The sequence below is a fragment of the Corallococcus caeni genome, assembly GCF_036245865.1.
Classification (GTDB): domain Bacteria; phylum Myxococcota; class Myxococcia; order Myxococcales; family Myxococcaceae; genus Corallococcus; species Corallococcus caeni.
The window spans coordinates 1-224416 of sequence record NZ_BTTW01000010.1 but is presented as its reverse complement, the minus strand read 5'-3'; the positions used below and the strand labels follow the sequence as shown (position 1 = coordinate 224416).

Genomic DNA, 224416 nt, shown 5'->3' with positions numbered 1-224416 from the left:
ACGAAGCCCGTCCAGCGCACGGAGAAGGTGTCCGGCGACATGAAGGTGGCGGGGCCTTCGCGCACCCAGGGGAAGTCCACCGTCGGGTCCACCCGGAAGAAGTGGTTGATCTCCGGGTAGGCCGTGAAGAGCGCCAGGAGGCGCGCGCGGCGCGTGGCGTAGGTGCCCGCCTGCACGTTGGAGTCCAGGGCGGGGCTGTCCGCGTGCAGCTCGAAGAGCAGCTTGAGCGCATTGATGAGCTTGAACTTCAGGAGCGGGCTGTCGAAGCGCCGGTCCGTGGGGCTCAGGGTATCCAGCTGGGTCACCAGCCGGGTGTACTTGGCGTCCACGGAGGCGTAGGCGGTGTCGTCCGCCGTCATGCAGCGCGGGCGGTTGGGGTAGCTGCTGCCCACGCGGATGTCCGCGAGCGAGTCGGAGGTGCTCTTGAGTGTGTTCTGCGACAGGCCGCCGATGGAGAACTTCAAGCCTCCGCCCGGCTCCGCGTCGCACGTCGCGGGGTCGTTCTCCGTGCCGTGGGAGGCGGCGCGGCAGTACTTGTACTTGGGCCGGTCGTAGTCAGGACAGAGGGCGTCCACCTGACCGCATTCGGAGTGCTGGCCGTACGTCCACGTGGACACCACGTTGGCGATGGCGATGTAGCAGGTCTCCGTCCACGGCGTGGTGGTGGTGGTCTGGCTCCAGCCGCTGCCGCTTTCGTTGCTCGTCGTGGAGGTGCCGAGCACCCGGTTGCCCGTCGAATAGGCAGACAGGACGTACAGGGGAAACTTGGGATCCTCCTTGCCCTGGGTCCGCAGCTCACCAATCAGTTGCGTGGCCCGCGCCTGGCACGTCTGGGTATAGATGGTGGTGTCGGTGCTCTCGCAGGGAGGCTTTTCGGAGTAGTCGCAGGACTGTTCGTGGATGTTCTGCCCGGCGGCCTTCCTGTCCGTATAGGTGCCGGTGGCCCGGGTGGAGTAGTTGCAGGTCGCGTCCTTCTTGCAGGCCTTGTCGTACCACCCGTCCTGCGCGCAGGCGGACGTGTTGCTCAGCTTGAAGCACTCCTGGCGGTACTCCCAGGGCCCCTGACAGACGATGTCCAGGCCCGTGGGCGCACCTGGAAGGGTTTCCGGCGCCGCCGTCGGCCGGCAGCTGGGCCCGGTCAATGCCTGTTCCGTCGTGTGCAGCGCTTCCTGGGACATTTCCTGCTCTGAGGGTTGCCCGCAGGCAACCACGAGCAGGGAAATCCCCAGCCCCCATACCGCTGAGATTCTTCTTTTCATTTGGCCTTTGAATTCCATGGCAATGCCCTGCGCATACCGCGCATGGGAGTGCCGACCTTCGAGTCAGGACGTGCTCGCGGACGGGACCGGATGACGGAGTCGGTGCGCTCGCGGACCGGATACGAAACGGGCCCGCGAGTCTGGTTCACCTATTTTTCCGGACCCTTTCTGGAAAGGCCGTACCGGGTCCCGCGCTACTCCACCAGGGCGAACTCCACCCGGCCCAGCTGCTCATCCGTGGAGACGACCTTCACGGTGATGGGCATGCCCACGGTGAAGGTCCGCGTCTTGCCCACCATGGACAGCTCACGCGCGTCCGGACGGTAGGGGCCTCCGGCGAGTCCCTCCGCCGGCACCATGCCCTCCACCCACATGCCATCCAGTTGCGCCAGGAGGCCGAAGGGCTTCACGCGCACGACGCGCGCGGGGAACTGCTGGCCGATGCGCGTGGACATGAAGCGCGCCTCCAGCTCGTGGTGGCGGTCCGCCTCCGCGCGGTTGGCGGAGCGGGCGCGCACGTTGATGTGCTGGGAGAGCTTTTCAATCTCCGGGTCCTCGTGCACGAAGTCGCGCCGGCCGTGGAGGTACGCCTTGATGAGCCGGTGCACGGCGAGGTCCGCGTACCGGCGGATGGGCGACGTGAAGTGCAGGTACAGGGGCGCGGCCAACCCGAAGTGCGGACCCGGCACCACGGTGTAGCGGGACGGACCCAGCGAACGGCGCAGCACGGAGCGCAGCGCGGCCTCCGCCTTCGCTCCGGCGATCTGCCGGTCGAACGCGGCCAGGGCCAGCGGGGTGAGCTGCGCGCCGAAGCCCGCCGCGAACCCCGAGTGCAGCGCGAACGCGTTCACGTCCGCCACGCGCTGCGGATCCGGCTGTTCGTGCACGCGGTACACGGTGGGCACGCCGCGGGTCATCAGCCAGGAGGCGATGGCTTCATTGGCCGCGACCATGAAGCGCTCGATCATGTTGTGCGCGGAGGTGTCCTTCTCCCCGGCCAGCCCGGACACGGCGCCCGCGGTGTCGAAGGTGAAGCGCGCCTCGTCGCGGGACATGGCCATGCCGCCGCGGGCCGCGCGGGACACGGCGAGCCGCGCGGAGGCCAGACGGAACCAGGGCATGGCGTCGCGCACGGGCTCCATGGCGGGGGACACGGTGCCGTCATCGAGGAAGTCCGCGACCTCGTCGTAGTTCAGCCGCGCCCAGGAGCGGATGAGGCTTTCATAGACATCCGCGGCGGTAACGCGGCCCTCCGCGTCGATGCGCAGCTCGACGGTGAGGCAGTGGCGCTCCTCATTGGGGACCAGGCTGAGCCAGTGCGCGGAAAGCTCCTCCGGGAGCATGGGGAGCACGCGGCCGGCCAGGTAGACGCTGGTGGCGCGGGCGCGGGCCTCCAGGTCCAGGGGAGTGCCCTCCTGCACGGACTCGCCCACGTCCGCGATGGACACCAGCAGGCGCAGGGCGCCGTCCGGGCCGGCGGGCAGCACGGAGATGGCGTCGTCGATGTCGCGCGTGGAGGGCGCGTCCACGGTGACGGTGGGGATGGAGCGCAGGTCGCGCCGCGCGCCGCCCAGGGCGTGGGGCGTCTCTTTCGCGCGGAGGGCCTCCTCGATGACCTCCGGGGGGAAGTCCCGGTGGAGGCCGTGGCGGGCGATGACGCGCTCCAGGGAGCGGTCCGCGCCGGGCTCCAGCTTGTAGACGAGGACGACCTTGCCCTCCGCGATGCGGGCCACGACGGCGTCGTTGTGCTGGACGGGGGTGGAGCCCGGGTCCAGGGGCCAGTCGGTGTTGGAGACCTCCTTGTCGATGCGCAGGAAGAAGGCGCCCTTGCGCGACACGACCTCGCCGTAGACGACGGTGCGGGTGCGCTCCACCAGCGACAGGCCGGACGCGGTCCACCGGCCCTCGCCGGAGGCCGTCACCGTGGCGGAGACGATGTCGCCCGCGAAGAGGGGGTTCAGGTCCGGAGGCGTGATGAAGGCGGACAGCACCTCCGGGGTGCCGGGCTTCTGCACGGTGAGGAAGCCGAAGCCACGGGGATGCACGTCGACGCGGCCGGTGACGGTGCGCGGGGAGGCGGAGGTGTCCATGTCGGCGCCGTCGTAGCCCACCTGCAGGGTGGGCGGGGAGATCCTGGGATGCATGTTGCGGTTGGGACGCCTGTCAGGGTGACATCCTGACGACGTTCATGGGGTCTCCTTGCGTTTGCGTTGGATATGGCCATGATTCCGGATGGCCCGCGCCTGGAGGCACCCCGTGACTTCGCCCACCGCCAATGACCTTCCGCCCCGGGCGTCGGAGCCTGTCGCCGCCAGCGACGTGACGCTGGAGCAGGTGCGGAAGCTCGCGCAGCTCATCACCCGGGAGCTGAGCGACAAGGGTGGCGGGCACCCGCTCTTCTCACTGCTGGGGCCCAACCATGAATCCGTGCCGCTGCCGACGGAGGTGCTCGCGCTGATGCAGCAGCTGCTCGCCATCCTCGCGTCGGGGGACGCGGTCACCGTGGTCCCCGTCCACAAGGAGCTCACGACCCAGCAGGCCGCGAACCTGCTCAACGTCTCGCGGCAGTACCTGGTGCAGCTGCTCGACGAGGGCCGCATCCCCTTCCACCGCACGGGCACCCATCGTCGCGTCTACAGCAAGGACGTCCTCGAGTACCGCGCACGGCAGAAGTCCGACCGCCGCTCCCAGCTCGACGCGATGATGCGCGAGAGCCAGGACGCCGGGGGCTATCCCGAGCTCGACTGAGGATCGCGAGGACGCCCCACCCCGTGATTCATGCTCCGTTTCCTGTCGTCCTCGACGCGAACGTCCTGATTCCCCTCACCGTCTGCGACACGTTGTTGAGCGCGGCGCATGAAGGGCTCATCCAGATTCATTGGACGGAGCTCATCCTCGAGGAGACGCGCCGCAACCTCGTCAAGGCCATCGGGTTGCCGGAAGAGAAGGCCGCACGGCGCGTGGCCGCCATGAAGGCGGCCTTTCCCGAGGCCATGGTGACAGGCCATGAGGGGCTCATCGCCTCCATGACCCACCATGAGAAGGACCGGCACGTCCTCGCCGCCGCGGGCCACGTGGGCGCCCAGACGCTCGTCACGAACAACCTGCGGGACTTCGAGAAGCAACACCTGCCCGCGACGCTCCAGGCCCAGGACCCCGACACCTTCCTTCAACACCTGCTCAGCCAGGCACCCGAGACGGTGTTGGAGATGCTCCGGGCCCAGGCCGAGGCCCTGCGCAATCCACCCCTCTCCCTGACGAGGCTCCTGAGCGGGTTGGCGCGCAGCGTGCCGGGTTTCGCCCGCGAGGTCCGTGAGTTGCTGCCCCCTTCCCCCGCCGCATGATTGTCGGTAGCTCCCCGTAAACCCTGGCATCCGGCCAGAAACGGGGGTCCGGGCCTTTCGCGCCGGTGCCTGCCCCGGTGTAGAGTCGGACCCCTTCAATGGCTGGGACGACGCTGACGCTCACTCCGGACGGGTTCCGCGGCCGGGTGTTGGGCAAGTACGAGGTGCTCTGCCGCCTGTCGACAGGCGGGATGGCGGAGATTTTCCTCGCGGCCCAGAAGGGCCTGGCCGGCTTCCGCAAGATGGTGGTGCTGAAGCAGATCCTCCCCGACATCCGCGGCGAGGAGGAGTTCGTCCGGATGTTCCTGGACGAGGCCAAGGTCACGGCCGCGTTCAACCACCCGCACATCGCCCACGTGTACGACCTGGACGTGGCGGACGGCGAGCTGTTCCTCGCCATGGAGTTCGTCCCGGGCGCCACCCTGGTGGAGGTGGCCCGCGCGTGCCGCTCCGCCCACGAGCCCATCCCCATGGGCCTGAGCCTGATGGCCGTGCGCGACACGGCCGTGGCCCTCAACTACGCGCACAGCTTCACCGACCCGCTGGGCCGGCCCTCGCCCGTCGTCCACCGCGACGTCGCCGAGAAGAACATCATGGTGACGTACGAGGGCGTCACCAAGCTGCTCGACTTCGGCATCGCCAAGAGCCTGGCGCGCGCGAGCCGCACGCAGGTGGGCATGGTGAAGGGCACCAGCGGCTACATGTCCCCCGAGCAGATCATGGGCGACCCGCTGGACGCCCGCAGCGACCTGTTCAGCCTGGGCGTGGTGCTGCACGAGTGCCTCACCGGTATGCGCTTGTTCTACGCGAAGAGCGCCGAAGCGATGATGAACGCGGTGCTCAGCGGGGACGTGCCTCCGCCCTCGCGCGTGAACAAGGAAGTGCCGCCGGAGCTGGACGCCATCGTCCTCAAGGCGCTCGCGAAGCGGCGCGAGGACCGCTACGGCACCACGCTGGAGTTCGCCCGCGCCATCGAGCGCGCCGTGGGCCCTCGCATCTGGCACCCGGAACAGAGCAGCGAGCTGATGCTGCGCCTGTTCGCCGAGCGCCGCGACCAGACCCGCCTGCTGCTGATGAGCGGGCAGTCGACCGGGGATGGCACCTCCAGCGAGACGCAGGTGGCGCAGGTGCTGGCCCGGGGCGCGGACGTCCCGGAGCCGGTGGCGGTGCCGCCCGCGGGGGCACTGCCGCAGATCTCCTCCACGCTGCCACCTCGCGCGCCCGCGGCTCCTCCCAGGGCTCCCGCTCCGGCGAAGGCGGCTCCGGCTCCCGCGCTGGCAACGGGCCGCCGCAACACGACGGAGGAGCTGGCGGTCCGCAAGCCCGCGCCGCCGCCTGCCTCGCGCCGGGTGTCGCCGCCTCCGGTCGCGGCTCCGCCCACGGATGAGATGTCCGCGCGGCCGGATGATTCCGAACCGGGCGTGCGCACCCAGCCGTCCCTGCCGCCGGTGATGCTGGATTCGTCGCTGCGCATCACGGCGTCCCAGGTCACGACGTCCCCCGGATACGCAGAGGGTGAGACCATCCTCACGCCGCTGTCGCGCGTGGGGGCCCAGCCTCCCGAGGAGCCGAAGGCGCGTCACCCGAAGGAGCCTCCGACCTTCGTCGCGCCGCCCGACGAGCCCCGGGCCCGGAGTGGACGCGAATCCGCTCGGGATGCGGCGAACGGGGCGCCGGAGGATTCGCGGCAGCGCTCCGCGAGGGACGCTGGCAACAACTCCGAGGATCCGCGTGCGCGCTCCGGACGTGAGGCCGCGGAGGCCCGTACCGAGGAGCCGAGAGCGAGGGCCGCACGGGATGCGGAGGACTCGCGGCCCCGTCCGCCGCGTGAGGCCCTCAACGTGCCCCCCGAGGACGCACGGCCCAAACCGCCGCGTGAAGCCTTCAGCGCGCCCGGTGAGGATGCGAGGCCCCGTCCGCCTCGTGATGCAGCGAATGGATCCACCGAGGACGCGCGTGCCCGTTCGGCTCGCGATGTCTCGAATGGATCCGTTGAGGACGCGCGTGCCCGATCGGCTCGCGATTCCTCGAACGGATCCGCCGACGATGGGCGCGCGCGTCCGGCTCGTGATGCCTCGACTGGCGGCGCGGAAGACTCGCGGCCCCGTCCTCCTCGCGAGGCCTCGCACGGATCCACCGGCGATGCACGGTCCCGTGCCGGTCGCGACGCCTCGAGCAACAGCTCCGAGGACTCCCGGCCCCGGCCCTCACGGTCCTCCACGCAGGACAGCCTCCGCGTCACCCAGCCCCACGCCGCGCCGCAGGCCCTGCTGAACGACAACGAGACAGCCATCTCCCGCGTGCCGTCCCTGCCTCCCGAAGAGGCTCCGGAGACGACACCCGCGGTCCGCCGCTCGCCTTCCTCCCGCGGCAAACAGTCCTCGCCCCCCGCCCGCAACACCCCGGCTCGCGCCTCCGTCCGCCCCACCGAACCTCACGACTTCCTCGCGGAAGCCCCCGCCCCCCGCCGCATGGGCGGACTCATCGCGGCCGGCGTCGTGCTCCTCGGCGTCGCGGGCCTCTGCATCACCGTCGCCCTGGGACTGGACGGTGGCCGCGTGGCCTCGCTGTGGAGCTCCGTGCGCGCGCCGGAGCCCGACGCGAACTCCTCCACAACTTCTCCACCGCCCCCTCCCGCCGAGCCCGAGGCCCGGAAGCCCGCCCCCACCGAACCCGCCGCGCCGGAGCCCTCCACCGCGGTGGCCCAGGCCGAGCCTCCCACCGACGCCGCGCCCTCGGACCCGGCGCCTCCCAGCGAAGACCCCGGCTCCCCGCCCACTGACGACGCAGACGCCCCGAAGGCGAAGACCCGGCCCGCCGTCCGCAAGACCAAGCGTGACCCCAGCGACCCGGTCACCGCTCCGGCCCGCGGAAAGCCCCGCACCGCCGCCGCCGCGCCCGCGGACGCCCCGGAAGCCGACCTCCCGGCCCCGCCCGACACCGCCGCCGAAGCGGCCGCGCCCCAGGGCTTCCTCACCCTCGTCACCGAACCTTCCGCCCGCGTGTCCCTGGGCAGCCGCTCCCTGGGCGAGACCCCCCTCACCAAGGTCGCCCTCCCGGTGGGCAGGCACACCCTGAAGCTGATGGATGGCACCGGCCGGCCCTTGAAGCTCCTCGTGGAGATCAAACCCGACGACACCACCTCCGTCCGGGTCCCCCTGGAGCTGCTGGCCAATCCCTGAACCGGTCCGACTGTCGGACAGGTTCCGCCTCCCTCACGCAATCGTCCTACGGCGTCCTCCGTACTCGAGGCATTCCGCCCGGACGTGCTTCCACGTCCTCGCGCTTCGCCCGGAGCCGACCATGAGGATGTCCTCGCTTTCCCTGCTCGCCGCCTGCTGCTTCGCCACCACCGCCTGCACCGCCCACGCGGAGGACGCGACCAAGCCCTCCCAGGGCTCGGGCGAGACGCGCCAGGTGGCGGACTTCCACGGCGTCTCCGTGGGCCACGGCATGCAGGCGGAGGTGAAGGTGGGCCCCAAGTCCGTCCGCCTGGAGGGCTCCTCTGAAAACCTCTCCCGCATCCAGCTGGAGGTGGAGGACGGCATCCTCACCACGCGCGTGGAGCGCAAGGGCTGGAGCGGCCTCAACGGCCGGGTGAAGATCATCGTGTCCTCGCCCCGCATCGACCATGTGGAGGTCAGCGGCGGCGGCCGCATGAACGCCGACGTCACCGCGTCCGACGAGTTCGACGCCGAGGCCAGCGGCGGCGCGGTGCTCACCGTGCGCGGCGTGGACGCCAAGAAGGTGGACGCCGAGGCCAGCGGCGGCGCCGAAATCACCATGACCGGCCGCGCGCGGGAGCTGGATGCCGAGGTCAGCGGCGGCTCGCAGCTCCACGCTCAGCAGCTCCAGGGCGTCACCACCCTGGACGTGGACGCCAGCGGCGGCGCCATCGTGGAGGCCAACGCCTCCGACAGCGTCTCGGGCGAAGCGTCCGGCGGCAGCATCATCCGCCTGTCGAAGCGGCCGCAGAACGCCGACCTGGAGGTCAGCGGCGGCTCGCGCCTGGACACGTCGAACTAGCCGCTCGGCACCGGGAAAGGTTACCCGGGCCCCGGGAGTGACCCGGGGCCCGGACAGGCCCCCCATGAAGCATCAGAGCCGCCGCACACCGGACCTCCAAGGTCATCCGGGCGACCGTGCTCCTTCCACGTGGATGCCGACCGCACAGGTGTGCTGCCGGACAGGCGCGTGGGCCCCATGGAACGCGCTCGAGTGACCGAACGCTTCGCAGTCCCCAAGATATTGGAAGTCCGTCCCAATCCCAAACACCGTCGGTGTCTTTCGCCATCGGACTCGCAGGCGCTCCCGCGTCATGCGGCGCCTGCCGTCCCAGACAAGGCGTAGGGGCAGACGCACCGCGCTCACACGGTGCGTCGTGGGAACGCAGCGGGTCGGGTCCATCCAGCGATGATGGAAAACTCCGTACGAATGGGACTCCGGGAGCAACGGGCTCAGCGGGCCGGGGGGAAGCGGTCCGCGTTCTGACGCTCCACCATCCAGCCGGGGTACTCGGCGGGCAGCTTGGAGACGGCGTCCAGCTTCGAGAGCTGCTCGGGGCTGAGGCGCAGCTCGGACGCGGCCAGGTTGTCGTCCAGCTGGGCCTGCGTCTTGGCGCCCAGGATGACGGTGGTGACGTGCGGCTGGTGCAGCAGCCACGCGAGCGCCACGCGCGCCACGGTGGTGCCCGTCTCCTTCGCCACCGCGTCCATCACGTCGATGGCGTTGTACGCGCGCTCGCGGTCCACGGGCGGGAAGTCGAAGGCGGTGCGGCGGGCGCCCTCGGGGCCTTCGGCGCCGCGGCGGTACTTGCCGGACAGGAAGCCGCCCGCGAGCGGGCTCCACACCATCAGGCCCACCTGCTGGTCCTTCATCAGCGGCACCAGCTCCCGCTCCAGGTCGCGGCCGGCGATGGAGTAGTACGCCTGGAGCGATTCGAAGCGGGACAGGCCGCGGTGGTCGCTCAGGCCCAGCGCCTTCATCAGCTGCCACGCGGCCAGGTTGGACGCGCCCAGGTAGCGCACCTTGCCCTCGCGCACGAGGTCGTCCAGCGCGCGCAGCGTCTCATCCAGCGGGGTGGCCGCGTCGTAGCCGTGGATCTGCAAGAGGTCGATGTGGTCCGTGCCCAGGCGCTTCAGGCTGGCGTGCACGGAGTCGAAGATGTGGTAGCGCGACAGGCCCACCTCGTTCTGGCCCGGGCCCATGCGGCCGCGCACCTTGGTGGCCAGCACCACCTGCGACCGCTTCGCCGCCAACGCCTTGCCGAGCAGCTCCTCCGACTGCCCGTACGAATACACGTTCGCGGTGTCGAAGAAGTTGATGCCCGCGTCCAGGCACCGGCCCACCAGCGCGTCGGCCTCCGCCTGTCCCTGCTGCCCGATGTTCTTCCAGAAGCCCTCGCCACCGAAGGTCATGGCGCCGAAACACAGTTCAGAGACAAACAGGCCGGTGCGGCCCAGCGGACGGTAGTGCATGTGCGTGTCACCTTGGGTGGAAGTGAAGGCGGCCCCTCTTAACGTCCGGTGCACGGCCCCGCAGCAGGAAGGCACGCGATGACGGACGCGCTCCGCTTCGTGGGCTGGGACCTGACGGACCCGTTCGCCCGCGCCCCCCGCCCCGTGGATGAGGCCGTCGTGGACGGGGACGGCCGCGTGCGCTTCTCCCAGCGCGTCTGGCCCGCGCCACGGCCGGGTCACGGGCTGGACCCGGAGGCGCTCGCGGAGGCCTTCGCCCTCCAGCCCGGCGACGTCGCGGTGGTGGACGGGCCGCAGGCGCTGGCGAACCCCGGCGAGCGCGTGCGGGACGCGGAGCGCAAGCTGCGAGCTCCGGGCCGCACGCCGGACGCGCTGCCCCTGCCCGGAGCACCCTTCGCGGGCTTCGTGCGCGGCAGCGTGCTGCTGTTCGCCGCGCTGCGGGCCCAGGCCCGGGTGCCCATGCTGGACCTGGACACACCGGCGCTGTCCCACGCGCGCCTCTTCGAGGCCTTCCCCGGCGCCACCTGGCGCGCGCTGGCTGTGGAGAAGTTGGGGGCAAAGGCCTCGCCCGAAGGACGCGCCCGGAGGCAGGCCCTGCTGGAGTCCGCCGGCCTGCGCTTCAGCGACGCGGGGACGTGCACGCACGACCAGCTGGACGCCGCGCTCTGCGCCTGGCTGGCCTGGCGCACGCGCACGCGGCCCGGGGACGTCACCGCGGTGGGCCTGCCCCTCACGCAGGACGCGGACGGGACGCTGCGCGAGGGGCGCATCCTGGACCTGGCCACTCGGCGGTAATCCACTATTGCTAATTTTACTGCTTAATCTGTTTTAATCCCTCTCAACTCCAACCGAGAGGGACGACACATGCGTGGAACGTCGTGGAAGGCCGTGACGGTGGTGGTGGGGCTGGTGGGCGCGCCGGTGCTGGCGGAGGACGCGACCGTCCATCTGCCGTACGGCGTGCCGGTGCCGGAGGGGCAGGAGCTGACGGCGGCGCCGGAGCCCTTCGACGAGTCGGTGCATGGCCGGGCGCTTCCCAACACGCAGCCGCAGGCGAACGAGGTGTTGAAGGGCGCGGCGGCGCGGCTGCCGGAGCGCTCCAGCCGGCCGCGGCCGCGCGACCCCATCCCGGACATCTTCCCGGGCTCCGGGGACCGGGGCTTCTGGGTGAACCAGGGCCAGGGCATCTTCGCGGCCAACGACGCGCAGACGGACCTGGTCATCCCGGACAACGCGGTGGGGACGACCATCTATGCGCCCACGCACATGCCGGCGGGCAACGTGTGCGTGGAGACGGTGACGGCGCACTGGCGCTATTCGGGCATGGCGACGACGGCGCACGCGCACGGCTTCTGGGACCACTGCGGCTTCGACGGCGCCACGGGCTGGCAGACCTTCGAGGGCATGGACGCGACGTGGAAGGGCAAGTACGTGCGCGTGCTGGACGGCGAGGAGCGCTACTTCACGGAGGTCTACAAGGACGGCGGCGGCTGCGCGCACGGGCTGCTCTACAACTTCACGCAAGGCCTGTGGGAGGAGAAGCTGACGCCCATCTGCGGCAACTCCGGCTTCGCCACGGGCTGGACGATGTGGGAGTCGCACTACCTGATGGACGTGGCGCAGCGCTGCCCCGCGTTCCCGCGCGTGCGCGCCTCCGGCATCCAGGTCTACACGGTGAGCGCATGGCCCGCGCTCACCACCAGCAACAGCAGCCAGCTGGGGCCCTACGGCCTGTGCTGGACCAACGGCACGTACAACTTCGCCGTCTCCGTGCCCAACAGCGACTGGACCGCGCTGACGCCGTGACGCACGTCGCGGGCCTTCAGCGCCCGCGCACCGGGTCCTCGTGATGGTCGTGCCCTGGCCCGCCGAACGTTCCGGGCCAGGGTTCCTCCGCGGGCTTCAGGCCGGGGATGGGGAAGCGCCGGAAGCGCGCCTGGCTGTACGCGTACGGCGGATCGCACTCGCCGCACGTCGTCGCCCTGTCCATCATCACCACGCTGTCCGGCCCCAGCTCCAGGAACTGCGCGGGCGTCGCCGCGTTCGACACGGGGCACTGGAACACCTCACTGCCGTCCTTCGCGCTCACCGCGAACAGCACCGGCCCCCGGGCATCCAGGCCCGTGCCCAGCACCACCGTCTCCGGCGGCTGCCCGGGCCATGACGTCCAACTCGCCAGCCGCACCTCCGGCGCCACCGGCCCCGGCCACCCCTGGAACGCATGCGTCCAGGACGGCGTGAGATTCGGCAACGCGTAGCCCTCCAGCCGCCACTCGCCGACGGTGTCGTCCTCGGACGGAGAGGGGATCACGTGCGTGGACGTCGCCAGCGCGCGGCCCAGCCCCCGGGGGAAGGTCCGCGAGCCCACCGCCTGCCCGTCCTGCGTGCTCAGCGCCTGCGTGGAGCGCTCGTTGAGCAAGAGCCCGTTCACGATGGCCAGCTCGCCCGCGGCGAAGGCCTCCGTCTTGCGCCAGCGCGGCACCCCGTCCTGCGAGAACGCCATCAGCAGCGTGGGCGCCCCCGGATACAGCGGCGCCCCCACGTTCTGCGTCTGCCCGAACGCCACGTACAAATCCCCCGCCGCGTCGGACGCCACGCCGTACGGGTGCGGGTGGTTGCACTCCGCGAGCAGCGGATCCTGCAGCGCCTGCGCGGACACCATCCCGCCAAAGGCATCCAGCACCACCAGGAAGTACCGCCGGCACAGCGTGTCGCGCGCCGTGCCGGACGGGTACGCCTCGAAGAGCGCCGCCAGCCGGTCCGGCTGCATCACCCCCAGCCGCGCCATGAACACCGTCGTCAGCCCCTGCGTGAAGTCCGGCCGCGCCGCCGCCAGGTCGAACGTCCACCGGGGCGCGCCCGTCACCCGGTCCAGCAGCGACACCTGCCCGGAGCCCGGCAGGTCCATGCACAACAGCCGGTCGTTCCACAGCATGCACCGGCGCCCCGCCACGCTCGCGCGCACCGGCACCGGGCCCGCCGCGTCCAGCAGCGCCGGCACGAAGAAGCCCACCAGCGTCACGTCCCCCGTGGGCCCCACCAAGAGGTCATGCAGCGCCTCGCCGTTGGACTTCGCGTCGTAGGTCCAGTCCGGCACCACCGCCGTCGCGGCGGGGCGCTCGCACACGGAGCCCCTGCACTTCCCCGGTCCCTGGCACGGGCTGGCCGGCGCGCACGTGAAGTTGTCCGGCGGGTCGCGGCGCTGGCACGTCCCGTCCAGGCACACGTCCGCCGCGTCACAGCCGCGCTCCGGGCCGCAGAAGGTGCCGTCCTGCGCCTTCGCCAGCGTGCACCCCACCTTCGGGTCGCACGCGCCCACCTGGCACTTCCCGTCCCCCGGACACGGCGGCGCCGGCACCGACGTGCAGCCGTCCAGCGGACTGCACACGTCCGTGGTGCACGCGTCGCCGTCGTCGCAGACGCGCTCCGTCCCCTTGCACCGCCCCGCCGTGCACGTGGCGCCCAGGATGCACGCGTTGCCCGGGTCGCACGCCGTGCCGTCCGGCTCCTCGGCCTCCACGCACGCCTCCGTCGTCACGTCGAACGTGGAGGTGTGGCAGGCCACCGGCGTGGGGCAGTCCGGGAAGGGGTTCGCCTCCCCGCGCAGCTCCACCCGCACCTCCCCGCCCCCGGGCGCCCGGCCCACCAGCGTGGCCGTCAACACGCCCGCCGCCTCCGGCCGGTAGGACAGCCGGACCGGCACCTCGCCCGGCGCCATCCGCGCGGGCAGCCCGGCCGCGGAGAAGGGCGCCGCCAGCGACGTCCAGTCCACGTCCAGCGTCGTGCGCCCCGCGTTCACCACGCGGAGCTCCACCACCCGCTCCACCTGGGGGTAGCTGGGCGGGAACACCACGGACTCCTGGGAGACCCGCAGGAGGCTCCGGGCGCCCGTCAGCGGGGGTTCCTCCCGGCAGGCGCCCACGAAGGCCAGGAGGGCAGCCAGGGCCATTGCCAGGCCCCTGGGCGACGAGGGGGCGACCCCCCGCAAGCCCGTTGGAGCTTCCGGAAGGCCCGTCAGGCCCCCACTGCCCACCGTCCGCGCGCGCGCCATCGTGCCTCCTGCCTGCTGCCTATAGCACCCCTCTCCATCCCCCTGTCCCACGGCACCCCACCCCCCGGGGTTTCAGGATTGGGCACTTCAATGCCTGAGTTTTTTTCAGCCCCAAGGGTTTCGAGCCCTTCCAACCCCCCGGAACGACAGGCCTGTCGCAGGGTACGGTTCTGGCAACGGGCGCGGGGATGACCCTGGCCGGCCCTCCGCACGTTTCTCCAGGATTGCAGGCGTTCACGGTGCTCATCGCCCGGGGCGTCCAGTCCACGGTGAACGGGCTGTCGGCGGAGGTACGACAGGCGGTGCTGGCCGAGCTGTTCCGCATGGGCGCGCGCGCCTCCGAGGAGCACTCGGGGCACACGCCCTGCCCTCCCTACACCCTGCGCCTGGACGTGGCGGACTGCCGGATGCACGTGGAGCTGGACCCGACGCGCACCCGGCTGTCCCTGACGGGCCTCACCCGGCCCCGGCCGCACTAGAGGAACCGTGAACGAGCGGTGGACGTATGGGCCCATGGTGCCCCGGCGCGCGGGCTACGAGGAGAGCTGGGAGCTCACCTACCGCGTGGAGCAGCTCCGGGAGCTGGTGGGCCAGGAGCTGCACCTGGACGCCGGGCTCGCCGAGGAGCTGGACGACACCCTCGCCCGCCTGGTCATGCGCAACCAGCGCCTGCGCAGCCTGCACCGCATGGTGTCCGCCGAACGGGAGCCGGAGGACCTGGTCATGCTCCGCGCCGCGCTGGAGGAGATGGACCGGCAGCTGCTCCAGGACCTGCCCGGCCTGCTGGAGCGGCTGCGCGCCACGCTCCTGTAGCAGCGTGTCCCCGCCGGGAAGCCCTGTCGGTTTCCGACTTGTGCACGGGCCCTGCTGCTTTTCACCAGTCTAATTGGAGTATTGATCAACTGGTGGAAGCAGTAGGGGGCACGGAGTTGGGGACAAGTCAGCAAGCCTCCGGATTCATTCACGAATCGGCGATCTGCTACATGTGGGCAAATTGGCGGTTATCCCCGGGCATCCACAGCGTCGCTCCGGTGCCACGGGTTGTCCACAGGTCCGTCCACACCATCCACAGGTGATCCACAGGGACCTCGGGGGCCTGGAGCCGGCGCGCACCGGCAAGGAAGGACCCCGGATGCAACAGCCCTGTTATGGTCCGGCCCGGCTTTCTTCACGACGCGGGCGCCATCCTTCATGGCGCTGGAGGATGGACTCATCGACTTCCACCGGGGCGAGCGCATCGGGAAGTACGAGGTGCTCACGCAGCTGACCGTGGGCGGCATGGCGGAGCTGTTCCTGGGCTACACGTCGGGCCCGGGCGGCTTCCGCAAGTACGTGGTCATCAAGCGCATCCTCCCGGACGCCCGCTCCAATGATCAGTTCGTCCGCATGTTCCTGGACGAGGCGCGCATCACCGCGGCCTTCAACCACCCGAACATCGCGCAGGTGTTCGACCTGGGGGAGGAGGACGACGGGCTCTACCTGGCCATGGAGTTCATCGGCGGGCAGAACCTCAACCAGGTGACCAGCGCGTGCCTGAAGAAGCGCCAGCCGGTGCCGCTGGCCTTCACCCTGTCCGTGGCCCGCGACGTGTGCCTGGCGCTGCACTACGCGCACACCTTCACGACCCCCGGCGGCGAGGCGAGCCCCGTCATCCACCGCGACGTGGCGCAGAAGAACATCATGGTGACGTACGACGGCACCGTGAAGCTGCTCGACTTCGGCATCGCCAAGGCGAAGAACAGCCTGGAGCGCACCAGCGTCGGCACGGTGAAGGGCACCACCGGCTACATGTCCCCGGAGCAGGTGCGCGGCGATCCGCTGGATGGCAGGAGCGACCTGTTCTCCGTGGGCGTGGTGATGCACGAGCTCATCACCGGGGAGCGGCTCTTCGCGGGCAAGACCGAGCGCGACGAGATGGTGAAGATCCTCGAGGACGCCATCCCGTGGCCGTCCGTGCTGCTGCCGCACATCTCCGAGGACATCTCCCGCGTGGTGATGCGCGCGCTGGAGCGCAACGTGGACCGCCGCTACCCGTCCGGGCGGGACATGGCGCGCGCCATCGAGAAGGCGGCCGGCGGCAAGCTGATGGACGCCGAGCAGCGCGCCGCCCTCATGAAGGGCCTGTTCGCGGAGCGCATGGCCGCCACGCGCTCGCTGCTGGAGAGCGCGGACGTCACGACGAGCGGCCAGGTGCTGGCGTCCGCGAAGCGGGCGCTCCAGAAGGATGACGGCCCCTACCTGCCGGAGCGCAAGGCCACCGCGCTCAGCGTGGTGGAGGCGCGCAAGAAGGCGGAGATCGCGAAGCTGCGCGCGGAGGAGTCCGGCAGCGACGAGACCGCGCCCCCGGTGGCGCGCTCCAGGCTGGGCGTCGTCTGGGCGCTGCTGTCGCTGTCGCTGTTCCTGGGCCTGGCCTACGGCGCGTTCCGGCTCACCAAGCTGCTGGAGGCCGAGGAGACACCGCCTCCCGACCCGGAGAGCCTGGGCGCGATGGTCCCCCTCCGGCCGCGCGAGCCCCCCGTCCCCGACGCGGGCGTGGCCACCGCGGCGGTGGACAAGGACAAGGACAAGGACTCCAAGGACAGGGACTCCAAGGACAGGGACCCGGGCACGAAGGACCGGGACGACTCCAACCGGCCTGGCGGCCGGAGCCGGAAGAGCAAGGGCGAGGTGACGCTCTTCCTGGACGAGCCCGCGGAGGTCTTCCTCAACAACAAGTCCCTGGGCCGCGCGCCGCTGGTGAAGCGCTCGCTGCCGGTGGGACAGGCGGAGCTCGTCCTGGTGGGCGCGGACAAGAAGCGCCGGGTGCTCGCCGTGCCGGTGGAGGCGGGCAAGCCCGTGCGCCTCAACCTCAAGCTGAGGGAGCTGCCGGGCCGCTGAGTTCCAGGTTGGACGAAGGGGCGTTCGAAGGAGCGGCACGGGCGGAAGCGGTCCGCTATCTTCCGCCCCCTCATGGCCCTCTCCCTAGGCTTCCTGATGGACCCGCTCGAGAGCGTGCGGGTGGACCACGACACGACGTTCTCGCTGATGCTGGAGGCCCAGCGGCGGGGGCACGACGTCTACTACTTCGAACAGGGGTGGCTGCGCTTCAACGGCCGGTGCTCGGAGGCGCGCATGCGCCGGGTCAAGGTGCGGCGCGAGGTCGGCCAGCACTTCGACGTGCTGGCGGAGGACGTGCGGCCCCTGTCGAAGCTGGACGTGCTCTTCCTTCGCAAGGACCCGCCGGTGGACGCGGACTATCTGCACGCCACGCAGCTGGTGGAGCTGTGTCCGGACCGTTCTCCCATCTTCATCAACAACCCGTCCGGCATCCGCGACGCGAACGAGAAGCTCTTCACGCTGAACTACCCGGACCTGATGCCGGACACGCGCGTGACGCGGGAGCTGTCCGTGGTGCTGGAGTTCGCGGCGAAGAACGCGCAGGGCACCATCCTGAAGCCCATCGACGGCTTCGGCGGCAAGGGCATCCTCTTCCTCGCGCCGGGGGACCGCAACGCGCGCTCCATGGTGGAGCTGCTCACGCAGGGCGGCAAGGAGCCCATCCTCGCGCAGGCGTACGTGCCGGAGAGCCGCCTGGGCGACAAGCGCATCATCCTGGTGGATGGAGACCCGGTGGGCGCGGTGCTGCGCGTGCCGTCGGACGCGGACCACCGGGGCAACATGGCCGCGGGCGGCACGCCGATGAAGGCGCAGATCACCGAGCGCGACCTCTACATCTGCAAGCGCCTCAAGCCCGCGCTCCAGGAGAAGGGGCTGACGCTGGTGGGCATCGACGTGCTGGGCGACTACCTCACGGAGGTGAACGTCACCAGCCCCACGGGCCTCGTGGAGGCCAGCCACCTGGACGGCGTCTCCTGCGAGGCGCGCGTGCTGGACGTGGCCGAGCGGATGCACGGCGCGCGCTGAACGTGCTGGAGGACGGCGAGACGCTGGACTCCATTGGCACCGCGGACGTGCGCGTCTTCCAGCGCCGGACGGGCTACCGCTTCACGCTGGACGCGGTGCTGCTGGCGCACTTCGCGGCCACGGAAGGCGGCGACCTGCCGGGGCCGGTGCTGGAATTGGGCGCGGGCAGCGGCGTGGTGTCGCTGCTGCTGGTGAAGCAGTTCGGCGTCGCGGGCCCGGTGGACGCGCTGGAGTTGCAGCCCGCGGTGCACGCGCGGCTGACGCGCGCGGTGGCGCTCAACGGGTGCGAGGGCCGGGTGCGCCCGGTGCTCGGGGACCTGCGGCAGGCGCGGACGTTGTTCGTGCCCGGGGCCTACGGGCAGGTGGTGTCCAACCCGCCGTTCCGCCGGGCCCAGGCGGGCGTGGTGAGCCCGGACGCGGAGCGGGCCGTGTCCAAGTCGGAGGTGGCGTGCGACGCGCCCTCCGTGGTCGCGGCGGCGCGGCATGCGTTGCGGCCGGGCGGGGGCGTGAGCCTGGTGTATCCGGCGGCGCGGCTGGCGGAGGTGCTGGGGGTGCTCGCGGGCGCGCGGTTGTTCCCCCGGGTGCTGCGGTCGGTGCACGCGCGGGTGGATGCGCCCGCCACGCGCTTCCTGGTGCAGGCGCTGCGGGACCAGGACCGGGGCCTGGCTGTACGTGCGCCGCTCATCGTTCACGGCGAGGGCCCCGGCGGGTACAGCGCGGAGGTGGCGGCGCTGATGGACGTGCCGCTGGCGGAGCGGGACGGGGGCTGAGTGCCCGGCCGCCGGGCGTGGGGACCTGCGAGCGTCGGGGCCGGATGAGCGGATGCGTCACAACGTATGGGGCACTTCACCCACAGGACGCCTGCGTCCCGACGAGGAGAGCCCCATGAACGTGGCGATGCTGAACGAACAACCGTCGTTGCTGAAGTCGGCCGCGCTGCTGCCGCCGCGCCTGTCGCTGGGCGCGACGATGATCCACCACGGCCTGGCGAAGCTGAAGAAGGAGAGCATGGAGGAGCAAGCGGGCATGTTCGAGCAGCTGGGCATCAAGCCCGGCAAGACATGGCTGCTGGCCACGGGCATCACGGAGCTGGTGGCCGGGGTGAGCTCCATCCTGGGCATCGCGACGCGGTTCACGGCGGTGTCGGTCATCGTCACGCAGGCGATGGCCATCGCGAAGGTGCACCGGAAGAACGGCTTCGACATCACCAAGGGCGGCTACGAGTTCAACGTGGCGCTCATCGCCATCGCGCTGGGGACGCTGATGCGCGGGCCGGGGCGGCTGTCGCTGCACAGCGCGCTGGAGCGGCGGGTGAAGCGCAAGGAGCTGAGGCACTTCCGGCTGCTGCCGCGTCAGCGCCGGGGCTCCATGCTGCTGGACGCGCTGGGGTAGGCGGACCCAGGCCTTGGAGGGGTGTGGGGGTGTCGCCTGCCCGGCTGCTGGTGAACCGGGCCCGTGGGTGGCGCCCCTGCCCCCGTCCCATCCCGTAAGATGCGCGGGCCATGGCCCCCCCGTCCGTCCTGCTGATGCTGGCGCTCGCCGCGCCCGCCGCGTCCGTCCCCAACTTCTCCACAGCCGAGTCCTCCAGCGCCGCCCGCCTCACCCAAGCGGGCACGGCCTCCGTGCGCTCCGTCCTCCGGAACGGGGGCGCCGGACAGCTGGAAGCCGCGGGCCTCGCGTCCGTGCGGAGCGCGATGGGAGATTCGGGGGCCACGCGGAACGGCTCGGCCGTCTCCATGCGGATGCCCGCGGGCTTCGCCGAGTCCATTCCGTCGTCGCCCCCCGGGTCGAAGACGGTGCCGGCCACGGGCGGCGCGCAAAGCCAGACAGACTCCCTCTCCGAAGCGGGCCGCATCGCCGTGGAGGCCAGCATCGGCGCCCTGCGCGCCGCCGCCATCGCGATGCACGGCAAGGCCGCCGCGCCCGGCCTCGCCGTGGGCAACCCGGACGAGCACTACGCCCGGGGCGTCGCCGCCCTCCAGTCCAAGGACTCCCGCACCGCCATCGCGGAGCTGTCCGCGTGCGTGCAGGCCGCGCCCTCCCGCGCCGACTGCCGCTGGGAGCTGGGCTGGGCCTACTCCGTGGAAGGCCGCTGGGCGGATTCCCTCACGCAGTGGACGCAGGTGCGCGCGCTCAATCCCAATCAACCCGACCTGGAGGGCGCGCTCACCCAGGCCCGCAACCAGGCCGCGCTCCAGGCGAAGCTCGCGCAGCCCGTGGACAGCACGCCCCGCCCTCCCCCGCCCCCGGGCGCGAAGCTGCGCATCCGCGCCGCCGGTGACCTGATGCTCGGCACCACCGTGCCGGAGGGCTACCTGCCCCCCGAGGGCGGCGGCAGCGTCATCGCGGCCGTGCGCCCCCTGCTGGAGGACGCGGACCTCACCTTCGTGAACCTGGAAGGGCCGCTCTGCGACACCGGCCGCACCACCAAGTGCCGCTCGCCCGCGAACTGCTACGCGTTCCGCTCCCCCACCTCCTTCGGCGAGTACCTGAAGCAGGCCAGCGTGGACGTGGTCTCCACCGCCAACAACCACTCCGGCGACTTCGGCGAGGAGTGCCGCCGCGCCACCGAGTCCACGCTGGACGCGCTGGGCATCGCCTGGAGCGGTCCGCCGGGCAGCGTCGCCACGCTGGAGCGCAACGGCCTGAAGATTGGCCTCGTGGCCTTCCACACGTCCGCGGGCTGCAACCACCTCAACAACCTGCCCACCGCCACCGCGCTGGTGAAGCAGACCGCCGCCACGCACGACATCGTCATCGTGTCCTTCCACGGCGGCGCGGAGGGCGGCAAGGCCCTGCACGTCCCGCCCGGCAAGGAGATGTTCTTCGGCGAGGACCGCGGCGACCTGCGCGCCTTCACCCACGCGGTGGTGGACGCGGGCGCGCACCTGGTGCTCGGCCACGGCCCGCACGTCGCGCGCGCCATGGAGTTCTACCAGGGCCGCCTCATCGCCTACTCCATGGGCAACTTCGCCACCTACGGCCGCTTCAACCTCAAGGGTCCGCAGGGCCTGGGGATGATCCTCGAAGTGGAGCTGGACGCGAACGGCCGCTTCTCCACCGGCCGCATCCTCCCCACGAAGCAGGTGGGCGAAGGCATCACCCAGCCGGACCCGGACGCCAACGTCGTCTCGCTGGTGAAGAAGCTCACCGCCGAGGACTTCCCCGACACGGGCGCCCGCATCGCCGACGACGGCCGCCTCTCTCCGCGCAAGTCGCCCGTCACGGCCTCCAGCACCGCGCCGTAGCGCCGCGCCTTCACGACAACGCCGCACCCGCACCCACGGAAAGCCGCCTCCGTGGGTGTTTTGCATGTCACGCATCGCGCCCCGCCGTCAGGGAATGCGCGCTTCGTTGAAGCCGGGCTGCTGCCTGGGCTGCCATGCGCTTCATTGCGCCTCCAAGCGTGCCGCGCCGTGCAAGGCGCGAGCGGGCGGCGTGCGCTAAGACAGACTCCGACGTGCCTGCCCATCGACTCCCACGACTGACCTCGCTGCGCCCGTTCGACTCCCCCGGCTACTTCGCGGTGTGGCTGGGCGCGCTCATCTCCAACATCGGCACCTGGATGGAGACGGTGGCGATGGGCGTGTACGTCACGCAGACCACGGGCAGGGCCGAATGGACGGGCGCCGTCGCCGCGCTGTCGTTCCTGCCCGCGGTCATCCTCGCGCCGGTGGGCGGCGCGCTGGCGGATCGCTTCGACCGGCGCGCGTATGCGGGGCTGGGCGCCATCCTCCAGGCGGCGCTCGCCGCCGTGCTGACGGTGCTGGCGTTCCGCGGACAGCTGTCGGTGTCCATCATCGGCGTCATCTCGTTCCTCAACGGGTGCGTGAGCACGCTCACCTATCCGGCCTTCTCCGCGCTGCTGGCGGAGCTGGTGCCGCCGGAAGACCTGCACCTGTCCACCAGCCTCAACTCCGCGCAGTTCAACCTGGGCCGCATCCTGGGCCCCACGCTGGCCGCGGTGGTGCTGCAGGCGGGCGGGCCCGCGTGGGCGCTGCTCGCGAACACGCTGTCCTTCTTCGCGGTGCTGGTGGCGCTGTGGCGCGTGGTGCCGCCCGCGCGGGACGCGGCCGCGAAGCGTGAGCCGCTCTGGGACGGCATCCGGCGCGGCATCACCGTGGCGCGCGACGACGAGGACATCTCGCTGGTGCTTGCGGCCACCTTCTTCGTGGCCGCGCTGGTGGCGCCCTTCATCGGCCTGGTGCCGGTGTTCGCCATCCGCGAGCTGGGCCAGGGCGCGGCGGCCACGTCGCTCTTGGTGACGTGCCAGGGCGCGGGCGCGGTGACGGCGGCGCTGGGCGTGGGCACGCTCGCGGAGCTCTTCGGGCAGCGCAAGCTGCGCGGTTACTCGGCCGCGACCATCGCGGTGCTGGCGGGGGTGTACTGGCTGGCGCCCACGCTCCAGGTGGCCGCGGTGTGCATCTTCTTCCTCGGCGCCAACTACCTGGTGCTGATGAGCAGCCTGAGCGCGTCCTGCCAGGGCCGCGTGCCGCGCGAGCTGCAAGCGCGCATGGGCAGCCTCTACAGCATGGTGCTGGGCGCGGGCTATGCGCTGGGCGTCTGGTTCCTGGGCGCGCTCGCGGACCGCATGAACCTGCGCTTCGTGACCATCGGCGCGGCGGCCATCTTCCTGGCGCTGGTGCTCACCACGCGCCTGCTCAAGCCCGCGCGCTTCGAGAACGAGCCCCTGGCCCAGGCGGAAGTCCAGCCGTTCTCCGACAGCGCGCACTGACGCGCCGTCAGTCCTCCTCCAGGTCCCGCTTCAGCTTCGTCAGCAGCTTCACCGCGTGCGTGGCGTAGGCGCTGATCCACCGCGCGTGGATGTCCTGGATGGGCGCCGCGTTGAGGTGGTTCCACCGCGTCCGCCCCTCCTTGTGCGACAGCACCAGCTCCGCCTTCTCCAGCACCTTGAGGTGCTGCATCACGGTGCAGCGGTCCAGGGTCTCCTCGAAGTGCTCGCACAGCTCCCCCGTCGTGCGCGGTGCGTCCTTCAACAGGTCCAGGATGGACCGCCGGCGCGAGTCCGCCAGCGCCTTGAAGATGAGGTCGTCCCGGTCGCTCCTTGACATGTTATATTTATATAACCTATTTCGAGGCCCGGACCAGTTCACGGCAGGGGTGCCCCATGGAGCCGAAGTTCCAGGTGCAGTTGAAGATCCGCAAGCCGGTGGCGCAGGTGTTCGAGGCGGTGGTGAACCCCGCGAAGCTGAGCGGCTACTTCGTGACGACGAGCAGCGGTCCGCTGGCCGAGGGCGCGACGGTGAAGTGGAGCTTCGCGGAGGCGCCGGGCGAGTTCGACGTCATCACGCGCGAGGTCGTCCCCAACGAGCGCATCGTCTTCGAGTGGCCCGCGGACGGCGGCTACAACACGCGCGTGGAGATGCGCTTCGTGCCGCTGGATGCGGGCAACACGATGGTGAAGATCAGCGAGTCCGGATGGAAGCCGGATGAGAAGGGCATCAAGGCGTCCTACGACAACGCGGGCGGCTGGATGCACATGATGCTCTGCCTCAAGGGTTACCTGGAATACGGCATCAACCTCCGCGAGGGCGGGGCGCTCTGAAATCCGCGACGCGGGGGAATGTCCCGGTCACACTGCCGTTCCCGCGCGTCCCGTTCCTTCCAGGAGACCCCATGTCCTCCGTCCGCGTCCCCGCCCTGCTGCTCTCCGCCCTGTTGCTCTCCGCTCCGGCCGCGAACGCGCAGGAAGCGAAACGCGCGCCAGAGGCGCTGGGCCTGGGCATGGAGGGCTACCCCTACCCTGCCCCCATGCGGTTCCTGCCCGTCAAGCTGGAGGGCCAGGACCTGCGCATGGCGTACATGGACGTGAAGCCCACGGGCAACGCCAACGGGCGCACGGTGGTGCTGCTGCACGGCAAGAACTTCTTCGGCGCGTACTGGAAGGACACCATCCGCGTCCTCACCGGCGCGGGCTACCGCGTCGTCGTGCCGGACCAGATTGGCTTCGGCAAGTCGTCCAAGCCGGCCATCGCGTACAGCTTCCACACGCTCGCGTCGCTGACCCGGCAGGTGCTGGAGGAGGTGGGCGTGAAGCAGGCCGCGGTGGTGGGCCACAGCATGGGCGGCATGCTCGCGACGCGCTTCGCGCTGATGTACCCGGAGGTGACCACGCAGCTGGTGCTGGAGAACCCCATCGGGCTGGAGGACTACCGCGAGAGCGTCCCGTGGAAGTCCACCGAGGACCTCTACCAGGAGAACCTCCAGGCCACGGAGGAAGGGCTGCGCAAGTACCAGCGCGGCTACTACGTGAAGTGGAAGCCCGAGTACGACGAATACGTCCAGGTCCTCTACCGCCAGACGCTCAGCGGCGAGTACCCGCGCCTGGCCTGGGTCTCCGCCGCCACGCAGACGATGATCTACGAGCAGCCCGTGGTGCACGAGTTCCCGAACGTGAAGGTGCCCACGCTGGTGGTGATTGGGCAGGAGGACCGCACCGTGGTGGGCAAGGGCAGCGTGCCGCCCGCGCTCCTGCCGAAGCTGGGGCAGTACCCCGCGCTGGGGAAGAAGACCGCCGCCGCCATCCCGGGCGCCACGCTGGTGGAGCTCCCCAACGTGGGCCACATCCCCCACTTCGAGTCGCCGGAGAAGTGGCACGCGGCCCTGCTGGACTTCCTGCGCAAGGGCTCGAAATAGTCCTGCGCATGCATCGCGTCCGGGTGGTGCGCCACGCGTCCGAGCGGGGCGGTTGGGAGATGGCGCTGGCCACGCCGCCGCCGGCGCTGGCGCCGCTGGTCCGGGACTACTGCGGCTATCGCGAGGCCATGCCCCAGCCGATGCGCCGGCAGGAACTGCCCGGCGTGCAGGTGGTGCTCATCCTGGAGTTCGGACCGCTGCTGAAGCACCTGGACGACGCGGGCCGGGTGACGCGCCACCGCTCCGGCTTCGTCGCGGGCCTGGACGAGCGCTGGAGCACCACCGAGCACGGCGGCGTGTCCCACGGGCTCCAGGTGAACCTCACGCCCCTGGGCGCCCGGAGTGTCTTCGGCGTGCCCATGCACGAGCTGTCTCACCGCGTGACGGGCCTGGAGGACCTGTGGGGAGGCGAGGCGCGGCGGCTGGTGGAGCAGCTCGAGGAGGCGCCGGACTGGGAGACGCGCTTTGCTCGCGCGGACGCCTTCCTCCTCCAGCGCGTGGAGCGCGGGCCCAGGGTGGAGGCCGGGGTGCGGTGGGCGGTGGAGCGCATCCAGCGCACGGGAGGCCAGGTGGACATCGCCACGCTGGCGGGTGAGCTGGGCCACAGCCACAAGCACCTCATCCACCAGTTCCATGAGCAGGTGGGGCTGCCTCCGCGAAGGCTGGCGCGCCTGCTGCGCTTCGACCGGGCGGTGGAGCGCATCAAGGCGGGAGGTCCGGTGCGCTGGGCGGAGCTGGCGGTGGAGCTGGGCTACTTCGACCAGGCGCACCTGAACCGGGACTTCCGCCAGTTCACCGGGGGACCGCCGTCCGCCCTGCTGCGCCGCTCGCTCCCCGACGCGGGGGGCTTCGAATCTGGCTCGCAGGTGAAATCCGTACAAGAAGCGGCGGAGGGGGATGGGCAGGATGCGCGGTGAAAGGAAGACCTCGCCATGTCCATGCCCCTGCCCAGCATCTATCCCTTCCTCCACTACGCGGACCCGGAGGCCGCCCTGCGCTTCCTGAAGCACGCCTTCGGCTGCGAGGAGCGCGTCGTCTACCGCAAGCCTGACGGCGCCCTGGCCCACGTGGAGCTGACGTTGGGCCACGGGTTGGTGATGTTTGGCGGCGCGGAGGGTGGCCGGCTGAAGATGGCCGCGTCGAACCAGGTACCGCTGAAGAACCAGGGCATCTACGTGGTGGTGACGGACCCGGATGCGCTGTACGCGCGAGCGAAGGCGGCGGGCGCGAGCATCGCCATGGAACTGCACGACACGGACTACGGCTCGCGGGACTTCAGCGCGCTGGACCCCGAGGGGAACATCTGGAGCTTCGGCACGTACCAGCCGCTCGCGGTGACGCCGCCCAAGGGGTGAGACAGGAGGGGGCGTCCATGCAAGGCTTTCCCCATGAAGCTCTTGCTGGGACCCATCCTGTACGCCAGGGCGCAGGCCACGCCGGACCCGAAGTCCCACGACGTGTGGAGCTTCTTCGTCAACGTGTTCCTCGACAGCACGTCGGCGAAGAAGCCCCCGGCGTTGCGGCTGTGTTTCCAGGACGTGAAGGGCAAGCGGGTTGCTGTATTCGACGAGGTGAAGGCCGCCGTGGACTTCACCGCGTTGCCCAAGAACACCCGGGGCGTGGTGTGGCGCTGGGAGGTCGTCCTGCCGCGCAAGGACGTGGCCCAGCGGCTGTCGTATCAGTTCGAATCACCAGACACGCCCGGCGTGCCGGTGACCTTCGAGCGTCCACCGCCGCGAGACGACCGGCCGTGGTCCTCCACGGTCATCCCGCCGGAGCCGCTGGTGGTGTCGGATGTCGTCATTCCGGCGCGGGGTGTATCGCCGAACATCGCGTTCTTCTCCTGCAACGGCGCCAGCCGTGCGAGTGATTGGAGCGACCTGGCGCAGCCCTTCGCGCTCTGGGAGCGGATGCTGCAACACCACCTGAAGGACCCGGTGGATCCAGCGAAGACGCCGGGGTTCCAGCTGCTGCTCGGGGGTGGGGATCAGCTCTACGCGGACTCGCTGCACAACACGATGGATGTGTTGAACGCGTTCATGAAGCTGCCCCGTTCGGAGCGGATGACGCTGCCGGTTCCGGACGGGCTGGCGGAGCGCCTGCTCGTGGAATACGTCTGGCTCTACCGGGAGCGGTGGGGCGGGAGCCAGGGCATCGCGCCGTTGCTCGGGCGGGTGCCGGGCCTCTTCATGTGGGACGACCACGACATCTTCGACGGGTGGGGTTCGCACGAGGAGCTCCAGCAGGCCCCCTGGTACCGGGCCCTCTACAGCGCGGCGGCGCGGGCCTTCGAGGCCTTCCAGAGAGGCTGGCTGGAGCAGCCGGCGGAGGCGCGCGAGCCGGACGACCGGGGCGTGACGCAGCCCGTGCGGCACTACTTCCAGACGTTCTGTTTCTCCACGGCGGACTGCGACCTGGACGTGGTGTTGCTGGACCTGAGGAGCGGGCGGACCAGCCGGGTCATCGACACGGAGGACGCGCATCCGCAGTCCGAGTTCACGGTGATGAGCCGGTCGCAGTGGGACGCGTTCGACGCCTGGCGGGAGGAGCACCGCCGACGGCCGGAGAACGGCAAGAAGGCGAGGCACGTGCTGGTGGTGTCGTCGGTGCCGCTGGTGCACCTGCGCTTCGGGCCGGCGATGGAGCGCATGAGCGGAGGAGGCGTCGGCCTGCGTGACGACCTGTTGGACCAGTGGGAGTCCGCGGTGCACCGCGGCGAGCGCACGCGGATGTTGATGAACCTGTTCTCGCTGGCGAAGAAGTCCTACTGCGCGGTGACGGTGTTGTCCGGGGACGTGCACGTGGGGGCCAGGGCGCGGGTGCGTTCACGCAACCCGGACCACCTGGTCCCGGCGCTGGGCACGGTGGGGGAGGTGTTCATCGAGCAGGCGACGTCGTCGCCCATCGTGCACCCGCCGCCGGGGTGGCTCGCGTTCAAGGGGATGCTGGCGTTGTCGGAGGGTTCGAGGGAGGACCTGCCAGGGTTCCTGCACACGGAGCTGTTGCCGGTGGGCAAGGAGCTGTACCTGCGGGACCGCAACTGGCTGTCCATCCGGTTGGAGCGGCCCAAGCACCACGACACGACCGCGCGTCCGAAGCTGTGGGTGAAGTGGATCGCGGAGAAGGAGGTCCTGCCCATGGAGGTGGTGGTGGAGCCACCGCCCTTCCCCACCGGTTAGCGGACCGGGAGTTCGCGGAAGGAGATGCCCGTCCATCCACCCTGCTCCACCGCGTCCTTGAAGCGGTCCGTGCCGATGATCATGGTGCTGAAGTTGTCCAAGCGGAACAGGTCCCTGTCCGTGGGCAACGAAGCGCCGTCGAGGATGGGATCCTCCGGACGGCGGAAGCCCTGCCGCCCACAGGTGGGACAGGGCGGCTCCAGGTCGGGAGGAAGGCAGTCCCGGTGCAGCAGGCCGCGCGGTTCGATCTGGAGCTCGAGGATGTCCGGAGGCGTCTTCTTCCGGAACCGCAGCTCCGTCTTGCATCCCAGCAGCCCACGGATGCCCGCTGCCTGGAGGCCGTCGAGCGTGTCGCGGCGGATGAGCATGAGGGATGTTCCCTGCCAGGTGAACGGTCCGAACTGACCGGAGGCCTGACCTGTGAGCGGACCGAAGCTTGTCCCGGGAGGGAGCGATGCATCCGGTGGCACCAGTGGGCGCACCAGTTCCCGGAGACGGACAAACTCGTGAAACGGCTCGGGCCGGGGCTCTTCGAACTCCTGGTGCTGTGGGATGAGTGAAAGGTCCACGGCGGGGTATTGACGTCCCCATCCACTCCACGTCGCACCGCAGCCTGGGCAATTCTTGATGCCGGGCAAGAACCATTTGTGCGTGGCATCAAAGTCTCCGCTGTAAAGGGAGGTGGCTGCTTCGTCGTCGCGGAGCCAGAAGAAGGGGGGCATGGACCGTCAGGCCTCAGATAGATGAAGGCTCAGTTGTACTGCTGGATGGGACCACCCAGCAGTTGGAAGCGATAGATCAGTTCCCCGGCATGCTTGAAGATTTCCTCTTGAGGGGCGCCCCCGTTCGTATCCCTGAACTCGCGCCAAGCCTTGTTCCACAGGCCACCCTTGGGACCATCGCTGTGAATACGCCGGTGGACATGCACGGGGATGGGGATCGTGAACTGGTGGATGTCGATGCCCTTCCCCTTGAACCACGCAGCAAGGTCCGGGGCCTGAGGGAAGATGTGGTGCTTCTCGAACCTCCCCGCCGGCAACTGCCGCAGCGGAGGCACGGGCTTGGGGTTCCCATACCAGGGGAACACCATCACCGGTTCCGCGTCCCCCGGTAGGCCCATGCTCCCGCCCCAGTTGCGCCGGGGCCCACTCCCAGGTGCGGGCGCTACCGCCGCGGGTGGTGGACGTGGCGGCAGTCCTCGTGCCAGCACCACCTCCCCGGGCACGTCCTCGCACCGGAAGAAGCCGCAGGCCGTGTCCCCACACACCAGGGTCACACAGGCATCCGCGCTCGCGTCAGCGCACTCCGCTTCGGCTTCGTCCCACCGCTGCTGCAGCGGCGTGCTGGATGCGCACGCCGCCATCCACAGCATCAGTGCACAGAACGTAAGGCTCTTCTTCATGGGGGAAGAGCCTAAACAGGTTCCAGGAGCTGTACCCACTTGTGCTGCTCAGAGCCGGCCCTCGGCGAGCAGCTCGCGCGTCCGCTTCAGCGTCGACAGCAAGGCGCTCTTGTAGCCCTTGTCGCTGCTCATCCACTCCTGCTCGGCGCGCGCCTCGGGGCCGTTCGGCGCTTTGCCTCGCAGGCCGAGGTAGCAATAGAAGCGGAGCTGGAGCGTGCCGTCGGCGTCCTCGAACAGCTCGTTGATGATGGCGCCCTCGCGCGGACCGGTGGACTGGAAGAAGGTGACCTTGCCCTGCGGCTCGAACGTGATGATTTCGCGCAGATCGGCTCCTGCAATCGTGGCTTCACGCACGATGTGAGAGGCACTCTCCTCGACGACGTCACAACGGGTGCAGATGCCGGGCGGGAGGAACAGGCGGGCGTCGCGGGCCTTGAGGACCAGGCCCTTCCAGGCCTGCGCGCGGGTCAGCCGGCTCTCGCCTTCGGGGTTCACCGGGACGGTGGCGGTCGAATGGATCATGAGGGTCTTCCTTGTCGTGAGCGTGGGGTGTCGCCCGGCCGTCAGGCCGAGGTCGCGATCTCGGCGGCGAAGTCGCGGTACGAGCGCAGGGGACGCCCCAGGAGCGCGGTGAGACGCGCGACATCGCCGGCTTCGGGGAGCATTCCGTCGGTGAGGAAGCGTTCGCTCATCAGGCGCATGTCGAACGCCATCCAGCTCGGCATGAACCGCCGGAGGTTCTGCTCGAACCCGGCGGTGTCATCCCCCGGATAGGTGATGGGACGCCCCAGGACCTCCGTCCAGATGCCAGCGACATCCGCGCCGGTCAGCGTGTCGGGACCGACGAGGTTGATCCGCTCGAGGGGGAGCGGGCTGGCCGATTGCTCCCGGCGGAGCAGCTCGATGGCCGCGATCTCTCCGATGTCGCGCGCGTCGATCATGGCGAGGCCCTTGCCGCCAATCGGCATCGGGTAGACGCCATACCCGGTCACCACGTCCTTGATGGTGACGTCGTTGTTCATGAAGTAGGCGGGACGCAGGATGGTGGCATTGAGGCCCATCTGCTCGATCATCCGCTCGACGGCGAACTTGCCCGCGAAGTGCGGCACGTTCACGTAGCGGTCGCTGTGGATCACCGACAGGTAGACGATCCGCTGGATGCCCACCTCGCGGGCGATGTTGAGCGCGATGAGGGCCTGCGTGAACTCGTCAGGCACCACGGCGTTGAGCAGGAAGAGCGTGGAGACGCCCGAGAAGGCGCTCCGCAGCGAGTCGATGTCGAGCAGGTCGCCCTGCACGACGGTGACGCCCTTCGGGAAACGAGCCTTCGCCGGGTCCCGGACGAGGGCGCGCACATCTGCGCCGCGCTGGATGAGCTGTTCGACAACGTGACGGCCGACGGTGCCAGTGGCGCCAGTAACGAGGATGGTCATGGGAATCACTCCGGTTCGGGCTGCGAGACACCCATAAACTAGCGTTCCAGATTCAAACCGATAGCTGCTAGTTTGAGACGGGTCGTCTCACTGGTGGAACACTCATGGACCTGCTGGCTCTCGCTGATTTCAACCTCGTCGCCCGACACGGGGGCTTTGGACGGGCCGCACGCGCAGCGGGGCGCCCGAAGGCGACCCTGTCCCGCAGGGTGGCGGAGCTCGAGGCCGCCCTCGGCCTGCGACTCATCGAGCGCGGAGTGCGCACGCTGAAGCTCACCGAGGAAGGGCGGGCGCTCTTCGAGCGAACGGGGGCCTTGCTGACCGAGCTCGACGAGACCGCGGCGGAGATCGCCTCAGGTGGGGACAGGCCGAGAGGCAGGCTGCGTATCAGCGCGCCGTTGCTCTTCTCGCAGACCGCGATGGGGAAGCTCGCGGCCGGGTTCGCGCTGAAATATCCAGAGGTCCGGCTCGAGGTCACGACGGAGGACCGGACCGTCGACCTGATAGAGGAAGGTTATGACCTGGCCATTCGCGTCAATCCGGATCCGGATGAGCGCCTGGTCGGACGAGCTTTTCTGCGCGACCGGCTGGTGGTCGTCGCGAGCCCGAAGCTCGTCAGGCCGGCGAAGCACCTCGCTGTCGCGGCAGTCGTACGTGGCGCGAGCGACGGCGGTGCAGCCTGGAATGTCGTGGCGCCCACCGGAAAGACACGCATCGCGGTCGAGCCAGTCCTTCGCCTCTCATCGCTCATCATGGTCCGCGATGCTGTCCGAGCGGGTGTCGGCGCCGCGCGCCTCCCGATTTCGCTGGTGGGTCACGACCTGGCCACTGGAAGGCTGGTGCATTGGGGGGATGTCGAGGGGCCAGAAATCACGCTGTGGACGCTCTATCCGTCGCGGCGGCTGCTGAGCGCCCGTGTCTCCGCCTTTCTCGACTATTTGAAGGAAGCCTTCCCCGAAGGAAAGCCGGAGGAACTGGCGGCCTATATCGGGGAATGAAACACATACGCTCAGGGCAACGGCCCCTCCACCAATCGCAACACATCCGCGAGCACCCCCGCCGCCGTCACCGCCGCTCCCGCGCCGTACCCTCGAATCACCAGCGGCGTGGGGCTGTACCGCTCCGACAGGAAGCTGAGCGCGTTCTCGCCGCCCTTCACCGCCGCCAGTGGATGCTCCAGCGGCACCGGCACCAATCCCACGCGCACTCCCTCCGGTCCCACGCTGCCCACGTAGCGCAGCACCTTGCCTTCCTTCCGGTGCGCGTCCACCCGCCTCTGGAAGAGCTCATCCGCCTGCGGCAGCCGCGCCAGGAACTCCGGCAGCGGGCCCTTCGCGTCGAACTCCTCTGGCAGCAGCGACGCCAGCGCGACCTCCTCCAGCTCCAGCGTGCGGCCCAGCTCGCGCGCGAGGATGAGCACCTTGCGCGCCACGTCCGTGCCCTCCAGGTCGTCGCGCGGGTCGGGCTCCGTGAAGCCCTTCTCCATCGCCGTGCCCACCGCCTTGGACAGCGGCACTCCGGCCTCCGTCAGCCCCAGGATGAACGACAGCGACCCCGACAGGATGCCCTCCACCCGGTGCACCGTGTCTCCCGTGCGCAGCAGGTTCTTCAACGTGTCGATGACCGGCAGCCCCGCCCCGACGTTCGTCTCGTAGAGGAACCTCCGCTGGTGCCGCGCCGCCGTCTCCCGCAGCGCCCTCCAGTGCTCCTGCCGTCCCGCGTTGGCCTTCTTGTTCGCCGTCACCACGTGCAGCCCGGACGCCATCAGCGCGGGATAGCCCAGCGCCACGTCCTCGCTGCTCGTGCAGTCCACGAAGATGGGCCGGCCTGGCCTGCGCGCCTTCGCCCACGCGCGGAACGTGTCCAGCGTGAAGCCGGACTCGCTCGCGTCCAGCCGCGCCTTCCACCCGTCCAGCGCCACGCCCTCCGGCGCCACCAGGCTGTGTCTGCTATTGGCAATGGCACACACCCGCAAGTCCAACCCATGCGCCCGCAGCTTCGGCGCCTGCTGGTGGATCTGCCGCAGCAGCTCCCCGCCCACCGTGCCCACGCCCGCCACCAGCAGCTCCACCACCTCCGTGGTGCCAAAGGCCTTGCGGTGCACGTGCGCCATCGCGCGCGGTCCGTCCTCCCGTGAAATCACCGCGGAGATGCTGCGCTCGCTGGACCCCTGCGCGATGGCCGCGATGCTGCAATCCACGTCCGCCAGCGCGCTGAAGAACGTCCCCGCCACGCCCACCCGGTGCCGCATCCCGTCGCCCACGATGCTCAACACCGCGAGCCCCGGCTGGTGCTCGATGGGGTCCACCTTCCCCGCCTCGCGCTCCACCTCGAACGCGTCCTCCAGCGCCAGCACCGCCCGCGTGGCCTCCGCCTCCCCCACGCAGAAGCTGATGGAGGACTCGCTGGAGCCTTGCGTAATCAGCACCACGGAGATGGACGAGCGCGCCATCGCCTCGAAGACGCGCGCCGCCGTGCCCGGCACGCCCTTCAACCCCGCGCCCGCGATGTTGATGAGCGCGATGTCCGGCAGGAACGACAGCCCGCGCACCGGGTGCCTCGACGACGGCGCCGTGGCCGTCACCCGCGTGCCCGGGTGCTCCGGCCGGAAGCTGTTGCACACGCGCACCGGGATGCCGCGCTCCCTCGCGGGGGCAATCGTCTTCGGGTGCAGCACCTTCGCGCCGAAGTAGGCCAGCTCCATCGCCTCCTCGAAGCTCACCTCCTCCAGCGCGAACGCCTCCGGCACCAGCCGCGGGTCCGCGCTGAAGATGCCGTCCACGTCCGTCCAGATCTCCAGCAGCCGCGCATCCAGCGCCGCCGCCGCCAGCGCCGCCGAGTAGTCCGACCCACCCCGCCCCAGCGACATCGTCTTGCCGCGCGCGTCCCCTCCGAAGAACCCCGGCATCAACAACAGCCCCGGCCCCCCTTCCCGCAGCGGCGCGAACCGCGCGCGGATCTCCTCCGCCCGGGGCGTCGCCTGGAGCGGGTCCCCCGTGCACACCAGCACCTGCCTCGGGTCCACGCTCACGGGCGCCAGGCCCCGCGCCTCCAGCAGCGCCGCGAGCAGCAGGCACGACGCCCGCTCCCCCAGCCCCGACAGGTGCGCGAGCACCGACGGCGAGCACTCCCTCAGGAGCCCCACGCCCTGCAACAGCCCTCGCAACTCCACCCCCAGCGCCACCAGCCCCTCCGCCAGGGGCCGCGTCTGCGCGGGCTTCAGGTCCGCGCTCAGCGCCCTCGCGATGGCGGAGTGCGTTTCGTCGAACCGGGCGCAGGCCTCCTGCACGGGCTCGCCCTCCTGCGCCACCCGCGCCGCCTCCACCAGCAGGTTGGTGATGCCCGACACCGCGGACGCCACCACCATCACCCGCTCCGCCTTGCGCGCCTCCTCCACCAGCGCGACGACGCCGCGCATCCGTTCCGCATCCCCGACACTGGTGCCACCGAATTTCATCACGCGCATGACACGGCCTCCTCGCGGAACGGCGGGACCTGGTGGCGGGAGGGACTTATCGGAAGCGGCGTCATGCGGTTCCTCGGGGTGGCGACGGATGGGGGTGGGGCAACGAAAAAGCCCCGCGCTCGGGAGGAGCGCGGGGCCGGGTTCGGAAGGGGGACCTTCGGGAGGTCCGCTTCGGAAGTCAGGCGGTCCGCGCTCCGCGAGGAGTCAGGCCGGTGCGAGTGCGAGTCTCGGTCATGACGGTCTGGACGCGCGCGCCCACGGAGGACGTCGTCCCCTCGTGCCGCTGGCTGTTCCCGCTGCGTCCGACCATGGAGTCCCCATCCTAGCCGCTCTCGCGATTCCAGGTCAGGGGGCAGGCAGCCAACCCCCCGCCCCACGGTCCCCACGGTGGTCCAGGCGCACGGGGCTGCCGACATTGTGCGGGTGTGAGCTGTCCCACCCCCCTTCAGGAGCAACCCATGGCCACCCGAAAGAAGAGCGACACCGCCCACAAGCCCGGCTTCGCCAAGGACCACGTGGAGCGAGGGCTGGAGGCGGACGACACCAAGCCCCTGTACGCGGACGACGCCAAGCACTCCACCGAGGAGCAGAAGTTCGCCCTCGACAGCGACGGCCCCGTGGGCGGGCCCCGGAACAACCCGCAGAGCGTCCTCGACGACGTGGACGACGAGGCGCGCGAGGAGCGCGGCCGCCTCAAGGCCGAGGCCCGCGAGGCCGCCGACAACGAGCCCACCCGGGAATGAAAAAACCGGGGCCCCGACACCCACGTCGGGACCCCGGCTTCAAACCCACACAGTGAAGCGCTCCGCTACGGGACCGCCTGCTTGGGCGCCATGTCCGACGCCGGCGTCTCCACCAGCGTGAGCTTGCCCAGGTTCAGCGGCGTCACCTGCTCCTGGATGACCAGCGGGTCGCCCACGAGCACCACCTGCATGTTGGCCGGGTCCAGGTAGGACTCGGCCACGCGCTGCACCTCCGCGGCGCTGGCGTTCTCCAGCCCCTCCACGGTGCGCTTGAACTCGTCCATGGGACGGCGGTGGAAGTAGAGCTGCGCGGCGCTGCCGCCCAGGCCCTCCACCGTCTCGAAGGCGCCCGGGAACGCGCGGATGAGCCCTTCGCGCGCGGCGGCCAGCTCCTTCTCCGTGATGGGGTTGGACTTGATGCCGGCCAGCTCCTTGATGAACTCGCTGAGCGCCGGACCCGTCACGTCCTGCCGCACGGCCGCGTACGCGGTGAGCGGACCCACGCCCAGGCGCGTGCCCAGGTGCGCGTTGGCGCCGTAGCTGTAGCCCTTGTCCTCGCGGATGTTCATGTTGAGCCGGCTGCCGAAGAAGCCGCCGAACACCGTGGTGGCCAGCTCCAGCGGGTACTCGTCCGGGTGGCCCGCGGCGAGGCCGGGACGGCCCACCAGCACCACCGTCTGCTCCAGGCCCGGCTTGGGCACCACGCGCACCTGCTGACGGGGCGGCGCGGGCGGCGCGGGCGGCGGCTTGGGCGCCACGGCCCCACCCTTCCACCCGCCGAAGTACTTCTTTCCCAGCTCCACCGCCTGCTGGAGCGTCACGTCGCCGGTCATGATGAGCGCGGCGGCGCGAGGGCCGGTGTTCTTCGCGTAGAAGTTCTTCGCGTCCGCCAGCGTCAGCGCCTCCACCGTCTTCGGCGTGCCGCCGGACGTGTGGCCGTACGGGTGGTCCGCGCCGAACACGGCCTGGTAGTAGGCCTGCTGCGCCAGGAAGTTCGGGTCGCCCATGCGGCGCACCAGCTCACCCAGCTGCTGCTTCTTGCGGCGCTCGAAGGCCTTCGCGTCGAAGGTGGGCCGCAGGACGACGTCCGCCAGCAGGCTCATCACTGCGTCCACGTTGGTCGTGAGCACGCGCGCGCCCACGAAGGCGCCGTCCGGGTCCACCGACATGGCGGGTGACACGCCCAGGTCCGCGAACGCGTTGTCCAGCGCCACCGTGTCGCGCTTGCCCGCGCCCTCCAGCAGCATGCGGTAGGACAGGTCCGCGATGCCCAGCTTCGCGGCGGGCTCCTGCGACACGCCCGCGGCGAAGGCGATGCCCGCGAACACCAGCGGCAACTCCTTGCGCGTGCTGACGATGACGGTGAGGCCGTTGTCCAGCTTCGCCTGCTCGAACGTGGGCAGCACCAGCTCCGGCGACTGGCCGGGCTTGGGCGGCTGGTCGCGGAACGACTCCGCGTCCTGCGCCGGTGTCTGGGATTGCGGCTGCTCGGCCGGGGGCGGCTGGGCGGGAGGCGCCTCCGCGGGCTTCGTGGTGGCGCAGCCGGCGATGGACAGCGTGAGGAGGGCAGTGAGGATTCGGCGGTGCATGACTAGCGGGCCTCCTTGCCCGGAGCGGAAGACGGCGCGGCCTTGCTGGCGGGCGGCACCGCGTGGAGGACGACGCGCGCGTCCGGGCGCAGCACGTCATTGGCGAACTGCTTCACCGAGGCGGGCGTGACGTCCTGGTAGCGCGCCAGGTCCTGCGCGACGTAGCTGGGCTCGCCCACGAACTGGTTGTACGTCTGGAGCGTGTCGGACTTGCTGCCGGAGCCGCCCACGGCCTGCAGGCCCGCCAGCTGGCGCGTGTCATAGCGGGTGCGCGCGCGGACGATCTCCTCCTGCGTGACGCCCTCCTTGCGGACCTCGTCCAGCACCGCGTCGATCTCCTTCTTCAACTGGTCCGTGGTGACGCCGGGCCGGGCCACCGCCTCGATGGAGAAGACGGACTGCGCGCCCTGGCTCTGCTGCGTGGCGTCCACGCTCTGCGCCAGCTGCTTGTCCAGCACCAGCCGGCGGTACAGGCGGCTCGCGCGGCCCGTGCCCAGCGCGGTGGCGAGCACGTCCGCCGTCGCGTCCCCGGGCTTCAGGTACGGGGCGGTGAGCCACGCCATGGAGAGCAGGGGCAGCGTGGCCACCTTCTCGTCGTGGCGGATGACCGTCTCACGCGTGACCTTCACGGGCGCCACGTCCGGGCGCTTGGGCTTGGGGCCCGACTGCAGCGTGCCGAAGTACTTCTCCACCAATGCCTTGGCCTTCGCGGGGTCGAAGTCGCCCACGATGGCGAGCGTCGCGTTGGCGGGCGCGTACCAGGTGCGGAAGAACGCCTTCACTTCGTCCACCGTGGCCGCGTCCAGGTCCTTCATGGAGCCAATCACGTTGCCGGAGTACGGGTGCGGCGCGGGGAACAGCGCCTGCCACGCCTTCTCCTGCGCCTCACCGTAGGGGGCCGTCTCCACGCCCTGGCGGCGCTCGTTCTTCACGACCTCCTTCTGCGTATCCAGCTTCTTCTGCGTGAGCGCGTCCAGCAGGAAGCCCATGCGGTCGCTCTCCAACCACAGCGCCGTCTCCAGCAGGTTGCTGGGCACGGTCTCGTAGTAGTTGGTGCGGTCGAAGCTGGTGGTGCCGTTGAGGTCCGTGGCGCCCGCCTGCTCCAGGAGGCCGATGTGCACGTCGTCCGGCACGTGCTTGGAGCCCTGGAACATCATGTGCTCGAAGAGGTGCGCGAAGCCGGTGCGGCCCGGCTGCTCGTCGTAGGCACCCACGTGGTACCAGACGTTGACGGCCACCACGGGCAGCTTGCGGTCCACGGAGAGGATGACCTCCATGCCGTTGGGCAGCGTGTACTTCTCATACGGGATGGCCAGGTTTTCGCGGCCGGGCTCCAGCGGCTTCGCCTCGGGGGTCTGAGCGAGCGCCGGAAGCCCCACGAACAGGGCCGCTGCGGCGAGGGCCTTCAATCGGGACAAGGTTCCTCCACGGTTCAGGACGGTGCCTCGCGCGCTTAGCACGCGCCCCGGAGCCTGTAAGCCCGAAGGCGACCGGGTAGGCGCCCGGGTGCCGGGTGTTGCTCGCCGTGCGACACTGCGGCCATGAGCCTGGAGGTGCCCGCATCCCAGCAGCGCCGCTGCGCCGTCCACCCGGACCAGCCCGCGGGCGGAACCTGCACCCGCTGCGGGAGCTTCATCTGCGCGGACTGCGCCACGTCCGTGCCGGGCCTGGGCGTACGGCTGTACTGCGTGGCCTGCGCGGCGCGCCCGGACGTGAACTACCTGGAGGCCCTGCGCCAGCGCTACCTGGGGCGGCGCGACGAGTGGGCGTGGGTGGTGGGCGGCGTGACGCTGCTGCTCTGCGTGACCGTGGTCGCCGCGCTGGCGCTATGGGGGCCGGGTACGAGGAGGCAGTCGCTGTTCCTGTTGGTGCTGCTCATCCCCGTGCCGGTGGGCGTCGCCTTCTTCCTGGGGCAGCGCTGGGCGCGGCATGCGCTGCTGGCCACGCCGCTGGTGGTGGCGGTGGCCGCGGATGCCCTGTACCGAGACGCGCGCTTCCTCTTCCTCCTGTGTCTCGTTCCCTCGATGGTCACCGCGTTGCGCATCCACCGCGACGTGCGCAACCAGCTCTTCTTCCGGCTGCCGGTGTCGCCCGAGGCACTGAAGGTGATGTGGAACCGGCGCTTCAACAACCGCATTGCACGTCACGCGTTGCGGTTCGGCCTCGGCGCGGTTCTCCTCCCGCTGTGGGCACCCATCGCGGTGATCTGCGGCGCGGTGGCGCTGACGCGCGTGGACCCCAAGGCGACCCCGCCCATCGGCAGGCGGGGTCAGGCCCTCACGGGCATCTTCCTGGGGCTCGTCAGTCCGCTGCTGTGGTGGTTCGTCCTGCTGCCGGTGTTGGACCGGTGGCTGTCGCCTATGTTCTACAAGTAGGGGACGGCGGTCAGAACGGGAGGGCGCTGAGGTTCCCCTGGGTGCGCAGGGCCTCCCGCACCTTGTCCCCCGCGCCCTGGCATTCTCCGCTCGCGGCGTCCAGGAGCAGCTCGGAGTCCGTCCGGGGCAGGTCCCCGCTCTGGAAGCACGCTCCCAGCGGCAGGCCCTTCAGCCAGGTGGCCTGGCGGAACGTCACGCGCAGGGAGCCCCCTGGCGCCACCGTGAGGGGCTGGGGGACCTCGAAGCCCAGCGCCGTGCCCTCGGGCAGGGTGAGGTTCATGGCCCAGGCGTTCGAGCCCTGGTACAGCCGGGGGTAGGCCCTCAGTCCGCCCTCCGCCAGCACGAAGTCGACCCGCTGGTATTTGGCAGGGGGGATGCGCACCTCCTTGCCGCCCTGCGAGGGCTCCCCGTCCGGCAGAAAGAAGGAGAAGGGGCCCGCGAGCGTGACCGTGTCCGGGCCGTCCTCGGACGGGACGCACCCGGCGCCGTCCTGGAGGTCCTCCTTCACGTCCTCGCACCGCAGCCCTCCGCCCAACGCCAGACGGACGTCCCTCACGTTGATGCCCGCGCCCTCCAGCTGGAATCTCAAGCCGTCATCCGACGTGAGATCCGGGAGCGTGACCGGGTCCGTCATCGCCCGCACCCCCGAGGCCGGGACCGACACGGAATCCCCCTGGAGGAACGAGGGATTGAGCGCGAAGAGCAACCGGGTATGGGTTCCGGTGTCACAGCCGGACAGCCCCAGGGACATCAAAGACAGACACAGCACGGCGACAGTGTGGCCGGAGGCATGCAACCAGGGGATGGAGGTCATGGCGGAAGCAACGCGGAAGGGGGGAGCGCTTCCGGCCGGGCGTCCCTGAGTCGAGGACCCGAAGGGCCCATGAAGCCGCAGCATGCCCGAGACCCGGGGGAATGGACAGACAGCCCGTTGACGCCTCCCTGTCACCGGACAGCCGTGTGCCCACGCTGAAGGAGGAACCCCCCGCAAGGAGAGACGCCATGGCAACGCAACGAGTGAGTGACGTGATGACGTCGGACGTGGAGATCGTCCGCCCGTCTGATTCCTTGAGGGTCGCCGCGGAGAAGATGCGCGCCCGGAACGTGGGGCCCATTCCCGTGTGTGACGGCGACGAGCTGGTGGGCATCGTCACGGACCGGGACATCGTGGTCCGCGCGGTGGCGCAGGGCCTGGACATGGAGCGGACCCAGGTGGCCCAGGCGATGACCCGGGGCGTGGAGTCCGTCTACGACGACGACGACCTCACCCAGGCGGCCCAGAAGATGAGGGCCTCACGGATCCGCCGCATCCTGGTGCTCAACCGGGACAAGCGGCTGGTGGGCATCCTCGCCCTGGGGGACATCGCGGCGGAGCTCAGCGACCAGGAGAGCGGCAGGACGCTGGAGGAGGTGTCCGCGCCGTCGCAGCCGGCCCCGCACTGACGCGGGCTACATGCCGCCGAGCTTCGTCTCCAGCTCCGACAGGTCGCGGTGCACGGTTACGTCCGTCTCCCGCAGGCCCTCCACCTTGCGCACGGCGGAGATGACGGTGGAGTGGTCCTTGTTGAAGCGCGAGGCGATCTCCGGGAAGGAGCTCTTCGTCAGCTTCCGGCTCAGGTACATGGCCACCTGCCGCGCGTGCGCGAGCGCCTTGTGGCGCCGGTCCTCCTTCAGCGCCTCCACGGTGACCTTGTAGAAGCGGGCCACCTCGCGCTGGATGGCCTCCACGTCCACGGTGCGCTGCGCGGGCAGGATGTCGCGCAGCACCTGGGACGCGAACTCCTCCGTCACCGGCTGCTTCGTGAGGCTGTGCATCGCGGACAGCTTCACGAGCGCGCCTTCCAGTTCGCGCACGTTCTTCTGCACGTGCTTCGCGATGAAGTGCGCCACGGGGTCCGGCAGGTTGAGGCCCTCCTGCTCCGCCTTTTTCTGGAGGATGGCGACGCGCGTCTCGTAGGTGGGCTCGCGGATGTCCGCCATGAGGCCCATGGCGAAGCGGCTGCGCAGGCGGTCCTCCATGCCGGGCACCTCCGCGGGCACCATGTCGCTGGTGAGCACGATGGCCTTGTTGAGGCCGAAGAGCGTCTCGAAGGTGTAGAAGAACTCCTTCTGCGTCTCCTCGCGCTTGCCCAGGAACTGGATGTCGTCGATGAGCAGCACGTCGCACTCTTCGCGGAACTTCCGGCGGAAGTCCGTCATGCGGTGCTCGCGCACGCTCTCCACGTACTCGTTCGTGAACTGCTCGCTGGAGAGGTAGACGATGCGCTGGGTGGGGTCCTTCTCCCAGATGTGGTTGCCCACCGCCTGGAGCAGGTGCGTCTTGCCCAGGCCCGTGCCGCCGTAGATGTAGAGCGGGTTGTAGTTGTGGCCCGGCCGGTGGGCCACGGCCTGCGCCGCGGCGGCGGGGAGCTGGTTGCTGTCCGCGACGACGTAGGTGTCGAAGGTGAAGCGCGGGTTGAGCCGCGCGGGCCGCATGGAGTTCACCTTGACGGTGGGCGTGGGCGGCAGGTCCGAGGACGGCGGAGGTCCGACGACGACCTCATAGGCGACGCGGCCCAGAGACGGCTCCAGCCGGGCGATGTGCGTCTCCAGCATGGAGCGGTAGTGGTCATCCACCCAGTCGCGGAAGAAGCGGTCGGGCACGCCCAGGACCAGGGCGTTCTCGCGCACCTCCATGGGGCGCATCCGCTCCAGCCAGGTGAGGGCGTAGTGCAGGCCCTCCTGGCGGATGGCTTCCAGCGTGCGGGTCCAGATGACGCCGGCACTGGGCAGCGAAGGCGTGGGGGCGGAATGGGCGAGGGCGTTCACACGGAGGCTCGGGGACGGCGCGGATGAAGAGAACCAGCGGGCGTCCGGCGGTGCTAACACCCGCTCTCCGGCTGATCAAGGAACCGGCCTGTAGCACGGATCAGCGGGACCCCCTGGCGGGTGGGGATGATCACTCCCGGTGGATCCGCCTTCTGTCCCTGGCGCGAGCCGTTCCGATGGGTTGCGGGAGGTGGGCGGCGGCGCCACCTGAACGGCCTTGACGTGATCCACCCAACGTTGCACAGGACATGAACGCATGGCGAACATCAACGAGCGCAGGACGCTGTTCGCGGCGACGACCGGGGGACGCACGTTCCTGCTCCGCCGGCACGATCCACCGGGCGAGCACACGTCGCACGAGCTCTCCTTGTATGAGGACTACCTGGGCCCCACGCCGAAGGAGCTGCCTCTTCCGTGGCTCCCTCCCGAAGGCTTCACTTCGGAGGTGGAGGCACTGGATCACGTCCGGCGCTGGCACGCGGGGGTGACCGCGTTCGAGGACGTCCGCCAGGGCCGTCACGTGGCCATCGACTTCGCGCGGGCGCTGAAGCTCGGGACCCTGGAGCCGCTGAGTCCTTCAATGAGCGCCGAGGCGGTGGTGGCCTTGCTGGGAGTCCCCGAAGAGGTGACGCCCACGTTGGAGCCGGGCACCGTCTGCTGGTTCTACGGCGCCGTGCAACTGGGCCTGGAGGACGGCCGTCTCCGGTTCCTGGAGGTGGACAGCGGCGTGGGGGCCTTCACCAGCCTGGAGTTCACGGGCTGGTTCCTGGATCCGTCGATGACCAAGCCGCGGCTGGAGGAAGCGCTGACGGCCCGGGGCATCCCCTTCACGCGGGAGACCCACATGGAGGCCCCGGTCCTCCGTGTGCCCGGCGGCTTCCTGTTCGACTTCGACGCGGACACCGAGCGCATCCACGCGCTCTACTGGAACCACCCGCTCGCCGTTCCTTGCCCCGTCCCTCCTTTTCCTACATGATCGCCAAGTCCCCCCAGCGCAGGGCTGCACGGTCGGCGCTGGTGATCCTTGATTGACTTGTCCAGGAAATAGGGTTACGGACGCCCCCTTTCCACTGTACGGGTCGCGCCGGATGGTCCAGGCGCTGCCTTCAGCTCTCAGGAGTCGTTGTGTCCAAGCGCACGTACCAGCCGTCGAAGATCCGGCGCAACCGCGCCCACGGGTTCCGTAAGCGGAATGCCACCAAGGGCGGCCGGGATGTCCTCAAGCGCCGCCGGGCCAAGGGCCGTAAGCGCCTGGTGGTGTCGTCGTTCAAGAAGTAACTGGACGCACGGACGATGGCCGAGGGAGCGGCGCCGCGGGTGCCTCAGGCAACCGACGAGCGCTTCCCCAAGGCCTTTCGCCTGCTCCAGCGGCGTGAGTTCCTGGAGGTCCAGGAGGGCGGTCAGAAGGTTCCGTCCGACTGCCTCCTGGCCCTCGTTCAACGCAACAACCGGGCGCACTCCCGCGTAGGGCTCACCGTCTCCAGCAAGGTGGGCAACGCGGTGGTGCGCGCACGCCTTCGCAGACTGCTTCGCGAGCTGTTCCGCAAGCAGCGCGGGCAATGGCCCCCCGGTCTCGACGTAGTCCTGGTCGTCCGCTCCTCGGCGAAGGAAGCCTCCTTCGCGCAAGTTTCCCGTGCGTTCGACGGCGTCACCCGTAAGCTGCAACGGCTCTTTCCGGCACCTCGCGTGCCCCCTAAAGAGCCCGCCCCATGAGTCCACTCGCCTTCGTCATCGCCCTGCCCATCCGCTTCTACCGGCGGTTCCTGGGGCCGCTGCTGCCGAAGGCGTGTCGGTTCCACCCCTCGTGCTCCACCTACGCCATGCAGGCGCTGGAGAAGCACGGCGGGGTGAAGGGCAGCGCCCTCACCGTCTGGCGCCTGCTGCGCTGCCAGCCATTCCACCCCGGTGGATTCGATCCCGTCCCCTGACGGTTTGCTTCCGCCCGCCCTCCGGCCGTCCGCCGCCGGTACAGGGAAATCCATGACGAACGACCCGCTGTCGCCCCAGTCCAACGATTCGCAGAAGCGGCTGCTCCTGGCGCTCGCCCTCTCCTTCGCGGCGACCGCCGCCTACACCTTCTTCTTCGCCCCCAAGGGGCCGCCTCCGGGCGCGGAAGGCACGGACGGCGGGGTCGAAGTCGCGGCCACGCTGGACGCGGGCACCCCGGGCATGGCCGCCGTGCCGCCGCCGGGCATGGGCGCGGAGGACGGGGGCACCCACGCGGAGGCCCCGCCCCCGCCCGCGCGCACCGTGGACTTCGCCCGGCCGGAGGTGAAGTACACCTTCTCCTCCGAGGGCGCCGGCCTCACCTCCGCCGTGCTCCAGGGCACGAAGATGCGCGAGCAGCAGTCGCTCACCGTCAAGGAGGGCTTCGAGAAGCTCTTCGGCAAGGACATCCCCCCGCCGCCGCAGATGAACCTGGCGCACCCGGTGCCCGGCCAGCCCCTGCCGCTCGCGGTGACCATTGAAGGCGGCGCACCGCTGGCGGCGAACACCCGCTACGCCGTGCAGGAGGGCCCCTCCGACAACGGCGGCAGCGTGGCGTTCACCGGCCGCCAGGGCCCGTGGGAGCTGACGAAGACGCTCCAGTGGCCGCGCGAGGGCTTCGAGTTCACCTACACCCTCCAGGTGCGCAACACCTCCGCCCAGGCGCAGACAGGCGAGCTCAAGGTGCACTACGGCCGCGCCATCGACCCGGAGTTCGAGCACGCGCCGTCCTTCTTCGGCGGCGTGGGCAACCTGAGCCGCTCCGCGTGCTGGGTGGAGGACAAGCTCCACAACCTGTCTCCGGGTGACAAGCCGCCCGAGGAGACGCGCGGCCCCATCTCCTTCTTCGGCATCAACCAGCAGTACTTCCTGTCCGCGCTCTACCCGCTGGAAGGCGCGCTCAACGGCCACTGCACGCTGACCGCCACGCCCACCGGGCGCGAGGTGTCCGCGGGCTTCCCGCTCAAGGTGGAGCCCGGCCAGGTGGCCACGTTCCGCTTCGGCGGCTACCTGGGCCCCAAGGATCCGGACCTGCTGCGCCCGGTGCCCGGCGCGGAGCTGCGAAGCGTCGCGGGCCTGTCCGCCACGACGTTCCACCCGGCGCTGGAGGACACCGTCGACTTCGGCATCTGGGCGGTGGTCTGCAAGATTTTGCTCGCGGTCATGAAGTTCTTCCACGGCATCGTGGGGAACTGGGGCGTCGCCATCATCCTGCTCACCGTGGTGGTGAAGCTGGTGCTCCTGCCGCTCACCTACCGCTCCATGGTCAGCATGGAGGCGGTGAAGGTGCTGCAGCCGAAGATGGATGAGATCCGCAAGAAGTTCGCGGACGACAAGGAACGCCAGAACCTGGAGATCATGAAGCTGTACCAGGAGGCGAAGGTGAACCCCCTGGGCGGCTGTCTGCCGCTGCTCATCCAGATGCCGGTGTGGATCGCGCTGTTCACGTCGCTGCGCAACAGCTTCGAAATCTACGGCGAGCCCTTCTTCGGCCCCATCTGGCGCGACCTCACCTACAAGGACCCGACGTACATCCTGCCGCTGGCGCTGGGCGTGTCGATGATCATCACGCAGAAGATGCAGCCGCAGATGATGGACGCGGCGCAGGCGCGGATCATGACCTGGGTCATGCCCATCATCTTCACGTTCACGCTGCTGCAGTACCCGGCGGGCCTGTCGCTCTACATCTTCACGAACAACGTGCTCTCCATCGGCCAGCAGTGGGGCCTGCGCAAGTGGCTGGACCGCAAGAAGAACCAGACGGGCGGCGGGACGCCGGCGGTGGTGCCCGCCGGGGGAGGCAAACGCAAGTGAGCGGGACTCAGGGCGTGGCGGGCGGCGGGGACTTCCGCCCCCGGGTGGAGAAGCTGCTCACGGACATCCTCGGGCTGATGGGGTTCCCGGCGCGGCTGGACCTGCAGGACGCCACCGACGGCAGCCTGTCCGTGGCGCTCCACTTCGAGTCCGGCCCGCCTCCGGGCGTGGAGCCGGGCAAGCGCAGCCAGGTGCTGGATTCGCTCCAGTTCCTGCTCAACAAGATGCTCCACCGCCCGGGCGTGGAGCGCCGCTGGGTGATGCTGGGCGCGGGCGCGCACCCGGAGCCCCGGCCGCGCCGCGAGGCCCAGGCCCAGGCCCAGGCCGCCGCTCCGGCCGCGACCGTGGAGCAGGTGGCGGCTTCCACGCCCGCGCAGAAGCCGGCCCGGGCTCCGGCCGCCGCTCCGGCCGCGCAGCCGCAGCAGCGCAACGCCCGGGGTGGGCAGCCGGCGCAGCAGGCCTCGAAGCCCGCTCAGGCACAGGCTCCCGCGAAGGGCGCGGAGGCGGACGAGCGCTCGCTGCAGGTCGAGGAGGATCCGGCGTTCCGGGAGGCCGTCCGCAAGCTCGCGGAGAAGTCCGCCAGCCTGGGGCGCTTCTATGCGTTCGCCGCGATGAAGACTGAGGACCGCGCGCGCGTCCTGAAGGCAGTAGAAGGAGTGGGTGGAGTGAAGGTGGCGGCGGAAGGTGAAGGCCGCAACCGACGCGTGGTGTTCACCCCGGCGAAGCCCGCCCCGATGCCCAAGCGGAGCCTGCTGCCGGACGACGACGAGGACGACGTCGACGCCTGAGCAGGTGCCCGCTCGGGGCCGCCGGCGGGCGTGAGAGGAGCGAATGGGTAAGGCGAAGGGATTGAAAGACAAGCTGTATGGCGCGGCGGTGCTGAAGATGAGCTTCCGCCTGCGAGGGGATGAAGAGTCCCCGGCCTTCCGCTTCGTCTATCCGGGCGTGCTGCGCGACCTGGAGGTCGACGACGCCGAGGTGGAGAAGTACATCGAGCAGCACCGCGACGACGTGGAGCGCGCCGCCCGCGGCTCCACCCCGCCGCAGGGGCCCCGGTAGGATTCCGGGGCGGGGCGTGCGCCCGTCTTCCGGTGGTCCCCTGCCCCGCCATGACGCCTGAGTCCGCCACCATCGTCGCGCTCGCCACCGCGCCCGCCGCGGGGGCGGTGGGCATCCTCCGGGTGTCCGGGCCGGCCGCGCTGGAGGTGGGGCGCGGGCTCGCGCCCGGGGTTCCGGCGTCCCCGACTCCGCGCCACGCGTACCTGACGTCGTTCGTGGACGCGGCGGGCGCGGTGCTGGACGAGGGCCTGTTCCTCTACTTCCAGGCCCCCCGGTCCTTCACCGGCGAGGACGTGGTGGAGCTGCACGCGCATGGCAGCCCGAGGCTCCTGCGGCTGCTGCTCGCGCGGGCGCTGGAGGACGCGCGCGTGCGTCCGGCGCTCCCCGGTGAGTTCACCCGGCGCGCGTTCCTCCACGGTCGCATCGACCTGACCCGCGCGGAGGCGGTCGCGGACCTGGTGGCCGCGGACTCGGAGGCGGCCGTGCGCGCCGCCGCGGCGGGGCTGTCCGGGGCGCTGGCTGAACGGATCCGCGCGCTGGAGCTGCCGCTGCGCGAGCTGCACGCGGACCTGGAGGGCGTCCTCAACTTCCCCGACGAGGCGGAAGGAGCGGATGCGGAAGCCGGCTCACGGGTCGCCGCGCTGCGCTCCGCCGCGGAGGCGCTGCGCGCGGAGGTGGGGCGCGGACGGCTGGTGCGTCAGGGCGCGCGCGTGGCGCTGTACGGCCCGGTGAACGCGGGCAAGTCCACGCTGTTCAACCGGCTGGTGGGCGAGGCCCGCGCGCTGGTGGACGACGAGCCCGGCACCACCCGCGATGCCCTGGAGGCCCGCGTCGAGTGGGACGGCCTGGGCGTCACGCTCTACGACACCGCCGGCCTGCGCGAGGCCCCCGGCCGCGTGGAGGCCCTGGGCATCGCGCGCACGAAGGAGCTGCTCGCGGCCGTGGACCTGGCGGTGCTCGTGCTGCCGCCGGGGACTTCGCGGGACGAGGCCGCGTCGTGGACGCGCGAGGCCGGCGCCACGCCCGTGCTCACCGTCACCGGTAAGTGCGACGTCATGACCGCGGCGCGGAACCCCGTGGAGGACGACACGAACGCGGCCAGCGCCGTGCCCTCGCCGCTCGGCGACGCGGCGTCTGACGGGATGTCCGCCCTGCCCTCCCCCACCCCGCCGCGCGTCAGCGGCCTCACGGGGGAAGGCGTGGACGCGCTGCGGACCTCCGTGCTCTCGCGGCTGTGGGGCGGTGGCACTCCCTCCGCGGTGGCCCTCGTCTCCGAGCGGCACGCGGACGCCCTGCGTCGCACCGCCGAGGCGCTGGGCCGCGCGGAAGAGGCGTCCCGCGTGTCCACCCTGGAGGTCCTCTCCGGTGAGGTCGGGCTCGCGCTGGAGGCCCTGGGGGAAGTGTCCGGAACGAGCGTCTCCGAGGCCCTTCTGGACACCCTCTTCCAGCGCTTCTGCATCGGGAAGTAGTGCCTCCGCGGGCGGCGGTCCGCATGTCAGACCCCTCCCTAGAATGCCTCGCGTTCACCGGCGCTCCCCGAGGATTCATGACGGCACTCCAGCAGCTTCAACCCACCTCCCACTCCCTGCTCTCGGCGCTGCCGTCGGGCTGGGTGGGGGAAATCCTCGATGGCGAGCTGGTGGCCTCGCCCCGCCTCTCCGTGGCGCCCGCGCGCGCGGCCTTCATGATGGGCGTGGAGCTGGGTGAGCGGCTGGACCCGCGCCGTGGCGGCAACGGCCGCTGGTGCTTCCTGCGCGCGCCGGAGCTGCACCTGGGCGGGGACATCCTCGTGCCCGACCTGGCCGCCTGGCGCCGTGAGCGCGTGGCCGCCCCGCCGGAGCCCGGCGCCGCGTTCTTCACCCTGGTGCCGGATTGGATCTGCGAGGTCCTCACCCCCGCCACCACCGCGCTGGACCGGGCCCGCAAGCTGCCCCTGTACGCGCGGGCCGGCGTGTCCCACGTCTGGCTGGTGGACCCCGTCGCGCGCACGCTGGAGGTCTACCAGCGGCTCAAGCGCGGCTGGCTCCTCACCGCGAGCCACGAGGACGACGCCCTGGTGCGCGCCGAGCCCTTCCCTTCCGTCCCCCTGGAGCTGGGCTCGCTGTGGCTCCCGGACGCGGCGGAGGAGATGCCCCGGCTCGTCGCGCTGCCCTGACCTTCCGCCGGGAGGCCTCAGCTCGCGCGCTTGAGGCGCGCTTCCTCGGAGGCGCGCGACAGCCGCCGCACGGCGCGCAGCAGCAGATCCGGATCCACCGGCGCCGCCACGAAGCCCCGCGCATGCACCGCCTGCGCGCGGGGCAGGTCCCGCTCCGGCGTCTTGCCCGCCACCAGCACCTGCGCGCGCAGCCGCTGCGCCAGCACCTCCATCGCGGGCAGCGGCGCCACCACCACCTGCGTCTCGCTCGCCGTGCACACGTCGCCCGTGCTCGCCACCTTCACCGTGAAGCCCGCCCCGCCCAGCACCCGCACCAGCCCGGCCGCCGCGTCCGCGCCCCAGCCGTACACCAGCACCTGCTCGCGCACCGTCACGCGCGGCTCCGGCGCCGGCGTCCACGCGGGCTCCAGGGGCGCCAGCATGGGCAGGCCCGCGTCCCGCGCGGGCTCACGCACGGGTTCCCGAACAGGTTCCGGAGCAGGCATGTCCGTCAGCTCCGCCAGGGACTGCCCCACCACCAGGGGCAGCGACTCGTCCCACTCCGGCAGGGAGAAGCCCTCCATCCCGGGACGGCGCTGCGGCGTCGCCGGCTCGCCCCGGTACAGCCGCCCGATGGCCCGCCCCAGCGCCGCGTCCGTGGCCAGCCGCGGCACCACGCGCGCCTTGCCGGACACGCTCTTCACCACGTCCAGCGTGGCCAGGCTCGCCGGCGCGGCCAGGGCCACCACCAGCACCTCCCGGACCCCCTGCCCTTCCAGCCGCAGCGGCACCACCCGGTGCGCCTCCGCCAGCTTGCAGGGAATCAGCCTCGCGAGCGACGCGTCCAGCGGCTGGGCGTCCAGGTCCACCGCCTCCACGCCGGACTGGGCCGCCAGGGCGGACAGCACCGCCTCCGCGGTGCAGAAGCGCTGGTCCACCACCACCTGCCCCAGCGCCACGCCCCACTTGCGCTGGTACGCCAGCGCCGACTGCAACTGCAACGCATCCACCACACCCCGCGCGAGCAGGATGTCCCCCAGACGCTTCTTCATCGCACGCTCTCCTCCGGCCCCCCTCCGTGCTTCGGCCGGGACGACCTGCCCACCATTCCCTCCCCTCTACGCCAGGAGGGTGTAAAATTACAGCTAAACCGGAGGAAGTGGGGCGCGGGTCGGTACGGGTTGCCTGCTCGGACCCAGAAGACGCCGTGTGGCCACTTCTTCCTGAGGTTTCTGCGTTCTTCAACGAACCCCGCTCCAATCCTTGAAGGGGGGACGACAAAGCGGACGTTCACCGGAAGACCCCGGGGTGGCCGGATGTCGCAGACGTTCCTAGCCTGTACGCATGGCTGACGCGTGCCTGAGAGAGTTCGTGCGGATGCTCCGCGCGCGCCGTGCCGCTCCCGGGGGACTGGCGGGGGTGGATGCGGAGATGGCGGGGCTCCAACTGGAGCCGTCCAGCCTCAAGCCCTACCTGCACTTCCTGCCGGGCCGCTACACGCGCAACCTCATCCACCGCGACGAGGGACTGGAGATCATCGTCAACTGCTGGTCCCAGGGCTCGGTCTCGCCCGTCCACGACCATGACGGCCAGGAGTGCTGGTTCAGCATCCAGCGCGGCCAGTTCCTCCTGGAGAACTACCCGCTGCTGGAGGGTGGGATGGAGCCCGGCCTGGCGCGGCTGGGGGCTCCGGCGCGGGTGGGCCCGGTGGGCGCCGGGCACGTGGACTTCCGCGACCCGGGCGCCTCCATCCACCGCGTGAGCCTGGCCGGCAACGCCCCGGGCATCACGCTGCACGTCTACGCCGGTCCGGTGGCCCGCTGCCTCGTGTTCGACCCTCGCCGCCACCGCTGCGCGTCGCACTCGCTGCGCTACCACAGCATCTTCGGGCGGCCGGTGCGGCCCGACGAGGGCCGCGGCTCCGTCCCCCTGCACGTCTGACGCGGGCTACCAGCGCACGTCCGGCACGGGCGCGTACAGCATGCGCCCCTCCGCGCCCTGCCCCGTGAGGCCCAGCTTCGCGCCCACGCGGTACACGGCCCGCACCTGCTCCAGCAGCTGCGACGACATGACGGCCTGGCTGCCGGCGGCTTCGTCGTCGCTGTTGTCCGCCTCGTGCTTGCCCAGCATCTCCGACAGCACCTGCCCGGTGGGCCGGGGGCGCGGGAAGACGACGATGCGGACCGGTGCGTCCTTCTCCAGCTTCGCGGCCTCCTTCGCCAGCTCCAGCGCCTTCGGGTAGCCGCCGAGCGCGTCCACCAGCCCGCGCTCCAGCGCGTCCTCGCCCGTCCACACGCGCCCCCTGGCCACGGACTGGAGCTTCTCCAGCGGCATGTTCCGCGCCTGGGCGGCGCGGCTGGTGAAGTCCAGGTAGATGGTGTCCAGCTCGGACTCCAGCTGCGCGCGCTGCTCGGGGGTGAAGTCCTGGTCGGAGCTGGAGAAGGTGGCGTTCTTCCCGAAGGCGATGGTGTCGAAGTTCACGCCCAGTTTCGCCCACAGCTCCGACGTGACGAACTTGCCGTTGTACACGCCGATGCTCCCCGTCAGCGTGCCCGGCTGCGCGACGATTTTGTCCCCGGCCATGGCGACGAAGTAGCCGCCGCTGGCCGCGTACGTGCCCATGGAGACGATGACGGGCTTGCCCGCCTCGCGCGCGCGCTGCACCTCGCGGCGGATGGTGTCGCTGGCGGAGTAGCTGCCGCCCGGGCTGTCCACGCGGAAGAGGATGGCCTTCACGGACGGGTCCTCCACCGCCTTGCGGAAGGCCGCGGCCACCGTGTCGCCGCCCATCACCTGGCCGCCGGAGAGCGGGTTGGACTGGCTCTTGCCGCGCAAGACCTCCCCCACCCCGTAGATGAGCGCGATGGTGGTGCCCGTCTGGTTCGGCCGGCCCGCGCGCTCCAGGTACTTGTCCACGTAGAGCAGCTGCGCGCCGTCGCCGGCCTGCTGCTTGAGCTCGTCGTGGATCTCATCGCGGTAGCGCAGCCCGTCCACCAGCTTCGCGTCCACGGCCGCCTGGCCCATGAAGGGCGCGCGGTCGATGAGGGCGCGCACCTCGTCCTCGGACAGCTTGCGGCCCTCCGCCACGCCCTTCACCACCTGGTTGAAGAGGCTCTGGCCATACGCCTCCGTGGCCTCGCGCTGGTGGGGGCCGTAGGACGTGTCGGTGAAGGTGTTGACGGCGTTCTTGTACTCGGCGCGCTTGCCGAACTCCGGCTTCACGCCGAACTTCGCGAAGGCGTCGCGAGCGAAGGGCGTCTCCATCACCAGGCCGGTGAGCCCCACGTCGCCGGAGGGCTGGATGTAGACGGCGTCGAAGGCGCTGGCCAGGTAGTAGGCGCCGGTGCCGTTGCCCGCCTCGCCGAAGCCGTCCGCGTACGCCACCGCCCGCTTGCCTGACGCGCGGAAGGCCTTCACCGCGTCCCGCAGCTCCTGCACCTGCGCGGCGCTGCCCGGCTGCCCGACGCGCACCACCAGCGACTTCACCCGAGGGTCCGTGCGGGCCTTCTCCAGCCCCTCCACCACGTCCCGCAGCGACGTGGGCTCCTCGCCGAAGGCGCCCGCCAGGGACGTGTCCAGCGTGTACTCCGGCAGCGGCTGCTGCAGGTCCAGCTCCAGCACCAGGTTGGACGGCACGCCGGGCTTGCTCGACGCCGCGAGCATCAACAGCCCCACCACACCCACCACGAAGAGGATGGACAGCGCCCCGATGAAGGCCAGCGCGCCAATGAAGAAGCGTTTCATCCGGAAGGACTCCTGATGTCGACGTGCCCGAGGGACGGTCCCCGACCTTCAGGCGGCCTACCATCAACGCGCGCGCCCGACGACGCTTGCGTGCGGTGCAGTGACGGGCGGCGGACGGGGAGCCAGGGCCCGCCCGTCCTGGTGGCCGGGGGGCGTGCCGGCACCCGGGCCAGCGCGCGCGCCGCCGCGGTGCACACCGTCCCCACAGGAACCAGGGGCGTCCGAGCGTGGGCCCACAGGCGGCAGGCGGGCGCCCGCGCGCTTCTTCTTTTCGGCCCCGGGAGGCATGGGATGCGGAAGCGACGGTTGGGCAATTCCGACATGGACCTCACCGCGCTGGGGTTCGGCGCGTGGGCCATTGGCGGGGGCGGCTGGGCGTTCGCCTGGGGCGCGCAGGACGACGCGCGGTCCATTGAAGCCATCCAGCGCGCGCTGGATTCGGGCATCAACTGGATAGACACGGCGGCGGTGTATGGGTTGGGGCACTCCGAGGAGGTGGTCGCGAAGGCGCTGGAGGGCCGGGACAAACGGCCGTATGTCTTCACCAAGTGCGGCATGGTCTGGGATGACCAGGGCCGCGTCAGCCGCGGGCTCACGGCGGACTCGGTGCGCAAGGAGTGCGAGGCGTCCCTGCGCCGGCTGAAGGTGGATGCCATTGATTTGTATCAGGTGCACTGGCCGGTGGAGGACGGGGCGGAGCTGGAGGAGGGGTGGACGGCGTTGGCGGAGCTGCAGCGGCAGGGCAAGGTGCGCTGGCTGGGCGTGTCCAACTTCGATGTCTCGCAGCTGGAGCGGGTGCGGCGCATCGCGCCGGTGACGTCGTTGCAGCCGCCGTATTCGCTCATCCACCGGGACATCGAGGACGACGTGCTGCCCTACTGTCAGGCGCAGGGAATCGGGGTGATTGTGTATTCACCCATGGCGTCCGGGTTGCTGACAGGGGCGATGACCCGCGAGCGCATCCAGGCGATGCCGGACGACGACTGGCGCCGCCGCAGCGCGGACTTCCAGGAGCCGAAGCTGTCGCATCACCTGATGCTGGTGGAGCGCCTGCGCGAGGTGGCCGAGCGGCATGGCCGTTCTCCCGCGGAGGCGGCCATTGCCTGGACGCTGCGGGATCCGGCCGTCACCGCCGCCATCGTCGGGGCGCGCAGCGCGAAGCAGGTGGATGGCTTCATCCACGCGGGGAACTTCCGGCTCACGTCCGAGGAGGTCCGCGAGGTGGAGGAGGCGCTGGGGTCCGGCTCCGCGATGGCGCCCGGGGGTATCTACGCCTGAATGAACGCGCGCATGGAGGACTCAGTTCTCCCCGGGCTCGTCCATGCGCTTCTCCAGGACGTCGATGCGCTTGCGGTCAGACGACTGAGCATCCGCGAGGTGGTTCAGCGCGCGGCCCACCTGTCCGAACATGCGGATCTGCGCGCTTTTGATGCCGTGCACTTCCTGCGTCAGGGTCGAGACGTGCGTGGTGAGTTCACCCATGTTGTCACGCAATTCATTCAGCTCTCCATCAAACGCGCCAACCCGTTGCGAGAAGGCGCCAACCTGTTGCGAGAAGGCGTCGACCTGTTGCGAGAAGGCGCCAACCTGTTGCGAGAAGGCGCCAACCTGTTGCGAGAAGGCGTCGACCTGTCCCCTGAAGTCATGAACCCGATCCGACAAGCGCTGGGTCTTCCGGAAGAGGACCCGGCACTTCATGTGGACCGTCCTCAGCGCCTTCTCGGTCCGCGCGAACTGCTCCTTCGACTCCTCCTGCATCTCGCGGAATTCCTGCAGCATCCGCACCATCACATCCCCGCCCGTCGCCGTCGCCAATCCGTCCCTCCTGGTGATGGGCGGCGTTCCTACCAAGGTGTTCTGACATGACATGGCGTTCGGCCTCCGGAGCGGATCCGCGCCAGGATACCTGACAACCTGTGAGGTTGGAAGCGCGGGACAGGACCTGGGACGGTCCACCCTCCCCTCCTGGGTGGACGCCTGCCCGGAGGGCACGGGATGTGTCGGGATGGTAGGACCCGGTGGCGCGGTTAGAAGTCCCGTGCCCATTCCTTCGCACCCGAGGACCGCATGACGCGTCGTACCCCGCTCGCCCTGCTGGCCGTCCTGCTCGTGGCGGCCCCGCCTGTGTGGGCCGCTCCGGCTCCCCTCCCGAGGCCCGCTGCCTCCTCGGCCGCGCGCGCGCCCTCGAAGCCTGCCTCCCTGTCCCCCGTCGCGAGCGTGGAGGGCATCACCGAATACCGCCTGCCCAATGGCCTGCGCGTCCTGCTCTTCCCGGACCCCACCAAGGCCACCGTCACCGTCAACGTCACCTACCTCGTGGGCAGCAAGCACGAAGGCTACGGCGAGACGGGCATGGCGCACCTGCTCGAACACCTGATGTTCAAGGGCACGCCCACCACCCCCAACGTGCCCCAGGCCCTCACCGAACGCGGCGCGCGCCCCAACGGCACCACCTGGCTGGACCGCACGAACTACTACGAGACCCTGCCCGCGTCGGACGACAACCTGTCCTGGGCGCTCGGCTTCGAGGCGGACCGCATGGTCCACAGCTTCATCGCGCGCAAGGACCTGGACAGCGAGATGACCGTCGTGCGCAACGAGTTCGAGTCCGGCGAGAACGACCCGCGCGGCATCCTCTTCAAGCGCACCATGAGCGCCGCGTACCTCTGGCACAACTACGGCAAGGCCACCATCGGCGCCAAGGCGGACCTGGAGCACGTGCCCATCGACCGGCTCCAGGCCTTCTACCGGCGCTACTACCGCCCCGACAACGCGACGCTCGTCATCGCCGGCCGCTTCCAGCCGGAGAAGGCCCTGGCGCTCGTGCAGTCCACCTTCGGCAAGCTCCAGAAGCCCGCGGAGCCCGTGCCCCTCACGTACACCCAGGAGCCCACCCAGGACGGCGAGCGTGAAGTGACGCTGCGCCGCGTGGGCGACAACCAGCTGCTCTCCAGCGTCTACCACGTGCCCGAGGGCGCCCACCCCGACTTCGCCGCCATCGACGTGCTCACCCAGGTGCTGGGCGACGTGCCGTCGGGCCGCCTCTACAAGGCGCTCGTGGAGACGAAGAAGGCGTCGCGCGCGGGCGCGTTCAACTTCCAGCTGCGCGACCCGGGCGTCATCGGCTTCAGCGCGGAGGCCCGGCAGGATCAGCCCCTGGGCCCCGTGCGCGAAGGCCTGCTCAAGACCGTGGAGGAGTCCTCCAAGACGCCCTTCACCGACGAGGAGGTGAACCGCGCGAAGACGAACCTCGCGAAGCAGACGGAGCTGCTGCTCAACAACTCCGAGCGCGCCGCCATCCTCCTGTCCGAGTGGGCCGCCGTGGGCGACTGGCGCCTGCTCTTCCTGCACCGCGACCGCATCGAGGCCGTCACGCCCGCGGACGTCACCCGCGTGGCCGCCGCGTACCTCAAGGCCTCCAACCGCACCCTGGGTTCCTTCCTGCCCACGCCCAAGCCGGACCGCTCGGAGCTGCCGCCCCCGGTGGACGTGGCGAAGATGGTGGACGGCTACCAGGGCAAGGCGCTCGTCGCGCAGGGCGAGGCCTTCGACCCCTCCCCCGCCAACATCGAGTCACGCGTGCAGCGCGGTGAGCTGCCGTCCGGCGTGAAGTACGCGCTGCTGCCCAAGAAGACGCGCGGCGAGATGGTCAACCTCACGCTGGACCTGCACTGGGGCACCGCGGAGGCCGTGAACGGCAAGCAGCCCGCCGCCTCCTATGCCGGCAGCATGCTGATGCGCGGCACGAAGAAGCACACCCGGCAGCAGCTGGAGGACGCGTTCGACAAGCTCAAGGCCCGCGTGGGCGTGGACGGCGGCGCGACGGGCGCCAGCGTCGGCATCGAGTGCCCTCGCGCGAGCCTCCCGGAGGTCCTCAAGCTGGTGGCGGAGGTGCTGCGCGAGCCCGCCTTCGACGCGAAGGAGTTCGCGCTCCTCAAGCAGGAGCGGCTGGCCTCGCTGGAGTCGCAGCGCAGCGAACCGCAGCCCCAGGGCAGCATCGCGTTCTGGCGCGTGCTGAGCGCTCACTACCCCAAGGGCCACCCGCTCTACGTGCCCACCCTGGACGAGCGCCTGGCCGACGCGAAGGCCGTCACGCTGGAGCAGGCGCGCGACTTCCACCGCCAGTTCTACGGCGCCTCGCGCGGGGAACTCGCGGTGGTGGGGGACTTCGACGCGAAGGAGATCACCTCGCTCACGGGCAGCCTGCTCGATGGCTGGAAGAGCCCGGCGCCGTACGCGCGCGTGGCCCGGACGTACCAGCCCGTGGCCCCGAAGTCCGTGGTGCTGGAGACGCCGGACAAGGCCAACGCGTACTTCCTCGCGGGACAGCTGCTCCAGATTCGCGACGACGACGCGGACTGGCCCGGCATGATGATGGGCAACTTCCTCCTGGGCGGCGGCTTCCTCAACTCGCGGCTGGCCACGCGCGTGCGCCAGCAGGACGGCCTGTCCTATGGCGTGGGCAGCAGCCTGTCCGCCGAGGAGCTGGACACCGTGGGCTGGTTCGTCACCTACGCCATCTACGCGCCGCAGAACGCGCAGAAGCTGGAGGCCGCCATGCGCGAGGAGATCACCCGCGCCGTGCAGAAGGGCTTCACGCCGCAGGAGCTGGACAAGGCGCGCGCGGGCCTCCTGGAGTACCGCCAGTCCGCTCGCGCGCAGGATGGGAACCTGGCCCGGCAGCTGTCCAACGGCCTGTACTTCGGGCGCACGCTCGCGTTCGACGCGGACGTGGAGGCGAAGCTCCAGAAGCTGACCGCCGAGGACGTGCGCAAGGCCCTGTCCAAGCACCTGGACTTCAGCAAGGCCACCCTCGTTCGCGCGGGTGACTTCGCGGGCGCGTCCAAGCAGCAGGCTCCGGAGCCTGCCAAGGCGAGCGCGGCGCCGTAAGCGCCATGTCTGTCATTGGGCGGGCGCGGTAGAGTCCGCGCCATGCCCGTGCAACTGGTGGAAGGCGACCTGCTGGACCAGCCGGTGGACGCCATCGTCAACGCGTGGAACCGGAACATCATCCCCTGGTGGCTGCTCTTGCCCCAGGGGGTGTCCGGGGCCATCAAGCGCCGGGGCGGCACGGCCCCGTTCCGTGAGCTGGCGCGGGTGGGGCCCATGCCCCTGGGCTCGGCGGTGGTGACCGGGCCGGGGCGCCTTCCCTTCAAGGGCATCATCCACGTCGCCGGCATCAACATGCTCTGGCGCGCGTCCGCGCGGTCCATCCAGGACTCGGTGCGAAACGCGCTGGCGCGGGCCGGGGAGCAGGCTTTTCGCTCCGTGGCGTTCCCCATCATCGGCGCGGGCTCCGGGAGCTTCGACGAGGACCGCGCGCTGGAGCTGATGCGCGAGGCCCTGGGCGACGCCCCCGCTTTCGACGTGCGCGTGGTGCGCTTCCGCCGTTAGACGGTGCGCACCTCTTCACTTCGAAGCGAGGGTGACATGATTGACCTGTATACGTGGGGCACGCCGAACGGCTTCAAGGTCTCCGTGGCGCTGGAGGAGCTGGCGCTGCCGTACACCGTGCATGCGCTGGACATCTCCACCGGCGTGCAGAAGCAGCCCGCGTTCCTGGCCATCAACCCGAACGGCCGCATCCCCGCCATCGTGGACCGCGCGGAGGGCGACTTCGCCGTCTTCGAGTCCGGCGCCATCCTCATCTACCTGGCGGAGAAGACGGGCCGGCTGATGCCCACGGACGCGAAGGGCCGCTCGCGCGTCATCCAGTGGCTGATGTTCCAGATGGCCGGCGTGGGCCCCATGCAGGGGCAGGCCAACGTGTTCTTCCGCTACTTCCCGGAGAAGCTCCAGCCCGCCATCGACCGGTACCAGAACGAGACGCGCCGCCTCTACACGGTGCTGGAGAGCCGGCTGAAGGACCACGAGTACCTGGCCGGGGACTACAGCATCGCGGACATCGCGAACTGGGCGTGGGTGCGCTCGCACGACTGGGCCGGCGTGTCCGTGGACGGCCTGCCCGGGGTGCAGCGGTGGCTGGCCGCCATCGAGAACCGCCCCGCCTCGCAGCGCGGACTGGACGTGCCCACGCCTCGCAAGCAGCAGGAGGCACGGACCGACGCGCAGCGCATCGAAGGTGCTCGCGGTCTCATCCAGCGCTGAAGCGCCCTCCCCTCCCCTGCCCTCTCGCACGGACCCGGACATCCAGCCCGGGCGTGCGCATGATGGGGTCGTTCGTAGCTCCCGGGCCGGCCGGTGTGGCCCCCTTCCGGGAGCACGGGGAGTGGATGACATGGAAGTGGTGCGGAGCCTGGGCCGGTGGGCCGGACTGTGTCTGGCATTGGGACTGTGGGGCGGGTGCACGCCGAGCGGTGGCGGCGCCGTGCGCGCGTCGCGGGACAACGTGGCGCCGGACGGCTGCGCGCCGGCCACGTGCTCGCAGGCGATGGTGGCCTGTGGCCGGACGCCGGATGGGTGCGGCGGCTTCATCGACTGCGGCGACTGTCAGGCCGGCACCTGTTCCCAGGGGCGCTGCGTGGCGCCGCCAGTGCCCGTCGAGCCGAAGAAGGAGCCCCATGGCCCCCTCAGCACCTGCACTCCCGGGTGCAAACCCAACGAGTCCTGCGTGGACGACCGCTGCGTCTGTCAGCGCGCGACGTGCTCCTCGCTGGGGCTGAGGTGCGGCACCGCGGACGACGGCTGCGGCGGCGTGGTCCAGTGCGGTGCGTGCGTCCCCGCGTGCCGGCCGGACGAGATGGAGTGCTGTGGCGCGTGCATCCCGAAGTCCGAGGGGCGCTGCCCGGACAACGTGCACTGCCCCAGCCAGTCGAATCCCCCGGTCACCCGCTGACGCCGTGCGGTTCCGGGCCCTCGGTGAAGGGCCCGGAATCCGGAATGTCAGACCCCCCCGCTATACCCTTCCCCGTCGCGCACACGGGCGGTCCGCCGGCCTCGCTGGTTCGAGTCCGAAACCCCCATGCGCCCTCACCGCCTGGGCAGGCTTTGGCCCCCCGTGTGTGCGACGCCATGTGAAGGCACGAGGGCCGGGGGACTCGTGCGGGCAGGTCCCATGGATGCCATCGCCGTCGACGGGCCAGAGACGCCACCGGTGTGTCCGGCGCGCCCTTGACGGATCCACGATGACTGGTGCGCGCGAGGCGGGCGGCGTTGTTACCCCTCCCACCGTCCGCCTCGCGTGCTCCCGAACTCGTCGGGCATGTCTGTGATTGGGCCCGGGGACCGGGCAGGGGAGGAACCCGCCGGGTGGACGGTGTCCTCGCGCCCCGGCTTGCCACGGACGCGTCCGGGCGTGATACCCCCCGGGACGCGATGGAACTCCGATACGACATCGTCGTGGTGGGGCTGGGCCACGCGGGCTGCGAGGCGGCGCTCGCGTGCGCGCGCATGGGCCTGTCCACCCTGGGCGTGACGCTCAAGCGCGAGCGCGCCGCCGTGATGAGCTGCAACCCCGCCGTGGGCGGCACCGCCAAGGGCCACCTGGTGCGCGAGCTGGATGCGCTCGGGGGACAGATGGGGCGCGCGGCGGATCTCGCGGGCACGCACGTCAAGACGCTCAATCCCTCCAAGGGCCCCGCCGTGCAGGCCACCCGCGTCCTCTGCGACCGCGACGCCTACGCCGCCGGCATGCAGGCCGTCCTCTTCGCGCAAGCCAACCTCACCGTGCGCGAGGGTGAAGTGGCCGCCGTCGTCGCGGAGGAGGGGAGGGTGAAGGGAGTCGTGCTGGGGGACGGCACGCAGGTGGTGGCCCGCGCGGTGCTCCTCACCACCGGCACCTTCCTGCGAGCGCTCATGCACGTGGGCGAGCAGAAGGAGGTCGGCGGCCGGCTGGGGGACGAAGCCGCGCGCGGCCTGTCGGAGTCGCTGCACGCGCTGGGCTTCACGCTGGGCCGCTTCAAGACGGGCACGCCCGCGCGCCTGTCCCGGGACAGCATCGACTGGGACGCTGTCACGCCGCAGCCGGGGGACACCGGCGTGCGGCCGTTCTCCTGGCGCACGCGGATGGAAGAGGGCCTGCCGTTTCCGCGTCAGCCCGCCGTGATGTGCGGCCTCACCGCGACGACGGAGGCGACGCACCGGCTCCTGCGCGACAACCTGCACCGCTCGCCGCTGTTCCAGGGGGACATCGTGGGGCGGGGGCCCCGGTACTGCCCGTCGCTGGAGGACAAGGTGGTGCGCTTCGCCGCGCGCGAACGGCACCAGGTGTTCCTCGAACCGGAGGGGCCCACGTCGCCGCTCGTGTACCCGGCGGGCCTGTCCACCAGCATGCCCGCGGACGTGCAGTTGGATTTCCTGCGCACCATCCCCGGCCTGTCCCGCGTGGAGGTGGTCCGCTACGGCTACGCGGTGGAGTACGACTACGCGCCGCCCACGCAGCTGCACCCCACGCTGGAGACGAAGGCCGTCGCGGGCCTGTACTTCGCGGGGCAGCTCAACGGCACCTCCGGCTACGAGGAGGCCGCCTTCCAGGGGCTGTGGGCCGGCATCCAGGCGGCGCTCCAGGTGAAGGGCGAACCGGCGCTCGCCGTGGGCCGCGACGAGGCGCACGGCGCGGTGCTCGTGGATGACCTGGTGACGAAGGGCGTGGACGAACCGTTCCGCATGTTCACCAGCCGCTCCGAGCACCGGCTGAAGCTGCGCGAGGGCAACGCGGACCTGCGGCTCGCGCGTCACGGGCATCGCGTGGGGCTGCTGCCGAAGGAGGCCCTGGAGCGCGCCGAAGCGCGGGCCCACGCGGTGACGGCGGAGGTGGCGCGGCTCAAGCGCACCGGCCTGGCGATGCGGCTCAAGCGCCCGGAGGTGACGTACGCGCAGCTGGCGCAGGAGCGCGAGGACTTCCCGGCGCTCACCTCCGACGTGGCGGAGGAGGTGGAGGTGGAGGTGAAGTACGAGGGCTATATCGCCCAGGCCGCCCGGGCCGCGGCGCGCGAGGCGGAGGCGACCGACCGCTGGCGCATCCCGGACGCGTTCCGCTTCACGGACGTGCGCGGTCTGGGGACGGAGGCGGTGGAGAAGCTGTCCGCGCACCGGCCCGGGACGGTGGGGCAGGCGCGGCGGATTCCGGGCCTGACGCCGGCCGCGGTGTCGCTGCTCCTGGTCGCGCTCAAGCGCGGGCAGGGGCCGTCAAGTGATCAGGAAGAGGGTTGTGGATAACGTGTGGACAATTCTGGGGATGGATTTCCCCTGAGTGATTCCAAGGACTTGAAGGGCCCTTCGGGGTGGAGGTGTTGTGGATAACGCGCGGTTCTCAGATCAGCTGGCATCCGGATGCAGTGCGTTGGGCGTGACGGTGGGGCCGGACGTGGGGCCCCAGCTCCAGCGGCTGATGGCGGAGCTCCTGAAGTGGAACGCGAAGGTGAACCTCACGGCCATCACCGCGCCGGAGGAGGTGCTGGAGAAGCACTTCCTGGACTCGCTGGCGGTGCTGCCGGAGGTGACGGGCGCGACGTCGCTCCTGGATTTGGGCGCGGGCGCGGGCTTCCCGGGGCTGCCGCTCCGGCTGGCGCTTCCGGGCCTGGGCGTGACGCTGGTGGACACGGTGGGCAAGAAGATCGCGTTCATCAAGGCCGCCGCCGCCAGCCTGGGACTCACCGGGGTGCGCGGGCTGCACGCTCGAGCGGAAGGAAAGCCGGAGACGGAAGGGATCCCGCGCGCGCAGGTGCTCATCGCGCGCGCGTTCATGGACCTGCCGGACTGGCTCGGCCTGGCGCCCGCGTACGTGGAGGAGGGTGGGCGCGTGGTGGCGATGCTGGGCAAGGCGCAGACGGACGCGGAACTCCAGGCGCGCGCGGCGGAGCGCAACCTGCGCGTGGTGTCCGCCCGGGCGTATCGGCTCCCGTTCTCCGGCGCCGAGCGTCAGGTCGCGGTGTTCACGAAGGGGTAGGGGAGGGCACTCCCGGCTTGATCAAACTTCGAGGGGGCAGGGGCCAGCGCGAGCCCGCTCCCGAGAACGCCGAGCCTGCTTCAGTGGCCGATGGCGAAGCTGGAGCGGTGACGCGGATCCGCGTCACGGATTGATCCGAAGGGAGCATCCTGCTGGGCCGCCCCGGCGGTGGCGCACCCGATGAACTGGTCCGACAGTCGGACCAGTTGGGGCGGCGTCGGGCAGGGAGCAGCAGGGTGATCCGAAGAGAGCATCCTGCTGGGCCGCCCCGGCGGTGGCGCACCCGATGAACTGGTCCGACAGTCGGACCAGTTGGGGCGGCGTCGGGCAGGGAGCAGCAGGGTGATCCGAAGAGAGCATCCTGCTGGGCCGCCCCGGCGGTGGCGCACCCGATGAACTGGTCCGACAGTCGGACCAGTTGGGGCGGCGTCGGGCAGGGAGCAGCAGGGTGATCCGAAGAGAGCACCCTGCTGGACCGCTCGGCGGTGGCGCACCCGATGAACTGGTCCGACAGTCGGACCAGTTGGGCGGCGTCGGGCAGGAGGGAGACCGCGCCGCGCTCAAGGTCCGCGCCGCGTGGGCCTGTGCCCCGAGTGGAGTGATGGCCTGACGTGCGGCCGCATGACGGACTCCGCCCGCAGCCCCGGGCGCGCAGAGCTCACGCGATTTCTTCGCAGCCGCCGTGAGCGCGTGCGGCCGGAGGACGTGAGGCTCCGCTCCGGTTCGCGGCGGCGCACGCCGGGCCTGCGGCGCGAGGAGCTGGCCCGCCTCGCCGACGTGGGCGTCAGTGGGTACACGTGACTGGAGCAGGGGAGGGACATCCACGTCTCGGAGCCGCTGCTGGAGCGCTTGGTGGCCGCGCCCCGGCTCACGCTGACGGAGCGTTTGCACATCTTCGAACTGGCGCACGGCCGGCCCGCGCCCAGGGCCGTGAGCGCAGCGGATCCGGTCAGCGACGCGCTTCAACGGCTCCTCGACGCGCATCCCTTTCCGGCGCTGGTCTCCATGCGGCGCTGGGACCTCATTGCGTGGAACGCGGCGGCAACGGTCCTCTATTCGGACCTGGCACGGCCTGCTCCGGGGGGGGCGCAACGCGCTGTGGGAGCTGTTCATGAATCCGGACCGTCGCGCGAGCATGCCGACGTGGGCGCAGGCGGTGCGCCGGGCCGTGGCGGGGTTCCGGCTGGACGCCGCGAGGGCCGCGGACCGCAGCGGGTTCGATGCGCTGGTGGAGAAGCTCCAGGCCGCGAGCCCGGAGTTCGCGCGCCTTTGGAGCGAGCACGACGTGGTGGAGACCCCATCCATGCTGAAGGTGATCGAACGTCACGCTCACGTACTCGGAGCCGGACGGGCGGGAGCTGCGCGTGTCCTTCCATGCGCTGCGTCCCGGGCTCCATCTGGAGCGCGCGTGGAAGCTGTTTCCGCGGCCTTGAGTCACCCGGTCAGGTCCGGGTGTGACACCGGATCCGCGGGGCGGCGTTCGACAGGGGTTCGAACACTCCATCCAGGACCGCGCATCACGGGTTGAAGCGAACGCCGGTCCACGCCTCGCTCGCGGACCACAGTCGGTCGGCCCGCTTCGGATCCACGGCGAAGTCCTTCACCCCGCGCCGGACCGTGGCATCGGTGGGCGCCATCACGGCGATGTCGACGTTCTCGCAATAGACGCCACCCTTGCCCGCGAGCTGGGGACTGGTCGCGCACCAGACCGTGGTCGCGGCGCCCTGCTCGGGCGTCTTCAGCGGTTCGATCTTGTTGGAGTTCTCGATGGAGGCGCGGACCTCTTCTTCGGGCATGGACCGGACCAGCTCCGTGAGGATGCCGCCGGGGTGCACGGCGAACGCGCGCACGCGGTGGGCTTCGCCGCGCGCATCGAGCCCGACAGCGAAGAGGATGTTCGCGGTCTTCGACTGTCCGTAGGCGACCCACGGGTCGTAGGGGCGCTGCTGGAAGAAGGGGTCCTCGAAGTCGACGCCGGAGAAGAAGTGGCCGCGCGACGACAAGCACACCACGCGCGCGCCGTTCGCCTGCTTCAGCGCGGGCCAGAGCCGGGCGGTGAGCTGGAAGTGGCCCAGGTGGTTGGTGGCGAACTGGGATTCGAACCCGCGCGCATCGCGGCGGAGCGGCCCGGCCATGACGCCCGCGTTGTTGATGAGCAGGTGCAGGGGCCGGCCGGACGCGAGGAAGCGCGATGCGAACGCATCAACGGAAGCCGGGTCGATGAGGTCGAGCTGCTCCAGCTCCACGCGCTCCCATCCGGTGAGCGCGGCGCGGGCCTTGTCGGGTGTCCGGGCGGGGACGATGACGGTGGCACCGGCGGCCTGGAGCGCGCGGGTGGTCTCCAGGCCGATGCCCGCGTAGCCGCCGGTCACGATGGCGACCATGCCATCCAGCCGCGTGTTGCCCAGCGCCTCACGAGCGGTGGTGGTCGCGCCGAAGCCGGAGTTCAGGGGCTGCTGTTTCGTGGTCATGGGCCCATGGTGCAGGCCCGAGCGCCGCGCGAAAAGAGCGTCAACTCATCCGATGTGTGGCACCACTCGGATGCGGTTTCCGGAAGGGGAGGGCTGCGCATGGACACGGTGAAGCTGCGGGTCGCGAGGCCGACCACGAACCTGGACGCGGTGGTGCGCTTCTACCGGGACGGGCTGGGCTTCGAGGTGCTCGGAGGATTCGAGGACCACGCGGGGTTCGACGGCGTGATGCTCGGGCACCTGGGTGCGCCGTATCACCTGGAGTTCACGGTGGAGCGCGGACACCCAGCGCCGCGAGCCCCGTCCGAGGACCACCTCCTGGTGTTCTACGTGCCGGACCCGGAAGCGTGGTCGGCGCGAGTCCACCGCATGGAGGCCGCCGGCTTCGCGCCGGTGCCGTCGCGCAATCCGTACTGGGACGCGAACGGAAGGACCTTCGAGGATCCGGACGGCTACCGCGTCGTGCTTCAGCGAGCCGCCTGGTCACGCTGAGGCAAATCGCGGCGGCGCGTGTTCCACGTGGAACGTCCACAGCCGGGTTCGCGCAGCGAGAGCCTGACGGTGGATGGATTTCCGAGGTCCACGGGTCGGTGCTCACGAGGCCCCACGTTCCACGTGGAACGGTGCTCAGTGCGGCCTGTGGATGAATTGAAGCGCAGGGATTGGGACCCAAGCTCGGGTCATGAGAATGAGCGGGACGCTCCATGTTCCACGTGGAACGGTTCCCCGGCGCGGCCTCCGGATGAAGCGAAGCGCTGGAGGCAGGGCAGGGGACACGCCTCACTGTGAACCGCACTGCCGACGCGGGACGCATGAAGCAGATGCGGCGGCGATGGATCCACGCGTCCCCCCCTTTGTTGTGCGGAACCTCCAGCCTCATCCCGTCATGAAGCCCCGCGTTGATGGGGCGCGTGGATGGCTGGCCATGTTCCACGTGGAACACGCGGTGCCGGAAGGTCTGGTCGGTGAAGCCCAGGGTTGAGGCACCGAGAGCGTGAAGGCGCCTTCCCGTGTGGAAGCTGAGAGCCGGTGCGCGGGGGACGAAGCGCGCACCGTTGTTCCGGCGTGGTCCGACGGTCGGAACTCCGGACCGGGCATGTGCATGACGGTGCGTTTCACGCCGCACTTCCGAACCTGCGCACGAGCGCGAAGTCGTCGAACCGGGTCCGAACCTGTGAAGCAGGTGCTGACGGACAGGCCGCCATGGGGAGCAAGGGCCGCACGGTCGAACGGTGTTCCACGTGGAACACGGGCGGCTTCCGGTCCGCACGGAGGCTCCGGTCGAAGTACCTGCGAGCAAGTGGAGCGGTATCCAGTTGGTCGACGCGGTGGTGGAAGTGCCCGGCTTGAAGCGCTTGATGAAGCGCAGGGCAGGGGACGTGGCGAGCATCCGGTCCCGCATGTTCCACGTGGAACACACCTCAAGGAGGGGCTCCGTTGGTCGCTCGGACTCCGGCCTTCAGCGTGAGGGGCGGCGTGCTGGATGCGTTCCCTGGAGGTGGCCGGGGGACTTCATGAAGGGCCGCGCATCAAGCATTCACCGCACCCATGCGAGGACCCGCATGCAGCGGATCCGCGTGCTGCTCGCCGCGTCGGCTGTTGCGTGCGGATGCGAAGCGAAGATGAGTGGAAGGAAGCGCCAGGTCGGCTGCTCTTTCCTCGACCGTCATGCGGAGCAGGGGAGTCGCGGATGCGGCTCCGGGACCTGTTCCACGTGGAACGTCCCGACTTCGATGCACGGCGGATGACGAGCACATCCACTTCAAGCACTGACCGTTCCGCGCAGCGAGGCCATGTAGATGCGTGGCCCTGCTCCACGGGAAACTCATGCCTGGCGCAGCACCACGCGCCGGAGAATGAAGACCGCTCCCCCGGTTCGTGGTGCTTGAAGAAGCGCGCGTGTTCCATGGGGATCCGCCGGCCCTGGCTGCGGTGTCTTCAACGGGCATGGTGCTGAGAAGCCGCCTGCGTGTTCCACGTGGAACCTCCACTTGGGTCTGGTCCATGGTGAGTTCGTTCCTAGGAAGCGCGGACCGTTCTTTTGAAGCGCTGTGCGTGCAACGGCTTGAGCGCGTTCCAGGGGGCACGTCCCGCATCGGATCCGTGGCTTGAGCCGGCGTCGTCCACGCGAACTGCCTCAAGGCCGTCGCGACGAGCGGCCGCGATGACGTGCGCGTGTTCCACGTGGAACGCCCGCCCTGTCTTCACTGCTCCGTGTTGGATGGACCTGCGCCTACTCACGAGCGGTTGCCGCAGCGGGTGATGGCGATGGCGTTGGCGTGCTCCACGCGGAACGTCCTGTCAGCGCCCGCGCTGGTGTCGGTTGGGGCTACGCCAGCTGAAAGACCGTCGTCGCGCGAGTGCTCGTAAAGGCGTCGGCGTGTTCCACGTGGAACGTCTTGTCGTGTTCTCCGCACGGGGTCGCTCGGGGCCACGCCAGTTGAAGGACCGTCGTCGCGCGAGTGCTCGTGAAAGCGTTGGCGTGTTCCACGTGGAACGTCCTGTCGTGTCCTCCGCATGGGGGGCGGGCGCGGCCATGTGCGGCCGAAGGTCAGTCGTCGCGCGAGTGCTCGTGATGGCAGGAACGGGCCCACGCCGGATGACGGGCCGTCGCCTCATCGTGCGCCCATCCATGCGTGAGCGTGTTCCACGTGGAACGCCCGGCCTGGATGGAGCGCCTTCGACTTCTCCGGTCCGTGAAGCGAACCAGCGCCGCCGGCGCACCCTTCATGTGGAAAGACCGCCTTCGGTGGGAAGGCTTCGGACCTCCCGTGCGCGGCACCGTGCTCGCGTGGGGATGAGGGGTGAGGCGACACGTCTTCAGAAGGTCGCTTCGGCTGGCGTGGTTCGCGGTAGGCGCCGGGCCGTGCTTCGCGGCGTGGTGGGCGCCACGACATGGCGCGTGCTCCACGTGAAACGCATGGCCGGTCCGAAGCGGGGACCGCCGCGCCGTTACGACCCGCTACTTCCGTGCGGCGCTGACCTGAACGCCGGCGCCGTCACGTGTGATGAGCACGGACCCGCATCCCGTGACGCGGTCGTCGTGAAGCGCGGCTCCGCGAACCGAAGCCGACAGCCTCAGCGACAGCCTCAGGTCGATGACTTCGGTCGACCTCTTCGCCGTTCCATGGGGATGCCCGGCAGCTCCATCCATTCCGTTCCGCGCGCGGAGCACGCCGGTGCATCCGCAGCCCGGACGGACGCGGAGCCGTGAGGATGGGGGCCGCTCCAGGCGCGGTGGTTCATGCCTCCGGTGGGACTCAGGAACGGCCAGCCCATCAACGGAGTCGGCATGGATGGTCGATGGCGCATGTCCTCGCCGATGCGTGTTCCACGTGGAACCACGGGCGCGGCCATCGCCCAGCCGGATCCTCCAACGATGGGCCGACATGACGCCGCGGCGGTCCCGGCCATTGCGGCATCGCGCACGCCGACGTCGGCGCCGCGAAAACGCGGAGGAGGGGAGTGCATCCGGAGGACGCGGAGGAGGGGAGCGCATCCGGGGGGCGGAGCGAAGAAGGGCATCCGGAGGGCGCGTCGAACCGGACGCCATCCGGTGCTGCCGCGAACCGCGCGAAGTCCACACGCGCGCATGCGGCTCCTTCCATGCTCGTCGCGGCGATGCCGTCACGGAACCCGGCGCGGTAGCGGAGCCACTCCTCATGAATCGCTGACGTTGAAGGTCAGGCCCATGAAACGCGGATGCGGAACGCGCGGTCGCTGGCCGTTCGGAACGACTCCGCCCCAACGCCGACGCGGGCACCCGGACCGACAGCACGGCTTCCACACCACCGACCCCGAATCTCGAACTGGCCGCCCATCCGGAACCCGCGCCCCGCATCCGCGACGCCCCGGCCCCCGCGAACTCCGCCGGCTTCACGGACCCGTGGGGCCAGCCCGTTCCACGTGAAACGGCGGACCCGTGAAACCCTCCGGAGCCCGACCCCGAAGTTCGCCCCGCGCGACCCCCTGAAAAAACCAACCACCCGCCGCCGGCCCGAAAACCCCCGCCCAAGAGCAGCCGAGCAGGCACGCCCCGACCCCCTCCTCCGCGCCCATTCCCACCCCCTCGCGGCCACGCATAGGCCCCCGAGCGAGGGGCCGGGCAGCGGGAGGGGCCTGCTTACGGATGGGAAATTGATCCGTCCTCGAACCCCGTGCTAGCTGCCTGATCAGGCCCCGATTCGCGCGCACGTCCGCGCGAACCGCGGGCGGGGCTCTGGCGTCAGCCGGGGCGAGAGAGGATGGGCCACGTGGGTCGTATCATCTGCATCTCCAACCAGAAGGGCGGGGTGGGCAAGACCACCACCGCCATCAACCTCGCCGCGAGCCTCGCGTCCGCGGAGCGCCGCACCCTGCTGGTGGACATGGACCCCCAGGGCAACGCGGGCAGCGGCCTGGGCCTCAAGCGCGACTCCCTCAACGGCACCGTCTACGACGCGCTCCTCGGCGGCCGTCCCGCCTCCGAGCTCATCCACCCCACCGAGCTGCGCTTCCTCCAGGTCATCCCCGCCACGCCCGACCTCACCGGCGCGGAGGTGGAACTGGTGAACCAGGAGCGCCGCGAGTTCCGCCTGCGCGAAGCCCTGCTGCCGCTCAAGGACAAGTACGACTACATCATCATCGACTGTCCGCCCTCGCTCGGCCTGCTCACGCTCAACGCGCTGGTGACCGCGGACTCCGTCCTCATCCCGCTGCAGTGCGAGTACTACGCGCTCGAGGGCCTCTCCCAGCTCACGCACACCATCGACCTGGTCAAGCAGGGGCTCAACCCCTCGCTGAAGATGGAGGGCATCCTGCTCACCATGTTCGACGCGCGGGCGAACATCGCCCACCAGGTCGTGGACGAGGTGCGCGGCTACTTCAAGGACCAGGTCTTCCAGGCCGTCGTGCCGCGCAACGTGCGCCTGTCCGAGTGCCCGTCCTTCGGCAAGCCGATCATCCTCTATGACATCAAGTCGAAGGGCTGCGAGAGCTACCTCGCCCTGGGCCGCGAGCTGATGCGCCGGGACTCGCCCAAGCCGTCCAAGCGCCGGGTCGCCTGACCGCCCTCCTTATTAGACGTGAATGGCGGGACCGGGTGCCCGGTTCGCCGTGAACCACCAGGCCCATGCTCGCCGGCCCCACGCTGGCGCGGGAGTTCCCAACCGCCGTGCAGAAGAACGCAGACACCCAGAAGCGCGCCCTGGGCCGGGGCCTCTCCGCCCTCATCCCCCAGGCCGCCCCCGCCGCTCCGGCGCCCGCCGCGCCTCCGAAGGCCGGCGTGCTCAAGCTGGCCATCGAGTCCATCCACCGCGACACGCTCCAGCCCCGCCGCCACTTCGACGAGACGAAGCTCCACGAGCTCACCGAGTCCATCAAGGCGCAGGGCCTGCTCCAGCCCATCCTCGTCCGCAAGAACCCGAACAAGGGCGGTGACGGCTACCTCATCATCGCGGGCGAGCGCCGCTGGCGCGCCTCCCAGGCCGCGGGGCTCAAGGAGATCCCCGCCATCGTGCGCGAGGTCACGGAGGCGGAGTCCTTCGAGCTCGCCCTGGTGGAGAACCTCCAGCGCGCGGACCTGAACCCCATCGAAGAGGCGGACGGCTACCGGCGCCTGGTGGAGGAGTTCAAGCTCACGCAGGAGCAGGTGGCCCAGAAGGTGGGCAAGGAGCGCTCCACCGTCGCGAACGCGCTGCGCCTCCTGGCCCTGCCCCCGGACGTGAAGGCCATGGTGGCGGACGGGTCGCTGTCCATGGGCCACGCGCGCGCGCTCCTGGGCGTGCCCCGGCTGCCGGAGCTCCAGAACCTGGCGAAGCAGGTGACGGAGAAGAAGCTGTCCGTGCGCGACACGGAGCGGCTGGTGCAGCAGGGCAAGTCCGCGAAGGGCGGCAAGGACGCCGGGAAGCCGGCGCCCAAGGTGAGCCCCCAGGTGAAGTCGCTCACCGAGGAGCTGCAGCGCCGGTTGGGCACCAAGGTTCGTCTGACGGAGAAAAGCCCGGGAAAAGGCACCCTGGAAGTCGACTTCTTCTCCTACGATGACCTGGACAGGCTGTTGAAGCTTCTGAGGAAGGAGTAGGGCGTGGCGCTCCTTGGCGGGAAGAAGGACGAAGCACCCAGCAAGCCCCTGTTCAAACGGGAGGAGGATTTCGTGTCAACGCGTCCGGGTGAGGTTCACACGCTTCTGGGTAAGGGAAGCGAGTTCGAGGGGAAGCTCTCCTTCGAAGGGCAGGTCCGCATCGACGGCAAGTTCAAGGGGCAGATCATCACCAAGGACGTGCTCGTGATTGGTGATGGCGCCCAGGTGAACGGGGATATCCAGGCCGGCACCGTCATCATCAACGGCACCGTGGAAGGCAACGTGCGCGCCACGCAGCTCATCGAGCTGAAGGCGACGGGGCAGATCCGCGGCGACATCGAGTCGCCGGCGCTGACCATGGAGCGCGGCGCGTCCTTCGACGGCAATTCCAAGATGCGGAGCCAGGGCAAGGGCGGCGGAAACCCGCCCGCGCCCGGAGAGAAGAAGTAGCGGTGCGCGTGCCCGCGTCCAGCGCGCGGAAGGTCCCGGGGCTTGAACGCCTCGGGCTCGTCTCGCTCGTCTCGCTCGGCGTCCTGTGGGGCGGCTGCAAGGGCTGCTCGGAGGAGAAGCCGTCCGTCGAAGGGCTGACGGAGGACGCGGGGCTGCGCTCGGGCGTGAAGGTGCCGCTGCCGCCGGGATGGTCCGCGCAGGTGGCCACCGACGGCAGCTTCCAGGCGGGCCCTCCCGGCCGCCCGGCGCTGCGCGTGGATTTGAAGCCGGGGCAGGGTGAGGACATGCCCTCCTCGGAGAAGCTGGCGGACACCGTCCGTCAGCAGATGAAGCAGTTCACGCTGTCGCTGGACCAGGAAGAGGACACCCCTTCCTTCTCCCTGCTGCGCGTGACCATGGCCCCGTCACTGGGTGACGGCGGCCTGGGCGCGGAGGCGCCCGCGTTCTTCGGCGCCCGGCGCGTGGGGGACGACCTGTTCCTCTGCGCCAGCCTGCCCGGCGCTTCCAGCGAGGAAGTCCGCCTGGCCACCGAGGCCTGCCGTACCATCCAGGTCCAGGCCGCGCCCCGCTGAAGTCCACCGGGCTCGCGGCCTCCTTCCAGAAGGAGCGCGCAACCCATGGACGACTGGCGCAAGAACCTCATCGAAGACGCGGCGGGCATCGACGCGCTGCTCGCGCGCACGAAGCGCGTCGCCGTGCTGGGCATCCGCCCGGAGGCCCAGGCGGACAAGCCCGCGCACGCCATCCCGAAGTTCCTCAAGGACCACGGCTTCACCGTGCTGCCCGTACCCACGCACGGCGAGCAGGGGAGCATCCTGGGCGAGCCCATCTCAGCGTCGGTGAAGGACGTGCCCGGAGAGGTGGACGTGGTGCAGGTCTTCCTGCGGCCTGGCGACATCGACGCGCACGTGGACGCGATGCTGGCGAAGAAGCCGCATGCCGTGTGGTTCCAGCTGGGCATCCGCAACGACGCCGCGGCCGAGCGGCTGGCCCGCGCGGGGATCCGCGTGGTGCAGGACCACTGCATGAAGGTGGAGTGGAAGAAGCGCCACCCGGAAGGCCGATAAGCGACAGCGCCCGGAGCATTTCGGGAACGTCCTGCGCGGCCCGGGTGTCCCCATTACGTGAGACGGGTGATGTTTCTGGCGACTGGCACGGGGAGGGGATGGACTTCGGGACCGGCCCGGGGTGCAATTCCGTCCACGCCCCGCCAGCTGAGGTCTCCAGGACTTCCCCAAAGCCGTCCGACTTCCTAACCTTAGCCTTCCCGGCCTGTGTCGAGCGCCCGCCCGGCCCCGGCCTTCACGCTGTGCCCCCTCGTAAGGAGTCCGCGCATGACGCTCACCGAGATGCTTCCCCTCCCCCTGGCCGCCGTGGAGATCGGGCCGCTGGGTGAGCAGCTAGCAGCGGCGGGGGGACTGGTCATCACCGCGGCGGCGGCGCTCTGGGCCGCGTGGACCCGCCCGGCGCAGCAGCCGGCCCCGGTGCCGGTGCCCGTGCGTCGCAATCCGCCGCGCCGCCGCTAGGCCGTCCGCGGCACCTGTCGTCCCCCGGATTCGGGCCCGGGCCCGGCGCGCTGGAAGCAGCGCCGGGCGGCCCCTCCTCCCAGCCACTCCGGGTTCAGCGCTTCATCGCCAGCGACAGCGCGAAGTCCCCTTCCGCGTCCGTCCACCACGCGGCCAGGTCGAGGCCCGCGTCGCTGAGCTCCGCCTGCACCTGCTCGCGACAGAACTTGCAGCTCACCTCCGTGCGCAGACATTCGCCCTCCGCGAAGTCCACGCGCCGCCCCAGGTCCGCCAGCCACACGGACTGGGCCTTGCGGGAGATGAGCCGCATCTCAATCCACTTGTTCGCCTCGTCGAACGGGGCCAGGTGCTCGAAGGCCTCCGGGTCGAAGTCCGCCTTCAGCTCGCGGTTGAGCACGCGCAGCACGTTGCGGTTGAAGTCCGCCGTCACGCCCGCGCTGTCGTTGTAGGCGGCGAAGAGGCGCTCGCGGTCCTTGATGAGGTCCGTGCCCAGCAAGAGCCCGTCCCCCGGCTTGAGCCCCGACGCCAGCTCGCGCAGGAACAGCGCGCGCTGCGCGGGCTTCAGGTTGCCGATGGTGCCGCCCAGGAACGCGACGAGCCGCCGGCCGCCGCCCGGGATGCGGCCCAGGTGCTGCTCGAAGTCGCCCACCACCGCGTGCACGGTGATGCGCGGGTACTCGCGCGAGAGGTTCTCCGCGGCCTTGCGCAGGAACGCCTCGCTCACGTCGAAGGGCACGAAGCGCTGGAGCTGCCCGGCCGCGTCCATGGCGTCCAGCAAGAGGCGCGTCTTCTCACTGGTGCCGCTGCCCAATTCCACCAGCGTGTCCGCGCCGCTCAGCCGCGCGACGTCGTCCGCGTGGGCGCGGAGGATTTCGCGCTCGCGGCGCGTCGGGTAGTACTCCGGCAGGCGGGTGATGTCGTCGAAGAGCTGGCTGCCGCGCTCGTCGTAGAGCCACTTGGGGCTCAGCTCCTTGGGCCCGCGGCACAGCCCCTCCAGCACCTCCGCGCGGAGCGCGCGCTGCGCGTCCCCGGGCTTCACGTGCACGTCCACCTTCACGCCCGGCCCCGAGCCGCCTTCCGCGACGCGTGACTCGCCCTGCTCCGTCCTCATCCTCATGCGACCCTCACCTCACGTCCCGTGCACAGCGAAAGCCGGCGAAGATCTGCCGGCGGATGGGGAAATCCCAGTTGCGGAAGCTGTTGCGCACTGCCACCGGCGCGCTCGCCCAGGCGCCGCCCCGCAGCACCTTGGACGCGTCGCCGAAGAAGACCTCCGAGTACTCGCGGTACGGAAAGGCCTGGAAGCCCGCGTACGGCTGGAAGTCGCTGGCGGTCCATTCCCAGACGTCGCCCAGGAGGCCGAAGACACCGTCCGCGCTGCGTCCCGCGGGGTGGCTGCCCACGGGCGACGGGCCCCAGCGCGTCCCGCCCAGGTTGGCGTGCGCGTCCGTGGGCGCGGCGTCCCCCCAGGGGTGCGCGCGAGAGACGCCGTCACTGCCCTGCGCGGCCTTCTCCCACTCGGCCTCCGTGGGCAGGCGCTTGCCGGCCCAGCGCGCGTACGCGTCCGCCTCGTACCAGGACACGTGCTGCACCGGTTCGTCCTTGGGCAGCGGCTCCACCGTGCCGAAGCGGCGGCGCAGCCAGACGTGGTTCCCCTGCGGGATCCAGAAGAGCGGGTGGCGGATCCGCTCCGCTTGAATCCAGGCGAAGCCTTTCGGATCCCACCACCGCGGATCCTCGTAGCCGCCGGACTCCACGAACACGAGGAAGTCCCCCGTGGTGACGGGGTGCGCGTCCAGGAGGAAGGGCGCCACGTCCACGACGTGCCGGGGGCGCTCGTTGTCGTAGGCCCACGCGTCGTCGCTGCCCAGGTGCACCGGGCCGCCCGGGATGAAGACCTCGTGCTGGGGCACGGCGCCGGGCCGGGGGCGGGGCCCCTCCAGCGGGCGGTACTCCACCTGCGTCATCAGTTGCAGCGTGGCGGCCAGCGTCTCCGCGTGCTGCTGCGCGTGCTGCGCCACCATGCCGAAGACGAAGCCGCCGTGGAGCAGCGGATCCGCGCTGTCCTCGGGCAGCGTCTCCAGGTGCGCGGCCACGGCCGAGCGCACGCGGGTGGCGTAGGCCCAGGCGGCCTCCGGCTCCAGCAGGGGCAGCGTGGCGCGGGTGCCGCGCGGGTGGCGGAAGGCGTCGTAGATGGCGTCGAACGCGGGGTCCGTGAAGGCCGGGGCCCCCAGCGTGCGCAACAGCCACTGCTCTTCATAGTTGGCCACGTGGGCCACGTCCCAGACCAGCGGGGACATGAGCGGCGAGTGCTGCCGCATCAGCTCCGCCTCCGGCAGCGGCGCGAGCATCGCCTGGATGCGTTCGCGCCCCGCCTCCAGCTCCCGCCAGGCACGGGCCTTCCAGGGCGAGGCCTCGCGGGCACGGGGGATGGGTTGCTCCAGGCTCCTCAGCGACATGGTCGGCCCAAGGTAGGAAGGGGCGCCGGGGCCCGCTAACCCCCCGGGCTCCCCTGGTGGGAGGAACCCGTGAGGGAGCACACGTTTGCGAGCCTGCTTCCCCTGCGTGATGCCCCGCAGTCCTAACCCCCGGGGCGAAAGCCGGCGGCGAATGATGGACCGGAGGGTTCGTTTTTGCCCAAACGATGCCGCCGGAGCAAGGGCCCCCGGACCTCCCGGAGTGGCCGCCCAGGGCCCGGGGGGGTCATCCTCGGAGGCAGTCATCTGTCCACCAGTGGTCGGGGTTTTCCGGGAAGGCGTGTCCGTATGGGGGAGGGGGTCTCTATGCTGCGGGACATGGCCAAGCCCGTGCCGCACAAGCCCGTGCTCGTGGTGGAGGACGACGAGGATGCTCGCGCCGCCATCGCCGAAATCCTGGAAGCCGAAGGCTACGAGGTCGCCGTCGCCGCCAATGGCCGCGAGGCCCTGGACGAGCTCCAGCACCTGCCCGCGCCCAGCCTCATCCTCCTGGACCTGCGGATGCCGGTGATGGATGGCCCGGAGTTCCTGCGCCACCTGCGCGCGGACTGGCCCCGGCTCAAGGCCGTGCCGGTGCTGCTCTTGTCGGGCGTGGGCGTGGAGCCGCTGCCGGACACGGGCGGCCTGTTGAAGAAGCCCATCGTCCCGGACGAGCTGGTGGCCACCGTGGGGCGGCTGTCCGGCCGCACCGCCTGACGGACCCCGGGCCCGCGCCGGGCCCGGGGCTCAGCCCACCCGCGTCACCGCGAGCAGCGTGAGCGTGCTGGCGCGGGGGTCCCGCTCGTAGAGCAGCTCCAGGTCGTGGCCCTCCACGCGGTGCCGCGCGGGTCCCGCCACCGAGTCGTGGTTCTTCGACCGCTCCGCCAGCCGCGCCAGGGTCTGCTGCAGGGCCTCGAACGCCTCCGAGGACATGCGACCCACCTCCCGCCACGCGGGCGGCGCGTAGTGGACGCGGTAGGGCAGGACCAGGCGGTTTCTTGCGGAAGACTGGGACACGGGTTCGGTTCCTCGACGTGTCTCCTGTCTTGCGAACGGCGTGCCCACCCTCTGCTCCCGGGAATTCCGGGCACTTTCGCGGTGGGTCGGCGCCGACGTCTGAAGAAGTTACGGGCCCGTCCGAATCGTAGGGGAAGAAATGACTGTCCGTGTGGCAGGCCTGGGAGGGGGAGGTGGGGCCCCCGTCCGCCCGTCCGGGTGGGGCTGGGGCGGGCCACCGGCGCGGGGCGGCTGCCCCCTTCCGCGGGGGTGCGCAGCGTTGAACGGACGGGCCCGCTTCCGGCGCCCGCGCACCCCCGAGGAGGCACACCCATGGCGCCGAGGACTCCCACCCCCTGGTCGGTGACGAACGGGCTGTTGTTTGGCCTGGCTGCGGGCGTGTTGCTGGCGCTGGCGGAGACGGCGCTGGCGGTGGCCGCGGGCGAGGGGCCGCTCGTGCCGGTGCGGATGAGCGCGGCGGTGGTGCTGGGGCCGCCGGCCTTCACGCCGCAGGTGTCCACGGCGCTGGCGGTGGCGGTGGGGCTGGGGGTGCACCTGGTCCTCACGGCGGGCTGGGGCGTGGTGTACTCGCTGCTGGACGCGATGCTGCCGGTGGACGGGCGGGGGCGCTGGGAGTTCCAGGCGGCGGTGGGGATGCTCTTCGGCATCTTCGTGTGGCTGGTGGACTTCCAGCTGCTGGGGCGCGGCTACTTCCCCTGGCTGCTGAGCGTCCCGCAGTTCCTCCAGATTGTGTGGCACGCGGTGTTCCTGGGGCTGCCCATGGCGCTGCTGTTCACGGCGGCCGAGCGCCGGCGCTCGCCCGTGCCGGAGCCCACGCCCTGAGAGGGCCCGCGCCCGTGCGGCCAGAGGGGGGGCCGGCCCTGGTGGGAGGTGGGAAAAAACGCCAGAGGTAAGGTGACATGACCCGACCTTCAGGGTTATGCCCTGCGGCCGAGGCCATGGAGGCGCTTCGCACCGGGGACTGGCAAGGGCATGGACACTGAACTGGCGGGAATCCTCGGGGCGGCGGCGCGGACGGTGCGGGTGAAGCTGGGCCTGACGCAGGCGGACGTGGCGGACCGCATCGGCATGGCGTCGGAGGTGTACGGCCGGCTGGAGCGCGGCCACATGCTGCCGAGCGTGCAGAACCTGCGCCGCCTGTGCGTCGTCCTGAACATCCCGCCGCATGACCTCCTGGGGTTGGGGGACGAGTTCGCGGCGCCGCCGCCGAAGGAGAAGCCCCGGCCGCGCGGTGACGAGGAGGTGCCGGAGATGCGGCGGCTGATGCGCAACCTGCGGCGGCTGACGCCGGTGCAGCTGAAGCTGATGAACCTGGTGGCGTCCGCGATGCAGCAGCAGAAGAAGAAGCCCTGAGGGGGCGCGGCGTTAGACTGGGCTCACCATGGTCGAAGAGCTGGTGCGCAGGCTGGACCTCAAGCCCCACCCGGAGGGCGGCTACTACCGGGAGACCTACCGGGCGGCGTTCCAGGTGCAGACGCTCCGGGGGCGCAGGTCCGCGGGGACGGCCATCTACTATCTGCTGCAGCGGGGGGAGTTCTCCGCGTGGCACCGGGTGGTGGGCGCGGACGAGCTGTGGCTGTTCCACGACGGCGAGCCGCTGGCGTTGCACCTGGTGCACGAGGACGGCCGGCTGGAGTCCACGGTGCTGGGCCGGGACGTGACGCAGGGCCATCAGCCGCAGGTGCTGGTGCCGGCGGGGGTGCTGCAGGCGGCGGAGCCGCTGGGCGCGTACACGCTGGTGGGCTGCACGGTGTCGCCGGGGTTCGACTTCGCGGACTTCGAGCTGCCGGGCGCGGAGGCGATGGTGGCCCGCCACCCGGCGCACGAGGTGTTGCTGCGGCGCCTGTCGAAGCCCGGGCGCTGAAGGCGAGGCTTCAAGTGCCCCAGGGGCGCAGGGGCGTGAGCAGCCCCGCGGCCTGGAGGCGCGCCTGCACGTCCGCGGCGAGGGCGACGTGGGCGGGGTTGGAGGCGGAGAACTTCTCCTGCGTGAGGGTGATGAGCGTGCCCCGGTCCGGGATGTGCTCCACCTGGACGGGGGAGGGCAGCGGGGGCACGGGCCCGCGGAAGTCGGCGAGGTAGGTGACCCAGCCGACGAAGGTGCCAGCCGCTGAGAACTGGCCCGCCGAGAGGCGTTCCTGATGCGCATGAGAGGTGGCGATGGCGAACTCGGGTTCCCACGCGAACGCCATGGCGCGCACCAGGCCGGTCAGGACGGGGGCGGTCACGACACGCTGCGCGACTTCACTCTGGCCCAGCGAATTGAGGATGCAGGCGGAGCTCACGTGCATCGAGGAGCCACCGCACCTGCCATTGAACGCCGAGGTCTCATCTGGGGTCTCGCCCGCCCAGAGCCAGAAGCTGGAGCTGTCGCGAAGCCGGTTGCTCTTCTGGCCCAGGAGCTTCGCGAGTGTCTTGGCATCTGGCTGAACCTGTCGCTTGCGTGCCTTTTCAAAGGTTGCCGCGGATTGATGCCAGCGGTTCCAGGTTGGCTCGAGCGGGGCCAACTTCTCGAGAAAGAATTCAAGGCGCTGAGCGCAGGACTCGATTGGCTCCAGACGAGCCAGCCAGTAACAGCCTGCGTAATACGTCTCCATCATGGCTTCAGCATGCCTCAGCGGATTGGTGGAACGGATACCACTTCGATGGGGTAGTTGTTCGCCTCGAAGGCTCTGCGGAGGAACATGGCGAACCGCTCCTCCGCGACAATCCAGCGGATGCGCCGTCCTCCTGCCGCATCGAGCTGGCGTTGCGCTTGGGCAAGCACCTTGTTGAAGCCCCGGTAGAACTCCTTCAGGGTCATGTTGTCCTGGATGAACTTCGCGTAGCCTTCACCCTTGGCCTCCAGCAGGAGGTCCTCCTTCGGGTCGAAGCCATCGAAGTCGACCTCTTCGTCCCCCTGCTTGATCCGGTACGCGGAGCCCTTCGGCGCTCCGGTCACCTGGGCCTGATACTCGCGGGCGCGGTCGGACATCGTCTCATTCACCTGCACCCACTTGCCCGGGCCTCCTCCTGAGCTGCTCGGAGGAGGCGGGCCCACCGCCGCCATCGTCACCGCCGTGGACGCGAGCGTCACCTCCACCACTCCGTCCACCACCGCCACCGCGCTCACGTCCAGCACGCGCGCCACACTGAAGCCTGCCTGCGCCGTGCCCAGCCGCACCGCATCCGGGAAACCCGGCATCAACGTGAGCGCGGATGACAACCCCACCGTCACGCCGTGACTCACCAGCACCGTCACCGCGAGCACGAAGATGCGCGCCACCTCCGGCCCCAGTGTCTGCGCGAACGCGTCCGCCGCTTCCTCCAGCTCCTGGAACGTCTGTGCCCGGTCCGTCGCCGCCTTCAGCGCACCGCATGCCCGGACCACCGTGAGGAACGACTTCACCCCCACGTACGCCAGGAACACGGCGGCAATCACCGCCGCGGCCTTGGTGAACACGGGCTCCGGAGCAGCGGCCAGCACCACCCAGGACGCAATCGCTCCCGACACCACGGACACGAAGAACGCCGGGTTCAGCGTGTCCTCCAGCGCGTCCCCAATGCTCGCGCGCAGCGGGTCCAACGACATGCCCACCGCGAGCGTCAACCGGTCCAGTTCGTTGAAGCCCGCGCCGTCCTCCAGCAACGACAGACAGTCCCCTGGAGCCTCATGCACCCGGCACCACCGCCCGTAGCGCTCCCGCAGCATGAACCCGAGTCCCCGGTCCAGCTCCGCGCCCTTCCTGGCCACCGCGCGCACCACCCTTGGGGACCGCACTGTCAGCGGTACATCCAACACCAGCCGCACCAGCGCCTCCTCGAACTCCCGAGCACTGACCGGCACCCGCCGGTCCCAGCTCACCGGCGCATACGTCCGCGTCCCCCGCTCCGTGCGCAGCCGCACCGTGGGCCCACCGGCGCAGCCCGTGAGCAGCACGAACAACAACATCCAAACGCCGGCCCTGTGTGCGTCCATGCGGCCCATGACACCCCCAAAGACAACGGGGCGGAAGGCCCGTGAGGACCTCCCGCCCCGCTGGGGCATCGCCGTCAATGACAGACGACTAGTTGTTCTTCACCGTGAAGCTGAAGCTCTGGATGACGAAGTTGTCCACCGCGTCCGTCATCCACACGTCCACCGTGTGCGTGCCATCCAGCAGCTCGCGGGTGTCCAGCTCCGCGATCCACGTGCCGTTCGACTGGAGCGTGCCGGCGCGGATGCCCGACCCGTCCCGCGTGAACGCCACGTTCTTGATGCCGCTCAGCGCATCCGTCACCCGCGCCGTCAGCGTCACCACTCCGCTCACCGTGCTGCCCGGAGCGGGCGTCACCAGCGTCGCCACGGGCGCCTGCGTGTCGTAGCGCACCGTGCGCGTCACGCGCGTCGTGCGGCCCGCCTCGTTCGTCGCGTCGATGGTCAGCGTGTTCACGCCCGACGCCAGCGTCACCGACGTCTGGATTTCACCGCCGCCGCGCGGCAGCTGGAACTGCTGGGCGCCCAGCTTCACCGTCGTGGCGGACACGGACGAAACGCGAATCACATACGGCAGCGTGTTGTTGGCGCGCGGCCCGAACGTGGCCCCGTCCGCCGGGTCCGTCGTCACCGTGGGCGTGCCGGAGTCCACGAACACGTGCACCACGGCCTCCGTCACGTTGTTCGCGGAGTCCGTCGCGCGCACCAGGATGCCCTGCTCGCCGAAGTTCGGCAGGCTCACCGGGTGCGTCACCGAACCGGTGCCGAACTCCAGCAGCGTGGTGTTCACCCACTGCGTCTCCACGCGGGTCGGCGTCCGGTCGTCGATGAGGCTCGTCACGTCCACCAGCCCGCCCACCACCTGGCCCTGCACCGGGGACTGGATGGTGATGACCGGCGGGACGCGGTCCACCGTCAGGTTGATCTGCTTCGTGGTGACGCCGCCCAGGTTGTCGCGGCCCGTGAGCTGGATGATGTTCGGCCCTTCCACCAGCTCCACCGGGATGTAGACCAGACCGCCGCTCAGCTCGGGGTTCACCACCACCGGCGTGCCGCCGTTCACGATGAACGCCGCGTAGGTGATGACCGCGCCGTTGGTGGCCGGCTTCACGAAGCCCCACGCGTTCAGCGTCGTCTCGCGGAGGAACGCGGGCTGGTTGCCCATGATGACCTCCGGCGGCGTGTACGGATAGGCGTTGATGTTCAGCGTCTGCGCCGCCGTGCTGCCCAGCAGGTTCTGGCTGTTCGGCTGCAACGTCACGCCGGAATACACCGCGCGGTAGTCCTGCGCCCCCGTGGCGGTCCACGTGTCCGTCGCGATGCTCCACGGCAGGCTGAACACGCCGTCGCCGTTCGCGTCGTCATCCGCGCCAATCGCCACGCCCGCCACGAAGAAGGTCACCACGCCCTTCAGCGGCCCCACCACCACGTTGTTCGACGCATCCCGCACGCGCGCCGACAGCAGCGTCGCCTGGCCAATGGTCACCTGCGCGTTCGCCGCCGGCGTCAGGATGGCCGTCGTCGTCGCCACGCCCGTCACCGGAGGCGGCGGAGGCGTATACGTCTTCGCGCGAGCCGAAGCGGACACGCCCGGCGCGCCACCCGAGGCCGCCGTCACCGTGACCTCCGACAAGAGCGAGGGCAGCAGGTTCGCCGGAGCGCGCACCGTCAGCGTCACCGTGGACTCCTGGCCGGAGGCCAGGAACACCGTGGGGCGGCTCAGCGTGGCCGTCCAGCCGGGCAGGCCGCCCGCGGCGCTCAGCGTGTACGTGTCCGCCTGGTAGCCGTGATTCTTCACCTTGAACGTGTAGGTCGTCTCCTGCGCGGCCGGGTCGTAGATGGGGAACATCTTCGTGTCCTCGCCCACCACGGACACCTCCACGCTGAAGTCGCCGAAGCACGCCAGGCCCAGCGACGCGAACGTCGTCGGGATGTCCGGCGTCGCCGTGCCCGAACCCCAGCTGCCGTCCGCCGCCTGGCGGGACTTCAGCCATTCAATCGCGTTGAACAGGCGCGCGTTGCTGGCCGGCTCCAGGCCCGCGAGGCACAGCGCGTACACGCCAATGCCCGTCGCGAAGTCGTTGGACGCTTCCGACGGCAGGTTGCCCCAGCCCTTGCCGCTCACCGCGGGCATGGCCACCAACTGGTTCGCCAGCGTGGTGATGGCGGCGGTGTTCACGTTGCCCGTGCCCGCGCCAGCGGCCTTCAGGCCCACGATGGCCCACGACTTCTGGAACGTGTACGGCATGCCGTCACCGGTGCCGGACGTGTCGTTGTTGTTGAGGTTCGCGCGCAGGTACGCCGCCGCCTTGTCGATGGCCGTCTGGTATTGCGCCGCCTTCGCCGGGTCCACGCGCTGCTTCGCCTGCGACAGCGCGACGATGAAGCGCGCGGTCAGCGGCACGCTGCCGTGGTCCACCGGGAAGTTGATGTGGTCCTCCGGCCACCGGCCGCTGGCCTGCTGGATGCCCACGGCCCAGTTGGCCGCCATCACCAGCGCGCTGCTGTACTGCGTGGACACGTACTGGTCGAAGCCCGCCAGGCCGAAGGACGCCCAGCTCGTCTTCTCGTTGGGGTACGCGCTGCCCTCGTGCAGCCAGTTGCCCGCGGGCCGCTGGTCCGTCTTGATGCGCGCGCCCAAGAGGTCCAGGTTGCCCTGGATGGTGCGGCCGTTGGAGGTGGCCTGCGCCATGTTGTAGCCATTGGCCTTGGCGCTCGACAGGCCGAACACCGCCGCGCCCTGGCGGTGGCACGCGATGCAGTTCTGCGACGTGGTCCAGTTGGCCACGTCCGCGCTGAGGAACTGGATGGCCTTCTGCGTGGCCTCCGTGTTGGTGGCGGCGGTGGCCGGCACGCTGAAGGCGGACAGCAGCAACGCCGCGAACACGACGAGTCGCGCCGCCCAACGGGGCGACGAACGGGAGACAGCGGATGACATAGGGGAACGTCCAGGGGCCTACGGGTGGGCACACCCCGGACGCGGGAGGCCGCTGCCCAGCGCACACCCCGGCCCGTCCACCCGCGCTTCACCTCAGCGCCCCGGCGTGCGGAACCCGCGTCTGTCTGGAAGAAGCACCCCGCGAAAGGCGTGCGGGGCAAGAATACTCAAGCTTGGCTGTAACTGTCCAGAGAGGGGGAAAGCGACTCAGCCTTAGAAATCAAGGACATACGGCCAGTCGCGCGAGTCCCCCAGGACTCAGCCTTCCTGTGAACCCCGGGTGCGCTTCCACAGCTCGCGCAGGAGGATGACCCCGAACTGGGAGTCATTGAGGATGTAGCGGCGCCACAGGCGCTTGGGCTCGTGGGTGAGGCGGTAGAGCCACTCGAAGCCGGCCTTGGCGATCCACTCGGGGGCGCGCTTGGCGGTGCCGGCGATGAAGTCGAACCCCGCGCCGATGCCGATGGCCACCGTGGGCCCCAGCTTCTGGGCCACCTGCGAAATCCACACCTCCTGCTTGGGGCTGCCCAGCGCGACGAAGAGCAGGTGCGGGTCCTTCTCCCGGATGCGCGCGACGATGGGGTCGTTCTGCGCGTCGCCCGCGTCCAGGTTCACCATGGGCGAGTCCCAGCCCACGACCTCGATGCCGGGGTACTCCGCCTGGAACTGCCTGCCCACCTTCTCCGCGACGCCCGGGCCCGCGCCCAGCAGGAAGATGCGCCACTTGCGCTCGGCGCCCAGCTTCACCAGCGGGAGGATGAGGTCGGAGCCGGCGATGCGCTCCGGCAGGGACACGTCCAGCATGCGCGACGCCCAGACGATGGGCATGCCGTCCACCACGGAGAGGGTGGCCTTCTGGTACGCGTCGCGGAAGCGCGTGTTCGTCTCCGCCAGGACGACGTGGTCCACGTTGGCGGTGAAGACGTAGCCGCCCTGGTGCGCGTCCACCAGCTCGCCAATGGCCGTGATGGCCTGGGGGAAGGTGAGCTGGTCGATGGCGAGCTGGCCGATGTTCAGGCGCGGGCGGGAGGCGGCGGCGGGGGCGTGTGCGGTGGTCAAGGCGTCGTCTTCACTTCACCGTGAGGTCCAGCACGGTGATGGAGTAGGGGGGAAGGCGCTGCGAGAGGGCCTGCTCGGCCTTCTTGCCGGTGGCCTGTTCGGTGAAACCGCCGGGCGCGCCCGAGTACCCCATGACGCGCACGGTGTTGAGCGAGCCGCAGCCCTTGAACTCCAGCTGCGCCTGGGCGGGCTGCTCGGGGTCGAAGTTGAGCAATACGGCAGTGAGCTTCTTGCCGGAGGAATCCCGGGACGCGAAGAGGCTGGTGCCCTCCGGCGCGGTGGTGGACAGGCCGTTGTCCTGGAAGCGGCCGCCCCGCCCGTCGAAGTCGCGGTACGCGCGGAACGCCCAGAACGTGGGACTGTTCTCCGCGGGGTACTGCCAGAAGAACGCGGACGTGAGCCCCTGCTGCCCGAAGCGGCCCAGGGCCTCCGCCTGCGCCAGGCCGCCGCTCATGTGCTTCATGGCGCCGAAGTTGTACTCGCCAATGGACAGGCCCCGGCCGGGGTAGTTCTCCGAAATCCACTGCTTCACGCGGGGGATGAGCTGGATGGGCTCGGCGATCCAGGACTCGTCCTTGTACGTCGGATCCCACAGCGCGCGCGTGGAGCGGATCCGCCGCGCGTTGGTGTCCGGATCCGTGGCGCCCTCCATGCCCAGGCCCACGTTGGTCTGCGGGTAGAAGTGCACGTCCACCACGTCCAGGAGGCGCACGCCGGTCTTCTTCTCGTAGTCGCGCAGCTCTCGCAGGTACCAGGGTAGGAGGGGCACGTCGCCGTGGGCGCGGCGGTCGGTGTACGGCGGGCGACCGGGGGCGAAGTCCGCGGCGGACCAGAAGTAGTTCGTCCAGCCCCACTCCGCGGGACCGGCGATGACGGCGTCCGGATCCGCCTTCCGCACGGCGGAGCCGTAGTCGATGGTGCGCTTGAGCAGCTCGTCGTAGGTGAGCGGTTCGGGGTGCACGTCCCGGTGCGTGGAGCTCCAGAGGGCGGGCTCGTTGTCCAGGATGTACATGTTCACGCCGCGTTTGGCGGCCTTGAGCGACTTCACCCACTCGGAGATGAACTCCGGCGGGGCCTGCACGCTGGTGGTCGTGGGCTGGCCGGGCACCAGGGGCGTGCCGTCGCGGCGCACGCCGTTGCCGCCCGCGGGCTCCGTGTCGTCCTGGGCCTGCTGCGGGCCGAACTCGGAGACGGGGAAGCCCACGGAGGACGTGTCCTTGGCCACCCAGCCAATCAGCGGCAGCGTGAGCGCGGACTGCACGTTGTTCTTCCGGTTGGACTCCAGGAAGTCATCCGCGCCGAAGCCCAGCTGCACGTTGCGGAAGTACCAGTCGTTGCCGGTGTTCCACGCGCGCCCCAGCTTCCAGTTGTAGCGGGACGTGGGGTTGCCGCCCCAGCGGCGGATGGTGGCGCCCAGCTTCCACTGGTGCGTGTCCGTGGTCTCCTTGTTGCCGTCCAGCGCGATGCCGTAGATGAGCGGGCTGATGGGCTTGGACGGCGCGGTGCAGTCGATGACCATCTTCGACTCGCGGCCGTCGCCCCGGCCCACGCGCCCACCGCCGGCCGCGCGCGCGGCGGCGATGTCCGGCGACAGCGGCACCAGGGCCACCTTGTCGAAGAGCACCCAGTCCCGGGCCACCTCCTTCGACGCACGGAACACCAGGCGGTCGAAGGGCTCGCTGCGCGGGTTGAGGACCTCCATGGGGACGACGACCTCCACCCACTCGCGGTCCTTCTTGACGATGAACTCCGGGCTGATCCGCACGTGCGGGAACGTGGCGGCGCCGGGGGCGTCCAGGCGCACGTCCAGGAACTCGCCGTAGGACTCCGGGGCGGTGAAGCGGAAGCTCAGTGCGCCGTACGCGCCCGGGAGCTTGGGCCGGTAGAGGATCCACCCGCCGTAGTTGAACATCCGCAGGCGCGCGGGCGCGCCCTTGGGCGTCTCACGCGGCGCCCAGCCGATGTCCTTCCACCCGGCCTGGAGGCCCCCGTCGTAGACGGCCACCGTGTCCGTGGGGGCGGGCTGCGCGGCGGTGTCCTTCGAGGGAGCGGCGTCCTTCGCGGCGGTGTCCTGCTGCTGCGCCATCGCCACGCCCGCGCCGCTTCCCAGCACTGCGCAGGTGAGGATGACGGTGCGCTTCCACCGCGCGTGCTTCGCCCTGTCTGCCATGACCTTCTTCAACGCATCCCCCGGAACGAACCCGGCACAGCGGATCCACTTGAAACAGCGAGACGGCTACAGCGGGACCTCGTCCTGGTCCTTGCGCGGGAAGATGCGCGCGGGGATGCCCACCGCGACGCTGTCCGGCGGCACGTCCTGGAGCACCACGGCGTTCGCGCCAATGCGCGACCGCGCGCCAATGCGCACGGGCCCCAGGATGCGGGCGCCCGCGCCAATCCAGACGTCGTCCTCGATGACGGGGTAGCCGTTGTCCTTGGCGGTGCCCACGGTGTTGTTGCCGTAGAAGCGCACGCGGTCGCCGATGCGCGCGTCCCCGCCGATGACGACGCCCAGGCTGTGCACGAAGTACACGCCCTTGCCCAGCGTCACGTCCTTGCCAATCTCGATGCCCATCACCGCCGTCTGGGCCACGCGCAGCACGTGGTTGACCAGCGGGATGTGCAGGGCGAGCGCCGCCTCCCGCGCGCGGTTGAGCGCGGTGATGCGGTACGAGTCGCTGGTCAGCACCACCTTGGCGATGGACTTCGCGTCCGACGAACCGGTGGCCGCCTTGGCCATCTCCAGCGCGTCCGAGATGAGGGCTCCGAACATGGCAATCATCCTTGGGGATTTCCCCGGCCCTGCAGGTAGCGCGCGACGCCCTTGGCCACGCCCCGCCAGCCGCCGGCCTCCGTGCGGGCCCCGCGCAGGTACTCCATGCCGTACGCCACGGAGGTGCCCGCGAACGCGGCGCCGGTGAGCCCCAGCTTGTCCGCGACGGTGGAGGCCTTCACCACGGCCTCCGTCAGCTTGCGGGACGCCTCCGGCGCCACCACCGCGGAGGCGAGCAGCGGGCGCGACAGCAGGTTCGTCTCGAAGAAGAGGCGCCAGGGGTTCACGCCCTTCACGTCCGGGTGCTTCACGGAGACGTGGGTGTCGAACATGCCGTAGCGGTGGGCGCGGCGGATCCACTTCTCGAAGCTGACGTGGTCGCTGCCGTGCAGCACGTACGCGTCCGGCGCGAAGAGGAACGCGCAGCCGGCCTTCTCCAGGCGCACGCCCAGCTCCACGTCCTCGGACTGGCCCAGCGTCTTGTCGAAGCCGCCCACGCCCACGTAGTCCGCGCGGGGGAAGGACACGTTGCCCGTGTACAGGTGGTTGCCGCGCGCCTTCGCGCCGGGGACGGACAGCTCCTCCGCCATGCGGTTGTTGAGGTGCGCGTACCAGCGTTCGAAGAGGGGCATCTCCCCGATTTCGGGGTCCGGGCTGATGCGGCCCAGCACCACGTTGCGCGAGCCCGGCGGGTGGTGCGTCAGGTGGCGCGCGAGGAAGTCGGAGGCCACCTGCATGTCGTCATCCGTGACCAGCACCGTGGTGCCCCGGGCGGCCAGCACGCCCCGGTGCCGAGCGGCGGCGGCGCCCGCGTTCTGCTGCACCTCCACGCGCAGGGTGTAGGGCAGCTTCAGGGCCAGGAGCGGGCCCTTCACGTCGGTGGCGGAGCCGTCGTCCACCACCACCACCTCGAAGTCCTCGGGCGGCAGCGTCTGGCCGGCCAGCTGCTGGAGCAGGCGGGTGATGAGGGGCAGCCGGTTGTACGTGGCGATGACGACGCTGAGCCGGGGGGCCGGGCCAGCGGAGGAGTCGGAAGGGCTCATGGCTTCTTCTTCTTGGCGGCGTCGGCGCGCTTCTGCTTCTTCGTGGGACGCGGGAAGGTGACGCTGCCTGCGAAGCGGTCCTCGCCCACCAGCGCGAGCGTCTTCTGCGCGGAGCCGAAGTCCGTCTCGCCCAGCGTGACGACCAGCAGGGCGGTGTCCGCGGCCAGGGCCAGCGGGAGGCTCGCCGGGTGGGTGAGGAGCGAGTCGACGACCACGATGACGCGCTCCCCCTGCTCCACGCGGCGGCGCACCTCGAGGACCATGCGCGGGGCGCCGGCGGGCTCGATGCCGGTGGCGTCCACCAGGCGCAGGGGCGGCTCCGGGTAGGGCGAACCGGCCTCCATCAGCGCCTGGGCCGCGTCCTGCGCGGGGGCGCCGGGGTGGGCGGGGACGACGACCAGGTAGCTCCAGGCGCGGCGGTCCAGCGCGAACCACAGCCGCGACAGCTCCGGCGAGGGCACGGCGCTCGCGGGCGGGGTCTCCTCGGTGGGTGACGGGGGGCTCGAATCGGCGGACATGGGAGCGCGGACGGTATAACGCAATGAGGCGTCATGACCCAACGACCCGGGCGGGCGGGCAGGCGAAGGAGCGCGCTGCCGGTCTGCTGTCACGCCTGACACCCCCGCCGGACCCCCGTGGCCCCCTCCGGGCGCGGGGAGCGAGGGGGACGCGGCGTGTTATGGATGGGGCGTGCAGAAGATCGGCTACCTGATTCCCGAGTTCCCCGGACAGACCCACATCTTCTTCTGGCGCGAGCTGCAGGCGCTGCCGGGGAAGGGTGTGTCGCCGGAGCTGGTGTCCACCCGTCCGCCGCCCGCGCGCATCATCAGCCACAGCTGGGCCCGCGAGGCCATGTCGCGCACGGAGTACCTGGCGCCGCCGCCCCCGCTGGGCGTGCTGCGGGCCGCGCTGGAGATTGCCCGGGCCATGCCCACGGGCTGGGCGCGGGTGCTGGCCTCCATCGCCCGGGCGGAGGGGCTGGACGCGAAGGGCCGCGCGCAGCTGGTGGCGTTCGCGGTGATGGGCGGCCGGCTGGCTTCGCTGGCGCGCGAGCGCGGCTGGACGCACGTGCACGTGCACTCCTGCGCCAACGCGGCGCACGTGGCCATGTTCGCGCACCTGTTGTCGGGGCTCACGTACAGCATGACGCTGCACGGGCCGCTGGACGACTACGGGCCGAACCAGCGGGAGAAGTGGCGGCACGCGAAGTTCGCCTTCGTCATCACGAAGAAGCTGCTGGCGGAGGTGCGCCAGGAGCTGGCCGGGAGCCTGCCGGACCAGATCGAGCTGGCGCCCATGGGCGTGGAGCTGTCGCGCTTCCAGCGCTCGGTGCCCTACGAGCCGTGGTCCGGCGAAGGCCCGCTGCGGCTGTTCGCGTGCGGCCGGCTGAACCCGTGCAAGGGGCACGCGGACCTCATCGACGCGGTGGGGATGCTGCGCAAGAAGGGCATCGACGCGCGGCTGTCCATCGCGGGCGAGGACGAGGCGGGCGGCACCACGTACCGCAAGGTGCTGGAGGCGAAGCTCGCGCAGGACGGCCTCACGGACGCGGTGACGCTGCTGGGCGCGGTGAGCGAGGACGTGGTGAAGGACGGCATCCAGCGCTCGCACCTCTTCGCGCTGGCGAGCCTCCAGGAGCCGCTGGGCGTGGCCATCATGGAGGCCATGGCCATGCGCGCGCCGGTGGTGGTGACGGGCGCGGGCGGCGTGAAGGAGCTGGTGGACGACGGCGTGGACGGCGTGCTCGTGCCGCCGCAGGCGCCCGCGGTGCTGGCGGAGAAGCTGGAGAAGCTGGCGAGGGATCCGGCCGAAGCGGTCCGGCTGGGTGAGGCGGGTCGCCGCAAGGTGGAGGAGCAGTTCAGCAGCGAGCGCAGCGCGGACATGCTGGCGCGGATGCTGGACGCGCGGGCCTAACGCACGGCCTTCCAGAAGAAGAGGGCGGTGGCGCGCTTGTTCCGCTTGTCGCCCTGCCCGAAGTACGCGGTCGCCGAGTGCACGAAGTCGGCTCGGTAGACGATGAGGCGGTTGAAGACGTTCTCCACCTCCACGTCCTGCACCCACGCGTTCGCGGGCAGCTTCGTCACGCCGAAGGCCTGGGTGAGGTTGACGCAGCCGGGAGGGCAGGTGTTGCCGCCCAGCCCTCCGCTGGGGAGGCGCAGCCGGTAGAAGGACGTGCCCAGGTGCTTCGCGGGCGGCTTGGGGTGCAGGTAGATGACGCCCGCGAAGTCGCACAGCGCCAGCGAGTCCACATGCGGCTTGGCGGTGGACTCCTTCTCCCCCACGAGCTGCACGTGGTTGTGGGACAGCGAGCCCTGCGCCGGGGCCTCCTGCTTGAGGGCGCGCACGCCGGCCTGTTCGCAGATCCACCGCTCCACGGGGGCCAGCTCTTCGGGAGTGAGCGCGTGGGGAGCGCGGATGCCGGGCCAGATCTCCGGCCGCCACGGGGCACCCATCGTCCAGTCCTCGCGGGCCAGGTTGCGCTCGTAGACCTCCAGCGCGTTGGGCAGGACGTCGTCCTTGATCCAGTAGTCCCGTCCCAGCTTCGGCTTCCGGTAGGGGAGCACGTCGCGAACGGCCGACTCGGGGCGCCGTGGTTCCAGCATGAGCGGTTGCCGCCTTCCTGCCTCGCGGCCAGCGCCGGATCCGTAAAAGGGGTGTGGGGCGGAGGATCCGGCACTGGCCGTGAGACAGGGGCGTGTCAGCAAGAACCCTGCCGGGTCTTCACGCGTGTTTCATGCATGGGCCCGGGGCGTTCTGCCCCATGCGCCCACGGGCCTGACGGCTCCGGGGCGTTTTGCCCCACACGCCCCGGAGCCGCGCCGCGCGAACCTGTCCGACAGTCGGACCAGTTTGGACGTGGCCTCAGGGCACCTCGTACATGGCCACCACGCCGTCCGCGGCGGGGCCCAGGCCGAAGGTGGTGGGGTTCTCCAGGATGACGGAGCCGGTGTTCTCGATGGTGCACTGGCTGCGCAGCTTCTGGGCCTCGCCTGCGTCCTGGCAGTTGGAGCCGCCCACCCACGAGAGCGTGATGCCGTGCGCGCTCCCGTCCGCCGAGCGCACCTGCGCTTCAATCTCATAGTGGCCCTGGGGGAGGCTCCAACTCGTGCGCGCCCCGTCGTTGAGCAGCAGCGGCTCCGCCTTGAGCTTGCGCACCACCGTCACGGGCGTGGTGGCGGTCCGGTCGCCCGCGGACACCTCTAGGTTCGCGGTGCCCACGGACACCGGCGCGAGCGCGCCCGCCTCCACGCGGAAGATGGCCGGGTTGGACGACGTAAGCGTCACCGGCACGTCGTGCAGCACCGCGCCGCTCGCGTCGCGCGCGGACACCTCCGCGACGACCGGGGCGTTGGGGATGATGAGGCGCAGCGCGGAGGGCGCGCGCAGCGTCTCCACCAGGCGGCAGCGCAGGGGCTCCGAGCGGCTCACGGGGCCCGCGGTCACGGAGAGCGTCCCGTCCCCGGAGCGCAGGCAGCGCAGGCCCGAGGCCGCCGTGACGACGGCGAGGTCCGCTGGCGCCACGGAGAGCGTGGGCCGCGAGTCCTCCAGCACGTCGCCGCCCTGGGTGAAGACCCGGGGTTTCAGGGCCACTTCACTGGAGGACAGCACGTAGCCCGGGGGCTGGAAGTCGATGCGCGCGGGCGCACGGTCACAGGCCTGGCACCACAGCAGCAGGGGAACGACGGGGAGCAGACGCTTCATGGCACTCCAGGGAGACGAAGAGCCCGGAGCCTCCTGCATCCCTCCTGAAAATACGCTCCCCCGAAAGGAGTAGGGCCACCCGTCCAGCGCGAACCGCCGGGCCATCACCCTCCGGGGCAGGTGCCCGCTGTTTCACGCGGAATGATCCGTGGAGCAATGCCCACGCGTGGAGCTGTCTGGAATCGCGCCGCCCCTGCCCCCGGTGGACACCCGAAAGACAGACACTGGATGCATTCGCGACAGCGGCGGCGGAAATCGCCGGGTGGGATAGGTTTTCCAGACACTCTTGGTAATTCCAGGAAAGGATGTGCATCCGTATTTGAAAACCCTTGTCATCATGGTCGTGCACGGAACGCGGCTTGGGGGGCACTTCCATGGCTGACAAAGAGATGCAGACGTTCGCGGAGCTGGTCATCCAATTCCGTTCGGGGCTCTTGAAGCACGCGCAGCGCATCCTGGGGAACGCGGCGGACGCGGAGGACCTGGTGCAGCACGCGCTGGACGAGGCGTGGAAGGAGCGGCTGCACCTCCAGGGGGCGGAGGCCTTCCGGGCGTGGACGGGGCGGGTCATCAACACGCGGGCCATCAGCCTGTTGCGCCACCACCGCGCGGAGCAGCGCAAGGCGGTGAACGCGGGCTGGGTGACGGTGCTGGCGGACGACCCGCAGGAGGCCGAGGGCGGCGAGCTCTGGACCTTCATCCAGGAGAAGGACCTGCGCGAGGCGGTGGACCGCCTGCCGCCGCAGCAGCGGGAGGTGTTCCGCCTGCGCGCGCAGGGGCGCTCCTACGTGAGCATCGGCGCCCAGGTGGGCCGCTCCACGGGCACGGTGGGCTGGTGGCTCCACCAGGTTCGCGAACAGCTGCGCGAGCGGCTCCAGCCCATCGCGGAGGAGCGCAAGCTCTCCGTGGGCACGTGGCACTGAGCGCCGGCCGTCAGCGCTGGGGCTCCACGCGGGCGTTGTTGCCCACGCGCGCGGCCATGAGGGCCGGGCCCGCGGCCTTCTCCTCCGGGAAGGGCAGGGGCGTGGCCTCCGCGCGCAGGAGCGGCAGCCCGTGCGGCTGGGCCTGGAGGTAGGCCACCAGCTTCTCCCGCACCAGGCAGCGCAGGTCGAACGCCTTGCCCGAGTCCGCCGCGCTCACCAGGGCGCGAAGCTTCATGGTGCGCTCGCTCAGGTCCGTCACCTGGAGCCCCTGCACCTTGCCGTCCCACAGCCCGTTCGACTCCTGCTCCAGGATGCGCCTCAGCTCCGCGCGCACCGCGGGCACGTCCGTGCGGAAGTCCACGTACAGCTCCGCCGTGCCCAGGATCTCCGGCGACACCTTGCTCCAGTTCTGGAAGGGCTTCTCCAGGAACTGCGTGATGGGGATGACCAGCCGGCGCAAATCCCACACCTTCACGACGACGTAGGTGAGGGTGATCTCCTCCACCCAGCCCCACTCGTTCTCGATGATGACCGTGTCGCCAATGCGCATGGGCTGCGTGATGGACAGCTGGATGCCCGCGAGCAGCGTGGACAGCGACTTCTGCGCGGCCAGACCAATGGCCAGGCCCGCGATGCCCGCGGACGCCAGCAGCGACACGCCCACGTTGCGCACCGCCTCGAACTGGAGGAGCAAGAGCGACGCGGCCACCAGCACCACCGCCACCTCCACCACGCGCCGCAGGATGGACAATTGGGTGCGCAGCCCGCGCACCCGCGCCACGTCCGTGCCCTCCGGCGACTGCGCCACCTTCTGCTCCAGGAAGCGCGCGGCCCGGGTGAGGAAGCGCAACACGAACAGCGCCACCGCCACGATGATGACCGAGCGCGCCGCCAGGTCCACCGCCCCCTGCGCCGGCGGAGGCAGCTTGAGCAGCCGCGCGCCCGCCGCCGCCAGCATGCCCGCCAGCACGTAGCGGATGCTCCCGCGGCCCGCGGCCAGCAGCTCGTCATCCCAGCCGGACTTCGTCAGCCCCGCGGCCCGGGCGCCCACGCGCAGCGTCACCGCCTCCACCAGCCGTCCCAACGCCCACGCCAGCACCAGCACGACCCCCAACCCCAGCCACTGCCACGCCTCCAGCACCCACAGCGGGCGCGTGAAGAACACCGGCGGCAGCATCTCCAGCAGGGGCGACCCGTGCTCCTGGAACAGCGTGTCGATGGCGCCCACCGTGTCCGCGCTGAAGACCCACACCGGGCCCCCTTCCGCGTCCACCCGCTCCAGCACGATGTCCTGGGGGCCTCGCGCCGTGGCCACCTGACCCAGCACCTCGCGGCGCGCGCGCTCCCCCGGGCCCGCCGGCTCCTTGCCGATGCGCGCGAAGTCCAGCCACAGCGTCCGGTCCATCACCACCACCAGCCGCCGCGCCAGCCTCAAGCCCTCCTCCGGCTGCTGCTCCGGAGGCATCCGCGACAGGTCCAGGTAGTGCGGCGCCCGCGCCGCGTCCCGCGCGTGCGCCGCGTCCAGGAACCCCGCCGCCGTCGCCGCGGGCGTGCTCCGGTCCACGTCCGCTGGAGGAGGCGGCAGCCCCCCGTTCAGCGCGAAGGCCCCCACCGGCCCCAACAGCAGCAACGCCCACAGCCACGGCGGCACGAAACGACGCACGGCACTCTCCCGGTTCTCTGAATAATTTGAGAACAAACAATCATCCCGGGCGGGGGCTGTCCAGCGGCGATGACGCGGAAGGCCAAGGGCTGGACGCGGTGCGGACGGGCGGGGAGGCGCCGGTCCTGCCGCGTCAGGGCGTCATGGTAGGTTTCGCACCTCCATGTCCGCTCCTGCTTCGTCGCTCAAGGCCGTCATCGTCGCGCTGTCCGGCAACGTGCTGGTCACGCTCATCAAGTTCATCGCCTTCGTGCTGTCGGGGTCGGGGGCGATGCTGTCGGAGGCGATCCACTCCGCGGCGGACACGGGCAACCAGGTGTTGCTGTTCCTGGGGCTGAAGCGGGCGGCGCGCGTGGAGGACGACTCGCACCCGTACGGCTACGGCGGCGAGCGCTTCATCTTCGGCATCCTGTCCGCGTCCGGCATCTTCTTCGTGGGCTGCGGCGTGACCGTCTACCACGGCATCCAGTCGCTGCTGCACCCGCACCTGGCGGAGACGGGCCCGGTGACGTTCGCGGTGCTGGGGCTGTCGTTCCTCATCGAGGGCGGCGTGCTGCTGTTCGCGGTGCGGGGGCTCTTGAAGCAGGCGGCGGGCGAGCCCTTCTTCCGCTTCGTGCGGACGAAGGCCGACCCCGCGTCGGTGGCCATCCTGCTGGAGGACGGCGCGGCGGTGCTGGGCCTGGTGCTGGCGACGGCGGGCATCGGGCTGGCGCACGTGACGGGCAACCCGGTGTGGGACGCGGCGGCGTCGCTGACGGTGGGCGTGCTGCTGGGGCTCATCGCCCTGTACCTCATGGTGGAGAACCGGGAGCTGCTCCTGGGCCGGTCGGTGCCGGCGGACGTGGAGCAGCGCTTCGAGGACCTGCTGCGCGCGCGGCCCAGCCTGGCGGACCTGCACGACGTGAAGACGCGCCAGCTCACGCCGGAGGTCTACCAGTTCAAGGCGGAGCTGCGCTTCAGCGAGGCCTTCGTCGCGGCCCGGCTGGCGGAGGCCCTGCCCGCGCACGGGCTGCCCCCCGTGGGCGCCGAGCGCGAGCGCGCGCTGGGCGACGCGGCCCGGCACCTCATCCGCACGATGAGCGAGGAGATCGACGCCATCGAAGCGGAGGTCCGCCGCGCCATCCCGCAGGCGAAGCACATCGACCTGGAGCTGGAGCACCTGACCGCCGCCGCCGCCGAGGCCGCCGAGGAGCTCCGCACCCAGGCTGGCTGAGCTTTGCGTTGAATCCTGGTTTTGTTGCTTTGGCGGTGCTATGCGTCCTGTCGGTTCCCCTCACGGGAGCGGCGAGACGGGATGCGCGGACGGAATGCATGGACGGTGGGTGTGGCGTTGCTCTTGGGCTGCGCCGGCACGTCCTACCTCCAGAGCGGCAGGGAGACCCTGTTCGGCCAGCGGGGCGCCCGGGTCTGGGTGAAGGGCCCCTGGCCCGCGGTGCACCCCTCCGCGGACGTGGACGAGGTCATCGACCAGCTCTGTCCGGCGGTGATGGCGCTGGACCGGGCCAGGGAGCGTGACTATGGCCAGGAGTACTGCGGGCTCATCTACTCGCTGGGCTCCGGGGAGTACTACGCGAGCTGGCCGTCGCCCCTGGGCCGCACGACGCTGGTGGGCGCGGACCTGCGCCGCAAGAGCTGCAGCGTGCCCAGCGTCGTGAAGGACGACCGGGGGCTCGCGTCCACGCTGGCGGACTTCCACAGCCACCCCTGGTTCCCGTCGGGAATGTCACAGGAGGACCGCTGGAGTCAGTCACAACGTTGGACCCTGCGAGTCCAATTTGATTCAGGATGCACCATCACGAAGCTCGTCCCCCACCAGGGCGAGCGCCGTCCGGGCGAGGTCTATCTGCGGCAGGGCAAGGCGTGGAAGCTCATCGGGTACATCCATGAAGCGGACAAGGACACGGGCTTCATCACGCCCGTGGAGGACTAGATGGGGCGCCAGGGTTGGTCAGGGCTGTTCGTGAAGCGCGGGCTCGCGGCGCTGCTCGCGTTGCCACTGTGCGGCTGCGTCCTCTTCGGCAGGCCCATCCGCCCGCCGCGCGCCTCCGACCAGGAGATGGCCCGCTTCCAGTTCCCGCTGGACCTGCCCGCGGAGGGGCGCATGCAGACGCCCGCCACCGTCGCGGTCGCGACCCAGCTGGCCATGGACGACTTCCGGCCGCTGGACCTCAAGCCGCACAAGGGCGCGACGCCGGACGAGCTGTGCCTCTACCGGCGGGACTCCTTCGACGTGTGGACGGCGCCCGGCCCGGAGGGCGTGATGTTCGTGCGCTTCGTGCCCCGGCAGGACGTCTGCAACTCCGAAGGGCCCGTGACGGACGCGAGCGCCACGTACGCCATCGACACGCGCCAGTGGCGCATCCTGTCCATCCAGCGCTAGGCCAGCGCTAGGCCGCTGTCGCCCCGGTGGGCGGGGCCTCTTCCGGCGCCGCGCGCGTCAGGCCCAGCACCTTCTCCCGCTGCGGCCAGGGCCACGCGCCGGTGACCATGGCCAGCTTGCCCGCGAGCACCGACGCCACGGCCACTTCGAACGTGCAGATGTACGAGATGATGCCCATGTCGCCGAACACCTGGTTCAGGTACGACGCGATGACGCCCACGATGACCAGGCACGCTGTTCGATGTTCCGCCGCGTGCGCCCGGTGGTACGAGCGCGCCGCCAGGTACACCGTCACCACCAGGTACATCCACACCATCGTGTAGCCGAACCACCCTCCGAAGGCCAACAGGCCCAGGAGCGAGTCATGCGGGTGGAACCGGTACGTGGGGAACACGAACGCGATGTTGGGCAGCGGGTAGGGCTCCAGGAACTCGTGCCCGTAGCCCGTGCCGAACACCGGGTTGGTGGCCCACGTCGCGATGAGGTTGAGGTTCTCGATGTCGCGGTAGTCCAGCTCCCCTTCCGCGTGCTGGCCCTCGATGATGGAGCGGAAGGTCGCCACCGGCTTGAAGATGCCGCTGCTGGAGCCCCACCCCACCAGCATGTACACGACCAGGAGCGGCGAGCACGCGATGAGCGCGCGCGTGACGAGCTTCTTCAGCGGCGTCCACGGGTTGAAGAGGTACGCCGCCGCCAGCCCGCCCACGAGGCTCACGTACGCGAGCCGGCGGTCGTTGAAGAACATCCCGATGAACACCAGGACGATGATGAGGAGGCCTCGGATGGCGTGGCCGGACTTGGGCCGCTCCAGCCAGCGCGCGATGCACACCGTGATGGCGAAGATGAACGTCATCGAGTCCGAGTGGCAGGTGGTGTACTCCACCTCCAGCCCCTGCGCCGGGATGATGACGAGCGCGAAGTAGGTGCTCACCGCGGACTTGGTGAGCGCCGCCGCGATGATGGTCTTCGCCACCGCGGGCCAGTCCTCCGGCCCGCGCAGGCTGTAGTGGTACATCATCGCCACCAGCGGCAGCACCGCGGCCTGGTGCCACTGCCACAGCGAGTTCTTGATGTCCCCGCCCCGCGCGATGCCCCACACCTCCATCCACATGATGGCCATGAAGGACATCGTCAGCGTCACCACCAGCGGCCGGGGGATGGGCACCACGGGCGGATCAATCTTGGACTTCGTGGCCCGCCGGTAGATGCCCAGGCCAATGGCGAAGACGATGAGCCCGTCCACCAGCGGGAACCGCAGCGCGCCAATGCCCACCAGCTCGTGCATCTGGGTGAAGAGCAGCTTGCCGAAGGGGAACATCGGCGAGGGCCAGAACATCGACTGGGGGCGCTCGGGCGTGTAGTCCGCCGCCAGCACCAGATAGAGCACCGCCAGCGCGAAGTAGCGCAGCGGCATCTTCAGGATGCACCACACCACCGTGAAGGCCAGCACGGGCGCCAGCGTGACGATGGGGTCCCCGTTACCCACGGCGGCCGCACCCAGGGTGACGGCGCCCAGGCCCACGACCATGACGATGTACTGGAGCCAGGCGGCGGGGGAGGGTTTGAAGGCCATTGGAGCGAGGGGGGAGGCTATATCCCGGGCCCGGGTTGGGATAGATGCGGAAGGCGTATGGCTGGCTCCCGACCCCGCGTCCTCCTGATTGCTGAGCTGTGCAACCCAGACTGGGTGAGCGTCCCCCTGGAAGGCTGGTCCCTGGCCCGGGCGCTCGCCGAGGTGGCGGACGTGCACCTGGTCACCCAGGTCCGCAACCGCGAGAACATCCTCAAGCAGGGGCTGGTGGAGGGGAAGGACTTCACCGCGCTGGACTCCACGCCGGTGGAGCGTCCGCTGGAGAAGGTGGGCGAGGTGCTGCGCGGCAAGGCGGGCGTGGGCTGGACGACGGCCACGGCGCTGAGCGTGCTGCCGTACTACTACTTCGAGGAGCTGCTCTGGCGGCGCTTCGGGGACCGCATCCGCGCGAAGGAATTCGACGTGGTGCACCGCTACACGCCCATCAGCCCCACGACGCCCAGCACGCTGGCGGCGCGGTGCGCGGACGCCGGGGTGCCCTTCATCATGGGGCCCATGAACGGCGGCCTGCCGTGGCCCAAGGGCTTCGGCGACGCGCGCCTGCGTGAGCGCGAGTGGCTGAGCTACATCCGGGACGTCTACAAGCTGATGCCCTTCTACCAGTCGACGCGGAAGAACGCGGCGGCGCTGATGATGGGCTCGCGGGCGACGCGGGCGCAGCTGTCTCAGGAGTACCAGGACAAGGTGGTCTACATCCCGGAGAACGCCATCGACGTGCGCCGCTTCGGCACGTCGAAGGCGGAGCCGCCGAAGCCGGGGGAGCCGCTGCGGGTGGCGTTCGTGGGGCGCTTCGTGCCGTACAAGGGCATGGCGATGCTCATCGACGCGGCGGCGCCGCTGGTGCGCGAGGGCAAGGTGACGGTGGAGCTCATCGGCGACGGCGCGGAGATGCAGAACCTGCGCGCGCAGGTGGCGAAGGGCGGGCTGGAGAGCGGCGTGACGTTCGCCGGCTGGGTGAAGCACCAGGAGCTGCAGGGCCGCCTGTCGAAGAACCACCTCTTCGGCTTCCCCAGCGTGCGCGAGTTCGGCGGCGCGGTGGTGGCGGAGGCGATGGCGCTGGGGCTGGTGCCCATCGTGATGGACTACGGCGGTCCGGGAGAGATCGTGAGTCCGTCCACGGGCTTCGCGATTCCCATGGGCACGCCGCAGGAGATCGTGGAGCGCGTGCGCGGCGTGCTGGAGAAGCTGGTCGCGGATCCGTCCGTGATTGGCCCCATGGGCGAGCGCGCGCGGGCGCGCATCTTCAAGCACTTCACCTGGAAGGCGAAGGCGGAGCAGGTGCTGGAGGTGTATCGCTGGGTGTCCGGCGAGCGCGGCCAGCCGGACTTCGGCATGCCGCTGGCGGACTGAGGGGTCGGGGCGCCGGGCTAGAGTTCCAGGCATGAGCCCCTCCCTGCTCCACCGTGTCATCCGTGGCTTCGCGGTCTACGACCTGTGCGTCACGCTGCCGTTCGCCACGCCGTGGACGGCGGGCGCGATGCTGGGTGTCATGCAGTGGGCGCACGAGGGGTTGGCGCTGCGCGGTGAGGCCATGCCGGCCTTTATGCCCGTGCACCTGTTCTTCGTCGCCCTCTTCGGCGTGCTGGCTGTCATCTGGGCGCTGGTCCGCATCCTCCAGCCCACCGCGCTTCATGGCGCCATCGACACGGTGGGCCGGGGGCTCGTCGTCGCGTGGATGGTGCTGGCGCTCACGCAGGGGGCGACGCGGGTGCTGGGCGCGTTCCTCGTGATGGAGGCCGCGGGCATGTTCGTGCAGGGCGCGCTCCTGCTCGGCGTACGGCGGCGCGTGGCGGCTTCCACGATGGGGAACTGAACGGAGGCCCTTGCCTCTGCACCAAGGTGCAGGGGTTACGGTCCTTCGCATGAACCCTGAACCGTCCCTGCTTCGCCGCGTCGTCTTCGCCAGCGCGCTGTACGACCTCGTCGTCACCGTCCCCTTCGCCACGCCGTGGACCGCGGAGGCGGTGCTGTCGAACCTCCAGGCCTTGCACCACGCGCTGGGGGCAGGCGGTGAGCCGCTCCCCGCGTTCACGTTCACGCACCTGTTCTTCGTGGCCCTGTTCGGCACCATCGTGACGCTGTGGTCGGTGGTGCGGCTCGTCCAGCCCACCGCGTTCAATGGCGCCATCGACACCGCGGGCCGGGCGCTGTTCTCCACGTGGATGGCGTGGGCCCTCACGCAGGGCGCGACGCGGGTGGTGGTGGGGTTCCTGGTGCTGGAGCTGGCGTGGATGTTCGCCCAGGGCGGTGCCATCCTGGGAAGCAGGAGGTGGCGTGGTGGCATCCCCGCGACGGCCCGTTGAAGTGAGTCCCCTGCGCATCGGCGAACTCGCGCGTGAAGCCGGCGTGAAGCTGTCCACGCTGCGCTTCTACGAGCGCCGCAAGCTGCTCTTGCCCATGGACCGCAGCGAGAGCGGCCAGCGCCTCTACGGTCCCGAAGCCGCCATCCGCGTGCGCTTCATCCGCCGCTCGCAGGAGCTGGGCTTCACGCTGAAGGAGGTGTCCGCCGTCCTGGCCCTCACGGACCGGCGCGGCACCCCCACCCGCGACGTGGCCCGCTTCGCCGAAGCGAAGGTCCAGGCCATCGACGCGCGCATCGACGACCTTCGCCGCATGCGCCGCGCCATCACCACCCTGATGGCCGAGGGCTTCTGCCCTCCGGACACCGTGTGCCCCATCCAGGCGTCGCTCGGGGCACCGAAGTCCCCGGCGGAGCGCAAGCTCGCGAAGCGGCGGGGGGACGCCTAGAACAAGGTCGGCACCAGCGTGGCCACGAAGGAGTCCACGGCTGGCACGTTGCGCCCCCACAGCGTGCGCTGGTAGCCCACGAGGAGCTGCAGGTCCGGGCCGAAGAGGACTTCCACCCCGGTGCCGAGCACCAGCTCGCCAAGGGCGCCGTCCGCGGCCTCCACTCCCTCCCGCCGGGGCGCTCCCTGGTGACGGCCGCTCGCCTCCAGCATCAGGGCGAAGCGCTCCGGCAGGAAGGGCCACTCCCCGGAGAAGCTCCAGGAGAAGGTGTCCCCATAGGCCGTGGCCACTTCGCCCACGTGCGCCGGCAGCGCGTGCGTATAGAGCAGGTCCAGGTGCAGGAGCACCGGCCGTGCGCCCTTGCTGAAATCCAGGCCCACCGTCAAATCCGCGCTGCCCGTGCCGCGCACGTCGGTGTCGAGCAGCGTGCTCGCCGCGCTCTTCACCCGGCCGGTGGGCAGCTTCACCTGTGCCAGCAGCGTCGCCTCCGGAAGGCCCCCCGCCGTCTCGTGCAGCAGTCCGAGGCGCCCGAAGAGGAGCGTGTCCCCCGGCCCCGTGGCGTGGGCCTCCCTGCCGCCCGCGCGCCGCCGCTGGTGCAGCACCGTGAGCTGCGCCCCGGCCGCCACGCGCTCGAGCACGCCGTACTCCAGGAAGAGCGACATGGAGGTCGCGAGCTGCGAGGCGCCCGGCGCCAGGGGGACATGGCGTGCCCGCGCGTCATAGGTGCCCCGCGTCCGCGCCACGGAGAGGATGGGCTGGAGCAGGAGCCGCCCGCACGCGGTGAGGGGGGCGGTCAAGGCGACGAAGGGCCCGGACGTCGTGGGCCGGTAGACCCCCTCGCCGGCACCCTCCGGCGCGCCTTCACACCGGGAGGGCCCCTGCGGGGCCTCCGCCAGCGCCCTCCCGGGGAGCAGCAGGCCGGTCAGCAATGGCAGCAGCAGGCGCCACGGGCGGAGCATGGCGATGCAGCGTAGAGGGCACGCCCCTGGAAGGGGAATTCCTCCGGAGGGATTCCCGTGCCCCCAGGACCGCCCGGCCTACCGCCGCTCCGCCTCACGCGTGGTGCGCACCCACTCGCCCTTCTTCTCCGCGCCGGGGCCGCGAATCATCAGCCACACCTTCCACACCACGTAGATGGGCGCCCACGCCAGGTCCAGCAGGCCGCGCGGTCCCACGCCGGACACCCACCAGCCGCGCAGCACGTACAGCGCCAGCGACATCAGGCCGAACGACGCCAGCGCGGACGCCGCCACCGCCGTACCGCCGGACAGCCACGCCACCCCGGCCGCCAGCACGGAGCCCGCCACCGTCGCCAGCACCAGCTGGCTCAGGGGCGGTACCAGCACGTCCATGGACAGGTCCAGCAGGAGCCCGCTCTTCTGCTTCAGCGCGTCACTGAGCAGCGGCCACCCGTGCAGCTTGCGCATCTGCGCGCGGCCGCCCTCCCAGCGCTGACGCTGCGAGCGGCTCTGCTTCTCCGCCGTCACCATCTCGCCCAGCACCTCCGCCTCCCAGGCGTAGTGCACGCGGTGCCCCGCGCGCGCCAGGCGGATGCCGTACTCCAGGTCCTCCACCACGCTGAACGCGTCGTGCGGCACCTGCTTGAGCACCGCGTGCGTGAAGCACATGCCGTTGCCGCGCAGGCCGCAGGACACGCCCAGCCGCTCGCGCCCCATGGAGCGCACGCGGTGGAACATGCCCAGCGCGATGGTCATCAGCCGCGTGCGCCACGACGCCGTGGGGTTCATCACGCCGTAGTGCGCCTGCACGCCGTGCGCGCCGTCCTCCAGCCGCCGGGAGAACGCGTGCAGCAGGTTCGAGGACACCACCGTGTCCGCGTCCACCACCACCACCGCGTCCGCGAAGCCGTCACGCTGGCTGTGCTCGAAGGCGTGCGCCAGCGCGTAGCCCTTGCCGCGCTTCTCCGCGTCCTGGCGCTCCAGCACCGTGGCGCCCGCCTCCCGCGCCTTCTGGGCCGTCGCGTCCGAGCAGTTGTCCGCCACGACGATGATGCGCCGCAGGTGCGCCGGGTAGTCCACCGCGGACAGGTTCGCCACCGTCCGGGCAATGCCCAGCTCCTCGTTGTGCGAGGGAATGATGACGTCGAACTTCCGCGTCGCGGGCGACGGCGGCACCGGCGCCGCCTTGCGCCCCGACAGCAGCGTCAGGAGCAGCAGGTAGCCGCAGCCCACCGCCACCGGCAGGAGTCCCACGCACAGCGCCACGTCCACCCAGGTCCAGACCGTCACGACAGTGTCACCCCCGCGCTCGCGCCATCCTTCGAGGGACGGCCGCGCGCTTGAATCCTCAGCGCCGTTCCAGCTCCGCCAGCACCGGCAACTTGAGCAACCGCTCCACCTGCCACCGCTCCAGCACCCGGCGGCGCAGGATGTCCAGCGCCACCGCCGCGAACACCGCCAGCGCCACCCCGCCCACCACGCCCGCGATGGCGATGAGCTTCGGGTTCGGCTTGGACGGCTTCTCCGGGAAGAGGGCCGGCAGGAGCACGCTGTAGCGGTGCTTCATGGACGCCTTCGAAATCTCCAGCTCCGTCTGCGCCTGGTCCAACCGGCGCAGCTTCTCCTGGTGCCGCATCACCACCATGCGCATCCGGTCCGTGGCCACCGCCACCTCCGGATCATCCGGCGTGCCCAGCATCGCGCCCGCCAGCGGCGCGCCGAAGCCCGCGGCCAGGCTGGTGCCCTCCGTCGCGGAGTCCACGTCCGTGCCGCCCATGCGCAGGTACTCCTGGATGAGCGACTGCTCCTCGGCGCGCAGCGAGATGAGCTGCGGCGAGTCCGCCTGCATCGTCGCCACGCGCTGCTCCAGGTCGACAATCACCGGGTGCTGCGGGGAGAAGACGACGCGCTGCTCCGCCAGCTGCGCGCGCAGCTCCGTGAGGCGGCGGCCGCGGAACTCCTCCACGTCGCGGATGGCGCGGCGCTTGGCCTGCACCAGGAACTTCAGCTGCGCGAGCGCGTGGTCCGTCTGCAGCAGCGCCTGCCGCGCGCTGGCCTGCTTGGGGTCCGCTTCCTTCTTCTTGCGGCGCGCGTCCGCGGCCTTCACCGCGCGCTCCAGGTCGGCGATGGCCTGCTTGATGTTCGCGGCCTCGTTGGCCACCTGGCCCTGGAGGATGTTCACGGACTCGGAGATGGCGCTCATCTCCGACTCGTGGCGCATGTCGAGGAAGTTCTGCGACGCGGCCTCCACGATGTTGAAGGCCATCTGCGGGTCGCTCCAGTCCACCCCGATGGTGACGGTGCCGCTGCCGCCCTCCGCCATCACCGTGAGGCTGGTCTCCAGCATGGCGATGAGGGCCTCCTCCTTGTCCTCGTCGGACATGGGAGGCGGGGCCTTCTTCAGGTACTGCTCCTTCATGCGGCTCATGGGCGAGCGCATGTGGTCCCAGTACTCGATGAGCTTCGCGTTCTTGATGACGGACTTGAGGTTGCCCCGGCTGAGCACCATCTCCCACGCGGCGCGCGTGGGTTGATCCGCCTCCACCGGGATGGAGCGGCCCGGGTTCACCAGCGAGGAGATGATGAGGTTGCGGTACGTCAGCATCCGCGTCTCGACGTGGTACTTGCGCGGCATCAGCTTCGCCGCCAGCGACCCCAGCCCGCTCATCACCGCGATGATGCACAACCCCAGGAACCAGTGCCGGAAGATCGCCCGGCGCACGAAGCCCAGCCCGTCGAAGAGAAAGCCCCAGTCGATGAGGTCGGCCGGCGCGTTCGTCTCCTCGCGCTCGGGGACGTACGGCGGCGGGGGCGCGGCGGAGCGCGGCGTGCGGGGGGCGGGCGTGGTCATGCGCTGCCCCGGGCGGCCGCGGCCTTCAGCACCTGACGCACGCGCTTCTCCAGCTCCTCGGGCGTGAAGGGCTTGCCCAGGTAGCCGTTGGCGCCCGCCTCTTCCGCGTACGCCTTGTCCTCCGGCAGGTTGCGCGCGCTCACCATCAACACGGGGATGTGCGCGATGGCGGGCGTGCGGCGGATGTGCTCGCAGACGTCGTAGCCGGACACGTCCGGCAACGTCAGGTCCAGGCACACCAGGTCCGGCTTGAGCGCGCCCGTCTGGAGGTACTCCATGGCGGCCTTGCCGTTGGGCTGCTCCACCACGTTCTTCACGCCCATCTGCTGGAGCATGTCACGCAGCATGACGCGGAACATCGGAGAGTCCTCCACCAGGAGGACGGTGAGCTGTTGGAGCTCCATCACGTCTGACGCCTTTCCTTCCCTCACCCGAACCCGTACTTGGGCACGAGGACGAGCACGCCATATGCGTACGCCACGTTGAAGAGGGCCACCCACAGGATGGCCTTCTTCATCCCCCGCCAGGGGTGCGCATCGCGCGCGGCCGCTCCGGGCAGCGCGATGGTGGCAACGAGGACGGACAAGAGGATGAGCTTCGCCATGTCGGGAGCCTCAGAGGATACCCGTTTTCTGGACCGTCAGTCCCAGCGTCGCGGACCACACCATGCGGGCCGCCTCCACGTCGGGCGAGCGAGTCCACGCCGTGCGGGTATCCACCTCCAGGGCCACCCACCGGTTCAACGTCCAACCCGCGCCCACACCGCCCACCACCTGCCGGTCCCCCACCGCCCCACCCACCGCGAACGCGCTGCCCCCGGTGCCGGAAAGCCGGAAGCGCGGCCCCAGCGCCCAGGTGCCGTTCAAGGTCAGGTCGGCCCTCGGGTAGACGAGCCCCGTCAGCCGGTCCACGAAGGGCGTCACCCGCGCGGAGAGCCGGCCGTTGAAGTCCGCCACCCGCGACGGCACCCGGTAGGACACCGCCAGCGTCAGGTCCGGGAGCAGCTCCAGGCGCTGCGCCGGGTCCGCCGCCGGCGTGTCCCCGACCTGAAGGGTCGTCAGCCGTCGGTGACCTGACGCGGTGGTGTCCGGCGTCTCGGGGTCGTCCGCGGCGGCGTCCTCCGTCGCGCGCACGGAGTACGCCACGCCCACGCCCACCCCGGCCTCCAGCGACGTGCGCCGGTCCAGCCGGTGCGTCCAGGCGCCGGTGAACGTCGTCACCGTGGCGCGCGCGCCGGTGGAGAAGCGGGAGTCCGTGTAGCCCACCGTGGTGGCCAGGGTGTGCCGGGGCGCGGGGGAGTACCCCAGGGACAGCTGCGCGCGCGGGCCGTACTGGAAGGGCACCGCCTCCTTCGCCGCGTCGTCCAGGCCGCCGCTGGCGGAGAAGCCCGCGCTGCCCGACAGCCGCCAGCCCGGGCCCAGCCACACCGTCTCCGCCGCCAGCGTCGTCAGCGAGGACAGGAAGAACACCGTGTCCACGCCCTCCGGCAGCGGCTGGATGGGCAGGTCCGTGGCGGGCGTGTCCCCGGGCACCGTCGGGTCGTCGCCGGGCCCGCCGCCCAGGGGCAGGTTGGTGAAGAGGTTCACCTGGCCCAGCACGAACTCCTGGGTGCCGTGCAGGGTGAGGCCGCGGGACGGGCGCCAGTCCCCCAAGAGGCGCCCCACGTGCTGCACCTCCGTGCGGGGGGCGGTGGTGGCCTCCCGGAAGGAGATGCGCGGCGCGTACTGCACGGACGCCACCGCGCTGCCGTCGTCGTACTTCAGGCCCAGCGTGGGGACGATGTCCATGTCCGCCGCCACGGGGGCCACCGGCTCACCCGTGGCCTGTGCGTCCATGGAGCGCGCGCGGGTGTCCACGCGGGCCGCGGTGCTGTACGTCACGGAGGCGGAGGCCACCTCCAGCCACAGGCTCGCGAGGGCCGCGTCCAGCATCCGGTTACTCCACCACCACCACGTCGCCGGGGCGCAGGCGGAAGGCCGCCGCGCGGCCCTCGCCGCGGATGATGTCCTCGTAGCGCACGCGGATGCGCGTGGGCTGCTCGGCCTGCGGGTCGTCCCGGCGCAGCACGAAGATGCGGTCGCGGTGGGCGTAGTCCGTGAAGCTGCCCGCGGCGCCCAGCGCCTGGAGCAGCGTCGCGCCCGGGTCCAGCACGTGCGCGCCCACGTTGGCCACTTCCCCCAGCATCGTCACGGACATGGGGCGCGCTTCCTCCAGCGACACCGTGACGACAGGGTGGTTGATGAAGTCCTTGAGCCGCGTCTGGATCTGCTGCGCCAGCAGGGCGGGGGAGTGCCCCGCGGCCTCCACGTCGTCGAGGAAGGTGAGGCTGATGTGGCCGTCCTCGCGCACCTTGGCGCGCGTGGTGAGCGCCTCCTGGCCAAACACCTTCACGTTGAGCACGTCACCGGGGACGATGCGGTAGGCCTCGTCCGACGCGACGGGCTTCTCCTGGTAGTCGTTCACCCAGGTGTACTTGCCCAGGCCGCTGCACGCGGGGACGAGCAGCAGCAGCCCGGCGCACGCGAGGGCGCGGGAGACAGGACCGCGGAATCGGGACGGACGGGACGGCATGGCGCTCCTCACGCGGTGGGGGCGGCCGACACGGCCACCTCGGCGGCTCCATTACCACCCCGCTGGCGCGCCATGCGCACCACCTGCAGCAGTTCCGCGGGGCGCACGGCGCCGGTGCCCAGCACGCCCGCCACGTAGGTGGCCGCCGTCAGCCCCAGCCGGGGCCACGGCGCCAGGCCGGCCCCTATCAACACGCGGTCCAGGGCCACGCACACGCCGCACACCACGGCCGTCTTCGCCACCATGGCCAGCGAACGCCGGTCGAAGGAGTTCCTTCCCATGCGGCCCAGGAAGAGCACCGTGACGATGACCTCCGTCAGGAACATGGACAGCGCCGTGGCGGTGGCGCCGCCGGACGGGCCAATGCGCCCGTACAGCCACGGGATGAGCGCCAGGTTGAAGAGGGGGTTCACCACCGCGCCCATGGTGGCCGCCAGCGTCACCCACCACTCCTTGTTGGACATGGTGAGCCAGATGCTGCTGACCATGGTGACGTAGGCCATCACGAAGATGGGGGACAGCACGCGCAGGGGCAGCGCCGCGGGCTCGAAGCCGGGGCCGCACATCAGGCGCACCCACAGGTCCGCGCCCAGCACCATGGCCATCATCACCGGCACGGTGAACGCGAGCACGCCCTCCAGCGAGCGGCGCGTCAGGTGCGACAGCTCCTCCGGGGAGCGGGCCGCCGCGCGCGACATCATGGGCATCAGCACCCAGCCGAAGATGGGGGAGATGAGGAAGGTCAGCCCCGCGATGCTGAACGCGCCGCCGTACCAGCCCACCTCCTCCTTCGACGCCAGCTTGCCCAACAGCGACATGTCCGTGCGGCCGTTGCACGCCAGCGCCGCGGCGGTGAGGAAGAACGGCAGGCACGCCTTCATCACCTTCTTCGTCGCGGCGACGTCGATGCGGAACTTGAGGCTCAGGTGCTCCTTCGCCAGCTTCCAGCTGATGACGAGCTTCACCGCCTCCGACAGCACCATGGGCACGGCCAGCCACTGCAGGCCCACGCCGAACGCGGCCATCAGCGCCAGGCCGCCGCCCCAGACAATCTTGGTGATGACGTTGGACACCGACAGGCCCGCGACCTTGCCCTTGGAGTGCAGCAGCGCGGCCATGGACGCGTTGACGACGATGAGCGACTGGGCCACCGCGAACCACTGCACCAGGTGCTGCACCTCCGGGGGCTCACCCGTGTGGTGGAGCACCAGCGCCAGCGCCACCATGAGGACGAGCGTCATCGCCAGGCGCAGCAGCATGGTGGTGCCGAAGAAGTCGCTCGCGTGCTCCGGGCGGACGGGCACCTCCTTGCGGATGTACGTCTCCAGGCCCAGGTTCGTGGCCACGAAGAACGTGGCGGCGAACGCCTCCGACCAGTTGAAGTAGCCGAAGGCCTCCGGGCCCAGGTAGCGCGGCATCAGCGCGCGGATGCCCAGCGCGATGGCGTACGTCACCATCAGCGAGCCCCCGAGCTGCAGGGTGCTGCGGACCGCGCCGCGCACCTCGTTCGCACGGGCGCCGTCGTCGGCTTCAGCGGAGGGGGAGATAGGACTGTTCACGGTCATGGATGATGCGGGCCTTCAGGGGGCTGCTGCGCACTCAAGGGGAGGAAGGCCCGCCCCATGGAAAGACAAACGGGCCCGGCGCGTCAACGCCGGGCCCGCGAAGCTCACTCCGGTTGCTAGCTTGCCCCGCGACCGGTGATGACCACCGGCACCGTCTGCAGGAGCAGCCGCAGGTCGCCGGTGAGGCTCCAGTGGTCGATGTACTGCATGTCCAGGTACATCCACTGCTCGAAGGAGATCTGGTTGCGGCCGGACACCTGCCAGATGCAGGTGAGTCCCGGACGCACCGACAGGCGGCGGCGCTGCCACGTCTCGTACTTGGCCACCTCGCTGGGCACCGGCGGGCGCGGGCCCACGATGCTCATCTCCCCGCGCAGCACGTTGAGGAACTGGGGCAGCTCGTCGATGGAGAACTTGCGGATGAACCGGCCGATGCCGGTGATGCGCGGGTCGTTCTTCATCTTGAAGACGGGGCCGGTCTGCTCGTTCTGCGCGGCCAGCCGCTCCTTGAGCTCCTCCGCGTTCACCACCATGGAGCGGAACTTCATCATGTAGAACGGCTTGCCGTGCTGCCCGGTGCGCAGCTGCTTGAAGAAGATGGGGCCGCGCGAGGTGAGCTTGATGGCCGCCGCCACCACCGCGAACAGCGGCAGCAGCGCCCACAGCGCCACCGCGGAGACGGCGATGTCGAACAGGCGCTTCATGGCCATCTGGTGCGGCTTGGGCGCCACCGCGGCGAAGTGCAGGTAGCCGTCCGCCACCGCGCGGGACTCCACCGGGCGGGCGCGGTCCAGGCGGAACGAGTGCGCCGGCAGCGCGAACGGCACGCCGAAGCGCTCCGCCAGCTTGATGGCCGCCTGCATGGACTCGCCCTGCTTGAGCGTGTTGCCCGCGATGTAGACCTCGCTGACGGGCAGCGTGCGCAAGAGGCGCTCCAGCTCGTCCGCGGGCCCCAGCACGTCCGCCGGCAGGCTGTCTCCGGAGGCGTGGTCCTCCGGGAAGCGCACGTAGCCCAGGATCTTGTGACGGCCGCGCTTGAGCAGGTCCTCGCCCGTGTAGCGGCCCATGGCGCCGGTGCCCACGATGAGCACCTCCTCCGTGGGGGCCTCCTGCGAGGCCACCTGGCGGAAGACGCCCAGGCGCAGCAGCAGCGCCACCGGCCAGAAGATGAAGAGCAGCGGCGCCAGCCCCACGTGGGCCGCCGCCGGCATCGCCAGCTCCAGCACCGCCTGCACCGTCACGACGGCCAGCGTGGTGACGGACACCAGCGCCACGTGGTCCAGCTTGCTGCGCTCGGCGAAGCGCGAATCGTAGAGGCACAGCGCCGTGCCCGTGATGAGCCACACCAGCACCGCCGTCACCACCATGCTGGGCAGCTCCCAGCTCATTGGGAACGTCAGCCCGCCGCGCATCCACGCGGACCCCAGCAGCACCCCCACCAGCAGCGCCACGTCCACGGTGAGGTTCAACTTCGCCGCGAAGCCCGGCGCCAGGCGCGGCGGATCGGTGACCTCGGTCGAGGCCCCATTCACCGCCGACGCGGGAGCCTTGACCTCGGCGCTTGCAGTCGCACTGCTCATCGTGTCCACCCCCCTCTGCTCACGTTCAGGTTTCGCAGAGGATACCGTCTAGACTAGAAAAGTTTAACCAGGAGGAAATGCAAGACTGCCAAATTGTGCGTCGCGGCGCAACCACTGCTCAGCAAGAAAGACATGACATCAGGTGAAAACTTGGACACCTGCGCCGGACGTCTGATGCGAATTTTCTTCCGGAGACATTGAAGTCTGGCGGGGTCATTGGATCTCCCCCGGACTCCGCCCTGACCCGGCCGGGTCGTGGACTGCATGTACGATGCCGGTCTGACACCTGGCTGCCTGCCCCTTCACCGGGGTGCGTCATGGCGGAAGTCATGAGGGATTCCCGGAGGTTGGAGGTGGGACTGCAGGCGTTCTGTCGCGGTGTAGACGTTGCAGCGGCCGTTCCTTGAGAACGCAGCGAGCGTCACGCCGGCACGCAGGGCCAGGTCAATGGCCAGGGAGCTGGCGGCGGACACGCTGACGACGACGGGGATGCGGGCGCGGGCGGCCTTCTGGACGATCTCGAAGCTGGCGCGGCCGCTGACGGCCAGGACCGTGGGGGCGGCGGGGAAGGGCGGGGTGGGCAGGCGGCGCGGGCTGCGCACGGCGCCGGCCAGGACCAGGGCGCCCACCACCTTGTCCACGGCGTTGTGGCGGCCCACGTCCTCGTGGGCGGCGAGCAGCTCCCCGTTTGCGTCCAGCGCGGCGGCGGCGTGCACTCCGCCGGTGAGCTCGAAGGTGTACTGGATGGCGCGCAGGCGTTCGGTGGCCAGGGCCACGGTGCGGGGGGAGAGGACGGGGCCGGGGGCGACGCGGTCGCAGCGGGCCATCAGGTCGTCCACGTCGCGGCGGCCGCACACGCCGCACGCGGAGGTGGTGAGGGTGCCGCGGCGGGTGGCCTCCACGCGCTCCAGGTCGAGCACGGCGCCGGCGGCGGGGATGACCTCCAGCACGTTGCCGTAGCCTTCCTCGCCGGGGTGGCCGCAGTGGAAGAGGCTGCCCAGGTCGGCTCCATCATCAAGGATGCCCTCGGCGAAGAGGAAGCCCACCGCGAGCTCGCGATCATGGCCGGGGGTTCGCATGGTGGTGGCGACGGTGTCGCCGCTCACGCGGATCTCCAGGGGCTCCTCCACGGCCACGCGGTCGTCCTCGGCCGCACGGAGGGTGTCACCGTCGAAGCGGCGCACCGCGCGGTGGGTGACGCCGCGCGGCTCTGGGAGGGAGACCTTCCTCGGCGCGGACTGATCACTCAGCCACGCGGTGAGGAAGTCCGCGACGGCGAGTGCGGTCGCGGGCAGGCGCGTGCGCGAGGCCACGGCGGGCGGAGGCGCGGGCGCGTCCGTCACCACGGCGAGCACGTCGGGCCGGGAGGCCGCGAGCGGCGCTTCCAGCCCCTCGCGCCACACCTCCAGCTTCGGGAGGGGGCCGTCCTTCCAGCCCTCCACGAGCACCAGGTCCACGCGCTCCGCGTCGCGCGCCAGCAGCGCGGGGGACAGGGCTTGGTGGGTGGTGCGCTGCGTGCCGTCCGGCGTGGCGAAGCCCGTGAGCACGGCGCCCGCGGCGTCCAGGCGCGCGGTGTCGCTGCCCGGGCGGTGGAGCGGGTGCGCGTCCGACGAGTGCTTCACGTACGCCACGCGCAGGCCGCGCGAGGCCAGCTCCGGCAGCACGCGCTCCAGGAGCGTCGTCTTGCCGGCGCCGGAGTGGCCGATGACGGCGAGCGCGGGGGGCGGCTTCACGGGGCCTCCACGGGGTGGAAGTCCGGCTGTTCGAAGAGCTGCACGTCCACGGCCTCGCCCTCGGCGAAGTCGGCGCGGCCGGCGGGGAGGACGGCCCAGCCCCGGGCCGCGACGTTCTGGAGAATCTGTCCCGCGCCCTGGGGCCGCAGGCGTGCCCACGGTTCGGCGCCGTCCCCGCGCGCTTCGAGCGCCGCGACGGTGACGAGGTACGTGAGGCCCGCCTGCTTGTGACGGGCTTCGGAGAGGCGGGCGCGGGTGACGCGGCGCTGTTCGAGGACGCCCTGGTGCTTGAAGAGGAGGGGCCGCGCGAATTGATCAAACGCGACGGTGGCGGCGCCGGGGTTGCCGGGCAGCACGACGACGGCGGTGGAGCCCAGGCGGGCCACGGCCACGGGCTTGCCGGGCTTGAGCGCGACGCCGTCCACGAGGAAGCGCGCGCCCATCCGGGTGAGGACGCGCTTCACGCAGTCCTTGTCGCCCACGGAGGCGCCGCCGGTGGTGATGAGCACGTCGACCTGGGGCGCCAGCGTCTCCAGTTGTGCGTGCAGCTCCGCCTCGTCGTCGCGCGAGCGGCCCAGGTGCGTGACGTCCGCGCCGGCCTCGCGGGCGAGCGCGGCCACGAGGAGGCGGTTGCTCTCGAAGACCTGGTGGGCTTGCGCGGGCTGGCCGGGAGGGACGAGCTCATCCCCGGTGGCGACGACGGCGACGCGCGGCGCGGGGCGCACGAGCGCGGTGGCCTCACCCAGCGACGCGAGCACGCCGAGCACGGTGGCGTCCACGCGCTGGCCCGCGGCGAACAGCGGCGTGCCGGGCATCACCTCTTCGCCGGCGCGGCGCAGGTCGTGGCCGGGCCCGACGGAGACGAAGAGGTCCACGTGGGCGCCGTCGTCGGTGGGGCGCGCGGCCTCCTGACGGACGACGGCGTCGGCGCCGGGGGAGAGCGGGGCGCCGGTGAAGACGCGCGCGGCTTCGCCGGGCTGGAGGGCGCGGCGCGGCAGGTGGCCGGCGTAGACGGTGTCGACGATGCGCAGGCGCGCGGGGCGGTCGCGGTTGGCGCCCCGGGTCTCCTCAGCGCGCACGGCCCACCCGTCCATGGCGGAGTTGTCGCAGCCGGGCAGCGCGCGTGAGGCGACGACACCAGCGGCGAGGAACCGGCCATGGGCTTCCAGCAGGGGAAGGCGCGCGGGGGCCGCGGGCGCGATGGCATCGAGCGCGGCCAGTCGCGCGGCGGGGAGGGGAGTCAGCGGCATGCGTCCAGGAGGGGGAGCTGGACTCTACGACGGGGGGCGCGTGCCTTGTCCACGGGTGGCGTGGGAACGGAGGCTGCTCCCTCCCTCTGGGGCTTGGCGAAATCCGGGGAGTGGCGTGTTTCCCGGGCGGGAGGGAGGTGTGTAGGGTCGGCGGACATGGACGGATCCGCGACCTTTCCCGACGTGACACTGGCCATCCTGGCAGGAGGGCAGGGGACCCGTCTGGGAGGTGTGGCCAAGGGGCTGCTGAGCGTGGGAGGGCTCACAACCCTGGAACGCCTGCGGGCATTCGGGTCGCATTTCGAGGACGTGGTGCTGGTGGCGAATGTTCCGGAACCGTACGAGCGCTTCGGGCTTCGCACGGTAGCGGACGCGGTGAAGGGCAAGGGAGCGCCCGGAGGCGTCCATGCGGCCCTGGGTGCGGCGCACACAGCGTGGGTCTTCGTGGTGGCGTGTGACATGCCGTTCGTCACGGAGTCCGCGGCGCGGGTGGTGTTGGACGCGCGGGCCATTGACGTGGACGCGGTGTGCTTCGAGCGCGACGGACGGTGGGAGCCACTCTTCGCGGCGTACCGCACGGAGCTGGTCACGCGGTGGGGTGAAGCGCTGACGGAGGATCCCTCCATGCGGCGGGTGCTGATGCGCCTCCGCACCCGGACGCTGCTCGTGGACGCACTGCGCGCGGTGGATCCGGAGCTGCGCGCGCTGGCGAACGTGAACACGCCGGAGGACCTGGCGCGTTACGGCGTCACGTTGCCCTGATCATAACGGCTGCGGCTGCGTCACCATGAACCGTGCATACGGTGCATCCGGCCTGGGAGGGCTGGCCTGGCCCAGCACGGGCAACGGGAAGCTCAGCGGCTTTCCGTCCGACGCCACCGTGTTCCCGTCCACCTGCGCCGCACCCAGTCCCTGTCGCTGTCCCTGGAACGTGGCCTGTGGATTCCGGGCGGAGGCCTTGCCCGCCTGGATGATGCCGTAGCGCACGGCCACCGCGCCCACCGTGGACAGCACGTCCGCTGTCACCTGCTTCCACCGCGACCGCCCCGGCAGTACGTCCACCACCAGCCCCGCCAGCGAACACGTCCGCGACAGCATCCACAGCGCTCCAGACACTCCCGAGCGCAGCGGCTTGCCCACCTCCACGACCTGCCGCGCCTCCAGCTCCACCGCTTCGCGCGTGAACAGCTCCGCCACCTTGCCCGCGATGCGGAAGCGGCGCAGCACTCGCTCCTCCTTGTCCGTGTGCGGGAACAGGGACAACAGGCTCCCCGCGCTCGCCGTCGCGGAGGACATGAAGAACAGCGGCAGCGTGCGCCCCACCTGCTGCCACAGGGGCACCGCCGTGTTGCTCACCAGCACCGCCGTGTACCCCGCGAGCGGCAGGCCCAGCACCGCGCCCATCCAGCCCGCCACTCGCCCCATGCCGCCCAGGACCCCGGGCCTCCGCCGCAGCACCCACGCCGCCGAGTTCACCGCGCCCGAACCCGCCAGCACCCACGACCCCATGCTCATGGGCGACGTGGGCCGGAACACGCGCAGCATGTTCAGGAAGCGGGACGGCCTGCCCAGGTCGTGGATCAACAGCCCCGCGCTCATGATGTCGCCCGCCAGGCCCACCGTGTGACAGCGCTCCGCCAGCCGCCCCAGCCGACGCCCTCCGAAGGACTCCAGCGCCACCCCGAGCACGCTCGCCGCGCCCGCCACCCCGCCCACGTAGAAGTACGCGGGCACGGTCCAGATCCACAGCGGCTCCTTCAACACCGGCATGCCGTAGTAGCTCGGCGCCTCCGCGCTGTCCGGCCCTGACCTCGACGGCACCGTGGACAACACGTCCATCCCCTGCCTCGTGGGCTCCGGATCCTTCACCCGCTGCTGGGCACCCTCGCCCTCCAGGATGCCCGCGCGCGGATCGATGTTCCGCCCGTCCGCCTTGCGCTGCAGCCGGTCCAACAGCGTGTCGTCGCTCATCACCCCTCCCGCCCCAACACCACCGCGCCCACCGCCACGGCCACCATGCCCACCGCGCCCATCGCCACGGACGCCCACGACCGCAGCGCCTTCTTCGTCGGCACCACGGGGTCGGGCGGCAGGTTGTAGACCTCCGGCTTGTCCAACAGCAGGAAGAACGCGTTGAGCCCGCCCGTGCCCGGCTGTCCTTCCGCGTCCTTGCCGTACAGGTACGCGTCCGTCACGCCCTGCTGGTGCAGGTCGCGCACGCGCGTCTCCGCTCGCGCGTGCAGTTCGTCCAGGTCGCCGTACTGGATGGACGCCGTGGGACACGCCTTCGCGCACGCGGGCGTCTGGTCGTCGCTGATGCGGTCGTAACAGAGCGTGCACTTCCACGCGCGCCCGTCGTCCTCGCGCCGGTCAATCACGCCGAACGGACACGCCGACACGCAGTAGCCGCAGCCGTTGCACACGTCCGGCTGCACGTAGACCGTGTCGAACTCCGTGCGCACGATGGCGCCCGTGGGACACGCCTCCAGACAGGCCGCGCGCTGGCAGTGCTTGCACACGTCCGACATCATCAGCCAGGAGAAGTCCCCCGCGCCCGACGTCTGCCCCTGCAACGGCACCGGCCGCTCCACGAACGCCACGTGCCGCCACGTCGACGCGCCCAGGTGCGCCGTCTGGTCGTACGACATGCCCGTGAAGTGGAAGCCGTCGTCCGGAAGCTGGTTCCACTGCTTGCACGCGACCTCGCACGCCTTGCAGCCGATGCAGAGCGTCGTGTCCGTGAAGAACCCCTTGCGGCTCCCCATGCGCCTATCCCTTCCCCTCGGGTTCCTGCGCTTCCGTGTGGTCCGCCTCACCCGGCGGCGTCACGTCGCGAGGCACCTCCGGTACCGTGAGCGGAGGCGGCGCCGCGCCCGCCGCGGCCCGCTCGCCCGAGCGCATCCGCCCCGCCCGCAGGTCCGCCGTGAACGCCTTCGACTCCTGGATGTCCACGTTCTGATCCGCGACGAACGCCGTCAGCTCGTTGGCCCCTTCACCGCGCACGCGCCCCGTGACGCCCCAGTGGTACGGCAGGCCAATCTGGTGCACCCGCCTTCCCTTCACCTTCAGCGGGCGGATGCGCTCCGTGACCAGCGCCCTGCACTCCAGGTCCCCTCGCGCCGTGGCCAGCGTGCACCAGTCCCCGTTCCTCAGCCCCTTCTCCCGCGCCAGCTCCGGGGAGATTTCACAGAACATCTCCGGCTGCAGCTCGCTCAGCCAGGACAGCCAGCGCGACATGCCGCCCGCGGTGTGGTGCTCGGTGAGCCGGTAGGTCGTGACGACGTACGGGTAGCGCGGGTCGCCCCAGGCCCGGTGATAGGGATTGTCCTTGCGCCTCCACTCCTCGCGCGTGGGGCTGCACTGCTGCGCGTAGAGCGGGTTGGGCACCACCGACTCCATGGGCTCGTAGTGCGTGGGCAGCGGCCCGTCCATCATCCCGCTGGGCGCGAAGAGCCAGCCCTTGCCGTCCGCCTGCATCAGGAACGGATCATTGCCCGCGAGCGTCGCCAGCCCCGTCGCGCCCTCGGGGGGCCGGTACTCCGGCGGCCGGTCCACGATGAAGTCCGGCACGTCCTCTCCGGTCCACTTCTTCTCCCCGGCGTCCCACCACACGTAGCGCTTGCGCTCGCTCCAGGGCTTGCCGTCCACGTCCGCCGACGCGCGGTTGTAGAGCATCCGCCGGTTGGACGGCCACGCCCAGCCCCACTCGGGCGCCACCCACGTCTGCGCCTGCCCCGGCTTGCGCCGCGCCGTCTGGTTGACGCCGTCCTTGTAGCAGCCCGAGTAGATCCAACAGCCGCTCGCCGTGGAGCCGTCGTCCTTCAGCGCCGTGAAGCCGTCCACCGGCTTGCCGTCCGCCACCGTGTAGCCGTTGATCTCCTTGAGCACGGCCTCCGCGGAGGGCTCCGCGTGCGGCCCGTGCGTGGGGTAGTCCCACGTCAGGTCCAGCAGCGGCGCGTCCTTGGGGTCCGTGGAGCCCGCGTAGAGGGCGCGCAGCTTGCGTCCCAGGTGGTAGGCGAAGTGCAGCTCGCTGCGCGCGTCCCCCGCCGGCTCTACCGCCTTGTGATGCCATTGCAGCAGCCGCTGCGTGTTGGTGAAGCTGCCGTCCTTCTCCGTGTGCGCGGCGGCCGGGAAGAAGAACACCTCCGTTTGGATGTCCTCCGGCCGCACCTGCCCGGCCTGCACCTCCGGCGCCGTGCGCCAGAACTCCGCCGTCTCGATGAGGGTGAAGTCGCGCACCACCAGCCAGTCCAGCTTGCGCAGCCCCTTGCGCTGGAGCGCCCCGTTCATGCTGCCCACGGCGGGGTTCTCCCCCATGACGAAGTAGCCCTGGAGCTTCCCGTCCGCCATGTCCGCCACCGTCTGCATGTGCGAGTGGTTCCCCGTCAGCCGGGGCAGGTGGTCGAAGAGGTAGTCGTTGTCCTTCGTGGCCCTGTCCCCGAACCACGCCTTGAGCAGCGACACCGCGTACTTGGGGAACTCCGACCACCAGCCGCTGCCGGACTTGTTGTTGCGGATGTATTGCTCCAGCCCGTCCGGGGTGGGGATGGCGTGCGGCATGGGCAGGTAGCCCGGCAGCAGGTTGTAGAGCGTGGGGATGTCCGTGGAGCCCTGGATGGACGCGTGCCCGCGCAAGGCGAGGATGCCGCCCCCCGGCCGGCCGATGTTGCCCAGCAGCAACTGGAGGATGGCCGCCGTGCGGATGTACTGCACGCCCACCGAGTGCTGCGTCCAGCCCACCGCGTAGCAGAACGCGCTGGTGCGCTCCGGGTTGGAGTTGTCACACAGCGTCTTCGCCACCTGGAGGAACAGCGCCTCGTCCACGCCGCACACCTGGGACACCACCTTCGGCGTGTAGCGGGAGAAGTGGCGCTTCAAGAGCTGGAACACGCACCGCGGATGCTGGAGCGTCTCGTCGCGGTGCTCCTCGTGCACGTCCACCCGGTGGTCGTGTCCGCCGCCGCCCGCGCCCGGCTCGTCCGTCAGCTCCTTGTGGCCCGCCGCGGGCACGGCGCCCGGCACGCCCTGGTACTGCCAGGTCGTGATGTCATAGCGGTTGTCCTTCGGCTGGTAGCCGCTGAAGAGGCCCTCCAGGTCCTCCGTGTCCACGAAGTCCTCGCGGATGAGCGTGGCCGCGTTGGTGTACTGCACCACGTAGTCGCGGAAGTACCGCTCGTGCTCCAGCACGTAGTGGATGAGCCCGCCCAGGAACGCGATGTCCGTGCCCACGCGGATGGGCGCGTACACGTCCGCCACCGCGCTGGTGCGCGTGTAGCGAGGGTCGACGTGGATGACCTTCGCGCCCCGGGCCTTCGCCTCCATCACCCACTGGAAGCCCACCGGATGGCACTCGGCCATGTTGGAGCCCTGGATGAGAATGCAGTCCGAGTGCTGCAGGTCCTGCTGGAACGTCGTGGCGCCGCCGCGACCGAACGTGATGCCCAGACCGGGCACCGTGGACGCGTGTCATATTCGAGCCTGGTTCTCCACCTGCACGACGCCCAGCGCGGTGAACAGCTTCTTCAGGAGGTAGTTCTCCTCGTTGTCCAGCGTCGCCCCGCCCAGGTGCGCCAGCCCCAGCGTCCGGTTCAACCGGTGGCCCTGCGCGTCACGCTGTTGGAACGTCGCGTCGCGCGTGCGCTTCACGCGCTCGGCCACCTTGTCCATCGCCTCTTCCAGGGGGATGGGCTCCCACTCCGTGCCGCCGGGGCGGCGGTAGAGGACCTGCTGGACGCGTTGCGTTCCCGTGACCAGTTGGAAGGTCGCGGCGCCCTTGGGACACAGCCGCCCGCGTGAGATGGGGGAGTGCGGGTCGCCCTCGATGTCGAGGATGCGACCGTCGCGCACGTGCACCTCCTGTCCGCAGCCCACCGCGCAGTACGGACAGATGGACTTCACGACCGCATCAGCGGACTTGGTGCGCGGCGCCAGCGCGCGGCTGCGCGCCGTCATCGCCGTGTCTCCCAGCGCCCGGCCGTCCCCTCGGGTGAGCTGCCGAAGCACGGGCCAGGCCTTCAACACGTCGCGGAACTTCAAGGCCGCTCCTCCCCTGACTGGCAGCGCACGTGGAACCCCGGCCCGGAAGATGGGGACGCGCCGCGCGAGAGGCCAGTGCCCGCGCCCGGAAGCAGGCGAGCAGGCACGAAAACGCACCGCGCCCGAAATCAGGGTGGGGGGCTCCAGCCGTTATTTCTCCACGGTGCCAACACCTTGTCCGGCTCCTCCCTCCCCGTGGGCCTTCGTGCCTTCACGAGGAACCGGACGACCCACAGCCACATGACGGCCGGATGTGTGGCGGAAAGCGAGTGGAGACACTGCATGACAGACAGTGCCCCCCCCATCCTCTTGATCGAGGACGAGGAAGACATCCGGGACGCGGTCGCGACGCTGCTGGAGATGGAGGGCTATCGCGTCGCGCAATGCATCCACGGAGAGGACGCATGGAACTGGCTGAAGTCCCATCCGCGCCCAGGCCTGGTGCTGCTGGACCTGATGATGCCGGTGATGGACGGACAGGCCTTCCTCGCGAGGCTGTCCGCGGAACGCATGCTGGAGGGCGTCCCCATCGTCGTGCTGTCCGGCAGCCCCTTCCATCCTCCGGGCGCGACGGCCTATCTGCGCAAGCCGGTGTCGGTGGCTTCCCTGCTGGAGGTGGTGCGCCACTTCCTGCCTTCATCATCCGGGGAAGGCCCGGAAGGACCTCGCACGTCGTGAAACATGTGTCGCGTGGCGCGAGGCAGGTCCATCCAGGACTCGCGATGGAACGGGACCTGTGGAATCCTCGCGCCCCGCCGGGTCCCCGCCTGGTCCAGTCCCCCTCATTCAAAGGACGACGCTGATGCCGCACGGCGCGCTGAATCTCCCCGACGACGTCGCCCGTGACCTGGAGGCTCGCCTGGCCGCAACGACGCCGGAGGACACGAGCCGGGGCCTGTTCTTCCTGGGCGTGCTGGACGCGGTGCGGTTCCTGGGCGGACCGGAGGCGGTGTCGCGCTGTCTGGAGCAGGTGGGCGAGACCGCCGACTTCATGCCCATGCAGACCTATCCGTTCCCGCGCTTCCTGCGGCTGTCCTACGTCGCGGCCGAGCAGCTCTCGTCGCTCGTGGGCGGGCATGAGGCGGCGCAGCGGCAGATTGGCACGCAGGCGATGCTGGACTTCCTCAACTCCATGTTCGCGCGTGACTTCGTGCAGCAGGCGGGCGGCGACCCGAAGCGGCTGCTGGAGCTGATGCACTCCGGCTACCGCACGGCGCTGAACTTCGGCGAGCGCACCGTGGAGTGGACGGGGCCCACGTCCGGCCGGGTCATCATGAAGCGCTCGCTGATGCCGGTGCCCTACAACGAGGGCATCCTCCAGTCCGCGCTGGAGGTGACGGGCGTGCACGACGTGCAGGTGCGCGGCAAGGCGCAGTCGCTGGTGGACGCCGTCTACGACGTCTCCTGGGCCTGAGCCCCGCGCGCCCTGCCCGCCGGCCCGCTGAGCGGCCGGGCGAGGGAGGGGCGCGCGGAGGATTTCGGGGGCCTGGCTCGTGCGAAGCCCGTGCGGAAGTCCCACCTCTTCGCGAGGAGGGGTGAAAACGCATGGCGCGTCACGAGGACTTGAAGGGACAGGTGGCCATCGTCACGGGCGCGTCGAGCGGCGTGGGCTGGCAGTCCGCGCTGCGCCTGGCGGAGGCCGGCGTGCGGCTGTGCGTCACCGCGCGGCGCCAGGCGGCGCTGGAGCGGCTGCGCGTGGAGGTGCTCCAGCAGGGCGGCGAGTGCCTGGTGTGTGAAGGCGACGTCACGGTGGCGGAGGACGTGGAGCGCGTGGTGCGCGAGTGCGTGGCGCACTACGGCCGCGTGGACCTGCTGGTGAACGCGGCGGCGGTGCAGTCCTACGGGTACTTCGACCAGCTGCCCTGGGAGCACATCACGCGCGTGTTCGACGTGGCGTGCTTCGGCTACTTCCGCTTCGCGCGCGCGGTGCTGCCGCACTTCCGGAAGCAGGGCCACGGCCACCTGCTCAACGTGCAGTCCATGCTGTCGTCGGGGTCCGCGCCGCTCTTGTCCGCGTACGCCGCGGCGAAGCACGCGACGCTGGGGTGGGCGCAGTCGCTGGAGATGGAGCTGCAGGGCACGGGCATCCAGGTGTCCAACGTGCTGGTGCCGTCCGTGTCCACGCCCATGTTCGACCACGCGCCCACGATGCTCGGGAAGAAGCCCGTGCCGGTGCCACCCACGTACGACGTGGACCTGGTGGCGAAGGCGGTGGTGCGGCTGGCGAAGCGGCCGGGCCGCACGTCGGTGCCGGCGTTCCTCCAGGGGCGGCTGATGCTGTGGCTCAACGGCGTGGCGCCGTCGGTGGGCAAGGCGGTGCTCTCCCGCTTCGGCGTGCGGATGCAGATGACGGACACGCCGCTGGACCGCCCCGAGGGCAACCTCTTCAGCCCCGTGGCCGAAGGCGTGGGCCCCCGCGGCAGCGTGCCGCCGACGCCCGCGTGGAAGCGCTTCACCGCGACGCTGGGGTTGGCGGCGCTCACGGGCGGCGTCGTGGGCGGCGCGGTGCTGGGCGCTCGCGGCCTGGTGCGCGCGGCGCGCTGACGTCCCCGGACACGCCACCTCCGCGCACGGGACGGTCCGGACCTGTCCGACAGCCGGACAGGTTCCGGCGGTGCACTGTGGACGGGGAGTCCACACGGGGTTCTCTCTTTCTCATCCCTGTAGATAGAGAGGCGCGCGATCAGGATTTTTGTGTTCGCGGCGCTGATGGTGGGGTGTCAACGAAGTGTTGGGTGGGTCGGAAAACATCCTCGCGTTGCGGCAGGCTTTGGCTAGAAGGGGCCCCGCATGCGCACCGGGAAGGGTCGGCCGGGCGCGAACGTGGGGAGAAACCTCGATGCGTGGAAACAGCAAGTGGACGGGCCTGGCGCTGGTGGCGGGTCTCGCGGTGTCGTCGCAGGCGGTCGCGGCGGATGAGCCGAACCTGAACAGCGATCCGGGCAAGGCGTCTGACTTCGGTCAGGCGAGCCAGGTCGTCATCAGCCAGGAGCTCAACGGCTTCCTGGGCTACAACACCGCCTCGGAAGTGTTCCTGATCCGCCTGGAGCCGTCCGCGGACTACTTCCTCCAGCAGAACCTGTCGGTGGGCGCGTCCGCGCTGGTGGCCTTCGGCTTCGGTGACAGCACCGTCGTGGGCCTGGGCGTGCTGGGCCGCGTGGGCTACCACCTGCCGCTCAACGAGCGCGTGTCGTTCTGGCCCAAGGCGGGCTTCGGCGTGCAGTTCGCGCACGTCCCGAACAGCAGCGACGTGAACTTCGTCCTGGATTTCAACGCCCCCATCCTGTTCCACGTCTCGCCGCACTTCTTCGTGGGCGCGGGCCCGCAGGTGCGCGCGCTCATCAGCCAGGACGTGGGCAGCCTGGGTTCGGAGCAGGGCAACTTCTCCGGCAACGACGTGACCATCGGCATCACGACCACGGTCGGCGGCTACTTCTAGCCTCGGGCCGTTCCTGGCACCCGGGCCGCGTGCCCGGGTGTCGGGAGTCGCAGGACCCGTGGCGTAGGACCGCCTGGGTTGACGTCGCAGGTTGGATGTGTTGGGTTGGAGGGTGCCATGTCCGTGCTTCCGTTCGCCTCCCGGCTGCCCGCGTTCGCCCCCCTGCATCCGCTGGGGAGGGGCCCGCTGGGCGAGTGGGTGTCCCTGGTGTGGCCGCTGGAGCAGGGGCCCGTCGAAGCGCGCCCGCTGGTGGTGAAGACGTTCCTGCTGGCGTCGGGACTGGCGCCGGAGACGCGGCGTCCGCTGGAGGAGGCGCTGACGCTGGCGGTGCCGCTGCGGCATCCGGGCATCGCGAGGCTCCACGGCTTCCAGGTGGACGCGCGCGACACGCTGACGGTGGTGTCGGACTACGTCCCGGGCTGTTCGCTGGCCACGGCGCGCAGGCGCGTGATGGGGCGTGGGGCGCGGCCGTCGGAGGCGTTCGTGTGTCACGTGGGCGCGGAGGTCGCGGGCGCGTTGCAGGCCGCGCATGGCGCACGCGTGGTGCACGGGGACGTGCGGTCGCACCGCATCCGCGTGGGGCCCCGGGGTGAAGTGACGCTGACGGACTTCGGGCTGCGGCCCGCGCGTCCGCTGCTGCGCCGCTTCACGTCGCCGTCGCGGCCGGACGTGGTGGAGCTGCCGGTCCGCGAGGACGCGGTGGGCTCGCCGGTGGAGGCGCGGGAGGACGTGCGCGCGCTGGGGCGGGTGTTGCTGGAGCTGGTCGTGGGGAACGCGGTGGTGCCGGAGGACGCGGCCGGAGTGGACGCGGCGCTGGGTGACGTGTCGCCCGCGCTGCGGGACGTGCTGCGCGGGGTGCTGCTGGACGCGCCGCGAGAGACGGACTCCGCCGCGTGGCTCCAGGCGGCGCTGCGCGACTGCATGGCGCGCGGCATGACGTGTCACGGGCAGGAGGCGGTGGTGCGCGAGCTGGCGGCGTTGCCGGGCGCGGGGCCGCTGTCGCCGGTGGACGTGTACGTGGGCGCGGCGTCCGTGATGACGGCCTCCGCGCCCGTGCGCGAGCGCCCGCTGCGGTCCTGAGGGGCCGGTGCGCTGCTTCGTGGAGCCGCGCGTCGGGCCCTGGCCCGAGGCCGCGCGTGCCCCGGGCTCATCGCGTGGGGTTGCTTCGCGGAGGACGGCGCGCTCGTGGACGCCGCGCCTCCGCCCGTCCGCGAGCACCGGGCACCGAGCCTCGCGCGCTCGCGGGCTGTACCCGCGGACGGGCCTCCTGTGAGTTGGCCAACGCCTCCCTCCCAGGGCGTGTGAAACGCGACGGGGTGTGAGCGGGCGGCTGGTGGTTCCCTTGAAGCCGCGCCCACAGTCGCGCGCGCCTTCACGGAGGCCAACACGCAGGACGGAGGAGGGCCATGGCTCCGCTGTTCCGCCCCGGGACTGACTCGGTGCTTCGGGCGTTCATCGCCCTGGCCTTGGGTGTGCCCGCGGTGTCGTTGGCGGGGCTGCTGCTGCTCGCGCGCAATCCCCTGGGACGCGGTTCGTTCACGCCCCACGAGCAGCCCCTGCCGTTCGACCACCGGCACCACGTGGGCGACGAAGGCATCCCGTGCGGCTACTGCCATGAGGGCGCGTGGCGTTCGCCGGTGGCGGGCGTGCCGCCCACGCAGCGCTGCCTGGGGTGCCACGCGCAGGTGTGGAACGAGAGCGCGCGCCTGGAGCCGGTGCGTGCCAGCGGCTTCGACGGCACGCCGCTCCCGTGGAACCGGGTGCACGCGCTGCCGGACTACGTCTGGTTCAGCCATCAGATCCACGTGAACAAGGGCGTGGGCTGCGTCACCTGCCACGGGCGCGTGGACACCATGCCGGCGGTGCAGCAGGTGGCGCCCCTCACCATGGGCTGGTGCCTGGACTGTCACCGCGACCCGACGCCGTGGCTGCGCCCCGTGTCCGAGGTCGCGAACCTCACCTGGCGCCCTCCTGGCGACGCGCGGGAGACAGGCCGCGCCGTGCAGGCCGCGCTCGACGTGCACCCCCGGACGGATTGCAACACATGCCACTTCTGACCGACCCTCCCGCGCCGCCGGCAGTCCCAGACGCGCCCGGGACGGACGCGGTGCGTGCGTGGCGCAGCCTGGAGGAGTGGCACGCGGGAGGCCCCGTTCACGAAGCGGTCTCTCGTGAGCATCCTCCCGGCGCGACGCTTCCGCCCGAGGGCCTGGCGCGGCGCACCTTCCTGCAACTGGCGACCGCGTCCCTGGCGGCGGCGGGCTTCAGCGGGTGCTTCCGTCAGCCGCCGGAGAAGATCCTCCCCTATTCGCAGCCGCCGGAGGGGCTGACGCCCGGCGTGCCGCTGCACTTCGCCACGGGGCTGGAGTGGAACGGGCGCACGGTGGGGCTGGTGGTGGAGAGCCACGAGGGCCGGCCCACGAAGGTGGAGGGCAACCCGCTGCACCCCGCGAGCCTGGGCGCCGCGGGTGTCTTCGAGCAGGCCGCGCTGCTGGGACTCTATGACCCCGCGCGCGCGAAGACGGCGCGGCTGAACGGCGTGGAGGCCGCGTGGAGCACCGTTCGGGACGCGCTGCGCAAGCAGGCCGAGCGCGAGGATGGAGGCGCCGGGCTGCGCTTCCTGGTGGAGCCCACGGGCAGCCCGCTGGTGCAGGCGCTGTACGCGCGCATCCAGGAGCGCTTCCCCCGGGCGCGGATCATCCCCTGTGGCGCGGCCCTGGCGGACGGGCGCAGGGAGGGCACTCGGCTGGCGTACGGCAGGGTGCTGGACGTGGTGCACGACGTGGGGCGCGCGGTGGTGGTGGCGCTGGACGACGACTTCCTCTCCACGTCCCAGCCCGGCAACCTGCGCGCGGCGCGGGACTTCGTGCGCGCACGCAAGCCGGAGGCGATGAACCGGCTGTGGGTCGCGGAGAGCACGCTGACCGTCACGGGCGGCTTCGCGGACGAACGGCTGCGGCTGCGGCCGTCGCAGGGCGTCGCGTTGATACTCGCGCTGGCGGCGGAGGTGGGCGCGGGGCTGGGGAAGGGCGCATCCGGAGGCACGGACGCGAACGCTCCGGCGAACCCCACGAACGGATCCGCCGCGACAGGCGGACCGCGTCCGCGTGTGACGGATCCACTGGCCGCGAGGCTCGCGGAGCTGCGCGTTCCGGCCACCGCGCTGACGGACGCGCAGCGCGCCTGGGTGCGCGGCGCGGCCAGGGACCTGCTCGCGCACCGAGGCCAGGGCCGGGTGACGGTGGGCGCGCGGCAGCCGCCGCTGGTGCATGAGCTGGCGTTCGCGGTGGACGAGGCGCTGGGCAACACGCCCCGGCTGCTGGAGCCCGTCGCGCTTCCAGAGGGCGGCCCGGAGGCGCTGAACTCACTCAGGGGCGAGCTGTTCGATGGACGGGTGGACACGCTGATCATCACGGCGTGGAACCCGGTCTGGACGGCGGTGTGGGACTCGGGCTTCACGCAGAACCTGGAGCGCGTCCCCTTCCGCCTGTACCACGGCCTCCACGAGGACGAGACGGCAGCGCGCTGCACCACGTTCGTCCCCGCGACGCACCCGTTCGAGTCCTGGCGCGATGGCCGCGCGCCGGATGGCACCGTGTCGATTTCACAGCCGCTCATCGCGCCCCTGTTCCCCGGCGCGGTCTCAGAGGTGGAGCTCCTGAGCGTCTTCGCGGGACTGGAGGCCCAGAGCCCTTACGAGCTGCTCAAGTCCCTTTGGCGCGAACGCGCGGGGGCGCCATCGGACTTCGAGGCGCGCTGGGAGGCGTGGCTCGCGGATGGCGTCATTACCGGCACGCAGGCTCCCCCCGCGCGGGCCGTGCTGGACGCCGCCGCGGTGATGGAGGACGCGCTGGAGGTCGCGGGGCTGGGGCCCTTCCGCATCGTCCAGGACGCACCAGACATGCGGGCGATGGCGCGGGCAAGCCACCTGGCGGAGAAGCCGGAGGGCCTGGAGCTGTCGCTGGTGCTGGACTCGCGGCTGTACGACGGCCGCTTCGCGGGCAACGCCTGGCTCCAGGAGCTGCCCGACCCGGTGACGAAGCTCACCTGGGGCAACGCCGCGCTGCTCTCCCCGGCCACCGCGCGCGCCCTGTCGCTGGAGAAGGGAGACGTGGCGCGGCTGGAGGTGCTGGGGCAGGCGGTGGAGGTGCCCGTCCTGGTCCTGCCCGGCCAGCCGGACGACACGGTGACGCTGGCGCTGGGCCACGGCCGCGAGCGCGTGGGCCCGGTGGGGCAGGGCGTGGGCGTCAATGCGTACGCGCTGGGGTCCCGGAACATGCCCTGGGGCGCGGCCACCGTGAACCTCACCCGCACGGGCCGGCACCACGCGCTGGCGCTCACGCAGGAGCACTGGAGCATGGAGGGACGCCAGCTGGCGCTCCAGCTCCCGCACGAGGCCTTCCACGCGAAGCCCCAGGCACTCCAGCCGCTCCAGGAGGACGGCGAGCGGCTCTACCCGCCCTCCGCGCTGCTGAAGAGCGACCGCCATCAGTGGGCCATGGCCATCGACCTGCACCGCTGCACGGGATGCAGCGCGTGCATGGTGGCCTGCCAGGCGGAGAACAACGTGCCGGTGGTGGGGCACGACGGCGTGCTCAAGAGCCGGGAGATGCACTGGCTGCGCATCGACCGGTACTTCCTGGGCGACCCGGACGACCCGGGCTTCATCACCCAGCCCGTGGCGTGCGTGCACTGCGAGGCCGCGCCCTGCGAATACGTGTGCCCGGTGAACGCCACCGTCCACTCGGACGAGGGCCTGAACCAGATGGTCTACAACCGCTGCATCGGGACGCGGTACTGCTCCAACAACTGCCCCTACAAGGTCCGCCGCTTCAACTACCTGGAGTATCAGCAGCGAGACCCCCTCACGCGCCTGCGCCAGAACCCGGACGTCACGGTGCGCTCGCGCGGGGTGATGGAGAAGTGCACGTACTGCGTGCAGCGCATCGAACGGGCCCGCGCCGTCGCGCGCTCCGCCCACCGGGACGTGCGTGAAGGCGAGGTCCGCACCGCCTGCCAGCAGGCCTGCCCCACGGAGGCCATCACCTTCGGGGACCTGCGCGCGCCGGAGTCGGCGGTGCGCCGCGCGCACGAGGACCCCCGGCACTACAAGCTGCTCAACTCCCTGGGCACCCGGCCTCGCACGGTGCACCTGGTGCGCCTGAAGAACCCGGCGCCGAAGGGAGGCGCATGAGCACGGCCGACCCGCAGGTGCCCGCGCCCGGGGATCCGCTCGCCGAGCACCCGATATTGGAAGGGCGCCACTCCGACCGCGCCTACAGCGAGTCGCTGCTGGCCTTCGTGCACCGCCCCGCGGGCCGGACCTGGTGGGTGATGCTGGGCTTCGGGCTGGCCGGGACCGCGCTGCTGACGGTGGCCATCTGCGTCACCCTCTTCGTGGGCGTGGGGACGTGGGGCAACAACATCCCGGTGGCGTGGGCGTTCGGCATCACGAACTTCGTGTGGTGGATCGGCATTGGCCACGCGGGGACGCTCATCAGCGCCATCCTGCTGCTGTTCCAGGAGAAGTGGCGCGGCTCCATCAACCGCTTCGCGGAGGCGATGACGCTCTTCGCGGTGACGTGCGCGGGGCTCTTCCCGCTGCTGCACCTGGGGCGGCCGTGGAAGTTCTACTGGCTGGTGCCGTATCCCAGCAGTCTGCGGGCGTGGCCGCAGTTCCGCTCGCCGCTGACGTGGGACATCGCGGCGGTGGGGACGTACCTCACGGTGTCGCTGCTGTTCTGGTTCGTGGGGCTGATTCCAGACCTGGCCACGGCGCGCGACACGGCGAAGACGCCCCGCGCGCGCTTCTGGTACGGGGTGGCGAGCCTGGGGTGGCGCGGCTCGGCGCGGCACTGGCGGCAGTGGCGCACGGGCTACCTGCTGCTGGCGGGGCTGGCCACGCCGCTGGTGGTGAGCGTGCACACCATCGTGTCCTTCGACTTCGCGGTGGCGCAGCTGCCGGGCTGGCACACGACCATCTTCCCGCCGTACTTCGTCGCGGGCGCGGTGTTCAGCGGCTTCGCGCTGGTGCTCACGCTGCTCATCCCCGCGCGCAAGGCGCTGGGCATCGAGCACGTGGTGACGCCGCTGCACCTGGACAACATGGCGAAGGTGCTGCTCGCGACGGGGTGGATGGTGACGTACGGCTACGTCCAGGAGCACTTCTTCGCCTGGTTCAGCGCGAACCCCTTCGAGATGCACGCCACGCAGGCCGAGTTCTTCGGGCCGTACGCGCCGCTGTTCTGGATGCAGATCTTCTGCAACGTGGGGGTGCCGCAGCTGTTCTGGTTCTCCCGGCTGCGCACGAACGTGGCGGTGCTGTGGGTGGCGGCGCTGCTCATCAACGTGGGGATGTGGACGGAGCGCTTCCTCATCGTGGTGGCGTCGCTGAGCATGGACTTCCTGCCGTCGTCCTGGGCGGCGTACCGGCCCACGTGGGTGGACTGGAGCCTGCTGGGCGGCACGGTGGCGTTCTTCGGCACGGCGTTCCTGCTGTTCCTCAAGTACGTGCCGGCCGTGTCCGTGAGCGAGATGAAGGAACTCCAGCGCGAGGTGGACGCGTCGCTCCAGTTCCGGCGCGAGCAGGGCACCCGGCCCGGCGGTGCGCCATGAGCCGCCACTGGGTGCTGGGAGAGTTCGCGTCCAGCGACGCGCTGGTGGCCGCGCTGAAGGCCCTGCGGGAGAGGGGCTTCGAGCAGCTGGACGCGCACACGCCGTTCCCGGTGGAGGAGACGTTCGAGGCGCTGGGGCTGAAGCGCTCGAGGTTGCCGCTGCTGGCGCTGGGCGCGGGGCTGGGGGGCGCGGTGTTCGCGTACGTGACGCAGTGGTTCACCAACGCGGTGGACTATCCGTTGGACGTGGGCGGCCGGCCGCTGCACAGCGTGCCCACGAACCTGCCCATCACGTTCGAACTGGCCGTGCTGAGCGCGGCGCTGATGGTCTTCGGCGCGCTGATGGTGCTCTTCGGCTTCCCGCACGTGACGCACCCGGTGTTCGACGTGGAGTCCTTCCGCAGCGCGTCCGTGGACGGCTTCTGGGCCAGCGTCGCGGTGGACGGCGATGACGCGCCGCGGGTGGAGGCCGCGCTGCGCGAGCTGGGCGCGCGGCAGGTGTCGGTGGTGGCGGAGGGGGCGCGATGACGCGCTGGGCGCTCCTGGCGCTGCTGGGCGGGGTGGCCGCGTGTGACGACACGGACCCCATGGCGTCGCAGCCGCGCGCGGAGGCGTTCAAGGCGAGCGCGTTCTTCGAGGACGGCCGCGCCATGCGGCCCCTGGTGCCGGGGACGGTGGCGCAGGAGTGGCGCAATCAGGAGGACCCGGCCTCCAGCCAGGGGCTGACGGCGGAGGGACGGTGGCTTCAGGCCGTGCCGGTGCCGCTCACCCGGGCGCTGCTGGAGGAGGGGCGCACGGCCTATGAGACCTGGTGCGCGGTGTGCCACGGGCTGACGGGAGATGGGGACGCCATCGTGGCCAGGAAGATGCCGCAGCGCCGGCCGCCCGGGCTGTTCGTGCCGCACGACCACGCGGGACAGGTGGTCTACGGCGTCGCGGAGGGCGAAGCCCCGTACACGGGCACGCAGGCCGTGACCGCGAGGGTGGGGCCGGACGCGTTCCCGCTGCCCAGGAGGGTGGACGACGAGGGCGCCGTGAGGGACACGGCCGACGCGGGGCGGCCCGGAGCGCCGGGCCCCGGGGTGACGGTCAGCGCCGCGGACGCGGCCCGGGCCCGGGAGCACGCGCTCGTCGGACCGCGAGGACTCGCGATGGAGGGGCGGCTCAATGAGCGCTCCACGACGGGAGCGCTGCCGCACCCGCAGGGCTTCTACTTCGAGGTCATCTCCCACGGCTTCGGCGTGATGCCCGCCTACGGCCCGCAGCTCACGCCCCAGGAGCGCTGGGCCGTGGTCGCGTACCTGCGCGCCCTGGGCCGCAGCCAGAGAGCACCGCTCACCGCCGCTCCCCCCGAAGTGCAGGCAAGGCTGCGCCAGGAGGTTGGATCACCATGACGCCTCCCTGGACTCCCAAGGTCTACACCCACCGTCTGACAAGGCAGTCCAAGAGGCGCGCCGGGAGCAGCAGCCCGAGCTGCCCAAACCTGTCCGACAGTCGGACAGGTTCTCGCGGCCCAGGTTCAGCGGAAGCCTCCGTCCAACCAGGCGGTCCAAACTGGTCCGACAGTCGGACCGGTTTCCAAGGTGCGCCACCGACGGGGAAGCCCAGCCGGGTTGCCATCTCGGCATCCTCAGCGCAGGGGAGCCGTCCGAGCTGTCCAAACTGGTCCGACAGTCGGACCGGTTTCCAAGGTGCGCCGCCGCCGGGGCGCCACTGCTGGGCTCTCATCTTCTCATCCGTAGGGACGGCCGCTCTGCACGAGGGCCTGGCCCCTGCGTCCTTCGCTGCCTCCGCCGCTCGGTTGCGAGCCGGTGAGGAGGTCCGCGCGCCATGACGCCTCCCGTGCTTCCACGCTTCGAGGGCGGACGGCGCGCGCTGGGCCTCAGCGCGGCGCTCGGGGTCGTGGGCCTGGGGGCCACCGCCGTCGGCGCCTTGCTCGACGTGCGTCAGGCCCTGGCGGGCTACCTCTTCGGGTTCACCTACTGGCTGGGGCTGAGCCTGGGGGCCCTGTTGCTGCTCGCCTCCTTCCACGCGTCCAAGGCGCGCTGGCCCGTGGTGCTGCGCCGCGCGCTGGAGGTCACGGCCGCGCTCGCGCCGCTGTTCCTGCTGCTCTTCGTGCCCCTCGCGCTGGGGATGCGGCACCTGTTCCCGTGGGTCGCGCCCTCCGCGAACCTGGGCGCGCACACGTTGGAGGTGCTCGACCACCGGCGGCTCTACAACAACGTGCCCTTCTTCCTGGTGCGCGCGGTGCTGTACTTCCTCACCTGGGGACTGGTGGGGGCCCTGCTGTACCGCTGGTCCGTGCGGCAGGACGCGACGGGCGACGTGCGCTGGACGCTGTGGCAGCGGCGGCTGGGCGGGGGCTCGCTGCCCGCGCTGGGGCTCACGTTCTCCTTCATGACGCTGGACTGGATGATGTCGCTGGAGGCGACGTGGCAGTCCACCGTCTACGCCGCCTACGTCTTCTCCGGCGCCTTCGTGGGCGGGCTCGCCCTGATGATCGTCGCGGGGGCGGCCACCCGGGACACGCGCCACTTCGGCAGCCTGCTGTCCCCCGGCCACTACCACCGGCTGGGCACGCTGCTGTTCGCCTTCATCTGCTTCTGGGCCTACATCGCCTATTCGCAGCTCATGCTCATCTGGGTCGCCAGCCTGCCGGAGGAGGTGAGCTGGTACCGCGTCCGCCTGGAGGACGGCTGGGGCGCGCTGTCGCTGGTGCTGCTGCTGGGCCACTTCGTCATCCCCTTCGCGCTCCTCTTGTCGCGCGAGCTCAAGGCGCGGCCCCGGGCGCTGGCGGCCGTGTCGCTGTGGATGCTCGGGATGCACGCCGTGGACGTGGCGTGGCTGCTGTTCCCCTCGCTCTTCCCGGAGGCCGTCGTCATCCCGTGGACGGCCTTCACCGCGTGGGTGGGGATGGGCGGGGTGTCCGTGGCGGCGGCGATCTGGCTCTCGCGCGGCGCCTATCCCGTGCCCGTGGCGGATCCCTACCTCGTCCACTCGCTCCAGGTGCGCCCGCCATGAGCGAATCCCGCCCACCCCCTCCAGAGCTGGAGCGGCTGCCCACCGCGTGGCTGCTGCGCGTCGGCGCCGTGGCGCTGTCGCTGCTCGCGGCGGCCAGCGTCGCGGCCTGGGCCCTGTGGGTCCTCTGGCGCCCCGGAACCGAGCGGCCCCTCCCGGTTCCCCCGAGCACCCAGCAGATTGGCATGCTGGATCAGCCCCCCTTCTCGCTGGACCGGAGGGCGGACGCGCTCAAGGCCCGGCAGCGCGAGCGGCTGGAGGGCTACGGCTGGGTGGACGTGGACGCGGGCGTCATCCACCAGCCCATCGACGCGGCCATGCGGCAGCTGCTCTCCGAAGGCGAAGGGGGCGCGCGATGAACGAGCTGCTGCGCCGCCTCTTCTTCCTCCCGGAGCAGGGCTCCACCTTCGCCGTGAAGGTGGACCACCTGCACTTCGTCCTGCTGCTCACCACGCTCGCGGTGGCGGTGGGCATTGGCGCCGTCGGCCTCTTCTTCCTGGTGCGCTACCGCCGGCGCACGGCGTCGGACGCCACGCCGCGCGTGGTGGCGGCCCCGTGGATGGAGGGGCTGTTCATCGGCGTGCCGCTGTCGCTGTTCCTGCTCTGGTTCGTCCTGGGCTTCCAGCAGTTCGTCTGGGTGATGAGCCCGCCCCAGGACTCGCTGGACGTGTACGTCACCGGCAAGCAGTGGATGTGGAAGTTCACCTATCCCGGGGGCCCCAGCGCCATCGACACGCTGGTGGTGCCCGCGGGCCGACCCGTGCGGCTGCTGCTCACCTCGCGCGACGTCATCCACTCCTTCTACGTGCCGGACTTCCGCATGAAGCGCGACGCGGTGCCCGGCCGCTACACCGACCTCTGGTTCGAGGCGCCGAAGCCCGGCCGCCACCAGGTGCTGTGCGCGGAGTACTGCGGGCTGGACCACTCGGTGATGCGCGGCGAGGTGGTGGTGCTGTCGCCCTCGGACTTCGACGCGTGGCAGGACGCGCAGCGCCGCAACCTCCCCGTGGCCGCGCTGCCCGGCGCCCGCACCCCGGAGTCCATGGCCGTGCGGGGGGAGCGCGTCGCCGCCGCGCAGGGCTGCCTGCAATGCCACACGGTGACGGGCGCGCCGCACATCGGCCCCACGTGGCTGGGGCTGTACGGCCGGCGGGAGCCGCTGGAGGGCGGCGGCGCCGTGCTCGCGGACGAGGCGTACCTCACCGAGTCCATGATGGATCCGCTGGCGAAGGTGGTGGCCGGCTACGCGCCCGTGATGCCGGGCTACCACGGCCGGCTGAGCGCGGAGGACTCCGGCGCGCTCGTGGAGTTCATCAAGTCCCTGCGTCCCCTGCGCCCGGGCGTCACCGCGGCCGAGGAGCCCGTCTATGTCCCCACCGGCCGCTGAGTCCTACCTGTCGGACGGGCGCACCCTGTGGTCGTGGCTCACGACGCACGACCACAAGCGCATCGGGGTGATGTTCCTGGGGCTGACGCTGTTCTTCTTCCTCGTGGGCGGCCTGTTCGCGCTGGCGCTGCGCATCGAGCTGCTCACGCCGGGCCGCACCATCATGGGGCACCTGGCGTACAACCGGATGTTCACGCTCCATGGCGTCACCATGGTGTGGCTGTTCATGATTCCGGCCATCCCGTCCGCCTTCGGCAACTTCCTGGTGCCGCTGATGATTGGCGCCAGGGACGTGGCCTTCCCCCGGCTCAACCTGGCGTCCGTGTACCTCTACGTGCTGGGCGCCAGCGTCACGCTGTGGGGCATGTTCGAGGGCGGCGCGGACACGGGCTGGACCTTCTACACGCCCTACAGCACCACGACGGGCACGGCGGTGCTGCCGGTGCTGGTGGGCGTGTTCATCATCGGGTTCTCCACCATCCTCACCGGGCTCAACTTCATCGCCACGGTGCACACGCTGCGCGCGCCGGGCCTCACGTGGATGAAGGTGCCGCTGTTCGTCTGGGCCATCTACGGCACTGCCATCATCCAGGTGCTGGCCACGCCGGTGCTGGGCATGGTGCTGCTGCTGGTGGCGCTGGAGCGGGTGGTGGGCGCGGGCATCTTCGACCCCGCGCGCGGAGGGGACCCCATCCTCTTCCAGCACCTGTTCTGGTTCTACAGCCACCCGGCCGTCTACATCATGGTGCTGCCGTCCATGGGCGTCATCAGCGAGGCGGTGAGCGCCTTCAGCCGCAAGAACGCCTTCAGCTACCGGATGATTGTCTACTCCACGCTGGGCATCGCGTTCGTGGGGTTCTTCACCTGGGGCCACCACATGTTCGCGTCCGGCCAGTCCACCTTCGGCTCCGGCGCGTTCGGCGCCATGTCCATGCTGGTGGCCATCTTCACGGCGATAAAAATCTTCTCCTGGCTGGGCACGCTCTACCGGGGCTCCATCGCCATCGAGTCGCCGCTCATCTACACGCTGGGGTTCATGTTCTTCCTCTTCTTCGGGGGGATGATTGGCGTGGCGTACGCGACCACGTCGTTGAACCTGCACTGGCACGACACGTACTCGGTGGTGGCGCACTTCCACTTCATCATGGTGGGGGCCACGGTGATGGCGTTCCTGGCGGCGCTGCACTACTGGTTCCCGAAGATGTTCGGGCGGTGCTTCCCCGCGAAGCTGGCCAACGGCGCGGCGGTGTTGATCATCTTCGGCTTCATCGCCACGTTCGTGCCGCAGTTCCTCCTGGGGAACCTGGGGATGCCCCGGCGGTACGCGGACTATCCGCCGCATTTCCAGTCGCTGCACGTGGCGTCCACGGCGGGCGCGTCCCTGCTGGCGTTCGGGTTCGTGGCCATCGCGTTCTACCTGGCGTGGAGCCTGCGCCACGGCGCGGTCGCGGGGGACAACCCCTGGGGCAGCGAGGGCTTCGAGTGGAGGAGCGCCTCCCCGCCGCCCACGCACAACTTCCACGTCACGCCCGAGTACCCCACCGGCCCGCACGAGTACGCGCGGGAGGAGGTGCCGCATGCCGCCTGAGGCCGTGACCGGGCACTGGGGCTCCGAGGACGCGCGCAAGCAGGCGGCGTACCTGGGCATGTGGGTCTTCATCGCGACGGAGGTGCTGCTGTTCGCGGGGCTGTTCACGGCCTATGGCGTGTATCGCTCGGTGTACCCGGAGGCGTTCCGCGCCGCGCAGCTCACGATGGAGGTGGGGCTGGGTACGCTGAACACGTTCCTGCTGGTGTCGAGCAGCATCCTGGTGGCGCTCGCGGTGCACGCGGTGCGGGGGGCCCGGCCGGGGCTGGGCGGCGCGCTGCTGCTGGCGGCGGCGCTGCTGGGCGTGGTGTTCCTGGCGGTGAAGGGCGTGGAGTACGCGCACCACGTGAAGGAGGGAGGGCTGCCGGGGGACGCGTACCGGTTCACGGAGGTGCCGCGCGTGGGGGCGAGCCTCTTCTTCACGCTGTACTACCTGCTGACGGGCTTCCACGCGCTGCACGTGACGGTGGGCGTGAGCGTGCTCACGGTGCTGGGCGTGCGGTCCGCGGCGGGGGCGTTCGGGCCGGAGTACGCGACGCCGGTGGAGCTGGGCGGCATGTACTGGCACCTGGTGGATGTCATCTGGCTGTTCGTCTATCCCATCCTGTACCTGTCATGAGGAGCGGGCCCGTGGCCGAGGACGCGGTGGAGAAGCCCGGGCGTCAGCTGGGCGTGGCGGGGGTGCTGCTCGTGGGCGGGGTGCTGCTCGCGCTGACGGCGCTGACGTACGGGCTGCACACGCTGCCGCACGGCGCGTGGTCGCTGCCGGTGGCGCTGCTCATCGCGGGGGCGAAGGGGCTGCTCATCGCCCTGTTCTACATGCACCTGCGCGAGCAGCGCGCGAGCAACGGGCTGGTGCTGCTCACGTCGGTGGTGTTCGTGGCGGTGCTGCTGGCGGTGTGCGTGCTGGAGACGCGCACGCGCTTCCGGCCCACGATTCCACCGGGGCCGTTTCCGGTGGAGGCCCTGCCGGGAGCCATGGCGGACCCGAGGAGCGCGAGGCCGCCGGAGCCCGCGGGGCCGGTGAATCCATAGGGCTGGCTCACCTGGGGCCGTGGCCCTGGGGGCTGGGGCGGCGGGCCATGGCGGCGTCGCTCGCGTCCTGGAAGGAGCGCTCGATGCTGGCGTCCAGCAGGCGCAGCTGCCGCTCCAGCTCCTCCCGCCGGAAGGCCGGCGCCACGCTCAGCAGGTCCGTCACGAGGAAGCGCAGGCGCCGGGCCACCTGGAGGTCCCCCGCGCCGAAGAGGCGGATCTCATCCACGGCGAGCCGCACGTAGGTGTCCCAGTCCGGCCGGGGGCACAGCAGCCGGAGCGTGCCGGCGTCGTCCTGGCGCGAGGGCGAGGGGAAGCGCCGCTGCACCATGCGGCGCAGCAGGTCGTGCAGCGGGTCGATGGCCTGCACCGCCGTGGTGGGGTCGTTGATGCCGGGAGACAGGGCCCGCTCCGCCACGTCCACGAGCTGGCGGAAGCCGAACGCGGTGTCCTGCTGGAGCGTGCGCTCCGCGCCCGTGCCCACCGCGTCCGTCAGGGCCTTCACGTCCAGCTTCCCTGCGTCGCCCCACACTTCGAAGAGCGGCGCGCCGTGCGGCACGAAGTCCCCCATCCTCGGCACCAGGCCCACCATCACGTCCGCCTTCTTCGCGCAGGCCATCAGCCGGGACTCGTCCACCGTGACGAGCACGCCGGAGGGCTTCCCGTGCGGCACCACCAGCGAGGGCGGTGCCAGGGGGCGCTGCAGCTCCGGCTCGCGCGTGTCCTGCCCCACCCCTTCCGGATACATCCGCTCCAGCGTGGCGCACGTCTCGTCGTGGATGCGGCCCAGGATGACGACGGCGCGGATGGACTGGGCGACGTGGTGGATGAAGAAGATGAACGCGCCCACCGAGAGCAGCACCAGCACCAGCGACAGCCAGACGGACAGCGACGGCACGTGGGCCTGGATGTGCAGCTCCTCGGACGTGCCCCGCACGCCGCGCAGGGTCAGCAGGGCGTAGACGAAGGTGCCCACGAAGATGCCCAGGGTGAGCTGGCTCTGACGGTCGCTCAGGAACGTGCGCAGGATGCGGGGGGAGTACTGGTTGCTGGCCTGCTGGAGCACGAGGATGGTGACGGAGAAGACGAGGCCGGAGAACGTCATCATCGACGACGCCACGGTGGAGAGCACCGAGCGCGCGCCCTCGGGCCCGCCGCGGAAGAGGTACCAGGCCTGCTCCGTCTGCGGCAGCCGCGCGTCGAGCGCCTCCGCCCCGGAGGACAGGGCGATGGCTGCCGCCACGCAGAGGACGGGGAGCAGCCAGTAGCTCGTGCCCAGGGTCTCCGCGAGGCGCGTGGAGCGCAGTCGCATGAGAATGCTCGGGGCCGCTCCTTTGCTCATGCGACTGACGTTATGCACGCCGGGCACCCGCCACGCGCAGCGAGGGGCTGCCCGCCTGTCAGCCGCAGGGAAGGGCTCAGGCCTGCTGCTTCAGGAGCTGGAGGCGGCGCCGCAGCCGGTCCGCGCGGGTGAGGACGTCTCGCAAGGCGGGCACCGTGCCGAGCGCCGCTCCGAAGGCGAGGTGCAACAGGAACAGCAGCGCGGAGGCACCCTCGTGGGCCAGCGGCGGCGAGCCGAAGGGCAGCATGAGCCGCGTCATCATCAACCACACCCCCATGCCGTAGAGCACGCCCAGGCAGAGCGCCGCGACGGCGGTGCCCCGGCGTGGCAGCAGGAGCGCGAAGCCCGTGGCGAGCCCACCCGCCACGGCGAGGTGGATGAACAGCCCGAGCAGCACCCCGAGGGCCCCGTGGGCCGAGCCATCGCGGAAGAACAGACCTGACACGAGGAGCGCCGGCCGCCAGGGCTCGCCGTGCAGCACGCCCGAGAACGCGCAGCCGAGCACGCCCATCGCGAAGGCGCCCAGTGTCCCCGCGAGCGCGCCAGGGAGCACGGCGTCGCGCACGACGTTCCAGGGCTCCACCGCCCGGTCCACGGCCTGGGTCCGCTTGCGTCCTCCTCGCATCCCCGTTCCCCCGAGCGGCCCTCACCTCGCGGCTTCGCCTTCCGCGCCTTCTGGCCCTCCGGCCTCAAGCTAGGAATGGCCGCTCGCGAGCGGGAGACGCGGGCGCGCCGTGGGCCCAGCCCCGGTGACGGCCCCGGCCGCCTGGGTTCATGGAGCGCCCGGTGCGGCTCCCGGACAGCGGGCATGCGAGACACCCCGCCTCGCTGCCATCCCGCGCCTGGCTTCACCGTGAAGCCGTCATCCGTCCGCCATGACAGCGCCGCCGCGCCCATCGAGCGGGTCGACGTCTCCGCGTACACCGTGCCCACGGATCAGCCGGAGTCCGATGGCACGTTCACGTGGACGTCCACCACGCTCCTGCTCGTGGAGCCCGTGGCCGGGGGCCAGCGCGGTCTGGGCTACACGTACGCGGTTCCGGCCGGCGCCGCGTTGATCCGTGACATGCTCGTCCCGCTGCTCGTGAGCGAGGACGCCTGGGGTGTCCCGGCGCGGATGGCGTCGCTCCTGCGACGGGTGCGCAACGCCGGCTCGCGCGGCCTCGTGGCCCGGGCCCTGTCCGCCGTGGACACCTCCCCATGACAACGACCTTCCTGGACACACGGCGTGTTTCAGGCCTGCGGCGAAAGGGTCATCCTTCCGAAGGTGCGCGGGGCTTCCGGAGACACGCTGCTCATCGCGGACGGGTTCAGCTGCCGGGAGCAGATCCGCCAGGCCACGGGGCGCAAGCCGCCGCACCTGGCGCAGGTGCTCCAGAAGGCGCTGCGCCGCGGCGAGGTCGTGCCGCGGTCCGCCACCGCCCGGCCTGGTCTCCTGGAGGGCGTGAAGGACCTTCACGCGGAGCATGGGTCCGACTGGAGCCATGGACGGCCCCTGGGGGGAGGCCGCTAGGCTTCCGGCTGTGATTGCCTCCGTTCGCTTCGAGCACTTCCGGTGCCTGCTCCACGTGCAGCTCGCCCTGGAGCCGATGACCGTCCTGGTGGGGCCCTCGGGCTCGGGGAAGACCTCCCTGCTGGAGGGGCTCCAGCATCAGCTCGCGTACGAGCCTTCGGACTTCTGGCGGCGGGATGAATCGCGTCCGCTGCGCATCGAGTGGACGTACGCGCACGGCGACCGCACGCGCGTGGAGTATCCGTTCAGCGTGATGGACACGCTGCCCGGCCAGGGCCACTCCACGCAGCAGTTGTCGTTGAGCATGGAGGCGCTGCGCGAGGGTGGCTCCTCCGCGAAGGCGACGTGGCTGGAGCGCAAGGGCGGCAACCTGGCGAGCGTCTTCGCGGCGCTGCCCATGTCCACGCGGGACGTCATCTCGCGGGAGCTGGCGACGCGCGTGCCGTCGTTGTCGGACGTGGACGTGTCGCGCGACCTGGAGGACCGCTCCTTCCGGCTGCGCTTCCGCGACCGCTGGAGCCCGGACGTGTGGTTCGGTCCCGAGCACGTCTCGGACGGGGTGCTGTGGCTGCTCGCGTTCCTGGTGCTGCCCTACCAGCGGCCGCTGCCGGAGCTGCTCACGCTGGACGAGCCGGAGCGCGCCCTGCACCCGGGCCTGATGCGCGAGGTGCTGGAGCTGCTGCGCGCCATGACGCGCGGTGAGTCCACGGGAGGCCAGCCGGTGCAGGTGGTGCTGGCCACGCACTCGCCGGACCTGCTGGAGCACGTGCGCCCGGAGGAGGTGCGCCTGCTGTCGCGCGAGCCCGCGGACGGCTCCGTGCGTGTCCTCCCCGTGCCCGCCACCGCGCTCCACTGGCGGCGCGAGTGCCGGGAGCTGCTGGACACGCTGTAGCACCGGGCCCCCGGCAGGGCCCGTGCTGTCCACCAGCGCACGGCCCCCGCTCCACGAGTGACCTGGGGGTGACGCTCCGCGCATGGGGCTGACGGTTGTGTGCCTGCGTCGGCGGGCCACTCCTAACGTGGGCGGCTCCGCCCATGCCCCTCCTCCTGCCCATCCTCCTGGCCCTGGCGTGCGCGCCGCTCGCGTACGTCGCGGGCCGGTGGCGTCCGGGCGCGGCCGCCTGGATGGGCGCGGCGGGGGCGCTCGCCGCGCTGGGGGCGCTGGTCCATGAGTGGACGACGCAGGCGCCCGCGCGCCTCGTGCTCCCCTGGGCTCCCACGTGGGGCCTGTCGCTGGAGTTCACGCGCGACGGCCTGTCCGGCCTCTATGCCGCGCTGGCGCTCGGCATCGGCGCGCTCGTGGTCCTGTACTCGCGCGCGTACATGCCGCACCACCTGGCGGAGGAGGGCCGGCCCGCGCGCGACGAGGTGCGCTTCCAGGGGCTGATGCTCGCGTTCATGGCCGCCATGGTGCTGCTCGTCACCGTGGATGACCTGCTGCTGCTGTTCGTGGCGCTGGACCTCACCACCATCATCTCGTACCTGCTCATCGGCTTCGACCGCGAGGACCCCGAGTCGCGCGCCGCCGCGCTCCTGTCCCTGGTGCTCACCGGCGCCACCTCCGTCGTCTTCTTCGCGGGCGCCATGGCGCTGGGGCTCCAGTACGGCACCTTCTCCCTGCCGCTCGTCATCGAGCGCGCCGCGCACAGCCCCGCGTCCACCGGCGCGCTGGTGTGCCTGGCCGTGGGCGCGCTGGGCAAGAGCGCGCAGGTGCCGTTCCACTTCTGGCTCCCGCGCGCCATGGCCGCGCCCACGCCCGTGTCGTCGTACCTGCACTCGGCCGCGATGGTCGCCGCGGGCGTCTTCCTCCTCCAGCGCCTCTACCCGCTGTTCGCCCCGGCCACGGAGGTGCGCGACGGCCTGCTCGCCATCGGCTTCCTGTCCATGGGCATGGGCAGCCTCATGGCCCTGGTGGCGGATCCGTTCAAGCGCGTGCTCGCGTACTCCACCATCGCGCAGTACGGCTACGCGCTGGTGCTGGTGGCGCTGGGCTCCGAGGGCGCGCCGCTCTACGTCGCCATCCACGCGCCGTGCAAGGCCGCCCTGTTCCTCACCGCGGGCGCCGTCACCCAGGTCACCGGCAAGAAGAAGCTGTCGGAGGTCAGCGGCCTGCGTCACTCGCTCCCCGTGCTCGCGGCCGCCAGCGCCGTGGCGGCGGCGGGGCTCTCCGCGCTGCCCCTCACCGTGGGCTTCTTCAAGGACGAGGTCTTCTTCCACGCGCTCGCGCGCAGGGGCCCCGCGTTCATGGCCGCCGGGCTCGTGGGCGCGGGCCTGACGCTCGCGTACACGCTGCGCCTGTGGTGGGGCCTCTTCGGAGGGCCGCGCCAGGACGCGCCCGCCGCGCCCCGGCTGCTCGTGGCCCCTGTCGTCGTGCTCGCGGCGGTCATCCTGCTGGGCGGCCTGGTGCCGGGGCTCCTCGTCGAACCCGCCCGCGCCGCGGCGGAGGCGATGCGCGGCGAGCCCTCCACGCTGGAGCTCGCGTACCACCTGGACGCGCGCGCGGAGAACCTGCTCGCCGTGGGGGCCTGGGCCCTGGGCGCGCTGCTCTTCGCCACGCGCCACGCCTGGACGCGCGCGCTCTCCCGGGGGCTGGCGGCCGGGTCCCGCGTGGGCGCCGAGCGCGGCTACCGCCTGCTGCTGCACCAGCTGGACCGGCTGTCCACGTGGCTGCACGAGAAGGAGGTGCGCGACCTGCGCGACCGGGTGGCGTCCGTGCTGGTGCCCACGGGCCTGCTGGGCCTGGCGGTGCTGGGCGTGACGCCGCTGCGCGACCGCTTCAAGGTGGGCCCGGTGGGCTGGGCGGACGTGACGCTGGTGATGGCGCTGGCCTTCGCGTCCGCCGCCGCGCTGGCCACGCTGCGCGCGAAGGGGCACCTGCGGCTGGTGCTGCTCATCTCCTGCGTGGGCTTCAGCCTGGCCATGGTGTTCGCCTTCGCCGCCGCGCCCGACGTGGCCCTCACCTCCGTGCTGGTGGAGACCACCTTCACGCTGCTCTTCGCGGGCCTCCTGGCCCTGCTCCCCCGGGCCCGCCTCGAGCGCGCCCAGCACGAGGCCCAGAACCCGCGCGGACGCGACCGCCTGGCCGCGGCGGTCGCGGGCGCGAGCGCCTTCCTGCTGAGCTGGAGCGCCCTGTCCCATCTGCACGCCGACCGCGTGGGTGCGCGCACGGTGCAACTGGCGGAGGCCGCGCACTCGCCCAACGTCGTGGCCGCGGTGCTCACGGACTTCCGGGGCCTGGACACGGTGGGGGAGATGAGCGTCGTGGTCGCGGCGCTCCTGGGCGTCACCAGCCTCTTGCGCCTGAAGGGGAGGCGCTGAGGCCATGATCTCCTTCGTCCCGCCCCTGTCGCGCCTCTTGCTGTGGCCGTCGTTGATCATCGCGCTCTCGCTCTGGCTGAAGGGCGGCGCGTCGGTGGGCGGCGGCTTCCCGGCCGGGGCGCTGGCGGGGCTGGCGGTGCTGCTCCAGTACGTGGTGACGGGCCGGGACCAGACCCGGCGCTACGTGGCGGTGCGGTACGCGGCGCCGCTGGCGGGCGTGGGGCTGCTGCTCGTGGTGGGCACCGCGTTCCTGCCGGTGCTGGCGGGCTACACGCCCATGACCCTCTTCCCCCGCCCGGACCAGGCGGAGGTGGGCGTGGGGGGCCTGCACCTGCACACCGCGCTCATCTTCGAGGGAGGGCTGATGCTCATCGTCTTCGGGCTGGTGGTCACCGTCATCGACCGCTTCGCCCTGCGCACCGGGACGCAAGAGGAGTCCGGGCCATGATCCTCATCGCGTCCCTGGTGGTGGGCCTGCTGTTCGCGTGCGGCGTGCGCATGGTGCTGGAGCGGGAGCTGGTGCGCGTGGCGTGCGGCACGGTGCTCATCACCAACTCCAGCGTCCTGCTCATCCTCGCGGGCTCCTTCCCGGAGCGGGGCGAGGCGCTGAGCGTGCGGCCCGGCTGGCCGGTGACGGACCCGGTGCTCCAGTCGCTGGCGCTCACCGCCATCGTCATCGGCTTCGCGGTGTCCGCGCTGCTGCTCACGCTGGTGCACCGCACGCAGCGGGCGCACGGCTCGCTGCGCACGGACCGGCTGGTGGAGGCGGAGCTGAAGCGCGTGCACGCCGTGGAGCCGGGGGAGGGCCACTGATGCCGCTCTGGGGACCGCTGCTCCTGCCGTGGGTGATGGGCGCGGTGCTGGCCTTCCTGGACGGGCGCCGCGCGTGGGTGGCGTGGCTGGCCATCGCGGGGCTCGCGGGCACGCTCGTGTGCACGGCGTGGCTGTTGCCCCAGGCCTGGAGCGCGCAGGCGCCCCAGTTCGTCACGGGGGACTGGCCGGTGGGCGTGGGCATCCGCCTGCGCGCGGATCAGCTGTCCATCGTGTTCGCGCTGGTGTCCACGGCGGTGCTGCTGGGCACGCTCGTGTACGAGCACGTGGCCGGAGGCATCACGTCGCGCAGCTTCCCCGCGCTGGTGGTCTTCATGGGGGCGGGGCTCACGGGGGTGTTCTTCACGTCGGACGCGTTCAACTTCTACGTCTTCTTCGAGCTGGCGATGACGTCCGCCTTCGCGCTGGCGTCGTATGGGGAGAAGCCCCGCAACCTGCGCGCCGCGTTCACCTTCGTGGTGGTGAACCTGATGGGGTCCACGCTGTTCCTCTCCGCGGTGGTGATGCTGTACCTGACCACCGGCACGCTGGACATGCTGTCCATCATCGCGTGGGGACAGGCGGGGCCGCCGTTCGCGCTGATGGTGCCGGGCACGCTGCTCTTGTGCGCGTTCGGGGTGAAGCTGGGCTTCTTCCCGTTCCACTTCTGGGCGCCGGCGGTGTACCGGGACGCGGGCCCCACCGTGGCGGCGCTGCTCGCGGGGGCGCTGGCGAACATCGGCAGCTATGGGCTCCTGCGCTTCGGCGCGGACGTGCTGCCGCAGGTGCTGGCGCAGGCCCGGCCGCTGCTGGAGATACTGGGCGCGACGAGCATCCTCTACGGCTCCGTGCTCGCGCTCTCCCGCCGGGACACGCGCGAGGTGCTCGCGTACGCGTCCATCTCCCATGCGGGGCTCATCATCGCCGCGCTGAGCCTGGCGGGCCGCGAGGGCCTGTGCGCGGCGGTAGCGCTGGCGCTGGCGGGCTCCGTGGACAAGACGGCGCTGTTCCTGGCGCAGGACCGGGGCGGCGAGCGGGCGCGCAGGGCCTACTCGGTGGCGGCCTTCAGCACCGCCGGAGTGCCGCCCACCGCGGGCTTCTGGGCCAAGGCCTGGCTCTTGCGAGCGGCGCTGGAGCAGGGGCACGCCTGGCTCGCGGGGCTGGTGGTGCTGGCGAGCGCCCTGTCGCTGCTGGCCCTCTTCCGCGCCTACCAGCGCGAGCGGTGGTTGAGGGAGGGCGCGGCCCTGCACCGGGGCACGGGCGCGGTGGTGTACGCGCTGTCCCTGGCGCTCATCGCCGCGGGCCTCTGGCCGGAGCCGCTCCTGCGCGCCGGACGCGACGCCATCCAGGGCCTGGGGACGCTGCCATGAGCCTCCGCACCCTCGTGCACATGCTGGCCCTGGCGCTGCTGTACGCGCTGATGGTGGGCAGCTTCCACCCCGTGGACCTCGCGCTGGGCGCGGTGCTGGCCCTGGGCGTGATGCGCCTGTTCCCCCTGGCGGGCCTGCCGCCGGTCCTGGAGGCTGGCGAGCACTGGCGGCGCACGCTGCACCTGCCCCGCTTCGGCTGGGCCCTGGCCGTGCTGGTGACGCGCAGCTGCTTCCAGGTGCTCAGGGTCATCTTCGGCCGCGGCGACCTGGCGGACCGCGCGGGCGTGGTGGACGTCCCCATGGGCGAGCGCACCGCGCGCGGCGTGCAGGTGTCCTCGTGGGTCATGTCCCTGGCCCCGGGCACGGTGCTGCTGGAGCTGGACTGGGAGAGGCGCGTGATGCGCATGCACGCGCTGGACGCGTCGGATCCGGACCGGCTGCTGCGGCAGCAGGACGACTTCTACCAGCGCTACCAGCGCGCGGTGTTCCCGTAGGGAGGCGGCCTGCGATGCACGAGACCTTCTTCACCCTGGCCATCGTGTGGATGGTGGGCCTCTTGGGCGCGCTGGTGCTGCTGGCCTCGCGCCAGCGCTCCTCGGCGGACATGCTCATGTCCGTGGACACCCTGGGCCTGGTCATCTGCGCGGTGCTGGCGCTGTACGGCGCCACGCGCGGCGAGGCCGGCTACCTGGACGCGGCCCTGGTGCTGGCCCTGCTCTCCTACGTGCAGACCGTGGCGGGCGCCCGCTTCCTGCACCACGGCCGCACCTTCCACGACGAGGAGGACACCCGATGATGTCCGCCGCCGTGCAGTGGGTGTCCGACGCCCTGGTGGCGCTGGGCCTGCTCTTCATCACCGCCGCCATCATCGGCATGTACCGGCTGCCCTCGGTGCTCACGCGCGTGCACGCGGCGGGCGCGGTGCCCTTCGGCGGGGCGCTGGTCATCATCGGCGCCACGCTGGCGACGGCGGACGGCTGGCTCTTCTTGCGAGGGCTGCTCGTCGCCGCGTTCCTGATGCTCACCATCCCCAGCTCCGCCCACGCCATCGCCTGGCTGGCGGAGAAGCGCCCGGAGCTGGCCCACGACAAGGGCCGGCGCGGACGGCCCGGACATCCGAGGAAGGACGCGCCACCGGAGCCGCCCGGCGGTTGATCAAGGGGTCGTGGGTTCCTCCTTCACCAGCCAGCGCATCGTCGCCTCGGTGACGACGCCGAACACCGCCGTCTGCGCGAACAGCCAGGCGTGCTCCGCGCGCGACCAGGTGTTCGCGAGCGCCGTCGCCTTGAACACGGGGAAGGCCGCGCGCTCGAAGGCCAGCACGCCCAGGCCCAGCAGCACGCCGCTGTGCAGCAGGGTCCACTTCGACGTGCGCCTGCGCACCAGGCCCCAGCCCATGCCCAGCAGGGGGCCATAGCCCGCGCGCAGCGCGAAGGCCCACCGCGACGCCTCATGCCGGGACAGCTTCCGCCCGAACAGCCGGCCCAGCACGTGCCGCGCGATGTTTCGCGCGGCGTAGGGCGGCGCGTGTCCCAGGGTGGCATTGCGCACGCTGACCAGCACCCCCAGGGCGCCGGTGCCCACGGCCCCGGCGACATACGCGGCGGCGTAGGGGTTCCTCATGGCCTATCCCTTCATCAGGTTGCGCATCACGAACCACAGGTTGGCCGGGCGCTCCGCCAGCCGTCGCATGAAATACGGATACCAGTGCTTCCCATACGGGACATAGACACGCACCGGATGGCCTTCCTTCACCAACCGCTCCTGCAGGTCGCGCCGGATGCCATACAGCATCTGGAATTCAAAGGCGCCCTTGGGCAGATGCTGGCGCGCGGCGTACTCCAGCGTGGCGTCAATCATCCGCTCATCATGCGTGGCGATGCCGTGATACACGCCGCTGTCCAGCAGGATGCGCATGCAGCGCACGAAGTTCGCGTCCACGTCCTTCTTGTCCGGGAAGGCCACGTCGGGACCCTCCAGGTAGGCCCCCTTGCACAGCCGGATGCGGACGCGCTCGGCGCACAGGGCCTTCGCGTCCTCCTCCGTGCGCCGCAGGTAGCTCTGGAGCACCGCCCCCACGTGCGTCTCCCCGAACTCCGAGTGCAGGTCCCGCACGATGTCCAGGGTCACCTGCGTGACGGCGCTCTCCTCCATGTCCACGCGCACGAAGGAGTCCCGCGCCGCCGCGTCCGCCACCACCGCCCGCGCGTTCAGCAGCGCCAGGTTCCGGTCGAACAACAGGCCGCACTGCGTGAGCTTCAGCGACACGTTGGCCTTCACGCCCACCTGGTCGATGCGCGCGAGCAGCCGCTGGTAGTGCCGCACCTCGTCGCGCGTCTCCTGGGGCGAGCGCACTGCCTCGTTGAGGTGGTCGAAGCTGGCCAGCAGCCCCTTCGCCGTGAGGGCCCGCACCGCGTCCACCGCCTCCTCCAGCGTCTCCCCCGCGATGAAGCGCGACGCCAGCTCGCGAAAGGGTTTGAGCCGCGTGGCCACGTCCTTGAGGTTGGACTGGCGAGACAGGAACAACAGCGCGGAGCGGGACAGGTGATCGGCGGCGGTCGTCATTGCGGATGTTCCCCCGACGATAGAGATAAGGCCTGCTCAGTCAGGGTGCCGCGACAGGAAGTCGGACACGCTCGCATTGAACGCTTCCGGGTGGCTCATGTACGGCAGGTGACTGGCCGCCTCCAGGAACTCCAGCCGGGCCCCCGGCACATGCGCCGCCACGTCGCGCGCGGCCGCGGGCGGCACCAGCAGGTCGCGGCCGCCCTCGATGATGAGCGTGGGCACGCGCAGCTCCCGCAGCCGGTGCAGGAAGTCCGCGGCCAGGATGTCGCGCAACCGCCGCATCAGCTCCAGCGACGACAGGCGCCGGGCCTCGCGGACGATTTCCGCCCGCCCCTCCGGCGGCAGCCACCGGCCGCCCAGCACCCGGGCCACCGTGGGCGCGAACACATACGCCAGCGGCCGGGGCGCCCGCACCAGCGTGGACAGCGTCAACGCCAGCCGCCGCACCTTGCGCACGCCGGCCACCGGCGACACCAGCACCAGCGCCTTCACCCGCTCCGGGTGCTCCAACGCATACGCGATGGACAGCAGGCTTCCATAGGAAGACCCCATCAACGCGAAGCGCTCCGGCAGCCGCGCCTCCGGGTGGTTGAGCACGGACAGGTTCCACTGCAACGGCGTATGCGTCGCGGGCGTCTTCAGGGGCGGCGTCCACAACAGCAGGTTCCACGCCTGGGCCAGCGGCTCCATGGGCGCGAAGGACCGGCCACTGGCGCCCAGGCCCGGAAGACAGACCACGGTGCGTGATACATCCCTGTTCCCCTGGGGAAAGGTGAACAGCCGCACCGGCGTGCCCCGGATGACGCGCTCCTCGCACTCCAGCTGTTCATAGCCTTGCTGGATGTCTTCCACGTCCGGCACCAGCGGCGGCACGCGGGCGCGAGGCGAAACGGCGGCGGGGGCGGAGGCGTCAAGCATGGCAGGCCCTCAGGAGCAGGCGCCGGACGCTGGCGGCCACGCGGTCGCGGAAGGCCTGCACGCGCGACTCCGACGCACCCGACGGCGGCGGTTCATGGGGTTCACCCACGGCGAAGGTGAGCTGGACGGGCAGCGGCAGCGGACCCAATCCCATCACCAGGGGCATGCGGTATTTGTCCTCCGCGGCCAGGCGCACACACCAGCGGTCCTCGTCCGGAGGCCAGAAGAAGGTGTCATCCACCCCAAAACCCGCGAAGGGCACCACCGGCACCCCCGCCTGCATGGCCAGCCGCACGAAGCCCAGCGCGCGCTCCCATCTCAGGCGGTAGCGGCCCTGGCTGCGTTTGAAGGTCTCCCGCGCGCCGCCCGGATAACAGACGACGAGCTGTCCCTCCTGGAGCGACCGGAGCGCGTTCTCCCGCGTCCCCTCCACGCCGCCCAGCCAGGGCAACACCGTGCGCACGAGGGGAATCTTGAAGAACCCCCGCTCCGCCAACCCCAGCGGATAGCGCCCCGTGGCCTGGTGCACGAGGTGGAAGAAGGCGGGCGTCTCGTATCCCCAGACACCGTGATTGCCCACGAGCAGCAGCGGCCCCTGCCTGGGCAGGTGTTCAGCACCCATCAGTCGGGCGCGGTGGTAGCGCGCGGACAGCGCGGCGCCACGCTCCGCGAAACGGAAGACGGTCTGTTGGACGCGGGTGAGTGGGTTTTCCACGGTGGAGCAGAAGATGCAGCCGCCCTCGTGGGCTGGCACCCCGGTACCAGGCGGGCGGGCAGGGGCTCCACCGGTGCCGCCACCGCGAAAGGGGCATGCACGCCAGCAGGCTGCCTTTCACTCCGGCGCCGCCGTGGGGAAGGGGGCCGGTTGTCTGCTTCCGGGGCCGTGCTGATGCTTGAGGGCATGGCCGGCCCATTCGACATCCTCCTGCAACAACACCGCGATCTGGAGGCGCTGCTGGAGCGGCTGGCTTCGGAGCCGGACGTGGAGGAGCTGTCGCACGACCAGGAGGACCTCACCCGCCTGCTGCGCCTGCACTCCCGCCTGGAGGAGCGCTGCGTCCAGCCGCTGCTCACGCGCGTGGAAGGCCGCGCCCGCGCCCGCGAGGAGGCGGAAGACCACCTCACCCTGCGCGAGCTGATGGAGGAATTGCAGGAGCTGACGCCTCGCGGCGTCGAGTGGCAGGCGCGCCTCTTCACCCTGGAAGACCGGGTCGTGGCGCATGTGCAGGCCACGGAACACGCAGTGCTCCCCCGGCTGTCCGCGTCCCTGGACTCTGAGGAACTGGCGGAACTGGGACATGACCTCGCACTGACGTACGAGGAACTGCTGGAGCGCTCGCAGCACCCCCCCGCCTCCAGTCGCGGAGCGTTGTTGGAACCCCTGCATTGGGATGCGTGAAAAGGGCGCTGAAAGCGCCGCCGAGCCCCATTTCCCGGGCCTTTCACGCCTGCTGATACGCAGCGGCGTCACAACTTTTTATCGCTTCCTTCGACAATTGCCTTTCTGGAAGGTATTGGTAGTCCGGCGTGCCGGTTCACGCCAAGGCAATGCTCCCCCCTTAAACCGAGGATTGTTCGAAATGTCAGTTGACAAGGCGTTCCGCGAGATGATTCGCAACGAGATTGAAGTCCAGCTCAAGCCCCTGCGTGACGTGGTGTCTCGTCTGGAGTCTGGGACGGCGGACCTGGACGCGCTGCGCAGCGTGGCCGAGCGGCTGGCGCCCCTGGCCCAGGTGGTGGGCCCCCTCTTCGGCGCGAACGCGCCCGCGGCGGGCAAGGCCGGCCGTCGTCCCGTGGGTCGTCCGGCGGGCCGGGCGGCGGTGAGCGCGCCGGTGGCGGCGGTGGGCGGCAAGCGCCGGGGCCGCAAGCCGGCGGCGGCGGAAGGCGGCGCCCGTGAGTGCGCCATCAAGGGCTGCGGCAAGCCCAGCCGCACCAAGGGCTACTGCGCGGCGCACTACCAGAAGCTGCGCATGCTGGAGAAGACCAACCGCCGTCCCTCCCAGTGGGCCGACTACGCGGAGCCCAACAGCGTGGAGGACATCAAGCTGCCCCGTGGCCGCGCCGCCTCCAAGGCGCTCGCGGAAGCCGCTCAGAAGAACGCTTAAGCAGTACAGTTGCCCCGGCCCGGGCAGAGGTGGTGGACCCGTTCTTCCGTCTGGAGGAGCGTGGCTGGATTGACCGCGCGGAGGATGTGCTTGCGCCGCGAGGGAGTTGGTGTGCATGAGTGCCCGGGCCATGAGCAAACGCGACCTGGAGCCTGGAATCGTCACGGACCTCGCGGGCCGGACGACCTATGGTGATTACCTGCAGCTGGACCGGCTTTTGTCCGCGCAGGTGCCCCGTTCCCAGCCTCCCCATCACGACGAGCTGCTGTTCATCGTCCAGCATCAGACGAGCGAGCTGTGGATGAAGCTGCTCATCCATGAGCTGTCCGCCTGCATCCGCTACATCCAGGCGGACCGGCTGGAGCCGTCCTTCAAGATCTTCGCGCGCGTCGCGCACATCCAGCGGATGCTCTTCGAGCAGTGGAGCGTGCTGGAGACGCTCACGCCCAACGAGTACCTGGAGTTCCGCGACACGCTGGGCCACGCGTCCGGCTTCCAGAGCTTCCAGTACCGGGCGCTGGAGTTCCTTTTGGGCAACAAGGACGACGCGGCGCTGGGGCCCTTCAAGCACGTGCCGGGCGTGCACGCGGAGCTGGACCGCCTGCTGGAGTCGCCGGGCATCTACGACGAGTTCCTGCGCCACCTGTCGCGCATGGGCCACGACGTTCCCAGAAGCCACGTGGAGCGCGACTGGCGTCAGCCGTATGAGAAGAGCGCCCAGGTGATGGAGGTGTTCCGCCGCATCTACTCGGACGCGGAGAAGCACTGGGATGCGTATGAGATGTGCGAGAAGCTGGTGGACACGGAGGAGCGGTTCCAGCTCTGGCGCTACCGGCACATGATGACGGTGATGCGCATCATCGGCTTCAAGCAGGGCACGGGCGGCTCGTCGGGCGTGGGCTTCCTGCGCAAGGCGCTGGACCTGCGCTTCTTCCCGGAGCTGTGGGACGTGCGCACGTCGCTGACGCCGCCCGCGAAGCCCCGGGGCGCCTGAAACATTCGCGCCGCTCGTGTCCCCGCATGCCCCGCGGGCCGGCAGGGACGGGGTGCCAGCCGGGGCGCGGGCTCCCTAGCTTGGGAGAGGTCAAACCCTCTCAACGCGCGAAGGAGCCGCCATGGGTGAGCACGACAGCCCCCGGAAGGAACCGCAGCTTCCGGAAGACGAACAGGACAACAAGCGTCAGGCGGGAGACCGCCCCATCCCCACGCCCGGCCACATCGGCAGCCTGCCGGACGACGGCCCGGGCCCGGCAGGCATTGGCATCAAGCTGCCCGAGGGTGGCGGCGACTGAGTAAAACATCCGGAAATGTTTCAGCGGAAATGTTTCAGGCCCGGGGGCCCTTCCGGGGCTCCCGGCCGCCGGGGTACACGTGTCAGACGGGCATGAGAGTGTCCGGGCATGTCCCTACCTGCTAGGTTCTTCTTCCCAGAGATGACCCGAAAGCCCGCCACCTACGCAGACCTGGAAGCGCTCCCGCCGAACCAGGTGGGGGAGCTCGTGAACGGGGAGCTGTACGCGAGCCCCCGGCCGACGGCGCGGCATGCCTCCGCGGCATTTGAGCTGGGCGGGGAGCTTCGCAATCCCTTTGGCCGAGGACGAGGGGGGCCTGGGGGGTGGCTCTTCCTGCCCGAGCCGGAGTTGCACCTGGGCAAGGACGTCCTGGTCCCCGACCTCGCGGGGTGGCGCCGGGAGCGGGTGCCCAAGATGCCTGACGTCGTGGGCATCACGATGGCGCCGGACTGGCTGTGCGAGGTGCTGTCCCCCTCCACGTCCCGGCTGGACCGGTTCCGCAAGCTGCCCATCTACGCCCGGGAAGGGGTCAAGCACGTCTGGTTGGTGGACCCGCTCCAGTACACGCTGGAGGTCTTCCGGCTGGAAGGCACCCACTACCTGCTGCTGGGGACCCATCAGGACGCGGAGACCGTCTACGCGGAGCCATTCGAGGCATTGGCGCTGGAACTTCGCGTCTTGTGGGACGACATCGCGGAGTAGGCTTCCGCGCACCATGTCCGCGCCCGACGGAATGACGCTGCTCTTCGAACAGGCCCACATCCTCTGCTACCGCACGTTCGACATCGCGGAGGAGATCGACCTGGAGCGCGCGCGCAAGGCGCTGTCGGAGGACTCGCGCCGGTTGAAGCTGTCGCGTGAGAACAGCCAGTACATCCAGCTGCCCAACCCGCCCGTGGCCTATGAGCTGGGACGCAGGCCGCTGGCGCTGCGCGGCGGTCCCGTCACCGTGGACGCCACCGCGCGCCTGTTCGACCACGGCGCCGCGTCCATCATCCTGCGCGTCCCCGTCGCGCCCGGCACCACCTGGGAGACCCTCACCCACGTCGCCGACGAGCTCTATGACAGCCAGGCCCTGGAGGACCTGGCCCGGGAGCTGGTGGAGGGCGTGCGCCGCACCATCTCCGCCGCCGTGCAGGGGCCGCACCTCTGGGACCAGAGCGAGAGCTACACCGTCATCTTCGCCGAGCGCATCCAGGGCAACCCCTCCGCGGAGGAGCTGTTCCAGCGCGCGGACATCGCGCGGCTGCTCCTGGGGGAGAGCACCACCGCGCCGCTGGCGCCGCGCGAGCGCGAGGCCGTCACCCAGGTGCGCTTCAGCTACACCGCCCACGACCTGGTCGTCGTGGACTGGAACAGCGCGTTCGTCTACGAGCCGTCCGGCTCGCGCGACATCCCGGACCTGCTGGAGATCGCCAACGCGCAGCTCTTGGAGTTCCGCTACTACGACGAGCGGTTGGACAAGCACATCGCGCGCATCCACGACGAGGTGCAGGCGCGCAAGCCCGGCTGGCTCACGCTGTTCCGCAGCCCGTACCGCAGCCTCGCGCGCGAGACGCTGGGCACGCTCGTGGACCTCAACGAATTCGTGGAGCGGGTGGAGAACAGCCTGAAGATCATCGGCGACTTCTACCTGGCCAAGGTCTACGAGGGCGCCGTGCGCCGCCTTCGCATCCCCGCGTGGCAGGCCTCCGTCACGCGCAAGCAGCAGCTGCTCGCGCAGACGTATGGGCTGCTCAAGGGCGAGGTGGACATCGACCGCTCGCACATCCTGGAGGTGATGATCGTCGCGTTGATCATCCTGGAGATCGTCCTCGCCTTCGGCCGGGTGTTCCAGCATGGGTGAGACCTGCCCCCGGGGTGGGCTGGGCCGGGGGGCGGGGTTGGGCTACGGTGAGCGAATGGAGGTTGCCGCGTGAGTGCCTCGAATCCCCTCTTCGGTGACCTGTTGCTCAAGCTGGGCGTCGTCACGCCGGGGCAGGTGCAGGAGGCGCTCGCGCTGCAGGCGCTCACCGGCCAGCGCGTGGGCGAAGCGCTCATCTCCCTGGGCTACGTGTCGCGCGAGCAGATCCAAGACGCGCTGGGAGAGGCCCTGGGCCTGAACCACGACAAGGGGCCCGCGCAGCCGCCGCTGGGCGAGCTGCTGGTGGGGCTCAAGTACGTGACGCTCGCGCAGCTGGACGAGGCCCTGGCGCGGCAGCGGCGCGACGGGCGGCGGCTGGGAGAGATCCTCGTCGAGCAGGGCCACTGCACGTACAAGCAGATCTACGAAGCGCTGGGCGTGCAGAACCGGATCGTCGGCCGGCAGGACCTGCCGCGGCCCGCGACGGAGGGGCGCCGCCGCGTGGTGGTGGTGGACGACAGCCCCCTGGCCTGCGCGTTCGTGCAGGAGGGGCTGGTGGCGCTGGGCTACGAAGTTCTCTGCTTCCAGGACCCGTATGAAGCGCTGGAGGGCATGGGGCGGCTGCAGCCGGCCATCGTGCTGAGCGACCTGGAGATGCCGGGGCTGGACGGCGTGGAGCTGTGCCGGCGGCTGAAGGAGGGCCCGCGCAGCGCCATCCCCGTCATCATGCTCACCGCGAACGACCGGGAGGCGGAGCGCGTGCGCGGCCTGCGCGCGGGCGCGGACGACTACGTGAACAAGTCCGCGTCCCTGGACGAGCTGGCGGCGCGCATCGAGAGCGTGGTGCGCCGCACGGGCGAGACGGAGCGCATGCGCAAGCTGTTCGCGCGCTACACGTCCGACGCGGTGGTGGAGGAGATCCTCAAGAGCGCGGACGCGGCGGTGCTCGCCGGCGAGAAGCGCGAGGTGACGGTGCTGTTCGCGGACATCCGCAACTTCACCGGCCTGGCGGAGAGCCTCCCCCCCGAGCAGGTGGTCGCGGTGCTCAACCAGGTGCTGGGCCGGCTGTCGGACGCCGTGCTCACCTGCGGCGGCACGCTGGACAAGTTCCTGGGCGACGGGCTGATGGCGGTCTTCGGCGCGCCTGTGGGCCGCCCGGACGACGCGCTCCGGGGCCTGCAGTGCGCGAAGATGATGATGGAGGCCGTGGCGGAACTGCGCGCCATCGCGGAGGCCGAGTGGGTGGCCCACGGCCGCGAGGGCCGGCCCCTGGTGCTGGAGCTGGGCGTGGGGCTGAACTCGGGCGTGGTGGTGTCCGGGAACATCGGCAGCGCGCTGAGGGCCGAGTACACCTGCATTGGCGACGCGGTGAACGTGGCCGCCCGGCTGTGCGCGCTGGCCGGTCCGGGGGAGATCCTGGTGGGCGAGCGCACGCGGGAGCTGGTGGACGCGAACGAGACGGCCTTCGAGGACCTGCCGCCGGTGCGCCTGAAGGGCAAGCAGCAACCGGTGCCGCTTTACCGCGCGCTCTGACGCGGTAGGGTGGGCGTGCCATGGCCGCCACCTCCTCCCCGTCCGCCGTCCCCGACAGGTCCCGCCGCTCTCCGCTGCCCTGGGTGGCGGTGGTGTTCGGACTGGCGCTCGTCGTGGCCCTGGTGCTCACCGCCTTCCGCCGCCGCGACCCCGAGCAGACCCAGCAGATCCACGCCGACTTCACCGTCATCCTGGGGGCGCTGGAGCGCTACCAGGCCGACCACGGGGGGCAACTGCCGGAGGAGGGCAACCTGGACGACATGCTGGTGCCCAGGTACCTCAACGCCGTGCCGCGCGACCCCTGGGGCCGGCCGTACCAGTACGCGAGCAGCGCGCAGGGCGTGTTCCTCGCCTCCTTCGGCCGGGAGAACCAGCGCGGTGGCGCGGGGGAGAATCAGGACCACACCAACCACGACGGGCACCAGCAGCTCCTGCGCTAGGGCCGTGCCCGGGGCCCGGGCGCCCGGACGCCCCGCCCTGAGGGGCAGGCAGGCCGGCATGGACGGCGTCACGCCACCGGGTGGCCGGCGTGCGCATCCTTCCCGGCGGGGGAGGCTCCAGCGGGCATCGCCTCCCCGGGGGGGCCCGCCATGGCCATCATCTGCGCAACCAACCTGTCCGCGGACGCCGCGCACGCGGCCACCGTCGCGGCGACCCTCGCCTGCCGGCTGGGAGAGCCCCTGCTGCTGCTGGGCGTGGACGACGAGGTCCCGGACACGGAGGCCCCGGACGCCCTGTCCGCGGCGGAGGGCGGGCTGTCTGCGGAGTCCGCGCGCCTGAGGGCGCTGACGGGCACGGTGGAGCCTCGCATGCTGCGGGGCGCCTCCGTGGAGTCGCTGCTGGGGGAGGAGGAGTGCCGAAGCGCCCGGCTGGTGGTGGTGGCCGCGGAGGGCTGGCGCACGTCCGCCTGGCGCAAGACGTCCCTGGCGGAGCGCCTGGCCCGCCACGGCTGCGCCCCGGTGCTGGCGGTGCGCCGGGACACGGCGCTCCTGGACTGGGCCCGGGGAAGGCGCCGGCTGATGGTGATGGTGGGGGTGGACCCCCGGTCCTCCACGTCCGACGCGGCCATCACCTTCCTGCGGGAGCTGCGGCGCGTGGGCGGGTGCGACGTGCTGGCCACGTACGTGTGCTCGCCGCTGGAGGAGCGCGAGCGGCTGGGCATCCACACCCCCGTGCACGTGGAGCGGCTGGACGCGCGCGAGCGCACCATGGAGGGGTTGGATCCGCTGGTGGAGCGCGTGCTGATGCGCGAGGTGCGCGAGCGCCTGGGTGATTTGGAGGGGGAGGGCCGCGTGGAGGTGGTGCTGGAGCCCGGCTATGGCCGCCCGGCGGACCACCTGCTGCACGTGGCCCACGCGCGCAGCGCGGAGCTGACGGTGGTGGGCATGCACCTGCGCGGCGGCGTGCAGCGGCTGTGGCACGGCTCCGTGTCGGAGGGCGTGCTGCGCCACGCGGAGCGCTCCGTGGCGTGCATCCCGCCCGGGGCGCGCGAGCCGCGCCGCCTCCCGCCGCCCCGCAGCGCCCTGGTGCCGGTGGACTTCACCGTCGCGTCCGTCCAGGCCATCGCGCAGGCGTGCTCGCTGGTGGGCCCGGGCGGCCGCGTGCACCTGTTGCACGTGCACCGGCTCCGGGGCCGAGAGCGGGGCCCCCGGGACTTCCACGGCGTGCTGCCGGAGCCCGACGGCGAGCGGGACGTCGTGCTCCAGCGGCTCTGGCAGCAGGTGCCCCAGGACGTCGTCGCGCGGGCGGTGCACTGGAGCGTGGAGGGGGTCAGCGGGGACGACGTGGCGGTCGCCATCTGCCAGGCCACGGAGCGCGAGGGCGTGGACCTGGTCTGCGTGGGCACCTCCGCGCGCCGTGAGGTCGTCCCGGACGCGCTGGAGGAGGCCGTGGCGCGCCAGCTGGTGCTGCGCTGCCGCAAGCCCGTGATGGTGGTGCCCTCCGCATGACCCGGGAACGGGCGTCCAGTGCCCTGGCTCCTCCTGAAACGGGTCCCTGATTTTTTCCCGCAAGTAAGGGATTGAACAGGCAACCCGGGAGGGCGTTAGACTTTGGGAGGACCCGCTTTCCCAGAAGGGTAGGGCATCCCGTGGCTCTTCGCGGTTATCGAGAAGAGGACCTCGTCTCCAACCGTGCCTCGTTGATCATCCACGGAGGGACGGAGGACGAGCGCAGGGCCTGGGCGGAGGAAGCCGCGCGCAACTTCGGCGTCCCGCTCACGGAGGTGCGCCAGGCGCCGGAGCTGGCGGGAGCGCTGCGGCAGCCCAACGGCGTGGTGTTCATCGCGGACGTGGCGAAGCTGCCGCTCGACGCCCAGGGCCTCATCCTGCGCTGCCTCCAGATGCAGGAGGAGCGGCCCAAGGTGGTGGTGGGCGTCTCCGGCACGGCGATGGCCGCCCTCACCCGGGGCACGCTGCGCGAGGACCTGCACTACCGGCTGAACCAGGCGCAGGTGGACCTGCAGACGGACGGCCTGCGTGACGCGCTCAAGCGCCGCTGGGCGCAGCAGGCGGAGCAGCTGGCCGCGCGCGCCGCGGCGCTGAAGGCCGCCGAGGAGAAGGAGCGCGCCGCCGCCGTCGCCCGGCGCCCCGGCTCCGTCACCCGCATCCTCCCCAAGCGCAAGGCCCCGGCCTCCGCCCGCAAGGGCGCGCCCCGCAACGCGGTCCGCTGAAACCCACCCCAGGGGACCCCCGGCCAGGGGTGTCCTAAGAGGGGGGCGGGTCCGTCCCGGGCGGGGGAATGGGTACTACTGGAAAGATGGGCTAGAGTTGTTCCCCGCCGTCTTTCCTCTCCTCTCCGGAGCGAAAAAACATGTCCCAGCAAGCCCCTGGCAAGAAGCGTGGTCTGTCCCGTCCCGTGGAAGTCGTCCGCGCGGAGCTCCTCAAGGACCCCGAGACGAAGCGCATCGCGGACGCGGTGGGGATGAAGCTGGAGGACTACGTCGAGCTGGTGCTCGAGTACGCCCAGGACAAGGACAAGGAGCCCATGCTCAACGTCGTGTCCGACGAGGAGCTGAAGGCCAACGGCTTCCCGGTGCACTCGGTGGAGGAGGTCGGCGAGTTCCTGGTCGCGGGCGCCAAGGGTGAGCTGCCCGGCCAGGGCAACCCCTTCGCCAAGTCCGAGTTCGAGGCCGGCAAGGGCGGCGGCGCCGCCGGCAAGCCCAGCCTGAACCCCACGGGCGCGGCCCCCAAGGCCCCGGACGACGAGGCGAAGCGCCAGGAGCTGATGGACCAGCTGAAGAAGGGCGGCGGCGGAACCCGCGGCTGAAGCCCGCCCGGAATCCCCGTGAAATAGATCGGAAATTCGGAGGAAACATTTTCCTCCCCCCTCCGAGAATCCTTTTGCAGCTTCACTTCGGCACACACTCTCCAAACCAGACTTAAGCAGGGGGTATCACCATGGGCGGCATCGGCAAGGTTGTCAGCAGCATCGCGAAGACGGTCAGCAATGTCGCCGGCGGCGTCGCGAACATCGCGGGCAAGGCGCTGAGCTTCGTGCAGAACCCCATGGGCGCCATCACGGGCGGCCTGAAGGGTCTGGCGGGCGGCCTCCTGGACAAGCTCCCGTTCGGCCTGGGCAAGCTGGCCAAGCCGTTCGTGGACAAGTTCATCGACTCCGGCGCGTCCCTGCTCTCCAAGGGGCCCCTGGCCGGTCTGTCCCAGCTGACCAAGTTCGCCCCCACCGTGAAGTCCATCGCGGACATCGCGACCACCGTGAAGCAGGGCGCGGACAAGGTCGGCGCGCTGGCCTCCCAGCCCGCGCAGCAGAACGTGCAGAACCTGTTCGCCCACGCCCAGGCGGCGCTCATCAACTGAGTTCCCCGCTGAAGTTGGCGTGACTCAGGCACGAGGGCCAGTGCTCACCGCGAGGTGGGGCTGGCCCTTCGGCTTTGCGGGCCATGCCGCCGCGCGGAAGCCCCCAGCAGGGCCGGTCCCCCGTCCGTCATGGGCGGGGCGCCGGCCCTTCGCGTTTCCGGGGGGCCTCGCCGGGCCCGGGGTGGAGGGTGGAACGTGACTCGCGGGGGCGCACCCGGAGTGCGGGCGCGATCAGGAACGGGGCTGCTCAGCCCTCTTCGCGGGTGAGGCGGAGGGCGTCGGTCTCCAGCTTCTGGGTCGCCTCCGGGTCCGCGCTGTCGTAGTAGCCGCGGATCTCCCCGGTGCCGTCCACGAGCACGAAGTGGGTGCCGTGGAAGATGGAGAGCAGGTCGTCCTCGGCGGCGCCGGGCTCGCGGCCCATGCTGATCTTGAAGCCCTGGACGATGGTGTCCTTGAGGGTGGCGTAGTCGCCGGTGAGGAAGTTCCAGCGGGTGAAGTCCGCCTGGTACTTCTTCCCGTACTCGGCCAGCCGCTCCGGGGTGTCGTAAGCCGGGTCCACGGAGAAGGACACCAGCTGGAGGTCCGTGCCCAGCTTCGCGGTGTGGTCCTGCACGCGCGCCATCTTCTGCGTGAAGACGGGGCAGACGGTGGGGCAGCGGGTGAAGATGAAGTTGGCGATGAACGGGTGGCCGCGGAGCTGCTTCAGCCCGAAGGGCTGCCCGTCCTGCCGCGTGAAGGTGAAGTCCGGCAGGGCGCCCAGCCGGGGCGGCGGCTGGGAGCGGCCCTGCACCAGCTCGTGCACCGCCACCCCCATGAAGCCGAGCGACGCCACGGCGATGCCTGCCCAGATCCAGGAGCGGCGGACGGGACGGGAGCGGGGGGCGGACGGGGACGAGGGCGATTCGACGGACATGGTCGGCACGTACGGCATCGGCGGGGGGCGCACAAGCGGCGGGCACGCCGGGGTAGGGGCTGGCCGCATGCGAGGCATGAGGGAGAGTGGCCGCCGCGGGACGGACGGGGTGCGCCTTGAGGGGACGTTGGGTGCGTGCTAGCCCGGAGGCATGTCCCAGGCTCACTTCCAGCCCCCGGGTGGACGCGCTCCGACGGGCGGGTGGGGAGGCTGCCGGTCGCTGACGGCGGAGCGCCTGTCCTCCGGGCTCCGAGGCGGGCTCGGGCTGTGGTTCGGGCTCCTCGGGGCGCTGTCGCCGGCGGTGGCGATGGCGTGTCCCTCCTGCACGGCCCGGGCTCCGGAGTCTCCGGGCGGGGCGGGCGAGCTGCTGCTGGCGCTGATGCTGGTGCCCTTCGCGCTGGTGGGCGTGGGGCTCTGGGCGGCCCGACGGGCAGCGCGGGAGGAGCGGGCTTCGGCCCCCGTGGAACAGGAGCAGCCGTGATGGCGGAGTCCCCTGCGTTGTCCCCCGCGTCCGCGAACGACGTCGCGCCCCCGGATGCGCAGGCACCCCTGGCGGTGCCGCCCGCGCGAGGGGCGTGGAGCCTGTCGCCGCCGGAGAACGCGAGCGCGACGGGAGACCGCATCGACGCGCTGCTGGCCAGGAGCCATGGCTTCGACCTCGCGCTGGCGGCGGTGATGCTCGGGTGGTTGTTGCTGGCGGTGGTGCGCTTCCGGGGCGCGCGGAAGGTGGCGCCGGACGGAGGCACGCGGCGCTCACGGGCGTGGGTGCTGGGGCTGGCCCTGGGCGTGTTCGGCGTGGTGGACGGGACGCTGTTCCTGGGCTCCGAGGGCTACCTGCGCGACGTGCTCTGGAACTTCCGCGTCCCCACCGAGGACCCGCGCACGGTGCGCATTGAAATCAACGCGCACCAGTGGTCGTGGGAGGCGCGGTACGCGGGCGCGGATGGCGCGTTCGGCACGAAGGACGACGTCGTCACCTGGAACGACCTGCGCGTGCCGGCGGGCGTGCCCGTCTGGGTGCAGCTGGTCTCCACGGACGTGGTGCACGGGTTCTCGCTGCCGGCCTTCCGCGTGAAGCTGGACGCCATCCCGGGCCGCGTGAACCAGACCTGGTTCCAGGCCGCGCGCGAAGGTGCGTGGGAGGCGGCCTGCTACCAGCACTGCGGCACCAGCCACTACCGGATGCGCGGCGTGCTGACGGCGCTGTCCCCGGAGGCGTACGCGGCGTGGCTGCACGAGGCGAGCCTCAAGGCGGTGCAGGGCTACGACGCGGATGACACCGCGGCCCACTGGGGCTGGGTGTGGAGGACGCCATGAAGGCGGGGGCGTTCTTGAAGTCGCTGTGGACGACGGACCCCCAGCGCGTGGCGCGCCAGTACCTGTGGGGCGGGTTCCTGTTCCTGCTGGTGGGCGGCCTGCTGGCCATGCTCATCCGCTTCCAGTGGGCCTGGCCGGGGCAGCCGGTGCCGGGGCTCGCGTGGGCGCTGCCCGAGTCGAAGGGCGCGCTGACGCCGCCCGCGTACACGGCCGTGTTCACGATGCACGGCCTCTTGATGATCTTCTTCGCGGTGACGCCGCTGCTCTTCGGGGCGCTGGGGCACTTCGTGCTGCCGCTGGCCATCGGCGCGAAGCAGATGGCGTTCCCCCGGCTGTCGCCGTTCGGCTTCTGGGCCTACGCGGTGGGCGGCGCGCTGATGCTGGTGTCGTTCGTCGTGCGGCTGGGGCCCGCGAGCGCGGGGTGGACGTCGTATCCGCCGCTGGCGACGCCCGCGTTCACGCCGGGGCTGGGGCAGACGCTGGTGACGGTGGCGGTGCTCTGCGTGGGCGTGTCCGCGTTCCTGTACGGGCTCAACTTCGTCGTCACGGTGGTGCGCTGCCGCGCGCCGGGGATGACGTGGGGGCGGATGCCGCTGGTGGTGTGGGGGCTGTTCTACGGCGCGGTGCTCAACGTGCTGTTCGTGCCGGTGCTGGCGGCGGCCACGGGGCTGCTCTTGCTGGACCGGGTGGCGGGCACGCAGTTCTTCATCGCGGGCGCGGCGGCGGTGGGCGGGGGCGGGGACCCGGTGGTGTACCAGCACCTGTTCTGGCTGTTCGGCCACCCGGAGGTCTACATCCTCATCCTGCCCGCGTGGGGCATGGTGGGGGACTTCGTGGCCTTCTTCAGCCGCAAGCCCGCGCACGGCTACCGGCTGACGGCGGGGGCCATGGGCGCGGTGACGGCGCTGAGCGGCGCGGTGTACGCGCACCACCTGTTCACCAGCGGGATGGCGCCGGTGCTGGGGCGTACGTTCATGGTGCTGACGCTGCTCATCTCCCTGCCCGCGGAGGTGATGTTCCTCAACTGGCTGATGACGCTGTGGCGGGGCAGCGTGCGGCTCACGTCGCCGATGCTCGCGGCGCTGGCGACGATGGTGGTCTTCGGCCTGGGCGGCATCACGGGGCTGGCGCTGGGCGCGGTGGCGACGGACGTGCCGCTGCACGGGACGATGTGGGTGGTGGGCCACTTCCACCTGACGATGGGCGCGGCCAGCTTCCTCGCGGTGTTCGCGGGGCTCTACTTCTGGTTCCCGCGCATGTACGGGCGCGCGCTGGATGAGCGGCTGGCGAAGGTGCACGTGCTCTTGAGCGCGGTGCTGTTCATCGCCGTCTTCGGTGGCCAGCTGGTGGCGGGCTACGCGGGGCAGCTGCGGCGGCTCTATGACCCGTACCAGTACACGTTCCTCGCGCACCTGCTCACGTTGAACCGGTGGACCAGCTGGGCCGCGTTCGCCCTGGGCACGGTGCAGTTGGTGTTCGTGGTGAACCTGGTGCGGACGCTCGGGTGGGGCCGGGCCGCGGAGCCGAACCCGTGGCGGGTGGGCACGCTGGAGTGGACGGACGCGGGCCCTGGCGCCGTGGTGCTGCGCGGGCCGCATGCGCTGTCGCAACCGGAAGTACAAGAGCAACTGGGTCGCGACTGGATTGGCCAGGCGGAGCCGCTGTCGTCGAGCAAGCCGGTGGTGGAGCAGGTGGCGCCGCCGGTGCCCGGGGTGGAGGGCGCCGTCTAGCGGTGCTCCCAGAGGTCCACGCCGCCGGTGTCGCCCGTGGGGAAGCGGCGGACGAAGCGCTGCTTGAACCAGGGCCGGCTCTCCGGCGTGAGCTGCCAGGTGCCTCTCCAGCCGAGGATGACGAAGCGGCAGGAGTCCAGCATGACGCGCAGGGCCTGCTGGGCCTCGGGGGCGGAGAGGGCCTCGTCGGTGGTGTCGAAGCGGTCGCCGGTGCTCATGGCGTCCTGGAGCATGGTGGCGTAGCCGTCCACGATGGGAGTGGCCCCCATGGGGAGCCGGCCCGCCGCGAGCGCCCAGCCCGGCTCGAAGGAGAAGAGGCACGCCTTCGCGGGAACGTCTGTGCGGAGGTACTTCGCGAGCGCCGTGACGTCCGGGGCCTGCTGCTGGCCACTCTGCACGACGTGCCACGCACCGGGCAGGAACGCGGCGGCGATGACGAGCGCGGCCACGGCCCGTGATGTGGCGCGGCCCCAGCGCACGCTGAAGGCCTGGAGCACGGAAGCGCCCAGACCCGCGAGCACGGCCTCCGAAGCGGCGAGGTGCGCGTTGTACTGATTCCAGTAGGTCCGTGACGCGAGGAACAGGGCCACGCTGAGGAGGAACGCGCAGGCGAAGAAGCGGGCGGCGGGGCGGTGTTCCGAGGGAGCGCGAAAGGCGCGCACGCACGCGGTGCCCAGGCCTACGAGGGCGAGGAGCACTTCGCCCAGCCGGCGCTCGTGGAAGATGTCGCGCAGGCGCAGCCAGCGGTCCGGCTCACCGTCCGCGGGGCGCACGGCCTGGAAGGTGATGACGTCGCGGAGGAACTCGGAAGGGGACAGCGCGGCCAGCGGGCCCACGACGACGGCGAAGGTCGCGAACGCGACGAGCACGGGCAGGAGGGCGTGACGCCAGGACTCCTTCCCCGGACGGGCGAACAGCGCGGCGACGAGCCACAGTCCCCCGGGGAGCTTCACGGAGATGGCGAGGCCCAGGAGCACGCCCGCGCCGATGCGGCGTGCGCGGGAGTGGACGCCAGGGGCGAGCCAGAGGTTCGCGAAGCCCAGGCACAGGACGTTGAGCAGGGGTTCGAGGAAGGTGCCCCGCTCGACGAGGGCGGCCTCCGGATACGCGGCATACGCGAGCGCGGCCACGCAGCCCGCGAGCGGCCCCCAGGCACGCCAGGCAGCGCGGCCCGCGAGGAACACGCACAGGGCGCCCACTGCGGCGGCGAGGTAGCGGGTGACGCCGTAGGCGGTGGCCGCATCGAGCCCCAGCGTGAGCGCGGCGCCGGGAGCCCATAGCAGGAGGCCGCCGGGCGGGTGGACGAAGATGAAGTCACGGTAGGGCAGGTCTCCGCGCAGCAGGAGTGACGCGGCGGAGAAGTAGACGCCCTCGTCGTAGTCCATGGGGTAGCCCATGGCGCCGGAGCGATGGAAGAACGCGAGCGCACGCAGCACCCAGGCACCCAGCGCCACGATGAGCAACGGCCAGAGGTCCAGACCCCTCGAAGCGCGAGGGAGGACGGAAGGGGACGGAGCAGCGAGCGGAGTGGGCGCGGGTTGCATCGGAAGTAAGCGCGGGAGGCTACTACCGGAGGGCCTGACCGCACGCGGGGTTCTTGCGTGGCGCGGTGGGCACGCGCACGACGGCCCCATGCCTCAACGAGACTTCCATTCACGTGCATGTGCCGCCCCGTGCCGGACCTGTAGGGATTCACGGGTGTAATGCACGGACGTGATTCGACCGATGGGCACCGCTCCGAGGGACGGGGGACTGCCCGGCTTCCTGGTGCTTTCCACCCGTCCCAGGCATGCGAGAGTCCTGCCCCGTGAGCACGAACGACCCCGCCGGGACGCTGGCCTCCAGGTCCCCCCAGCGTGACGAAGGGAACCTCTGGTTCGGGACCGTCATCGCGCATGGCGCGGCCGCGATGCTCTTCTGTGCGGTGGCCTTCACGGCGGGCTTCTACCGGCTGCGCGGCTTCTTTCCCCCCGCGTCCGCGCGCCCCGGAGTCCTCGTTCCCGCGCTCGCGGGCGGGCTCCTCGTCGTCGGGGCCGTGCTGCTGCACGCCGTGCTCAAGCGTGGCGCGGATCCGCGACGGATCCGACTTCCACTGCTGGGCGTGCTGGTCGCCGGGGCGGGATTCCTCGTGACGCAGGCGGCGTGGCTGCACGTGCTGTTCTGGTACCGCGACCTGCGCGTCCCCGACAGCGGTGTCTTCGGCTCCGCGCTGTATGGATTGTCGGCGGTGCAGGCCGTGCACCTGGCGGTCGTGCTCGTGGGCTTGCTGCGCGCGGGGCTTCGCGTCCTGAGCGGCCTGGAGGCACGGGCTCTGTTGCGGCGGGCCCTGCCCGGCTGGTGGTGTTCGACGGTGATGTACGGCGTCCTCTTCGCGGTGGTGTACCTCCCATGAAGCCTACTTCCTGCTTCTCGCTTCGCTTGCTCGCCGTGCTCGCGCTGGGGACGCTCGCCCCCGCGTGCCGCAAGGAGACGCCCACCTTCGAGCCGCTGAAGCTCGCGGACGGCACGGTCATCCCAGCCGCGACGCTGTCGCGCGGACATGACGTCTACACGCACTACTGCGCGTCCTGTCACGGCGAGAAGGGCGACGGCCAGGGCCCGGCGGGCTCCGGCATGCGTCCCCCTCCGCGCAACTTCCGTCAGGGCCTCTACAAGTTCGGCGGCGTGGCCGCGGGTGAGCTGCCCACGGACGACGCGCTGAAGCGCACCCTGCGCCGGGGCCTGCACGGCACGCCCATGTTCGCGTGGGACGTGCCCCCGGCGGACGTGGACGCAGTGGTGCAGTACCTCAAGACCCTCAGCCCGCGCTGGAAGCAGGAGTCACCCGGCGCGGCCATCGCCCTGTCCGAGGACCCGTGGAAGGGCCGTGAAGCCGAGGCCGTGGAGCGCGGCCGCACCGTCTACCACGTGGCCGGCAAGGGCAACGCGGGCTGCGCCAGCTGCCACGTCGCGTACCTGCCTCGCGCGGAGCTCGCCGCGCTCACCGAGAGCGTCACCGGCCGCAAGGTGAACCTGGCGAACGCGGATCCGTACACCGCGCTGCCTCGTGATTCGGACTACTCGCTCACCGTGGACGCGAAGGGCGAAGCCACGCAGCTGGCCAAGGTGCTGCCGCCCGACTTCCTCTTCCATCGCCTGCGCACCGTGTGGCCCCAGGGCACTCGAGTGGAGGGCCAGCCGTACACCGCGCAGGCGCAGCGCGAGGACCTCTACCGCGTCATGGCCGCGGGCGTCGGAGGCGCCGCCATGCCGTCGTGGAAGGGAGCCATCCCGGAGGAGAACCTCTGGGCGCTCACGTACTACGTGCAGAGCCTGGTCGTGATGCACGACACCTCCGCGGCCCGCGACCTTCAGCAACGGTTGCGTGACTCGAAGGTGCAGGAATAACGGATTGATGCAGCAACCTGAAAAGTAGGTCTTCCTGGGAAACTAATTCCCAGCCGTCGCGAAAATCCGGGCACTGATTCCCTCTTTTCCCGGAGTTTCATCCGTGACGACCTATTCCGTTCGCAGCGGCGACACGTTGAGCGGCCTCGCGCAGCGCTTCAACACGTCGGTGGGTTCGCTTCAGAAGACGAACCACATCGCCAACGCGAACCTCATCCGCGTGGGCCAGCGGCTGACGGTGCCGGATGGGTTCCAGGCGGCGCCGTCCAAGGCGGGCAGCTACACGGTGCGCAGCGGCGACACGCTGAGCGGCATCGCGGGGCGGCACGGCACGACGGCGGCGGCGTTGGCGAAGGCGAACCACATCGCCAACCCGAACAAGATCTACGTGGGCCAGAAGCTGACGATTCCTGGCGCGGGCGGAGGCTCGGCGCCGGTGACGTCGAAGCCGCCTGCTTCCGGGGGCGCTTCGTACACGGTGCGCAGCGGGGACACGCTGAGCGGCATCGCGGGCCGGTACGGCACGACGGTGGGGGCGTTGCAGCAGGCGAACCACATCTCGAACCCGAACAAGATCTACGTGGGGCAGAAGCTCACGATTCCGGGTCGCACCGGCGGAACGGGCGGGACGTCGAAGCCGCCTCCGTCCACGGGCGGTGTGAACGGGACGCCGGGCACGTCGGGTGGGAAGGGTGGAGTGACGGCGGCGCAGCTGCGGCGGATCATGCCGAACCTGTCGCAGGCGAAGGCGGAGCAGTACCTGCCGCACCTGAACAAGGCGATGGCGGAGGCGAACATCAACACGCCCCGGCGCAAGGAGATGTTCCTGGCACAGTTGGCGCATGAGAGCGGCGAGCTGCGCTACATGGAGGAGATCGCCTCCGGCGCGGCGTACGAGGGCCGCAAGGACCTGGGCAACACGCAGCCGGGCGACGGCAAGCGCTACAAGGGCCGGGGCCCCATCCAGCTCACGGGCCGCGCGAACTACCGTGCGGCGGGCAAGGCGCTGGGCATCGACCTGGAAGGGCACCCGGAGCGCGCGAAGGATCCGGACGTCGCGTTCCGCATCGCGGGTTGGTACTGGCAGTCGCGCAACCTGAACAGCTACGCGGACGCGGGCAACTTCCGCGAGGTCACCCGCCGCATCAACGGCGGCTACAACGGCCTCGCGAGCCGCGAGATGTACTACCGCCGCGCGCAGGACGTGCTGGGCTGAGACCCGTCTGGGACGTGGGACCCAGGTCCCACGCCCGGGCCCATGGATGCGAAAGGGGGCCTGTGATTCCAGGCACCTGACGCTGGTGCACCGGCTGCACAGCGGGCCGGCTCCTCCTTCCTTGGAGCGAGCCTGATGTCCCGAATCGATGCGCCCGGTAGCAGTCCCCTGTCCCCCGACCCCACGCTTCCTGAACCCGATGCCCCCGCGCCCCAGCTTCGCGTGGGCACGACCGCGTCCCGCAGGACCTCCGTCAGTGAGAGCAGTGCCTCCGCGCCGGGTCGCAACGAGCTGCGCGCCTATGACGGCCCCTCCGTTGCCCCCTCAGCGCCCCGTGCCTCCACGAACGCGGAAGGGCCCGCCGTGTCCGCGCGCGAGCTCGCGGCCATGGGCGGACGGCTGCGTTCCCCCTCCGCTCCCGTCCCCGAGGACGTCTATGCCTCGGTCCGCTCGCACCTGACGCGCAGCCTGTCCAACCCCTTCCTCACCGGCAGCGACGTGAAGGCCACGCACGATGCGCTGGGCTCCGTGCCTCGTGACGCCTACCGCGCCACGCTGGAGCGCATGGACCGTGACGGCCTGCTCGCCTCCTACGTGTCCCGGATGGATGCTCCGTCGCGCCAGTCCTTCCTCGAACAGGCCGCGTCGAAGGGCGTCCTCTCACTCCGTGCGGGCAGTGCACCCGGACCGCTCGGCATGCCCGGACGGCCGGAGATGTTCGTCAATGATCCGAAGCTGCCTGGAGCGCTGCGGGACGCGGTGAATGCCCATGCCACCGATACCGGCCGCGCCGCCGTCGTCGCCTACGACGCGTACCTGCAACGCCATGGCGACGCCGTGGCCCAGGCTGGCAGTCTCCCTGCACTTCGCGCGCTCGGGCCTCCGCAGGCGCTGGACCTTCGCGAGACGTCGCTCGGACTCTCCTGGTCCGACCCGCGACGTGAGCGCTACGAGGCCGAATGGAAGGCCGGGCTGGGACGTCCTCAACACTCGCTCGTCCAGGCCTACGCGGCCGTCAGCGCCCGCGCGCAGGTCCTCTCCGGTGAGCGGCCCGCCGGCGCCTTCGTGTCCGCCGAAGTGAGCGCGTCCCACGACCTGCTCCACTTCAAGAGCGAGGCTCATGCCTCCGCTCGCGGCACCACCGACGTCCAGACGCAGGCGGGCGTCGCCGCGAAGGCCGGGCCCGTGGGCCTCGAAGTGATGACGGACGCGCACGGCAAGACGGAGGCGCAGCTCCAGGTGGACCTGGGCATCGCCAGCGTGAGCCGGGACTCGGAGGGCAAGGTGGAGCTGTCCCTGGGCGCGGGTTCGCATGCCCGCGCCCACGCGACCCTCAACCCTCGCACCGCGGAGTTCGGCGGCGGCATCGCCTTCGAGACCTCCGACAAGGCGGGCCAGAGCCACGCCGGGCTCAAGCTGGGCTACGGCCTGCGCGGCCTTGCCCCCGAGCGCGCCGCCCAGGCCGTCCGTGGCGACATCCCCGGCCTCTTCAGCCGCCCCCGGGACCTGGACCCCGGCGTCGCCTGGGAGGCCCTGCCCGCGGAGCGCCGGGCCCTCTATGAACGGCAGGGCTGGACGCGCGAGGAGTGGGCCCAGGACGCGCGGCGCTGATTACTTCACGTTCGCCGGCAGCAGCTTCTCCACCACCACCACGTCGTGCCACACCCCGTCCAGCGGGGCGTGCTTCTCGTGCACGCCCACCTCCCGGAACCCCAGCCGCCCCAGCAGCGCGCGGCTGCGCACGTTGGTGGCGAAGACGCGCGAGGTGAGCTTGTGGAAGCCCGCGGCCTCCACCTCCTTCATCAGCGCCTGCATCAGGTGCCGGCCCACGTCGCGGCCCCGGGCCTCCGGCGCCACGTAGATGCTGAAGTCCGCGATGCCCGCGTAGCACTCGCGCGGGCTGTACGCGCTGGTGGAGGCGTACGCGATGACGCGCCCGTCCTCCTCCGCCACCAGCACCGGGTGGCGCTTGCCCAGCCACGCGTCGATGTCCTCGGGCGTGCGCGGGCGCGTCTCGAAGGTGGAGGCGCGCTCGGCGAGGGCCGCGTTGTAGATGGCCGCGATGGCGGCCCGGTCCTCACGCGTGGCGGCCCGGACGGTGGGCAGCGCGGTCATGGCGTGGGCCCGGGCGTGCTCGGAGCCAGCGGCTCCTCCGTGTCCCGCTCCGGGCGCAGGGAGAAGGCGGTCCACATCGCGAGGTGCCACGGGACGGTGAGCAGGGCGATGCCATTCGTGAACAGCGCGGACGGGAGGGCGACCAGGCTCCACGCCACCGCCGCCGCCCACAGCACCGTCGAGCTGATGACCTGCAGGTCCCGCGACCGTGAGTGGTGGCCCACCAGGGAGAGCAGGGTGAAGAGCCAGAGGACCGCGCCAATGCCTATCGTCACCTCGGTCGCCGCCGGCATCCGGAAGTAGTTGAGGAAGAACCCCACCCCCACCAGGCCCGCGGACTGGTACAGCAGGCTCGCCACCGCCAGGGTGACGTCGCCTGCGCTCAGCCCCGGCTCCCTCCCGTTGGCGCGCTTCGTCTCCAGCAGCTCGGGCGGCAGCTCCAGCGCGTAGGGATAGCCCAGGGCGAGCAGGGCCTCCTTCGCCGCGTGCCGCACCTTCATTCCGCCGGAGCCCGTGTAGTCCCCCACCGTGTTGTTCCGGTCCAGCAGCCCCAGCAGCAGATCCGCCCGCTCGCGCAGCGGTTCGTCCGGCGCGGGCGGGCGGCCCAGGCCCACGATGAGCGCGTCGATGTCCGAGCGCACCAGCCCCGGAGCGCGCACCTCCTCCAGCAGGAACGTCAGCGGCGGGTACGACTCCGCTGCGACGGGCGCGGGAAGGTCGGTGGGCGCCTCGTCGACGGTGGACGGCGGCGGGGCGGAACGGAGGGCTTGCTGGGACATGGGGGCTCCTGCTGCAACAGTCATCCTCCGGCGAAAGCCCGCGAGCAAGGGGGCCCCCGCTGTCCCTGGCGCCGATGAAGAGACAGTGTCCGCTGGGTCCGGGCCACCCGGGGGCAAGGGGGCAGCGCCGCCGTCCGGAGGACGAGGGAGCAGCCGCGGGAAGGAGGCCACCTTCCTCCCGCGTGCGCACCCTTCCCGGGCACACCCCTGACTTCCCTTTCGACGAACGAGGACTCCCGATGCCGATGGAACGAGCGCAGCGGTTCGTGGACGCACTGCTGAAACTGGAGGAGCACGGCGACATCGAGCCGATGGTCGCCCTCTTCACCGACGACGCGCAGGTGAGCAACGTCGCCTCGCCCAGCGTCTTCTCCGGCGTCGACGGCGCCCGCCGCTTCTGGACCGAGTACAAGGGCACCCTGGGCCAGGTGAAGTCCACCTTCCGCAACATGATTGAGTCCGGCGACCGCGTGGCCCTGGAGTGGGAGACGCAGGGCACCGCGCACAACGGCGCCGCCGTCGCCTACGAGGGCGTCTCCATCCTCGAGTGGGATGGCGACCGGGTCCGCCGCTTCTTCGCCTACTTCGACCCGCACGCCCTGGGGCAGGAGCTGTCCCACGGCAGCGCACCCCGTTCCGAGGTGCCTTCGACGACGCCAGCCTGACGCGGGCGAGACTTTCGGCGGCACCCGGGGTTCATGTTGGTGGCCATCCCGGGGTGCACCGCCATGCAAGGTTCACCGGCCCCGGTGTGCACTTCCGTGCACCGGGACCTTGAGCCGGGGTAGCCTGAGAGGACCTGGCCCGCTCTTTTTCGACGGGCTGCGTTGTCCCCCGGACCCCCATGATGAACCGCGTCATCGCCCCCCTCCTGGCCATCCTGCTCCTGGCGGCCTCCCCCGCTGGCGCGGCCCTCGCGCCGGACGCCCCCGTGCTGGTCGCCGCGGCCAAGCGCAAGCCCGTGAAGCGCAAGCCCGCCCGTCCGGTGTCTGGCTCCTCGCAGGAGACCGCGCCCGCGGCCACCCCCGCGACCTCGCCGCCGGTGACGCCGGACGTGACGCCGCCCGTGTCCGCCACGCAGGAGCCCGGCTCCCAGGGTTCGGCAGGCTCGGCGGGCTCCACGGGGACGCAGGACTCCACCGCCACGCAGGGCTCCCCGTCCGAGCCCAGCCTGGACTTCGACCTGCTCACGCCGGAGGCGGAGGCGTCCAAGGGCCTCCTGGATCCGGACCTCCAGAAGGACCTGGAGACGCGCCGCACCATGCTCAAGCTGCACCAGGGCCTGGGCCTGGCCATGGCGGGCGGGCTCACCGCGGCCACCGTGCTGGGACAGCTCCAGTTCAACGAGTCCTTCCGGGGCGGCGGGGATAACCGCACGCTGCTGGCCTGGCACCGGGGCGTCGTCATCGGCACGTCGGTGCTGTTCGCCACGGTGGGCACGCTGGGCCTGCTGGCGCCGGATCCGGTGGAGCGCCCGTTCCAGTGGGACACGGTGACGTTCCACAAGATCTTCATGAGCCTGGCCACCGCCGGGATGATCACCCAGGCCATCCTGGGCATCCTCGCCACCCACAGCTACGGCGAAATCACGGAGCCGAAGTACGCAACCGCGCACCAGGTGGTGGGCTATGCCACGTTGGGCTGCGTCGCCGCGGGCATCGTCACGCTCACCTTCTGACCTTCATCCCCCTGTCGTGAATGTCTCCGCGCGCCGACCGTTGTGCGGAGGCAAGCCGTATCCCCTCTGGAGGCCGCTGTGATTGCTCGACGACTCGTTCTGTCCGCTGCCCTGCTGCTCGCGCTGCCCGCCGCCGCGCAGAGCGCGAAGCTGTACTCGGTGAAGAAGGACGCCAGCTCCCTCACCTACAAGCTCATCCACAAGATGCACACCGTGTCCGGCAAGGCGCCCCCCAGCGAGGGCAAGGCCGTGCTGAAGCCGGACGGCACCCTCCAGGTGGCCGTGCGCGCGCAGGTGAAGGACTTCGACTCGCAGAACTCCAACCGCGACACGCACATGCTGGAGGTGACGGAGGCCTCCAAGTACCCGCTGGTGGAGGTCAAGGCCGTGGGCACCGGCGTGAAGACGCCCGCCGCCTTCCCTGCGTCCGTGCCCGTCACCCTCAAGGGCAAGCTCACCTTCCACGGCGTGACGAAGGACGTGGAGATCCCCATGACGGTGAAGTTCGACTCCGCCACCCAGGTGACGGCGGACGGGTCCTTCAAGATCAGCCTGGAGGGCTACAACATCGAACGCCCCACGCTGCTGCTCGTGAAGGTGGAAGACGAGCTGGTGCTGGAGCCGCACCTCGTCTTCTCGGAGGGCACGTGAGCTCGTCGCGTCGCGACTTCTTCAAGAAGGTCCTGGGGACGGGCGCCGTGGTGGCGGGGCTGCCGGCGTGCGCGCCGGACATCGACCCCGCGCCGGTGCTGGACGTGCAGATGCCGGGGGACGACGGCATCGTGGCGCTGGTGGTGCAGCGCTACCCGGACCTGTCCCGCACGGGCGGCGCGGTGACGCTGCGCTTCCCGGGTGGCTCCGGGCAGGAGAACCTGCTGGTGATGCACCCGTCCGCGGACACCTACTCGGTGCTGTCCGCCACGTGCACCCACGTGGGCTGCCCCATGGGCTTCGACGGGACGGAGGCCGTGTGCCCCTGCCACCTGTCGAAGTTCAACGCCACGACGGGCGCGGTGACGCACGAGCCCGCCACGGTGCCGCTCAAGACGTACGTGTGCACGTACAACGCGGGCACGCAGGTGCTGAGCATCAACATCAAGGCCGGTGACACCGCCTTCCCGTCGGTGGAGAACGGCAAGGTGACGTTGACCTTCGCCCAGTTCCCGGACCTCCAGAACACGGGCGGCATGGTGAGCGGCCGGCCCACCGGCTACGGAAAGACCATCTTCGTCTTCAAGCTGGAGGACGGGACCTATTCGGCGGTGGACTCCATCTGCCCGCATCAGCAGTGCGAGGTGGGCTTCGAGTCCAGCATCGATGGACTGCTCTGCCCCTGCCACGCGTCCACGTTCACCAAGACGGGCACCGTCACGCAGGGCCCCGCCACCAGCGACCTGAAGAAGTTCACGGCGGCGGCGGACGCGTCCGGCGTGGTCGTCACCATCGCCTGAGCCCTGGACGGCTCGGGGACGACGGGAGGCCCCTCCGGCCTCCCGTCCCTTCAAGCAGGTCTCAGCGCAGCCGGCTCCAGAATGACCGCCGGGACGAGATGCGCTCCAGCGCCTCCTGCAGCTCCTCGTCCTGATCCGCTCGGCTGGCGATGTCCCCCATCGCGATGATGCCCACCAGCCGGTCGTCGGGCTCCACCACGGGGATGCGGCGCACCTGCTTGCGGCCCATCAGCTCGATGACGCCGTGCAGGTCCTCCTCCGGCAGCACCGCCTCCAGCTCCTCCGTCATCACGTCCCCGGCGCGCAGGCCGTCCACGGCGCGCTGGCCGGTGAAGGCGCGCAGCGCGAGGTCGCGGTCCGTGACCAGCCCCAGCAGCCGCCCCTCCGCGTCCACGATGGGCACCACGCCGCAGTCCTCGTCGCGCATGAGCTGCGCCACCTCGCGCAACGTGCTGTCGCGGCGGGCGGTGCGCACCTGGCGGGTCATGATGTCGCGCGCGGTGAGCGGCTCGCGACGCCAGCGGCCTCGGGAGGAACCGGACCCGTCGCGGGACTCCCGGAGCCGGGGGTCCAACGGGAAGGTCTCCTCCCGACGGGGGGCCATCCGGTCGCGCAGGCGCAGGTCCTCGCGCGATGCCGGTGAGCCGCGGCCCTGCCGGTCGCGCAGCAGGGGCTCCGGGCCGCCGTAGCCGGTGCGGTCCCACTCGCGGTAGCTGGCGCGCTCCGGGAGCATCTCCTGGACGGTGTCGTCGCCCTGGGTGCGCACGGGGCCCGCGCCGTTGGCGTAGCGCGTGTCCCGGCTGTCGCGGCCGTAGGGCCCGGTGGTGCCGCCGTCGCGCTCCCCCTCGCGGTCCTCGCGCCAGGCGCCGGTGTCGTCCACGTCCGTGCGCACGCGGCCCATGCGCCACGCGGCGGCGCGGTGGAAGCGTCCCTGGCGGTCGGAGGGCAGCTCGTCGCGCCCGGGGCTCCAACCGCTGACGTCCGACTCCGAGCGCTCGCGCGAGCCCGGCGGCGCCACGTCCGGCGAGCGGTGCGTGGCCATCGCGTCGGTGGGAGGCGTGGAGATGTCCGCGCGCCCCAGGTCATGCCTGCCGTTTCCGTTGCTGTAGTCCTTGGTGCCCATGTGCGTCGCAAGCCTCCTCGACTTGCGAACATGGGAAGCGGGCCCGGACGCGCAAAGCTCCAGCCGTGCAGGTGCGGCGCCGCTCGCCCGTCCGCTCTGGGCCCTCCAAGGTCCCAGGCCCTTGGCGTCAGGCGACGGTGAGCGCGTCGCCCAGGTGCACCAGTCCCCGGAAGTCCTCCAGGTCCGCGCCCGCGTCCGGCGCGGCGATGGCCAGCGCGCCCCGGGGCAGCCCTTCGGCCAGCCGGGCCAGCAGCGAGCGGTGGGCCTTCGCGCGCGCGTCCTCCACGCCCGCCAGGCGCTCCAGCCCGATGACGGCGTCCGTGTCCGCGGCGTTGCTGGCGTGCGGCTTCAGGTTGGCGGCGGGGGCCAGGCTGTCCTCGCGCGCCCAGCTGCGGTTGAGCACGTAGCCCGCGAAGGGCAGCCCCTTCGCCTGGAGCGTCTCCTGGAAGAAGGTGGCCTCGCGCAGGGCGGCGGCCTCCGGCGAGGTGACGAGCAGGAAGGCCGCGTCCTTCGACGACAGGTGCTCCCGCAGCCGGTCCGAGTGCAGGCGGATGCCGGCGAACAGCCCTCCGAAGGCGGCGACGAAGGAGCGCATCTCCTGCGCGAAGCCGCCGCCGAAGATGCCGTCCAGCACGCGGCCCACCAGCGCCTGCGCGCCCTGCCACAGCCGGCCGGTGCGGCCGGAGTCCGGCCCGAAGAGGGAGATGACCCGGTCGTCCAGGAAGCGCGACAGCCGGCCCGGGGCCTCCAGGAAGTCCAGCGCGTGGCGGCTGGGCGGGGTGTCCAGGAGGATGAGGTCGTAGTGGCCCTCCGCCAGGAAGCCGTCCAGCGCCTCCGCGGCGGCGTACTCCTGCACGCCCGCGACCAGCTCCGACAGGAAGCGGTACAGCCGGTGCTCCAGGATGGCGCGCGCGGCGCTCTCCGTGGCGGACAGCCGGCGCACCATGCGCTCGAAGACGACGCGCGGCTCCAGCATCCACACGTCCAGCCGGCCCGTGCCGCGCGGGCCATCCGCGTACAGGCGCTCCGGCGGCACGGTGGTGGGCTCCGCGCCGTTCTCCTTCAGCCCCATGGCCTCCGCCAGCCGCCGGGCCGGGTCGATGGTGAGCACCAGCACGTGGCGCCCCGCGCGGGCCGCGGCCACGCCCAGCGCCGCCGCCGTCGTCGTCTTGCCCACGCCGCCCGCGCCGCACAGCACGATGATCCGCTTGTCGCGCAGCAGTCCGTCCAGGTTCATGGCGTGGCCTCCCGGCCGCCATGTGACGCGGCCCCTTCGAGTGTGGACCCCAAGAGCTCCGCCAACCGCTCCACCAGCGCCATGCCCGTCAGCGCCAGCTCCGGCATGCCCCAGTGGGGCACGGACAGGCCCGCGGCCAGCCGCTGCCGCGCCTCCCGCGCGCGCTCCAGCCGCTCCAGCGCGCGCTGCCCCCGGTGCGGCCCGTGCGTCTCCAGCAGCCGCTCCAGCGCCGCGCGCGACTCCGGCGTGAAGGGGTCCTCCGGCATGCGGTTGAGCACCGCCGCGGACAGGGGCAGGCCCACGTCCTTCAGCTCTCCCACCAGCGCCAGCGTCTCGCTCACCGGCAGGGGCTCCGGCAGGGTGGTGACCACCACGCCCGTGCGCGCGGGGTCCTGGAGCAGGTCCAGCCCCTCCCGCACCGCCCTTCCCACGGGCCCGCCCGGCATCAGCGACAGGATGCTGCGGGGCAGCGTGGCCAGCGCCAGCGCGTGGCCGGTGGCGGGCAGGTCCACCACCGTGAGCGGGTACGCCATGCGGCCGTCGGGGTGCGTGCGGCGCAGGAGCGACAGCAGCTGGAACATCAGCCCCATCTCCTTGAGCGCGGGCCCCGCCTCCAGGAAGCGCCGCAGGGCCCGCGAGCGCAGCGCGGCCTCCGCCAGCCACTTCACGGGCAGCGTCTCCTCCAGGAACAGCCGGTGCCCCTCCGGGGCCGACAGGCGCACGAAGGACAGGTTCGGCCCCGCCGTCACCACGCGGGGCCCGGCCTCCTTCACGCCCAGGAGCCCCGCGAGCGTGGACGGGCCGCCCTCGTCCGGGGACAGCTCCGCCAGGAGCACCGGCCGGCCCGCGCGCGCCGCCGCCACCGCCAGCGCCGCGGAGAGCGTCGTCTTGCCCACGCCGCCCTTGCCCGACACGAGCACGGCGCGTCTGCTCCACAAGGACTCCAGCACCACGCTCCCATCCTCCGCGCCATCGGCGCGACCCTTCACAGTGAGCAAGGAAGCGCGTCCCGACAACCGGCCGGAGATGCGCCCAGGAGCGGCCGTCCGCCTGGCCGCCCGCTGCAGAGCATAGCGGCTTTCCGTCCACTCCCCGGCGGGCCCCCGCGCCGCGCTGACCCGGGCGTGACACGGGCCGGGTCCGTGGCGCCCGCTCCGCCCGCGCGTGAGGTCATGACGCGGCGTGCGAGGAATGACCCGGCCCGGCAGGCCACGTGGGTCGCCGCCGGAGGGGGAACCCGGAGGGTTGTACGGGGGCACACCCTCTGGAAAGAGGGGTCACGGGCTGGTGACGCCCCCCGGGTTTTGAGTACCCTCTGGCCCTCTGCGTGGGAGAGGGCATGGCGGTGCTGCGGGAGTGGGTCTTCGGGACACAGCGTGTCTCGCTGGAGTCCTCCGACATCCTCTGGACGAAGGTCCGAGGCTCGTTTTCCGAAACGGACGTGCGGGAGCTGGTGGACGTGTTCCACGAGCTGGGGGCGGGCCCGGACAAGCCCCTGTACCTCGTCGTGGACCTGAGCAGCTCCGAGGGGCTGTCGGTCGCGCCGCGCAAGTACCTGGCGGAACACGTGCGCCCCACGTGGTTCCGCGGCGTCGTCTTCTTCGGCGCCAAGCGCACGCACCGCGAGGTGCTGCGCGCGTTGGTGGTGGCGCTCAACTTCACCGGCGACGCGAAGCTGGAGGCGGAGTTCGTGGACTCGGAGGCCCAGGCCCGCGCGTGGCTGGAGGCCCACCGGCGCCGTCAGGACGGAGCCCCGCCGGGCTGAAGCCTCAGTGGACGGCCCAGCGCTCGGCGATCTCCTCGCACGCGAGCACCACGTCCCCCAGCCGGCGGATGTGCGCGCGCGGCGCGACGAACAGCGAGCCCGCGAACACGTCCACCACCGTCATCAGCCGGTGGTCCGCCGGGCCCAGCCGGCACAGGTGCTGCTCCGCGAAGCGCTGCAGCAGCGTGCCGATGTACTGGCCGCTCCGCTCGTCCAGCGGGTGCGTCTTGGAGAAGTAGAGCTTCATCAGCCCCACGCGCGGGTTGCCCTGCTTGTCCAGCCGCTGCACCACCACCTCCGGGCGCACGCTGATGGTGACCCCGGCCATCTCCAGCACCGGAGGCTCCGCGCCCACCGCGCTGATGATGGCGTCGTCCAGGTCCAACCAGGGCACCAGGTCCGCGAAGCGCTCCAGCGCCTCCGAACACAGCTGCATGCGCTGCGCCTCGAACTCCGTCTGCGGCACCGCGCAGGCGAAGCGGCGCTGGGCCTCCCGCAGCACGTTCAAGTCCAGGCCCCGGCAGAGGAAGTCCGTGATGGCCTGGGACGCCTCCGGATAGCGCAGGTACTGGGCCTCCGGCGGGTGCTTCTGGTCGTGGATGATGCGCTTGCGGCGGGCGGGCGTGGCGACCAGGTACTCGCCCAGCTTGTTCACCGAAACACGAGGCAGTTCACGGGTTTCCGTCATGAGTTCCCCCTCTGGAAGGCTGTCGGAATGGGTACACAGTACAGAGGGGGTCTGACATCCAATGGACAGCGGAGCCTTGTCCAAAAGGGCAGGTTCGCGCCGGGGCGCTTCCCTGGGGTGGAGGGGGCGGGCGTAGGGTTCTCCCAGTGAAGCGGGGGGAGGACCGAATGGAAAACCAGACACGCGAGTGGACGTGTGGCGCGCACCGGATCCGGATGACGGCGCCGGACGTGTTGCACACGAAGTACACGGGCGTCGTGGGGCTGCAGGACGCGAAGTGGGCGCTGCGGGTGTACGAGGAGATGGCGGCGAACGGGCCGTTCTACTTGGTGGCGGAGGTGCCGGGGTCGGAGCTGCCCGCCGAGTCGCGCAAGTACCTGGCCAACAACGTGCGCGCGGAGTGGATGCGCTCGGTGGTGTACGTGGGCTCGGACCTGTCGCAGCGGGTGGTGGGCAAGGCCATGTCCGTGGCCATGCTGCTCACCGGCCACGCGGCCAGCTTCGACACGGTGTTCGTGGACACGATGGCGCAGGCCGAGGCGTGGGTGGAAGCGCACCGGCTGGATCACGCCCCGCGCCGCGTGGGCTGAGTGCGCCCCCCGGCGCCGCCGGACTCCGGACGTGACGAAGGGCCAGGATGGGGCGCGAAGCCCGGATCCTGGCCCTCGGTGTTTTCAGCGGCCCGCCGCGGTCCTCAGCGCTCGCGGTCCGGCATCCGGTCCGGGTGGCCGTAGCGGTAGACGTCGGACACCGGGTTGGTGCCCGCGTCGCTGCGAGGGCCGTCGCCGTCCGGCATGTCGTCCAGCGAGGACCCCGGCGCGCGCTCGCGCGGGTCGTACGGGTGCAGGCCGCTGGCGTCGCGGAGGCGCAGGTCGCGGTCGTCCTCGTCCTCCTCGGTGCGGGGGCGGACGCCCTTCTCGTCGGCCTCGGTCAGCTCGCGGCGGCGCTTGGGCGCGTCGTCCTCTTCCTCGTCGGAGCCGGAGCGCTTCGGCTCCTGGGGGGTGGAGGGCGTGGCGCCCTGGCCTTCTCGGCTGGGCTCTCCGCCTTGTCGAGGGTCCGTCGGACGCCCGTAGAAGTCCTCGGCGGGCTGCGTGGGTACGGGACGCTTGTCGTTGTCGGCCATGAAGGATTCCCTCCGTCGGAGGAGGTTCGTCATTCCCCCCCGCGTCCGGCAACCTGCTCCCGGAGCACGCGCATGGGCCTGGAGGGCAGGCAGCCAGGCACCAGGGCCCTCCCGTGCGCGGCGTCAGGGCGACGCGAGGAGGATGCCCCCGGCGAGCGCGGGTGCCTCGTCATCTCCGATGGCGCGCACGTGGCCGTAGCCGAGCTGCCCGGAGGTGTTGAAGCCCCAGCACAGCGCGCGGCCGGAGGAGAGCACGGCGCACGTGTGCTGGCCGCCCGCGGTGATGGCCGTGGCGGGGGCGCCGCCCACGTCGACGAAGGCGGTGCCGGGCGCGGACAGGGAGCGCGTATTGGCGTAGCCCAGGCGGCCCCGGGCGCCGTTGCCCCAGCACTGGACCTGGCCGGACTCCAGCAGCGCGCAGGTGTGCTGGGCCCCGGCGGCGACCTGCACGGCGCGGAGGCCGGAAGCCAGCGCCACGGCGGTCAGCGGCGTCGCGTAGTCCGGGTTGCCGCTGCCCACCTGGCCGTAGGCGTTGGCGCCCCAGCAGCGCAGGGCGCCGGTGTCCAGCAGGGCGCAGGTGTGCTGGGTGCCCAGGGCCAGCTGCACGGCGGTGCCGCCCACGTCCACGTCACCGGCTGACGAAGGCAACTCGGTGTCACCGACATCGTCGTCACGGTTGTAACCCAGTTGTCCGTAGGCGTTGGCGCCCCAGCAGCGCGGGCGGCCGGAGAAGAGCAGGGCGCAGGTGTGGTCGCCGCCCGCGACCAGGTCCTGCACGGGGGCGCCGACGGGGACGTCGGTGGTGGGGGGAGGCTCGTCGTCGCCGAGCGTGTCGGTGTGGCCCAGGCCCAGCTGGCCGTGGGTGTTGTCGCCCCAGCAGCGCACGTGTCCGGAGGTGAGGAGCGCGCAGGTGTGGCGGTCGCCCGCGGTGATGCGAAGGGCGCGGGCGCCGCCCAGGTCGACGGTGCCCACGCTGGCGATGGGCTCGTCGTCGCCGATGGCGCGCGTGTGGCCCAGCCCGAGCTGTCCGGAGGCATTGGCGCCCCAGCAGCGCACGCGACCCGTGGAGAGCAGGGCGCAGGTGTGGCCCAGGCCGGTGGCCAGCTGCACGGCCTTCTCCCCCGGGGCGAGCGGCACGGGGCCCTTCGACGCGGGCGTCTCGTCGTCGCCGATGTTGGCGGTGCCGGTGTAGCCGAGCCGGCCCTGCGCGCCGGCGCCGAAGCAGCGCACGGAGCCGTCGTTGAGCAGGGCGCAGGTGTGGCTGTCCCCGGCGCGGAGCTGGGCGGCATCGGTGGGCCCGCCGGTCTGTACGGGGGCATCGGGGAACTGCTGCGCGCCCAGGCGGTAGGTGGCGGTGGTGCGGGCCCCGGCGGCGTCGGTGACCTGGAGGGACAGGCGGCCCTGGAGCGAGGGGGCGTAGTGCTGGAGGACGGTGGGGTTGGCCTGGGTGGTGAAGCCCGGAGCGGGCGTCATGGGCGCGTCCGGGGTGAAGCTCCACGCGTAGTCGAGCGTGCGCGCGGGCTGATCATCCGACACGGTGGCGGACCACGCGACGTCGGAGGTGCCCGCGAGGCGGGACGCGGACAGGCCCTGGATGACGGGCGCGAAGAGGATGCGCACGGTGGTGCCCAGCGAGTCCGTGGACGTGTCCGCGGGGAGCACGCGCGTCACGAACGTGGTGCTGACCGAGTGCCCCGCCGGGTTCGTGACGGTGAGCGAGTGCGTGTAGTCGGTGGGGCTGGGGATGCCGAAGGGCGGCAGGTAGCGGGCGACGAAGGCGCCGGAGGTGCCGGTGAGGGTGAACGTCCCGCTGGAGGGGATGAAGGTGCCGCCGTTGTTCGCGGGGGTGAGCGTGAAGGTGAGGGCCTCGCCGGAGGTGGCCTCGACGAAGAAGGTGACGGTGGCGGGCTGGCCGAAGACGAGCTCACCGGGGAGCTGGATGCGGGGGATGCGGGGCAGGGTGATGGGCGCGCCGTCGTTGGTGGGCGCGAGAGTGATGGCCACGCTCTCCCGGTCCGCGACCAGTGTCTGCGTGGTGCTGCCCTGGAAGAGGAGGACGTCGCCGCCGCTGTAGGCCCGGGCGATGAACGTGAGCGAACGGTGGCGCGGCAGGGACGGCATCGTGCCGGACCACCCGGAGGGGGACGGCACCAGGTCGAAGTTGGAGAACAGCGCGCTGTGACTGACCGCGTCCTCCACGTCGACGCGGATCCGCGCCACGTCCGCGAAGGAGAAGCCCAGCGCGCGCCGTGTCTGGGATTGAGAGCTGGTGCTGTCCGTGGAGATGGTGAACGTGACGGAGGCCGTGGGCTCCGGCGTGGCCGGCTCCGTCGTCGGCGACGTGCACGCGACGGTGAGGCACAGGAGGAGGAACGCGAGGGCAGGCTTCGTCATGGCTCACACGGAAGGAACGCGAAGCGGGCGCCCGACGTGTGCCGGGCGCCCGCGGAGGTGTCAGCGATTACGGCGTCGGAGGCAGGAGCTGGATGTCGCCCGCGGCGGAGGGCTGCTCGTTGTCACCGATGTGATTGGTGTTGCCGTAGCCGAGCTGACCGGAGTTGCCCTGGCCCCAGCAGCGCGCCTTGCCCGTGGAGAGCAGCGCGCAGGTGTGGTTTCCGGAGGAGGAGGCCGAGACCTGGTACGCGGTGGCTCCGTCCAGGTTCACGGCCGGGCCCGGCGTATTGCGCGCCGCCGTGGTCCCGTAGCCCGTCTGGCCGAAGTTCGCCTGCCCCCAGCACCGCACGCTGCCCGTGGAGAGCAGGGCGCAGGTGTGGCTCACGCCCGCCGTGACCTGCAAGGCGCTGGTGCCCAGGTCGATGCTGCCGGAGTCCCTGAACAGGAAGTTGCCGCCGGACTGCCCGGTGCCCAGTTGGCCCAGGCCATTGGCGCCCCAGCACCGCACGGTGCCCGTCTTCAGCAGGGCGCAGGTGTGGTTGTTGCCCATGGCGATCTGCGCGACCGGACCGCTCGGCTCGAGCGCGACCTGGCTGCCCGGCACCTCGTTGTCTCCGATGTTGGAGGCGTGGGTGTAGCCGAGCTGGCCCTCCAGGTTGTAGCCCCAGCACAGCATCTTGCCGTTGGAGAGCAGGGCGCAGGTGTGGTTGCTGCCCGCGACGACGTCCGTCGCGGTGACACCGCCCAGGTCCACGTCGCCGGCCTGCCACGGCTGCTCGTTGTCGCCGATGTTGTTGGTGTGGCCATAGCCGAGCTGGCCGTACTGGTTGCGGCCCCAGCAGCGCACCTTGCCCGTGTCCATCAGCGCGCACGAGTGCGTCTCGCCCACGGCGATGCGGATGGCGGCGCCGCCCAGGTTCACGTAGCCGAAGTTGGCCACCGGCTCGCCGTCGCCCAGGTTGTCCGTGTTGTTGTAGCCGAGCTGACCGTAGTTGTTCAGGCCCCAGCAGCGCACCAGGCCCGTGTCCAGCAGCGCGCACGAGTGGTTGCCACCCATGGCGATCTTCGTGGCCTTGCCGAGCAGCTTCACCTCGCCCGCCGTGTAGGGCAGCTCGTTGTCACCGATGCTCTGGGTGTTCTCGTAGCCCAGCTGGCCGAAGGCCCCGTAGCCCCAGCACCGCACCGCGCCGTTGTTGAGGAGCGCGCACGTGTGGTCCCGGCCGTTGCGGATGCTGTTGATGCCGTCGAGCGGCCCCTGCGCCACGGGCTCGTCCGGGAACTGATCCGGGGTGAGCTTGTAGTTGAGCGTGGTGGTGCCGTTGTTCGTGTCGGTGACGGACATCTTCAGGTCGCCCTGAAGCGTGGTGGCGTAGTGCTGGAGGGTGGTGGGGTTGGTCTGGGTGGTGAACGCAGGCACCGGGTCGGGCGTGGTGCCGGCGGAGGGCGTGAAGGTCCACGCGTAGGTGAGGGCCTCCTCGGGCGTGTCATCCGCGACGGTGGCGGTGAACTTCACGTCGGTGCCGGTGCGCTGGGCGTTGAGGCCGTTGATGACGGGGTTGAACAACACGGCGACAGAGGTGTCGATGACGCCGCTGGAGGTCTCCGGGGGCATCACCTTCGTGGTGAAGGTGGTGGTGACGGAGTGGCCCGCGGGGTTGGTGACGGTGACGGTGTGGTTGAAGACCGTCTCGGTGGAGACGGTGGGAGGCGAATACTGGGAGACGAAGGCGCCCGCCGTGTTCAGCAGGGTGATGCCGCCGTTGGGAGGCGAGAAGGCGCCGCTGCCCGTCGCCGGGGTGGAGGCGATGGAGTAGGTGAGCGCCTCGCCGACGTTGGCCTCGACGAAGAAGGTGATGTTGCCCGACTGCGCGGAGGCGAAGGCGGACGGGATGCTGATCTTCTTGATGCGGGGGATGGAAATCTGCGCGCCGTTGGTGGCGGAGGCGAGGGGGATGGTGACGGTCTGGAAGTCGAGGTTGAGGGTGGCGTTGAGGGAGCCGGAGAAGAGGAGGGTGCCGGCGGCGTTGTAGGCGCGGGCCTCGAAGAGGAGGGCCTTGGCCTTGGGGAGGAAGGGCAGCTTGCCGGTCCAGACCTCGGCGGAGGTGAAGAGGTCGAAGTTCTTGAAGAGGGGGACGTTGGAGCCGGAGGAGGTGTCGTAGACATCGACGCGGATGCTCTTCACGTCGGCGTAGGAGAAGGCCTGGGCGGAGACGCGGCCCTTCGCGGCCTGGGCGTAGAGGTCCCGGGCGCCAATGGAGACGGTGACCTGGGCTTCGGTCTGCTCGGCGGGGGCGGAGGGCCCTGGCGCCTCGGTGCCCGAACTACAAGCAACCATCCACGGCGAGGACAGGGACAGCAGCAGCGCGCCGAGCATGCCGCGCGAACGGAACCAACGGGGGGACGTGTTCTTCAAGCAGGGACTCCTGAGGGCAGACAAGGGCCACCCGGGCGGACGCCGAGGGTGGAACAGTGAGAGGAAGGGAAGCGGGCGCTCCGGTCCTGCGAGCGCCCGCGAGGGCGTCAGTGATTACGGCGTGGGAGGCAGGAGCTTGATGTCGCCCGCCGCGCTCGGCAGCTCGTTGTCGCCGATGGCGTTGGTGTTGCCGTAGCCGAGCTGTCCGTAGGTGCCCCGGCCCCAGCAGCGCGCCTTGCCCGTGGAGAGCAGCGCGCAGGTGTGGTGTCCGGCGGAGGCGCTGATCTGGTAGGCCGTCGCGCCCTCGAGGTCCACGGCCGGGCCCGGCAGGGTGAGCGTGGTCTTGTTGCCGTAGCCGAGCTGGCCCTGGTCATTGCGTCCCCAGCAGCGCACGGTGCCGGTGGAGAGCAGGGCGCAGGCGTGCTCCGAGCCCACGGACACCTGCAGGGCGGTGACGCCGCCCAGGTTCACCTGGGTCGTGGCGTTCTGCACGCCCGCGCCGGGGAGCCGCCGGAACACACACCAGCCGGAGTAGTCAGCGCAGGAGGAGTAGTAGTCGTAGCCGCCATCCGTTCCCGTCTGCCCATTGTTGCCGTTGCCCCAGCAGATGACGGAGCCGGACCGCAGCAGCGCACAGGTGGAGTTGCGGCCCGCGCCGAGCTGGGCCACGGGGCCCGTGGGCTCCACGGGCGTCTGGCTGGAGGGCGTGTTGGTGACGCCGACGTTCAGGAGGTGCGAGTAGCCGAGCTGCCCGAAGTGGTTGCGTCCCCAGCACAGGATCTTGCCGGTGGAGAGCAGGGCGCAGGTGTGCTCCTCGCCCGCGACGACGTCGGTGGCGGTGTTGCTGCCCAGGTCCACGTCGCCGGCCTGCCACGGCTGTTCATTGTCTCCGATGGTGTTGGTGTTCCCGTAGCCCAGCTGGCCGTACTGGTTGCGGCCCCAGCAGCGGACCTTGCCGGTGGCCATCACCGCGCAGGAGTGGTCCTTGCCCGTGGCGATGCGGATGGCGGGCCCGCCCAGGTTGACGTAGCCGAACGCCGTCACGGCCTCGCCGTCGCCCAGGTTCTGCGTGGTGTTGTAGCCCAGCTGCCCGAAGTCATTGCGTCCCCAGCAGCGCACCAGGCCCGTGTCCAGGAGGACGCAGGAGTGGTCGCCGCCCGTGGCCAGCTTGGTGGCCTTGCCGAGGATGCCGACGGGGCCCGCCAGGTAGGGCAACCGCGCCTGGGTATCACCCCAGTTGTTGGTGCTCGCGTAGCCCAGCTGGCCGAAGTTGCCGTAGCCCCAGCACCGCACCGTGCCGTCGTTCAGCATGGCGCAGGTGTGCTCGGTGCCACCGCGGATGGAGTTGATGCCGTCGAGCGGCCCCTGCGCCACGGGCTCGTCCGGGAACTGATCCGGGGTGAGCTTGTAGCTGAGCGTGGTGGTGCCGTTGTTCGTGTCCGTCACGGACATCTTCAGGTCGCCCTGAAGCGTGGTGGCGTAGTGCTGGAGGGTGGTGGGGTTGGTCTGGGTGGTGAACGCAGGCACCGGGTCGGGCGTGGTGCCGGCGGAGGGCGTGAAGGTCCACGCGTAGGTGAGGGCCTCCTCGGGCGTGTCATCCGCGACGGTGGCGGTGAACTTCACGTCGGTGCCGGTGCGCTGGGCGTTGAGGCCGTTGATGACGGGGTTGAACAACACGGCGACAGAGGTGTCGATGACGCCGCTGGAGGTCTCCGGGGGCATCACCTTCGTGGTGAAGGTGGTGGTGACGGAGTGGCCCGCCGGGTTGGTGACGGTGACGGTGTGGTTGAAGACCGTCTCGGTGGAGACGGTGGGAGGCGAATACTGGGAGACGAAGGCGCCCGCCGTGTTCAGCAGGGTGATGCCACCGTTGGGAGGCGAGAAGGCGCCGCTGCCCGTCGCCGGAGTGGAGGCGATGGAGTAGGTGAGCGCCTCGCCGACGTTGGCCTCGACGAAGAAGGTGATGTTGCCCGACTGCGCGGAGGCGAAGGCAGAGGGGATGCTGATCTTCTTGATGCGGGGGATGGAAATCTGCGCGCCGTTGGTGGCGGAGGCGAGGGGGATGGTGACGGTCTGGAAGTCGAGGTTGAGGGTGGCGTTGAGGGAGCCGGAGAAGAGCAACGTCCCGGCGGCGTTGTAGGCGCGGGCCTCGAAGAGGAGGGCCTTGGCCTTGGGGAGGAAGGGCAGCTTGCCGGTCCAGACCTCGGCGGAGGTGAAGAGGTCGAAGTTCTTGAAGAGGGGGACGTTGGAGCCGGAGGAGGTGTCGTAGACGTCGACGCGGATGCTCTTCACGTCGGCGTAGGAGAAGGCCTGGGCGGAGACGCTGCCCTTCGCGGCTTGGGCGTAGAGGTCCCGGGCACCAATGGAGACGGTGACCTGGGACTGCGTCTGCTCGATGGGGGCGGAGGGGCCCGGCGCCTCGGTGCCGGAGCTACACGCGGCCATCCACGGCGAGGACAGGGACAGCAGCAGCGCGCCCAGCATGCCGCGCGAACGGAACCAACGGGGGGACGTTCTCTTCAAGCACGGACTCCTTGATGACAGACGGGATAGGTCAATGGCTCACATCGGGCACACGCCGGCCTCACGTGCCCGGGACGGAGCCCGGACACACGTCTCCCGTGCCGCGCTCCAGGGGAGCGCGGTCGCGGGACGTCACGGAAATGGAGAGGAGGAGGCGGGCGTTCGCCGACCCGGGGGGACCACCCGGCCCTCGGCGGATGTCTGCTCTACAGCCAGAAGCGCAAACAGCACTACCGGTGCTTCAAAATGCTGTCACGTCTTTTATTGGCTTCCGCGAAAGCGTGTCAATGTCTGGGTTTTCGCTGACTGGCGGGTGAAAGGCATGTCAGTCGCGGCGGACCCGCGCGGTGACAGGATTTGTCATTCCCCTCGGCGCCCCGCCTGGAGGAATGGGTGACGCACCGGGTTGATGAGTGGGAGGAAACAAGCAACTCACGGAAGCTTTGCCAAACACCCGGGTGCTTCGCGGAGCGCGCGAAATCTGGAAAAGACAGTCATGGCCGCCATCCGGTACCCCGCTGGTCCCGGAGGACTCGGGTGGGCCAAGTCCCAGGGACCCGGTGCCGGCGCGGTTTCACACCGGCTGGTGGCCGTCGTCGTCGTCGTCGAAGTCGTCTCCCTGCGCCTCTTCATCCGGCCCGGCCAGCTCGTCCAGGTCCTCGACCAGGTCCAGGTCCTGGAGGGGCAGGGGCTCGTCGTTCAGGTCCGGCGTCACGTCGTCGCCCCGGAGGAACGGCGGCGGGCCCTCCAGCCCGGCGGCCCCGGTCGCGCTGGCGCCCTCGGACGTCATCGCGGCCTCCTCGGCGGTCAGCTCCGCCGGGTGCAGCCCGCCCTCCAGCAGCTCCGCCTGATTGCGCCTCCCCGTGGCCTCCCTCGCCGCCGCCTCCACCTCCTCCGCGGCGGCCTGCCGTCCGTACGTGGGCGCGTGCTCGCGCAGCCACTCCCGCAGCGCGGAGGCCAGCTCCGCCGCCGTGCCGAAGCGGTCCGCCGGGGACTGGCGCAGCGCGCGGACCACCACCGCGCGCAGCCCCTCCGGCACGTCGCGCGCCAGGTGCTCCACCTGCGTGGGGCCCACCAGCGCCATGCGCGCCGCCACCTCCGTTAGGGGCATCCACGTGGGCCCCTGCGCCTGCACCAGCGGCAGGTCCGGCGGCGGCGGGAGCGCCACGTCCCCCTCCTGCGCCAGCGGGTGCGTGCCCGTCAGCACCTCCAGCAGCACCAGCCCCAGCGAGAACTGGTCGCTCCTCGCGTCCACGGGATCGCGCCGCAGCGCCTCCGGCGAGGCGTACGCCACGTCCCCCTTCACCAGCGGGCGGCTGGTGATCTCCCGGCCCGGCAGCGTGGAGAAGGCGGCGGTGAAGTTCGTGAGCTTCACCTCGCCGTGCACGCCCAGGCGCAGGTTCCGGGGGCTCACGTCCCGGTGCACGATGCCCAGCGGCCGGTTCCACTCGTCCCGCAGCGTGTGCGCGTGGTGCAGCGCCTCCGCCACCTCGGAGACGACCCACGCGCCGAAGGCAGGGGACATGGGCTTGCGCCGCATGGCCACCAGGTTGAGCACCGTGTCCAGCGACCGGCCCTCCACGTACTCCATCACCACGTGCGGGACGCCCCGGTACGCCTTCAGGTGGTAGACCTTCGCGATGCCCGGGTGGTTGAGCCGGAACGTCAGCTCCACCTCCTCCACCAGCCGGCGGCGCTCCACGAAGCCGGACGGGTTGCGCAGCCGCTTGATGACCACCGGGCCCCCCATCCCGCCCCGGTAGCGCCGCCGCGCCAGCATCAGCAGCTCCCCGGTGGCGCGCACCTCCAGCTTGCGCACGAACTCGAAGGCCGTGCCTCCCACCGTGAACAGCACACGCGGCCGGCGGGGCACGCCGGGGATCTCCTCCGTCGTCGTATCGGGCGTCTTCATGTCCTGCCTTTCAACCTGTCAGGTCGAGCGGAAATCGCTCGACCCCGCAGGTAGCACAAACCCTGTCGTGGGGAAAACCTCCAGGGTCGTGTGAAGTGCGCAGGACGCGTGGGGTTCATTCGCCCCGGCGCAATCCCAGACGCCGCAGCCACTGCTCCCACCGCCGCCGCCACGCCAGCCGCCGGGCCAGCCACCAGGGCATGGGCGGGGGCAGGGGCGCGGCCAGCCCCGGCGACGGTCCGGGCGGCGCCGGCACGGGCGGCGTGGGCGCGCTGGAGTGCGGCGGGGCCCCCGGGACGCGGCGCTCGTAGGCGCGGGCCCAGCGGCGCAGCTCCCGGGCCTCCTCGTTGCCGTCGAAGTACGCGTCGGACTCCTCCGTGACGGCCTCGTGGGGCGGCGGCGCGTTGAACAGCGGCCGGTCCCAGCTGGCCGGGGCGCGCTCCAGCGCGGCGCTCAGGTCGGTGTAGAGGTCCGACCCCATCTGGTAGCGCTGGCTGACGTCCTGGCGGAGCAGCCGCTCGCAGATGTCGTTGAGGGCGCGGGGCACGCGCGGGTTGAGCGAGCGCGCGGACCTCCCCTTGATGGTCTGGATTCCCCCCAGCAGCGCCGCGGCCGGCAGGTCCGGCGGATAGGGGAAGTCCCCGGTGAGCACCTGGAAGAGCGTGAGCCCCAGCGAATAGAGGTCGTCCGTGGGCTGGTAGACGTAGCGGGCCATGCCCTTGGGGTTGTTCAGCCAGTAGCGCAACAGCTCCGGGCTGCGGTAGCTGGGCGTGCCCGGCGGGGGCCGGCCGTCGGTGATGGCCGGGGCGCAGGCGTGGTCGCTGGAGCCGAAGTCCACCAGCACCGGCCGCGCGTCCGACGCGCGCACGATGATGTTGCTGCCCTTGATGTCGCGGTGGCGCACGCCCGCGCGGTGGATGAAGTCCAGCGTCAGCGCCAGCTCCGCGAACAGCCGCGCCACCTGCCGCGCCGTGGGCTTCGCCTCCACCGCCCAGTCCGACAGCGTGGGACCCTCCACGTAGTCCATGACCAGGAACAGGTAGCCCGTGCGCGGGTGCGGCCAGCGGTGGTAGCCGCGCAGCGCCACCACGTTGGGGTGGGTCATGCGGTGCAGCACGCTCACCTCCTTGAGCGTGCGGGCGTCCACCTGCGAGCCCTCCTCGGAGTCCTGCGGCCCCTGGAGCGCGAACTTCAGCGCCACGTGGAAGCCCCCGGTCTCCGCCAGGAACACGGTGCCGTAGCCCCCGGTGGCCAGGCGCTTCAGGAGCCGGAAGCTGCCCACCACCTCCTGCGGCTGGAGCAGCAGCGGATGTCCTCCCTCCAGGTTCATTGAGGGGCGCCTCCTTCGCCCGGGGCAGGCCGGGCTTCTTCTGGATGTGGAGGGTTCAATCGGAGAGAGAGGACGTGGCTGGGAGGATGCATGGGAGAAAGGCCGGATTGGACCTCTCAGGTCCATAGCATGGCGGATGCCCCTTGGGGTAGTGTTGGTGCCGTGTCAGGTAGGATGCCGGACACCTGACTTCATGGGAGACACGCTCCGGCCAGGGGTTGGTGAGCGGCAATGAACGAGGAGCTGGCCATCACGGTGGGCACCGCGGCGCGCGAGGCCCGCGAGCGGCAGGGCCTGACCCAGGGCGACGTCGCCAGCCAGGTGGGCATCGCCATGGAGGTCTACAGCCGGATGGAGCGAGGGCGGGTGCTGCCCAGCTCCACCACGCTGCGCAGGCTGTGCATGGTGTTGCGCATCCGCGCGGACACGCTCCTGGGGCTGGACGGGCCCACGCCTCCGCAAGAGGCGCGCACGCTGGCGCTCGCGGACCGCGAGGAGGATCCCCCCACCCTGCGCCGGCTGGTGCGCGCGCTCAGGCCCCTGGATGAAGAGGACTTGAAGGCCATGGGGCTCATCATCCAGGGCGCGCTCGCGCTGCGGGAGCGCTAGGCGTTCAAGCTCCGCGCAGGCCTACGCGTCGTGGGCGACCTGGCCCGTGGGATGGGCCGTCATGGGACGGCCCTGGGAGGTCATGCCGGGTTCGAGGAGGCGGGGCGCGCAATCAGGCCCCTACCCAACACGTCGCCCCGGGGCTGCTCAGGGCCAGCGGTCCACCACGGTCGCGGCACCCCGATTGGATCCCTTCACCCTGCCGTCCTTGAACGCCACGGCTTCGTTCTCCACCACGGCGCAAATGGGATACTCCTCCTGCCCCGGGAGCTTCACGCGGTCGTACCGGACGACGAGGGCCGGCCCATCCACACGCCCCATCTTGTCGGAGAGGTAGTAGGCCTTGCCGTAGAAGCGTGTCCCCACGGGGGCAAGAGCAAGCTGCCGGTCATCGGTGATGCCTTTGGGGACCACCCCCACCACCTCCGCGCCAGCGGTGAACCATACATTGTCAAAATTCGCCTGGCGGTCGTCGAGGATGAGGGAGAAAAAGTCTCCGTCCCTCCAGTGAAGTTGATCCCGCATGGCCTCCTCCGCTCCAGCCGGGCAGGTGAAGGACTCGGGCCGGATCTGGGCCCCCGGACAACCCGCCGCCAGCGCCGCGACGAGCGACAGCGACGCGCACTTGACGGCCGCAACGGACTTCTTTGGCGAGCGAGGCGCACGTCCTGCGAGTGAGGCTTCGGGTGCTGGCGTCTTCAATGCGGATCCTTCCTTCGGGGCAGCGGCGATGGCTGGCCCAGGGACTGTCACGGGCGAAGGGCCAGCAGGGGTCATAGCAGGAGGGGTTGTCCTGGGCGGCGCGGAATGGTGGGTGGCAGGAGGAGGTCGTGGGGCCGCGGCGTCGCGCGACCCTGCAGGCCCACCGGGTGCGCTCCCTGACGAGCGCCAGAGGGCCGCGGCCATGACGAGCGCGACGATACAAACAACGCCTGCGAGCCACCTTCCCGCGCGAAGCGGTCGCTCCATCAGGGCTACATGCCGCTTGAGGGATTGCGGCGTGGAGGGCATCGGCAGCGCCGCGGGTGGGTACCCTCCATGACGCTGTTCAGCGGGCGGATGGACCGGCACGTCATACCCGGCGGAGCGCTCGGCGCGGAGCTCCGCCAACTCGCGGCGCAGCGCTTCGGTATCGACCGGACGCGCCTTGGGGTCTCGGGCCAGGATGTCCTCGACGAGGTCGCTCAGTGCCGCTGGCACCCGCGCATTCGCCAGGCGGGGGGACGGCGGTGGGAGGGCAGGGCTGTTCAAGTCGAAGCGCGGACGAAACTCCGTCGGGCGTGGGTCCGTCAGCAGCTCATGGAGCATGACGCCGACCGCGAAGATTTCGTCGGCGACCTGGAAGGCGTAGCGGGCCCGGTGCTTGTCCTTGTGCTCGCGCAGGAACTTGAACTGCTCGGGCGCGCGATAGCGGTCTGTCCCCGGAGGCAGGCCCCCGTCCGTCAGGGCTTCGGCGAGGGTGTAGGTCGCGCAACTGAAGTCGATGATGACGGGCTCGCCATCGCTCTTGCGGATGAGCACGTTGGACAGCTTCAGGTCCCGATGCAGGATGCCCCGGCCGTGCATGTATGCCAGCGCACCGGCGAGCTTCTCGAAGACCCCGAGGACTTCGCGAACGGTCGGGTGCTTGCGCTCCGCCCACTCCGCGAGCGTCCAGCCGTCCACGTAGTCGAGCGCGAGGTAGAGGTTCCCACTCTCCGCGAGTCCATACCCTTGTGGCCGGACGATGTTCGGATGGTCCAGCATGAGCAGCGCCGTCAACTCCCGCAGCGTTCGCGCATGGGTCTGCTTGAGGTCGCCGCTGGACTCCCGGTGCTGGGCCACCTTGATGGCCCGGTGGCTGCCGTTCTTCTCGCCCAGGAAGACGAACGCGAAGCCTCCGTCACCGAGTGGTTTGGAAACCTTCCACCCATCAATCAACGAACCGGGCGGAACGCGGGGCAGCGTCGCGCTCATGGGGAGTCCTCCGCGGCGGACTTCGGGAAGCGCACGTCTGGAATCGTGAGCCGACGCCCCTCATCCCCACGCACCTCCAGGGTGAAGACGAGGTCGGCTTTCGTCTCGGGCACTTCCACGGCCGCGAGCACACGCCCATATCCCCCCGGAAGGATTGCCCCTGGCTTCTTGGCCACGAGCCGCGCCCGCAGGCGCATGCCGACGCGCCCCACGAACATCGCTTCCCGGGGTGTCCAGGCGGGGCGGTCAGGGCGGTTCACGATCGTCACGTCCGCCAGAATCCAGCCCGCGCCCCGAAAGGCGACGAGCTTGTCCAGATTGAACCCCTGCACGGCATCGAGCGTGCCTTTGCTGCTGGACGTCGTGACCCCCTTCTCGTCCACGTAGCCAAGGAGCACGAAGTCTTCCGGCTTCGGCGCCGGGGCTTGGGCCGTGGGCTGGCAGGCCGTGTCCGGCGGCTCCGGGCGTTGCACGTCGATCCGAGCGTCCACTTCGGACGGGTCGGTCACGAGCACGAACACGGCCCGTGTCGGCGCTCGGTTGTCAGCGAAGAAGACCCCGAGCTCCTGCCGCTCGCCCGCACCGAGATTGGCCACGGGCTGGACGATGACGGAGCGCTCGCCCGCGTCCAGGACGCGGATCCGCGACTCATCGAAGGTCAGCGTCTTCTTCTGGATCGGCGAGGGAAAGAACAGCAGCGTCAGGGTGTCCTGTGCAACGCGGACGACGGGCAGCGGTTCGGCGGCCGTGCTGGCGATGGCGACGGAACGTTCCCGCCTGACGCGTGCACCGGGTGCCGGCTCAGCCCTCGCAGCAGTTCCCCACACGAGCGCGAGCGCGAGAGCCAATCTGAACGGTTGGAGCAATGGTGCGCGACCTCCCGGATGGGAAGGCTACCATCGCGGATGCTCGCGCAGTGGGGCTCTTTCCCTCCGCCGGAGCCGCGTCCCAGGCCCTTGCTTGAGGTCAAGGCGCCGCGCGTCCGCCGATCTCCGGGAAGCGCTCGTAGGCCCGAAGGAGCGCGTCCAGGTGGGCGGGGTTGTCCAGGTCGAGCGGCGCGTCGGTGAGCTGCACGACCCAGCCGCCCGAAGCCGTGCGCCGCGACCGTGAAAGCAGCTCGGCGTCGCGGGCCGGGTCCGGGAACCCGATGGCCTGTGCGGCAGCGGCAGACCAGTAGTTCAGCCACCCGAGGTAATAGGGAATCTCGGGCGCGCGGATGTGCTCGAAGAGCTTCAGGGCGGGCAGGCCCCGGGGAGGGGACGGCGGCCCTTCCAGCGTGGGAGCTATCTGCTCCGCGATGTCCCCCGACGCGCCGTCCGGCGTCGCCTGCCCCCAGAACGCGTGTGCACCCTCTGCCACCGCTTCAAGCACGTCCGCCACTGCCGCGACAACCGCCGCATCTAGAGGCAACTTCGCATGGACTTGGAGTTGTGGCCGGCCGCCTGCACCTTCATCCGCGGAGCGTTGCATCCCGGAAATCATTACGGGGTAACGTTCATCGTTGTTACACACCATCGGAAACTCGCCGCGCGTGGCCTCCTCAGCCAACCAGGCATCGCGCTGTGGCAACGCGGCAAGCCGGTGCCTCTCGGTAACTCTCCACTCCAGACGCAAACCGGGCAGCGCTCGTTCCAAGCCATGGACAGCAGCGAGTGTGCGGTGGTCGTTACCCACAAGCGCAGGCGCATAGACGTTGATGATGAGGGGGCTTCGAGAGGTCATCTTTTGCACTTCGTTACGACGATCTTGAAGGTGGGATCCTGCTTGAGCAACGCGAGTCTGTGCGCGTCGGTGCTCACGCCAACAACGAAGTCATATCCACAGGTCCGCGCCGCCGCACGCTCCTTGAGCAACTGCTTGATTTCCCTCTCAATCTCCTGACCCTGGATATAGGCATTGTACGTATCAAATCGATGGGTCTTGATCTCCCACAGCACGCGCACGCCGACTTGCAGCGCGTCGAAGCGCACACCGCCCACGAGCACGTCCATCCCGGGATAGCGGTTGGGTGGGAAGTTGTCGGCACATTCATTGTGCGGGTCGTCCTCGCCCGCGTGGGGGACGGGAACAGGTTCGCAGCTCGCGCGTCCCGTCCGGTCCACGGGCACTGGCGGCACCGGGGGCTGCCGGCCCTGCCCGGCTGGCTCGGGCTCCGGCTCGGGCTTGCGTTGCGCTTCGGCTTCCCGGGAGGACACCTTCGCTCCTCGTGAGGTCCCAGCTTCCTCGGGGTAGGCATGCCGCAGCTCATACGCGTCCAACGCCTCCGCGATGGCGACGCCCACCACCACCACGCCAAGCACGATGACGGCCCCCACGGCAATCTCAGGAGCCGCCAGCACGCAGAACCCGAGTCCCACGGCCGCGGCCTCCGCTGAGGCGACCGAGCATCTTCCCGTGGTGTCGTGGAACTCGAGCCGGTCATGGTCGAGGGTCCGATAGCACTTCTCCACCAGCACGGGCCAAGGCCGGGACGCCTCACGGACGACACACCGTCCCCCGTCAGTCCACGGCAGCGTTGCTGCTCGCTGGAGGTTGGCGAGCCTCGGGTTCCGGGACGCGCGCTCTCCTGGACCCGGTGCCGGGGTGGCGCACGCCGAAAGCAAGAGCAGGAGTGCGGCGCAGGCGCGCAGTCGCATGGTCACGTCCTTTCATGCGAACCAGCGCGTCGCGGGTCGATGCTGGCCGCATTGGGAGTATGCCAACATCCTGGAATAAATAGAATATTAAGAATAATCCGACGCTTCCTAGGCTCCCCGAAAACTTGCGCGCCGGAGGAGAGGTGCAAGGTTTTGGGGGTGCCCGCCCCGGTGAATGAAGACCTGAACATGGTGTTTGGAGCCGCCGCCCGTGACGCGCGCTTGCGGTTGGGACTCACGCAGGCGGACGTGGCGGAGCGCGTGGGCATCGCCATGGAGGTCTACAGCCGCATGGAGCGCGGCCGCATGCTGCCCCGGGCGCGGAACCTGCGGCGGCTGTGCGAGGTGCTGTCCGTGTCCGCGGACACGCTGCTGGGCGTGGGGCCCGGCCCCTCACCGGCGCCGCCCCGGGCCACCCCGCGCCAGGAGGACTCGCTGGAGCTGCGGCGCCTGGTGCGCGCGCTGCGCGAGCTGGAACCCCGGCAGCTCAAGGCCGTGGCACGCGTGGTGCGCACCGTGGTGTCCGTCATGCCCCCCAAGGCGTCCCCCGGGTCCCCGCCGACGTCGCGCAAGAAGCCGCTGGCCCCGGCCCGGAAACGCCGCGCCGGCTAGCACGGCGCCAAGGGCAGACAAATCCCGCAGGACTGCAATCCGGTGTCTGCCTGCCCGGCCTCCCGACCCAGGGGGCGGGCAGTCGTGAGCGCCCCTCTTACCAATGGCAGACAGGTGGGGTAGCACCGGGCGCACGCCATGCTTCCTCCCCCGACGCCCGCGGACGAGCCGCGGCGCCTTCAGGCACTGCGTTCCCTGTGCCTGCTGGACACGCCCGCGCATGAACGCTTCGACCGCATCGTGCGCGCCGCGGCGCACCTGTTCCGCGTGCCCATCGCGCTCGTGTCGCTCATCGACGAGGACCGGCAGTGGTTCAAGGCCCGCCAGGGGCTGGACGCCCCCCAGACGCCGCGCGACGTGTCCTTCTGCGGCCACGCCATCCTCTCCTCCGCCACCTTCGTGGTGCCGGACGCGCTGAAGGACGCGCGCTTCCACGACAACCCGCTGGTGCTGGGCGCCCCCTTCGTCCGCTTCTACGCGGGCCACCCCCTGCGCGCGGCGGACGGCAGCCGCGTGGGCACGCTGTGCCTCATCGACTCCCAGCCCCGGGACTTCTCCGGCGCGGACCTGGCCGCGCTCGCGGACCTGGCCGGCTGGGCGGAGGTGGAGCTCAACGCCCTGCACGAGCGCGAGGCCCGCATCGCGCTGACGCAGCAGGAGCGCTTCTTCGAGGTCTCCATGGACATGCTCTGCATCGCCGCCATGGACGGCACCTTCCTGCGCCTGTCCCGGGCCTGGAGCCGCACCCTCGGCCTCTCCGAGGCGGAGCTCTACAGCACGTCCCTGGTGGACCTGGCCCTGGAGGAGGACCGCGCCGCCACCTCCCGGCACCTGGCCCGCGCGCGCGAGGGCGCCCCCGTCCTCCAGTTCGAGCACCGCGCCCGCTGCCATGACGGCTCCTGGCGCTGGCTCCAGTGGAACGCCGTGTCGGACCCGGAGGAGGGGCTGCTCTACGCCGTCGCCCGGGACGTCACCCAGGCCCGCCTCCTGGAAGAGGAGCGCCAGCGCGTGGAGCGGATGAAGAACGAGTTCATCTCCACCGTGAGCCACGAATTGCGCACGCCGCTCACCTCCATCCGCGGCTCGCTGGGCCTGCTGTGCGGCGGCGTGGCCGGCCCGCTGGACGCGCAGGTGGCCCAGATGGTGGGCATCGCCCACAAGAACAGCGAACGGCTGCTGCGCCTCATCAACGACATCCTGGACCTGGAGAAGATGGAGTCCGGCCGCCTGGACCTGCACCTGGCCCCCACGGAGGTGGCGCCGCTCCTGGCCCAGGCCCTCCAGGCCCACCAGGGCTACGCGGCCGAATACGGCGTGCGCCTGGAGGCCGTGGTGGACGCGCCCCACGCCCGCGCCCGCGTGGACGAGGACCGCTTCATCCAGGTGCTGGCGAACCTCCTCTCCAACGCCATCAAGTTCTCCCCCCAGGGCGAGCGCGTCACCCTGTCGCTCACCCGCGAGGCCGGCGCCCTTCGCGTGGACGTGCGGGATTACGGCCCCGGCATCCCGGAGGCCTTCCAGGCCCGCGTCTTCCAGAAGTTCGCCCAGGCGGACTCCTCGGACACCCGCAGGCGCCCCGGCACCGGCCTGGGCCTGAGCATCGCCCAGGGGCTGGTGGCCCGCATGGGCGGCACCCTGCGCTTCACCACCACCCCCGGGGCGGGCACCCGCTTCTCCTTCGACCTGCCGGAGTGCGAACCCGGGCCGGACGCGGCTTGAGATCCGCTCCCGCCCCGCTCCCGTAACCCCCCGATCCAAACCCCGCTTCCCGGAGCACTCCCTCCCATGGCGAAAATCGAGAAGGTCCTGCTCGTGGACGATGAGGACGACATCCGCACCATCGGACAGCTGAGCCTGAGCCGTGTGGGGGGATGGAAGACGGTGCTCGCGTCCTCCGGGGCGGAGGCCCTGGAGAAGGCGGGCCAGGAGGGCCCGGACCTCATCCTCCTGGACGTGATGATGCCCGGCATGGACGGGCCCACCACGTTCGGCCGGCTGCGCGCCCAGCCCGCCACCGCCAACACGCCCATCATCTTCATGACCGCCAAGGTCCAGAAGCAGGAGGTGGCGCGCTACCTGGAGCTGGGCGCGGTGGGCGTCATCGGCAAGCCGTTCGACCCCATGACGCTGCCGCAGGAAATCCGCCGCCTGGTGCCTTGATGGAACCCCGCCTGCCCAAACGCTCCGCCGCGCTGGCCGCTGGCGCCCTCATGGTCCTGTGCGCCCTGTTCGTCCTGGGGCGCCCGGGCTCCACCGCCGACCACGACCACTACCGCACCCAGCTGCGGCAGCTGCGCGTGGCCACGGCGGAGCTGGAGCAGGACGTGCTGCGCCAGCGCGTGGGCATGGCGGCGCTGCACGGCGCCTCCGACCGGGACTTCGACGCGCTGGCCGCCCGCGCCCGCATGCTGCGCACGGCCCCGGACTTCCTCCCGGCCGAGGGCATGCGGTCGCTCAACGCCTCCCTGGACGCGTACCTGCGCGTGCTGGAGGGCTCGCGCGGCCTGCTGGCGGCGGCCCGCGCGAAGGACCAGCAGCTGGCCGCCCTGCGCGAAGCCTTCCCCCGGCAGGTCGCCACCACCGCCGCCCTGCTGCCCCCGGGCGAGACGCGCGAACAGGTGGAGGCGCTGGTCGTGGACGTGCTCCTCGCCTCTCGCGCGCAGGGGGAGGCCCCTGGCGCTCGCGTGGAGGCCTCGCTCGCGCTCCTGACCCGGGCGCTCGAGGGGCAGCCTGCCCACGCCGTGCTGGAGGGCCTGGCGGCCCGCGTGCGCGAATTGCTGGCGCTCCAGCGCTCCGCGGACGCTTCCTTCCAGGCGCTGCTGGACCACGGTGCCACCGGCGAGGCCGAGCGCCTCATCACCACGTACCTCCAGCTCCAGGAGCAGTCCCAGGCCCGCGCCGAGCGCACGCGCATCGTCCTCTTCGGCGTGTCGCTGCTGCTCGTGGGCTACGTCATCGTCGTGCTGGTGCGGCTGGCCCAGGCGTCCGCGGCGCTGGGGGAGCTCAACCGCGGGCTGGAGGAGCGCGTGGCGGAGCGCACCCGGGCCCTGTCCGCCGCGAGCGCGGAGGCGCGGGCCAGCGACGCGCGCAAGGCCGCCATCCTGGAGGCGTCGCCGGACGGCATCGTGGTGCTGGACGAGTCCGCCCGCGTCGCGGAGTTCAACCCCGCCGCGGCGGCCCACTTCCGCCTGCCGTCCGCGCGGGCGGTGGGCGCGGACTTCCTGTCGCTGGCGCTGCCCGCGTCGCTGCCGGCGTCGCAGCGGGAGGCCGTGCACGCCGCGCTCCTGCAGGGCAGCGGCGCGGCGCGCGTGGAGACGCCGTGCCTGCGCGCGGACGGCGCCGTGTTCCCCGCGGAGCTCACCTTCGCGCGCGTGCACGCGGACGGCCCCCCGCGCACCACCGTCTTCGTGCGCGACCTCACGGAGCGCAAGGCCGTGGAGCGGATGAAGAACGAGTTCGTCTCCACCGTGAGCCACGAGCTGCGCACGCCGCTCACCTCCATCCGCGGCTCGCTGGGCCTCTTGGAGAACGGCATCGTGGGGGAGCTGCCCTCGCAGGCGCTGGACATGGTGCGCATCGCGCGCACCAACACCGAACGGCTCATCCGGCTCATCAACGACATCCTGGACCTGGAGAAGATGGAGTCGGGGATGCTGGAGCTGAAGCTCCAGCCGCAGACGGCGCAGGACCTGGTGGAGGCCACGCTCGCGGGCGTGCAGGGCATGGCGGAGGCCGCGCACGTCAGCCTGCGCTCGGACGTGGAGGGCGCGCCCCAGGTGAAGGGCGACCGCGACCGGCTCATCCAGGTGCTCACCAACCTGGTCTCCAACGCCATCAAGTTCTCCCCCCAGGGCGCCTCCGTGGTGGTGGCCGCCGGCCTCACGGCGGACGGCCGGGTGCGCTTCAGCGTCACGGACCAGGGCTCCGGCATCCCGGAGGAGAAGCTCCCCCGCCTCTTCGGCCGCTTCCAGCAACTGGACGCGTCCGACACCCGCAGCAAGGGCGGCACCGGCCTGGGGCTGGCCATCTCGCAGGCCATCGTGGAGCAGCACGGCGGCCGCATCGACGTGTCCAGCCCGCCCGGCCAGGGCGCCACCTTCCACTTCACCCTGGAGGCCCTGCGCGTCCCCGCGCCTGGCGCCGGCGTGACGCTGCCCGCGGACGACTCGCGCCACAACGTGCTCATCGTCACCGCGGACGCGGACCTGTCCGCGCTCTTGCGGGGCCTCTTGTCGCACGAAGGCTACCGGGTGGTGCGCGCCGCCACGCTCACGGAGGCCGCGCAGGCGGTGGAGCACGCGCCGCCGGACGCGCTGGTGGTGGACACGCAGATGCCGGACGGCCCCGTGCTGGACTGGGTGCGCCGCCTGCGGGAACAGCCGCGCACGCGCGAGCTGCCCGTGCTGGCCCTGGCCGGACGCTCCCAGGCGGGGACGAAGGACGCGGGCACCGCGCTGCTGGTGGACTGGCTGCCCACGCCGGTGGAGGAAACGCGGTTGCTGAAGACACTGCGTTACGCCATGCGCCAGCCGGGCCAGGCGCGCGTGCTGGTGGTGGACGACGACGCCACCACGCGCCGGGTGCTGTGCGCGCAGTTCGAACGGCTGGGCGCGCTGTGCATCGAAGCGGCGGACGGGGAGAGCGCGGTGGCGCTCGCGCGGGACACGCCCCCGGACCTCATCGTCCTGGACGTGGGGCTGCCCCGGCTGGACGGCTTCGAGGTGGTGGACATCCTGCGCCAGGGCAAGGGCCGCGCCACGCCGCTCATCGTCTTCACCGGCCGCGAGCTGTCGCGCACCGACCAGCGCCAGCTCACGCTGGGCATCACCCGGCACCTGACGAAGGCCCGCGCTTCCGAGGAGGAGCTGCTGGCCTCCGTGCGGGAGCTGCTCAACGGACTGCTGGCCCGCCGCGACGCCGCGGCCGAGCCCCGAAAGGCGATGCCATGAGCACCGCGCGCAACGACAAGACGCTGCTCTTCCTGGAGGACGACCGCGACCTGCAGGCGCTGGTCTGCGCCTACCTGCGGGAGAAGGGCTACCAGGTGACGCCCGCCCGCACCGCCGCGGAGGCGCGCGAGGTGCTCCAGTCCAGGCCGGTGGACGCCGCCATCGTGGACGGCCTCCTGCCGGGCATGACGGGCGCGGACTTCATCCGGGAGCTGCGCCAGACGAAGCCGGACCTGCCGGTGCTCTTCGCGTCCGCCTTCTGGAAGGACCTGAAGAGCCATGAGCTGCTCACGCGCCAACTGGGCGTGGCGCGCGTGGTGCACAAGCCCTACCGGCCGGAGGAGCTGGCGGTGTGGCTGGAGCAGCTCTTCGCGGTGGCGCAGCCGCCGCCTCCGCCCCCGGAGGCCCTCGGCTCGATGGACGAAGCGGAGGACGCTGAGCCCGTGGACGACTTCGCGGCGAGCCTGGCCCTCCTGAGCGCGGAGTACGGCGCGAAGCTGCCGGAGCGGCTGGCCACGCTCCAGGCGCTGCTGGGCAAGGGGCGCCACGGCGACGCGGCCGCCATGGATGAGGCCTACGGCGTCGTGCACAAGCTGCACGGCACCGCGGGCAGCTACGGCTTCCGCGACGTGAGCATCGCGGCGGGCGCGCTGGAGGACGTGCTCCGGCCGGTGAAGACCGGGGGAATGCTGGACTGGGCCCGGGTGGACGCGGGCTTCCGCGCGCTGGAGGACCGGGTGTCGCTGCCGGTCCTCGCCCCGGAGCCGGAGCCGGAGGAAGAGGTCGTCGCCGCCATGGGCACGCTGCTCGTCGTGGACGAGGACGCGGCCCTCCTCGCGGACGCGAAGCAGATGGGCGACCGGGAGGGCGTGCGGGTGGTGACGGCCCAGACGCCCCAGGAGGCCTGCGCCGCGGTGGAGCGGCAGTGGGTGGACGGGGCGCTGCTGCAGATGAGCGCGCGGGGGCTGGCCACCGCGAGCGCGCTGCGCGCGATGGAGGGGCACCAGTCCCTGCCGCTGGCCTTCACCAGCTCGGGCGGGGGTCTCCAGGAGCGCGTGCACGCGGCGCACGCGGGCGCGTCGCTGTTCCTGCCCCGGCCCTTCACCCAGCAGGACTTCGCCATCGCGGCGGAGCGGCTGGTGACGGCGCGAAGGCAGGAGCGCGCGAAGGTGATGGTGGTGGACGACGACCCGGAGGCGGTGCGCGCCCTCTCCCAGGCGCTGGTGAGCGACGCGGTGGAGGTGGTGGGGCTGGAGAACGCCTACGGCCTGCTGGACGCGCTCGCGCAGCACCGCCCGGACCTGCTGCTCCTGGACGTGCAGATGCCCGGGCCCAGCGGCTTTGATTTGTGCCGCATCCTGCGCCTGACGCCGGAGTGGCAGGAGCTGCCCATCCTGCTCATCACCGCGCAGGTGGGGCTGGAGTTCCGGCTGGCCGCGTTCCAGGCCGGCGCGGATGACTACCTGGCCAAGCCCGTGCTGAAGGAGGAGCTGCGCGCCCGCGTGCACGCCCGGCTGGAGCGGGCGCGGCTGTCGCGCGAGCGCACGGAGCGCGACGCGCTCACCGGCCTCATGCTGCGCCGGCCCTTCGTGGAGGCGGTGGCCACGCGGCTGTCGGAGGCGCGCCGGAGCGACAAGCCGCTGGCGCTGTGCTTCCTGGACGTGGACCACTTCAAGAAGGTGAACGACCAGCACGGCCACCTCGCGGGCGACCGCGTGCTGATGCGGCTGGGGCGGCTGCTGGGGGCGCGCTTCCGCCGCGAGGACCTGCGCGCCCGCTGGGGCGGCGAGGAGTTCGTCGTCGCGCTGCTGGGGGAGTCGCTGGAGAGCGCGAAGGAGATCCTCTCCCGCACGGCGGAGGAGCTGGCGGGGATGTCCTTCGAGAGCGACGCGGGCAAGCCCTTCCACGTCACCTTCAGCGCGGGGCTCGCGGTGGCGCCGCGGGACGGCACCACCCTGGACGAGCTGCTGCGTGTCGCCGACGCCCGGCTCTACCGGGCGAAGGAGAACGGCCGCAACCGCATCGAAACGGAGTGACGCCGGCGCGTCACGGCTCCGCCAGCACCAGCAGGCCGCGCGACAGGTCCACCGCGTAAACGTACCCGTCGCCCGGCACGCGGATGCCGATGGCCCCCTGGTAGAGGCTGCTGGTGCTGCGCGGGTGCGCTTCCTGGAACGAGTCGAAGGCGGCGATCTCCTTCGGCTGCTTGGGGTCCGCCACGTCGAAGACGCGCACGCCCTCGTGGTACCAGGCCACGTACAGCTTCGTGCCGTTCAGCACCATGTTGTGGATGGACGTCTGCGGGCGCTTCTTCACCTGCCCGATGAGCTGGATGTTCGCCGGGTCGGTGACGTCCAGCACGCGCAGGTGCGCGCCGAAGCGCTCGCCGCCCTCGAAGGCGATGGTGCGCCCGTTGAGGGTGCCCACCGCGTTCGCGTGGCTGTACTGGCCGTCAAAGGCATAGATGCCCAGCACGGGCGTCACGTCCGGGCGCTTCACGTCCACGACGACGTAGCCCGTGTTCGTGTGGTTGATGTAGAGCCGGTCCTGATAGGCGAACGCGTCGTGCGGGTAGCTGACCCCCGCCTCGCGCGGCACGGAGATGCGGCTGAGCAGCTGGGGCTCCAGCGGCGAGGCCACGTTGAACAGGAGCGTCTCCCCGTTGGGGGACGGGGACATGGCGTACAGCCGGTCGCCGTCCACGAACACCGTGTGCACGTTGAGGGCTTCACCGGGCAGCGCGCGCACGTACTGAGGCTTCGCCGGGTCGGTGATGTCGTAGACGATGACGCCGGAGTTGGCGCTGGCGACGTAGAGCGCGTCGCCCTTGGCCCAGACGCCGTTCCAGTAATTGTCGTTGGGCAGGCTCACGCTGGTGACGAGGGCCGGGTGGGCCGGGTCGCTCACGTTGAAGACGCTCAGGCCGCCGGGCTCCTTGCCCCGGGGCAGGGACACCACGTAGGCGTGGCCCTTGGTGACGTAGATGTCCACGGAGTCACCCACCGCGACGGGCGTCTCGGAGACCAGGCGCATCGCCTTGGCGCCGGTGGGCTTCTCCCGGTCCAGGTTCATCCGCTGGGCGTGGAAGGTGCCGGAGTAGTCCGGCACGCCGTCGGTGCAGCGCACGAAGCAGCCGGTGAGGTGGCCGGGCTCCGGCACGCGGCAGCCCGCGAGCGCGTACCGCTGCACCTTCTTCGCGGAGGTGGTCAGCTCTCCGGTGATGAAGAACCCCTGCGGGCCCTGCTCCTGGTGCACCAGGGGACGGCCCAGGAAGCTGGGGACGGTGTCCAGGCGGAAGCCCGCGCCGAACGCGCTGGTGGCGTTGTAGCGGAAGATGGCCTGGTAGACGCCGGAGGGCTCCATCGCGCCCACCGCCGCCAGGTCACAACCCGCCAGGGGGAAGCTGGACGAGTCCGAGCAGTTCGCACGCGGCTCCGCGTAGCTCGCGTCCATGCAGGGCTCGGTGGGGACCACGTCCACGTAGTCGGTGCGCTCGACCGCGTCCTGGGGCTCCACCGTGCCTGCGTCCGGCACGGGAGGGTCGTTGTCGCTACAGCCGGACAGGGACAGGGCGCAGGCGAACAGGCCCGTGCCCAGGAGGCGAAGGGAAGACGTCATGGATGGCTGGCTCCAGCTCGGGGCTTCGCGGTCCACGGCCGACGCGCGAAGCCCCGGGGAGTCTAGCTCACGGCTGCTCGGAGAGGATGAGTAGCCCCCGGGACGTGTCCACGGTGTAGATGAACCCGTCGCCCGGCACGCGGATGCCGATGGCGCCCTCGAACGTGCCGCCCGCGTGTCCCGGGTCCGTCTCCCGGTACGTGTTGAAGTACGCGACCTCGCGCGGCTTCGGCGGGTGGGACACGTCCAGCACCCGCACGCCCTCCTGGTAGTACGCGACGTACAGCTTCGTGCCCTGGAGGATCATGTTGTGGATGGAGATCTCCGGGCGCAGGCCGTACTCGCCAATGAGCTTCATGTTCGCGGGGTCGGTGACGTCCAGCACGCGCAGGTGCGAGCCGGGGGACTCACCGCCCTCGAAGGCCACGGTGCGGCCCGCGAAGGTGCCCACCGCGCTCGCGTGGGCGTACTGGCCGTCGAAGGAATACCCGCCCAGGGGCAGGACGTGCTCCGAGTCCGTCGCGTCGAAGGCCAGGTAGCCCAACTCCGTGTAGCTCACGTAGAGGCGGTCCTCGTACACGAAGGCGTCATGGGGGCCGCTGCCGCCCATGCTCAAGGACACCCGGTTGAGCTCCACGGGCGCGAGCGGCGAGGACACGTCGAGGATGAGCACCGCGTCGCCGGGAGACGGGGCCATGGCGTAGAGCCGGTCGCCCTTCACGTGCACGGTGTGCACGTCGAGCGGCTCGTTGGGCACGGCGCGCACGTACTGCGGATCCGCGGGGTTGGAGATGTCGTAGACGATGACGCCGGAGCTGGCGCTCGCGATGTAGAGCGCGTCGTCCTTCGCCCAGACGCCGTTCCAGTACGTGTCCCCGGCCAACTGCACGGTCTTCGTGAGCACCGGGTGCGCGGGGTCCCGCACGTCGAACACCGCCAAACCGCCAGGCTTGCTGACCGTCCCGACGGCCACCACGTACGCGTGGCCCTTCGTGACGTAGACGTCCACCGGCAGGCCCATGGGGACGGAGGACTCGGACACGAGGGAGAGTCCGGAGGACTCGGACTCTCCGCGCGTCCGGATGCCCGGGCGCGTCGCGGTGAAGGTGCCCACGATGCCGACCTTGCCCTGCGAGCACTGGACGTAGCAGCCGTTGATGCGGTCGGGCGTGGGCCGGGTGCAGCCCATGAACACCAGGTTCCGGGCCGGCGTGAAGCGCGTGGCAGGGAGGGTGGCCGCGGTGAAGAACGAACCCGCGCCCACCTCCTGTCGCGTCAGCGCCCGGCCGGAGAGGGTGCCCGGTGCACCATCGAGCGGAAGCCGGAGGATGTAGCCGGAGAAGTTGTTGACGTAGCCGGTGTTGGGACGGGCATCGAGGAAGTAGAAGCCCGTGGTGTCCAGGTCATCGAACGCGCCCGCCGTGCACGTGGAGCGGTTGAAGAGGGACACGTCGTCACACGCGGCGACCGCGTCACCGACGGCGAGGTTGAAGGCACAGTCCGAATAGGGCCCCAGGTCCACGTGGTCGGTGCGCTCGGGGAGCGCCTCCGCGCCGCCGTCCCAGGGAACGGTGTCCATGCCGGCATCCGGAGCACCCGCATCCGGCTCACCCGCATCCGGGTCGGACGAAGGACCCGAGTCCACGGGAGCATGCGGGCCCGCGTCCCCGGCGGGAGGGGACGATGAGGTAGAACAGCCGGTCAGGGCCAGGGTGATGGTGAGCAGCAGGAGTCGGCGGGAGAGCGGAGCCATGGAGTACGTCCTCGTCGGAAGTCGCCCCCCAGCAACGCCTCCCCCTCGGGGAGTGACGGAAGTCCCCTCCAGCAAGCAACCATCTTCCGGCGAGCGAAGAACACCCTTGCGCGCCGGACGCCCGCGAGCACACCGGGCCGGGTAGGCTTGAGCGCACGTCATGCCCCTCACGCGTCTGGACATCGCAGGCTACCGCTCCGTGCGTCAGCTCCACCTGGAGCTGGGGCCGGTGACCGTGGTGGTGGGGCCCAACGGCAGCGGCAAGACGAACCTGTACCGCGCGCTGTACCTGCTCGCGGCGGCGGCGGACGGGCGGCTCGCGCGCACGCTGGCGGAAGAGGGCGGCACCCCGAGCGTGCTGTGGGCCGGCCCGCGCGACCCGAAGAAGCCGGCGCGCGTGCGCGTGACGGTGGACCTGGACGACCTCACCTACGAGCTGCAATGCGGCGTGGTGCCCAGTGCGCCCGGGGAGCCGCGGCCGACGATGTTCACCCTGGATCCGGAGGTGAAGGAGGAGCACCTCTGGGCGCACTCCGGAGGCCGGCGGCTGGTGTTGATGGAGCGCAAGGACCGCACGGCCTTCATCCGCGACGCGGACGGCAAGCGCATCACGTTCCCCACGGAGCTGTGGGGCGCGGAGTCGGTGATGGATCAGCTCTCCGAACCGCACCGCTTCCCCCGGCTGTCGGAGGTACAACGCACGTTGAGCGCGTGGCGCTTCTACCACCACTTCCGCACGGATCCGGACGCGCTGCCCCGGCACCCGCAGGTGGGCGTGCGCACGCCGGTGCTCGCGTCCGACGGGCGCGACCTCGCGGCGGCGCTCCAGACGATCTGGGAGATTGGCGACGAGCGCGCCCTGGAGCAGGGCATCGACGACGCCTTCCCCGGAGCCAAGCTGGAGGTGCGAGCGGAGGACGGCCGCTTCAGCCTCTTCCTGCACATGCCCGGCCTGTCCCGGCCCATGGCGGCGGCGGAGCTGTCGGACGGGACGCTGCGCTACCTGTGCCTGCTGGCGGCGCTGCTCAGTCCCAGGCCGCCGCCGTTCCTCGCGCTGAACGAACCGGAGACCAGCCTGCACCCGGACCTGCTGGAGCCCCTGGGCCGGCTCATCGTGCGAGCGTCGGAGTACAGCCAGGTCTGGGTGACGACACACGCCGAACCCCTGGCGCGCGTCATCTCGGACCACTCCGGCAACGCGCCCGTGCACCTGGAGAAGCAGCAGGGCGCGACGACGGTGAAGAGGGACGGGAGCGGCGAATGACGCCCGGCCTCTACCTCACGCACAAGCCCGTGGGCGCCACGAGCTTCGCCACCGTGCGTGCCTTCCAGGAGGAAGCCCAGGCGACGCGGCCCGGCCGCCGCACGGCGCTGTGCCACGGCGGCACGTTGGATCCATTCGCGGAAGGCCTGCTGTTGATGCTGGTGGGCCCGGCCACGCACCTCTTCGAACACCTGCACGCCGCGCCCAAGGTCTACGAGGCCCGCGTGGAGTGGGGCACGGAGATGGACACCGGCGACCTGCACGGCCGCCCCGTGCATCAGGGAGCCGCGACCGCGCTCACGCCCGAGCGCCTCGACGAAGCGCTGAAACCGTTCCTCGGCTGGACGGAGCAGGTCCCGCCCGCCACCAGCGCGAAGAAGCTCGGAGGCGAGCCCGCCTACCGCAAGGCCCACCGGGGCGAGGCCGTGGACCTGCCCCCGTCGCGCGTGTACCTGCACGCCGCGCGCTGGCTCTCGCACGACCTGCCCCGGACCAGCGTGTTGGAGCTCACCTGCCGGGGCGGCTACTACGTCCGTTCCCTGGCCAGGGACCTGGGAAGGGCGCTCGGCTGCGGCGCGCACCTCTCCGCGCTGAAGCGCACGGCCATCGGCCCGTGGAAGGACCCCGGCCCCGGCCCGCGCATCGAGCTGCACGGCCGCGACCTGCTCCCCTGGACGTCCTCACGCGTCCTCACGGATCAGGACGTGGGAGCCCTGCGCCAGGGCCAGCCCATTCCCCTCGCGCCGCTCCAGCCTCCGGACTGGCGCCTGCCGCCGGGCTACCCGGAGCCACCCGGCCCGGTGCGAGGCTTCCACCAGGGGAAGTTGACCTTCCTGCTCACACCCGGGGACGGCGTGCTCACGCCCGAGACAGAGCTGCGCGGCGGCGTCTAAACCGCCTCGGGATGTCCCCTAAACACCAGGGCAGTTGAATGGGTGAGAGGGGGAGACGATGGGGTCTCAGCATCCGTTCAGGCTGACGCCCGGGCAACTGGAAGCGCGGCGGCTCTTGGCTGCCTCGCTTCTGGAGTCGGGCTGGCATCCAGTGGATGTCGCCGACGAGTTGGGGGTGACGCGTGGAGCCGTTTCCCAGTGGAGCAAGAGACTGCGCGAAGAGGGCCTGCAGGCACTCTGGCGCAAGCCCCACAAAGGGCGGCCCTCGTACCTGAAGCCGGCGCAATGGAGGCAGTTGGCGCGAGCGTTGGAAGCCGGTGCACTCAAGGCCGGTTTTCCCACCGAGCGCTGGACTCTTCCAAGGGTCGTTCAGTTCATCCAGCGAAGATGGGGCGTCGGGTACCACCCGGCTTCCCTCAGCGAGCCCCTGCACCGCCTGGGCTTTTCGGCCCATCGGCCTCGCTCCCAAGCCCGAGAGCGAGATGAGGCCCTCATCGAGGCCTGGCTGAAGCGGGATTGGCCACGCATCAAAAGGGGGCTCGAAGAAGCGGCAGGACGATTGCCTTCCTGGACGAGACGGGCAGCACGTTTCGAGCCCGCCTCGGCACCACATGGGCGCCCATCGGCACTGCGCCCACGCTCCACCGCCTGAGTAGACGCCGTGAGGTGTCGAGTATCGTCTTGCTGGTGGCGCCGACACAGTGGCGACAGCCCCAAGTTCTGGCGCGCCATTTCGAGGGGGCCATTCATGCGCAGCAGGTCCTCTTCGCGCTGCGCTACTTCCGCAAGCGCGTAGGGCACCCGCTGCTCATCATCTGGGACCACCTGGCGGCACACCGAGCAAGTCAGGTGAAGGACTGGCTCTCACTCCATCCCGACGACTTCCAGGTGGAGTGGCTGCCCTCCTATGCACCGGAATTGAATCCCGAAGAGGGCTGCAACAGCTGGGTGAAGGGAAGGCTCCTAAACGCCCTCCCTCTCGATGTCGCCGAGCTTCGTCACCTGACAAGGAGCGAGTTCCGCAGGCTGCAAAGCCGGCCGCAGGTTCTTCGCTCCTTGTTCAGGCACGCTCGCCTCCGCGTTTAGCGGACTACCCGAGGCGGTTTAGAACGGGCGCCTCCATGGCCCCTCCCGACCTGAAGACCGTCGAGCTCACTCCGGAGCTCTGGCCCGACCTCGAGAAGCTCTTCGGCCCCAACGGCGCCTGCGGCGGCTGCTGGTGCATGTACTGGCGCATCCCGGAAGGCGAGCGCTACGACGACGTGCGAGGCCCCGACGCGAAGCGCCGCTTCAAGGCCCTGGTCGCGAGCGGAGAAGCGAAGGGCGTCCTCGCCTACGCGGACGGCGAACCGGTGGGCTGGGCCACCTTCGGCCCGCGCCGCGACTTCCCACGCCTGGACCGCGCCCCCAGCTTCAAGTGCGACGACGCGGACGCCGTCTCCTCCGTGCCCTGCTTCTTCATCCACCGGAACTGGCGCAACCAGGGCGTGGCCACCGCGCTGCTCGCCGCCGTGGAGGCCGCGGTGCGGCGCGACGGCCCGCGCACCCTGGAGGGCTATCCGGTGAAGCCGCCCCGGGGCGAAGCGCGTATCAGCAACGGCATGGCCTACACGGGCACGCTCCCGTTCTTCCTCAAGCGGGGCTACGTCCACGTCGCGGACCGCCCCGCCGGCAAGCAGCGCGTGCGCAAGGCGCTCAGTCCCGCGCGCCGGAAGTGATGCTTCCGGTCACCACCCCGGGGCCGGGGGGCTGGTGACTGTCATCACCTCTGGTGACTGTTGTCACCACCCCGGCCTTCGCGTCGTCGCCGCGTAACCCCAGGGAATCCTTGAGGTATGTGGCCAGGCAGGGCTGGCACGACGCGTGCAATAGGTCCCGGCATGACCGCTTCCGCAAAGGAAGCCGCTCCTCCCGGAGATCAAAAATGTCCACCATCAAGTCCACCGTCACCACCTCCCTGAACAGCAAGTCGGCCCTGGGCCACAAGGAAGCCGCCCTCCTGAAGGGGTCGTCCTCCCCCGCGAAGCAGGCCGCGGAGGTGAAGGCCACGCTGAACAACATGAAGGCGCAGATGGAGGGCCTGAAGGCGCAGGTCGCGGACCTCAAGGCCCAGCAGCACGTCGGTGACCGCTTCACCCAGCACGGCCACGGCTGCTGGGGCACCCCGTCGCGCGACAACTGGCAGCCCAAGGACCTGGGCGCCATGGTGGAGATGAACAAGCTGAACCAGACCTCCGGCCCCATCAGCGCCGAGCAGTTCGCGGACAGCATCGAGGCCGCCGTCGGGGACCTGGACGGCCAGGCCGCCTCCGGTGAGTACCGCGCCGTCTCCGACTGGGCCGCCAACAACCGCGAGCGCCTCACCCCGGAGGCCCGCCAGGTGATGGACATCTACAGCAAGTACGCGGCGCTCTCCCAGGCGCGCGGCGAGTCCGGCATCCCGCAGGACGACTTCAAGAAGATGCTCTCGGAGATGCGCGACGTGGGTGACGCCAGCGCGAAGAAGTCGCTCGCCCACCTGGACAGCAAGACCCACGGCGGCACGGTGTCCGGCGAGGACATGGCCCGAGCCATCACCCGCGGCACCGCGGACCACGACGGCCAGGCGGCCGGCGCGGAGCTGAAGGAGTTCGAGAAGTGGGCCTCCAAGAACGAGAGCCGCCTGTCCCCGGAGGCCAAGGAGGTGCTGGACGTCTACCGCAAGCACGCCAAGGCCGCGCAGGCGGAAGGGCGCTCCGGCCTCACCGGCAGGGAGACCGCCGCCCTCAACAAGGAGCTGCGCAAGGTGGGCGCCGGTGACGTGAGCGCCCGCAAGGCCACGGAGGCGCTCGACAAGCAGAGCGGCCCCATCTCCGGCGAGGACCTCACCAAGGCCATCAAGGACGGCATCTCCGACACGGACGGCCACTCCTCCACCTCCGAGCTGAAGGAGTTCGAGAAGTGGGCCGCCAAGAACGAGAGCCGCCTCACGCCCGAGGCCCGCGACGTCCTGAAGACCTACCAGGAGGCCGCGAAGAAGGCCGGTCCGGGCGGCATCACGCAGAAGGATGCGGACGCCATGTTCAAGACGATGGAGGGCTTCAAGACCTTCAGCGACAACTCCATGCGTGACGCGCTGGAGGGTCTGGACGCCAAGCCGGGCAAGATCACCGGCAACGACCTGACCGCCGCCATCGAGAAGGGCGCGGGGGACCTGGACGGCCAGGCGGCCGGCAACGAGTTCATCGACACGATGAAGTGGGCCCGCCAGAACTACGACCGCCTCACGCCGGAGGCGAAGAAGGTGGTGGACACCTACGAGAAGTACGCCAACCGCGCGAACTTCCAGGGCTCCGTCGGCATCGACCAGAAGGACTTCAAGAAGATGATCAACGAGATGAAGTTCGTCAGCAACCCGCCCCGCACGCGCCCCATGTTCTACGCGGCCTGATGTGCAGCTGATGCAGGGGGGGATTTGAAGTTGGGGGGATTGGAAGCAGGGGGGACAGAGGTGCCCCGGACCTTCGGGGGAGGGTCCGGGGCCCTTTCATTTTCTACAGGGCCGTCAGTGCTTCTTCGCCTTGGCGATGGTGGCGTGCGCTTCCTTCACCACGTTCTCCACGGTGAAGCCGAACTTCTGCTGCAGCGCCTTGATGGGCGCGGAAGCACCGAAGCTGCGCATGCCGATGACGCTGCCCGTGTGCCCCACCCAGCGCTCCCAGCCGAACGCCGCGCCCTTCTCCACGGACACGCGAGCCTTCACGTTCGGGGGCAGCACGCTGTCCTGGTACTCCTGGGGCTGCTGCTCGAACAGCTCCCACGACGGCATGCTCACCACGCGCGCCTTGACGCCCTCGGCCTTGAGCTTCTCCGCGGCCTCCACCACCAGCGCCACCTCCGTGCCCGTGCCGATGAGGATGACGTCCGGCTTTCCGCCCTCCGCCTCCAGCAGCGTGTACGCGCCCTTGGCCACGCCGGACGCCGGCGCGAACTTCGCGCGGTCCAGCGTGGGCACCGGCTGCCGTGACAGCACGAGCACCACCGGGTGGTGCTGCTGCTGCGCGATGTAGCGCCACGCCTCCGTCACCTCGTTGGCGTCACCGGGGCGCAGCACGATGTTGCCCGGCACCGCGCGCAGGGACATCAGCTGCTCCACCGGCTGGTGCGTGGGGCCGTCCTCGCCCAGGCCAATGGAGTCGTGCGTGAAGATGTGGATGGACGGAATCTCCATCAGCGCCGACAGGCGCATGGCGGGGCGCTCGTAGTCACTGAAGATGAGGAACGTGGCGCTGTAGCCGCGCACGTGGCTCAGGTTGAGGCCGTTGACGATGGAGCCCATCGCGTGCTCGCGCACGCCGAAGTGGATGTTGCGCCCCGAGTACTCGCCCGGCTTCATGGACGTGGACGCGGAGATGTACGTCTTCGTGGACGGGTTCAGGTCCGCGGAGCCGCCGACGAGCCACGGGTAGTTCTTCGCCAGCGCGTTGAGCACCTTGCCGCCGGACTCACGGGTGGCCATGCCCTTCGCGTCCGCGGGGAACACGGGCAGCTCCTTGTCCCAGCCCTCCGGCAGCTCGCGCTTGAGCAGCGCGTCCAGCTCGCGCGCCAGCTCCGGGTGCTGCTTGCGGTAGTCCGCGAAGGACTTCGCCCACGCGTCGTGCAGCGCCTTGCCGCGCGCGCCCATGCGCTCCTGGAAGCGCTCGCGCACGCCGTCGGGCACCAGGAACTGCGCGTCCTCGGGCCAGCCGTAGGCCTTCTTGGTGGCCTTGATTTCGTCGGCGCCCAAGGGCTCGCCGTGGGCGCTGGCGGAGCCCTGCTTCTTGGGCGACCCGTAGCCGATGAACGAGTTGACGATGATGAGCGTGGGCTTGCCGCGCTCGTCCTTGAAGGACTTGTAGGCCTTGGACAGCGCGTCCAGGTCGTTGGCGTCGGTGACCTTGAGCACGCGCCAGCCGTAGCCCTCGAAGCGGCGGCCCACGTCCTCCGTGAAGGCCAGGTCGGTGCTGCCGTCGATGGAGATGTGGTTGCTGTCGTAGATCCAGCACAGGTTGGGCAGCTGGAGGTGGCCCGCGAGCGACGCGGCCTCGGACGCCACGCCCTCCATCATGTCGCCGTCGCCGCAGAGCGCGTAGACGTCATGGGTGAACAGGTCGAAGCCCGGCTTGTTGAAGTGGCTGCCCAGCCACTTGCTGGCGATGGCCATGCCCACGCTGTTGGAGACGCCCGCGCCCAGGGGGCCGGTGGTGGTCTCCACGCCGGTGGTCCAGTGGTACTCCGGGTGGCCCGGGGTGGCGGAGTCCAGCTGGCGGAAGTTGCGGATGTCGTCCAGGGACACGGCCGGCACGTCCGTGACCTTCGCGTCCTTCACGCGCTTCACGCCCGCCAGGTGCAGCAGGCTGTAGAGCAGCATGGAGGCGTGGCCGTTGGACAGGATGAAGCGGTCGCGGTCCGGCCAGTTCGGCGTGGCCGGGTCATAGCGCAGCTCCTGCTGCCACAGCTGATAGGCCACGGGAGCCAGCGCCATGGGCGCGCCCGGGTGGCCCGAGTGGGCCTTCTCCACCGCGTCCATCGACAGCGTGCGGATGGTGTTGATTGCCTGGGTATCGATCTTCTCGGTCGTCATGCGGCCTCCCGCGCTGAGCCTGCGTCGCGGGCGCACCATGCCGTAACCGGGGCCGGGACGCCGCACGAAACGCGCCCGTCCGTCGGCAGGCACACCGACGGTCGGGCAGGCTCACACCTTTCCGGGAATTACCGCCGCGCCGCCGCCCCGCGGGGCGTCTTCCCGCGCGTCAGGTGGTTCACCGCCTCACCCAGCCCCTCCACGGTGAGGGCGAACATGGGGAACACGTTGGCGATGATCGCGATGGAGCCCGTGCGCCACGACCCGCGAGGCTCCGGGTTGAGCCACACGTTGCGCTCGAAGTGCTGCGCCAGTTGCATCAGCCACGTGAGCCCCTCCAGCCCCTCCTGCCGGTACTGGCCATTGGCATCCGTGCGGATGCCCAGCTCATACGGGGCCATGGACGCGTCGCCCACCATCACCAGCTTGTGATGCCTTCCCACCTGCGCGGTGAGCTCCGGCACGGTGAGGCCGCCCGTCAGCTGCGGCGTGGCGTACAGCTTCCCGTAGACGCAGTTGTGGAAGTAGTAGGTCCGCAGCTCCTTGAAGTGCGAGGCCTGGCTGGCGACGCTGAACAGCCGGCTCACCAGGTGCGCGTACGGGTCCATGGAGCCGCCCACGTCCATGCACAGCACCACGCGCGTGTTGGGACGTCGCGGCGGACGCGTCACCACCTCCAGCTCGCCCGCGTTCTTCGCGGTGGCGGCGATGCTCTCCTCCACGTCCAGCTCCTCCGCCGCGCCCTCGCGCGCGAAGGCCCGCAGCTTGCGCAGCGCCACCGCCATCTGCCGCGTGTCCAGCACCACGTCGTCGCGGTAGCCCGCGTACTTGCGCGCGCCGGCCTGCCACAGCGCCTGGCCCTGCCGCCCGCCCGTGCCGCCAACGCGCACGCCCTGCCGGGCCACGCCGTTGTTGCCAAAGGCAGACGCGCCGCCCGTGCCCACCCAGCGGTTGCCGCCGTCATGGCGCTCGGTCTGCTCCTTCAGCCGCTGCTCCAGCTGCCGGCGCAGCTCTTCCGGGTCCCACTGCTCCAGCAGCGCCAGCTCCTCCGGGCTCAAGTCCGTGCGCTCCTTGGCCTCCTCCAGCCAGGACAGCAGCTCCTCGGTGAGCTTCAGCGCTTCGGAGGCGACGCCCTGGAAGTGGAACAGGAACGCCTGGTCAAAGGCATCCAGCTGCGTCTCCGAGTGCACCAGGAGCGCGCGAGCCACGTGGTAGAACCCATCCAGGCTGCTGTCATGCAGCCCGGCCTTCAGCGCCCCGGCCAGGGCGAGCGCCTCCTGCGCGCCCACCTTCACCCCGCGCTTTCGCAGCTCGTAGAAGAACGGCAGGAACATGGCGTGGTCCCCGTGCCGCCTTAAGCGCGCGTCCGCCGGCCGCGCCCGAAGGCCTCGGCCACCGCCACCAGGTCCTGCTCCTTCTTGAGCAGCGCGCCCAGGAACGGCAGCTGCTCCTCCAGCTTCAACTCCACCACGCCGTTGGCCTTGAGCACGGAGATCCAGTCGACCAGCTCGCTGGTGGAGGGCCGCTTGCGCAGCCGCGTCATCGCGCGCAGCTCGTAGAAGACCTTGAGCGCCTGGTCCGCCAGCGCCGGGTCCAGCCCCGGGTGGTGCACGTCCACGATGCGCTGCATGAGCTCGCGCTCCGGGAAGTCGATGAAGTGGAACACGCACCGGCGCAGGAACGCGTCGGGCAATTCCTTCTCGTTGTTGCTGGTGATGAGCACGACGGGGCGGTTCTTCGCCACGACCTCGTCGTTCGTCTCGGAGATGCGGAAGCGCATCCGATCCAGCTCGTGGAGCAGGTCGTTGGGGAACTCCAGGTCCGCCTTGTCCACCTCGTCAATGAGCAACACCACGCGCTCGGGGGACGCGAAGGCCTCGCCCAGCGGCCCCAGGCGGATGTATCGCCGGATGTCTCGCACGTCCCCGTCCCCGAAGCGCGAGTCATACAGCCGCTGCACGGTGTCGTAGACATACAAGCCGTCCTGCGCGCGCGTGGTGCTCTTCACGTGCCAGGTGAGCAGCTTCAATCCCAGTCCCTGGGCAATCGCTTCCGCCAGGAGTGTTTTGCCGGTGCCGGGCTCACCCTTGACCAGCAGGGGGCGCTGGAGCGTGAGGGCGCAGTTGACGGCGGCCTGCAGGCCCTCGCTCGTGAGGTAGGAGTCGGTGCCGCGGAAGCGGACGGGAGTGGGAACCGGAGTCATGGTTGGTTCCTTTAACATCCTGGGGAATGTTTCCATCCCCTACCCGGCGGATGGGTGTATATCCTGCCCCACATGGCCCCACTTTCACTTGAGACCGAACTCCGCGACATGGTCCGTCGCGAGTTGCAACTGCAACTGGCTCCCGTTCAGAAGGCCGTGGCCCGTATGGCCAAGGGGCTGGATGCGCTGGACGCGCTGCGCGCGGTGACGGACCGCCTGGCGCCGCTGTCCAGCCGCCTGGGTGCCGTGGCGGGCGTGCGCACGCCCACGCTGGCGCCGGAGCCGGCCGTCCGCCGCGGTCCGGGCCGTCCGCCGAAGTCCGCCGCGAAGGCCGCCCCGGCCGCGAAGGCCGCGCCTGCCGCGAAGGCCGCGCCCGCCGCGAAGATGCCGGCCGCGAAGGCCGCGCCCGCCGCGAAGATGCCGGCCGCGAAGTCCCCGGGCCGCCCGCCGAAGGCCGCCGCCGCGGAAGACAACCAGGCCTGCGCCGTCATCGGTTGCAAGCGCCAGAGCCGCTCCAAGGGCTACTGCTCGGCGCACTACCAGAAGCTGCGCCTGCTCATCCGCACCGACCGCCGCCCGGACGCGTGGGTGGATGGCGCCCGGCCGCAGTCGGTCCCGGACGTCACGCTGCCTCGCGGTCGCGCGGGCAGCCAGGCGCTGAAGGAAGCCGCGAAGCCGGCCGCGCCCGTCGCTCCGCCCAAGCCCAAGGCCTGGGTGCGCAAGAAGGGCTCCAGCGGCGGCATGGTGTCGCTGACCTGACGGAGGACGTCGTCCGCGCGCCTCCCCGCGTGGCGGGTCGCCCAGGGCGGCCCGCCGTGCGTGCCTCGGGCGCGACACGCGCTGCTTCCTTCGGGTTGACATGGAGGCCGTGGAGGTGTGAATCCCGGCCCCATGAGCGAGCAATATCCAGTCACCGTCGCGGTCCGCCGTCCCGACGGTCAGGTGGAGCAGGTCCGGGTGGGCACGGCGTACAGGAACGGCGAAGGTTTCACGCTGCAGCTGGGTGAGCTGTCCATGAGCGCCACGCCCGTCGCGGCGGCCCCGGCGGCCTACCGTCGCCCCGCGGCCTCGGGCGCCCCGTCCGGCGGTGGCGGAGGAGGGGGCGGCGACGGCACGCTCCTCCCCAACTACGGCCGCAGCAAGGGCGCCCCCGTCTACGGCGCCAGCCTCCAGGACCTGGAGTTCTACGCCAACGGCGCGCGCCGCTCCCTGGCGGACCCCAGCAAGTCCCGGTGGCACGACAAGGAGCGCCAGCTCCTGTCCGCCATCGAGACGGAGATCGCCCGGCAGCGCGGTGAGGGCGGCGGCGGCGGTGAACCGCCCGCGCGTGGCGGCGGTGGAGGCCGGGGCGGTGGCTACGGCGGCTACGGCGGCAACCCGCCGGACGACGGCGACATCCCGCCCCCCGGCGACGACGACAACATCCCGTTCTGAGGGAAACCCTCTGGCCCCGCGGCAATCGACAGCCGCGGGAGATCCAATCGGGCCCGCATTACGCAAGACAGGGGGCGCGGTGCTTTGCGGTACCGCGGGCCGTTGACTTTCTTGAAGAGATGAAAGACACCGTGAGCGCTTCCGGTGTTCACCAAAAGTGAATTGACACACCGCGTGTGGTTCATTCCGCTTCGGTTGCTTCACTTTTGAATCGTCCCCCATCCCACGGATTTTTCTCACTTCAGGGGCTGTTCTGTCATCGCGTGTACTTCACGCATGAAGCAGTCAAGTGAAGGAACTCCGTCTTTCCAAGGGTTTAGGAAGTGGCCTGGAACGTGCTCTATGCACGTGTGCCAGGGAATCCATCCCGTCCGGCGAGGCTGTGAAATCGCGAGGCCATGGAAATGACCGAACGGGTGTGTGTCGTGGGCGCCGGTTCCTTCGTCCCGACGAGGACCATCTCCAACGAGCGGATCGCCAAGGCCATCCCCGGTTGGTCGGCCGCCCGCATCGAAGAGAAGATTGGCATCAAGGAGCGCCGCTTCCTCTGGGACTTCGACGATGAGACGGGCCGCGCCATCCCCCCGCCGGACGACGTGCTGGGGCGCTTCTACCCGGCGACGAACACGGACATGTGCGAGGTGTCCCTGCGCCAGGCCCTGTCGCGCGGCGGCGTGGACCCCAAGGAGCTGGACGCGCTGTTCGTGGTGACGTGCACCCCGGACGCGCCGCACTTCAACCACGACGCCATGGCGCTGCACGAACGGCTGGGCCTGCGCGAGGACGCCTTCGCGCTGGTGGTGGACGACGGCTGCGGCGGCACGCCCTACGTGCTGGACCTGGTGCGCAAGATGATGGAGGGCGGCCGCTTCCGCACGGTGGCGGTGGTGGCCTCGGCGTTCACCTCGCCGCTGCTCAACCGGGAGGTCTACACGGACGAGCTGCCGCCCACGCCGGGCCGCCCCAAGGCGCTCAATGCCTACCTGTCCATGTATGTCTTCGGGGACGGCGCGGGCGCGGTGGTGCTGCGCACGCAGCAGGGGGAGGAGGACGGCCCGGGCATCCTCTCTTCCTTCTCAGGCAACGCGTACGCGGAGCTGGTGTCGCGCCGGGGCGGCGGCATGCTGAAGCTGCCCTACCAGCCGGGTCGCACGCGCCCGTCGGAGATGGCCTTCGTGGTGGACGGCTTCAAGGTCGCGCGCAGCTACCCGGAGTACATGCAGAAGTGCCTGGACGCGGTGCTCACCCCCGCCGTGCGCGAGCAGGTGAAGCGCTACTACTTCCACCAGCCCAACAAGCGGGTGATGGACTCGTTCGTGAACCGCGCGGGCCTGCCCAAGGAGGCCGTGGCCTGCAACGTGGACCGGATTGGCAACACGTCCGCGGCCGGGATGTTGATTCTCCTGGCGGAGGACCTGGAGCTGGGTCGTGTGGCACTCGGCAGTGGGGACCTGGTGGTGGTGGCGGCCGTGGGCGCCAACGTCCATTATGGGGCCCAGCTCGTGCGGCTGTAGTCCGCACGGGTGTTCATCTCCTCCCCCCCGGAGATTTCCCCCTCTATGAGTGAGCAGCGCAAGGAAGTATCCGGCTTGGATCCGGCCATCGCGCAGGACCTGGAGAAACGCCTGGTCCTGGCGACCCCCGACGACACGGCCCGAGGCATGTTCTTCAACGGCGCGCTGAACGCGGTGCGCATCCTCGGCGGCGACGCCGCGGTGGAGAAGTGCCTGGCGGTGGTGCCGGAGAAGAAGTTCGTGGATTTCTTCAACTACCCGGTGTCGGGCTTCCTGAAGCTGTCCTTCACGGGAGCGCAGCTGATGGGGCCGCAGCTGGGCGGCTTCGACGCGATGTTGCGCAAGATGGGCACGCAGGCCACCACGGACTTCCTGTCGTCGGCGGCGGGCAAGACGCTGCTGCTCCTCGCGGGAGACAGCCCCAAGCGGCTGGTGACGAACCTGCCCACGGGCTACCGCGCGGCGGTGAGCTACGGCGACCGCAGCGTGGAGTGGTCCAGCGACCGCGCGGGCAAGCTCCAGATGAAGCGGGACTTCATGCCGCCCGCGTACCATGAAGGCGTGCTCCAGGCGGTCATCGAGGCGCTGGGCGCCCGGGGCGTGCAGGTGAAGGGCCGGCAGACGGGGCCTGTGGATACGGAGTACGCGCTGTCCTGGCAGTGACCTGAGCACGAACCCCGCGGTCCTGAAGGATGGGTTTGAACATGACGCGGGAGCAGGCGGGAGCGACGGTGCGGCTGCAGTCCGGCACCGAGTGGGTGTATGCCTTTCGCTCGCAGGAGGACGCCGCAACGCCGCCGGATGAAGCGGTGTGCGCGGCGGCGCCCTTCGCCCCCACCGTGAAGCTGGGCGCGGGCCTCTACGTGCCCGCGGGCGATGGCAATTACGAACGGGTGGGCTCGGCGACGGCCTGCTTCCGGCTGACGGACCGGGCCTTCACCCCGGGCACGCAGGTGCCGTTCTACGCGCGCTTCCTCCTGCCCGTGGGCGCCTTCACCGCGGTGGGCGAGTGCACGCTCATGAGCAACGACCAGCCCCAGGCGGGCGTCGTGCTCGCGGGCGGCACGCTGAAGCTGGTGGAGGTGCCGCCGGGCTTCGCGGGCGGCATGCTGTCCAACCTCAGCGTGTTCAACCCGCTCAAGCTGCCCGGCTTCGCCACCGGCTCGTACTACACGCTCTACACCTTCCGGAAGGAAGGCCCGGGCACCCCCAGCCCCTGAGCGATGAGCCCCGTGCGCCGGTCCCCCTCCCGGCGCGTCCAGGTGAACAGGAATGTCGGGGATGCCTGGGAGAATGCGTCCCTGGGCATCCGACGCCATCTCGAGGGGGACACATGGAAAGCAGGTGGAAGCCGCTCTACGAATCGCTCGGCTACCGGCCGCCCGCGACAGGCCGGGACGCGCCGGAAGCCCCTCCGCCGGAGGACACGGACCTGCCCCTCCTGGGCCCGGAGGAGCTGGAGGCGCTCAAGTCCGCCTTCCTGCGTGAACCGGAGGACGTGCTGCGCTGGACGGAGAGCGGCCTGGGCGCGAGGGTCACGGTGGGCGCGTTCGTGGAGGTGCTGCGCGAGCTCGAGCTGCTCTTCACGGACCCGGGCCAGTTCCAGGAGCGCCTGGACGCGACGGAGCGCCACGCCCGGCAGGGGACGGGAGGGCTGCCCGCGGACTTCACCTTCCCGCTGAGGACGGAGGAGATCCCCATCGACCCCACGCGCACGCGCTTCGAGCCCCAGGCGGACCTGCGAGGCTGGCTGTTGTTCAGCGGCCCCGTCTGGCTGGAGCAGGGCGCGGCGGCGCGGCAGGCCCCGTTCCGCTGGCACTTCGGCGCCAGGAGCCGCTTCGTCTATCCCATGCGGGAGCCGGAGCCGGGACAGCCGGTGGAGGTCGCGCTCTTCGCGGACTTCGGCACGGGCGAATACCCCTCGCGGTACATCGCCCGGCAGTTGGTGATGCGCGGCGAGCGCCTGGACTGCGCGGTGCACCTGGGCGGCGTCTTCTACGCGGGCCGCCAGGGCGAGTTCGACGCGCACGTGGCGCAGCCGCTGGAGCCGCTGCTCGGGACGACGGCGCTGCTGACGCTGAACGCGCCGCCGGAGATGCGCTCGGGCGCGGGCGCCTACTTCCGCTACCTGGACGAGCGGCGGGGCGCCGGCCCCCGTCACCCGCAGGAGGGCAGCTACTTCTGCCTCGCCTCGGAGCGCTTCCAGCTCATCGGCCTGGACACCGCCTGGTTCGAAGCGGGCCGCCACCGCGAGCCCGCGCTGCTGCAATGGCTGGAGCAGCGCCTGTCGGAGGGGCGCCGGCGCGGAGCCATGAACATCCTGCTGAGCCACGCCGCGCCCTATGGGCCGGACGCGAAACAGCTGGCCCCCCTGGTGACGGAGGACCTGCGGGCCCTGGTCGTGGAGCGCGAATGGGTGGACCTCTGGTGCTGGGGAGATGCCCAGGCCGGAGCGCTGTACGACCGGGCACCCGGCCTGCCCTTCCTCGGCGCCAGCCTGGGCCACGGGGGCTTCCCCTCCGAGCGGAGGGATGCCCCGGAGTCCCCGGTGGCACCGGTCCACTTCTTCGAATCCCGGCCGCGCTTCCCGGAGTGGACGGGCGTGCGCCAGGACCGGGGCAACCATGGCCACGCGACGCTCTGGCTGCACGCGGACGGCACGGCGTCACTGCGCTTCACGGACTGGATGGGACAGGTGCGCTGCGAGGCGACCCTGTCGCGCCAGGGCCCCAGGGGGCCCGTGACGCTGAAGACGCTCGACGTGAAGGAGTGAGTCGGGGGCCCTCGGGAGCCGCCCTCAAGCCCCCTCGATGCCGCGCTCCTTCATGTACTTGCGCAGCCCCGCGGCGCCCTGGGAGCGCACCTTGTTGTGCAAGAGCGGCGTCCACCCGAGCGCCCAGCCCACGGGCCCCAGCGCCTGCCGCGACCAGGTCCAGAAGGGGAACCGGTCCGTGTGGCGGAGGATCTTCCCGTCCTTGAACTCGAAGGTCGCGTCGATGCGGTTGAGCACCTTCCGGCCCGTCTGGCTGAAGGTGTAGCGCGCATCCCAGTGGGCGCTGCCGGTGCGGTCATCGGCCTGGACCTGGCTGAAGACGAGCTCCAGGTCCTTGCCGCGCTCCAGCAGCATGCGCCACATGGAGGTGACGCCCGCGTAGCGCAGGTTCTGGAACACGGCGTCGTTGAACTCCACGTCGGGGTGGTAGCAGGCGGCCATTCCGTCCGCGTCGCGCCGCTGGAAGGCCGAATAGAAGTCGGTGATGAGCTGGGAGTGCGGGTGCATGTCGACGGTCTATCAGACCCGTCCGGCGGAGCGCTCGGGGCCGCCCGGAGGGTGCGCCGGCGCGCGGAAAGTGCCGAGCAATGGCGGAAACCGCATGGCAGAGTCGCGCGCATGGCTCGCGACATCGTCATCTGGCCCCACAAGGTTCTCACCACGTCCACGCAGCCCGTGACCGACTTCGGCCCGGCGCTCGAAACCCTCCTCCAGGAGATGTCGGAGGCCATGGCGGAAGCCAAGGGCATCGGCATCGCGGCCAACCAGGTGGGAGTCCCCCTGCGCGTGGCCATCGTCGGCCGGGAGGACGGCACCCAGTTCGAGATCGTGAACCCCCAGCTGCTGTCGAAGGAGGGGAGCGTGAAGCTGGAGGAGGGCTGCCTCTCCGTGCCGGACGTGTGGGAGAAGTGCCCCCGCGTCGAGCGGGTGAAGGTCCGCTACCAGGACAAGACGGCCCAGTGGCACGAACTGGAGGCGGAAGGCCGTCTCGCGCACGTGCTCCAGCACGAAATCGACCACCTGGACGGCCACGTCTTCGTGGACCACCTCTCCAGCCTGAAGCGGACCCTCATCCTGGACCGCATGAAGAAGCTGCAGAAGTCGCTCGCACGCCGGAAGGAAGAGCCCTCGGAAGGCAAGGGGACGAAGCGCTCCTAGCTGAACGGTAGAGACGGGGCGCGCTACGCTCGAGCGCATGGAAACGCGCCCCGTCCCCCGTCAGGTCCAGGCCTTCCGTGAGGAGTACCGGGCCCGGAGCATCGGGCCGGGCTACCGGGGCCAGGCCCACTTCGCCTTCACCAGCCTCGTCTGTCTGGGGGGAATCGCCCTGGCGCTGAGCCGGGTGGAGGCCCCCCGCCTCTGGGAGCTGCTCGGGGTCCCCGCGGTCATCGCCCTCGCGAACACGGTCGAGTTCCTCGGCCACCGGGGCCCGATGCACCACCGCACCAGGGGACTGGGGCTCGTCTTCGAACGGCACACCGCCCAGCACCACCGCTTCTTCACCCACGAGGCGATGACCTACGAGTCCCCCCGGGACTTCAAGATGGTGCTCTTCCCTCCGGTCCTGCTCCTCTTCTTCCTGGGAGCCATCGCCGCGCCGCTGGGAGCGCTCTGCTTCCTGCTGATTTCCCCCAACGCGGGCTGGCTCTTCATCGCCACGGCGCTCGGCTACTACCTCGCGTACGAGTGGGTGCACTTCGCCACGCACCTGCCGAGCAACCATTGGAGCGCCAGGCTGCCCGGCATCTCGTTTCTCCGAAGCCACCATCAGGTGCACCACGAGCCCAGCAAGATGGGGCGCCACAACTTCAACATCACCTTTCCCCTCGGAGACGGGCTCTTCGGGACACGCTGGCGCGCCCCGCTGGATGAGGAGCAGGGGAGGTGACGAGGAAAGAAGAAAGCTGGAGCCGGGGGTTCACACCTTGGAACGGCGTACCCATATCCCCGGCGGTTGGGGACGAATGATCAGGCCCGGATCAACAAGGGTTTGACGTCGCCGAATCGAAGCGTTAGACACTGGACCTCCGCGCAGCGAGCCGACGGCCTCAGGTCCCTCGGGACGCCAGCACGGGGAAGAAAAGGATCGACGAAGGTTGTTGATCCCGAACGCGGCGAAGAGGTAGAAGCCGCGCCCCGCCCGAACGGCTCCGAACGAAGCAGCTCGGAACACTGGGCAGACAGCAGCAGACGGTCGCCACCAAAATGGTTGATCGCGGATGCGGTGGTGGTACAAGCCGCGCCCCTCGCTTCGAAGCCCGCGCACTGGCGCGGAAGGCACTTCGGAGAGAGCGCAGGACCGACAAGGAAATAGGGCAGTCAACGAGCGGGTTGACAGCGAACGCGGCGAAGAGATAGAAGCCGCGCCCCCACCGAAGAGAAGCAGTCCGGCAGGCAACACACGGACGGCAAGCGGTGAAGGAAGCTGACAGCAA

At 70.9% G+C, this 224416-nt stretch carries 211 protein-coding genes and 1 pseudogene (1 of these 212 cut by a window edge); 135 read left to right on the top strand and 77 right to left on the bottom strand.

Annotated elements, in window-relative coordinates:
- Nucleotides 1–1178: the 5' end (the start) of a PA14 domain-containing protein gene (locus AABA78_RS33900; protein WP_338269553.1), read on the bottom strand. The gene continues 3715 nt to the left of window position 1, outside the view; only the first 1178 of its 4893 coding nucleotides appear in the window; the start codon lies at nt 1176–1178; the stop codon falls past the left edge of the window.
- A 275-nt stretch (nt 1179–1453) separates the two neighbouring features.
- Nucleotides 1454–3349 (bottom strand): ribonuclease R family protein, encoded by a 1896-nt coding sequence (locus tag AABA78_RS33895; RefSeq protein ID WP_338269671.1) that lies wholly within the window; start codon nt 3347–3349, stop codon nt 1454–1456.
- A gap of 166 nt (nt 3350–3515) precedes the next feature.
- Here AABA78_RS33895 and AABA78_RS33890 point away from each other — a divergent pair, with 166 nt between their 5' ends.
- From AABA78_RS33890 to AABA78_RS33875, 4 genes are all read left to right on the top strand, one after another.
- Nucleotides 3516–4007 (top strand): helix-turn-helix domain-containing protein, encoded by a 492-nt coding sequence (locus tag AABA78_RS33890; RefSeq protein ID WP_338269552.1) that lies wholly within the window; start codon nt 3516–3518, stop codon nt 4005–4007.
- Between the two features lie 23 nt (nt 4008–4030).
- Entirely contained in the window at nt 4031–4603 is a 573-nt protein-coding gene (locus tag AABA78_RS33885; RefSeq protein ID WP_338269550.1) for a VapC50 family PIN domain-containing toxin, read from the top strand.
- Nucleotides 4604–4701: 98 nt separating this feature from the next.
- Entirely contained in the window at nt 4702–7785 is a 3084-nt protein-coding gene (locus tag AABA78_RS33880; RefSeq protein ID WP_338269548.1) for a protein kinase domain-containing protein, read from the top strand.
- Nucleotides 7786–7912: 127 nt separating this feature from the next.
- Nucleotides 7913–8629: a head GIN domain-containing protein gene (locus tag AABA78_RS33875; RefSeq protein WP_338269547.1), complete on the top strand. Its 717-nt coding sequence runs from the start codon at nt 7913–7915 to the stop codon at nt 8627–8629.
- Between the two features lie 431 nt (nt 8630–9060).
- On the opposite strand, the gene AABA78_RS33870 is transcribed toward AABA78_RS33875, so the two are convergent.
- Nucleotides 9061–10080, bottom strand: a complete 1020-nt coding sequence (locus tag AABA78_RS33870) for an aldo/keto reductase (RefSeq protein WP_338269546.1) — start codon at nt 10078–10080, stop codon at nt 9061–9063.
- A gap of 78 nt (nt 10081–10158) precedes the next feature.
- Here AABA78_RS33870 and AABA78_RS33865 point away from each other — a divergent pair, with 78 nt between their 5' ends.
- Both AABA78_RS33865 and AABA78_RS33860 read left to right on the top strand, forming a co-directional pair.
- Nucleotides 10159–10875 (top strand): DUF429 domain-containing protein, encoded by a 717-nt coding sequence (locus AABA78_RS33865; RefSeq protein ID WP_338269544.1) that lies wholly within the window; start codon nt 10159–10161, stop codon nt 10873–10875.
- Between the two features lie 69 nt (nt 10876–10944).
- Nucleotides 10945–11886, top strand: coding sequence for a hypothetical protein (locus AABA78_RS33860; RefSeq protein WP_338269543.1), 942 nt, complete (start codon nt 10945–10947; stop codon nt 11884–11886).
- A 16-nt stretch (nt 11887–11902) separates the two neighbouring features.
- Here the strand turns inward: AABA78_RS33860 and AABA78_RS33855 are convergent, their stop codons facing one another.
- Nucleotides 11903–14029: a tenascin-X gene (locus AABA78_RS33855; RefSeq protein ID WP_338269542.1), complete on the bottom strand. Its 2127-nt coding sequence runs from the start codon at nt 14027–14029 to the stop codon at nt 11903–11905.
- A 290-nt stretch (nt 14030–14319) separates the two neighbouring features.
- On the opposite strand from AABA78_RS33855, the gene AABA78_RS33850 reads away from it, so the two are divergent.
- The 8 genes from AABA78_RS33850 (at nt 14320) to AABA78_RS33815 (ending at nt 22769) form a co-directional block, all read left to right on the top strand.
- A complete protein-coding gene (locus AABA78_RS33850) occupies nt 14320–14610 on the top strand; it encodes a hypothetical protein (protein ID WP_338269541.1) in 291 nt (96 codons plus the stop codon).
- 7 nt (nt 14611–14617) lie between these two features.
- Nucleotides 14618–14944 carry a hypothetical protein gene (locus AABA78_RS33845; protein ID WP_338269539.1) on the top strand — a complete coding sequence of 109 codons (327 nt, stop codon included), beginning with the start codon at nt 14618–14620 and terminating at the stop codon, nt 14942–14944.
- A 378-nt stretch (nt 14945–15322) separates the two neighbouring features.
- Nucleotides 15323–17008, top strand: coding sequence for a serine/threonine protein kinase (locus tag AABA78_RS33840; protein ID WP_338269537.1), 1686 nt, complete (start codon nt 15323–15325; stop codon nt 17006–17008).
- 72 nt (nt 17009–17080) lie between these two features.
- Nucleotides 17081–18034, top strand: coding sequence for a glutathione synthase (gshB, locus tag AABA78_RS33835; protein WP_338269536.1), 954 nt, complete (start codon nt 17081–17083; stop codon nt 18032–18034).
- Between the two features lie 2 nt (nt 18035–18036).
- Entirely contained in the window at nt 18037–18804 is a 768-nt protein-coding gene (locus AABA78_RS33830; RefSeq protein ID WP_338269535.1) for a tRNA1(Val) (adenine(37)-N6)-methyltransferase, read from the top strand.
- Nucleotides 18805–18919: 115 nt separating this feature from the next.
- The gene (locus AABA78_RS33825; RefSeq protein WP_338269533.1) at nt 18920–19426 is read left to right on the top strand and encodes a DoxX family protein; all 507 of its coding nucleotides are present in this window, start codon (nt 18920–18922) and stop codon (nt 19424–19426) included.
- 110 nt (nt 19427–19536) lie between these two features.
- Nucleotides 19537–21282, top strand: coding sequence for a CapA family protein (locus AABA78_RS33820; protein WP_338269531.1), 1746 nt, complete (start codon nt 19537–19539; stop codon nt 21280–21282).
- 212 nt (nt 21283–21494) lie between these two features.
- Nucleotides 21495–22769, top strand: coding sequence for an MFS transporter (locus AABA78_RS33815; protein ID WP_338269529.1), 1275 nt, complete (start codon nt 21495–21497; stop codon nt 22767–22769).
- A 7-nt stretch (nt 22770–22776) separates the two neighbouring features.
- On the opposite strand, the gene AABA78_RS33810 is transcribed toward AABA78_RS33815, so the two are convergent.
- On the bottom strand, nt 22777–23106 hold the full coding sequence (locus AABA78_RS33810; protein ID WP_338269528.1) for a metalloregulator ArsR/SmtB family transcription factor: 330 nt from the start codon (nt 23104–23106) through the stop codon (nt 22777–22779).
- Nucleotides 23107–23162: 56 nt separating this feature from the next.
- Between AABA78_RS33810 and AABA78_RS33805 the strand changes: the two genes are divergently transcribed.
- The 5 genes from AABA78_RS33805 to AABA78_RS33785 all read left to right on the top strand — a co-directional run bounded on the left by AABA78_RS33805 (nt 23163) and on the right by AABA78_RS33785 (nt 27870).
- Nucleotides 23163–23600 carry an SRPBCC family protein gene (locus AABA78_RS33805; protein ID WP_171418708.1) on the top strand — a complete coding sequence of 146 codons (438 nt, stop codon included), beginning with the start codon at nt 23163–23165 and terminating at the stop codon, nt 23598–23600.
- Between the two features lie 71 nt (nt 23601–23671).
- Nucleotides 23672–24691 carry an alpha/beta fold hydrolase gene (locus AABA78_RS33800; protein WP_338269526.1) on the top strand — a complete coding sequence of 340 codons (1020 nt, stop codon included), beginning with the start codon at nt 23672–23674 and terminating at the stop codon, nt 24689–24691.
- A gap of 8 nt (nt 24692–24699) precedes the next feature.
- The gene (locus AABA78_RS33795; protein ID WP_338269524.1) at nt 24700–25608 is read left to right on the top strand and encodes an AraC family transcriptional regulator; all 909 of its coding nucleotides are present in this window, start codon (nt 24700–24702) and stop codon (nt 25606–25608) included.
- A 15-nt stretch (nt 25609–25623) separates the two neighbouring features.
- Complete coding sequence (locus AABA78_RS33790) at nt 25624–26046, top strand: VOC family protein (RefSeq protein WP_338269522.1); 423 nt, start codon at nt 25624–25626, stop codon at nt 26044–26046.
- Between the two features lie 33 nt (nt 26047–26079).
- Entirely contained in the window at nt 26080–27870 is a 1791-nt protein-coding gene (locus AABA78_RS33785; protein ID WP_338269521.1) for an alkaline phosphatase D family protein, read from the top strand.
- Here AABA78_RS33785 and sitI6 read toward each other — a convergent pair.
- The 4 genes from sitI6 to AABA78_RS33765 are packed head-to-tail and all read right to left on the bottom strand — an operon-like array spanning nt 27867 to nt 30705.
- Nucleotides 27867–28592, bottom strand: coding sequence for a SitI6 family double-CXXCG motif immunity protein (gene sitI6 / locus AABA78_RS33780; protein WP_338269519.1), 726 nt, complete (start codon nt 28590–28592; stop codon nt 27867–27869). The two genes, AABA78_RS33785 and sitI6, sit on opposite strands and share 4 nt — an antisense overlap.
- Before the next feature lie 29 nt (nt 28593–28621).
- A complete protein-coding gene (sitA6, locus tag AABA78_RS33775; RefSeq protein ID WP_338269517.1) occupies nt 28622–29272 on the bottom strand; it encodes a SitA6 family polymorphic toxin lipoprotein in 651 nt (216 codons plus the stop codon).
- A gap of 48 nt (nt 29273–29320) precedes the next feature.
- Nucleotides 29321–29794: an SRPBCC family protein gene (locus tag AABA78_RS33770; RefSeq protein WP_338269515.1), complete on the bottom strand. Its 474-nt coding sequence runs from the start codon at nt 29792–29794 to the stop codon at nt 29321–29323.
- A gap of 41 nt (nt 29795–29835) precedes the next feature.
- Nucleotides 29836–30705, bottom strand: coding sequence for an NmrA/HSCARG family protein (locus AABA78_RS33765; protein WP_338269514.1), 870 nt, complete (start codon nt 30703–30705; stop codon nt 29836–29838).
- Between the two features lie 104 nt (nt 30706–30809).
- On the opposite strand from AABA78_RS33765, the gene AABA78_RS33760 reads away from it, so the two are divergent.
- Nucleotides 30810–31703, top strand: a complete 894-nt coding sequence (locus AABA78_RS33760) for a LysR family transcriptional regulator (protein WP_338269513.1) — start codon at nt 30810–30812, stop codon at nt 31701–31703.
- A gap of 11 nt (nt 31704–31714) precedes the next feature.
- On the opposite strand, the gene thrA is transcribed toward AABA78_RS33760, so the two are convergent.
- Nucleotides 31715–34171 (bottom strand): bifunctional aspartate kinase/homoserine dehydrogenase I, encoded by a 2457-nt coding sequence (gene thrA / locus AABA78_RS33755; RefSeq protein WP_338269512.1) that lies wholly within the window; start codon nt 34169–34171, stop codon nt 31715–31717.
- Between the two features lie 458 nt (nt 34172–34629).
- On the opposite strand from thrA, the gene AABA78_RS33750 reads away from it, so the two are divergent.
- Entirely contained in the window at nt 34630–34914 is a 285-nt protein-coding gene (locus tag AABA78_RS33750) for a hypothetical protein (protein WP_171420755.1), read from the top strand.
- A gap of 65 nt (nt 34915–34979) precedes the next feature.
- Here the strand turns inward: AABA78_RS33750 and AABA78_RS33745 are convergent, their stop codons facing one another.
- Together AABA78_RS33745 and AABA78_RS33740 are read right to left on the bottom strand one after the other, a co-directional pair.
- The gene (locus tag AABA78_RS33745; RefSeq protein ID WP_338269511.1) at nt 34980–36503 is read right to left on the bottom strand and encodes a M16 family metallopeptidase; all 1524 of its coding nucleotides are present in this window, start codon (nt 36501–36503) and stop codon (nt 34980–34982) included.
- Between the two features lie 2 nt (nt 36504–36505).
- Nucleotides 36506–37912, bottom strand: coding sequence for a M16 family metallopeptidase (locus tag AABA78_RS33740; protein ID WP_338269670.1), 1407 nt, complete (start codon nt 37910–37912; stop codon nt 36506–36508).
- Nucleotides 37913–38044: 132 nt separating this feature from the next.
- Between AABA78_RS33740 and AABA78_RS33735 the strand changes: the two genes are divergently transcribed.
- Nucleotides 38045–38878 carry a B-box zinc finger protein gene (locus tag AABA78_RS33735; protein ID WP_338269510.1) on the top strand — a complete coding sequence of 278 codons (834 nt, stop codon included), beginning with the start codon at nt 38045–38047 and terminating at the stop codon, nt 38876–38878.
- A gap of 10 nt (nt 38879–38888) precedes the next feature.
- Here the strand turns inward: AABA78_RS33735 and AABA78_RS33730 are convergent, their stop codons facing one another.
- Entirely contained in the window at nt 38889–39692 is an 804-nt protein-coding gene (locus AABA78_RS33730; RefSeq protein WP_338269508.1) for a hypothetical protein, read from the bottom strand.
- A gap of 188 nt (nt 39693–39880) precedes the next feature.
- Between AABA78_RS33730 and AABA78_RS33725 the strand changes: the two genes are divergently transcribed.
- The gene (locus tag AABA78_RS33725; RefSeq protein ID WP_338269507.1) at nt 39881–40321 is read left to right on the top strand and encodes a CBS domain-containing protein; all 441 of its coding nucleotides are present in this window, start codon (nt 39881–39883) and stop codon (nt 40319–40321) included.
- Nucleotides 40322–40327: 6 nt separating this feature from the next.
- Here AABA78_RS33725 and dnaA read toward each other — a convergent pair whose 3' ends face one another.
- Nucleotides 40328–41686, bottom strand: a complete 1359-nt coding sequence (gene dnaA / locus AABA78_RS33720; protein WP_338269506.1) for a chromosomal replication initiator protein DnaA — start codon at nt 41684–41686, stop codon at nt 40328–40330.
- Between the two features lie 256 nt (nt 41687–41942).
- Between dnaA and AABA78_RS33715 the strand changes: the two genes are divergently transcribed.
- The 9 genes from AABA78_RS33715 (at nt 41943) to AABA78_RS33675 (ending at nt 48701) form a co-directional block, all read left to right on the top strand.
- Nucleotides 41943–42662 carry a hypothetical protein gene (locus AABA78_RS33715; protein WP_338269505.1) on the top strand — a complete coding sequence of 240 codons (720 nt, stop codon included), beginning with the start codon at nt 41943–41945 and terminating at the stop codon, nt 42660–42662.
- Nucleotides 42663–42811: 149 nt separating this feature from the next.
- The gene (gene rpmH / locus AABA78_RS33710) at nt 42812–42964 is read left to right on the top strand and encodes a 50S ribosomal protein L34 (RefSeq protein ID WP_120526629.1); all 153 of its coding nucleotides are present in this window, start codon (nt 42812–42814) and stop codon (nt 42962–42964) included.
- Between the two features lie 15 nt (nt 42965–42979).
- A complete protein-coding gene (rnpA, locus tag AABA78_RS33705) occupies nt 42980–43399 on the top strand; it encodes a ribonuclease P protein component (RefSeq protein WP_338269502.1) in 420 nt (139 codons plus the stop codon).
- Nucleotides 43396–43614: a membrane protein insertion efficiency factor YidD gene (gene yidD, locus AABA78_RS33700; RefSeq protein ID WP_120526631.1), complete on the top strand. Its 219-nt coding sequence runs from the start codon at nt 43396–43398 to the stop codon at nt 43612–43614. The genes rnpA and yidD overlap by 4 nt, the downstream gene beginning before the upstream one ends.
- A gap of 52 nt (nt 43615–43666) precedes the next feature.
- On the top strand, nt 43667–45487 hold the full coding sequence (gene yidC, locus AABA78_RS33695) for a membrane protein insertase YidC (RefSeq protein WP_338269499.1): 1821 nt from the start codon (nt 43667–43669) through the stop codon (nt 45485–45487).
- Entirely contained in the window at nt 45484–46275 is a 792-nt protein-coding gene (locus tag AABA78_RS33690; RefSeq protein ID WP_338269498.1) for a hypothetical protein, read from the top strand. Before yidC ends, AABA78_RS33690 begins: the two co-directional genes overlap by 4 nt.
- Nucleotides 46276–46318: 43 nt before the next feature.
- Nucleotides 46319–46546: a hypothetical protein gene (locus AABA78_RS33685; protein ID WP_171421360.1), complete on the top strand. Its 228-nt coding sequence runs from the start codon at nt 46319–46321 to the stop codon at nt 46544–46546.
- Between the two features lie 50 nt (nt 46547–46596).
- Nucleotides 46597–48015 carry a tRNA modification GTPase gene (locus tag AABA78_RS33680; RefSeq protein ID WP_338269495.1) on the top strand — a complete coding sequence of 473 codons (1419 nt, stop codon included), beginning with the start codon at nt 46597–46599 and terminating at the stop codon, nt 48013–48015.
- A 77-nt stretch (nt 48016–48092) separates the two neighbouring features.
- Nucleotides 48093–48701: a Uma2 family endonuclease gene (locus AABA78_RS33675; protein WP_171421362.1), complete on the top strand. Its 609-nt coding sequence runs from the start codon at nt 48093–48095 to the stop codon at nt 48699–48701.
- Nucleotides 48702–48718: 17 nt separating this feature from the next.
- Here AABA78_RS33675 and AABA78_RS33670 read toward each other — a convergent pair whose 3' ends face one another.
- Nucleotides 48719–49732: a GspE/PulE/PilB domain-containing protein gene (locus AABA78_RS33670; RefSeq protein ID WP_338269494.1), complete on the bottom strand. Its 1014-nt coding sequence runs from the start codon at nt 49730–49732 to the stop codon at nt 48719–48721.
- Nucleotides 49733–50024: 292 nt separating this feature from the next.
- On the opposite strand from AABA78_RS33670, the gene AABA78_RS33665 reads away from it, so the two are divergent.
- On the top strand, nt 50025–50621 hold the full coding sequence (locus AABA78_RS33665) for a cysteine dioxygenase (RefSeq protein ID WP_338269492.1): 597 nt from the start codon (nt 50025–50027) through the stop codon (nt 50619–50621).
- 6 nt (nt 50622–50627) lie between these two features.
- On the opposite strand, the gene sppA is transcribed toward AABA78_RS33665, so the two are convergent.
- Nucleotides 50628–52424, bottom strand: coding sequence for a signal peptide peptidase SppA (gene sppA, locus AABA78_RS33660; RefSeq protein ID WP_338269490.1), 1797 nt, complete (start codon nt 52422–52424; stop codon nt 50628–50630).
- A 291-nt stretch (nt 52425–52715) separates the two neighbouring features.
- Here sppA and AABA78_RS33655 point away from each other — a divergent pair, with 291 nt between their 5' ends.
- Nucleotides 52716–53702 carry an aldo/keto reductase gene (locus AABA78_RS33655; RefSeq protein WP_338269488.1) on the top strand — a complete coding sequence of 329 codons (987 nt, stop codon included), beginning with the start codon at nt 52716–52718 and terminating at the stop codon, nt 53700–53702.
- A gap of 21 nt (nt 53703–53723) precedes the next feature.
- On the opposite strand, the gene AABA78_RS33650 is transcribed toward AABA78_RS33655, so the two are convergent.
- A complete protein-coding gene (locus tag AABA78_RS33650) occupies nt 53724–54239 on the bottom strand; it encodes a hypothetical protein (protein WP_338269486.1) in 516 nt (171 codons plus the stop codon).
- 252 nt (nt 54240–54491) lie between these two features.
- On the opposite strand from AABA78_RS33650, the gene AABA78_RS33645 reads away from it, so the two are divergent.
- The 9 genes and pseudogenes from AABA78_RS33645 (at nt 54492) to AABA78_RS33610 (ending at nt 63799) form a co-directional block, all read left to right on the top strand.
- On the top strand, nt 54492–57314 hold the full coding sequence (locus tag AABA78_RS33645) for a M16 family metallopeptidase (RefSeq protein ID WP_338269484.1): 2823 nt from the start codon (nt 54492–54494) through the stop codon (nt 57312–57314).
- Between the two features lie 42 nt (nt 57315–57356).
- Entirely contained in the window at nt 57357–57818 is a 462-nt protein-coding gene (locus tag AABA78_RS33640; protein WP_338269483.1) for a macro domain-containing protein, read from the top strand.
- A 36-nt stretch (nt 57819–57854) separates the two neighbouring features.
- On the top strand, nt 57855–58532 hold the full coding sequence (locus AABA78_RS33635; RefSeq protein ID WP_338269481.1) for a glutathione S-transferase family protein: 678 nt from the start codon (nt 57855–57857) through the stop codon (nt 58530–58532).
- 130 nt (nt 58533–58662) lie between these two features.
- Nucleotides 58663–59220 carry a hypothetical protein gene (locus AABA78_RS33630; RefSeq protein ID WP_338269479.1) on the top strand — a complete coding sequence of 186 codons (558 nt, stop codon included), beginning with the start codon at nt 58663–58665 and terminating at the stop codon, nt 59218–59220.
- Nucleotides 59221–59699: 479 nt separating this feature from the next.
- A complete protein-coding gene (gene mnmG, locus AABA78_RS33625) occupies nt 59700–61541 on the top strand; it encodes a tRNA uridine-5-carboxymethylaminomethyl(34) synthesis enzyme MnmG (protein WP_338269478.1) in 1842 nt (613 codons plus the stop codon).
- A 76-nt stretch (nt 61542–61617) separates the two neighbouring features.
- Entirely contained in the window at nt 61618–62271 is a 654-nt protein-coding gene (gene rsmG, locus AABA78_RS33620) for a 16S rRNA (guanine(527)-N(7))-methyltransferase RsmG (RefSeq protein WP_338269477.1), read from the top strand.
- A gap of 621 nt (nt 62272–62892) precedes the next feature.
- Nucleotides 62893–63072 carry a hypothetical protein gene (locus tag AABA78_RS33615; protein WP_338269476.1) on the top strand — a complete coding sequence of 60 codons (180 nt, stop codon included), beginning with the start codon at nt 62893–62895 and terminating at the stop codon, nt 63070–63072.
- A 51-nt stretch (nt 63073–63123) separates the two neighbouring features.
- Nucleotides 63124–63342 (top strand): annotated as a pseudogene (locus tag AABA78_RS39280) (MmyB family transcriptional regulator); the annotation flags it as partial.
- Nucleotides 63296–63799, top strand: coding sequence for an MmyB family transcriptional regulator (locus tag AABA78_RS33610; RefSeq protein ID WP_440588521.1), 504 nt, complete (start codon nt 63296–63298; stop codon nt 63797–63799). The pseudogene AABA78_RS39280 and the gene AABA78_RS33610, both read left to right, overlap by 47 nt.
- Here the strand turns inward: AABA78_RS33610 and AABA78_RS33605 are convergent.
- Nucleotides 63789–64742: an oxidoreductase gene (locus tag AABA78_RS33605; protein ID WP_338269472.1), complete on the bottom strand. Its 954-nt coding sequence runs from the start codon at nt 64740–64742 to the stop codon at nt 63789–63791. The two genes, AABA78_RS33610 and AABA78_RS33605, sit on opposite strands and share 11 nt — an antisense overlap.
- A 99-nt stretch (nt 64743–64841) precedes the next feature.
- Between AABA78_RS33605 and AABA78_RS33600 the strand changes: the two genes are divergently transcribed.
- The 7 genes from AABA78_RS33600 to AABA78_RS33570 all read left to right on the top strand — a co-directional run bounded on the left by AABA78_RS33600 (nt 64842) and on the right by AABA78_RS33570 (nt 72776).
- Nucleotides 64842–65234, top strand: a complete 393-nt coding sequence (locus tag AABA78_RS33600) for a VOC family protein (RefSeq protein WP_338269470.1) — start codon at nt 64842–64844, stop codon at nt 65232–65234.
- Between the two features lie 3761 nt (nt 65235–68995).
- Entirely contained in the window at nt 68996–69787 is a 792-nt protein-coding gene (locus AABA78_RS33595) for an AAA family ATPase (RefSeq protein WP_171422258.1), read from the top strand.
- Between the two features lie 107 nt (nt 69788–69894).
- Nucleotides 69895–70800 (top strand): ParB/RepB/Spo0J family partition protein, encoded by a 906-nt coding sequence (locus AABA78_RS33590; RefSeq protein WP_338269468.1) that lies wholly within the window; start codon nt 69895–69897, stop codon nt 70798–70800.
- Nucleotides 70801–70803: 3 nt separating this feature from the next.
- On the top strand, nt 70804–71250 hold the full coding sequence (locus AABA78_RS33585) for a polymer-forming cytoskeletal protein (protein WP_171421523.1): 447 nt from the start codon (nt 70804–70806) through the stop codon (nt 71248–71250).
- Between the two features lie 2 nt (nt 71251–71252).
- Nucleotides 71253–71822 (top strand): hypothetical protein, encoded by a 570-nt coding sequence (locus AABA78_RS33580; protein WP_338269467.1) that lies wholly within the window; start codon nt 71253–71255, stop codon nt 71820–71822.
- Nucleotides 71823–71867: 45 nt separating this feature from the next.
- Nucleotides 71868–72317 (top strand): CoA-binding protein, encoded by a 450-nt coding sequence (locus AABA78_RS33575; protein ID WP_338269466.1) that lies wholly within the window; start codon nt 71868–71870, stop codon nt 72315–72317.
- A 282-nt stretch (nt 72318–72599) separates the two neighbouring features.
- On the top strand, nt 72600–72776 hold the full coding sequence (locus AABA78_RS33570; protein WP_244222173.1) for a hypothetical protein: 177 nt from the start codon (nt 72600–72602) through the stop codon (nt 72774–72776).
- A 94-nt stretch (nt 72777–72870) separates the two neighbouring features.
- Here AABA78_RS33570 and egtD read toward each other — a convergent pair whose 3' ends face one another.
- A complete protein-coding gene (gene egtD, locus AABA78_RS33565) occupies nt 72871–73893 on the bottom strand; it encodes an L-histidine N(alpha)-methyltransferase (RefSeq protein ID WP_338269465.1) in 1023 nt (340 codons plus the stop codon).
- 7 nt (nt 73894–73900) lie between these two features.
- Nucleotides 73901–75235: an ergothioneine biosynthesis protein EgtB gene (egtB, locus tag AABA78_RS33560; RefSeq protein ID WP_338269464.1), complete on the bottom strand. Its 1335-nt coding sequence runs from the start codon at nt 75233–75235 to the stop codon at nt 73901–73903.
- Nucleotides 75236–75571: 336 nt separating this feature from the next.
- Between egtB and AABA78_RS33555 the strand changes: the two genes are divergently transcribed.
- The gene (locus AABA78_RS33555) at nt 75572–75949 is read left to right on the top strand and encodes a response regulator (RefSeq protein WP_338269463.1); all 378 of its coding nucleotides are present in this window, start codon (nt 75572–75574) and stop codon (nt 75947–75949) included.
- Between the two features lie 30 nt (nt 75950–75979).
- Here AABA78_RS33555 and AABA78_RS33550 read toward each other — a convergent pair whose 3' ends face one another.
- Nucleotides 75980–76249, bottom strand: coding sequence for a hypothetical protein (locus tag AABA78_RS33550; RefSeq protein ID WP_338269461.1), 270 nt, complete (start codon nt 76247–76249; stop codon nt 75980–75982).
- Between the two features lie 312 nt (nt 76250–76561).
- Here AABA78_RS33550 and AABA78_RS33545 point away from each other — a divergent pair, with 312 nt between their 5' ends.
- The 3 genes from AABA78_RS33545 (at nt 76562) to AABA78_RS33535 (ending at nt 78113) form a co-directional block, all read left to right on the top strand.
- A complete protein-coding gene (locus tag AABA78_RS33545) occupies nt 76562–77071 on the top strand; it encodes a hypothetical protein (protein ID WP_338269460.1) in 510 nt (169 codons plus the stop codon).
- A 150-nt stretch (nt 77072–77221) separates the two neighbouring features.
- Nucleotides 77222–77602, top strand: coding sequence for a helix-turn-helix domain-containing protein (locus tag AABA78_RS33540; protein WP_171422232.1), 381 nt, complete (start codon nt 77222–77224; stop codon nt 77600–77602).
- A gap of 28 nt (nt 77603–77630) precedes the next feature.
- Complete coding sequence (locus AABA78_RS33535) at nt 77631–78113, top strand: cupin domain-containing protein (RefSeq protein WP_338269458.1); 483 nt, start codon at nt 77631–77633, stop codon at nt 78111–78113.
- A 10-nt stretch (nt 78114–78123) separates the two neighbouring features.
- Here the strand turns inward: AABA78_RS33535 and AABA78_RS33530 are convergent, their stop codons facing one another.
- From AABA78_RS33530 to AABA78_RS33495, 8 genes are all read right to left on the bottom strand, one after another.
- Entirely contained in the window at nt 78124–78846 is a 723-nt protein-coding gene (locus tag AABA78_RS33530; RefSeq protein WP_338269457.1) for an immunity 52 family protein, read from the bottom strand.
- A gap of 14 nt (nt 78847–78860) precedes the next feature.
- Nucleotides 78861–80204 (bottom strand): restriction endonuclease fold toxin 5 domain-containing protein, encoded by a 1344-nt coding sequence (locus tag AABA78_RS33525; RefSeq protein WP_440588520.1) that lies wholly within the window; start codon nt 80202–80204, stop codon nt 78861–78863.
- An 88-nt stretch (nt 80205–80292) separates the two neighbouring features.
- Nucleotides 80293–83139: an Ig-like domain-containing protein gene (locus tag AABA78_RS33520; protein WP_338269453.1), complete on the bottom strand. Its 2847-nt coding sequence runs from the start codon at nt 83137–83139 to the stop codon at nt 80293–80295.
- 258 nt (nt 83140–83397) lie between these two features.
- Complete coding sequence (epsA, locus tag AABA78_RS33515; RefSeq protein ID WP_338269451.1) at nt 83398–84198, bottom strand: exopolysaccharide biosynthesis glycosyltransferase EpsA; 801 nt, start codon at nt 84196–84198, stop codon at nt 83398–83400.
- A 10-nt stretch (nt 84199–84208) separates the two neighbouring features.
- Nucleotides 84209–86368 carry a GH44 family glycoside hydrolase EpsB gene (epsB, locus tag AABA78_RS33510; RefSeq protein ID WP_338269449.1) on the bottom strand — a complete coding sequence of 720 codons (2160 nt, stop codon included), beginning with the start codon at nt 86366–86368 and terminating at the stop codon, nt 84209–84211.
- Nucleotides 86369–86434: 66 nt separating this feature from the next.
- Nucleotides 86435–86971, bottom strand: a complete 537-nt coding sequence (gene epsC, locus AABA78_RS33505) for a serine O-acetyltransferase EpsC (protein WP_171421923.1) — start codon at nt 86969–86971, stop codon at nt 86435–86437.
- Nucleotides 86972–86976: 5 nt separating this feature from the next.
- Entirely contained in the window at nt 86977–88014 is a 1038-nt protein-coding gene (epsD, locus tag AABA78_RS33500) for an exopolysaccharide biosynthesis glycosyltransferase EpsD (RefSeq protein ID WP_338269445.1), read from the bottom strand.
- Complete coding sequence (locus tag AABA78_RS33495; RefSeq protein WP_338269444.1) at nt 88011–88532, bottom strand: hypothetical protein; 522 nt, start codon at nt 88530–88532, stop codon at nt 88011–88013. The genes epsD and AABA78_RS33495 overlap by 4 nt, the downstream gene beginning before the upstream one ends.
- 172 nt (nt 88533–88704) lie before the next feature.
- Between AABA78_RS33495 and epsE the strand changes: the two genes are divergently transcribed.
- Entirely contained in the window at nt 88705–89928 is a 1224-nt protein-coding gene (epsE, locus tag AABA78_RS33490; RefSeq protein WP_338269443.1) for an exopolysaccharide biosynthesis GT4 family glycosyltransferase EpsE, read from the top strand.
- On the opposite strand, the gene AABA78_RS33485 is transcribed toward epsE, so the two are convergent.
- Together AABA78_RS33485 and AABA78_RS33480 are read right to left on the bottom strand one after the other, a co-directional pair.
- Complete coding sequence (locus tag AABA78_RS33485; RefSeq protein ID WP_171419363.1) at nt 89925–90617, bottom strand: hypothetical protein; 693 nt, start codon at nt 90615–90617, stop codon at nt 89925–89927. The two genes, epsE and AABA78_RS33485, sit on opposite strands and share 4 nt — an antisense overlap.
- A gap of 259 nt (nt 90618–90876) precedes the next feature.
- A complete protein-coding gene (locus AABA78_RS33480) occupies nt 90877–91716 on the bottom strand; it encodes a hypothetical protein (protein WP_338269441.1) in 840 nt (279 codons plus the stop codon).
- A 374-nt stretch (nt 91717–92090) separates the two neighbouring features.
- On the opposite strand from AABA78_RS33480, the gene AABA78_RS33475 reads away from it, so the two are divergent.
- A complete protein-coding gene (locus AABA78_RS33475; RefSeq protein WP_338269439.1) occupies nt 92091–92639 on the top strand; it encodes an RNA polymerase sigma factor in 549 nt (182 codons plus the stop codon).
- Nucleotides 92640–92649: 10 nt separating this feature from the next.
- Here the strand turns inward: AABA78_RS33475 and AABA78_RS33470 are convergent, their stop codons facing one another.
- Complete coding sequence (locus AABA78_RS33470; protein ID WP_338269437.1) at nt 92650–94302, bottom strand: mechanosensitive ion channel family protein; 1653 nt, start codon at nt 94300–94302, stop codon at nt 92650–92652.
- Nucleotides 94303–94465: 163 nt separating this feature from the next.
- Between AABA78_RS33470 and AABA78_RS33465 the strand changes: the two genes are divergently transcribed.
- The 3 genes from AABA78_RS33465 to AABA78_RS33455 all read left to right on the top strand — a co-directional run bounded on the left by AABA78_RS33465 (nt 94466) and on the right by AABA78_RS33455 (nt 96682).
- Nucleotides 94466–95515, top strand: a complete 1050-nt coding sequence (locus tag AABA78_RS33465) for a cation diffusion facilitator family transporter (RefSeq protein ID WP_338269436.1) — start codon at nt 94466–94468, stop codon at nt 95513–95515.
- A gap of 111 nt (nt 95516–95626) precedes the next feature.
- Entirely contained in the window at nt 95627–96232 is a 606-nt protein-coding gene (locus AABA78_RS33460) for a hypothetical protein (RefSeq protein WP_338269434.1), read from the top strand.
- Entirely contained in the window at nt 96233–96682 is a 450-nt protein-coding gene (locus AABA78_RS33455) for a hypothetical protein (RefSeq protein WP_338269433.1), read from the top strand.
- Nucleotides 96683–96689: 7 nt separating this feature from the next.
- Here AABA78_RS33455 and wzy read toward each other — a convergent pair whose 3' ends face one another.
- Nucleotides 96690–98255, bottom strand: coding sequence for an exopolysaccharide repeat unit polymerase (wzy, locus tag AABA78_RS33450; RefSeq protein WP_338269431.1), 1566 nt, complete (start codon nt 98253–98255; stop codon nt 96690–96692).
- A gap of 57 nt (nt 98256–98312) precedes the next feature.
- Here wzy and epsH point away from each other — a divergent pair, with 57 nt between their 5' ends.
- The 4 genes from epsH to AABA78_RS33430 are packed head-to-tail and all read left to right on the top strand — an operon-like array spanning nt 98313 to nt 101021.
- Entirely contained in the window at nt 98313–99623 is a 1311-nt protein-coding gene (gene epsH / locus AABA78_RS33445) for an exopolysaccharide biosynthesis glycosyltransferase EpsH (RefSeq protein WP_338269429.1), read from the top strand.
- A gap of 31 nt (nt 99624–99654) precedes the next feature.
- Nucleotides 99655–100086: a hypothetical protein gene (locus AABA78_RS33440; RefSeq protein WP_338269427.1), complete on the top strand. Its 432-nt coding sequence runs from the start codon at nt 99655–99657 to the stop codon at nt 100084–100086.
- A 49-nt stretch (nt 100087–100135) separates the two neighbouring features.
- Nucleotides 100136–100576: a hypothetical protein gene (locus tag AABA78_RS33435; RefSeq protein WP_338269423.1), complete on the top strand. Its 441-nt coding sequence runs from the start codon at nt 100136–100138 to the stop codon at nt 100574–100576.
- Nucleotides 100551–101021: a MerR family DNA-binding protein gene (locus AABA78_RS33430; RefSeq protein ID WP_338269421.1), complete on the top strand. Its 471-nt coding sequence runs from the start codon at nt 100551–100553 to the stop codon at nt 101019–101021. Before AABA78_RS33435 ends, AABA78_RS33430 begins: the two co-directional genes overlap by 26 nt.
- Here AABA78_RS33430 and AABA78_RS33425 read toward each other — a convergent pair.
- The 11 genes from AABA78_RS33425 to AABA78_RS33375 all read right to left on the bottom strand — a co-directional run bounded on the left by AABA78_RS33425 (nt 101018) and on the right by AABA78_RS33375 (nt 113530).
- Nucleotides 101018–101980, bottom strand: coding sequence for a transporter (locus AABA78_RS33425; RefSeq protein WP_338269419.1), 963 nt, complete (start codon nt 101978–101980; stop codon nt 101018–101020). The genes AABA78_RS33430 and AABA78_RS33425 overlap by 4 nt on opposite strands.
- A gap of 78 nt (nt 101981–102058) precedes the next feature.
- Nucleotides 102059–103270, bottom strand: a complete 1212-nt coding sequence (gene epsU, locus AABA78_RS33420) for an exopolysaccharide biosynthesis GT2 family glycosyltransferase EpsU (protein ID WP_338269417.1) — start codon at nt 103268–103270, stop codon at nt 102059–102061.
- A gap of 58 nt (nt 103271–103328) precedes the next feature.
- Nucleotides 103329–104831 (bottom strand): PCP family exopolysaccharide biosynthesis protein EpsV, encoded by a 1503-nt coding sequence (gene epsV / locus AABA78_RS33415; protein ID WP_338269416.1) that lies wholly within the window; start codon nt 104829–104831, stop codon nt 103329–103331.
- A complete protein-coding gene (gene epsW, locus AABA78_RS33410) occupies nt 104828–105235 on the bottom strand; it encodes an exopolysaccharide biosynthesis response regulator EpsW (protein ID WP_338269669.1) in 408 nt (135 codons plus the stop codon). The genes epsV and epsW overlap by 4 nt, the downstream gene beginning before the upstream one ends.
- 23 nt (nt 105236–105258) lie before the next feature.
- Entirely contained in the window at nt 105259–105435 is a 177-nt protein-coding gene (locus tag AABA78_RS33405; protein WP_207053814.1) for a hypothetical protein, read from the bottom strand.
- A 10-nt stretch (nt 105436–105445) separates the two neighbouring features.
- Complete coding sequence (gene epsX / locus AABA78_RS33400) at nt 105446–106762, bottom strand: exopolysaccharide export protein EpsX (RefSeq protein ID WP_338269411.1); 1317 nt, start codon at nt 106760–106762, stop codon at nt 105446–105448.
- A 4-nt stretch (nt 106763–106766) separates the two neighbouring features.
- The gene (gene epsY, locus AABA78_RS33395; RefSeq protein ID WP_338269410.1) at nt 106767–107402 is read right to left on the bottom strand and encodes an exopolysaccharide export protein EpsY; all 636 of its coding nucleotides are present in this window, start codon (nt 107400–107402) and stop codon (nt 106767–106769) included.
- A gap of 8 nt (nt 107403–107410) precedes the next feature.
- Entirely contained in the window at nt 107411–108967 is a 1557-nt protein-coding gene (gene wzx / locus AABA78_RS33390; protein ID WP_338269408.1) for an exopolysaccharide biosynthesis flippase, read from the bottom strand.
- A gap of 116 nt (nt 108968–109083) precedes the next feature.
- Nucleotides 109084–110556 carry an exopolysaccharide biosynthesis polyisoprenyl-phosphate hexose-1-phosphate transferase EpsZ gene (epsZ, locus tag AABA78_RS33385; protein WP_338269406.1) on the bottom strand — a complete coding sequence of 491 codons (1473 nt, stop codon included), beginning with the start codon at nt 110554–110556 and terminating at the stop codon, nt 109084–109086.
- A gap of 293 nt (nt 110557–110849) precedes the next feature.
- Nucleotides 110850–112280, bottom strand: a complete 1431-nt coding sequence (gene fdhD, locus AABA78_RS33380; protein WP_338269404.1) for a formate dehydrogenase accessory sulfurtransferase FdhD — start codon at nt 112278–112280, stop codon at nt 110850–110852.
- Nucleotides 112277–113530 carry a molybdopterin molybdotransferase MoeA gene (locus AABA78_RS33375; RefSeq protein ID WP_338269402.1) on the bottom strand — a complete coding sequence of 418 codons (1254 nt, stop codon included), beginning with the start codon at nt 113528–113530 and terminating at the stop codon, nt 112277–112279. The genes fdhD and AABA78_RS33375 overlap by 4 nt, the downstream gene beginning before the upstream one ends.
- A gap of 156 nt (nt 113531–113686) precedes the next feature.
- Between AABA78_RS33375 and mobA the strand changes: the two genes are divergently transcribed.
- Complete coding sequence (gene mobA, locus AABA78_RS33370; RefSeq protein WP_338269400.1) at nt 113687–114292, top strand: molybdenum cofactor guanylyltransferase; 606 nt, start codon at nt 113687–113689, stop codon at nt 114290–114292.
- Here the strand turns inward: mobA and nrfD (AABA78_RS33365) are convergent, their stop codons facing one another.
- Genes nrfD (AABA78_RS33365) through fdh form a run of 3 tightly spaced genes read right to left on the bottom strand, consistent with a single transcriptional unit; the run spans nt 114293 to nt 119566 of the window.
- Nucleotides 114293–115501 (bottom strand): NrfD/PsrC family molybdoenzyme membrane anchor subunit, encoded by a 1209-nt coding sequence (nrfD, locus tag AABA78_RS33365; RefSeq protein WP_338269398.1) that lies wholly within the window; start codon nt 115499–115501, stop codon nt 114293–114295.
- Entirely contained in the window at nt 115501–116295 is a 795-nt protein-coding gene (locus AABA78_RS33360; RefSeq protein ID WP_338269397.1) for a 4Fe-4S dicluster domain-containing protein, read from the bottom strand. The genes nrfD (AABA78_RS33365) and AABA78_RS33360 overlap by 1 nt, the downstream gene beginning before the upstream one ends.
- 4 nt (nt 116296–116299) lie before the next feature.
- A complete protein-coding gene (gene fdh / locus AABA78_RS33355) occupies nt 116300–119566 on the bottom strand; it encodes a formate dehydrogenase (protein WP_338269395.1) in 3267 nt (1088 codons plus the stop codon).
- A gap of 282 nt (nt 119567–119848) precedes the next feature.
- Here fdh and AABA78_RS33350 point away from each other — a divergent pair, with 282 nt between their 5' ends.
- The 16 genes from AABA78_RS33350 (at nt 119849) to AABA78_RS33275 (ending at nt 136647) form a co-directional block, all read left to right on the top strand.
- Nucleotides 119849–120244, top strand: coding sequence for a response regulator (locus tag AABA78_RS33350; RefSeq protein ID WP_338269393.1), 396 nt, complete (start codon nt 119849–119851; stop codon nt 120242–120244).
- Nucleotides 120245–120368: 124 nt separating this feature from the next.
- On the top strand, nt 120369–120980 hold the full coding sequence (locus tag AABA78_RS33345; protein WP_338269392.1) for a DUF2378 family protein: 612 nt from the start codon (nt 120369–120371) through the stop codon (nt 120978–120980).
- A 131-nt stretch (nt 120981–121111) separates the two neighbouring features.
- Nucleotides 121112–122110 carry an SDR family NAD(P)-dependent oxidoreductase gene (locus AABA78_RS33340; RefSeq protein WP_338269390.1) on the top strand — a complete coding sequence of 333 codons (999 nt, stop codon included), beginning with the start codon at nt 121112–121114 and terminating at the stop codon, nt 122108–122110.
- Between the two features lie 295 nt (nt 122111–122405).
- A complete protein-coding gene (locus AABA78_RS33335) occupies nt 122406–123005 on the top strand; it encodes a hypothetical protein (protein ID WP_338269388.1) in 600 nt (199 codons plus the stop codon).
- Nucleotides 123006–123122: 117 nt separating this feature from the next.
- Nucleotides 123123–124085 (top strand): protein kinase, encoded by a 963-nt coding sequence (locus AABA78_RS33330; protein WP_338269387.1) that lies wholly within the window; start codon nt 123123–123125, stop codon nt 124083–124085.
- 326 nt (nt 124086–124411) lie between these two features.
- Nucleotides 124412–125062, top strand: a complete 651-nt coding sequence (locus AABA78_RS33325; protein WP_171416280.1) for a cytochrome c3 family protein — start codon at nt 124412–124414, stop codon at nt 125060–125062.
- The gene (locus tag AABA78_RS33320) at nt 125050–128199 is read left to right on the top strand and encodes a TAT-variant-translocated molybdopterin oxidoreductase (protein ID WP_338269385.1); all 3150 of its coding nucleotides are present in this window, start codon (nt 125050–125052) and stop codon (nt 128197–128199) included. Before AABA78_RS33325 ends, AABA78_RS33320 begins: the two co-directional genes overlap by 13 nt.
- Nucleotides 128196–129620: an NrfD/PsrC family molybdoenzyme membrane anchor subunit gene (nrfD, locus tag AABA78_RS33315; RefSeq protein WP_338269384.1), complete on the top strand. Its 1425-nt coding sequence runs from the start codon at nt 128196–128198 to the stop codon at nt 129618–129620. Before AABA78_RS33320 ends, nrfD (AABA78_RS33315) begins: the two co-directional genes overlap by 4 nt.
- Nucleotides 129617–130147, top strand: a complete 531-nt coding sequence (locus AABA78_RS33310) for a DUF3341 domain-containing protein (RefSeq protein WP_338269382.1) — start codon at nt 129617–129619, stop codon at nt 130145–130147. The genes nrfD (AABA78_RS33315) and AABA78_RS33310 overlap by 4 nt, the downstream gene beginning before the upstream one ends.
- Nucleotides 130144–131013 carry a c-type cytochrome gene (locus tag AABA78_RS33305; RefSeq protein WP_338269380.1) on the top strand — a complete coding sequence of 290 codons (870 nt, stop codon included), beginning with the start codon at nt 130144–130146 and terminating at the stop codon, nt 131011–131013. Before AABA78_RS33310 ends, AABA78_RS33305 begins: the two co-directional genes overlap by 4 nt.
- A 436-nt stretch (nt 131014–131449) precedes the next feature.
- Nucleotides 131450–132640, top strand: a complete 1191-nt coding sequence (locus AABA78_RS33300) for a hypothetical protein (RefSeq protein ID WP_338269379.1) — start codon at nt 131450–131452, stop codon at nt 132638–132640.
- Complete coding sequence (locus AABA78_RS33295) at nt 132637–132996, top strand: hypothetical protein (protein ID WP_338269377.1); 360 nt, start codon at nt 132637–132639, stop codon at nt 132994–132996. The genes AABA78_RS33300 and AABA78_RS33295 overlap by 4 nt, the downstream gene beginning before the upstream one ends.
- Nucleotides 132993–134024, top strand: coding sequence for a cytochrome c oxidase subunit II (gene coxB / locus AABA78_RS33290; protein ID WP_338269375.1), 1032 nt, complete (start codon nt 132993–132995; stop codon nt 134022–134024). Before AABA78_RS33295 ends, coxB begins: the two co-directional genes overlap by 4 nt.
- Nucleotides 134005–135612, top strand: a complete 1608-nt coding sequence (locus AABA78_RS33285) for a cbb3-type cytochrome c oxidase subunit I (RefSeq protein ID WP_338269373.1) — start codon at nt 134005–134007, stop codon at nt 135610–135612. Before coxB ends, AABA78_RS33285 begins: the two co-directional genes overlap by 20 nt.
- Nucleotides 135602–136231 carry a cytochrome c oxidase subunit 3 gene (locus AABA78_RS33280; RefSeq protein WP_338269371.1) on the top strand — a complete coding sequence of 210 codons (630 nt, stop codon included), beginning with the start codon at nt 135602–135604 and terminating at the stop codon, nt 136229–136231. Before AABA78_RS33285 ends, AABA78_RS33280 begins: the two co-directional genes overlap by 11 nt.
- An 11-nt stretch (nt 136232–136242) precedes the next feature.
- The gene (locus AABA78_RS33275; RefSeq protein WP_338269370.1) at nt 136243–136647 is read left to right on the top strand and encodes a cytochrome C oxidase subunit IV family protein; all 405 of its coding nucleotides are present in this window, start codon (nt 136243–136245) and stop codon (nt 136645–136647) included.
- A 7-nt stretch (nt 136648–136654) separates the two neighbouring features.
- Here AABA78_RS33275 and AABA78_RS33270 read toward each other — a convergent pair whose 3' ends face one another.
- Together AABA78_RS33270 and AABA78_RS33265 are read right to left on the bottom strand one after the other, a co-directional pair.
- The gene (locus tag AABA78_RS33270; RefSeq protein WP_338269368.1) at nt 136655–137956 is read right to left on the bottom strand and encodes a DUF2254 domain-containing protein; all 1302 of its coding nucleotides are present in this window, start codon (nt 137954–137956) and stop codon (nt 136655–136657) included.
- A gap of 106 nt (nt 137957–138062) precedes the next feature.
- Nucleotides 138063–138611, bottom strand: a complete 549-nt coding sequence (locus AABA78_RS33265) for a hypothetical protein (protein ID WP_338269366.1) — start codon at nt 138609–138611, stop codon at nt 138063–138065.
- A gap of 228 nt (nt 138612–138839) precedes the next feature.
- Here AABA78_RS33265 and AABA78_RS33260 point away from each other — a divergent pair, with 228 nt between their 5' ends.
- From AABA78_RS33260 to AABA78_RS33215, 10 genes are all read left to right on the top strand, one after another.
- The gene (locus AABA78_RS33260; RefSeq protein ID WP_338269365.1) at nt 138840–139190 is read left to right on the top strand and encodes an enolase-like domain-containing protein; all 351 of its coding nucleotides are present in this window, start codon (nt 138840–138842) and stop codon (nt 139188–139190) included.
- Between the two features lie 24 nt (nt 139191–139214).
- Nucleotides 139215–139499, top strand: a complete 285-nt coding sequence (locus AABA78_RS33255; protein WP_338269364.1) for a hypothetical protein — start codon at nt 139215–139217, stop codon at nt 139497–139499.
- Between the two features lie 10 nt (nt 139500–139509).
- Complete coding sequence (locus AABA78_RS33250; protein WP_171414181.1) at nt 139510–140391, top strand: AAA family ATPase; 882 nt, start codon at nt 139510–139512, stop codon at nt 140389–140391.
- Between the two features lie 143 nt (nt 140392–140534).
- Nucleotides 140535–142817: a hydrogen gas-evolving membrane-bound hydrogenase subunit E gene (gene mbhE / locus AABA78_RS33245; protein WP_338269363.1), complete on the top strand. Its 2283-nt coding sequence runs from the start codon at nt 140535–140537 to the stop codon at nt 142815–142817.
- 4 nt (nt 142818–142821) lie between these two features.
- Entirely contained in the window at nt 142822–143265 is a 444-nt protein-coding gene (locus AABA78_RS33240; RefSeq protein ID WP_338269361.1) for an MnhB domain-containing protein, read from the top strand.
- A complete protein-coding gene (locus AABA78_RS33235; protein WP_338269359.1) occupies nt 143262–143630 on the top strand; it encodes a sodium:proton antiporter in 369 nt (122 codons plus the stop codon). The genes AABA78_RS33240 and AABA78_RS33235 overlap by 4 nt, the downstream gene beginning before the upstream one ends.
- The gene (locus tag AABA78_RS33230; protein ID WP_338269358.1) at nt 143630–144997 is read left to right on the top strand and encodes a complex I subunit 5 family protein; all 1368 of its coding nucleotides are present in this window, start codon (nt 143630–143632) and stop codon (nt 144995–144997) included. The genes AABA78_RS33235 and AABA78_RS33230 overlap by 1 nt, the downstream gene beginning before the upstream one ends.
- A complete protein-coding gene (locus tag AABA78_RS33225; RefSeq protein ID WP_338269356.1) occupies nt 144994–145491 on the top strand; it encodes a Na+/H+ antiporter subunit E in 498 nt (165 codons plus the stop codon). Before AABA78_RS33230 ends, AABA78_RS33225 begins: the two co-directional genes overlap by 4 nt.
- Nucleotides 145492–145505: 14 nt before the next feature.
- The gene (locus AABA78_RS33220; protein ID WP_338269355.1) at nt 145506–145793 is read left to right on the top strand and encodes an MrpF/PhaF family protein; all 288 of its coding nucleotides are present in this window, start codon (nt 145506–145508) and stop codon (nt 145791–145793) included.
- Entirely contained in the window at nt 145790–146152 is a 363-nt protein-coding gene (locus AABA78_RS33215) for a cation:proton antiporter (protein WP_338269353.1), read from the top strand. The genes AABA78_RS33220 and AABA78_RS33215 overlap by 4 nt, the downstream gene beginning before the upstream one ends.
- On the opposite strand, the gene AABA78_RS33210 is transcribed toward AABA78_RS33215, so the two are convergent.
- The 4 genes from AABA78_RS33210 to AABA78_RS33195 are packed head-to-tail and all read right to left on the bottom strand — an operon-like array spanning nt 146153 to nt 149198.
- Entirely contained in the window at nt 146153–146620 is a 468-nt protein-coding gene (locus tag AABA78_RS33210) for a hypothetical protein (protein ID WP_338269352.1), read from the bottom strand.
- 3 nt (nt 146621–146623) lie between these two features.
- Nucleotides 146624–147562 carry a proline dehydrogenase family protein gene (locus AABA78_RS33205; RefSeq protein WP_338269351.1) on the bottom strand — a complete coding sequence of 313 codons (939 nt, stop codon included), beginning with the start codon at nt 147560–147562 and terminating at the stop codon, nt 146624–146626.
- 36 nt (nt 147563–147598) lie between these two features.
- Complete coding sequence (locus tag AABA78_RS33200) at nt 147599–148483, bottom strand: alpha/beta fold hydrolase (RefSeq protein WP_338269350.1); 885 nt, start codon at nt 148481–148483, stop codon at nt 147599–147601.
- Nucleotides 148476–149198, bottom strand: coding sequence for a lysophospholipid acyltransferase family protein (locus AABA78_RS33195; protein ID WP_338269349.1), 723 nt, complete (start codon nt 149196–149198; stop codon nt 148476–148478). Before AABA78_RS33195 ends, AABA78_RS33200 begins: the two co-directional genes overlap by 8 nt.
- Nucleotides 149199–149384: 186 nt before the next feature.
- On the opposite strand from AABA78_RS33195, the gene AABA78_RS33190 reads away from it, so the two are divergent.
- From AABA78_RS33190 to AABA78_RS33135, 12 genes are all read left to right on the top strand, one after another.
- Nucleotides 149385–149882, top strand: coding sequence for a hemerythrin domain-containing protein (locus AABA78_RS33190; RefSeq protein ID WP_338269348.1), 498 nt, complete (start codon nt 149385–149387; stop codon nt 149880–149882).
- Between the two features lie 181 nt (nt 149883–150063).
- Entirely contained in the window at nt 150064–150588 is a 525-nt protein-coding gene (locus tag AABA78_RS33185) for a cell wall protein (protein ID WP_338269347.1), read from the top strand.
- 130 nt (nt 150589–150718) lie between these two features.
- Nucleotides 150719–151582: a tryptophan 2,3-dioxygenase gene (locus AABA78_RS33180; RefSeq protein WP_338269346.1), complete on the top strand. Its 864-nt coding sequence runs from the start codon at nt 150719–150721 to the stop codon at nt 151580–151582.
- 121 nt (nt 151583–151703) lie between these two features.
- On the top strand, nt 151704–151880 hold the full coding sequence (locus AABA78_RS33175) for a hypothetical protein (protein WP_338269344.1): 177 nt from the start codon (nt 151704–151706) through the stop codon (nt 151878–151880).
- A gap of 141 nt (nt 151881–152021) precedes the next feature.
- Nucleotides 152022–152582, top strand: a complete 561-nt coding sequence (locus AABA78_RS33170; protein WP_338269343.1) for a Uma2 family endonuclease — start codon at nt 152022–152024, stop codon at nt 152580–152582.
- Nucleotides 152583–152595: 13 nt separating this feature from the next.
- Nucleotides 152596–153726: a hypothetical protein gene (locus AABA78_RS33165; RefSeq protein ID WP_171414199.1), complete on the top strand. Its 1131-nt coding sequence runs from the start codon at nt 152596–152598 to the stop codon at nt 153724–153726.
- 69 nt (nt 153727–153795) lie between these two features.
- Entirely contained in the window at nt 153796–155256 is a 1461-nt protein-coding gene (locus AABA78_RS33160; RefSeq protein WP_171414200.1) for a cyclic di-GMP-binding domain-containing protein, MshE-related, read from the top strand.
- A 20-nt stretch (nt 155257–155276) separates the two neighbouring features.
- On the top strand, nt 155277–155696 hold the full coding sequence (locus AABA78_RS33155; protein ID WP_171414201.1) for a type II secretion system protein GspG: 420 nt from the start codon (nt 155277–155279) through the stop codon (nt 155694–155696).
- 150 nt (nt 155697–155846) lie between these two features.
- Nucleotides 155847–157205, top strand: coding sequence for a universal stress protein (locus tag AABA78_RS33150; protein ID WP_338269341.1), 1359 nt, complete (start codon nt 155847–155849; stop codon nt 157203–157205).
- A gap of 140 nt (nt 157206–157345) precedes the next feature.
- Nucleotides 157346–157927 carry a sigma 54-interacting transcriptional regulator gene (locus tag AABA78_RS33145; protein WP_338269340.1) on the top strand — a complete coding sequence of 194 codons (582 nt, stop codon included), beginning with the start codon at nt 157346–157348 and terminating at the stop codon, nt 157925–157927.
- Nucleotides 157928–158067: 140 nt separating this feature from the next.
- The gene (locus tag AABA78_RS33140) at nt 158068–158523 is read left to right on the top strand and encodes a hypothetical protein (RefSeq protein WP_171422255.1); all 456 of its coding nucleotides are present in this window, start codon (nt 158068–158070) and stop codon (nt 158521–158523) included.
- Between the two features lie 131 nt (nt 158524–158654).
- A complete protein-coding gene (locus tag AABA78_RS33135) occupies nt 158655–159071 on the top strand; it encodes a hypothetical protein (RefSeq protein WP_171422256.1) in 417 nt (138 codons plus the stop codon).
- Nucleotides 159072–159318: 247 nt separating this feature from the next.
- On the opposite strand, the gene AABA78_RS33130 is transcribed toward AABA78_RS33135, so the two are convergent.
- Complete coding sequence (locus tag AABA78_RS33130) at nt 159319–159984, bottom strand: SCO family protein (RefSeq protein ID WP_338269339.1); 666 nt, start codon at nt 159982–159984, stop codon at nt 159319–159321.
- Nucleotides 159985–160135: 151 nt separating this feature from the next.
- On the opposite strand from AABA78_RS33130, the gene AABA78_RS33125 reads away from it, so the two are divergent.
- Genes AABA78_RS33125 through AABA78_RS33115 form a run of 3 tightly spaced genes read left to right on the top strand, consistent with a single transcriptional unit; the run spans nt 160136 to nt 163031 of the window.
- Nucleotides 160136–160465: a hypothetical protein gene (locus tag AABA78_RS33125; RefSeq protein WP_338269338.1), complete on the top strand. Its 330-nt coding sequence runs from the start codon at nt 160136–160138 to the stop codon at nt 160463–160465.
- Nucleotides 160465–161301 (top strand): cytochrome c oxidase subunit II, encoded by an 837-nt coding sequence (locus tag AABA78_RS33120; protein WP_338269337.1) that lies wholly within the window; start codon nt 160465–160467, stop codon nt 161299–161301. The genes AABA78_RS33125 and AABA78_RS33120 overlap by 1 nt, the downstream gene beginning before the upstream one ends.
- Complete coding sequence (locus AABA78_RS33115; RefSeq protein WP_338269336.1) at nt 161298–163031, top strand: cytochrome c oxidase subunit I; 1734 nt, start codon at nt 161298–161300, stop codon at nt 163029–163031. Before AABA78_RS33120 ends, AABA78_RS33115 begins: the two co-directional genes overlap by 4 nt.
- On the opposite strand, the gene AABA78_RS33110 is transcribed toward AABA78_RS33115, so the two are convergent.
- Nucleotides 163028–164485, bottom strand: a complete 1458-nt coding sequence (locus tag AABA78_RS33110; RefSeq protein WP_338269668.1) for a glycosyltransferase 87 family protein — start codon at nt 164483–164485, stop codon at nt 163028–163030. The two genes, AABA78_RS33115 and AABA78_RS33110, sit on opposite strands and share 4 nt — an antisense overlap.
- 353 nt (nt 164486–164838) lie before the next feature.
- Between AABA78_RS33110 and AABA78_RS33105 the strand changes: the two genes are divergently transcribed.
- From AABA78_RS33105 to AABA78_RS33090, 4 genes are all read left to right on the top strand, one after another.
- The gene (locus AABA78_RS33105; RefSeq protein WP_338269335.1) at nt 164839–165423 is read left to right on the top strand and encodes a hypothetical protein; all 585 of its coding nucleotides are present in this window, start codon (nt 164839–164841) and stop codon (nt 165421–165423) included.
- Nucleotides 165420–166418 carry a cytochrome c gene (locus AABA78_RS33100; RefSeq protein WP_338269334.1) on the top strand — a complete coding sequence of 333 codons (999 nt, stop codon included), beginning with the start codon at nt 165420–165422 and terminating at the stop codon, nt 166416–166418. The genes AABA78_RS33105 and AABA78_RS33100 overlap by 4 nt, the downstream gene beginning before the upstream one ends.
- Nucleotides 166419–166521: 103 nt before the next feature.
- Nucleotides 166522–167634, top strand: coding sequence for a LysM peptidoglycan-binding domain-containing protein (locus tag AABA78_RS33095; protein ID WP_338269333.1), 1113 nt, complete (start codon nt 166522–166524; stop codon nt 167632–167634).
- A gap of 135 nt (nt 167635–167769) precedes the next feature.
- Entirely contained in the window at nt 167770–169245 is a 1476-nt protein-coding gene (locus tag AABA78_RS33090) for a hypothetical protein (protein ID WP_338269332.1), read from the top strand.
- Here AABA78_RS33090 and AABA78_RS33085 read toward each other — a convergent pair whose 3' ends face one another.
- Nucleotides 169246–169749: an arsinothricin resistance N-acetyltransferase ArsN1 family A gene (locus AABA78_RS33085; RefSeq protein WP_171414544.1), complete on the bottom strand. Its 504-nt coding sequence runs from the start codon at nt 169747–169749 to the stop codon at nt 169246–169248.
- Nucleotides 169746–170528, bottom strand: a complete 783-nt coding sequence (locus tag AABA78_RS33080; RefSeq protein ID WP_338269331.1) for a hypothetical protein — start codon at nt 170526–170528, stop codon at nt 169746–169748. Before AABA78_RS33080 ends, AABA78_RS33085 begins: the two co-directional genes overlap by 4 nt.
- A gap of 239 nt (nt 170529–170767) precedes the next feature.
- Here AABA78_RS33080 and AABA78_RS33075 point away from each other — a divergent pair, with 239 nt between their 5' ends.
- The 4 genes from AABA78_RS33075 (at nt 170768) to AABA78_RS33060 (ending at nt 173657) form a co-directional block, all read left to right on the top strand.
- The gene (locus AABA78_RS33075; protein WP_338269330.1) at nt 170768–171193 is read left to right on the top strand and encodes a nuclear transport factor 2 family protein; all 426 of its coding nucleotides are present in this window, start codon (nt 170768–170770) and stop codon (nt 171191–171193) included.
- Between the two features lie 179 nt (nt 171194–171372).
- Nucleotides 171373–172206: a hypothetical protein gene (locus AABA78_RS33070; RefSeq protein WP_338269329.1), complete on the top strand. Its 834-nt coding sequence runs from the start codon at nt 171373–171375 to the stop codon at nt 172204–172206.
- Nucleotides 172207–172284: 78 nt separating this feature from the next.
- Nucleotides 172285–172857, top strand: a complete 573-nt coding sequence (locus AABA78_RS33065; RefSeq protein ID WP_338269328.1) for a YceI family protein — start codon at nt 172285–172287, stop codon at nt 172855–172857.
- On the top strand, nt 172854–173657 hold the full coding sequence (locus AABA78_RS33060; protein ID WP_338269327.1) for a Rieske 2Fe-2S domain-containing protein: 804 nt from the start codon (nt 172854–172856) through the stop codon (nt 173655–173657). The genes AABA78_RS33065 and AABA78_RS33060 overlap by 4 nt, the downstream gene beginning before the upstream one ends.
- Before the next feature lie 61 nt (nt 173658–173718).
- Here the strand turns inward: AABA78_RS33060 and AABA78_RS33055 are convergent, their stop codons facing one another.
- The 3 genes from AABA78_RS33055 to AABA78_RS33045 all read right to left on the bottom strand — a co-directional run bounded on the left by AABA78_RS33055 (nt 173719) and on the right by AABA78_RS33045 (nt 176967).
- A complete protein-coding gene (locus AABA78_RS33055) occupies nt 173719–174780 on the bottom strand; it encodes a CBS domain-containing protein (RefSeq protein ID WP_338269326.1) in 1062 nt (353 codons plus the stop codon).
- Nucleotides 174781–174907: 127 nt separating this feature from the next.
- On the bottom strand, nt 174908–176017 hold the full coding sequence (locus AABA78_RS33050) for an ArsA family ATPase (protein WP_171414530.1): 1110 nt from the start codon (nt 176015–176017) through the stop codon (nt 174908–174910).
- Nucleotides 176014–176967, bottom strand: a complete 954-nt coding sequence (locus AABA78_RS33045) for an ArsA family ATPase (RefSeq protein WP_338269667.1) — start codon at nt 176965–176967, stop codon at nt 176014–176016. The genes AABA78_RS33050 and AABA78_RS33045 overlap by 4 nt, the downstream gene beginning before the upstream one ends.
- Before the next feature lie 389 nt (nt 176968–177356).
- On the opposite strand from AABA78_RS33045, the gene AABA78_RS33040 reads away from it, so the two are divergent.
- On the top strand, nt 177357–177782 hold the full coding sequence (locus AABA78_RS33040) for a SpoIIAA family protein (RefSeq protein ID WP_338269325.1): 426 nt from the start codon (nt 177357–177359) through the stop codon (nt 177780–177782).
- Between the two features lie 4 nt (nt 177783–177786).
- Here the strand turns inward: AABA78_RS33040 and AABA78_RS33035 are convergent, their stop codons facing one another.
- Complete coding sequence (locus AABA78_RS33035; protein WP_338269324.1) at nt 177787–178470, bottom strand: hypothetical protein; 684 nt, start codon at nt 178468–178470, stop codon at nt 177787–177789.
- A gap of 167 nt (nt 178471–178637) precedes the next feature.
- Between AABA78_RS33035 and AABA78_RS33030 the strand changes: the two genes are divergently transcribed.
- A complete protein-coding gene (locus AABA78_RS33030) occupies nt 178638–179060 on the top strand; it encodes an STAS/SEC14 domain-containing protein (RefSeq protein WP_338269323.1) in 423 nt (140 codons plus the stop codon).
- Between the two features lie 104 nt (nt 179061–179164).
- On the opposite strand, the gene AABA78_RS33025 is transcribed toward AABA78_RS33030, so the two are convergent.
- From AABA78_RS33025 to AABA78_RS33000, 6 genes are all read right to left on the bottom strand, one after another.
- Nucleotides 179165–179593: a hypothetical protein gene (locus AABA78_RS33025; RefSeq protein WP_338269322.1), complete on the bottom strand. Its 429-nt coding sequence runs from the start codon at nt 179591–179593 to the stop codon at nt 179165–179167.
- Between the two features lie 123 nt (nt 179594–179716).
- Nucleotides 179717–181987, bottom strand: a complete 2271-nt coding sequence (locus AABA78_RS33020) for an RCC1 domain-containing protein (RefSeq protein WP_338269321.1) — start codon at nt 181985–181987, stop codon at nt 179717–179719.
- Nucleotides 181988–182054: 67 nt separating this feature from the next.
- Nucleotides 182055–184400: an RCC1 domain-containing protein gene (locus AABA78_RS33015; RefSeq protein WP_338269320.1), complete on the bottom strand. Its 2346-nt coding sequence runs from the start codon at nt 184398–184400 to the stop codon at nt 182055–182057.
- A 114-nt stretch (nt 184401–184514) separates the two neighbouring features.
- Nucleotides 184515–186923, bottom strand: a complete 2409-nt coding sequence (locus AABA78_RS33010) for an RCC1 domain-containing protein (RefSeq protein ID WP_338269319.1) — start codon at nt 186921–186923, stop codon at nt 184515–184517.
- 574 nt (nt 186924–187497) lie between these two features.
- Nucleotides 187498–188835, bottom strand: a complete 1338-nt coding sequence (locus tag AABA78_RS33005) for a serine/threonine-protein kinase (RefSeq protein WP_338269318.1) — start codon at nt 188833–188835, stop codon at nt 187498–187500.
- A 115-nt stretch (nt 188836–188950) separates the two neighbouring features.
- Nucleotides 188951–190165, bottom strand: a complete 1215-nt coding sequence (locus AABA78_RS33000; protein ID WP_338269317.1) for a serine/threonine-protein kinase — start codon at nt 190163–190165, stop codon at nt 188951–188953.
- 231 nt (nt 190166–190396) lie between these two features.
- Here AABA78_RS33000 and AABA78_RS32995 point away from each other — a divergent pair, with 231 nt between their 5' ends.
- A complete protein-coding gene (locus tag AABA78_RS32995; protein ID WP_338269316.1) occupies nt 190397–190774 on the top strand; it encodes a helix-turn-helix domain-containing protein in 378 nt (125 codons plus the stop codon).
- A 147-nt stretch (nt 190775–190921) separates the two neighbouring features.
- Here the strand turns inward: AABA78_RS32995 and AABA78_RS32990 are convergent, their stop codons facing one another.
- From AABA78_RS32990 to AABA78_RS32975, 4 genes are all read right to left on the bottom strand, one after another.
- On the bottom strand, nt 190922–192730 hold the full coding sequence (locus AABA78_RS32990; RefSeq protein ID WP_338269315.1) for a serine/threonine protein kinase: 1809 nt from the start codon (nt 192728–192730) through the stop codon (nt 190922–190924).
- Nucleotides 192727–193596 (bottom strand): DUF2381 family protein, encoded by an 870-nt coding sequence (locus AABA78_RS32985; RefSeq protein ID WP_338269314.1) that lies wholly within the window; start codon nt 193594–193596, stop codon nt 192727–192729. The genes AABA78_RS32990 and AABA78_RS32985 overlap by 4 nt, the downstream gene beginning before the upstream one ends.
- Before the next feature lie 100 nt (nt 193597–193696).
- Complete coding sequence (locus AABA78_RS32980) at nt 193697–194452, bottom strand: DUF5953 family protein (protein WP_338269313.1); 756 nt, start codon at nt 194450–194452, stop codon at nt 193697–193699.
- A complete protein-coding gene (locus AABA78_RS32975) occupies nt 194449–195186 on the bottom strand; it encodes a DUF6310 domain-containing protein (protein WP_370469499.1) in 738 nt (245 codons plus the stop codon). The genes AABA78_RS32980 and AABA78_RS32975 overlap by 4 nt, the downstream gene beginning before the upstream one ends.
- Before the next feature lie 369 nt (nt 195187–195555).
- Here AABA78_RS32975 and AABA78_RS32970 point away from each other — a divergent pair, with 369 nt between their 5' ends.
- The 5 genes from AABA78_RS32970 to AABA78_RS32950 all read left to right on the top strand — a co-directional run bounded on the left by AABA78_RS32970 (nt 195556) and on the right by AABA78_RS32950 (nt 202963).
- Nucleotides 195556–195978: a helix-turn-helix domain-containing protein gene (locus AABA78_RS32970; protein ID WP_338269311.1), complete on the top strand. Its 423-nt coding sequence runs from the start codon at nt 195556–195558 to the stop codon at nt 195976–195978.
- A 138-nt stretch (nt 195979–196116) separates the two neighbouring features.
- Complete coding sequence (locus tag AABA78_RS32965; protein WP_338269310.1) at nt 196117–197697, top strand: GAF domain-containing sensor histidine kinase; 1581 nt, start codon at nt 196117–196119, stop codon at nt 197695–197697.
- Between the two features lie 66 nt (nt 197698–197763).
- Complete coding sequence (locus AABA78_RS32960) at nt 197764–198138, top strand: response regulator (RefSeq protein ID WP_014400722.1); 375 nt, start codon at nt 197764–197766, stop codon at nt 198136–198138.
- Nucleotides 198138–200927 (top strand): ATP-binding protein, encoded by a 2790-nt coding sequence (locus tag AABA78_RS32955; protein WP_338269308.1) that lies wholly within the window; start codon nt 198138–198140, stop codon nt 200925–200927. Before AABA78_RS32960 ends, AABA78_RS32955 begins: the two co-directional genes overlap by 1 nt.
- A complete protein-coding gene (locus tag AABA78_RS32950) occupies nt 200924–202963 on the top strand; it encodes a response regulator (protein ID WP_338269307.1) in 2040 nt (679 codons plus the stop codon). The genes AABA78_RS32955 and AABA78_RS32950 overlap by 4 nt, the downstream gene beginning before the upstream one ends.
- A 10-nt stretch (nt 202964–202973) precedes the next feature.
- Here AABA78_RS32950 and AABA78_RS32945 read toward each other — a convergent pair whose 3' ends face one another.
- The gene (locus tag AABA78_RS32945) at nt 202974–204545 is read right to left on the bottom strand and encodes an LVIVD repeat-containing protein (RefSeq protein WP_338269305.1); all 1572 of its coding nucleotides are present in this window, start codon (nt 204543–204545) and stop codon (nt 202974–202976) included.
- 67 nt (nt 204546–204612) lie between these two features.
- Nucleotides 204613–206298, bottom strand: a complete 1686-nt coding sequence (locus AABA78_RS32940; RefSeq protein ID WP_338269304.1) for an LVIVD repeat-containing protein — start codon at nt 206296–206298, stop codon at nt 204613–204615.
- A 160-nt stretch (nt 206299–206458) separates the two neighbouring features.
- Here AABA78_RS32940 and AABA78_RS32935 point away from each other — a divergent pair, with 160 nt between their 5' ends.
- The 6 genes from AABA78_RS32935 (at nt 206459) to AABA78_RS32910 (ending at nt 211885) form a co-directional block, all read left to right on the top strand.
- Complete coding sequence (locus AABA78_RS32935) at nt 206459–207562, top strand: AAA family ATPase (RefSeq protein ID WP_338269303.1); 1104 nt, start codon at nt 206459–206461, stop codon at nt 207560–207562.
- Nucleotides 207559–208455, top strand: coding sequence for a tRNA pseudouridine(55) synthase TruB (truB, locus tag AABA78_RS32930; RefSeq protein ID WP_338269302.1), 897 nt, complete (start codon nt 207559–207561; stop codon nt 208453–208455). The genes AABA78_RS32935 and truB overlap by 4 nt, the downstream gene beginning before the upstream one ends.
- A 58-nt stretch (nt 208456–208513) precedes the next feature.
- The gene (locus AABA78_RS32925; protein WP_338269301.1) at nt 208514–209107 is read left to right on the top strand and encodes a winged helix-turn-helix domain-containing protein; all 594 of its coding nucleotides are present in this window, start codon (nt 208514–208516) and stop codon (nt 209105–209107) included.
- A complete protein-coding gene (locus AABA78_RS32920) occupies nt 209014–209541 on the top strand; it encodes a transposase (protein ID WP_338269665.1) in 528 nt (175 codons plus the stop codon). The genes AABA78_RS32925 and AABA78_RS32920 overlap by 94 nt, the downstream gene beginning before the upstream one ends.
- A 35-nt stretch (nt 209542–209576) precedes the next feature.
- Complete coding sequence (locus AABA78_RS32915; protein WP_338269300.1) at nt 209577–210173, top strand: GNAT family N-acetyltransferase; 597 nt, start codon at nt 209577–209579, stop codon at nt 210171–210173.
- 206 nt (nt 210174–210379) lie between these two features.
- Entirely contained in the window at nt 210380–211885 is a 1506-nt protein-coding gene (locus AABA78_RS32910) for a hypothetical protein (protein WP_338269299.1), read from the top strand.
- A 114-nt stretch (nt 211886–211999) separates the two neighbouring features.
- Here AABA78_RS32910 and tkt read toward each other — a convergent pair whose 3' ends face one another.
- The 3 genes from tkt to AABA78_RS32895 form a co-directional block, all read right to left on the bottom strand.
- Nucleotides 212000–214057, bottom strand: a complete 2058-nt coding sequence (tkt, locus tag AABA78_RS32905) for a transketolase (protein ID WP_338269297.1) — start codon at nt 214055–214057, stop codon at nt 212000–212002.
- Between the two features lie 128 nt (nt 214058–214185).
- Nucleotides 214186–215391, bottom strand: a complete 1206-nt coding sequence (locus tag AABA78_RS32900) for a vWA domain-containing protein (RefSeq protein ID WP_171414006.1) — start codon at nt 215389–215391, stop codon at nt 214186–214188.
- 20 nt (nt 215392–215411) lie between these two features.
- Complete coding sequence (locus AABA78_RS32895; protein ID WP_171414007.1) at nt 215412–216260, bottom strand: AAA family ATPase; 849 nt, start codon at nt 216258–216260, stop codon at nt 215412–215414.
- 108 nt (nt 216261–216368) lie between these two features.
- On the opposite strand from AABA78_RS32895, the gene AABA78_RS32890 reads away from it, so the two are divergent.
- From AABA78_RS32890 to AABA78_RS32865, 6 genes are all read left to right on the top strand, one after another.
- Complete coding sequence (locus tag AABA78_RS32890) at nt 216369–217019, top strand: vegetative protein (RefSeq protein WP_338269294.1); 651 nt, start codon at nt 216369–216371, stop codon at nt 217017–217019.
- A gap of 132 nt (nt 217020–217151) precedes the next feature.
- Nucleotides 217152–217694 carry a hypothetical protein gene (locus tag AABA78_RS32885; protein WP_338269293.1) on the top strand — a complete coding sequence of 181 codons (543 nt, stop codon included), beginning with the start codon at nt 217152–217154 and terminating at the stop codon, nt 217692–217694.
- 404 nt (nt 217695–218098) lie between these two features.
- On the top strand, nt 218099–219208 hold the full coding sequence (locus AABA78_RS32880; RefSeq protein WP_171414016.1) for a 3-oxoacyl-ACP synthase III family protein: 1110 nt from the start codon (nt 218099–218101) through the stop codon (nt 219206–219208).
- A 45-nt stretch (nt 219209–219253) separates the two neighbouring features.
- Nucleotides 219254–219871 (top strand): DUF2378 family protein, encoded by a 618-nt coding sequence (locus AABA78_RS32875; protein ID WP_338269292.1) that lies wholly within the window; start codon nt 219254–219256, stop codon nt 219869–219871.
- 41 nt (nt 219872–219912) lie between these two features.
- Complete coding sequence (locus AABA78_RS32870) at nt 219913–220428, top strand: hypothetical protein (protein ID WP_338269291.1); 516 nt, start codon at nt 219913–219915, stop codon at nt 220426–220428.
- 113 nt (nt 220429–220541) lie between these two features.
- On the top strand, nt 220542–221981 hold the full coding sequence (locus tag AABA78_RS32865; protein WP_338269290.1) for a hypothetical protein: 1440 nt from the start codon (nt 220542–220544) through the stop codon (nt 221979–221981).
- A gap of 24 nt (nt 221982–222005) precedes the next feature.
- Here the strand turns inward: AABA78_RS32865 and AABA78_RS32860 are convergent, their stop codons facing one another.
- Nucleotides 222006–222488: a nuclear transport factor 2 family protein gene (locus tag AABA78_RS32860; protein ID WP_171414013.1), complete on the bottom strand. Its 483-nt coding sequence runs from the start codon at nt 222486–222488 to the stop codon at nt 222006–222008.
- Nucleotides 222489–222599: 111 nt separating this feature from the next.
- Here AABA78_RS32860 and def point away from each other — a divergent pair, with 111 nt between their 5' ends.
- Both def and AABA78_RS32850 read left to right on the top strand, forming a co-directional pair.
- Nucleotides 222600–223139 carry a peptide deformylase gene (gene def / locus AABA78_RS32855; RefSeq protein ID WP_171414014.1) on the top strand — a complete coding sequence of 180 codons (540 nt, stop codon included), beginning with the start codon at nt 222600–222602 and terminating at the stop codon, nt 223137–223139.
- A 37-nt stretch (nt 223140–223176) separates the two neighbouring features.
- Nucleotides 223177–223869, top strand: coding sequence for a sterol desaturase family protein (locus tag AABA78_RS32850; RefSeq protein WP_171414015.1), 693 nt, complete (start codon nt 223177–223179; stop codon nt 223867–223869).
- Nucleotides 223870–224416 lie beyond the last annotated feature (547 nt).

Excerpts from the sequence above, each read along its gene's own strand:
- AABA78_RS33485 (WP_171419363.1), bottom strand. The coding sequence starts at position 90,617 with ATGCTGGAACCACGGCGCCCCGAGTCGGCCGTTCGCGACGTGCTCCCC.
- AABA78_RS33135 (WP_171422256.1), top strand. The coding sequence starts at position 158,655 with ATGGGCGGCATCGGCAAGGTTGTCAGCAGCATCGCGAAGACGGTCAGC.
- sppA (WP_338269490.1), bottom strand. The coding sequence starts at position 52,424 with ATGAAACGCTTCTTCATTGGCGCGCTGGCCTTCATCGGGGCGCTGTCC.
- AABA78_RS33570 (WP_244222173.1), top strand. The coding sequence starts at position 72,600 with ATGCTTCCCCTCCCCCTGGCCGCCGTGGAGATCGGGCCGCTGGGTGAG.
- AABA78_RS33805 (WP_171418708.1), top strand. The coding sequence starts at position 23,163 with ATGGAGCCGAAGTTCCAGGTGCAGTTGAAGATCCGCAAGCCGGTGGCG.
- AABA78_RS33725 (WP_338269507.1), top strand. The coding sequence starts at position 39,881 with ATGGCAACGCAACGAGTGAGTGACGTGATGACGTCGGACGTGGAGATC.
- coxB (WP_338269375.1), top strand. The coding sequence starts at position 132,993 with ATGAACGAGCTGCTGCGCCGCCTCTTCTTCCTCCCGGAGCAGGGCTCC.
- rnpA (WP_338269502.1), top strand. The coding sequence starts at position 42,980 with ATGGCCGAGGGAGCGGCGCCGCGGGTGCCTCAGGCAACCGACGAGCGC.
- AABA78_RS33005 (WP_338269318.1), bottom strand. The coding sequence starts at position 188,835 with ATGAAGACGCCCGATACGACGACGGAGGAGATCCCCGGCGTGCCCCGC.
- wzx (WP_338269408.1), bottom strand. The coding sequence starts at position 108,967 with ATGACCGTGAACAGTCCTATCTCCCCCTCCGCTGAAGCCGACGACGGC.
- AABA78_RS33345 (WP_338269392.1), top strand. The coding sequence starts at position 120,369 with ATGCCGCACGGCGCGCTGAATCTCCCCGACGACGTCGCCCGTGACCTG.
- yidC (WP_338269499.1), top strand. The coding sequence starts at position 43,667 with ATGACGAACGACCCGCTGTCGCCCCAGTCCAACGATTCGCAGAAGCGG.
- AABA78_RS33465 (WP_338269436.1), top strand. The coding sequence starts at position 94,466 with ATGTCCGCTCCTGCTTCGTCGCTCAAGGCCGTCATCGTCGCGCTGTCC.
- AABA78_RS33300 (WP_338269379.1), top strand. The coding sequence starts at position 131,450 with ATGACGCCTCCCGTGCTTCCACGCTTCGAGGGCGGACGGCGCGCGCTG.
- AABA78_RS33020 (WP_338269321.1), bottom strand. The coding sequence starts at position 181,987 with ATGACGAAGCCTGCCCTCGCGTTCCTCCTCCTGTGCCTCACCGTCGCG.
- AABA78_RS32915 (WP_338269300.1), top strand. The coding sequence starts at position 209,577 with ATGGCCCCTCCCGACCTGAAGACCGTCGAGCTCACTCCGGAGCTCTGG.
- AABA78_RS33150 (WP_338269341.1), top strand. The coding sequence starts at position 155,847 with ATGGCCATCATCTGCGCAACCAACCTGTCCGCGGACGCCGCGCACGCG.
- AABA78_RS33230 (WP_338269358.1), top strand. The coding sequence starts at position 143,630 with ATGCCGCTCTGGGGACCGCTGCTCCTGCCGTGGGTGATGGGCGCGGTG.
- AABA78_RS33880 (WP_338269548.1), top strand. The coding sequence starts at position 4,702 with ATGGCTGGGACGACGCTGACGCTCACTCCGGACGGGTTCCGCGGCCGG.
- nrfD (WP_338269384.1), top strand. The coding sequence starts at position 128,196 with ATGAGCACGGCCGACCCGCAGGTGCCCGCGCCCGGGGATCCGCTCGCC.
- AABA78_RS33810 (WP_338269528.1), bottom strand. The coding sequence starts at position 23,106 with ATGTCAAGGAGCGACCGGGACGACCTCATCTTCAAGGCGCTGGCGGAC.
- AABA78_RS33080 (WP_338269331.1), bottom strand. The coding sequence starts at position 170,528 with ATGTCCCAGCAAGCCCTCCGTTCCGCCCCGCCGCCGTCCACCGTCGAC.
- tkt (WP_338269297.1), bottom strand. The coding sequence starts at position 214,057 with ATGACGACCGAGAAGATCGATACCCAGGCAATCAACACCATCCGCACG.
- yidD (WP_120526631.1), top strand. The coding sequence starts at position 43,396 with ATGAGTCCACTCGCCTTCGTCATCGCCCTGCCCATCCGCTTCTACCGG.
- AABA78_RS33405 (WP_207053814.1), bottom strand. The coding sequence starts at position 105,435 with ATGGCGAAGCTCATCCTCTTGTCCGTCCTCGTTGCCACCATCGCGCTG.
- AABA78_RS33350 (WP_338269393.1), top strand. The coding sequence starts at position 119,849 with ATGACAGACAGTGCCCCCCCCATCCTCTTGATCGAGGACGAGGAAGAC.
- AABA78_RS32990 (WP_338269315.1), bottom strand. The coding sequence starts at position 192,730 with ATGAGCGCGACGCTGCCCCGCGTTCCGCCCGGTTCGTTGATTGATGGG.
- AABA78_RS33635 (WP_338269481.1), top strand. The coding sequence starts at position 57,855 with ATGATTGACCTGTATACGTGGGGCACGCCGAACGGCTTCAAGGTCTCC.
- AABA78_RS33895 (WP_338269671.1), bottom strand. The coding sequence starts at position 3,349 with ATGGACACCTCCGCCTCCCCGCGCACCGTCACCGGCCGCGTCGACGTG.
- AABA78_RS33070 (WP_338269329.1), top strand. The coding sequence starts at position 171,373 with ATGATGAACCGCGTCATCGCCCCCCTCCTGGCCATCCTGCTCCTGGCG.
- AABA78_RS33475 (WP_338269439.1), top strand. The coding sequence starts at position 92,091 with ATGGCTGACAAAGAGATGCAGACGTTCGCGGAGCTGGTCATCCAATTC.
- AABA78_RS33180 (WP_338269346.1), top strand. The coding sequence starts at position 150,719 with ATGAGCAAACGCGACCTGGAGCCTGGAATCGTCACGGACCTCGCGGGC.
- AABA78_RS33750 (WP_171420755.1), top strand. The coding sequence starts at position 34,630 with ATGGCCACCCGAAAGAAGAGCGACACCGCCCACAAGCCCGGCTTCGCC.
- AABA78_RS33330 (WP_338269387.1), top strand. The coding sequence starts at position 123,123 with ATGTCCGTGCTTCCGTTCGCCTCCCGGCTGCCCGCGTTCGCCCCCCTG.
- AABA78_RS33035 (WP_338269324.1), bottom strand. The coding sequence starts at position 178,470 with ATGACGGAAACCCGTGAACTGCCTCGTGTTTCGGTGAACAAGCTGGGC.
- AABA78_RS33540 (WP_171422232.1), top strand. The coding sequence starts at position 77,222 with ATGGACACTGAACTGGCGGGAATCCTCGGGGCGGCGGCGCGGACGGTG.
- AABA78_RS32995 (WP_338269316.1), top strand. The coding sequence starts at position 190,397 with ATGAACGAGGAGCTGGCCATCACGGTGGGCACCGCGGCGCGCGAGGCC.
- AABA78_RS33205 (WP_338269351.1), bottom strand. The coding sequence starts at position 147,562 with ATGACGACCGCCGCCGATCACCTGTCCCGCTCCGCGCTGTTGTTCCTG.
- AABA78_RS33820 (WP_338269531.1), top strand. The coding sequence starts at position 19,537 with ATGGCCCCCCCGTCCGTCCTGCTGATGCTGGCGCTCGCCGCGCCCGCC.
- AABA78_RS33265 (WP_338269366.1), bottom strand. The coding sequence starts at position 138,611 with ATGCGAGGAGGACGCAAGCGGACCCAGGCCGTGGACCGGGCGGTGGAG.
- AABA78_RS33030 (WP_338269323.1), top strand. The coding sequence starts at position 178,638 with ATGGAAAACCAGACACGCGAGTGGACGTGTGGCGCGCACCGGATCCGG.
- AABA78_RS33440 (WP_338269427.1), top strand. The coding sequence starts at position 99,655 with ATGAGCCCCTCCCTGCTCCACCGTGTCATCCGTGGCTTCGCGGTCTAC.
- sitI6 (WP_338269519.1), bottom strand. The coding sequence starts at position 28,592 with ATGCCCCCCTTCTTCTGGCTCCGCGACGACGAAGCAGCCACCTCCCTT.
- AABA78_RS33140 (WP_171422255.1), top strand. The coding sequence starts at position 158,068 with ATGTCCCAGCAAGCCCCTGGCAAGAAGCGTGGTCTGTCCCGTCCCGTG.
- AABA78_RS33165 (WP_171414199.1), top strand. The coding sequence starts at position 152,596 with ATGTCCGCGCCCGACGGAATGACGCTGCTCTTCGAACAGGCCCACATC.
- AABA78_RS33225 (WP_338269356.1), top strand. The coding sequence starts at position 144,994 with ATGAGCCTCCGCACCCTCGTGCACATGCTGGCCCTGGCGCTGCTGTAC.
- AABA78_RS33100 (WP_338269334.1), top strand. The coding sequence starts at position 165,420 with ATGAAGCCTACTTCCTGCTTCTCGCTTCGCTTGCTCGCCGTGCTCGCG.
- AABA78_RS32935 (WP_338269303.1), top strand. The coding sequence starts at position 206,459 with ATGCCCCTCACGCGTCTGGACATCGCAGGCTACCGCTCCGTGCGTCAG.
- AABA78_RS32885 (WP_338269293.1), top strand. The coding sequence starts at position 217,152 with ATGAGCGAGCAATATCCAGTCACCGTCGCGGTCCGCCGTCCCGACGGT.
- AABA78_RS33295 (WP_338269377.1), top strand. The coding sequence starts at position 132,637 with ATGAGCGAATCCCGCCCACCCCCTCCAGAGCTGGAGCGGCTGCCCACC.
- AABA78_RS33155 (WP_171414201.1), top strand. The coding sequence starts at position 155,277 with ATGGCCGCCACCTCCTCCCCGTCCGCCGTCCCCGACAGGTCCCGCCGC.
- epsB (WP_338269449.1), bottom strand. The coding sequence starts at position 86,368 with ATGGCAGACAGGGCGAAGCACGCGCGGTGGAAGCGCACCGTCATCCTC.
- AABA78_RS33545 (WP_338269460.1), top strand. The coding sequence starts at position 76,562 with ATGGCGCCGAGGACTCCCACCCCCTGGTCGGTGACGAACGGGCTGTTG.
- AABA78_RS33375 (WP_338269402.1), bottom strand. The coding sequence starts at position 113,530 with ATGCCGCTGACTCCCCTCCCCGCCGCGCGACTGGCCGCGCTCGATGCC.
- AABA78_RS33055 (WP_338269326.1), bottom strand. The coding sequence starts at position 174,780 with ATGGGCACCAAGGACTACAGCAACGGAAACGGCAGGCATGACCTGGGG.
- AABA78_RS33120 (WP_338269337.1), top strand. The coding sequence starts at position 160,465 with ATGGCGGAGTCCCCTGCGTTGTCCCCCGCGTCCGCGAACGACGTCGCG.
- AABA78_RS33865 (WP_338269544.1), top strand. The coding sequence starts at position 10,159 with ATGACGGACGCGCTCCGCTTCGTGGGCTGGGACCTGACGGACCCGTTC.
- epsV (WP_338269416.1), bottom strand. The coding sequence starts at position 104,831 with ATGACCACGCCCGCCCCCCGCACGCCGCGCTCCGCCGCGCCCCCGCCG.
- AABA78_RS32900 (WP_171414006.1), bottom strand. The coding sequence starts at position 215,391 with ATGTTCCTGCCGTTCTTCTACGAGCTGCGAAAGCGCGGGGTGAAGGTG.
- AABA78_RS33085 (WP_171414544.1), bottom strand. The coding sequence starts at position 169,749 with ATGACCGCGCTGCCCACCGTCCGGGCCGCCACGCGTGAGGACCGGGCC.
- AABA78_RS33075 (WP_338269330.1), top strand. The coding sequence starts at position 170,768 with ATGCCGATGGAACGAGCGCAGCGGTTCGTGGACGCACTGCTGAAACTG.
- AABA78_RS33800 (WP_338269526.1), top strand. The coding sequence starts at position 23,672 with ATGTCCTCCGTCCGCGTCCCCGCCCTGCTGCTCTCCGCCCTGTTGCTC.
- AABA78_RS32970 (WP_338269311.1), top strand. The coding sequence starts at position 195,556 with ATGGTGTTTGGAGCCGCCGCCCGTGACGCGCGCTTGCGGTTGGGACTC.
- AABA78_RS33040 (WP_338269325.1), top strand. The coding sequence starts at position 177,357 with ATGGCGGTGCTGCGGGAGTGGGTCTTCGGGACACAGCGTGTCTCGCTG.
- wzy (WP_338269431.1), bottom strand. The coding sequence starts at position 98,255 with ATGGCCTTCAAACCCTCCCCCGCCGCCTGGCTCCAGTACATCGTCATG.
- AABA78_RS33730 (WP_338269508.1), bottom strand. The coding sequence starts at position 39,692 with ATGACCTCCATCCCCTGGTTGCATGCCTCCGGCCACACTGTCGCCGTG.
- epsX (WP_338269411.1), bottom strand. The coding sequence starts at position 106,762 with ATGCTGGACGCGGCCCTCGCGAGCCTGTGGCTGGAGGTGGCCTCCGCC.
- AABA78_RS33130 (WP_338269339.1), bottom strand. The coding sequence starts at position 159,984 with ATGTCCGTCGAATCGCCCTCGTCCCCGTCCGCCCCCCGCTCCCGTCCC.
- AABA78_RS33525 (WP_440588520.1), bottom strand. The coding sequence starts at position 80,204 with ATGGACGCACACAGGGCCGGCGTTTGGATGTTGTTGTTCGTGCTGCTC.
- AABA78_RS33340 (WP_338269390.1), top strand. The coding sequence starts at position 121,112 with ATGGCGCGTCACGAGGACTTGAAGGGACAGGTGGCCATCGTCACGGGC.
- AABA78_RS33025 (WP_338269322.1), bottom strand. The coding sequence starts at position 179,593 with ATGGCCGACAACGACAAGCGTCCCGTACCCACGCAGCCCGCCGAGGAC.
- AABA78_RS32955 (WP_338269308.1), top strand. The coding sequence starts at position 198,138 with ATGGAACCCCGCCTGCCCAAACGCTCCGCCGCGCTGGCCGCTGGCGCC.
- AABA78_RS33125 (WP_338269338.1), top strand. The coding sequence starts at position 160,136 with ATGTCCCAGGCTCACTTCCAGCCCCCGGGTGGACGCGCTCCGACGGGC.
- AABA78_RS33210 (WP_338269352.1), bottom strand. The coding sequence starts at position 146,620 with ATGAGGAACCCCTACGCCGCCGCGTATGTCGCCGGGGCCGTGGGCACC.
- AABA78_RS33240 (WP_338269361.1), top strand. The coding sequence starts at position 142,822 with ATGATCTCCTTCGTCCCGCCCCTGTCGCGCCTCTTGCTGTGGCCGTCG.
- AABA78_RS33770 (WP_338269515.1), bottom strand. The coding sequence starts at position 29,794 with ATGATCCATTCGACCGCCACCGTCCCGGTGAACCCCGAAGGCGAGAGC.
- AABA78_RS33785 (WP_338269521.1), top strand. The coding sequence starts at position 26,080 with ATGAAGCTCTTGCTGGGACCCATCCTGTACGCCAGGGCGCAGGCCACG.
- AABA78_RS33630 (WP_338269479.1), top strand. The coding sequence starts at position 58,663 with ATGGAAGTGGTGCGGAGCCTGGGCCGGTGGGCCGGACTGTGTCTGGCA.
- AABA78_RS33655 (WP_338269488.1), top strand. The coding sequence starts at position 52,716 with ATGCGGAAGCGACGGTTGGGCAATTCCGACATGGACCTCACCGCGCTG.
- AABA78_RS33335 (WP_338269388.1), top strand. The coding sequence starts at position 122,406 with ATGCGTGGAAACAGCAAGTGGACGGGCCTGGCGCTGGTGGCGGGTCTC.
- mobA (WP_338269400.1), top strand. The coding sequence starts at position 113,687 with ATGGACGGATCCGCGACCTTTCCCGACGTGACACTGGCCATCCTGGCA.
- epsH (WP_338269429.1), top strand. The coding sequence starts at position 98,313 with ATGGCTGGCTCCCGACCCCGCGTCCTCCTGATTGCTGAGCTGTGCAAC.
- AABA78_RS33455 (WP_338269433.1), top strand. The coding sequence starts at position 96,233 with ATGGGGCGCCAGGGTTGGTCAGGGCTGTTCGTGAAGCGCGGGCTCGCG.
- AABA78_RS33840 (WP_338269537.1), top strand. The coding sequence starts at position 15,323 with ATGGCGCTGGAGGATGGACTCATCGACTTCCACCGGGGCGAGCGCATC.
- AABA78_RS33115 (WP_338269336.1), top strand. The coding sequence starts at position 161,298 with ATGAAGGCGGGGGCGTTCTTGAAGTCGCTGTGGACGACGGACCCCCAG.
- AABA78_RS33325 (WP_171416280.1), top strand. The coding sequence starts at position 124,412 with ATGGCTCCGCTGTTCCGCCCCGGGACTGACTCGGTGCTTCGGGCGTTC.
- AABA78_RS33870 (WP_338269546.1), bottom strand. The coding sequence starts at position 10,080 with ATGCACTACCGTCCGCTGGGCCGCACCGGCCTGTTTGTCTCTGAACTG.
- AABA78_RS33235 (WP_338269359.1), top strand. The coding sequence starts at position 143,262 with ATGATCCTCATCGCGTCCCTGGTGGTGGGCCTGCTGTTCGCGTGCGGC.
- mnmG (WP_338269478.1), top strand. The coding sequence starts at position 59,700 with ATGGAACTCCGATACGACATCGTCGTGGTGGGGCTGGGCCACGCGGGC.
- AABA78_RS33675 (WP_171421362.1), top strand. The coding sequence starts at position 48,093 with ATGACGGCACTCCAGCAGCTTCAACCCACCTCCCACTCCCTGCTCTCG.
- AABA78_RS32865 (WP_338269290.1), top strand. The coding sequence starts at position 220,542 with ATGGAAAGCAGGTGGAAGCCGCTCTACGAATCGCTCGGCTACCGGCCG.
- AABA78_RS32880 (WP_171414016.1), top strand. The coding sequence starts at position 218,099 with ATGACCGAACGGGTGTGTGTCGTGGGCGCCGGTTCCTTCGTCCCGACG.
- AABA78_RS33645 (WP_338269484.1), top strand. The coding sequence starts at position 54,492 with ATGACGCGTCGTACCCCGCTCGCCCTGCTGGCCGTCCTGCTCGTGGCG.
- AABA78_RS33480 (WP_338269441.1), bottom strand. The coding sequence starts at position 91,716 with ATGAAGCGTCTGCTCCCCGTCGTTCCCCTGCTGCTGTGGTGCCAGGCC.
- AABA78_RS33765 (WP_338269514.1), bottom strand. The coding sequence starts at position 30,705 with ATGACCATCCTCGTTACTGGCGCCACTGGCACCGTCGGCCGTCACGTT.
- AABA78_RS32870 (WP_338269291.1), top strand. The coding sequence starts at position 219,913 with ATGACGCGGGAGCAGGCGGGAGCGACGGTGCGGCTGCAGTCCGGCACC.
- AABA78_RS33285 (WP_338269373.1), top strand. The coding sequence starts at position 134,005 with ATGTCCCCACCGGCCGCTGAGTCCTACCTGTCGGACGGGCGCACCCTG.
- AABA78_RS33360 (WP_338269397.1), bottom strand. The coding sequence starts at position 116,295 with ATGGGGAGCCGCAAGGGGTTCTTCACGGACACGACGCTCTGCATCGGC.
- AABA78_RS33310 (WP_338269382.1), top strand. The coding sequence starts at position 129,617 with ATGAGCCGCCACTGGGTGCTGGGAGAGTTCGCGTCCAGCGACGCGCTG.
- AABA78_RS32895 (WP_171414007.1), bottom strand. The coding sequence starts at position 216,260 with ATGACTCCGGTTCCCACTCCCGTCCGCTTCCGCGGCACCGACTCCTAC.
- AABA78_RS33715 (WP_338269505.1), top strand. The coding sequence starts at position 41,943 with ATGGCGAACATCAACGAGCGCAGGACGCTGTTCGCGGCGACGACCGGG.
- AABA78_RS33425 (WP_338269419.1), bottom strand. The coding sequence starts at position 101,980 with ATGCTCCGCCCGTGGCGCCTGCTGCTGCCATTGCTGACCGGCCTGCTG.
- AABA78_RS33640 (WP_338269483.1), top strand. The coding sequence starts at position 57,357 with ATGCCCGTGCAACTGGTGGAAGGCGACCTGCTGGACCAGCCGGTGGAC.
- nrfD (WP_338269398.1), bottom strand. The coding sequence starts at position 115,501 with ATGAGCGACGACACGCTGTTGGACCGGCTGCAGCGCAAGGCGGACGGG.
- AABA78_RS32950 (WP_338269307.1), top strand. The coding sequence starts at position 200,924 with ATGAGCACCGCGCGCAACGACAAGACGCTGCTCTTCCTGGAGGACGAC.
- AABA78_RS33790 (WP_338269522.1), top strand. The coding sequence starts at position 25,624 with ATGTCCATGCCCCTGCCCAGCATCTATCCCTTCCTCCACTACGCGGAC.
- AABA78_RS32890 (WP_338269294.1), top strand. The coding sequence starts at position 216,369 with ATGGTCCGTCGCGAGTTGCAACTGCAACTGGCTCCCGTTCAGAAGGCC.
- AABA78_RS33760 (WP_338269513.1), top strand. The coding sequence starts at position 30,810 with ATGGACCTGCTGGCTCTCGCTGATTTCAACCTCGTCGCCCGACACGGG.
- AABA78_RS33305 (WP_338269380.1), top strand. The coding sequence starts at position 130,144 with ATGACGCGCTGGGCGCTCCTGGCGCTGCTGGGCGGGGTGGCCGCGTGT.
- AABA78_RS33850 (WP_338269541.1), top strand. The coding sequence starts at position 14,320 with ATGACCCTGGCCGGCCCTCCGCACGTTTCTCCAGGATTGCAGGCGTTC.
- AABA78_RS33000 (WP_338269317.1), bottom strand. The coding sequence starts at position 190,165 with ATGAACCTGGAGGGAGGACATCCGCTGCTGCTCCAGCCGCAGGAGGTG.
- AABA78_RS32850 (WP_171414015.1), top strand. The coding sequence starts at position 223,177 with ATGGAAACGCGCCCCGTCCCCCGTCAGGTCCAGGCCTTCCGTGAGGAG.
- AABA78_RS32960 (WP_014400722.1), top strand. The coding sequence starts at position 197,764 with ATGGCGAAAATCGAGAAGGTCCTGCTCGTGGACGATGAGGACGACATC.
- AABA78_RS33520 (WP_338269453.1), bottom strand. The coding sequence starts at position 83,139 with ATGTCATCCGCTGTCTCCCGTTCGTCGCCCCGTTGGGCGGCGCGACTC.
- mbhE (WP_338269363.1), top strand. The coding sequence starts at position 140,535 with ATGCCCCTCCTCCTGCCCATCCTCCTGGCCCTGGCGTGCGCGCCGCTC.
- AABA78_RS33495 (WP_338269444.1), bottom strand. The coding sequence starts at position 88,532 with ATGTCCGCCGATTCGAGCCCCCCGTCACCCACCGAGGAGACCCCGCCC.
- AABA78_RS32860 (WP_171414013.1), bottom strand. The coding sequence starts at position 222,488 with ATGCACCCGCACTCCCAGCTCATCACCGACTTCTATTCGGCCTTCCAG.
- AABA78_RS33220 (WP_338269355.1), top strand. The coding sequence starts at position 145,506 with ATGCACGAGACCTTCTTCACCCTGGCCATCGTGTGGATGGTGGGCCTC.
- AABA78_RS32945 (WP_338269305.1), bottom strand. The coding sequence starts at position 204,545 with ATGACGTCTTCCCTTCGCCTCCTGGGCACGGGCCTGTTCGCCTGCGCC.
- AABA78_RS33860 (WP_338269543.1), top strand. The coding sequence starts at position 10,945 with ATGCGTGGAACGTCGTGGAAGGCCGTGACGGTGGTGGTGGGGCTGGTG.
- egtD (WP_338269465.1), bottom strand. The coding sequence starts at position 73,893 with ATGAGGATGAGGACGGAGCAGGGCGAGTCACGCGTCGCGGAAGGCGGC.
- AABA78_RS33685 (WP_171421360.1), top strand. The coding sequence starts at position 46,319 with ATGGGTAAGGCGAAGGGATTGAAAGACAAGCTGTATGGCGCGGCGGTG.
- truB (WP_338269302.1), top strand. The coding sequence starts at position 207,559 with ATGACGCCCGGCCTCTACCTCACGCACAAGCCCGTGGGCGCCACGAGC.
- AABA78_RS33735 (WP_338269510.1), top strand. The coding sequence starts at position 38,045 with ATGAGCCTGGAGGTGCCCGCATCCCAGCAGCGCCGCTGCGCCGTCCAC.
- AABA78_RS33200 (WP_338269350.1), bottom strand. The coding sequence starts at position 148,483 with ATGCTTGACGCCTCCGCCCCCGCCGCCGTTTCGCCTCGCGCCCGCGTG.
- AABA78_RS33825 (WP_338269533.1), top strand. The coding sequence starts at position 18,920 with ATGAACGTGGCGATGCTGAACGAACAACCGTCGTTGCTGAAGTCGGCC.
- egtB (WP_338269464.1), bottom strand. The coding sequence starts at position 75,235 with ATGTCGCTGAGGAGCCTGGAGCAACCCATCCCCCGTGCCCGCGAGGCC.
- AABA78_RS33875 (WP_338269547.1), top strand. The coding sequence starts at position 7,913 with ATGTCCTCGCTTTCCCTGCTCGCCGCCTGCTGCTTCGCCACCACCGCC.
- AABA78_RS32965 (WP_338269310.1), top strand. The coding sequence starts at position 196,117 with ATGCTTCCTCCCCCGACGCCCGCGGACGAGCCGCGGCGCCTTCAGGCA.
- epsY (WP_338269410.1), bottom strand. The coding sequence starts at position 107,402 with ATGCCGTCCCGTCCGTCCCGATTCCGCGGTCCTGTCTCCCGCGCCCTC.
- AABA78_RS33175 (WP_338269344.1), top strand. The coding sequence starts at position 151,704 with ATGGGTGAGCACGACAGCCCCCGGAAGGAACCGCAGCTTCCGGAAGAC.
- AABA78_RS33555 (WP_338269463.1), top strand. The coding sequence starts at position 75,572 with ATGGCCAAGCCCGTGCCGCACAAGCCCGTGCTCGTGGTGGAGGACGAC.
- epsD (WP_338269445.1), bottom strand. The coding sequence starts at position 88,014 with ATGAGCCCTTCCGACTCCTCCGCTGGCCCGGCCCCCCGGCTCAGCGTC.
- AABA78_RS33855 (WP_338269542.1), bottom strand. The coding sequence starts at position 14,029 with ATGGCCCTGGCTGCCCTCCTGGCCTTCGTGGGCGCCTGCCGGGAGGAA.
- AABA78_RS33320 (WP_338269385.1), top strand. The coding sequence starts at position 125,050 with ATGCCACTTCTGACCGACCCTCCCGCGCCGCCGGCAGTCCCAGACGCG.
- thrA (WP_338269512.1), bottom strand. The coding sequence starts at position 34,171 with ATGCGCGTGATGAAATTCGGTGGCACCAGTGTCGGGGATGCGGAACGG.
- gshB (WP_338269536.1), top strand. The coding sequence starts at position 17,081 with ATGGCCCTCTCCCTAGGCTTCCTGATGGACCCGCTCGAGAGCGTGCGG.
- AABA78_RS33670 (WP_338269494.1), bottom strand. The coding sequence starts at position 49,732 with ATGAAGAAGCGTCTGGGGGACATCCTGCTCGCGCGGGGTGTGGTGGAT.
- AABA78_RS32980 (WP_338269313.1), bottom strand. The coding sequence starts at position 194,452 with ATGACCTCTCGAAGCCCCCTCATCATCAACGTCTATGCGCCTGCGCTT.
- AABA78_RS33090 (WP_338269332.1), top strand. The coding sequence starts at position 167,770 with ATGTCCCGAATCGATGCGCCCGGTAGCAGTCCCCTGTCCCCCGACCCC.
- epsC (WP_171421923.1), bottom strand. The coding sequence starts at position 86,971 with ATGTTCGGAGCCCTCATCTCGGACGCGCTGGAGATGGCCAAGGCGGCC.
- AABA78_RS32940 (WP_338269304.1), bottom strand. The coding sequence starts at position 206,298 with ATGGCTCCGCTCTCCCGCCGACTCCTGCTGCTCACCATCACCCTGGCC.
- def (WP_171414014.1), top strand. The coding sequence starts at position 222,600 with ATGGCTCGCGACATCGTCATCTGGCCCCACAAGGTTCTCACCACGTCC.
- AABA78_RS33680 (WP_338269495.1), top strand. The coding sequence starts at position 46,597 with ATGACGCCTGAGTCCGCCACCATCGTCGCGCTCGCCACCGCGCCCGCC.
- AABA78_RS33190 (WP_338269348.1), top strand. The coding sequence starts at position 149,385 with ATGGCCGGCCCATTCGACATCCTCCTGCAACAACACCGCGATCTGGAG.
- AABA78_RS33615 (WP_338269476.1), top strand. The coding sequence starts at position 62,893 with ATGACGGACTCCGCCCGCAGCCCCGGGCGCGCAGAGCTCACGCGATTT.
- AABA78_RS33435 (WP_338269423.1), top strand. The coding sequence starts at position 100,136 with ATGAACCCTGAACCGTCCCTGCTTCGCCGCGTCGTCTTCGCCAGCGCG.
- AABA78_RS33270 (WP_338269368.1), bottom strand. The coding sequence starts at position 137,956 with ATGCGACTGCGCTCCACGCGCCTCGCGGAGACCCTGGGCACGAGCTAC.
- AABA78_RS33280 (WP_338269371.1), top strand. The coding sequence starts at position 135,602 with ATGCCGCCTGAGGCCGTGACCGGGCACTGGGGCTCCGAGGACGCGCGC.
- epsW (WP_338269669.1), bottom strand. The coding sequence starts at position 105,235 with ATGGAGCTCCAACAGCTCACCGTCCTCCTGGTGGAGGACTCTCCGATG.
- AABA78_RS33605 (WP_338269472.1), bottom strand. The coding sequence starts at position 64,742 with ATGACCACGAAACAGCAGCCCCTGAACTCCGGCTTCGGCGCGACCACC.
- AABA78_RS33050 (WP_171414530.1), bottom strand. The coding sequence starts at position 176,017 with ATGAACCTGGACGGACTGCTGCGCGACAAGCGGATCATCGTGCTGTGC.
- AABA78_RS33170 (WP_338269343.1), top strand. The coding sequence starts at position 152,022 with ATGACCCGAAAGCCCGCCACCTACGCAGACCTGGAAGCGCTCCCGCCG.
- AABA78_RS33535 (WP_338269458.1), top strand. The coding sequence starts at position 77,631 with ATGGTCGAAGAGCTGGTGCGCAGGCTGGACCTCAAGCCCCACCCGGAG.
- AABA78_RS33215 (WP_338269353.1), top strand. The coding sequence starts at position 145,790 with ATGATGTCCGCCGCCGTGCAGTGGGTGTCCGACGCCCTGGTGGCGCTG.
- AABA78_RS33530 (WP_338269457.1), bottom strand. The coding sequence starts at position 78,846 with ATGATGGAGACGTATTACGCAGGCTGTTACTGGCTGGCTCGTCTGGAG.
- AABA78_RS33795 (WP_338269524.1), top strand. The coding sequence starts at position 24,700 with ATGCATCGCGTCCGGGTGGTGCGCCACGCGTCCGAGCGGGGCGGTTGG.
- AABA78_RS32925 (WP_338269301.1), top strand. The coding sequence starts at position 208,514 with ATGGGGTCTCAGCATCCGTTCAGGCTGACGCCCGGGCAACTGGAAGCG.
- AABA78_RS33600 (WP_338269470.1), top strand. The coding sequence starts at position 64,842 with ATGGACACGGTGAAGCTGCGGGTCGCGAGGCCGACCACGAACCTGGAC.
- AABA78_RS33745 (WP_338269511.1), bottom strand. The coding sequence starts at position 36,503 with ATGCACCGCCGAATCCTCACTGCCCTCCTCACGCTGTCCATCGCCGGC.
- sitA6 (WP_338269517.1), bottom strand. The coding sequence starts at position 29,272 with ATGAAGAAGAGCCTTACGTTCTGTGCACTGATGCTGTGGATGGCGGCG.
- AABA78_RS33665 (WP_338269492.1), top strand. The coding sequence starts at position 50,025 with ATGGCTGACGCGTGCCTGAGAGAGTTCGTGCGGATGCTCCGCGCGCGC.
- AABA78_RS33185 (WP_338269347.1), top strand. The coding sequence starts at position 150,064 with ATGTCAGTTGACAAGGCGTTCCGCGAGATGATTCGCAACGAGATTGAA.
- AABA78_RS32910 (WP_338269299.1), top strand. The coding sequence starts at position 210,380 with ATGTCCACCATCAAGTCCACCGTCACCACCTCCCTGAACAGCAAGTCG.
- AABA78_RS33575 (WP_338269466.1), top strand. The coding sequence starts at position 71,868 with ATGGACGACTGGCGCAAGAACCTCATCGAAGACGCGGCGGGCATCGAC.
- AABA78_RS32875 (WP_338269292.1), top strand. The coding sequence starts at position 219,254 with ATGAGTGAGCAGCGCAAGGAAGTATCCGGCTTGGATCCGGCCATCGCG.